A 230,686-nucleotide genomic window follows, 5' to 3' on the forward strand; every position below is an offset into this window, starting at 1 on the left:
AGCGAGGTGTCGGTGGTGTCGGCGCCGTCGGACAGCACCAGCACGGTGCGCTGGCCCTCGCTGCCGGCCAGGTCGACAGCAGCGCGGATGGCGTCGTGCAGGGCGGTGCCCCGGCTCAGGCTGAGGGTGTCGACCACGGCGCGGGCGGCGTCGCGGTCGTCGGTCAGCACCAGCGGGGTGGCGACCTTGCCGGCGAAGGTGACGACGCCGACGAGCACGTCGTCGGGCACCAGGTCGAGGAAGTCGCGGGCCGCCTGCTGAGCCGCGGCGAAGCGGGGACCGGCCATCGAGTTGCTGGTGTCGATCGCCAGCACCGCGGCCCGGCGCACCGTGCCCTCGGAACCGGCGGATGCGGCAGTGGCGGCCACCGTCTGCCCCCCGATGCGGACCTCGACCGAGGAGGGGTCGACGTCGGCGCCGGCCGGCACCGAGACCAGCAGCGAGACCGGGCCGCCGTCGCGGGAGGGCTCGGCGTACGTGATCGTCGCGTCCGAGGCGGCACGTTCGGCGGCGGCGACGCCGGTGCCGCTCAGCACCAGCAGTCCGGCCAGGAGCCCCGTGAGGAGTCCTGCCCAGATCCGGGCGGAGGGACCGGTCATCAGATCCGGTCCGTCACGAAGAGCAGCGGGTCGACGCTGACGTTGGCGTAGGCCATCTTGTCGAGGAACTTGGGGCGCAGCCCAGTGGCCCGCAGGCGCCCGAGCGAGCGGCCGTCGCGGTCGAAGCCCATCGAGTTGTCGAAGACGAAGATGTCCTGGAGCGTGATGATGTCGCCCTCCATCCGCTCCACCTCGGTGATGTGGGTGATCCGGCGGGTGCCGTCCTTGAAGCGGGTCTGGTGCACGATCATGTCGACCGCGGAGGCGACCTGCTCGCGGATCGCGCGCACCGGCAGGTCCATGCCGGCCATCAGCACCATCGTCTCCATCCGCGACAGGGTGTCGCGCGGTCCGTTGGAGTGCAGGGTGCAGATCGAGCCGTCGTGGCCGGTGTTCATCGCCTGCAGCATGTCGAGCGCCGAGGCGTCGCGGACCTCGCCGACGATGATCCGGTCGGGGCGCATCCGCAGGCTGTTCTTGACCAGGTCGCGGATCGAGACCTCGCCCTTGCCCTCGATGTTCGACGGGCGCGACTCCAGGCGCACGACGTGCTCCTGCTTGAGCTGCAGCTCGGCGGCGTCCTCGATGGTGACGATCCGCTCGTCGTCGGGGATGAACGAGCTCAGCACGTTGAGGGTGGTCGTCTTCCCGGCACCGGTGGAGCCCGAGACGAAGATGTTGAGCCGCCCGCGCACGCACGCCTCGAGGAAGTCGGCGGTGGGGTCGGTCAGCGAGCCGAACCGGATCAGGTCCTGCACGCCGAGCGGGTCGGCGGCGAACTTGCGGATCGTGAGCGCCGAGCCGTCGACGGCCAGCGGCGGCACCACCGCGTTGACGCGGCTGCCGTCGGGCAGCCGGGCGTCGACCATGGGGGAGGACTCGTCGACGCGGCGCCCGATGCGGGAGACGATCTTGTCGATCGTGCGCCGCAGGTGCGCCTCGTCGGCGAACTTGGCCGCGGCCGGCACCAGCCGCCCGCTCTTCTCCAGCCAGATCGAGGCGTGCCCGTTGACCATCACCTCGGAGACGTCGGGGTCGCGCAGGTAGGGCTCGATCGGCCCGTAGCCGAGGATGTCGTCGCTGATCTCCTGCGAGACCCGCCGCCGGTCGCTGCTCGACAGCGGTCGGTCCTGGTGGGCGAGCACGTCCGCGAGCACCGTGCGCACCCGCTGGTCGAGCTCGTCGGTGTCCATGTCGGCGTCGTACAGGTGCGGGCCGAGCTGCTTGACCAGCTCGACGTGCACCTTGGCCTTGAGCTCGTCGATGCGGTCGCCCTCGATGCGCCCGCCCAGCGAGCGGCGCGGCGCCGGGGGCGCCGCGGGGGCCGTCGTCGTGCCGGTCGCACCGTCGACGGCCGCGTCGAGCGCCTGCTCCTCGCCCTCGGAGCCCGGCGCACGACGGGCGGCGGCGAGCCGGTCGGAAAGGCTGCTCATCCTGGTCTCCTCATCCGGAAGCGGGCCCGGCCGCGGCCGGCGTCGGTCTGGTCGGCCCCCTCCCCGGTCGTCGGGGTGCCGGCCGGCACCGGTGCCGGGTCGCCGGCCAGGGTCGCTGCCAGCTGCCGCACCGCGGTGCTGGAGGCGTGGTCGGGCGACGTGGCCACGATCGGGACGCCGGAGTTGGTGGACGCGGCGATGTCGATGGAGGAGCCGACCTGGGTGGCGATCGGCATCCCGAGGATGGCCTCGACCTTCTCGGGGCCGATGCCGACGGCGTCGTCGGCGCGGTTGAGGAGCAGGTGCCGGTGGCCGCGGGCGATGTCGAGCATGTCGAGGGTCTCGAGCGCGACCTTGACGTTCTTGAGCGTCGGGACGTCGAGCGTGGCCACGATGATGCACTCGTCGGTCTCGTCGAGCGCGGTGAGCACCTGCTCGTCGAAGGCGGGAGCGGTGTCGACCACGACGAAGTCGAAGGACTCGCGCAGCGTGCGCAGCACCCGCGTCACCAGCGCGGGGGTGACCCGCTCGCGGGCGTCGGGGTGGGCCGGAGCGGCCAGCACCATCAGCGAGTGCTCGTGGCGGGTGAGCAGGCCGTCGAGCTGCTCGGTGTCGAGGTCGGACTCCGAGCCGATCGCGTGCTCGATCGAGTGGGTCGGGAAGAGCTGCATGGTGATCGCGACGTCACCGAAGGCGAGGTCGAGGTCGACCAGGCAGACCCGGCGCGCGCCGCGGTCGGCCAGCGCCAGGGCCAGGTTGACCGCCATCGTCGTCTTGCCGACCCCGCCCTTGGGGGAGAAGACGGTGATCACGCGGCCGGGCTGGTGCGCCCCCGCCGGGCCGCGCAGGGCGACGTGCAGCTCGTGGGCGCGCGCCACGGCGGCGGCGACCGCGGCACCCTCACCGTCCGGTACGACGTCGCGGGCGCCGGCGTGCATGGCGCGGGTGAGCACGTCGGTGTCGACCTCGGCACGCACCAGCACCACGCTGAGCATCGGGCGGGTGGTGCGCAGGTCCTCGCAGGCCTTGAGGGCGTCGTCGAGGTCGAGGTGCGGGCCGAGCACGACGACGTACTCGTCGCTGTGCACGTCCAGCCAGGCGCGCATCCGCTCCGCCGAGTCCACGCCCTGGCTGCCGGGGGGCAGGGCGTCGAGCAGGGCGGTGACGGTGGCGTTGTCGGTGTCGACGACGACGGGCATCGGTGCTGCCTCCTTCGGTGCTGCAGGGGGGGTGCGGGGGGAGCTGCTGGGGGAGGGATCAGCCCTGGAAGAGGTTCTGCGGGGTCGTCGGGGGCGACAGCTTGACCTTGGAGTCCTCCGTGAGCAGCGCGAAGGAGAGCTCGCCCTGGCTCTGGCCGAGCAGCACCTTCTGCATCTGCGGCTGGCCCACGGAGAGGGTGATCAGGGTGCGGGGCAGGGTCTCGGCGACCTGCTCGCCGTCCTGGCCCTCGACCGTGGTCGTGGTGGTGATCGGGGTGGTGGACCCGACCGCGATCACCGTCACCCGGGTCAGCAGGACCCGGCTGTAGGGCTGGCCGGTGGTGGTATCGGTGCCGTTGACGAAGACCGCCACCTCGGAGCCGGGGTTGACGAAGCCGGCGACGCGGGCGGGGTCGGTGAGGTTGATCGACATGGCCATGTCGCCCTTCTCGGGGATCTGCAGCCGGGTCTCCTCGACGGCGCTCGCGCCCAGCTTCTGCGGCACGACCTGCTCGCCCGGGTAGATCGTCGTCAGCGCGACGTCCTGCTCGACCCCCTCGGTGGTGGTCAGGGCGCCGGGCAGGATCTGGCCCTGGGCGACCGGCTGGAAGGCGAGCTTGCCGCCGGCGGAGGCCGCGGCCACGCTCTCACCGCGCTCGATCTGCTGGGTGGCCACGAGGACCTCGCTGGTCTCGAAGGCGTCACGGGCCCGGTTGTCGGCGCCCTGCACGTAGAGGAACACCAGCACCGTGCCCAGCGCAGCCACCACCGCAGCCACGATCAGCAGTACTCGTCGACGATCCATCTCGGTGCCCTCTCCCTCGACGGCGCGCGGGAGCCCTGAGGCCCCATGCACCACCTGTCCCTCCGGGCGCAGAGCTGCACCCGTGTTCCCACCGACGATGCTAGGGACGAGCGGGCCGGTCCATACGGCTTTCGCTGCACTCTGGACGTAAAGACGAGACGGGTGGTGACCTGGCTCACCCCTCGCAGGCGGCTCAGGCGGACGGGCCGCCGTACAGCTGCTCGATGCGCTCGCGCTGCTCGTGCACCACGACGGAGCGCTTGAGCTTCAGGCTGGGGGTCAGCTGGCCGCCCTCCTCGGTCCACTCGTCGGGCAGCACCACGAACTTGCGGATCGACTCGGCCTTGGAGACCGCCTTGTTGGCGTCGTCGACGGCCTGGTCGATCTCGGACCGCAGGTCGGCGTCGTCCAGCAGCACCTCGAGGTCGCCGGACTTGCCGTGCCGCTCGGCCCAGCCGGGCACCGCCTCGCGGTCCAGGGTGATCAGCGCGCCGATGAAGGGCTGGCCGTCGCCCACGACCACGCACTGGTCGACCAGCGGGTGGGCGCGCAGCCGGTCCTCGAGCACGGCCGGGGCGACGTTCTTGCCGCCGGCGGTCACCAGGATCTCCTTCTTGCGCCCGGTGATCCGCACGAATCCCTCGTCGTCGACCTCACCGACGTCGCCGGTGTGGAACCAGCCGTCGCGCTCGAGCGCCTCTGCGCTCGCCTCCTCGTTGGCCCAGTAGCCGGCGAAGACCTGGCCGCCGCGGAACAGCAGCTCGCCGTCGTCGGCGACCCGGACGGCCGTGCCCGGCATCGGGCGGCCCACGGTGCCGATGCGGGTGGCGTCGGGGGTGTTGAAGCTCAGCGCGGCCGTCGTCTCGGTGAGGCCGTAGCCCTCGAGCACGGTCATGCCGATGCCGCGGTAGAAGTGGCCCAGGCGCTCGCCCAGCGGCGCGCCACCCGAGATGGCGAACTCGCAGCGCCCGCCCAGGGCGTCGCGCAGCTTGGCGTAGACCAGCCGCGAGAAGACCGCGTGCGCGGCGCGCACCCGCAGCGGCGTACGCCCCTTGTCCTGGGCGCGCGACCAGGCGATCGCGGTCTCGGCGGCCCGGTCGAAGATCGCGCCGCGACCCTCGGTGGCGGCCTTCTGCGAGGCGGTGTTGAAGACCTTCTCGAAGACCCGCGGCACCGCGAGGATGAAGGTGGGCTGGAACTCCTGGAGGTCGGCCAGCAGGTTCTTGATGTCGGAGCTGTGCCCCAGGCGGGTGCGCTTCTTGACCGCACCGATCTGGATGATCCGGGCGAAGACGTGGGCCAGCGGCAGGAACAGCAGCGTGGCGGCGCCCTCGGTGTCGAAGAGGGCGTCGAGCTCGTCGGTGGCCACGCCGAGCTCGAACATGAAGTTGCCGTGCGTCAGCATGCAGCCCTTGGGCCGCCCGGTGGTGCCCGAGGTGTAGATCAGGGTGGCCAGGTCCAGCGGCGTCGTCGCCGTACGCCGCGCCTCCAGCTGCGCGTCGTCGACGTCCGCACCCAGGCGCGTGAGCACGTCGACCGCGTTGTCGGCGAAGGACCACAGGTGGTGGAGGTCGTCCAGCCCGCCGCGCACCGCCGCCACCCGCGCGACGTGCTCGTCGCTCTCGGCGACGACCGCGCAGGCCCCGGAGTCGCGCAGGATCCAGGCGACCTGCTCCTCCGACGAGGTCTCGTAGACCGGCACGGTGACCGCGCCGGCGAACCAGATCGCGTAGTCGAGCAGGGTCCACTCGTAGCGGGTCTTGGAGATCAGTGCGACCCGGTCGCCGGCCTCGACGCCGGCCGCGACGAGTCCCTTCGCGACCCCGGTGACGTCCTCGAGGAACTGCGCCGCCGTGACGTCCTGCCACCCTGACCCGTCCGCCGCCGGGCGGCTGAACACGACCGCGTCCGGCGCCTGGGCGGCGTTCGTGACGATGTCGTCGGTGAGGTTCCCGGTCGCGGGGACCTCGATCGTCAGGGGCGTGGAGAACTCACGCACGTCTGTCTCCTTCATGCTCACTTCTCAGGCCACGGTCTCGCCCGCTGCTGGTCGTGGCGGGACATCGTGCGGCACGTTACCGCCGCAAACGCGGGACGGCCCATCCGGTACAGTCGCCGCGCACTCGGGCGAGAGACCCGGGTCACCACCGGCAGGGACAGGGGGTCAGTGAAGTGGCCGAGCAGACCACGTCGTCGATCGTGATCGACGCGACACCCGCGGAGGTCATGGCAGTGATCGCCGACTTCGCGGAGTACCCCACCTGGGCCAAGGGCGTGAAGGTCGCCGACGTGCGCTCCACGATCGACGCGGGACCCGACGCCGGCCGCGCCCGGGAGGTCTTCTTCTCCCTCGACGTCTCGCCGATCAAGGACGAGTACACGCTGGCCTACGAGTGGGACGGCGACCGACAGGTCACCTGGACCCTCGTCGAGGGCAAGATGCTGCGTGCGCTCGACGGCGCCTACGTGCTGGCCGACCGGGGCGGCTCGACCGAGGTGACCTACCGGCTCGCCCTCGACGTCTCCATCCCGCTGATCGGCATGCTCAAGCGCAAGGGCGAGAAGATCCTCATCGACACGGCGCTGAAGGGCTTGAAGAAGCGCGTCGAGTCGATCGGCTGACCGGGGCGGCTGCGTGCGCATCCTGCTGTTCACCGGCAAGGGCGGGGTAGGCAAGTCCACCGTCGCGGCCGGCACCGCGGCCCTGGCGGCCGCTGCCGGGCACCGCACCCTGGTGCTGTCCACCGACGCCGCGCACTCGCTGGCCGATGCCTTCGCCGTGGGTGCGGGCCCCGAGCCCACCGAGGTCGCCCCGCGGCTCTTCGTGCAGCAGGTCGACGCGCAGCTGCGCTTCCAGCAGTCGTGGGCCGAGGTGCAGCACTACCTCCTCTCCGTCCTCGACGTCGTCGGGGTCGACCCGGTGGCCGCCGAGGAGCTCACGGTCCTGCCCGGCGCCGAGGAGGTCCTGGCGCTGCTCGAGCTGCGCCACCAGGCCCTGTCGGGTGCCTGGGACGTCGTCGTCGTCGACTGCGCGCCGACCGCCGAGACGCTGCGGCTGCTGGCCCTGCCGGAGGCGCTGGGCTGGTACATGCAGCGCGTCTTCCCGGCCGAGCGACGCATCATCAAGGTGCTCAAGCCGGTGCTGACCCGCAGTGTGGGGGTGCCGATGCCCGGCGACCAGGTCTTCGACGCCGTCGAGCGGCTGCACGCCGAGCTCGACGAGGTGCGCGCGCTGCTGTCCGGCCCCGAGGCGAGCGTGCGGGTCGTGCTGACCCCGGAGAGCGTCGTGCTCGCCGAGGCGCGGCGCAGCTGGACCAACCTCTCGCTCTTCGGCTACCGCGTCGACGGGGTCGTGGCCAACCGGATCTTCCCCGAGGGCGCCGGCGACGAGTGGCGGGCCGGCTGGGTCGCCTCCCAGGCGGCCGTCCTCGAGCAGGTGGACCAGTCCTTCGCGGGCCTCCCGGTCTGGCGCTCGGAGTACCGCGGTGAGGAGCCCGTCGGCGTCGACGCGCTGCGGCGCCTCGCCGAGGAGGTGTACGCCGGCACCGACCCGCTGGCCGTGCCCGCCGGCGACGGCCCGTTCAGCGTGACCCGCACCGACACCGGCGCCGTGCTGCGCCTGGCCCTGCCCTTCACCACCCGCGCCGAGGTCGACCTGGCTCGCAACGGCGACGAGCTGGTGCTCACCGTCGGCTCCTACCGACGCCTGCTCACCCTGCCCGCCGGGCTCGCCCGGCTGCGGGTCGCCGGGGCCCGCGTGGAGTCGGGGAGCCTGCAGGTCCGCTTCGTCGAGGCCGAGCAGCGCCCGGCCGCCGGCGGCGTACGACGAGAGGCAGCGCGATGAACGAGGACCACCGCCCCGGCGAGGGCGACGGAGCCGGTCAGGGGGGCCCGGGGGACGTCGGCTCGCTCGCCGAGGAGGCCGCGAAGCTCTTCGGCGCGCTCTCCGGCTGGGCGCAGGACCAGGCCCCCGACCTCGGCGCTGACGGCGACCTCGGCGACCTCGGCTCCCACCTGGCCGGGCTGGCCGCGCACGCCGTCGACGCGGCGACGCAGGTGCAGGCCCACCTGTCCGAGGCGCTGGAGGACAACCTCGCCACCGACGACCCGGAGTGCCGGTGGTGCCCGGTGTGCCGCACCGTGCACGCGGCCCGGCTGCTCAGCCCGGAGGTCAAGGCGCACCTCGGCTCGGCGGCGTCCTCGCTCGTGCAGGCCGCTGCCTCCCTGATGGCGACCCCGCCGCCCTCCGGACGACGACGCGACGTCGAGACGATCGACCTGGACGACGACCCCGAGGACACCCCATGAGCCTGACCTGCGGCATCGACATCGGCGGCACGAAGATCGCCGGCGGCGTCGTCGACGAGCAGGGCACGATCCTCGAAGAGCTGCGCGTGGAGTCCCCGGCCAGCTCCGAGGAGGCCATCGAGACCGCCGTCGCGGGACTGGTCCAGGAGCTGCGCACCCGTCACGAGGTCACCGCGGTCGGCGTCGGCGCTGCGGGCTACGTCGACCGGTCGCGCTCGGTGGTGATGTTCGCACCCAACATCGCCTGGCGCGACGTGGCGATGCGCGCCGACCTCGAGCAGCGCGTCGACCTGCCGGTGGTGATCGAGAACGACGCCAACGCCGCCGCCTGGGGCGAGTTCCGCTTCGGTGCCGGCCACGACGTCGACGACCTGCTGCTGGTCACCGTCGGCACCGGCGTGGGCGGGGGCCTCGTGCTCGGTGGTCGGCTGTACCGCGGGGCCTTCGGGGTGGGCGCCGAGATCGGCCACATGCGCGTCGTGCCGCACGGCATCCTGTGCGGCTGCGGCAACCGCGGCTGCTTCGAGCAGTACGGCTCCGGGACGGCGCTCGTCCGCGACGCCCGGGCCGCCGCGTCCGGCGGCTCGCTGCTGGCCCGCGGGGTCCTGGACCGCGCCGGCGGCGACCCCGAAGCCATCACCGGCCCGCTCATCACCGAGGCCGCCCGCGCCGGCGACCCCTTCGCCGTCGAGCAGCTCGCCGAGATCGGCCGCTGGCTCGGTGAGGGCATCGCGTCCCTGACCGCCGTGCTCGACCCGGCCGTCGTCGTCGTCGGCGGTGGCGTGAGCGAGGCCGGCGACCTGCTGCTCAACCCGGTCCGCGCCGCCTTCGCCGCGCAGCTGACCGGTCGCGGGCACCGGCCCAGCCTCGAGATCCGCAAGGCCCGCCTGGGCAACCGCGCCGGCCTCATCGGCGCCGCCGACCTGGCCCGGATCTGAGCCGGCCGTGATCGACCCGGTCGTGATCGGCGTCGACGTGGGCGGCACCAAGGTGGTGGCCGCCGAGGTCGGTGTCGACGGCACCCTGGCCAGGGTCGCGCGGCGGCCGACCCCGGGCCGCCGGGTGGCGGTGGCCCTCCTCGAGGACGCCCTCACCGAGGCCGTCGAGGAGGTCGCGGCCGGTCGCCCGGTCGCGGGCGTGGGGCTGGCGGCGGCCGGGTTCGTCGACGCAGCGGGGGAGCGGGTCGCCTTCGCGCCGCACCTGCCGTGGCGGGGGGACCGGGTGCGGGCGAGGCTCACCCAGCGCTGGGGCGTGCCGGTCGCGCTCGACAACGACGCCAACTGCACGGCCCGCGCCGAGTCCGCGCACGGGATGGCCCAGGGGGTCGACGACGCGCTGGTCCTCACCGTCGGCACCGGGATCGGGGGCGCGATCGTGGTCGGCGGGCTGCTGCGCCGCGGACGCAACGGGATGGCCGGGGAGTTCGGGCACGCCCGCGTCGTGCCCGACGGACGCGGCTGCGAGTGCGGCGGCCGGGGCTGCTGGGAGCAGTACTGCAGCGGCAACGCGCTCGTGCGCACGGCCCGCGCCGGTCTGGAGGCGGCCGGTCAGGGCAGCGACGGCGCGCTGGCCCGGGCCTGTGGCGGCGACCCGGCCACGCTCACCGGACCGATGGTCACCCAGGGTGCCGCCGCGGGTGACCCCGTGGCGCTCGCGGCCTTCGCCGAGGTGGGCAGCTGGCTCGGGGTCGGCGTGGCCAACCTGGTCGCCGGCCTGGACCCCGCCGTGGTGGTCGTCGGCGGCGGCGTCTCGGCCGCGGGCGACCTGCTCCTCGAGCCCGCGCGCGCCGCGCTGACAGGCTCGCTCGTCGGCGCCGAGCACCGCGTCGTACCCCCGCTGCTGCGCGCGCGCTTCGGGCCCGAGGCCGGCGTCGTCGGCGCGGCCGACCTCGTGCGCCGCCACCTGGCCTGAGTCGTGCGGGTCAGCGTGCGGCCGGAGTCACGCTGAGGGGCACGACCTCAGATCCGGGAGCCGTCGTCCCACGGTGAGCGGGGCTCGCGCGGCATCTGGTGGACCAGGTAGACGAAGCCACCCACGAACCAGACCACCAGCAGCCAGCCGACCCAGGTCGGCAGGTCGATGCCGACCAGCAGCGAGACCAGCAGCACCACCGGAGCACCGAAGACACCGAGCCAGGCGATGCCGCGGTCGGGCGTCGGGATGGGCAGCGGGGCGGGGTCCGGCGGCACGAACCGGTCCTCGTCGTCCGGCACGGGCGCCGGGGGATCGACGTACGGCTCGGGGTCGGCCGGGCGGATCCGGTCCTCCTCGGGCACCGCGGGCGGCGGCGCGACCTCGGCGGCGCCGGCGTCGTCGAGATCGGCACGATCGCCGAAGTTCTCGACGATCGCGCGCCAGGCGTCGTCGTCGTTCTCGCGGGGCACCCTTCGAGCGTAGGCGGTGGTCCTCAGTCGGAGGTCACCCGGGCGATGAAGGCCGCCGACTCCTCGATGAGCAGCGGCAGGTCGTGGTCGAGCGTCGCCACGTGGTAGCTCTCGGGCAGGCGCAGCACGGTGACGTCGCGCGAGGAGACCTTCGAGGTGATCAACGGCTCCGACGACTCGTCGACCACGTGGTCCACGCTCGAGCGCGCGTAGAGCAGCGGCGCGGTGACCTGCGGCAGGTCGCGGACCAGGCCGGGCCAGGCCTGCATCATCGAGTGCACCGCCTTGAGCGGGGTGCGGGTGTAGCCGTGCTCGGAGACGCCGGGCTTCTTGATGTCGTCGGCGATGCCGGGGAACGAGGGCACCACGTGCTTGAGCACCGGCAGCAGCTTGACGTCGAGACGCTTGCTGGCCACGGCCGGGTTGACCACGACCACCCCCGCCACCTCGGTGGCCGAGGGCTTGTCGGCGGCCAGGCGCAGCACCAGCGCGCCGCCCATGGACAGCCCGGCGAGCACCACCACGTCGCACCGGTCGACGAGGCGACGGTGCGCGGCGCGCAGCTCGGCGTACCAGTCGTCCCAGCGGTAGGTGTTGAGGTCCTGCCAGGTGGTGCCGTGCCCGGGCAGGCGGGGTACCTCGACGGCGTAGCCCATCGCTGCGAGCGCCTCGGCCCACGGCCGCATCGAGGCGGGCTGGCCGGTGAAACCGTGGCTGAGCAGCACCCCGACCCGGCGCCCACCGGTCGAGGCGGGCTGCGCCTCGGTGGTGAACGGGGAGGCGAGCGGGTGCACCGGCGGCGCGGACTGAGGGGTCATGGCCGAGATCATGCCCTAGGCTGCCCCTCGGGTGGACCGACCGACACGTCGTGTCCGCGGCGGGCGCCCCAGGCGGCTCCCGTGGATGCTGTCGCACGTGGTCGGGGAGGGTTGTCTCGGTGTTCTACTGGTTCCTCAAGTGGGTGGCCATCGGTCCGTTGCTGCGGATCGTCTTCCGGCCCCAGGTCGAGGGCGGCGACCACGTGCCCGACGAGGGGCCGGCGATCCTGGCCAGCAACCACCTCTCGTACGCCGACTGGCTGTTCATGCCGCTCACGCTCTCGCGCCGGGTCACCTTCGTGGCCAAGGCGGAGTACTTCACCGGCACCGGGGTCAAGGGCTGGCTGCAGAAGACCTTCTTCTCCGGCTCCGGCCAGGTGCCGATCGACCGCACCGGCGCGGACGCTGCCGCCGGGGCCCTGCTGTCGGCCAAGCGCGTCCTCGGCGAGGGCGGCCTCTTCGGCATCTACCCCGAGGGCACCCGCTCGCACGACGGGCGGCTCTACCGCGGCAAGACCGGCGTCGCACGCCTGGCCCTCGAGACCGGTGTGCCGGTGATCCCGGTCGCGGTGGTGGGCACCGACGTGGTCGCCCCGCCGGGCAAGAAGTTCGGCTCCTTCACGCGCCCGGTGGTGCGCTTCGGGCGCCCCCTGGACTTCTCCCGCTACGAGGGTCTCGAGAACGATCGCTACATCCTGCGCTCGATCACCGACGAGATCATGTACGAGATCATGCGGCTCTCCGAGCAGGAGTACGTCGACATGTACGCCACCCGCGCCAAGGAGGAGTCCAAGCGGGCCGACGCCGCGGCCGCCGAGGCCGCTGCCGAGCAGAAGAAGGCGTCCTGACCCGCTTCGCGCTCTTCTTCCGCGGGGCCACCGACCCCGCGGCGGTGGCGGTCGAGGACCGGCTCTTCCAGGCCCTGGCCTGGCTGCGCTGGGTGGTGCTGGCCAACATGGTCGTCCTCAACGTCTACCGCTACGACAACTTCCAGCGCCCGATGCTCGGGATGGGGCTCGTCGGCCTGCTCGTGGTCTGGACCGTCCTGGCCGGCCACTGGTACGCCGCCCCCGCCCGACGCCGGTGGCCGCTGCTGAGCGCCGACCTCGCGCTGGCCGTCGTGGCGCTGCTGGCCAGCCCGCTGGTCAAGGGCACCGGCTTCAACGCCTCGGTCCCGGGCTTCTGGGTGATGGCCGCCCTCCTCGCCTGGGCCGTGCACCTGCGCTGGCAGGGCGGGCTGGTCGCGGCCGTCGTGCTGGCCGGCACCGACCTCGCAGTGCGCCAGGACGTCAGCCAGTCGGTCTACGGCAACGTCTTCCTGCTCCTCATCGGTGGCCCGATCGTCGGCTTCATGGCCGCCTCGCTGCAGCAGATGGCGACCGAGCGGGACCGGGCCGAGCGGGCCGCGGCGGTCGCGGCCGAACGCACCCGGCTGGCCCGGGCCGTGCACGACGGGGTGCTCCAGGTCCTCGCGCTGGTCCAGCGCCGAGGCCGGGAGCTGGGCGGGGACGGCGCCGAGCTGAGCCGCCTGGCCGGAGAGCAGGAGGTCGTGCTGCGCGGCCTGATCCGCACCCAGGACGCCGTCGACGGGAGCCCCTCCGGTGTCTCGGGCGACTCCGGCACGGCCGAGCGCACCGCCGACCTGGCGGCCGAGCTGGTCCGGCTCGACGCGCGCCCCGGGGTCGAGGTGGCGGTGCCGGCGGCGTCGGTGCGCCTGCCCGAGCACGTGGTGAGCGAGCTGGTCGCCGCGGTCGGGGCCTGCCTCGACAACGTGCAGCGCCACGTCCCGGCCCCGGCCGAGGGCGGGCCCGCACGGGCCTGGGTGCTGCTCGAGGCGCTGGCCGACCGGGTCGAGGTGTCGGTGCGCGACGAGGGCCCGGGCATCCCTGAGGGACGTCTCGACGAGGCCGTGGGCGAGGGGCGGCTCGGGGTGAGCGGCTCGATCCGCGGGCGCCTCGAGGACCTCGGCGGCAGCGCCGGCCTGAGCACCGGCTCGTTCGGCACCGAGTGGGAGCTGGTGCTGCCGCGATGACCATCCACGACACGCACCCCTTCGCCGACCCCGATCCCGACCCCGTACGCCGCCTCCGCGGGCGGCTCGGCGGCGCGGTCTCGCTGTGGGCCGCGGGCGAGGGCGCGCTGCGGGCCGGGTTGACGGTGACGTCGCAGGTGCTGGCGCACGGCGAGCCGGCCCGCATGCTGGGCCTGCTCGACCCCGAGGCCGACCTCACCGAGACCCTGCTCGACACCGGCCGGGCGGTGGTCGCGCTGCTGGCCTGGGAGCACCGCTACCTGGCCGACGCCTTCGCCGGCACCGTGCCGGCCCCCGGCGGCCCCTTCCGGCTCACCGACTTCGAGCAGACGCCGTGGGGCCCACGGCCGGTGTCCGCGCCCACCTGGGCCGGGGTGGAGCTGGAGGGCCACCGCGAGATCGGCTGGTCGCTCGAGGTGGCGTGCCGGCTGGTGCACGTCGAGGTCGGCGACGACGACGGTCCGGGCGGCGCGCTGGGGCACCGGCGCGGTCGCTATCTCCGCCTCGGCGCCCCCTAGGCTCGACGCCATGACCGCTGACCCCACCGTCGACGCCCCGACCACCCCGCTGCGGGTGATGGTGGTCGACGACCACCCGATGTGGCGCGACGCGGTCGAGCGTGACCTGGCCGCCGCCGGGCACGACGTGGTCGCCGTGGCCGCCACGGGCGACCAGGCGCTGGCCCGGTTCCCCGCCGCGCGCCCCCAGGTCGTCGTGCTCGACCTGCAGATCCCCGGACCCAGCGGCGTCGAGGTCACCGCCGGCGTGCTGGGCGTCGACCCCTCAGCGCGGGTGCTGATCCTCTCGGCCTCCGGCGAGCAGGCCGACGTGCTGGCCGCGGTCAAGGCCGGCGCCACCGGCTACCTGGTGAAGTCGGCGTCCCGCGAGGAGCTGCTGGCCGCGGTCGCCGCGGTGGCGGTCGGCGACCCGGTGTTCACCCCGGGCCTGGCCGGGCTGGTGCTGGGGGAGTACCGCCGCCTCTCCGACACCCCCGACGACGACCCCGACGGCCACCCCGAGCTGACCGAGCGGGAGACCGAGGTGCTGCGGATGGTCGCCAAGGGCTGGTCCTACAAGCAGATCGCCGAGCGGCTCGTCCTGTCGCACCGCACCGTGCAGAACCACGTGCAGAACACGCTGCGCAAGCTGCAGATGCACAACCGGGTCGAGCTGACCCGCTGGGCCATCGAGCGCGGCCTCGACGACGATGAGTGACGACGCCGGGTCCGGGCCGGAGTCGTCGCTGCTCGACCTCGCCGATCGGCTCTACGGACTGGCGCTCGCCGAGTTCACCGGGTCGAGGGACGCACTGGTCAAGCAGCACAGGGGCACCGACCTGGCCCGCGACCTCAAGGCCCTGCGCAAGCCGTCGACCGCGGCCTGGGTGGTCGACCTGCTGGTGCGCCACGAGACCGACCAGGTCGAGCAGGTGCTGGCCGTGGGGTCCGCCCTGCGCCGGGCCCAGGCCAGCATGTCGGCCGAGGAGCTGCGCACCCTGACCAAGCAGCGCCGTCAGCTCACGGCCGCGCTCACGACCACGGCGCGGGGGCTGGCCCGGGAGCACGGGCTGCGCGTCACCGAGGCCGTCGCCGAGCAGGTGCAGGCCACGCTCACCGCGGCCATCCTCGACGAGGACTGTGCCCGGGCGGTGCGCAGCGGCCTGCTGGTCGCCCCGCTCGCCACCACCGGGGTCGACGACGTCGACGTCGGCGCGGCGGTGGCGCTGCCCCAGGCGCTGGGCTTCGAGGCCCGGGCGGTCGACCGGCAGGAGGCCGCGCCCCCGGCGCGCCCGGACCTGCGCGTCGTACCCGATCCGGAGGCGGGTGCCCGGGCCCGGGCACCCGCCCAGGAAGCGCTGGAGGCGGCCGAGGCCGAGCTGGCCCTGGCCAGGGCCGCCCACGACGAGGCCGGGGCTCGGGTCGCGGAGCTGGAGGCCCGCGGCCTGCAGGTGCAGTCGGAGATGGACGAGCTGCGCCGCCGCCTCGCCGACCTCGAGGCGTCGTACGAGGACGTCGAGGAGGAGCTGGAGGACGCCGAGGAGGAGCGCGACGAGGCACAGGCCGCCCTCGAGGAGGCCCAGGCCGAGGTCGAGCGTGCCGGCGCCGCCGAAGCCCTCCGCTGACCCGGCGCAGATATCGCTCTGACCCGGCGCATATCTGCGCCGACTCAGAGTGATATCTGCGCCGACTCGCGGGGGGTGAAGCGGCGGTCGAGGGGCCAGAGGTCGCGCAGCGCGTCGGTGGAGGGCCACAGCCCGGTGCCGAGGCCGGCGAGGTACGCCGCGCCCCGCGGGCCCGCGCCGGCGTGGTCCCGCGCCGCTCGCTCGACCGGGCGGCCGGTCCGGTCGGCCTGGAGCTGGCACAGCAGGTCGTCAGCACTGGCGGGGCCGTCGACGCGCACCGAGGTGAGCACCGGCAGCGCTGCCAGGACGTCGCCCACCCCGGAGGCGACCGCCTCGACCGACTCGCCATCGGCGGCGGGGGCGGTGCCCTCGAGGGCGAAGGCGTCCCGGCCGGCCGGGGAGCGCCAGGCCGCGGTGGTCAGCAGCCCGCCGTCGGAGCGGACCGGCTCGGCGCCGGTGTGGGTCACGATCGTCGAGGCGGCGGCGTAGGTGCACTGGGTGTCGCCCGCGTCGAAGCAGGCCCGGCCGACGAGCGCCGCCGGTCCGTGGCCCGCGAGGCCCGTGACCGGCAGGGACAGGCCGAGGAACGAGCGCGGGTCGGTGGTGGCGACCTCCCCCCAGCTCGGCACGATCTCGGGCAGGGCGTCGCGAGGCACCCCGAACAGCGCGCACAGCTCGTCTGACCAGTCGCCGGTGGTGAGGTCGAGGAGCAGCGTGCGGGACGCGTTCGACACGTCGGTGACGTGCTCGACCCCGCGGGTCATCCGGGCCACGAGGTAGGAGCCGGCCGAGCCGACGGCGTACCGGTCCGCCTCGACGAGGCCCCAGGTGCGCGGCTCGTGCTCGGCGAGCCAGGTGAGCCGGGTGGCGGCGAAGCGCGGGTCGAGCGGCAGGCCGGTCAGCGCGCGGACCCGCGCCTCGTGTCCCTCGGCGCGCAGCCGCGCGCAGACCTGCGTCGTACGCCGGTCCTGCCCGCCGATGGCGCGCCGCGGGGCCCCCAGCGTCTCGCGGTCCCACAGGAGCAGGGTGTCGCGCTGGTCGGTGATCCCGATGCCGGTGAGGCCGGCGGCGTCGGTGCGAGCCAGCACCTGTCGCACCGCCTCGAGCGTGGCCTGCCAGATCTCCTCGGGTGCATGCTCCACGCATCCTGGCTCGGGGTGGTGCTGTGCGAGGTCCCGGCGGGCGTGGCTGCGGATCGAGCCGTCGACGTCCACGACGACCGCGGTGACCCCGGTGCTTCCGGCATCGATGCCCAGCACAGGGCTCATGCGGCTCCGCGGCGCACGACGGCCAGGATCCGCCGGTCGATCCAGGCCAGGTCGGGCGCGACCCGCATCTCGTAGTTCTCGGTGCCCACCCAGGCCCGGAAGTCGCGGTGCCCGGCGTCGGCGGCGAAGGCCTCGAGCTCGGCCTCGAGCTCCGGGGTGACCGGCACCTTCTCGTCCTCGGTGGAGGCGGTCAGGTAGAGCTCGTTGAGGTCGAGCAGCCGGGCCAGCTCGACCACCGGCGTGGGGTGGTCGTCGACGCGCAGGTCGACCTCGATGTCGTCCAGGCCGCCGTAGCCCGCCTCGTCGCGCACCACCAGCAGCGCCGCCGACTGCCGGCCGCGGCGGTCCCCGCCGGCGTCGTCGCCGGCGGCGAGCGCCGCCAGCAGCCGCGCCCCGAGCGGGGCGTCGGGGTCCGAGCCGAGGAAGGCGGTCTCCATCGCGGCGACCACCTCCTCACCGACCAGGACGTTGCCCTGGACGGCGTACCCGGCTCCGCTGCGCCCGCCGGCCCAGTCCAGGCACGCGGGACCGGTGAAGGTGGCGGCGCCGCCGTCGACGTCGACGATGCCCACCTGGCGGTGCTCGCGCCCCTCGTCCTCCTCGAGCAGCCGGTCCAGCGCCACCGAGGCGGTGGCGCCCTCGTCGAGGTGGGAGAGGGCGAGCCCCTTGTAGGCGACGTTGGCGTCGGCCTGGGTCGCGATCGCGCCGACCTGGGCGACCGCCGCCGGCACCGCACTTCCGACCGCGAGGAACTTCGAGGCCACCGCCACCCCCCAGGACTCGCCGTCGGCGGACCGGGCCACGATCGAGAACGTCATGCCGCGACTCTAGCGATCCTGGGAGAGGTGGCGGTGCTGCCCACCCAGCGGTGAGGATGCTCGCGTGCCGCACCCGACCAGCTGGACCGATCGCATGGGGTGGCCCTCTCTCGGGGACCACCGCCGCTTCGTGACCGCCATCGCCATCGACGCCGTCGGCAGCGGCGTCTTCATGCCGGTGTCGGTCCTGTACTTCCTGGTCACCACCGACCTCGGCCTGGTCCGCGTCGGCGCCGCGCTCTCGCTGGCGGCGCTCGTCGCGCTGCCCGCCGGGCCCCTGCTCGGCGGGGTCGTCGACCGCTTCGGCGCCAAGACCGTGCTGCTGGTCGGCAACGCGCTCCAGGGCGTCGGGTTCCTGGCCTACCTCGTCACCGGGTCGTTCGCGGCGGTCGTGCTGTGGACCGTGGTCGTCACCCTGGGGCGCACGGCGTTCTGGGGCTCCTACGGCAACATCGTCGCCGCCATCTCGCGCCCCGGCGAGCGCGAGCGCTGGTTCGGGTTCCTCAGTGCGCTGCGCAACGTCGGCTTCGCGCTCGGCGGGCTGGCGGCCGGGCTCGCGATCACGCTCGGCACCCCGACGGCGTACGCCGCGGTGGTCGTGGTCAACGCCGTCTCGTACGCCGTGGCCTTCGCGCTGCTGCTCTCGGTGCCGGCCACCGCGGCCGGCGGGCACCGGCCCGAGCCCGGCTCGTGGAGCACCGTGCTGCGCGACCGGCCCTACCGGTTGCTGGTGACCGGCCAGCTGGCCTACGCCCTGGCGATGATGGTGCTCAACGTGGCGATGCCCGTCTACGCCACCACCGTGCTGGGTCTGCCGGGCTGGGTGACCGGCGCGGTCTTCACCCTCAACACGGTGCTGGTGGGAGTCGGCCAGGGGCTGGTGGTGCGGGCGATGACCGGAGCCCGGCGGTGGCGGGTGCTGCTGCTGGCGCACATCACCTTCGCCCTCTCCTACGGACTGCTGCTGCTCGCCGGGGCGCTGCCGGTGGCGTTCGCGGTGGTGGCGCTGCTGCTGGGCTCGGTCGTCTACACCGCCGGCGAGCTCCTCGGCGGGCCGGTGCACGGCGCCCTGTCGGCGGAAGCGGCGCCGGACCACCTGCGCGGTCGCTACCTCTCGCTGGTGCAGCTGGCCTGGAACGTCGCCGGCGCCGTGGCGCCGGTCAGCTTCGCGTGGCTGCTCGAGCGGGGGGTGTGGCCGATCTGGGCGGTGCTCGGCGTCGTCGCGCTCGTGGGTGCTGCGGTCGCGGTGCGCCTGGGCGAGGTGCTGCCGCTGGCGGCCGACCGGGTCTCCGACGCCCCCGAGCCGCTGGCCGTCTGAGGGGCTAGGGTCGTGGACATGCGAGTCGGAGTCCTGACCGGAGGCGGGGACTGCCCCGGCCTCAACGCCGTGATCCGCGCCGTCGTGCGCCGTGGGGTCCGTGACCACGGGTTCGAGATGCTCGGCTACCGCAACGGGTGGCAGGGCCCCCTCGAGGGCCTGACCATGCCGTTGGGGATCGAGCAGTGCCGCGGGATCCTGCCGCGCGGCGGCACCATCCTGGGGTCGTCACGCACCAACCCCTTCGCCCTCGAGCACGGCGTGGAGCGCATCCGGGAGAACCTGGCCGCCGACGGCGTCGACGCCCTCGTCGCGATCGGCGGCGAGGACACCCTCGGGGTGGCCACCAAGCTCGCCGACCTCGGGGTGCACGTCGTGGGCGTGCCGAAGACCATCGACAACGACCTGTCCGGCACCGACTTCACCTTCGGCTTCGACACCGCGGTCAACATCGCCACCGAGGCGATCGACCGCCTGCACACCACGGCCGAGTCGCACCACCGCGTCCTCGTGGTCGAGGTGATGGGCCGCCACGCCGGGTGGATCGCCCTGCACGCCGGGATGGCCGGGGGCGCGAGCGCGATCCTCATCCCCGAGCAGCCCTTCGACATCGAGGCGGTCTGCGACCACGTGCTGACCCGCTTCGAGAGCGAGTACGCCCCGATCATCGTCGTCTCCGAGGGCGCGGTGCCCCGGGACGGCGGCGACATGACGGTCTCGTCGGGGGCCAAGGACGCCTTCGGGCACGTGCGGCTGGGCGGCATCGGCGACCGGCTCGCCCACGAGATCGAGCAGCGCACCGGCAAGGAGGCGCGGGCGGTCGTGCTGGGCCACATCCAGCGCGGCGGCACCCCGACCGCCTTCGACCGCTGGCTCGCGACCCGCTTCGGCATCCACGCCGCCGACGCGGTCGCGGCGGGTGACTTCGGCACGATGATGGCGCTGCGCGGCACCCGCATCGAGCGGGTCCCGCTGCTCGAGGGCACCGGCGAGCTCAAGACCGTCAGCGCCGCCGAGTTCGCCGAGGCCGAGGTCTTCTTCGGCTGAGGCGCACGTCGCAGAGGGCCAGGACCCCGCAGGGAGGACTCAGTGCCCCGCGGAGACGTCGAGGTCCCGCGGCGCCAGGCGGGCGACCAGCACCGCGGCGAGCAGCATCAGCACGCTGCCGGCCAGGCCGGCGCCGGCCAGGGCCTCGGTGAAGGCGCCCTGGGCGGTCACCAGCAGCTCCGCGGTGCCCGGTCCACCCTGGGAGGCGACCTCGACCGCGCCGCCGATCGACTCGCGAGCGGTCACGGCGTCAGCAGCCGGGAGCCCGCCGAGCGCACTCGTGGGGAGGCCGGAGCGATAGACCGATGCGGCCAGGCTGCCGAGCACGGCCACGCCCAGGACGGCGCCCAGCTCGTAGCTCGACTCCTCGATCGCGGCCGCGCTGCCGGCGTGGTCGGCCGGGGCGGCGGACATGATCACCGCGGAGGCGACCGCCAGCGAGGCGGTGCCCAGCCCCACGAGGCCCAGCCCGATGGCGACCCCGACGTAGGGCAGCGGTGGGGGCAGCACGCCGATCAAGCCGAAGCCCAGGCCGCCGGAGACGAGTCCGCCCACCAGCACGGCGCGCGCCCCGATCCGGGCCGCGAGGGCGGGGGCGAGCGGTCCGGCCAGCACGCCGGTGACCGCCGCCGGCAGCAGCGCCAGGCCCGACTGCAGCGGTGACCAGCCCTGCACCAGCTGCAGCCACTGGCTGACGAGCAGGAACACCGCGGCCATCGCGATGCTCGTGACCAGGGCGGTGACGACGCCGGCGCCGAAGGTGCGCTGACCCAGCAGCCGCACCTCGAGCATGGGCCGGTCGACGACCAGGTTGCGGCGCACGAACGCGGTGATCAGGACGATGCTCAGCACCAGCGCCGTGAGGGGGAGGAGCTCCGCGCCGTCCTGGGCCACCTGCTTGACGCCGTAGACGAAGCCGACCATGCCCAGTGCCGAGAGCGCCACCGAGACCGGGTCGAGGCGACCGGGCCTCGCCGACCGGCTCTCGGGCAGCAGCGTCCAGGCGGCGACCAGCGCCAGCGCCATGACGGGGACGTTGACCAGGAACGCGGCGTGCCAGCTCCAGTGCTCGAGCAGGAGACCACCCGCGATCGGGCCGACGGCGGCGCCGACCGCCGCGGTGGAGCCCCAGACCCCCAGGGCGGTGGCCCGCTCGCGGGGGTCGCTGAAGAGGGTGCGGACCAGCGACAGCGTCGACGGCATGATCATCGCGCCGCCGGCGCCGAGCAGGGCGCGTACGGCGATCAGCCCGGCCGGGCCGGTGACGACCAGGGCGCCGAGCGAGGCCAGGGCGAACAGCGCGAAGCCGGTCATCAGCACCCGCCGGCGGCCCCACCGGTCGCCGAGGACGCTGGCGGTCACCAGCAGCCCGGCCAGCGCCAGCGGGTAGGCGTCGACCATCCACAGCAGCTCGACGGAGTCGGGGCGCAGGTCGCGGGTGATCGAGGGCAGGGCCAGGTTGAGGATCGTCATGTCCATCACCACGACGAGCAGGCTGGCGCTGAGCACCGCCAGGCCGGCCCAGCGCCGCCGGCGCGAGAGCGGGGCCGCGGGGCCCGGTGCCGGGGTCGGCCGGGGCGGCGTGGTCGAGGTGCGCGTGCTCATCGGGCGGACACCCCGTCCAGGAAGGTGGAGATGACGATGTCCTCGAGCGGGCGGCGGGCCACGTCGCCGGCGCGCAGGGCGTTGCGGGAGCCGATCATCAGGCCCCAGACCGCGTGGCTGAGCCAGGCGGCGGGCAGGTCGTTGCGCAGCACCCCGGCCTGCTGCGCCGCGGCGTACATCGCGACGTCCCGCGTCTCCAGGTCGGTCGCCCGCTCGACGAGCGCGGGGGAGTGCGACAGGAAGTGGTCGGTGAGCGCGAAGCCGAACTCCTCGGCGTCGGCTACGCAGTCGCGCAGGTGCTCCTCGATGCAGGCGCGCAGCCGGACCGGGTCGCCCGAGGCGATCGCGGCTGCCTGCTCGGAGCGCTGCTGCGACTCCTCCCAGCTGTCGAGCGAGGCGCTGCCGATCTCGGTGAGGAGCGCCTCGCGCGTGGAGAAGTGCCGGTGCAGGGTGGCGCGGGCGATGCCGATGCGGGCGGCGAGGTCGCCGAGGCTGAGCGTGGGGTCCTCGTTGAGGTGGCGCCGTGCGGCGTCGCGGGCGTCGTCGCGCTGGGTCATGGTCGAGCTCCTGGGACAAGTGTGTCGCTGTTGAGACATAAGTGTCTCATTCGCGGTCGCAGGAGCGGCATCCACGCAGATGGTCCGTTTGAGGCGGGTCGCCTGGTGGGCAGAGTGTCCCCACCAGCGCCACGGCAACCGGAGGACCCATGGGGACGCAGACCGCCACCGAGCAGGTGGGCAGCAGTGACCAGGGCGGGCTCAAACGGGTCATCGGCCCGCGGCTGCTGCTCTTCTTCATCATCGGCGACATCATCGGAGCCGGCGTGTTCGCCATCACCGGGGACGTCGCAGGTGAGGTCGGCGGCGTCGCCTGGGTGCCGTTCCTGGTCGCCTTCTCGGTGGCCGCGCTCACCGCCATGTCCTACCTCGAGCTGGTCACCAAGCACCCGCAGGCGGCCGGGGCGGCGCTCTTCGTGCACAAGGCCTTCGGCGTGCACTTCCTGACCTTCATCGTCGCCTTCGCGGTCGTCTGCTCGGGCATCACCAGCGCCTCCACCTCCTCGGGCCTGGTCGCCTCCAACCTGCTCCTCGGCCTCGACGGGCTGGTCGGCGGCGTGCCGACCGGGGACACCGCCACCCTGCTCGTGGCCCTGGGCTTCATGGTGCTGCTGGCGCTGGTGAACCTGCGCGGCGTCGGCGAGAGCGTGAAGTTCAACGTGGTGCTGACCTCCGTGGTGGTGCTCGCGCTCGGCGTGATCATCGCCATCGGCTTCTGGGCGATGGCCTCCGACGGCGACGTCGGGCGGATCGTGGTCTTCGAGTCCTCGGGGGACAAGAACGTCTTCGTCGCCATCACCATCGCCACCACCGTGGCGTTCTTCGCGATGGTGGGCTTCGAGGACTCGGTGAACATGGTCGAGGAGGTCGAGGACCCCGGGCGCACCTTCCCGCGGGTCATGCTCACCGGCCTGGGGATCTGTGCGGTGATCTACGTGCTGGTCGCCATCACCGTGGTGGTGGTCATCCCGCCCGGCGACATCGCCGACCCGGTCAACCCCGAGGCAGGCATCCTGCTCGACGTCGTGCGCGTCGGCGCCCCGGGCCTGCCCATCGACGACATCTTCCCGTTCCTCACCGTCTTCGCGGTCGCCAACACGGCCCTGATCAACATGCTGATGGCCAGCCGGCTCATCTACGGGATGGCCAAGCAGGACGTGCTGCCGCGCTCGCTGTCCGCCGTCCTCCCCGGGCGCCGCTCACCGTGGGCCGCGATCGTGTTCACCACACTGATGGCGCTGGGCCTGATCACCTTCGTGCGGCTGCGCTCCGACAGCGACATCGTCGTGGCCCTGGCCGGCACGACCGGACTCCTGCTCCTGGCGGTCTTCACGGTGGTCAACATCGCCTGCCTGGTGCTGCGCCGCGACACCCGCACCGAGCCCGTCTTCCGGGCCCCCGGCTGGGTGCCGTACGCCGGTGCCGTCACCGCGGCGTTCCTGGTCGGGCCGTGGGCCCGCAACGACGACGACTACATCCAGTACTCCATCGCCGGCTACCTCCTGCTCATCGGCGTGGCCCTGTGGCTGCTGTCCTGGCTGACCAACCGGGGGGTGCGGGCCAAGAAGACCGGGTTCCGCGACATCGACCACCTCGAGGAGCAGTGAGGATCCGGCCAGCGGGTGAGCCGCGTCCCACGACCGGGCCGCGAATCGGAGGGGCGCCCGGACAGACGTAGGCTGGCACGGTGAGCGCCATCCCCGACCTCGAGAGCCTGCACGCCCGCGGAGCGGCCCAGCAGCCGTCGTACCCCGACCGTGCCGCTGTCGACACCGCCGTCCAGAAGCTGCGCACCATGCCCCCGCTGGTCTTCGCGGGTGAGTGCGACGACCTGACCGAGAAGATCGCCGCGGTCACCCGCGGCGAGGCCTTCCTGCTCCAGGGCGGCGACTGCGCCGAGACCTTCGCCGGCGTCACCGCCGACAACGTCCGCAACAAGCTGCGCGTGCTGCTGCAGATGGCTGTCGTGCTGACGTACGCCGCCTCCGTGCCGGTGGTCAAGGTCGGTCGCCTCGCGGGCCAGTACGCCAAGCCGCGCTCCTCCGACAACGAGACCCGCGTCGTCGACGGCCAGAGCATCACGCTGCCGGCCTACCGCGGCGACGCCGTCAACGGCTACGAGTTCAACGAGGCCTCGCGGATCCCCGACCCGCAGCGCCTCGTCGACGTCTACAACTCCTCCGCGGCCACCCTCAACCTGGTGCGCGCCTTCGTCACCGGTGGCTACGCCGACCTGCGCCAGGTGCACACCTGGAACACCGACTTCGTGCGCTCCAGCCCCGCCGGGCAGCGCTACGAGACGATGGCCGGCGAGATCGAGCGCGCGCTGACCTTCATGCACGCCATCGGCGCCGACCCCGACGAGTTCCGCCGCGTCGACTTCCACTCCAGCCACGAGGCGCTGGTGCTGGAGTACGAGCACGCCATGACCCGCATCGACTCGCGCACCGACGCGCCGTACGACGTCTCGGGCCACTTCGTGTGGATCGGCGAGCGCACCCGCCAGCTCGACGGCGCCCACGTCGAGCTGCTCAGCAGGATCCGCAACCCGATCGGTGTGAAGCTGGGCCCCACGACCTCCGCCGACGACGCGATCGCGTTGGCCGCCAAGCTCAACCCCGACAACACGCCGGGTCGCCTGACCTTCATCACCCGCTTCGGCGCGGGCAAGATCCGCGACGGCCTGCCCGACCTGGTCGAGAAGGTCACGGCCGCCGGCCTGCACGTCGCCTGGGTCTGCGACCCGATGCACGGCAACACCTTCGAGGCCTCCTCGGGCTACAAGACCCGCAAGTTCGAGGACGTCATCGACGAGCTGCAGGGCTTCTTCGACGTGCACCGCTCGCTGGGCACCTGGCCCGGCGGCATCCACATCGAGCTCACCGGCGACGACGTCACCGAGTGCGTCGGTGGTGGCGAGGAGCTGGCCGAGATGGACCTCGGCAACCGCTACGAGTCGGTCTGCGACCCGCGGCTCAACCGGGTGCAGTCCCTGGAGACGGCGTTCCTGGTCGCGGAGATGCTGCGCGACGCCTGATGATCGACCTCCGCAGCGACACCGTCACGAAGCCGACCGAGTCGATGCGGGCCGCCATGGCCCGCGCCGAGGTGGGCGACGACGTGTACGGCGAGGACCCGACCGTCCTCGACCTCGAGGAGCACGTCGCGGGGCTGCTCGGCCACGAGGCGGCGCTGTTCATGCCCACCGGGTCGATGGCCAACGTGCTGGCCGTGCGCGCCCTGGTGGAGCCCGGCCAGGAGGTGCTGTGCGAGGCCTCCGCGCACATCGCGCGGGCCGAGCTCGGCGCCCACGCCGCGATCTCCGGGCTGACCATGCGCACCTGGATCCACCCGCGCGGGCAGCTCGACCTCGGCGCCGTGGCCTCGCTGGTCGCCCCGGACATGGGCCCGTTCTTCGTGCGCACCGCGGCGGTCTCGGTCGAGAACACCCACAACTTCGCGGGCGGCACGGTGCTGCCGATGAGCGACCTGCGCGACCTGCGCGAGCTCGCTGACGGCGCCGGCATCGCCGTGCACATGGACGGCGCCCGGCTGTGGAACGCCCACGTCGCGACCGGCACCCCGCTGGCGGAGTACGGCGCCGTCGCCGACACGATGGCGGTCTGCCTGTCCAAGGGCCTCGGCGCCCCGGTCGGCTCGCTGATGGTCGGCAGCGCCGACGCCATGGTCGAGGCGCGGGTGCGCCGCAAGCGGATGGGCGGCGGGATGCGGCAGGTCGGCATCCTGGCCGCGGCCGGGCGGCACGCCCTCGACCACCACCTCGACCGGCTGGCCGACGACCACGAGCACGCCCGGCTGCTGGCCGAGGCCTGCGGCGTCGACCCCGCCGGCGTGGACACCAACATCGTGGTCGTGCCGCACGACGACGCCCCCGACTTCGTCGCTCGCGCCGCCGACGCCGGCGTCCGGGTGGCCACCGTCGGGCCGCGGACGGTGCGCCTGGTGACCCATCTCGGAGTCACGAGGGCCGACGCCGAGAAGGCCGCGGCGGTGCTGGCCGGCCTCTGACCGGAGGGGCGTCAGACCAGGTCGTGCTCGTAGGCGAACGCAGCGGCCGCGGTGCGGGAGCCCACGCCGAGCTTGGTGAAGATGTTGCTCAGGTGCCGGGCCACGGTCTTCTCGCTGAGCACCAGCTCGGCTGCGATCTGCGCGTTGCTGTGCCCGACCGCGACCAGGGCCAGCACCTCGACCTCGCGTGCGGTCAGGCTGCCGGGCAGGACCTGCGGGTGCCGCAGCCGGTCCACCTCGGCGAGCGCCGGACCCGCGCCGAGCCCGGTGAAGGTGCGGCGGGCGGCGTCCAGCTCGGCCAGCGACGACTCGCGGTCGCCCAGCGCCTCCAGGGCACGGGACACCTGCACCCGCACCCGGCCGACCTCGTAGGGACAGCCGAGGGCCGCCCAGGCGGTGGACGCCTTGCGCAGGTAGGGCAGGGCGCCGGCGGCGTCACCTGCCGCCAGCTCGACGGCGCCGTGCGCGGCCGCGGCCGCGGCGAGCAGCCCTGCGCAGCCGAAGTCCTCGGCGAGCCGGTCCAGCTCGTCGACCAGCTCCCGGGCCCGCTGGTGCTCCGCGCACTCGAGCAGCACCTCCACCGCGGCCGGCAGCAGCCGGGAGCGCTGGACCGGCCCGCCGGTCTCGTCCAGCAGCCGTCCGACCGCCGCCCGGGCGGCCGCGGTGCGTCCGCGGTCGACCCACAGCAGCGCCAGCCCCGGTTGCGGGTCGTAGCCCCGGTCCGCCGCCAGGGCGTAGGCCTCCTCGGCCGCCGTGTGGTCGCCCTGCAGGCGCAGCACCTCCCCTCGCTCGTACGACGCCGCCCCGGCGGCGTCGGGTGCCTGCACCTGCTCGTAGCGCCGGCAGGCGAGCTCGAGCTCGGCGAGCGCCCCGCCCCACTGCCCGTGCAGGCGCATCAGCTGGCCGCGGTGCACGGAGCACTGGCCGGTGAAGGCCAGCAGCCCCGGTTGCCGGGTGCACCACTGCTCCAGCGCGGCGGTCCACTCCGCCACCCGGGCGAGGTCACCGACCTCCTGGCACCCCTCGATCGCCGTGCAGTAGACGTGGCCCGCGATCACCGGCGACGCCTCGCCCGCCACCACCCGCACCATGGCCTCGTCGAGCAGGGCCAGGCCGGCGGGAACCCGGCCGGCATACATCGCGATCCGCCCCTGCGCACAGGTGCCCATGGCGACCAGGTCGGGGTCGCGGAGGCGGTGCCCGGCCTCGGTGACCCGGTCCGCGCAGGCGCCGGCCTCCGCGAAGGCCCCGGCGCCCAGGGCTCGGAACATCCGCAGGAACGCGACCCAGCCGTGCTCGGCCGCTGCCTCGTCCAGCTCCGCGACGAGCCCCTCCGCCCGGGCCGCCCACCCGGCCGACAGGGCAGGCTGTCCGTGCGCGGCCGTGTTCATCGCCAGCCGGAAGGCGTACCGCACGGCCGCGGGCAGGTCGGCCGCGTCGTGGCTGCGGGTGAAGGCCCGCTGCAGCGCCGCCACCGTCTCGGCGTGCCGGCCCACCAGCTCCGCAGCGGTGGCGAGGTCGCCGAGGTCGGACGTCGACATCGACTCGGGGGAGGTCGCTGCCCAGGCGGCGTGCGCCGCTGCCCAGTCGCCGCGCTCGAAGTCGGCGCGGGCCTGCTCCAACCGGGTCACGCTCATCGTGGGGTGTCCTCCCCACCGAGAGTAGGCCCGTTCAGGCGACCGCGTCGAGGCTCGTACGACGCCGGCGCGCGGCGATCCGGTCGACGACGTGGCCGGCGTCCCTGCCGGCGCCGGCCAGCAGCATCGAGGTGAACGAGTACTGGAAGCACAGTCCCCCGAAGAAGAGCCCCGGCGCGTCGGTGGCCACCCCCCGCATCTCCCGCGGCCAGCCGTCGTCGCCCAGGACGGGCAGGTGGATCCAGTCGTAGGTCTGTCGGAAACCCGTCGCCCAGACCACGGTGGCCACGTCGCGCGGGGTGCCGTCGACGACCGGGCGCCCGTCCTCGACGGCCTCGACCCGGGAGGTCACCCGCTCGACACCGCGGTCCGCGAGGTCCGAGCGCTTGACCCGGAGCATCGGGCCGCCGTGGTGACGGATGTGGGGCATCGCCCGACGCCCGACCGGGGTACGGCGGTTGAGCACGTGGTTCCACACGAGCATCAGCACCGGGAAGAGCAGGCGCATCTTCGCGGTGTCCAACCGGGGCGGGATCTGTCCGCAGTCCCGGCCGGCCAGGATGGTGGTGCGGGTCGCGGCGGCCTCGTAGGCGATGTCGGAGCCGGAGTGGCTCGCACCGACCACCAGGACGGGGCCGTCACGGAGCTGGCCGGGGCGGCGGTACTCGCTGGAGTGCAGCTGCAGGATGGACGGGTCGAGCCGGTCGGCGAGGTCGGGGACGTGCGGGGTCCGGCCGAACGTCCCGGTCGCGACCACCACGTTGCTGCAGTGGTGGTCGCCGGTGTCGGTGCGCACGACGTAGCCTCCCGCCCCGTCGGCCTCGAGGGTGCGGACCCGGGTGCGCAGCCGGACCGGGAGGTCGAAGTGCTGCGCGTAGGACTCGAGGTAGTCGGCGACCTGGTCCTTGCCGGGGTAGGACCACGCGGGGGCGGGGAAGGCCATCCCGGGCAGGGCGTCGTACCGGGCGGGGGAGTAGAGCCGCAGCGAGTCCCACTGGTGGCGCCAGCCGTCGCCCACGCGGTCGGCGGCGTCGAGGATGACGAAGGGCAGGCCGCGGCGCTGCAGGTGGTAGCCGGTCGCCAGGCCGGACTGGCCGGCGCCGATGATGACGGTGTCGATGGCGGTGTCGATGGCGGCGTCGGTGGTGCCGTCGGTGGGGGTGGTGCTCATGGCTCCTCCAGGTGGGTGCGGGTGGGCTCCTCACGCTAGGAGCCGCGCCGCGCGGTCCGCGTCGGTCGGACCACCCATCCGGGCCGACGTGAGATGGGTGCTGGCACCCATCACCCGCCGGTGCTCAGTCCAGGAACCCGGTGAATGCCACGTCGCTGATCGCGGTGGTGTCGCGGGCCGCCGGACCCGCGCCGGGCTCGGTGACCGACTCCACCCGCAGGCGTACCGTGCGCGTGGTCACCGCGCCGAGGTCGAGCGTCTGCGGCTCACGGGTCTCGTCCAGCTCCTGGCGCACCGGGGGAGCGTCGTCAAGCAGCCAGGTGACCGCGGTGATGCGCCGGCCGCCGGCGTAGAGGTCGAAGGTGGTGCCGTCGGAGTCGACGGAGGTCTTCGCGTAGCCGTTGACCAGTCCCACCGAGGTCAGCACCACCGGCTCCTCGAAGGTGAAGGTCAGCTCCGTGCCCGTCGCCGCGCCACGCACCCGCCAGGCGGTCGTCGGGTCGGCGTCGAGCAGGTTGCTCGCGTCGTACGTCGTGGTCTCGCCGGAGGCGATGTCGACGCTGTCGGCGTCCTGGGTCGGCGCCGAGGCCTCGGCCCGACGGGTGAGGTCGGCGGGGTCGCCCGAGGAGGCGTCCGTCCGCTCGGAGCCTGATGGGTCGTCGTCGCCACCGAGCGTGACGGCCAGCGTCACAGCCAGCGCCACGACCAGCGCCACGACGCCCAGCACCAGCAGCGCCGCGAGCAACCGGCGGCGGCGCCGGGGGGCACGGTGCGGAGCGGGGTCAGGTCGGGGGGCGGGGCCGGGGACGACCGGCAGACCGGTCTCCGTGGGCTGCGACCAGGAGGGGGGCGCCGGCGGCGGCTGCTCGGCGTACAGGGGGTAGCGCACGGGCGTGGGCTGCGCGCTCGGCAGCGGGGCGGCGACCTCGGGGGCGTCGTCGCGCGGCCGGCCGCAGCCGGTGCAGTAGCGCCCGACGTCGACCGCGGGCGTGCCGCAACCGGGGCAGTGCACCGTCACGAGGTGCGGATGCGCTCACCGGCGTCGACCCGGCCGACGACCGGGGGCAGCCGGCGGACCGCGGAGGCCAGCGCGCGCAGGTCGGTGCCGAGCAGTGCCTGCGGGCCGTCGCACAGCGCGGTCTCGGGGTCGGGGTGGACGTCGACGATGATGCCGTCGGCGCCGACCGCGATCGCGGCCCGCGACAGCGGCACCACCAGGTCCTTGCGGCCGGCGGCGTGCGAGGGGTCGACGATCACCGGCAGGTGGCTGGTGGCCTGCACCACCGGAACCGCGGAGATGTCGAGGGTGTTGCGGGTGGCGGGCTCGAAGGTGCGGATGCCGCGCTCGCACAGCACGATGTCGAGGTTGCCGCGCTGGGCGACGTACTCGGCCGCCATCAGCCACTCCTCGATCGTCGCGGTCATCCCGCGCTTGAGCAGCACCGGCTTGCCGGCGTCGCCCACGGCCTGCAGCAGCCCGAAGTTGGCCATGTTGCGGGTGCCGACCTGCAGCATGTCGGCGTACTCCGCGACCACGGCGACGTCGCGGGCGTCCACGACCTCGGTGACCACCGGCAGCCCGGTCGCCTCGCGCACGTCGGCGAGGATCTCGAGCCCCCGCAGGCCCAGGCCCTGGAACGCGTACGGCGAGGTGCGCGGCTTGAACGCGCCGCCGCGCAGGATCGTGGCACCGGCCGAGGCGGCCATCTGCGCTGCCTCGAGGGTCTGCGAGGGCGTCTCCACGGCACACGGTCCGGCCAGGAACGTGAACGTGTCGGGACCGATCGGCACCTGGTGCCCCGCGGGACCGACCCAGACCGTGGACCGGTCGGAGTGGTGCTGACGGCTGACCAGCTTGTAGGGGTCGGAGATCCGGTGCACGTCGGCGACCCCGCGCAGGGTGCGCAGGTTGAGGTGGTGGAAGGACTCGATGTCCCCGACCAGGCCGATGATCGTGCGGAGCACGCCCTTGCTGACGAAGGCCTCGCCACCGACTTCCTCGACCCGCGCGACGACGTGCGCCACGTCCTCGTCGGTGGCCTCGGGAGACATGACGACGACCATGGGTCGAGCCTAGGTGGCACCCGGTGGGTCGGCGCGGACCTTTCCACCCCGCGAGACCGGGCTGCGGGCTCAGACCGCGATGTGCGGCACCTGGCCCTCGATCGGGCCGTCGTCGGGGTCGGGGTGCGGGCCGCCGGGACCCTGGGAGCGGGGCGGGCGCAGCTCGACGACGAGCATCGCGGTGAGCACCATCAGCCCGCCGCCGATCATCCTCGACGTCGTGGCCTCCCCGCCGAGCCAGACCGCGAAGGTGGCGGCGAAGACCGGCTCCATGCTCATGATGACCGCCGTGCGCGTGGGGGACAGGTGCGCCTGCGCCCAGGTCTGGCCGAGCAGCGCCAGCGCGCCGGCGACCAGGGCCATGTAGACCACCGAGGCCCAGTCGCCGCCGGTCTGCGGGAGCACGATCCCGTCGGGGGCGGTGGCCACCGTGCACACCACCGCGATCACCCCGATCTGCACGATCGACATGCCCAGCGCCTGGCGGGCGTCGGACCAGGCGCCGAGGCCGACGATGTGCAGGGCGTAGAGGATCGCGGAGACGAACGTGATCGCCTCGCCGTAGCCGACCGAGAGCCCGTCGAGGCTCAGCACCGCGAGGCCACCGGTGGCCAGCGCCACCGCGGTCCACGTCATCGCACCGATCCGGGTGCGCAGCAGCACGGCCGCCAGCAGCGGGGTGAGCACGACGTACATGCCGGTGATGAAGCCCGAGACGCTGGCCGGGGTGTGCGCCAGCCCCGCGGTCTGCAGGATCTGGGCCAGGCCGTAGACCAGGCCCAGCACCATCGCGTGGCGCCGGGACTCGCGCGAGAGCCGGCTCACCGCTCGCGGCGCGACGATCACCATGGCGAGCGTGGCGATCGCGAACCGGACGGCCAGGAAGTCCAGGGTCGGCACCCGCTCGAGCAGGTCCTTGATGAGGAAGAAGGTGCTGCCCCAGCTCGCCGTCATCCCCAGCAGCGCGAGGGTGGCCAGCAGCGACGTGCGCCGGCTGACGACGGCGCCCGCGGGGCTCACGGGGCGCCCACCGCTGCCGCGTGGGCGTCGGCGCGCAGCTGCTTGAGCAGCGCGATGTCGGGGTTGTCGTCGTCGCGCGACCCGGGTGTCTCCAGCACGAACGGCACCCCGGCGGTGGCCGGGTGGGCGAAGAGCTCGGTGAAGGCACCGGTGCCGATGTGGCCCTCGCCGATCCGCTCGTGGCGGTCCTTGAACGCCCCGCGCACGTCCTTGGAGTCGTTGGCGTGCACCAGCCGCAACCGGCCCGGGCCGCCGATCTCCACGACCCGGTCGAGGGTCGCGGTGGCGCCTCCGGGCTCGTCGAGCGGCGCGCCGGCGGCGAACACGTGGCAGGTGTCGAGGCAGATGCCCGCGCGCGGGTGGTGCTCCAGCACCTCGAGGTAGGCGGACAGGTCCTCGACACCGGCGCACAGCGACCGGCCCTGGCCCGCGGTCGGCTCGAGCAGCAGCCACGGCCCGTCCTCGCCCAGGGCCTCCAGCAGCGGCAGGAGCCCCTCGCGGACCTGGGTCAGCGCGGCCGCGTGCCGGTCGGCCGCGCCCTGGGGGTCGCCCGAGGGGTCGACGTACGAACCGGTGTGCACGACGACACCCTCCGCACCGATCTCGGCGGCGCGGCGCAGGTTGTGCGCGAGCACCGCGACGCTGTTCTCGTAGGTCTTCGGGGTGGGCGAGCCGAGGTTGACCAGGTAGGGGGAGTGGATGAAGGTGCGGACGCCGCGCTCGGCGGTCGCCGCGCGGAACGCCTCGTCCTCGGCGGGCCTGCCGGGGCTCAGCGCCCAGCCGCGCGGGTTGCCCACGAAGACCTGCAGCGTCTCGCACCCCAGCCGCTCGGCGTCGGCCAGCGCGCCGGCCACCAGGCCCTTGCCCACCAGGACGTGGGTGCCGATGGGGCTGCGCAGGGCGAGGTCGCTCGGGTTCACGGGAGCACGCTAGAAGAGCACCCCTGGCGCACCCAATCCGCGGGTCAGACGAGGTAGAGGGTGATGGTGGAGCCCTTGGGGACCAGCGTGCCGGCGCCGGGGTCGGTGCGGAACACGTAGCCGAGGCCGAGGTAGTCGCTGATGTTCTTGACCTCCACGACGAAGCCGAGGGCCTCCAGCTCGGAACGGGCCGAGTCGACGCCCTGGGCGCGGACCCCGGGCACCTCGACGAGCTCGGGGCCCTTCGAGACGGTGAGCGTCACGGTGTCGCCCTTGAACAGTGATCCGCCGGCGGGCTCCTGCGCCACGACGTCGCCCTCGGCGACGTCGTCGGAGAAGACCTCGGAGGCACGCTCGACGACCAGGCCCTTGCGCGCGAGGGTGCGTTCGGCCTCGTCCGCGGACCTGCCGACCCAGTCGCCCACGTTGACCGGCTTGCGGCCCTTGCTCACGACGAGGTCGACCGCGGCGCCGGGCCGCAGCTCCTTGCCGCGAGCGGGTGTGCTGCGCACGACCTGGCCGGCGGGGATCTTCTCGGAGAACTTCTCCTTGACCCTGCCGACCTCGAGCTGCACCTCGCCCAGCGCCGCCTCGGCGTCCTCGAGGGTGCGCCCGACCAGCTTCGGCACGGGGTAGAGCTCGACGCCGAGGCTCAGCACGATCGTGACCTCGTCGCCCTCGAGCGCCCGGCTGCCCGCACCGGGGTCGGCGCTGACGACGCGACCCTCGGGCACCTTGTTGCTGAAGACGCCGTCACCGACCACGACCTCGAAGCCCGCGTCCTCCAGCTCGGCGACCGCCGAGGTCCGGTTCTGCTCGAGCACGCTGGGCACCGTCGTGTAGCGCGCCCACCCGAACCACCAGGCACCCAGTCCGAGGGTGCTGGCCAGCAGCAGGGCCAGCAGGACCAGCAACGGTCCGCGCCAGCGGCGCCCGCGCCGAGGGACGGTCGGGGCCGTCGACGCGGCGGCGTGCGGGGGCGGCGGGGTGCTCGCGCGCAGGAACGAGGTCGGCTCCTCGTCGCTCCCGTACGCCGCAGCCACGGCGCCGGCGGGTCCGGGGCCGGCGCCGGGGCCGGTCGCCGGCACGGGCTCCTCGATGACGGGGGCGCCGGTGTCGGGGTGCAGCAGCAACGGGGCGAGGTCCTGGGTCAGCTCCGGGTCCTCCCGCACGCCCTCGGCGAGAGCGTGGGAGACCCGGTGGAGGTGGTGCAGCAGCACACCGGCGTCGGAGGGGCGCAGGCTGCGGTCCCGGGCCGTGGCCCGGGCCACCAGCGCGTCGACGTACCCGGGCAGCCCGGGCACCCGCACCGACGGCGGGGCGACGTCCTCGTGCACGTGCTTGTAGGCGACCTGGATCGGGCTCTCGCCCTCGTGCGGCTTGACGCCGGTGAGCAGCTCGTAGAGCAGGACCCCGACGGCGTACACGTCGGCGCGGGCGTCGCTGATCCCCTCGGAGACGAGCTCGGGTGCGAGGTAGGAGACGGTGCCGATGAGGACGCCACCGGTCGCGGTGTGCTGGGTGTCGGTGCCGACCGCCTTGGCGAGGCCGAAGTCGGCGACCTTCACCCGACCGTCGTCGGCGATCAGGACGTTCTCGGGCTTGACGTCGCGGTGCACGATGCCGGCGCGGTGCGCGGCGGCCAGCGCCGAGACCACCGGCTCGACGAGCGCGAGCACCCGCGCGGGCGACATCGGGGCCTCCTTGGCGATGACGTCGCGCAGCGTGTGCCCCTCGATGAGCTCCATGGCCAGGAACACGGTGCCGTCGTCGGCGCCCTGGTCGTAGACGGCGACCACGTGGGGGTGGGTCAGTCGGGCAGCGGCGCGGGCCTCGCGCACGAAGCGGGCCGCGAACTCCTCGTCGTCGCCCAGGCCGACGTGCATCACCTTGACCGCCACCACCCGGTCCAGGCGCAGGTCGGTGGCCTCGTAGACGCTGGCCATCCCGCCGCGGGCGATGCGCGGCCCGATCCGGTAGCGACCGTCGAGCAGCCGCCCGGTCATGGGGTCGCTCGCGGGGCCGGACGTGCCCTGGCGGGCCGGCCGGACGTCCTCGTGCGGGTGCCGGTCTGGCGGCACAGCGACCTCCTGCGGGGCCGGACGGGGAAGGGAACCGGCGCGACCATCGTAGGTGGAACGGCCCCTGGGGCCGGGCAACGGCGGTCGGCGGCGGGTCGCCGTGGCGCGCGTTTGGTGGCCTGTTGGCCTGAGGTGGGAGCATGGGGGCATGGACGAGACAACCCTGGCCGAGCAGGACCTGGCCGCCCTGGTCGACGACTGGATCGATTGGGCCGAGGCCGCCAAGCGCCTCGAGGTGAGCGTGAGCAAGGTCCGCACGATGATCCGCACCCATGAGCTGGCCGCTGCAGTGCCCGTGGCGGGCGAGGGACAGAAGATCCCCGCTGCCTTCATCGACGAGGAGCTGAGGCTCCCGGTCAAGGGGCTGCCCGGTCTGCTCACCATGCTGCACGACGGACGCTTCGACGACCGCGAGTGCATCGCCTGGCTCTTCCTCGACCTCGGTCTGCCCGGCCGCCCGATCGACGCGCTGCGGGAGAACCGCGGCTCCGAGGTCAAGCGCCGCGCCCAGGCGATGGCCCTCTAGGTCCTCACCTGAGTCGGCACCGTGGTCTACCGCGTGTCACCCGAGAACGTCCGCCCCCCGCGGGGCGGCCCCACCGGGCTGCTCGCGCTGCTCGTGGTGCTCGCCCTGACCCTCGCCATCTGGTTGGCGGCCGGGCGCGATCCCGGCACCCCCACCTTCGGGGGCCGGGACCCGGACAGCAGGTCCGCACCGAACGAGGCCCCGGCCACCGACCCGGTCAGCGGCCTGCCCTGGGTGGCGGCCGCCGAGCTGACCCCGCTCGGCATCGAGGTGCTGGCCCGGCTCAGCACCGGTCGGCCGCTGCCTGACGCCGTGCAGCGGCGCCCGTTCGACAACGCCATCGGGTTGCTGCCGGCGCAGGCCGCGCCCGGCTACTACACCGAGCTCGTCGTCGGCAGCGGCACGCTGCTCGTCACCGGTGTGCGTGGGGAGCGGTACTGGAGCGACGACGCCGGGGTGTCCTTCGAGCGCGTCGGGCCCTGACGGAGCCCGCGCCGGGCGCGGGCCGGGGCTCAGCGCCCGGTCTCGTACCTGGTCATCAGCACGCCGCCGGGGAACGCCCGGGTCTCCACCAGGTCCAGGTGCACCCAGGTGCCCAGGACCGGGAAGAACGGCGTGCCGCCGCCCACCAGGACCGGGTGCGTGACGAGCACGTACTCGTCGACCAGCCCGGCCCGCACGGCCGCGGCGGCGAGGGTGGCGCCGCCGACGTCGATCGTGCCTCCCGCCTCCGCCTTGAGCCGGGCGATCTCGGTGACGGCGTCGGCGGTGACGAGGCGGGCGTTCCAGTCGACCGCGACGCCGGTCGTCGACGAGAACACCACCTTCGGCAGGTCCCGCCAGCGGCGGGCGAACTGGATCTGCGCCGGTGTCGCGCCGGGCTGCTGGTCGGCGGTGGGCCAGTGGGAGCTCATCGACTCCCACAACCGGCGCCCGTACAGCGCCACGTCCGTCGCCGCGACCCGGTCGGACCACCACTGGAACAGCTCGTCGCTCGGCACGCCCCAGCCCAGGTCGTCGCCCGGCGTGGCGATGTAGCCGTCCAGGCTCACGTTCATCGCGAAGGTCAGTGTGCGCATGGCGTCAAGACCGCCACGGCGAGCGGGACTCATCGCTCCGACCGGCTGCCCGGGTGGGCACCGCCCGTCAGACCACGCGCTGGGTGGCCGCCGTGGCGAGCTCGGCCAGCACGGAGCGCGCGGCGGGGTCGAGGCCGCTGTGGTCGAGGGAGTCCGTGGCGCGTCGGGTCAGCGCGGTGATGACCTCCTCGACCTGGGCCTGGGCCCCGGAGTCGGTGATGATCGTGCGCAGCCGCGCGACCTGCTCCTCGTCGAGGGGCCGCCCCAGCGCCCGGTCGAGCAGGGCGGCGTCGTCGTCGGGCGCCCCGTCGAGCGCGAGGGCGACCAGCACCGTGCGCTTGCCCTCCACGAGGTCGTCGCCGGCGGGCTTGCCGGTGGTGGCGGGGTCGCCGTAGACACCGAGCAGGTCGTCGCGCAGCTGGAAGGCCTCACCCAGCGGCAGGCCGAAGGCGCTGAGCGCCTCCAGCGCACCGGTGCCGGCCCCGGCGAGCGCAGCGCCGACCTGCAGCGGACGCTCGATCGAGTACTTCGCCGACTTGTAGCGCAGCACCGTCATCGCGGTGTCGACGTCGGCGCGACCGCGTGCCTGCACCGACACGTCGAGGAACTGGCCGGCGATGACCTCGGTGCGGCACAGGTCGAGCACCTCGAGCGCCGCCAGCACCCCGGACGCGGGGAGTCCGCAGCCGCGCAGCATCTCGTCGGACCAGCTGAGCAGGAGGTCGCCGAGCAGGATCGCCGCGGCGGCACCGTACTGCTCGGGGTCGCCGCGCCAGGCGACCGAGCGGTGCTCGCGCTCGAAGGCGCGGTGCGTCGCGGGCCGGCCGCGTCGGGTGTCGGAGGCGTCCATCAGGTCGTCGTGGACCAGCGCGCTGGCGTGCAGCAGCTCCAGCGCCGCGCACGCCCGCAGCAGCGCGTCCTCGTCGGCGGCGGGGGCCACCGAGAGGTAGCCCCACCAGCAGAAGGCGGCGCGCAGCCGCTTGCCGCCCGACACGACGGTACGGGCCTCGGCGAGCAGCCGTGCGGCGTCGCCGCCGAGCGGGGTCAGCCGCTCGGCCTGCCGGTCGAGGAACTCGTCGAGGGCGCTCTGGACACGGTCGCGGAAGTCGGCGGCGTCCCAGGTGGTCGCGGCGGGGGCGGGGGAGTCGCTCACCCGATCACAGTAGGCCGCGCCCGGCGACCGGGCGCCGCTGGGTGGACGGGTGAGGGAGGGATGCCAGGGCTCTTTAGACTCCCTGCCATGACCATTGGCCGCGGACACGCGCTCACCGACCTGATCGCCGCCGGCGGGCGCTCGTTCTCGTTCGAGTTCTTCCCGCCCAAGGACGAGGCCGGCGAGGCGCAGCTGTGGGACGCCGTGCGCGCCCTGGAGCCCTACAAGCCCACGTTCGTCTCGGTCACCTACGGCGCCGGCGGGAGCAGCCGCGGCACCACGGTGCGCCTGACCGGGCGGATCGCCCGCGAGACCTCGATGCTGCCGATGGCCCACCTGACCTGCGTCGGGCACACCCGTCGGGAGCTAGAGGAGATCCTCGAGGAGTACGCCGCCGCCGGCGTGCACCACGTGATGGCCCTGCGCGGCGACCCGGCCGAGGGTCCGCGCGCGGACTGGACGCCGACCGAGGGCGGCCTCGACCACGCCGACCAGCTGGTCGAGCTCGTCGCCTCGCGGGGGCAGTTCCGGATCGGCGTGGCCGCCTTCCCCGAGCGGCACCCCTCGTCGGCCTCGCTCGACCACGACGCCGACGTGCTGGTCGCCAAGGCCCGCGCCGGCGCGGAGTTCGCGGTCACCCAGATGTTCTTCCGGGCCTCCGACTACTTCGGGCTCGTCGAGCGGGTCCGGGCGCGCGGCGTGGACCTGCCGATCCTGCCGGGCATCATGCCGATCCTGAACCTGCAGGCCATCCGTCGCCAGGGCGAGCTGATCGGCACCGACGTGCCCGCCGACGTGGTGGCCCGCATCAGCGCCCACGACGGCGACCCGGTCTCGATGCGGGCCGAGGGCATCGCGCAGGCCGCCGAGCTGTGCCAGGAGCTGCTCGACGGCGGTGCGCCGGGGCTGCACTTCTACACGCTGAACCGGTCCAAGGCCACGCGCGAGATCTTCGAGAAGCTGCACGTCACTCCCTGAGGCGCCCGGCCGCCGGGCAGGGAGGCGTCAGGCCGGTCCGACGCGCTGGGCCACCAGCGCGGCCGACAGTCCCACGAAGGGCAGGCCGGAGCCGGGGGTGGAGTGCGCGCCGGCGGCGTACACGCCCGGGACGGGGGTGTCGGGGCCCAGGCGTCGGTGCACGGTCGAGCGGCCCTGCCACAGCACGCCCAGCGGGGAGCCACCCCACGCCTCGACGAGGTCGCGCGGCGAGCGGTCGATGCGGGTGACGACCTGGGCGCGGACGTCGATCCGGTGCCGGGCCAGGGCGCGCAGGAGGTCCTCGGCCAGGCGGCCTCGGCCGTGGATCGTCCACGCGGCGCCACCCTCGGGGGCCTGCCCGCCGGTGCGCACCACCAGCACCGGGTCGCCGTGCAGCACCAGCTCGTGCGGCAGGTCGGGCACGTCGCCGGTGAGCCCGACGTGGCAGACCACCGGCGGGATGGCGGGCATCGTGCGCTCGACCAGGCCGGCCAGCGTGGGCAGGCGGCGCGGGTCGATGGCGCACACCACGACGTCGGCGTCGACCTCGCCGTGGTCGGTGCGCACCGCGACGGCACGACCACCGCGCACGACGACGTCCTCGACGCGCGTGCCCAGGCGTACGTCGACTCCGCGGGTGAGCATGCGTGCGGCGAGGACCTCGCCGATGCGGGCCATCCCGCCCGGGACGGTCCAGGCGCCGAAGCGCTGCTCGAGGTAGGCGACCAGGCCCATCCAGGCCGGCACGTTGCGGGTCTCGTGGCCGTCGGCGACGAAGGGGTGCGCCGCCACGTCGCGCAGCCGCTCGTCCTTGAACGTCCTGCGCAGGCGCCGGTGCAGGGTCTCGCGGGAGTCCAGCAGGGAGCCCAGCTCGCGGGGCAGCGCGCCGCGCTCCCAGGGCTCCTCGAGGTAGTGGCGCCGCAGCACCTCCCAGTCGTCGGTGTAGGCGGCGACGTGGTCGAGCCAGCCCTGCCCCTGGCCGGGGGCGAGCTCCTCGACGGCGCGCAGCTGTGCCGAGCGGGAGCCGCCCGGAAGGGCGAGCTCGGTGCCGTCGATGAAGCGGTGGGTGCGCACGGTCTCGAGGGGGACGAGGTCGAGCTCGCGCTCCAGCGGACGCCCGGTCTTGCGGAACAGGTCGCGCAGCACCGCCGGCAGCAGGGTGGTGCTGGGTCCGGCGTCCCAGGTGTAGCCCTCGGCGCTCACCGAGCCCAGGGCGCCGCCGAGGGCCTCGGAGCGCTCGAGGAGGGTGACGTCGTGCCCGGTCTTGGCCAGGCGGCCGGCCGTGGCGAGACCGGCGTACCCACCTCCGACCACCACGACCCGCGCCACGCGCACACCCTAGGGGGTCTCGACGTCCACCACGCTCGCGCCGGTCAGGGCGAGCAGCTCCTCGAAGGTGGTGGAGAAGACCGCCGCCGGGTGCCCGGCGGCGGCCCACACGACCTCGTGCCGGGCCAGCCACGCGTCGAGGTACGTCGGCACCGGTCTCGGGTGCGCGAGGGGCGAGACGCCCCCGATGACCTGGCCGGTGTGCTCGCGCACGAACTCCGGCTTCGCCCGGTCGAGGCGCTCGACGCCGATGCGCTCGGCGAGCGCGCGCACGTCGACGCGGTGCGCGCCCGAGGTCAGCACCAGCACCGGCGACCCGGCGGCGTCGAAGAGCAGGCTGTTGGCGATCGCGCCCACCTCGCAGCCCAGCGCCTCGGCCGCGAGCGCGGCGGTGTGCACGGCGTCGGGGAGGACCACGATCTCGCCGCGCCCTCCTCTGCTGACCAGCTCGGCTCGGAAGCGGACGATGCCCGGGTGCTCGGTGCTCATGGCTGCGACCCTAGAGTTCGCCTCGAGACCACGCACGAGAGAGGGCCGTCATGGACGACGACCGGCTGGACCCGCCCCGCGCGCTGAGGCTGTGCCTGCGGCTGCACCTGCTGCTGCTGGCACTGGGCGCGGTGACCGTGACGCTGACCGCGGTGCTGCGCGACGACCTGGTCCTCGAGTGGGCCCGTGGCCACCGCTCGGCCGCCGAGATCCTGGAGCGCCAGGGACTCGACTACCTCATCGAGGAGCAGCCGATCGCGGTGCCGCAGTTCTTCCCGGTCGCCGCGGTGCTCTTCGTGGTGATGGTGCTGCTCATCGGCGTGCTGATGGTCTTCTTCAGCAACGGGCACCACTGGGCCCGCGTGTGCCTGGCCGTGCTGGTGGTGATGACCGCGGTCGCCACTCTCAGCGGCATCCGGGTCGGGCCCCCGCAGGTCTTCGTGGTGCTGAGCTACCTCTCGCTCGTCGTCGACGTCGCGATCCTGGCGACGATGTTCCATCCGGACACCAACGCCTACCTGCGCCGCACCCACGAGCGGATCTCCGCCACCGCCTGAGGGCCCCGGGGGCTCCCGCGCTTCCTTGACGGCTTGTCGGTGGGCGCGTGTACCTTGGGAACAAGTTCGAACACAGGTTCGAACTCGCTCTCCGACGGGGGCGACCTCGACCCCGTCCCCGCCGGGGAGCGACCCGGCGGTCCTGGCGCCCACAGCGCCGGAGAGGTGGCAGTGGTGGAGCTGATGAGACGGTACGACGAGCCGGTCGAGGTCCGGTGCGGCCTGCTGGCCGGCACCGAGACCGAGGTCCCCGAGCAGTTCCTGTGGCGGGGCCGGCTGTGGAAGGTGCGCTCGGTGCTCGAGCACTGGGTGGAGACCGGGGAGTGGTGGCGCCACGCCGGAGTGCGTGCGGTGATCGGCTCCGACGAGCCCACCGGCGACCAGCCGGCCCGACCGCGTCCGCTGGAGGACCTGCTCGCCGAGCGTGCGGTGTGGCGGGTGGAGGCCGGTCGGGGGGCGGCGGTGCGCGGTCTCGAGGACGCCGGCGGTGTCTTCGACCTCGCGCTCGACGTCGACGCCCGGCGCTGGCAGCTCGTCGGCTGCGCGGACTGAGGGGGAGGACCATGACCACGATGGCTGCGCGGACGTCCGAGGCTCCGCACCCCTACGCCCTGCCCGCGACGACCCACTCCTACCTCGCCCGTGCGGCGGAGTCGCTGAGCGAGGCGATGGCCACGCCGGAGGTGCCGGCGCGCTACGCCTGCGCCCACGTCTCGGCGCTGCGCTCGGCCGCGGCACTGCTCTCGGCGCGCGCCCGCCCGGTCGCGGCGCGTCGGCGCCCCCAGAAGAACGCCTGGGTGCTGCTGGCCGAGGTGGCTCCCGAGCTGGTCGAGTGGGCCACGTTCTTCTCCGCGGGCGCCGCCAAGCGGGCCGCGGCCGAGGCGGGCTCCTCGCGGGCGGTCTCGGAGCGGGAGGCCGACGACCTCGTGCGCGACGCCGACCGGTTCCTGGCCGTGGTCGAGCAGTGCCTCGGGCTGGTGCCGCACCCTCCGGTCCTGGAGCGCATCACCCGAGCGGGGTGAGGCAGGCTGGCCCCGTGCTGCTCTCCTCCTCGAGCCCCGGGGCCCGTCGTGCGCGGACCCCTGGTGCCGTCCTGCTCCTCGTCGCCCTGCTCTCGGCCCTGCTCGCCTGTGGCGGCGGGGGTGAGGTCGGCACGAGCGAGCGGACGTCCCTGCTGGGTGCCGAGCAGCTCGCGGAGGCGACCACGGTGGCCGAGGCCCTGGCGCTCGGCGACGGGGCGGCGCTGAGCGTGCGCGGGCACGTGGTGGGTCAGCCCACGGCCCCCGGCGAGGTGGCCTTCGACGGGTTCCCCGACGACCTGGCCCTGGCGTTGGCCGACCGGCCCGACGAGCGCGACCCCGCCCGGATGCTGCTGGTGCAGGTCCCCGACGAGCTCCGCAGCACCTGGGGGCTGCGCTCGCACCCGGACCTGCTCGGTCGGGAGGTGGTGCTGCGCGGCACCCGGTCGACGTACTTCTCGGGTCCGGGGCTCAAGCAGGTCTCGGCGATCGCCTCGGTCGACGGACAGGCTGTCCCGACGGTCCCGACGGACCCGACCGGCCCGACGGCCCCCGCCGGGGGAGGCCTGCCGGCCGAGGTGCAGCAGTACTACGCCGACGCGGAGGGTCGCACCGGCGCCGACCTCGCGCAGGCGCTGCACGAGATCATCTCCACCGACGTCGAGCGGCTGCACTACGACGAGCTGTGGGAGGCGCTGCGCGACACCGACGCCGACCCGGACGCTCCGGGCCGGGTCATCGAGCTCTACACCGGCGACAGCGTGCCGGGCGACGCCCATGGCGGCGACCCCGATCAGTGGAACCGCGAGCACGTGTGGCCGCAGAGCCGCGGCGGCTTCGGCACCAGCGCCGGACCGGGCACCGACCTGCACCACGTCCGCCCCGCCGACGTCAGCGTCAACGGTGACCGTTCCAGCCTCGACTTCGACGACGGGGGCGGTCCGCAGGGCGAGGCGGAGGACACCTACCGCGACGAGGACTCCTGGGAGCCGCGCGACGAGGTGAAGGGGGACGTGGCCCGGATGGTCCTCTACATGGCGGTGCGCTACGAGGGTGGCGACGGCTTCGCCGACCTGGAGGTCTCCGAGCAGGTGGGTCGCCGCGAGCTCGACGCCCTGGGCTACCTCGGTCGGCTCTCGACGCTGCTGCGCTGGCACGAGCAGGACCCTCCCGACGCCTTCGAGCGGGCCCGCAACGACACGATCTTCGAAACCTGGCAGGGCAACCGCAACCCCTTCGTCGACCGCCCGGAGTGGGTCTCCGCGATCTGGTGAGGGTGGGTTGGCGCGCGTGGCGCGACGGGGTTAGGCTGATGCCTTCTCGAACATGAGTTCGAGAGATTCTTCGTCAGGGTCGAGCCGACGCGAGAGGTGGCCCGACCCGTGCCCGACCCGTTCCCGCACCTGCACGTCGCCTCCGGCTACTCCCTGCAGCACGGCGCCTCGATGCCGCACCTGCTGGTCCAGCGCGCCGCCGAGCACGGCATGGACGTGCTGGCCCTGACCGACCGGGACGGCACCTACGGAGCGGTGAAGTTCGCCAAGGCCTGCCTCCAGGCGGGCATCACCCCGGTCCTCGGGGTCGACCTGGCCTACCGGCCGGCCCGGTCGGGGACCGGGCACGACCTCGGGCCCGCCCGGGGCCGCACCCCCGTGCGCGGGGGTGCCTTCCGGGACCAGCGGCTGCCCCGGGTCACGCTGCTGGCGCACGCCGCCGGCCCCGGCGGGGGGCGCGGCGGGTGGGCGGCGCTGTGCCGGTTGCTCTCGACCACCCACCTCACCGGGGAGCGCGGCACCCCGGTCCTCGATCCCGAGGACCCCGAGGTCGCGGTCCTGCTGGCCTCCGGCGACCTGGTGGTGCTGCTCGGCCCGGCCTCCGAGGTCGGCGCGGCCGCCGCCCTGCGCCGCCGCGACCACGCGCAGGTGGCGCTGGCGCGCTGGCGCGCCCTGGTGGCCCCCGAGAACCTCCAGGTCGAGGTGGTCTCGCACCGCCTGGCCGGCGACGGACCCGGGTCGTCGCGCCACGCCGCCCGGATGCTCGCGCTGGCCGAGGACAGCGGGGTCGGCTCGGTGCTGACCAACGCGGTGCGCTACGCCGAGCGCCGCGACGCCCCCACCGTCGACGTGCTCGACGCGGCCCGGCGCCTGGTGGCCCTCGACCGGCGCCACGTCGACCGGCGCAACGCCGAGGGCCACCTGAAGTCCGGCCCGCAGATGCGCGAGGTGGCCGAGGAGGTCGTGCGCGGCGCCGGGGCCGGGACCGGGCGCGAGGCGCTGCGCCTGCTGGCACGCACCCGCACGCTGGCCGAGCGCTGCGCCCTCGACCCCCGCGCCGACCTGGGCCTGGGGGAGGTGCACTTCCCCGAGTTCGGCCTCTCCACCGACCACCCCAGCGCCGACGTCGCGCTGCGAGCCCGCTGCGAGGGCGCCATCGGCGACCGCTACGGCAGCAGCCGGCTGGCGGTGGTCTGGAAGCGTCTCGACGACGAGCTGGAGGTGGTCCGCGACCTGGGCTACGCGTCGTACTTCCTGACCGTCGGCGACGTCACCGACCTGATCAAGGAGATGGGGGTGCGGGTCGCGGCCCGCGGCTCGGGCGCCGGCAGCCTGGTCAACTACCTGCTCGGCATCTCCGGGGTCGACCCGATCCGCCACCAGCTGCTGATGGAGCGCTTCCTCTCCCCGCTGCGCCAGGCGCTGCCCGACATCGACGTCGACGTGGAGTCCGACCGACGCACCGAGGTCTACGAACGGATCCTCGACCGCTACGGCGGGGAGCGGTGCGTGTGCGTCTCGATGATGGACACCTACCGGGTGCGCCACGCGGTGCGCGACGTCGGCGCCGCGCTCGGGATGCCGCCGGCCGAGACCGACGCCATCGCCAAGGCCTTCCCGCACATCCGGGCGCGCGATGCCCGGGCGGCGCTGGCCGAGCTGCCCGAGCTGCGCGCCAGCGGGCTCGGCGAGGCCCGCCTCGACCTGATGTTCCAGCTCGTCGAGCGCCTCGACGGACTGCCGCGCCACGTGGCGGTGCACCCGTGCGGGGTGCTGCTCTCCGACGCCACCCTGCTCGACCGCACGCCCGTCGAGGCGTCGTACGCCGGCTTCCCGATGAGCCAGTTCGACAAGGACGACGTCGAGGACCTCGGCCTGCTCAAGCTCGACGTGCTCGGCATCCGGATGCAGTCGGCGATGGCGCACGCGCTCACCGAGGTCGAGCGGGTGGAGGGGGTCCGCATCGACCTCGAGGACGAGGAGCAGGTGCCCTTCGACGACCCCGCGACCTACCGGATGATCTCGGCGGCGCGCACCCTCGGGGTCTTCCAGATCGAGTCCCCGGGCCAGCGCGAGCTGGTCGGCAAGTCCGGCATCGAGACCTTCGAGGACATCATCACCGACATCTCGCTGTTCCGGCCCGGCCCGGTCAAGAGCGACATGATCACCCCCTACCTCGAGGTCAAGCACGGCTGGCGCGAGCCGCGCTACCTGCACGACACCCTGCGCCCGATCCTGGCCCCCACCCGCGGGGTGGTGGTCTTCCACGAGCAGGTCATCGAGATCATCAGCGTCTTCACCGGCATCTCCTACGCCGAGGCCGACGAGAAGCGGCGCGCCCTCGGTGACGCCGAGGGGATGGCGCAGACCCGGACCTGGTTCTTCCCGCGGGCCCTGGGTCGCGGCTACCCGCTGGGCGTGGTGGAGGAGGTCTGGAGCGTCCTGGAGGCCTTCGCCTCCTTCGGCTTCTGCAAGGCGCACGCGGCGGCGTTCGCGCTGCCCACCTACCAGTCGGCCTGGCTCAAGGCGCACTGGCCGGCGCACTTCCTGTCCGGGGTGCTGACCCACGACCCGGGGATGTACCCCAAGCGACTGATCCTCGAGGACGCCCGCCGCCTCGGCGTGGCGGTGCTCGGCCTCGACGTCAACGCCTCCGAGCAGGCCTACGTCGTCGAGCCGGTCGAACCCACCGGCGCCCACCCGGGCCCCGACGTGCCCGACGGCCGGCCGTGGGGCATCCGGCTCGCGCTGGCCGAGGTCAAGGGCATCAGCGAGGCCGAGGTCTCGCGCATCGTCGCCGCCCGGCCCTACCACTCGCTGCCCGACTTCTGGGCGCGTGCGCGGGTCTCGCGCCCGGTCGTCGAACGGCTCGTGCTGGCCGGCGCCTTCGACAGCACCTACGCCATCGGTGCCTCCGTCGGCAGCGACGTACGCCGTCGTGGCGTGCTGACCCGGCGCGACCTGCTGCTGCAGGTCGCCGAGCTCGACCGGCAGGGCCGCGCGCTCGAGCGGGCCTCCCGCGGGCGGGGCCTGGCCGGGCGCAAGTCCTGGAGCGGCACCACCGCACGGGCCCGGCAGGTCGCGGAGGCAGCGGCCGCGCGCAACAGCACCGACCTCGCCGTGCGCGAGCGCCAGCAGTCGGGGGAGAGCGCCGCCGAGACCGACCGCCGGCGCGACCGCCGCCCCGGCGACCAGGGCGAGGACTACCGCGACGACCGGGGCACCCCGGTGCGGGAGGGGGTCTGGGGCCGCTCGGTCGCCCAGGCCCGTACCGCGCCTGCGCCGCCCCCGGTCGACTCGGTGCAGCTGAGCCTCGACCTCGGTGACGCGCCGGGGGAGGGCGGGGTCTCCGGCCTGCCCGAGATGACCGCCGAGGAGCAGATGCGCGCCGAGCTCGAGATCCTCGGCCTCGACGCCAGCCGGCACGTCGTCGACACCTACGGCCCCTTCCTCGACGCGCTCGGGGCGACCCGCAGCGAGGACCTGCTGGGTCAGCGCAGCAAGGCCGAGCTGCTGGTGGCCGGGGTCAAGGTCGCCACCCAGACCCCGCCCATCCGCTCCGGGCGCCGGGTGGTCTTCCTGACCCTCGACGACGGCACCGGCCCGGTCGACGCGACCTTCTTCGAGGACGCCCAGGGCCCCTACGCCGCCACCGTCTTCCACTCGTGGCTGCTCGTCGTGCGCGGCGAGCTGCGCCGCACCGGGCACCGGGGGGTCTCCCTGCGCGCGACCGGCTGCTGGGAGCTGCCCGCACTGCACGAGCTGTGGCGCTCCCAGGGGATCGAGGCGGTGCGCGCGCAGATGGCTGTGGTCCCCGAGGGTTTCGGCGGGGTCGGCGTCGAGCTCGCCGGCCAGGGGGCCGCGGAGAGCCGGGCCCCGCGCCCGGTCATGTCCCGTCCCGACGGGCCGGGCGCGGCGGGCGGGATGGGACGCCGCCGCGTCCTGGTGCACTCCAGCGGCTTCAAGCTCTCGCCGTACGCCGACATCAAGCCCGCCGGCGAGGAGACCCGCGACGTGGCGCGCAAGCTGTGGCACCGCAGCTCGGGGAGCCCGGGGTGATCAGCGCCGGCGTGGCCCTAGGCTGGGTCCCATGCGCCCCAGCGAACGCCCTGAGCGACCCAGCGAGCGTCGGGCCGCGGCCCGCACGGCCGTGGTGTGGGACGCCCTGCGCCCGGTCCTCGAGCAGCCCGGCGCCGCCCCCCTCGACGTCCTCGACATCGGTGGCGGCACCGGCGGCTTCGCGGTGCGGGTGGCCGAGCTCGGCCACCGGGTCACCGTCGTCGACCCCAGCCCCGACGCCCTCGCCTCGCTCGGCCGCCGCGCCCGTGAGTGCGGGGTCGAGGTCACCGGGGTCCAGGGCGAGGTCTCGACCCTGCTCGACGTGGCCGGCGCCGACAGCGCCGACGTGGTGCTGTGCCACGGCGTCCTCGAGCACGTCGGTGACCCCGCGTCGGCCCTCGGGGTGCTGCGCGAGGCCGTACGACCCGGCGGCACCCTCAGCCTGCTCGTCGCCCAGCGCCACGCCGCCGTCCTGGCCCGCGCGATGGCCGGCCACTTCGGCCAGGCGCGCGCGCTGCTCGACCCCGTCGACCCCACCGTCGACCCCGGTCGGGCCGGGCACCGCTACACCAGCGACGAGCTGGTCGCGCTGCTGGCCGCAGCCGACCTGCACATCGAGCAGGTCCACGGGGTGCGGGTCTTCGCCGACCTGGTCCCCGCCGCCCTGCTCGACCTCGAGCCCGGTGCCACCGCTGCCCTCGTCGAGCTCGAGCAGGCCGTCTCGACCCGTCCCGAGTACCTCCCGCTCGCCACGCAGCTGCACGTGCTCGCCCGCTGAGTCGCCGCGGGGGCGGAGATGACCTCCGCCGGCGGCCCGACCACCCCGATCCTCCACATCGACATGGACGCCTTCTACGCCTCGGTCGCGGTCCGGGACCGTCCCGAGCTGTGGGAGGTGCCGGTGATCGTGGGCGGCGGGTACCGCGGCGTGGTGCTCTCGGCCAACTACCTGGCCCGCGAGCACGGCGTCCGCTCCGGCATGCCCGCCACCCGGGCCCGTCGGCTGTGTCCCCAGGCCGTCGTGGTGCCGCCCGACCACGACCTCTTCGCCAGCGTCTCCACCGCGGTCATCGAGTGCTTCCGCCGGGTCACGCCCGTGGTCGAGGTGGTCTCGCTCGACGAGGCCTTCCTCGACGTCAGCGGGTCGGTGCGTCGTCTCGGCCAGCCCGCGGAGATCGCCGAGCAGGTGCGCGCCACCATCCACGACGAGCAGGCGATCACCTGCTCGGTCGGGGTGGCGGCCACCATCTCGGTGGCCAAGCTGGCCAGCAAGCGCGCCAAGCCCGACGGCGTCCTCGTCGTGCCGCCCGAGGAGATCACCACCTTCCTGCACCCGCTCGACGTCGGTGAGCTCTACGGCGTGGGGGAGAAGACCCGCTCGATGCTGCACCGCCTGGGCCTGGTCACCGTCGGCGACGTCGCGCACACCCCGTTGCGCACCCTGCAGCGCGCGGTCGGCGACCACCTCGGCCGCCACCTGCACGAGCTGGCCTGGGGCGACGACCGCCGCGAGGTGGTCGCGCGCTCCAGCTCGGCGTTCGGCCTCGGCGCCGGGGAGCCCGAGCGGTCCATGGGGGCGCAGGAGACCTTCGCCCGCGACATCGACGACCGGGCCGTGGTGCTGCGCGAGGTGCTGCGGCTCACCAGCACCGTCACCGGCCGGATGCGGGTGGCCGGCGTCGCGGGACGCACCGTCACCCTCACCGTCCGGTTCGCCGACTTCACCACCATCACCCGCTCGCGCACGATGAGCGAGGCCAGCGACGTCACCCAGGAGATCTACCGCACCGCCACCGGCCTGTACGACGCCCTCGGGCTGCAGCGGGCCCGCCTGCGACTGGTGGGGGTGCGGGTCGAGGGACTCGCGCCGCGCGAGAGCGTGCACCACCAGCACGTGCTGGGCGAGCGCGAGCACGGGTGGTCCGAGGCCGACCGGGCGGTGGACCGGGCGACCCGGCGCTTCGGCTCGGCCGCGGTCCGCCCGGCCAGCCTGCTGTCCTGAGGGTCCGTATCCGCAAAATGTATGAGCCGCCTACCGTCCCGGCGAGGGCCTGCCTAGACTTGCCTTGCCGACACCGCCCCGAGGTGTCGGCCGTGCGTGACCCCTTGGAGGAACGGTGCCACTCTCGGAAGAGGAGCTGCGACTGCTCGAGCAGATGGAGCGTGCTCTCTCCGAGGAGGATCCCAAGTTCGCCTCCACCCTGCGCGGCACCTCGCTGCGCCGGGTCGCGCGTCGCCGGGCAGTGGCTGCCGGCGCCGTCTTCGCGCTCGGGATCGTCCTGCTGATGACCGGCGCCGTCTCCCAGATCTGGGCCATCGGCATCGTCGGGTTCATCGTCATGCTCGGCTCGGCCACGTTCGGCCTCAACGCGTTGCGCAGCCAGACCCAGGCCGGTCCCGCCGGCGAGGCCGGTCACGCGCACGACGACCAGGGCTCGCGGTCCTTCACGGTCATCGACGGCGGCCGCAGGTCCCGCTCGCGCTCGCGGCGCAACCAGAGCAGCGGCAGCTTCATGGAGCGGATGGACGAGCGGTGGCGTCGCCGCCGCGAGGAGAACGGCGGCTTCTGAGCCACGTGCTCGTCGGCTGACCGGCTGAGCCGCGCTCAGCGCACGTGGTCGACGACCCCGCCGCGGTACTCCAGCGCCTCGGTCTCCGGCTGTGCCGGCACGCTCGTGCGACGCGTGGGTCGCAGCAGCGTGCGCGGCAGCCAGGTGGCGCGACGCCGGGCCCGCGGGGTGGCACCGTCGCCCAGGGTCTCGACGACCAGCGCGCCGTCGTCCTGCCAGCCGCTGTCGGCACCGGGGCCGCCCGCCGCGCCCGAACCGGGAGCCGCGTAGCGCAGCCGCTCCAGGGCACCGGCGAGCCGCTGCAGTGCCTCGACGGCCCGGGGGGCGAAGCTCAGGTGGTCGGCCATCGTGGCGGCGGTCTCCCGGGGCGAGCGGTGGTCGACGTAGAGCAGGCCGAGATCGCGTGCGGTGTCGCGCAGCTCGTCCCAGACCTCCTCGGGGCCGGCACCGAGCCGGTGCTCGCGCCGGCGACGCCGCACGGCACGCGGGGTCAGGGCCAGGACCAGGAGCAGAAGTGCGACCAGGAGCCCGGCCAGGACCGGCCCCCACGGCACACCGCCGTCGCCGGTGTCGGCGGCGGCGGCCGCGTCGGGGTCCTGCTCCTCCGGGTCGGGGGCAGTGCTCGGCTGGCCGTTGCGGTCGGGCAGCTGCTCGTCGGCGCTGCCGCTCGGTCCGTCGACCCCGGGCTGCTGCAGGTCGACGGCGCCACGGGTGTAGGACGGGGCCGCGCCGGTGCGGTCCGACGGGGTGGGCTCGAAGGGCACCCACCCGGAGCCGGCGATGAACAGCTCGGGCCAGGCGTGCAGGTCGTCGGAGGAGTACTCGTAGACGCCGTCGTCGATCTCCTCGGGCGTCAGGAAGCCGACGGCGACCCGGGCCGGGATGCCGAGCTGGCGGGCCATGACGGCCATCGCGCTGGCGAACTGCTCGCAGTAGCCGGTGCGGGCGTACTCGCCGTCGGGGCTGAGGAACTCGACCAGCTCGTCGGTGCCGTTGCCGGGCGGGACCTGCTGCAACGAGTACTCGAACTCCTCGCGGAACCAGTCCTGCAGGGCCACGGCCTTCTGGAAGCGGGTCGGGGCGCCGGCGGTGACCTGGTTGGCGAGCTGGGAGATCATCGGCGGCATGTCAGCGGGCAGGTCGGTGTAGTCAGCGGAGACCATGCCGGCCGACGAGGGTGCGTCGGCGAGCTCCTGGGCGGACAGGTCGAGGTCGACGCCGGTCATCGACCAGGTGGTGCCGGCGACATCGAGGTCCTCGCCCCCGGCGAGGAAGTCCATCGTCGCCTCGTCGAAGCGCCAGTCGCCGGACGCCTCCACGCTGCTCACCGGGGCGAAGGTCGGCAGCCACCGGGAGTGGAACGTGTCGTAGGCCTCGATCCGGTAGTCCAAGGTGCGTCGTGGCACCGACGGGCTGACCCCGCTCAGCGGCGGCATCGCGCCGTCGGGCTGGTTCTCGACGGGGATCTCGCGGTCGCCGGGGCTCCACTCGTTCTGGGAGAACCGGTTCAGCGCCGAGATGCGCAGGTACTCGGGTTCCACCTTCTCGCTGCGCACCTGCAGCAGCGGGGTGTCGTCGGGACGGTTCAGGTCGCGGACCAGGTCGAGCATCGGGTTGTCGATGCTGATCTCGGTGCTCCCGCCGGGGCCACGCCCGATGTCGAACAGCTCGACGTCGAGGGTGGGGATCGCCAACGGCACCACGACGGCCAGGGCCGTGGCCAGGCCACCCACGGCCAGGGCATGGACCCGCACCGTCGTGGTGTGCACCCCCAGGCCGCTGCTGCGCACGTCCGGGTCGGGGCCGCCTAGGTCGGAGAGCGTGCGTCCCCAGCGGGCCACCTGCTCGCTCTCCTGCAGGTAGAGCAGCGCGAGGAAGCCCAGGGCCGACAGCGCGAACACCCACCAGGTCAGGTCGGTGTCGAGCAGGCTGACCGGCACGCTGTAGACCGTCAGCAGCGGCAGGCCGGCCAGGGAGACCCGGCGCAGCCCGCAGGCGAGCAGGTCGACCAGCAGCAGGCACCCCAGGCCGCCGGCGAGCAGCAGCGGCTCCACCGCGGCCTCGGAGGTGGGGACCGGTGGGGCGTAGACCCGGGCGTCGCCGGCGGCGTCGGAGAAGACCAGCAGCAGCGCGTCCCACGCGGACCCCACCGGCAGCGGCGACCCGACCAGGATCCAGCTCAGCGCGATCCCGCCGAGCAGGAGCTGGAGGCCGAGCACGGACAGGGCCCCGAGCCGCGACCAGCGACCCACGGCGCCGACGCCCGCGACGAGCAGGCCGAGACCGAGCAGGGGCGCGAGGAAGGTCGAGGGCGCATCGGTGAAGCCGCGCCACGACAGGATGGAGACCCAGGTGGTCAGGGCCGCGGCGCTCGACAGCACCAGACCGGCGCCGAGGCTGCTGCGCGGCGCGCTCACGGCGTCACCTGCGCGACGGGCGAGGGACGGCGACCCGAACGGCCGACCGCGCCGAGCTCCTGCCACCGGGTGTCGAGCCGGTCGTGCGGTCCGAGCGTCGCCACCCGCCAGCCCTGCTGGGCCAGCACCGCGGTCGAGGCCGGGCCGGGGTCGCCGACCCACGCGTCCACGTCGAGCGCCAGGGCCAGGGCGCTGCCCTGGTGCGAGAGCATCCGTCGCAGCACCGGCGCATCGTGGTGCTGCACGGCCCCGAGGACCGCGACCAGCAGACCGCCACGGCCCGACTCGCCGAGCCAGGCCGTGTCCAGGCGGGGCGCCTCGTGCGCGTGCAGCACGGCCAGCGACTCCAGGAGCGGAGCAGCGCTCGGGTCGCCGCCGCGCTCGTGCCACGCCTGGGAGCGGTCCTCCCCGGCGGCGGTGACCAGGCGGACGGCGTACCCGCGTCGGGTCAGGTGCACCGCGACGGAGGCGGCTGCGACGACAGCGGTCTCCAGCGAGGACGCGATGCCCTGCCCGCGGTGCGCGACCGCGCGGTTGTCGATGAAGACGGTGGCTCGGGAGTGCCAGGGCTGCTCCTCGCGACGCACCATCAGCTCGCCCGTGCGGGCCGAGCTGGGCCAGTGCACGCGGCGAAGGTCGTCGCCGCGGTGGTACTCGCGCACCGTGACGTCCTCGGCGCTGCCGATCGCGAACGCCCGCGGTCGGTTCTCGCCCGACCCGCTCTCGGATCCGCCGAGCGTGATGGGGGGCAGCGCGACGGTGCGCGGGGTGACGGTGAGGACCGAGGTGGTGTGGAAGGCGCGGCCGAGCTCGACGAGGCCGAAGGGGTCGCTCACCCGCACCGTCATCGGGCCCACCTCGAAGCGGCCGCGCACGTCGGAGCGGACCTGGTAGGCGACCTGGCGGTGCCAGCCGTGGCCGATGCCCTCGAGGACGAAGCGGGGGCGGGTGCCCAGGACGTAGGGCACGTGGTCCTCGAGCAGCAGCACCCCGCTCGGGGTGCGGCCCTCGTTGCTCAGCGACAGCGTCACCCGCGCCTGCTGGCCCGCGGCGACGAGCGGGGGAGCGACGGTGCGCACCAGCGCCAGCCGGTAGCGGCTGCGCCCCAGCACCAGGGCCGTGACCAGCGGCAGTGCGAGCACCAGCACCCCCACCCGGGTCAGGGCGGGCTGGCCGAGCAGGACGGCGCAGACCACCGCGGTGACGCCGGCGGCGATGAACGCCCGCCCCCGCACCGTCAGCCCGGCCAGCGCCTCGCGCACCTGCCGCTCCTCAGCTGTGGGTGCCGTCGGGCACCGGCACGGCGGCGACCAGGCGTTCGAGGATGTCGCCGGTCGAGCGTCCGTTCATCGACGCCTCCACGCTCGGCAGCAGCCGGTGGGTCAGCACCCGGGGCGCCAGCTCGCGCACGTCGTCGGGCAGCACGTAGTCGCGCCCGTGCAGGGCGGCGTACGCCTTGGCGGCGCGCACGAGGTGGAGGGTGGCGCGCGGTGAGGCGCCCAGCACCAGCTCGTCGGTGCGCCGCGTGCTCGAGGTGAGCGCGACGGTGTAGCGGCGCACCGCCTCGGCGACGTAGACCTGCTGGACGATCGCGGTGAGCTTGCGGATCTCGGCGGCGTCGGTGACGTGCTCGAGGTCGTCGAGGGGGCTGCCCTCGGTGTGGCCGGCGATCATCGCCAGCTCGGCGGCCTCGACGGGGTAGCCCATCGAGGTGCGCACCATGAAGCGGTCGCGCTGGGCCTCGGGCAGGGCGTAGGTGCCCTCCATCTCGACGGGGTTCTGGGTGGCGATGACCATGAACGGCGTCTCGAGCTGGTAGGTCGCGTTGTCGACGGTGACCTGACGCTCCTCCATGCACTCCAGGAGCGCCGACTGGGTCTTCGGCGAGGCGCGGTTGATCTCGTCGCCGACCACGATGTTGGCGAAGACCCCACCGGGCCGGAACTCGAACTGCCGGGTGTCCTGGTTGAACACCGACACGCCCGTCACGTCCGAGGGCAGCAGGTCGGGGGTGAACTGGATGCGACGCACGGTGCTGTCGATCGAGCGGGCCAGGGCCTTGCTGAGCATGGTCTTGCCCACCCCCGGCACGTCCTCGATGAGCAGGTGCCCCTCGGCCAGCAGCACCACGAGGGCGGACGAGACGACCTCGGGCTTGCCCTCGATGACCCGTTCCACGTTGCTGCGCACGCGTCCCATGACGCGCGCCAACGTCTCGAGGTCGGCGCCTCCTGCGGTCGGAGATCCCACGAGCGGTCCCTTCAGCTGGTGCCGGGGCTCCGGCAGTGCTTCTCAACCGTATGTCGTCACGGCAACCGCTGGCGACAAGGCGGGCGGAGCGTCGGGTGGACACGGGGACGGGGGAGCGGGGGGCGGACGGGGGCGCGTGGGGGTGGAAGGGGGTGAATAGTGGTTGACGGTGGAGGGTTGTGGAGTAGAGTGGTGGAAAGTGGAGCGAGTGACCGTCCTGGCCCTCGTCGACGTGGAGGTGCGATGTGTTCTTCATGGGCACCTACACCCCCAAGGTCGACGAGAAGGGGCGTCTCTTCCTCCCGGCCAAGTTCAGGGACTCGCTGTCGGAGGGACTCGTGATCACGCAAGGACAGGAGAACTGCCTGACCGTGTGGCCCGAGGCGACCTTCATGGCCGAGGCCAAGCGGGCCCAGGAGACGCCGATGACGAACAAGGACGCACGCGACTACCGCCGCGTCCTGTTCGCCGGGGCGGAGCAGGGCACGCCCGACAAGCAGGGCCGGATCGGCATCCCGCCGATCCTGCGGGCCAGTGCAGGCATCGAGCGCGACGTGGTCGTGGCCGGTGTGGGTGACCGGGTCGAGATCTGGAACCCCGAGCGCTGGGCCGAGTACTCCAGCGGCGCCCAGGCCAAGTTCGCCGAGCTCGACGAGGCACCGCCGCTCTGAGCACCACCCCACGGCTCCCCACAACTGAACAGCGATCCGCAGGGCCCGGTCTCGGCCCGCTCCCCACCCCGTCTTCTGGGACACCTTCCCCGGCCCCAGACGACTACCGGCTCTGAGGCACCTTCCCCGGTCCCAGAACCCCTTGAACCACCGGCGAGCGGGCAGGGACCAGACCTTGCGGATCGATCTCCTCCACCCACGCTCCACCCACGCTCCACCTACCCAGCAGCACGACCAGGCAGCAATCTCCCGATGGGGTCGAGACCATGAGCAGCATCCAGGTGAACGGACTGACCGGCAGCGCCCCCGGCGCCCGGTCCGCCCCGGGCGCCCCGTTGCCGCGGGTGCGCCACCAGGCCCAGGACGCCCTGCGGCTGATGGCCTTCTCGGCCGTCATGTCGCTCAGCGCAGCGATCGCCTTCACGCTCCTGACGAGCCTGGGCCGCTGAGGTGGCCCGCCCCTCGCACGTCCCGGTGCTCCTCGACCGGGTCGTGGCGCTGCTCAGCCCCGCCCTCGACCGGCCCGGGTCGGTGCTCGTCGACTGCACGCTCGGACTCGGTGGGCACACCGAGGCCGTCCTCGAGCGCCTCGGGCAGGCCCGCGTCATCGGCATCGACCGCGACCCCGCCGCCCTCGACCTCGCCGGTCAGCGCCTGGCGGCGTACGGCGACCGGTTCACGGCCGTGCACGCGGTCTACGACGAGATCCCCGAGGTCCTCGACGACCTCGGCCTCGACCACGTCGACGCGATCTTCTTCGACCTCGGTGTCTCCTCGATGCAGCTCGACGTGCGCGAGCGCGGCTTCGCCTACGCCGAGGACGCCCCGCTCGACATGCGGATGGGCAGCACCGGCCCCACGGCCGCCGACGTCCTCAACACCTACTCTGCCCCCGAGCTGACCCGGGTGCTGCGCGACTACGGCGAGGAGAAGTTCGCCCGCAAGATCGCCGGTGCCGTCGTGCGCCGCCGCGAGAGCGAGCCGTTCACCACCTCGGCGGCCCTCGTCGAGCTGCTGTACGCCGAGATCCCGGCGCCCGCGCGACGTACCGGCGGGCACCCGGCCAAGCGCACCTTCCAGGCGTTGCGCATGGAGGTCAACGACGAGCTCGCCGTGCTGCGCCGCGCGCTCCCGGCGGCCATCGACGCGATCGGGGTCGGTGGCCGCGTGGTCGTCGAGTCCTACCACTCCCTCGAGGACCGCCTGGTCAAGCAGGCCTTCACCGCCGCCACCCGGTCCGAGGTCCCCGAGGACCTGCCGTTCGTTCCCGAGGGCAGCGAGCCGGCCCTGCGCCTGGTGACCCGAGGTTCCGAGAAGGCCGACGCCTCCGAGATCGAGGCCAACCCCCGCGCAGCATCGGTGCGCCTGCGCGCCGTCGAGCGCGTGCGACCCACCACCCCCACCGCCACCGGAAGGCGAGCAGCCCGATGAGCAGTCTCTACAGCACCCAGGGGCCCGCGCGGAGCCGGATGCCCCGCATCGCCGGCGCCGCGGTCGAGCGGGCCCGCCTCACGGTGGTGCCGGTCGCCCGGACCCGCGCCGCCAAGGTGCCCTTCGTGACCCTGGTGACCGTCCTGCTCCTCGGTGGGGTGGTCGGCCTGTTGCTGTTCAACACCTCGATGCAGCAGTCGGCCTTCACCGCGACCGCGCTCGAGCAGCGTGCCACCGTGCTGTCGGCGCGCCAGGAGGCGCTCTCCACCAAGCTCGAGCGGCTCCGCGAGCCGCAGGAGATCGCCCGCCGTGCCCAGAAGATGGGCATGCAGGTGCCCGCCGCACCGCTGTTCCTCGACCTCGCCGACGGGTCGGTCTCCGGCGACCCCAGCGGCGCGACCACCGGCGCCGCGCTCCCGCTCGACCCGCTGCCCCCGGCCCGGCCCTCGCAGCTCGACCCGCCCGCGGTCGTGGTGACCCCGCCCGAGGGCGTGCTGGCCGATGCGCGTGGCAACCGGGACGGCGACGGTGCTGGGGGTAGGAACAGCGACAAGCAGGACAAGCAGGACAAGAACAAGAAGTCGGACAAGAAGAAGCAGAGCCAGGGCCCGGACGCCTGACCCACCGCCCCACCCCCCACCAGCACACCCAGCAGCCAGCACCCGAAGGAGCCTCGTGCCGACCACGCAGCCGTCGCCGAGCAGGGCCAGCACCATCCGCCGCGGGCACCCGCACGTCCGGCTGCGGGTCGGGTTCGTGCTGATCGCGATGGTGCTCTCGCTCTTCGCCGCGCGCCTGGTCCAGCTGCAGGGCATCGACCCCAAGGCCTACGCCGAGATGGCGGCCGCCGAGGGGCTGGAGGAGGTCGTGCTGCCCGCTGAGCGGGGTGCGATCCTCGACCGCTTCGGTGAGCCGCTGGCCGAGTCGGCGGACGGGTTGATGGTCGTGGCCGACCCGGCGCTGGTGAACACCGACGAGGAGGGCCGCGAGGTCGACCGGGCCCCCGAGGTGGCCAAGCTGCTCTCGTCCAAGCTCGACGTCGACTACTTCACCCTGCTGAAGCGGCTGCGCACCGAGAGCCGGTTCCAGTACGTCGCCCGGGGCGTGCCCGCGGCGCAGGCCACCAAGGCGGTGGCCCGGGCCCGCGAGCTGGGCTACCAGGGCCTGTCCACCCATCGCGACCCGGTGCGCCAGTACCCCGCCGACGACGTGGCCGCCAACCTGGTCGGATTCCTGGGCACCCCGCTGGCCGACGGCACCCCGCAGCCGCTGGCCGGGTTCGAGCGCTCCTTCGACGGGCTGCTCTCCGGCACCGACGGCTCGGCGACCTTCGCCTCGGCCGCGGGCAACAAGGTCCCGCTGGGGGAGTCCACCGTCGTGGAGGCCCGTGACGGTCAGGACCTCACGACCACCATCGACCGCGAGCTGCAGTGGTACGCCCAGCGGGTGCTGCGCCAGACGGTGCAGCAGGCCCGCGGCGACTCCGGCGTCGCGGTCGTGCTGGACTCGCGCACCGGTGAGGTGCTGGCGCTGGCCGACCACCCGACGTTCGACGCGAACGCGCCGCTGGAGTCCGACGAGGCCGACCTCGGCTCGCGCGCGGTGAGCGACGTCTACGAGCCGGGCTCGGTCTCCAAGGTGCTGACCCTCTCCGCCCTCATCGACGCCGGGAAGGTCACTCCGCGCACCCGGCTGACGGTCCCGGGCTCGCTGGCCCGCCAGGACCGGACCATCGGCGACTGGTTCCCCCACGACACGATCCGGCTGACCCTGGCCGGGGTGCTGGCCAAGTCCTCCAACATCGGCACGGTGCTCGCCTCCGACAAGTTCGACGACGGCCAGATGCGCCGCTACCTGGCGGCCTTCGGGCTCGGCTCGGCCACCGGCGCCGGCGTCCGCGGCGAGTCCGCCGGCATCCTGCCGGACCCCTCGCTGTGGACCAGCCAGACCCAGGACCGCATCGCCTTCGGCCAGTCGGTCTCGGTCAACGCGCTGCAGATGACGGCCGCGGTCAACGCGATCGCCAACGACGGCGTCCGGATCGACCCGAGCCTGGTGCTCGGCAGTGCGACCACCGACTCCGGCGAGCAGATCGGCACCGACCAGGCCACCACCAGCCAGGTCATCAGCTCCGACGCCGCGCGCAAGACGGCGCTGATGATGGAGCGGGTCGTCGACCCCGAGGCCGGCGTCGCCCCGGGCGCGCAGGTGCCCGGCTACCGCGTCGCCGGCAAGACCGGCACCGCGCAGCGCGCCAACTCCGAGTGCGGCTGCTACGACGGCACCTTCACGGTCTCCTTCGCCGGCTTCGCCCCCGCCGACGACCCGCGCTTCACCGTCTACGTCGTGGTCCAGAACCCCCGCAACGGTGGCGGCGGTGGGTCGGTCGCCGGCCCCGCGTTCGCCAAGATCACCGGGTACGCGCTGCGTCGCTACGCGGTGCCCCCCACCGGCACCCCCGCCTCGGACCTCCCTGTCGAGTGGTGACCCGGCCCAGATATCGCGCTGACCCGGCCCAGATATCGCGCTGACCCGGCCCACATGTCGCGCTGCTAGCCTCCCGGCATGCCTCGCCCCGACGTCCCGGCAACCCGTCCCGCTGACCCTCCCCGCACCCCGGTGGGCGAGCTGGTCGGATGGGCCCGCCAGGCGCTGGCCATGGTCGAGCACCGAGGCGCCGACCCCGTCCTGAGCGGGGTCAGCCTCAGCAGCCAGCGCATCCGCGCCGGCGACCTGTACGCCGCCCTGCCGGGCGCCCGGGCGCACGGCGCCGACTTCGCCACGGACGCGCTCGAGGCCGGTGCGGTCGCGGTGCTGACCGACCCCGCGGGCGCGGAGCGGGTGCCGGCCGGCGTACCGCTGCTGGTGACCGAGGACCCGCGACGGATCCTGGGCCGCCTCAGCGCCCGGGTCTACGGCAACCCGGCGGAGAAGCTGACGATGATCGGGGTGACCGGCACCCAGGGCAAGACGACCACCACCCGCCTGCTCGAGGGCGGTCTGGTCGAGGCGGGGCTGGTCGGGGCGGTCATCGGCACGGTCGGCACCCGGGTGGCCGGCCGCGACGTCGTGACCTCGCTGACGACACCGGAGGCGCCCGACCTGCACGGCTTGTTCGCGGTGATGGTCGAGCAGGGCGTCGACGTGTGTGCGATGGAGGTCTCCAGCCACGCGCTGGTGCTGGGACGGGTGGACGGGGTGGTCTTCGACCTCGCCGTGTTCTTGAACCTCGGGCGCGACCACCTCGACTTCCACGACACCGTCGAGGAGTACTACGCGGCCAAGGCATCGCTCTTCACCCCGGAGCGCGCCCGGCGCGCCCTGGTCAACCTCGACGACGAGCACGGGCGGCGCCTGGCGCAGGAGACCACGCTGCCGGTCGCGACCTTCTCCACCACCGGCGCCCCGGCCGACTGGGGCGTCACCGAGATCGCCGCCTCACCCAGCCGCACCGACTTCCGGGTCCTGGGCCCGGCCCACCGCGCCTTCGTCGCGGGGGTGCCGCTCGCGGGCTCCTTCAACGTCTCCAACGCACTCGCGGCGGTCGCCGCGGTGGGGGAGTCCGGGGCCGGTGACGCCGATCCGCTCGACGTCGCGGCCCAGGTCGCCGCCGGCATCAGCGGGCTCCCCGGCGTTCCCGGGCGCCTGGAGAGCGTCGAGGCCGGCCAGGACTTCGAGATCGTCGTCGACTACGCCCACAAGCCCGACGCGGTCGAGGCCGCGCTGGGGGCGCTGCGCCCGCTGACCGCGCAGCAGCTGGTCCTGGTCATCGGTGCCGGAGGTGACCGCGACACCGGCAAGCGAGCGGTGATGGGCGAGATCGGTGCCCGCCTGGCCGACGTCATCGTCGTCACCGACGACAACCCCCGCACCGAGGACCCCGCAGCCATCCGGGCGGCCGTGCTCGAGGGAGCCGGACAGGTGCCGGAGGCCGCGAGGGCCGAGGTGCTCGAGGTGGGCGACCGACGGGCCGCGATCGAGGCCGCGCTGCGCCGGGCCGGCACGGGCGACATCGTTCTCGTGGCCGGCAAGGGTCACGAGTCGGGCCAGGAGGTGGCCGGCGTGGTGCACCCCTTCGACGACCGCCTGGTCTGCGCCGAGCTCGTGCGCACCCTCGGCCTCGGCGCCGGGCTCGTCGGCGAGGCGTCCTCGGGGTGATCATCACCACCTGACCGGCGAGGCGTGGTCGTGGTGCCGCGCCAGGTGCGCCAAGATGTTCGGTGCCGGTGAGCCGGCGCGGGCGGCGTACGGCACCCGCGAGGACCAGACACAGACTGGGAACGAGGTGCGTGGGCCGTGAGGGCGATCCTGCTGGGCGGAGGCCTGGCTCTGTTGATCTCGCTGATCGGCACCCGTTTCGCGATCAAGCAGTTCACCCGGTGGGGCTACGGCCAGGAGGTCCGCGACGACGGACCCACCACCCACCACGTCAAGCGCGGCACCCCGACCATGGGCGGCGTCGCCATCATCGGCGCGACCGTGCTCGGCTACTTCGGGGCGAAGCTGATCACGCTGTCCCCGCCGACGGCCTCTGCGCTGCTCCTGCTGCTGCTCTTCGTCGGCATCGGTGCCGTCGGCTTCCTCGACGACTTCATCAAGATCTACAAGCAGCGCAGCCTCGGGTTGCGCAGCAAGGCCAAGATCGTCGGCCAGACCGTCGTCGGCCTCACCTTCGGCATCCTGGCCCTGAGCCCGTTGCTCGAGGACGACCGCGGCCAGCGGCCGGCGTCGTTCTCGCTGTCCTTCATCCGTGACCTCGACAGCTTCGTGCTGCCGGCGGTCGCGGTCGTCGTGCTGATCCTGGTCATGGTCATCGCCACCAGCAACGCCACCAACCTCACCGACGGTGCCGACGGTCTGCTGACCGGCTGCAGCATGATGGTCTTCGGCGCCTACACGATCGTGAACATCTGGCAGAACAACCAGTGGTGCGGCCAGTCCGACATCACCTACGGCAAGTGCTACGAGGTGCGTGACCCGCTCGACCTGGCGATCGTGGCGGCGGCCATCACCGGCGCCTGCTTCGGCTTCCTGTGGTGGAACGCCTCGCCGGCCCAGATCTTCATGGGCGACACCGGGTCGCTGGCGCTCGGCGCCGCGCTCGCCGGCCTGGCCGTGCTGACCCGTACCGAGCTGCTGCTGGTGATCGTCGGTGGCGTCTTCGTCATGGAGACCGTCTCGGTGATGCTGCAGGTGTCCTGGTTCAAGCTCAGCAGACGCCTCACCGGCACGCCCAAGCGGCTCTTCCGGATGGCTCCGATCCACCACACGTTCGACATGGCGTGGGGCGAGGTCACCATGGTGATCCGCTTCTGGATCCTCACCGGCCTGTGCGTCGCGGGCGGCCTCGGCATCTTCTACGCCGAGTGGGTGGCCGGCACGTGAGCGCGCCACGCGACCTGGACGGGCTCGACCAGACCAGCTCCTGGGACGGCGTGCGCGCCGTGGTGGCCGGCTTCGGCGTCTCCGGCTTCGCTGCCGCCGACAACCTCAACCACCTCGGCGCCGCCGTCACCGCGCTCGACGAGTCCGCGACCGGCAAGGAGGAGAAGGCCGAGCTGCTCGAGGTGCTCGGCGCCACGATCACGCTGGGCCCCGGCGCGACGGCTCGGCTGCCCGACGACGTCGACGTCGTGGTCACCTCGCCCGGCTGGCGCCCCGACAGCCCGCTGCTCGTCCAGGCGCGCGACCGCGGCGTCCCGGTGTGGGGCGAGGTCGAGCTGGCCTGGCGGCTGCGCCACCCCGAGCACGCCGCCCCGTGGCTCGCGGTCACCGGCACCAACGGCAAGACCACGACCGTGCAGATGCTCGACGCGATCCTGCGCGCGGCCGGGCTGCGCAGCGTCGCTGCCGGCAACGTGGGCCTGCCGATCGTCGAGGCGGTCATGGACCCGACGCCGTACGACGTGCTGGCCGTGGAGCTCTCCAGCTTCCAGCTGCACTACACGAGCTCGATGAGCGCCGAGTCCGCCGTCGTGCTCAACGTGGCCGAGGACCACCTCGACTGGTACCCCTCGATGAGCGAGTACGCCGCCGACAAGGGCCGCGTCTACGAGCGGGTCCAGCGCGCCTGCGTCTACAACGTCGCCGACCCGGTGACCGAGGAGCTGGTGCGTGCGGCCGACGTCGTCGAGGGCGCCCGTGCGGTCGGGTTCACCCTCGGCATGCCCGGCGTCGGGATGCTCGGCCTGGTCGAGGACATCCTCGTCGACCGCGCCTTCATCGAGCAGCGCACCGACAGCGCCGCCGAGCTGGTCACCGTAGGCGAGCTGGCCAGCAGCGCCCCGCACTACGTCGCCAACGCGCTCGCGGCCGCCGCCCTGGCCCGCGCCCACGGCGTCTCCCAGCAAGCGGTCCGCGACGGGCTGCGCGCCTTCCGGCCCGACGGTCACCGCATCGCCGAGGTGGCCCGCCACGACGACGTCACCTGGGTCGACGATTCCAAGGCCACCAACCCGCACGCCGCCCTGGCGTCGCTGCGGGCCTACGACAGCGTCGTGTGGGTGGCCGGGGGACTGGCCAAGGGCGCGCGCTTCGAGGAGCTCGTCGCCGCGGTGCGCGACCGGTTGCGTGGCGTGGTGCTCCTGGGCCGCGACCGCCACGTCGTCGCCGAGGCACTTGCGCGACACGCACCGGATGTACCCGTGATCGATGTTGGGGCGGATGAGACTGGTGTGACTGACGATGAGCACGCTCCGATGGGACGTGTCGTCGAGGCCGCAGCGGGTCTCGCCCAGCCGGGCGACACCGTGCTGCTGGCCCCGGGATGCGCCTCGCAGGACATGTTCACCGACTACGGCGCTCGCGGTGACGCGTTCGCCGCAGCAGTACGGGCCCGGACCGGCCCCTAGGAGCGAGCAGAACCAGGAGAGGGGCCTCAGGTGACGACAGCCGTCCCCGACGACGCGGGGTTCGCGGGTCGCCCGGGCTCCCTCCGCACCTCGCTGAGGACGCTGCGTGAGGCCTTCGACCGGCCGCTGACGTCGTACTACCTGCTGCTCGGTGCCTCCGCGCTGCTGCTGACCATCGGGCTGATCATGGTCCTCTCGGCCTCGAGCGTGTGGTCCTACAAGTACAGCGGCGGGGACTCCTACTCCGTGGTGCGCCGCCAGATGCTCTGGCTGGCGATCGGGCTGCCTGCGGCGTTCGTGGCGAGCCGGCTCCCGATGCGCTGGATCCGTGCCCTGGCCTACCCGGCGTACCTGTTCTCGCTGGTGCTGCTGCTCCTGACCGCGTTCCTGGGCACCGAGGTCAACGGCAACCAGAACTGGCTCGGCGTCGGGTCGTTGGCGATCCAGCCCTCCGAGGTCGCCAAGCTGGCGCTGGTGCTCTGGGCCGCGCACATCTACGCCAACAAGGAGCGCCGCCTCCACAGCCTGCACCAGCTCGTGGTGCCGGTCGTGCCGGGCCTGCTGCTCGCGACCCTGCTCGTCGTCGCCGGCCGGGACCTGGGCACCGCCCTGGTCTTCTTCGCGATCCTGCTCGGCATGCTCTGGGTCGTGGGTGCTCCGGGCCGGCTGTTCGGGCTAGCGCTCTCCGTGATCGCCGTGGCGGCCATCGGGCTCGCCTCGACCGACACCGAGCGGGTCGCGCGGATCACGACCTTCGTCGACCCCTTCCAGGACTACCACGACACCGGCTGGCAGCCCGCGCACGGCCTCTACGCGCTCTCCTCGGGCGGCTGGTTCGGCCAGGGCATCGGCGCCAGCCAGCAGAAGTGGGGCGACCTGCCCGAGGCACACACCGACTTCATCTTCGCCGTCCTGGGCGAGGAGCTCGGCCTCGTCGGCACCCTGCTGGTCGTGGGCCTGTTCCTCACCATCGCGCTCGCGGCGCTGCGGGTCGCACACCACACCCAGGAGCCGTTCGTCCGCTACGCCAGCTTCGGCATCGTGGTCTGGTTGATCGGCCAGATGATCATCAACGTCGGGATGGTCCTGGCGCTGCTGCCGGTCATCGGCATCCCGCTCCCGCTCGTCTCGTACGGCGGCTCCTCGCTGCTGCCGTCGCTGGTGGCCCTGGGCCTCCTGATCGGCTTCGCGCGCCGCGAGCCCGAGGCCGCGCAGGCCCTGGCCGCCCGTCGGCGCGGACGGGCCGCGGGCGTCGCGGCCGGCGCCCCGGGCGCGGACCACCCCAGCACGACCGCCCACTAGGTTGGTCCCGATGCGCATCCTCCTCGCCGGTGGCGGTACCGCCGGCCACACCTCGCCCCTGCTCGCGACCGCGGACGCCCTGCGCCGCCTCGACCCCACGGTCGAGATCACCTGCCTGGGCACCCCTCGCGGCCTCGAGAACACCGTCGTGCCCGCGGCCGGCTACCCGTTGGAGCTGGTGCCGCCGGTGCCGCTGCCCCGCAAGCCCGGCCTCGACCTGCTGCGGGTGCCGGGTCGCATCCGCCGCGCGGTCCGTGAGACCCACGCCGTGCTCGACCGCGTCGACCCCGACGTCGTGGTCGGCTACGGCGGCTACGTCTCGGTCCCGGCCTACCTCGCCGCCCGCAAGCGCCGTCTGCCCGTCGTCGTGCACGAGCAGAACGCGCTGCCCGGCCTCGGCAACAAGCTCGGCGCCCGCGTGGCCGCCCGCCGTGGCGGCCGGGTCGCGGTCAGCTTCCCCGACACCCCGCTGCCCGGTGCCGAGTACGTCGGCCTGCCGATCCGCCGGATGATCTCCACCCTCGACCGCGACGCGCTGCGGGCCGAGGCGCGCGCGTTCTTCGGTCTCGACCCCGACCGGCCCACCCTCGTGGTCACCGGCGGCTCCCAGGGCGCCCGCCGGCTCAACCAGGCCGTGTCCGGCGCCGTCCGGCAGCTCGGTGCGGCCGGGGTGCAGGTGCTGCACGTCATCGGCCCGAAGGGCGAGATCGACCCCGGCGCCGCCACCGCGACCGGCACGCCGTACGTCGTGGAGCACTTCGTGGACCGCATGGACTACGCGCTCGCCGCCGCCGACCTGATGGTGTGCCGCAGCGGCGCCAACAGCGTCGTGGAGGCGGCCGCCACCGGCGTCCCGGCGGTCTTCGTGCCGCTGCCGATCGGCAACGGCGAGCAGGAGCTCAACGCCCGTCCGGTGGTCGACGCCGGAGGAGCGCTGCTGGTGCGCGACGAGGAGCTGACCACCGGCTGGGTGGTCGAGCACGTCGTGCCGCTGGTCACCGACGCGGCGCGCCTCGCCACGATGAGCGCCGCCGCGCGCCACCTCGTCCCGCGCGACGCCGACGAGACGCTGGCCCGCATCGTGCTCGAGGCCGGGGGAGCGCGGCGATGAGGCTGCCGGTCCCTGACGCCATCCCCGGCGTGGCCGAGCTTGGGCGGGTGCACTTCATCGGCATCGGCGGTGCCGGGCTGTCCGCCATCGCCCGGATCATGGCGGCCCGCGGTGTCACCGTCACCGGCAGCGACGACCAGGACACCCCGTTCCTGCCCTCGTTGCGCGAGCTCGGCGTCACCTGCCACCTCGGCTACGACGCCTCCCACCTCGGCGACCTGGGCCCCGACGACGCCGTCGTGGTGACCACCGCCGCACGGGAGGACAACCCCGAGGTGCTCGAGGCCCGCCGCCGCGGCCTGCGGCTGCTGCCGCGCTCGGCCGGCCTGGCCTCGGTGATGGCCGACCGGCGGGTCCTGGCCGTCGCGGGCACGCACGGCAAGACCACCACCACCTCCCTGCTCACGGTCGCCCTGCTGGCCTGCGACACCGACCCGACGTACGCCGTCGGTGGCGTTCTCTCGGCCACCGGCCGCAACGCCGACGCGGGCTCGGGTGAGCTGTTCGTCGCCGAGGCCGACGAGAGCGACGGGGCCTTCCTGGTCTACCGCCCGCACGCCGCGATCGTGACCAACGTCGGGGCCGACCACCTCGACACCTGGGGCACCGAGGAGGCCTACCGGGCCGCCTTCACCGAGTTCGTGGCCACCATCGACGCCGACGGGTTCCTGGTCGCCTGCGTCGACGACCCGGGGGCCGAGGCGCTGCGCCCCGTCGCCGAGGCCCGCGGGCTCACCTTCGTGGGCGTGGGGGAGGGCGAGCACGCCGACCTGCGCGCGCTGGACGTGGTCCTCGAGGGGACCACCTCCACCTTCACCGTCGTCGACCGCGGCACCGAGCTGGGGCGGGTGCGCCTGGCGATCCCGGGCCGCCACTACGTGCTCGACGCGCTCGCCGCGCTGGGTGTCGGGCTGCGCCTGGGCCTGCCCTTCGAGGGCCTGAAGGCCGGGCTCGAGGCCTTCGGCGGCACCGGTCGTCGCATGGAGGCCAAGGGAGAGGCCGGCGGCGTGCGCGTCTACGACTCCTACGCCCACCAGCCCATCGAGATCGCCGGCGACCTCGAGGCCGCCCGCTCCGTCGCCGGGCAGGGCCGCGTGATCGTGGCCTTCCAGCCGCACCTGGTCTCGCGCACCCGGATCTTCGGTGCGCGTATGGGCGAGGCGCTCGGTGCCGCCGACGAGGTGGTCGTCCTCGGCGTCTACCTCGCCCGCGAGGACGCCGACCCCGCCGTCACCGGCGCCCTGGTCGCCGACCACGTGCCGCTGCCCGCCGAGCGGGTCGCCTTCGTGCCCGACCTCGACGACGTGCCCGCAGCGCTGGTGGCCCGGGCCCGGCCCGGCGACCTGGTGCTCACGCTGGGTGCCGGCAGCGTCACCGAGATCGGCCCCGGGTCCTCGCACTGCTGCGGGAGGGCAGCGGTGGCTGAGTCCTCACGGCGCCGGTTCGCCCGGCGCCAGTGGGCCCGGCGCTGGCTGCGGCTGCGGTACGTCGTCATCGGCGTGCTCACTCTCGCGCTGCTCGCTGTGGGCGCGTGGGCGCTGTGGTTCTCGTCGTTGCTGGCCGTCGAGAAGGTCGAGGTCGTGGGCGCCGACGTGCTCTCCGCCGAGGAGGTCGAGGCCGCGGCCGCGGTGCCGATGGGGGACCCCGTCGCGCGCGTCGACCTCGACGCGGTCCGGGCCCGGGTCGAGTCGTTGGCCGTGGTGCGCAGCGCCGACGTGACCCGGGCGTGGCCCGACGGCGTCCGGGTGGCCGTCGAGGAGCGGGTGGCCGTCGCCGTCGTGCGCATCGGCGCCGTGCTGCGCGGGATGGACTCCGACGGCGTGGTCTTCCGCGACTACCGCGAGCCGCCCGGCGACCTGCCCCGCGTCGACGCGCTCTCCGGGGTGACCAGCGAGGCGCTGCGCGAGGGCGCAGCCGTCGTCTCGGCGCTGCCCGAGGACCTCGCCGCCGGCGTCGACCACGTCCAGGTCGGCTCCGTCGACCAGATCCGCCTCGTCCTGCGCGACGGGCGGCAGGTGGTCTGGGGGAGCGCCTCGGACTCCGAGCAGAAGGCGGCGGTCCTCGAGGTCCTCCTGCAGCAGGACGGGAAGGTCTTCGACGTCTCCGTGCCCGCCACCCCCACCACCCGCTGACCCGGCCCGCATGTCGCGCCGACCCGGCGAGAAATGACGCGGGTCGCGGGCGTGTCGGCGCGATGCGGGGTCGGGCGGTCCTTACTGTCGTGATCACGACGAGGTTGACATAACTATAACCCTCTACCTGAGGGTCAGAGTTGAGACACAGATCCTCCCGTCGCCCCAGACTCCGCACCAGCCAGCACGACACCCAACCAGCACTCAGTGAGAGGCGAGCCACCGTGGCAGCAGCGCAGAACTACCTGGCCATCATCAAGGTCGTAGGCATCGGCGGCGGTGGTGTCAACGCCGTCAACCGGATGATCGAGGTCGGCCTCAAGGGCGTCGAGTTCATCGCGATCAACACCGACGCCCAGGCGCTGCTGATGAGCGACGCCGACGTGAAGCTCGACATCGGCCGCGAGCTCACCCGCGGTCTCGGCGCCGGCGCGAACCCCGAGGTGGGTGCCCGGGCGGCCGAGGACCACGCCGACGAGATCGAAGAGGTCATCAAGGGCGCCGACATGGTCTTCGTGACCGCCGGCGAGGGTGGCGGCACCGGCACCGGCGGCGCTCCCGTCGTGGCCCGGATCGCGCGCTCGCTCGGGGCGCTGACCATCGGAGTCGTCACCCGCCCGTTCTCCTTCGAGGGGCGCCGCAGGGCCAACTCCGCCGAGGAGGGCATCGCCGGGCTGCGCGACGAGGTCGACACCCTCATCGTGATCCCCAACGACCGGCTGCTCTCGATCAGCGACCGCAACGTCTCGGTCCTCGACGCCTTCAAGCAGGCCGACCAGGTCCTGCTGCAGGGTGTCTCGGGCATCACCGACCTGATCACGACGCCGGGCCTGATCAACCTCGACTTCGCCGACGTGAAGTCCGTGATGGCCAACGCCGGCTCGGCGCTGATGGGCATCGGCTCGGCCCGCGGCGAGGACCGCTCGGTCGCGGCCGCGGAGATGGCGGTCTCCTCGCCGCTGCTCGAGGCCAGCATCGACGGCGCGCACGGCGTGCTGCTCTCGATCGCCGGTGGCTCCGACCTCGGTCTCTTCGAGATCAACGAGGCCGCGGCGCTGGTCGCCCAGGCCGTGCACGCCGAGGCCAACATCATCTTCGGTGCCACCATCGACGACGCCCTGGGCGACGAGGTCCGGGTCACCGTCATCGCGGCCGGCTTCGACGGCGGCACGCCCAAGCGTCGCGACGAGGGCACCGTGCTTCGCCGCGAGCCGCGCGAGCAGCAGTCGCAGGAGCAGACCCGCGAGGCGGCGCGCACCGTGTCGACCCGTCGTGACGAGCCCGCTCGGGCCGAGGTCGGGGCCCGTCAGGGCTCCGCTTCCTCCGAGCGGCCCGCGCCCACCTTCGCCCCCTCGGTGCCCCAGAACCAGCAGAACCAGCAGAACCAGCAGGACCAGCCGCAGCGGACGCAGCAGACCCAGCAGGCCCCGCGGCCGGCTCCGCGTCAGGTGCACTTCGACGACGACGAGCTCGACGTGCCCGACTTCCTGAAGTAGGCACGAGGCGGCGTTGTACTCCTTCCGCACCACCCACGGCCCCGTCGACCTGGCGTTCACCGACAGGTACGGCGGGGTCAGTGCCGCTCCGTTCGCGGAGCTGAACCTGGCCATCGAGGGTCACGACGACCCCGCCGCGACCCGACGCAACGTGGAGGTGCTGATGGCCGACTTCGCTCCGGGCGACCGGCTCGCCGACCTCCACCAGGTGCACGGGTGCACGGTGGTCGGTGTCGACGACGACGGTCCGCGCCAGCCCGGTACGCCGCGCCCGCGCGCCGACGCGATCGTCACCGCTGAGGCGGGCGTGACGCTCATGGTGCGCGCCGCCGACTGCGTGCCGGTCCTGCTCGCCGACCCCGAGGCCGGCGTCCTGGGCGCCGCGCACGCCGGCCGACCGGGTCTGGCGGTCGGCGTCGTCACCGCGACCGTGGCCCGGATGCGCCGCCTCGGTGCCCACGACGTCACGGCCTGGATCGGCCCGCACGTGTGCGGGGGGTGCTACGAGGTGCCGGAGGCGCTGCAGGAGGAGGTCGCGGCCATCGAGCCCTCGAGCCGGGCGACGACCACGTGGGGCACCCCCGCCCTCGACATCGGTGCCGGCGTCCGGGCCCAGCTGGAGCGCGCCGGGGTCACCGTGCTCGACGGCGCGACCCGGTGCACCCGGGAGTCCCCGGACCTGTACAGCTTCCGCCGCGACGGCGTACGCGCCGGCCGGCTGGCCGGGGTCGTGCGGAGGTCGCCATGACCCGCCGTGAGGAGCTCGAGGCCAACCTGACCCGGGTGCGCGCGCGCATCGAGGCTGCCCGCGCCGCGGCGGGCCGTCAGGACCAGGTCGACCTCGTGGTCGTGACGAAGTTCTTCCCCGCCGCCGACGTGCGGCTCCTGGCCGAGCTGGGCGTGCGACGGGTGGGGGAGAACCGGCACCAGGAGGCGGAGGCGAAGGCCGCCGAGTGTGCCGACCTCGACCTCGTGTGGCACTACATCGGCGGGCTGCAGAGCAACAAGGCCGCCGCCGTCGCCGGCTACGCCGGGGTCGTGGAGTCCCTGGACCGCCTCAAGCTGGTGCGCGGGCTCGACCGCGGCGCCGCCGAGCGGGGGACCCCGCTCGAGGTGCTGGTCCAGGTCAGCCTCGACCCGCCCGGCGCCGGGCACCGCGCCGGCGCCGAGCCCGACGACGTACCCGCGCTGGCCGAGGCCGTCGAGGCCAGTGAGCACCTGCGCCTGCGCGGCCTGATGGCTGTCGCCCCGCTGGGCGAGGACCCGGCGGCGGCCTTCGCCCGGCTCGCCGAGGTGCGCGCGCGACTGGTCCAGGACCACCCCCATGCAGACCGGCTCTCAGCCGGGATGAGCGGCGACCTCGACGAGGCCGTCGCCGCCGGCGCGACACACGTGCGCGTCGGCTCCGCAATCCTCGGTTCGAGGCCTGCAGTCCGATAAGTTCAATCCACCAGGCGTCCGTCACCGGACGCTCGAGATCCGGAGGGCACCACCATGAGCGGCGCGATGCGCAGGATCGGCGAGTACCTCGGCCTCGTCGAGGACACCGGCCGGTACGACGGCGAGCACGGCGAGTACGACCCGAGCGACGACCACACCTCCGAGACCCGTCCCGTGGCCGCCGCCGGCCCTTCCCGACACGAGCGGGCGCGCGAGGTGCGCCCCGCCCCCGTGGCTGACCTCGCCGAGCGCCGTCGTCCGGCGCCCGGCCCGACCGGAGTGGTGGCTGAGCTGTCCCGCATCACGACCCTGCACCCCAGCACCTACAACGAGGCCCGCACCGTGGGGGAGAACTTCCGCGAGGGCGTGCCGGTCATCATGAACCTGTCCGAGATGAACGACGCGGACGCCAAGCGCCTCGTCGACTTCGCAGCCGGGCTGGTGTTTGCGACGCGTGGCACCATCGAGCGCGTCACCAACAAGGTCTTCCTTCTCTCGCCCGCGAACGTCACCGTGGCGGCCGAGGACAAGGAGCGCATCGCTGAGGGTGGCTTCTTCAACCAGAGCTGATGCTCGAACGGCCCGACCTGGGGTCGTGCCGAGCCCAGGTCGCTGACAGGAGACAAGACCGACGTGCAGGTCGCCGGTTCGATCATCTACATCATCCTGACGATCTTCTGGATCTTCTTGTGGGTCCGGTTCGTCGTCGACTGGGTGATGGTCTTCGCACGCTCCTGGTCCCCGCGCGGGCCGGTGTTGGTGCTGCTGGAGGCCGTCTACTCGGTCACCGACCCACCCATCAAGGCGCTGCGACGCGTCGTACCGCCGCTGCGGCTGGGCAGCATCGCCCTGGACCTCAGCTTCCTGATCGTCTTCATCAGCGTCTGGATCCTGCGCACCGTGGTGCTCCAGACGATGATGTGACCAGGCGGGGTGGAGCCCGGGACGAACCCGGTGGTCACACCTGCCACAACGTTGACGCTATTGTTCGATCCGACAGGTCGAGGGCGCAGTCGGTCCTCGGGACAACCACGACTATGAATGGGTGAGGTCATGCCGTTGACACCCGAGGACGTGAGCAACAAGCGCTTCACTCCGGTCCGACTCCGTGAGGGGTACGACATGGGGGAGGTCGACCAGTTCCTGGACGAGGTCGAGGCCGAGCTTGCTCGTCTGACCAAGGAGAACCAGGACCTGCGTGCTCAGATCGCGTCGGCCCAGACCGGTGGCGACACCGGACAGCAGGCCGCTGTGCCGGCTGCTCCGGCCCCGGCGCCGGAGAAGGCCCCCGAGCGCGCTCCGGAGCCGGTTGCTGCTCCCGAGCCCACCCCGGTGCCCGTGGCTGCTGCCGCTCCGGCAGAGACGATCCGCGTCGAGACGGTCCCGCAGGCGTCCAACGCTGCGGCGCGTCTCCTCGAGATCGCCACGCGCAACGCCGACGAGCTCGTCGACGAGGCCAAGAACGACGCCGACAAGATCATCGGCGAGGCCCGCACCAAGGCCGAGCGGCTCGAGACCGAGTCGAAGTCGAAGGCGGACCGCCTCGAGGCCGACGCCCGCACCCGGGCCCAGATGCTCGACTCCGAGACCGCCGAGCGTCGCCAGCAGATGTTCGGTGACCTCGAGCGCGAGCGCGACAAGCTCAGCAGCGAGGTCGAGAACCTGCGCTCGTTCGAGCGCGAGTACCGCTCGCGCCTCAAGAGCTACTTCACCCAGCAGCTCGAGGCGCTCGCCGGCTCCGCCGATGCCACGGACGCGGAGGAGACCCCGCAGCCCAAGCGACTGCGTTCGATCCTCGGCGAGGACGAGGGCTGAGCACAGCTCACCCCAGCACGGCTCTGTGACGCGGCCGGTCCCTTCGGGGGCCGGCCGCGTCGCGCGTCATACCCGGTGTGGCGGTTTTGAGGGGACGGGGTCACCGGCTACTCTCCGTGCCACCGCTGCGGTCTGAGACGAGGATCACGGCCAGGGGTCGGCGCTCGTCTCGGGGCGTCGGAGAGAGGCGGGCTCGATGGCTCGTGGAACACGTACGTTGACAGGTCAGGCGGTCTCCGCCGCGCGCCGCGTGATCGGTCGCGGGGCACGGCCGGACGACGCCCCGGCGGAGGAGCCGGCCCCCGCCACGAAGCCGGCCCCCGCCAAGAAGGCGGCACCGGCCAAGAAGGCGGCACCGGCCAAGAAGGCGGCTGCCAAGAAGCCCGTCGCGGCCAAGAAGCCCGCCGCGGCCAAGAAGACCCCTGCCAAGAAGGCCAGCCCGGCCAAGAAGGCCGCCCCGGCCAAGAAGACCCCTGCCAAGAGCGCCCCCGCCTCGAAGGCCCCGGAGAGGAAGGCAGCGCCCGTGACCACCACCCCCGCCAAGAAGGCGACCCCGAAGGCCAAGACCGTGAAGCCCAGCGCCGGCTCGCTGGTCGTCAAGGACGACGAGCAGGACTGGACCCCGGCCGAGCTCGACGAGCTGCTCGGCGAGCTCAACCAGCAGCGCGAGCACAGTGCGGGCGTGGTGCAGGACATGGAGGCGCAGCTCGACGGCCTCATGCGCGACTCCGGCGACGGCGCCGGGCAGGACCAGGCCGACGTCGGCGCCACCAGCTTCGAGCGCGACCAGGAGATGAGCGTGCTCAACATCGAGCGCGACAAGGTGGCCCAGATCGACCGAGCGCTCGAGCGCATCGCGGACGGCACCTACGGGGAGTGCGAGTCGTGCGGGCAGCCGATCGGCAAGTTGCGGTTGATGGCCTTCCCCCGTGCGACACTGTGCATGACATGCAAGCAGCGCGAGGAGCGGCGGTAGACCCGGCCGCGACACCTGACGACCGGCCCTCCCGCCGTCGCACCTGGTCCCTCTTCACCCTGGTCGCGCTGGTCGTCTACGCGATCGACCTGGGCACGAAGGTGCTCGCCGTCGACCGCCTCTCGGGCGAGCCCGACGTCCCGCTCGTCGGTGACCTGCTGGTGCTGCGCCTGGTGAAGAACCCAGGCGCGGCCTTCAGCACCGGCACGGAGTACACCGTCGTGCTCAGCGTGCTCTCCATCGTCGCGGCCTGCGTCGTGGTGGTGCTCAGCCTTCGACTGCGCAGCCGCCTGTGGGCCCTCGGGCTGGGGCTGCTGATGGCCGGCGTGCTGGGCAACCTCACCGACCGCATCTTCCGGGCGCCGGGCCCCATGCGCGGTCATGTCATCGACTTCCTGATGCTGCCCAACTGGCCGGTCTTCAACGTCGCCGACATGGCGATCAACGGTGCTGCTGCGCTCATCCTGGTCCAGGCCTTCCGCGGGATCCGTCTCGACGGCACCCGCGAGGGCGAGCACGAACACAAGACGAAGAAGAACACGAAGGAGCACGAGTGAGCGAGGTCGTCGACCAGCGCGCCCTGAGCGTCCCGGACGGCATGGCGGGGGAGCGCGTCGATGCCGCGATGGCGCGACTGTTCGGTCTCTCCCGGACCCGCGCTGCCGACCTCGTCTCCCAGGGGTACGTGCTCCTGGACGGAACCGCGCCGGGCAAGAGCGACCGGGTGTTCCCCGGCTCGCTGATCGAGGTGAGCATCCCCAGCACCGTCGACCCGCTGGCGGTGCGACCGGAGATCGTCGAGGGCATCAAGATCATCCACGACGACGACTCCATCGTCGTGATCGACAAGCCGGTCGGCGTGGCCGTGCACCCCTCACCGGGGTGGCACGGTCCGACCGTGGTCGGCCACCTCGCGGGCGCCGGCTTCCGGATCGCCACCGGGGGAGCCTCCGAGCGCCAGGGCATCGTCCAGCGCCTCGACGTCGGCACCTCGGGCGTGATGGTGATCTGCAAGTCCGAGCACGCCTACTCGCTGCTGAAGAACGCCTTCCGCAACCGCACGGTCGACAAGACCTACCACGCGGTCGTCCAGGGCCACCCGGACCCGCTGGAGGGCACCATCGACGCCCCGATCGGTCGCCACCCCAAGGCCGACTACAAGTTCGCGGTGATGGCCGACGGGCGAGCCTCGGTCACCCACTACGAGACGCTCGAGGCGCACCGCTTCGCCAGCCTGCTCGAGGTCCACCTCGAGACCGGGCGCACCCACCAGATCCGCGTCCACATGAGTGCCCTGAAGCACCCGTGCGTCGGCGACCTGACCTACGGCGCCGACCCGGTGCTGGCCAAGCGGTTCGGCGTCGAGCGGCAGTGGCTGCACGCCATGCGCCTCGGCTTCGAGCACCCCGACACCGGCAAGCAGGTGGAGTACGAGTCGTCGTACCCCGACGACCTGGCCGCGTCGCTCGAGACGATCCGCGATGCCGACTGAGGCCACCAGCGACCTGCTCCTGCGCCCGGCCGATCGGGACGACCTCGCGGCCGTGGCCGACCTGCACCTGCAGGTCCGCACGGCAGCGGTCCCGGCGATGCCGCCGGTGGTCTACGACGCCGCGTTCGTCCGGGAGTACGTCGAGTCCTGGGACCTGAGCACCCACGAGCTGTGGCTGGGCGAGCGTGACGGGAGCCTGCTGGGCTACGCGATGGTCCACGACGACTGGTTGCACTCGCTGTACGTCGCTCCCGCGGAGCAGGGCAGCGGCATCGGATCGGCGCTGCTCGACCTGGCCAAGGGCCTGCGCCCCGGTGGCTTCTGCCTGTGGGTCTTCGAGTCCAACGAGCCGGCGCGTGCCTTCTACCGCCACCACGGCCTCGTCGACCTCGAGACCACCGACGGCTCGGGCAATCCCGAGCGGGCTCCCGAAGTCCGGATGGCCTGGCCGGGCGAGGATCCGCTGGCCTTCCTGCGTGGCCTGGTCGACGACGTCGACGCCCAGCTCGGCGACCTCCTGGCGCGCCGGGTGGCGCTGACCCGGGCCATCCAGCCGTACCGCACCACCTCCGGTCGCGACCGGGGCCGCGAGGCCGAGATCGCGCGCGAGATGGCGCGCCGGGCCCCGGTGCTGGGCCCCGAGCGGCTGGCCCGGATCGTCGACGTGATCGTCACCGAGAGCCTCGACGCCGGGCGGGGCTGAGTGTCGGTGCGCCCTGCCATCGTGGCGGAGTCGGTCGCGTAGGCTGACGTTCTTCCCCAGGATCGACGCCCGGCCCCGGTGCCCGCACCGGACGTGGTCGATGCTGCCTGCCCGCAACGATCCCGAAGGGATGCGCTCGACTCGATGGCGAACTCCTCGTCGGACTCCTTCGTGCACCTGCACGTGCACACCGAGTACTCCATGCTCGACGGGGCCGCCCGTCTCGGCGCCCTGACCGAACGCGCCGCCGAGCTCGGGATGCCTGCGGTGGCAATGACCGACCACGGCAACGTGTTCGGCGCCTACGAGTTCTACTCCAAGGCCAAGGCCGCGGGGGTGAAGCCGATCATCGGCATCGAGGCCTACTTCGCGCCCAACATCTCCCGCTTCGAGCGCAAGGGCGTCAACTTCTACGACGGCGGCCCCGACGACGTCTCCAACCGCGGCGCCTACACCCACATGACCCTGCTCTCGGAGTCCACCGAGGGCATGCACAACCTCTTCCGGCTCTCGAGCGGCGCCTGGCGCGAGGGCTTCTTCAAGCATCCTCGGATGGACCGCGAGCTGCTCTCGCAGCACGGCAAGGGGATCATCGGGACCACCGGCTGCCCGTCCGGGGAGATCCAGGTCCACCTGCGCTACGGCAACTACGCCGCGGCCCGCCAGACCGCCGCGGACTTCCAGGACATCCTGGGCAAGGAGAACTACTTCCTCGAGCTGATGGACCACGGGCTCGACATCGAGAACCGGGTGCGCGGCGGGCTCCTCGAGCTCGGCCGCGACCTGAAGATCCCGCTCCTGGCCACCAACGACTCGCACTACGTGATGCGCGAAGACGCCAAGAGCCAGGAGCACCTGCTGTGCATCAACTCCGGCTCCACGATGGACATCCCGGCCGGCGACGGACCCGGTCAGCGCTTCGCGTTCTCCGGTGACGGCTACTACCTGAAGTCCGCGGAGGAGATGCGGGCGCTGTGGGCGGACAAGTACCAGCTGCGCGAGGCCTGCGACAACACGCTGCTCATCGCCGAGCGCTGCGAGGTGGAGTTCTCCGAGGGCGTCGGCAAGTACATGCCGCAGTTCCCGTGCCCTCCGGGGGAGAACGAGGACTCCTGGTTGATCAAGGAGGTCGAGCGCGGCCTGCAGGTGCGCTACCCCCAGGGGATCCCCGACGCGGTGCGCAAGCAGGCCGACTTCGAGATCGGCGTCATCACCCAGATGGGCTTCCCCGGCTACTTCCTGGTGGTCGCCGACTTCATCAACTGGGCCAAGAACAACGGGATCCGGGTGGGCCCCGGCCGTGGTTCGGGTGCGGGCTCGATGGTCGCCTACGCGCTGCGCATCACCGACCTCGACCCGCTCGTGCACGGACTGATCTTCGAGCGCTTCCTCAACCCCGACCGCGTCTCGATGCCCGACTTCGACATCGACTTCGACGAGCGCCGGCGCGGCGAGGTGATCCGCTACGTCACCGACAAGTACGGCGACGACCGGGTCTCCTACATCGTCACCTACGGCACCATCAAGGCCAAGCAGGCCGTCAAGGACTCCTCGCGCATCCTGGGCTACCCCTTCGCGATGGGGGACCGGATCACCAAGGCGATGCCTGCCGCGGTGATGGGCAAGGACGTGCCGCTGCAGCAGATCTTCGACCCCGCGCACGCCCGGTACGGCGAGGGCGGCGAGTTCCGCCAGCTCTACGACGGTGACAACGACGTCCAGAAGGTCGTCGACACCGCCATCGGCATCGAGGGCCTCAAGCGCCAGTGGGGCGTGCACGCCGCCGGCGTGATCATGTCCAGCGAGCCGCTGGTCGACGTGATCCCGCTGCTGAAGCGTCCCGCCGACGGCGCGATGATCACCCAGTTCGACTACCCGACGTGCGAGAACCTCGGACTGATCAAGATGGACTTCCTGGGGTTGCGCAACCTCACGGTCCTCGACGACGCGATCAAGAACATCGAGGCCAACCGCGGCGAGACGGTGGTCCTGGAGGACCTCGAGCTCACCGACGAGGCCACCTACGCGCTGCTCCAGCGCGGCGACACCCTGGGCGTCTTCCAGCTCGACGGGGGTCCGATGCGCTCCCTGCTGCGCTCGATGCGTCCCGACACGTTCGAGGACATCTCCGCGGTCGGCGCGCTCTACCGGCCCGGCCCGATGGGTGCGGACTCGCACAACAAGTACGCCCGCCGCAAGACCGGCCGCGAACCGGTGGAGCCGATCCACCCCGAGCTCGCCGAGGCCCTCGAGGACGTGCTGGGCGAGACGTACGGCCTGATCGTCTACCAGGAGCAGGTGATGGCGATCGCGCAGAAGCTCGCCGGCTACACCCTGGGCCAGGCCGACCTGCTGCGCCGCGCGATGGGCAAGAAGAAGAAGTCGGAGCTGGACAAGCAGTTCGAGGCGTTCTCGGCGGGCATGACCGAGCGGGGCTACTCGCACGCCGCCATCAAGACGCTGTGGGACATCTTGCTCCCGTTCTCCGACTACGCCTTCAACAAGGCGCACTCCGCGGCGTACGGACTGGTGTCCTACTGGACCGCCTACCTCAAGGCGAACTTCCCCGCCGAGTACATGGCCGCGCTGCTCACCTCGGTGCGCGACGACAAGGACAAGTCGGCGATCTACCTCAACGAGTGCCGACGGATGAAGATCCAGGTGCTGCCCCCCGACGTCAACCAGTCGTCCGCGAACTTCACCCCCGTCGGGCAGGACGTCCGCTTCGGGCTCACCGCGGTGCGCAACGTCGGCGTCAACGTCGTCGACGGCATCGTCGCCGCGCGCGAGGAGAAGGGGCACTACACCGACTTCAACGACTTCATGGACAAGGTGCCGGCGCTGGTGTGCAACAAGCGCGTCATCGAGTCCCTGATCAAGGCGGGCGCCTTCGACGAGATGAAGCACCTGCGCCGCTCGCTCGTGGCGATCCACGAGACCGCGGTCGACCAGTACGTCGACATCAAGCGCAACGAGGCCATCGGCCAGGACTCGCTCTTCGGCGGCATGGACGACGACGGCGGCGGGTCCTTCGGGATCTCGGTGACCGTGCCGGACATCGACGAGTGGGACAAGACGACCCTGCTCGCCCACGAGCGCGACATGCTCGGTCTCTACGTCTCCGACCACCCGCTCCTGGGTCTCGAGCACGTGCTGGCCAACGGCAGCGACTGCACCATCGGGCAGCTGATGCTCGACGAGGAGCGCACCGACGGCTCGCCGATCACGATCAGCGGCCTGGTCACCTCCGTGCAGCGCAAGATCACCAAGCGCGGCGACGCGTGGGCGATGATCACGCTCGAGGACCTCGACGGCGGCATCGACGTGCTGCTGTTCCCGAGCTCCTACCAGCTCGCCTCGACGCTCCTGGTCGAGGACGCCATCCTGACCGTCAAGGGCCGGCTCTCGCGCAGCAAGGACCAGCCGGAGATCCATGGCCAGGAGGTCTCGGTCCCCGACATCTCCGACGGGCCCTCGGGTCCGGTGGTCATCTCCATGCCCTCCACCCGGTGCACCGGCCCGGTGGTCGACCAGCTCAAGGACGTGCTCGGCACCCACCCTGGGATGACCGAAGTACGGTTGCGGCTGATGACACGTGAGGCGACGAAGGTGATGAGGCTCGACGACCGGCTGCGGGTGACCCCGACGCCGGCGCTGTTCGCCGACCTCAAGGCGTTGCTGGGGCCGGGATGCCTGACCAGCTGACCCATCCGCACGCCTACCCCTTCGGCGGCGATGCGCAGGTCGTGGCAGCGTCCTCGCGACGCCGGTCCGGGTGGGGCGCCAGCCTGGTGCAGGCCCTGGTGATCCTGGTCCTCTTCGCCACGGTCGGCGCCGGGCTGGGGTGGCTGTGGGAGCGCTGGTGGGACCCGTCGATCGGGACGGTCTTCCGGCGCGAGTGGTTCGCCGTGGATGCCGAGGGACGCTACGACCTCGCGTCGCTGCGCAACGAGTTCGCCGGGACCGCGCAGTACGTCGCGCTGGCGCTCGGCGGCGGGGTCGTCCTCGGCGCGCTGTCGAGCCTCTTCCTGGTCGGTCGCGAGCTGCTCGCGCTCGCGGTCGTGCTGGTCGGCTCCGTCGTCGGCGCGGTCGTGATGTGGCAGGTCGGGGTCGCCCTCGGGCCGCCCGACCCGCAGGTGCTGGCCGCCGAGGCCGGACGCGGCGCCTCCCTGCCCAGCGACCTGACACTCGACAGCCTCGGCGCGCTGCTGGCGTGGCCGTTGGCGGCCACGCTCGGCCTCGGCAGCGTCTACCTCCTGCTGCCGGCACGCCAGGGCCGGCGCAGGTAGGTCCACCCGGGCGGTCTCGCGGCTAGGCTCCAGCCGTGACCCACCCTGAGGATCCCGCTGGCCCCGAGTACCTCGAGCCCGCGCGCGGAGGGCCGCTCCCGCACGGGGCGCGAGCCCGCCGTCGTACGCCGCTGCTGCTGGCAGGTCTCGGCGTGCTGGGCCTGGGCGTCGTCGGTGGCGCCGCCTTCGGCGCCTACTGGTACCTGTCCGAGGGGGCGCAGGCAGCCGAGGCGCTCCCGGCCGACTCGATCGGCTACGTCGGGCTGAACCTCGACCCGAGCGGTCGACAGAAGCTCGAGGCGCTCGAGACGCTCAAGAAGCTCCCGACCATCGCCGCCGAGCTCGACCTCGACGGCCCGGTCGAGGACATCGACGTCAAGCAGGTCGTCGCCGAGGCGGTCCTCGCGGACGCCCCGTGCGAGATCGACTACGCCGAGGACGTCCGGCCGTGGCTGGGCGACCGGTTCGGCGCCGCCGCCGTGCCCAGCGGGGACGAGCCGGCCTCGATGGTCCTCGTCGTCGAGGTCCTCGACGACGAGGCCGCTGAGGAGGGCGTCCGCGACCTGCTGACCTGCGACGGCAGCGACGCCGGCGAGTCGGCCGGATGGGTGGTCGAGGACGGCTGGCTGGTGCTGGCCGAGACCCCGGAGATCGCCCGGGGCGTGGTCGACGACACGGCCGAGGGCTCCCTGGCCGAGGACGAGGACTTCCGGCGCTGGACCGGTGAGGTCGGGGACGCCGGCGTGCTGACGCTGTACGCCGCCCCTGAGGCGCCGCGCGTGCTCGCCGACGCCCTGGGGGGCTTCTTCGGGCCCGGGGCGGTCGCCGGGATGCCGTCGGCGTACACCGACGAGACCTCGGGCTCCCAGGGGCCGGACGAGCTGGACGAGGCGTTCGAGGACTTCGAGGGCATGGCTGCGGTGCTGCGCTTCGAGGACGGCGCAGTGGAGATCGAGGCCGCCGGCGCTGCTCAGGACGCGACCGCGATGTTGGGCGACGGGGTGGGCGACCTGGTCACCGGCCTTCCCGACGAGACGACCGCGGTGCTCGCGGCCGGCCTGGCGGAGGGCTGGGTCGAGAAGACCTTCGGCGAGGACCCGTCGGTCCCGGTGGACCTGGAGTCCCTGCTCGGCCAGGCGGCCGCGCTGACCGTGGGCCCCGGCCTCGACCCCGACGCGCTGCTCGAGGCCGTCTTCACCGGCGCCCTCACCGACGTACCTGTGGCCGCGGTCACCCGCGGTGACCTCGCCAGCGCTGAGGAGGCCCTGGCCGAGGCCGGTCCGCTCGCCACCGGTCTCGAGGCCCGCCAGGTCGGGGACCGGGTGCTCGTGGGTCCGACCGGGACCTGGCTCGACGCGGTCGAGGCGGGCGGCTCGCTGGGTGGGACCGACCTGTTCACCTCGGTGGTGCCCGACGCGGACGACGCCGTGGTGGTGTTCTTCCTCGACCTCGGTGAGGTCGGCGACGTGGCCGCGGAGGCGGACACCGCCGGCGCCCTCGCCCAGCTGCGGGCCCTGGGGGTCAGTGCGCACGCCGACGGCGACGTCGCTCGCGCGCTGCTGCGCCTGACCACCGACTGACCACCGACGTACCATCTCGCGACCCGGCGCAAATATCTCGTCGAGTCGGCCCAAATGGACGAGCTGGGAAGGCCTATCTGGGCCGACTGAGCGTGATATCTGGGCCGGGTGGGCGTGATATCTGGGCCGGGTCAGCGAGCCAGGGGGGCGGTGCGCGCTGCGGTGAGGGCGACGAGGTCGGCGGGTGAGAGCTCGACGTCGAAGCCGCGCCGTCCGCCCGAGACGAGAACGGTGTCGTGCTGGAGGGCGCTCTCGTCGAGGACGGTGGGGTGCGGACGCTTCTGGCCGATCGGGGAGATGCCGCCGACGACGTACCCGGTCGCTCGTTCGGCGGCGGCCGGGTCGGCCATCGTGGCCCGCGCGGCGTCCAGGGACCGCGCCAGCGCCTTCAGGTCGAGCTGGCCGGCGACCGGCACGATCGCCACGGCGAGCCGGCCGTCGACGCTGGCCATCAGGGTCTTGAACACCCGGGCCGGGTCGAGTCCGAGCGCCGCCGCCGCCTCGAGCCCGTACGACGTGGCGCGGGGGTCGTGCTCGTAGGCGTGCGGCGTGAAGACCACACCGGCGCGGGTCAGCGCGAGCGTGGCGGGCGTGCCGGGGGAGCGGGACCCGGAGCCGGGAGCGGTGCGACGTGCCACGAGCGCCTCAGTTCGGCGACCAGCGGTCGCGCGCCACGTCGGTCGCGGGCAGGGAGGGGATCACGTTCATCGCCTGCAGCTCGCCCTGCAGGAGGTCGCTGACCAGCAGCAGCCGCTCGGAGGCGTTGTCGGCCTCGAGCAGCGACTGCCGCTGCGGCATCGGCAGCGGGGCGCAGGCGGCCAGCGTCCAGGACAGGTACGACGGGTCGCGGGGCAGCGCGCCGGAGTAGGGGTCGGCCCGCAGCTCGGCCAGCGCCGCGCGGTAGGCGGTGAACGTGGAGCGGGCGCGCTCGAGCAGCACCGGGTCGACGTCGTCCTCCGGCTCGGGCCGGGACTCGATGTGGCCGACGGGGAAGAGGCCCGAGGTGTCGAGCTCGCCGAGCTCGATGCGCTCCAGCCCCACGGCCACCACGGAGAAGGTGCCGTCGGCGTGCGGCTCGACCTCGGTGAGCAGCACCTTGACCCCGGTCCGGTAGAGCGACTGGGCGCCGTGGTCGCCGAGCTCGTAGCCGTCGCGGATGCCGACGGTGCCGAAGACCCGCTGGATGGGGTCCTCGATGCGCAGGAGGTGGTGGACCAGGGCCCGGTAGCGGTCCTCGAAGACCGTCAGCGGCACGCTGACGCCAGGGAACAGCACCGTGCCCAGCGGGAACATCGGCAGGGTGTCGCTCACCCCCCCAACCTAGCGGGGACCCGGGCCTGTCCACCGCCCGCCGCTGAATCGGTGCAGGTGGGGCGACGCTCGTAGACTCAGGGCCATGATCCGCCGCATCGACCTGCGCAGTGCCAACACGGGGCGCGCGGCAGGAGAGCCGTTCGACTACCGCACGGCCCTGCCCCGCGCCGACTTCGACATCGAGGCCGCCGTGCCCGCGGTCCATGCCATCACCGAGGCGGTGCGCACCCGGGGGATCGAGGCGATCCGGGAGATGTCGGCGCAGTTCGACGGCGTCGAGCGCGAGGACGTCAGGGTCGCCCCGGAGGCGATGAGCCGCGCCCTGGCCGAGCTCGACCCGGCCATCAGGGCGGGCCTCGAGGAGTCCATCACCCGTCTGCGCGCGACCTGCGAGAACGAGCTCGAGCGCGACGTCGTGACCGACCTCGGTCCCGGGGCCCGGGTCACCCACCGCAAGGTGCCGATCGACCGCGTCGGGCTCTACGTGCCCGGTGGCCTGGCGCCGCTGGTGTCCAGCGTGCTGATGAACGTGGTGCCCGCCCAGACCGCGGGCGTGCGGTCCATCGCGCTGGCCTCGCCGCCGCAGAAGGACTTCGGCGGTGAGGTGCACCCCACGATCCTGGCGGCCTGCGCGATGCTCGGCGTCGAGGAGGTCTACGCCGTCGGCGGCGCCCAGGCGATCGCGATGTTCGCCTACGGCACCGGTCCCTGCGAGCGCGTCGACATGGTCACCGGTCCCGGCAACATCTACGTCGTGACCGCCAAGCGGCTGCTCAAGGGCGTCGTGGGCATCGACTCCGAGGCCGGCCCCACCGAGATCGCCGTGCTGGCCGACGACACCGCCGAGGCGGCGTACGTCGCGGCCGACCTGATCAGCCAGGCCGAGCACGACCCGCTCGCCGCCAGCGTGCTGGTCACGACCTCCGAGGCGCTCGCCGACGAGGTCGACGCCGAGCTGGACAAGCAGGTCTCGGTGACCAAGCACGTCGAGCGCATCCGCACCAGCCTCACCGGGCGCCAGTCCGGCACCGTGCTGGTCGACGACCTCGACCAGGGCCTCGAGGTGGTCAACGCCTACGCGGCCGAGCACCTCGAGATCCACACCGCCGACGCCGCGGCGGTCGCCGCCCGGGTGCGCAACGCGGGCGCGATCTTCGTGGGCCCGCACGCCCCGGTGAGCCTGGGCGACTACTGCGCCGGCTCCAACCACGTGCTGCCCAGCGGCGGCTGCGCCTGCCACTCCTCGGGGCTGTCGGTGCGCGCGTTCACCAAGTCGGTGCACGTCGTCGACTACTCCCGCGAGGGCCTGGCCGACGTGGCCGACCACGTCGTCACGCTCGCCGAGGCCGAGGACCTGCCCGGTCACGGCGCCGCCGTGCGCGTGCGCTTCGAGCGGTAGGGCGACGACGTGGTCTTCCCCCCGCTGCGCGAGGAGCTGCGCGGTCTGGCGCCGTACGGCGCGCCCCAGGTCTCCCTGGAGCGCGCCCCGGTCCAGCTCAACACCAACGAGAACCCCTACGGCCCGTCCGCGGCCTGCGCCGCGGACATCGCCGAGGCGGTCCGGCGCGCCGCGACGACGCTGAACCGCTACCCCGACCGGGAGCACGTCGAGCTGCGGGAGGCGCTGGCGGCGTACCTGTCGCGCGACACCGAGCCGACCCGCGGCTTCCGCGTCGACCCGGCGCAGGTGTGGGCGGCCAACGGCTCGAACGAGATCATGCTGCAGCTGCTGCAGGCCTTCGGCGGCCCGGGGCGGCGGGCGCTGAGCTTCGCGCCGACCTACTCGATGTACCCCGAGTACGCGCGCGACACCGTCACCGACTGGGTGCAGGGCCACCGAGAGGACGACTTCACCCTCGACCTCGACCGGGCCCGCGCGCTGGTGCTGGAGCAGCAGCCGAGCGTGGTGCTGCTGCCGAGCCCGAACAACCCCACCGGCACCGCGCTGCCGCCCGAGGCGGTCGGGATGCTGTGCGAGGCGGCCGCGTCCTACGAGCCGGGCGGGCTGGTGGTCATCGACGAGGCGTACGGCGAGTTCCGCCGCGCCGGCACGCCGAGCGCGCTCGAGCTGCTGCCCGAGCACCGCAACCTCGTGGTGACCCGCACCATGAGCAAGGCCTTCGCGCTGGCCGGTGCCCGGCTGGGCTACCTGGCCGCCGATCCGGCCATCTGCGACGCGATCCGGATCGTGCGCCTGCCCTACCACCTCTCGGCGGTCACGCAGGCCGCCGCGCTGGCCGCCCTGCGCCACGCCCCCGAGCTGCTCGGCAAGGTCGACGACCTGCGCGCCGAGCGGGACCGCACGGTGGAGTCGTTGCGGGCCCGGGGGCTCACCGTCGCCGACAGCGACGCGAACTTCGTGCTCTTCGGCACCTTCGCCGACCGGCACGCCACCTGGGAGCAGCTCCTCGAGCGCGGCGTGCTGGTGCGCGAGACCGGCCCCGAGGGGTGGCTGCGCGTCTCCATCGGCACCCCGGAGGAGATGATGGCCTTCGAGGCCGCCCTGACCGAGGTCCTGACGCAGGACCCCCTGACCGAGGAAGCGAGCACCCCATGAGCCGCCCCACGAGCCGCACCGCACGCATCGAGCGCCAGACCAGCGAGTCCAAGGTGCTGGTGGAGGTCGACCTCGACGGGACCGGGCGCCACGACATCTCCACCGGTGTCGGCTTCTACGACCACATGCTCACCGCCTTCGCCCGCCACTCCCTGGTCGACCTGACCGTGCAGGTGGAGGGCGACGTGCACATCGACGCCCACCACACCGTCGAGGACGCCGCGATCGCGCTGGGCCAGGCGCTGCGCCAGGCACTGGGCGACAAGGTCGGCATCCGCCGCTTCGGCGACGCGACCGTGCCGCTCGACGAGGCCCTGGTTCACGCCGTCGTGGACGTCTCCGGGCGGCCGTACTGCGTGCACACCGGCGAGCCCGAGGGTCAGCAGTACGTCTCCCTCGGTGGCAGCGGCGTGGGCTACCTCGGCTCGCTGACCCGCCACGTCTTCGAGACGATCGCCTTCCACGCCCACGTCGCGCTGCACGTGCGGGTGCTGGCCGGTCGCGAGCCCCACCACATCGTGGAGACCCAGTTCAAGGCCTTCGCGCGGGCGTTCCGCGACGCGATCGCCCTCGACCCGCGCGAGACCGGCATCCCCTCGACCAAGGGCGCCCTGTGACCGGTCGCCCCCAGGTGGCGGTCCTCGACTACGGCTCGGGCAACCTCCGCTCGGTGGTGCGTGCCGTCGAGCGCGCCGGCGCCGACGTGGTGCTCACCTCCGACTTCGAGACCTGCCTGGGCGCCGACGGACTGCTGGTGCCCGGCGTCGGGGCGTACGCCGCGTGCATGGCCGGCCTGCGCGCCGTCAAGGGCGAGCGCATCATCGGGCGCCGCCTCGCCGGTGGTCGCCCGGTGCTCGGCATCTGCGTGGGCATGCAGGTGCTCTTCGGGCACGGCATCGAGCACGGGGTCGAGACCGAGGGCTGCGACGAGTGGCCCGGCCTGGTCGAGCGGCTCCAGGCCCCGGTGGTGCCGCACATGGGCTGGAACACCGTCGAGGTGCCCGAAGCATCGGTGATGTTCGCGGGCGTCGAGGGCGAGCGGTTCTACTTCGTGCACTCCTACGGGGTGCGCGAGTGGGAGCTCGTCACCAACGACCGCACCCGCGCACCGCTGGTCACCTGGGCCGAGACCGGCCCCGCCGAGCGCGGCGGGGACCGCTTCGTGGCGGCCGTGGAGAACGGTCCGCTGTGGGCCACCCAGTTCCACCCCGAGAAGTCCGGTGACGCCGGCGCGGCCCTGCTGCGCAACTGGGTCGCCACCCTCTGAGGGCCGGCCAGAGGAGCATGCAGCCATGAGCAAGGAGCGAGCCCGCCGGCGCGAGGCACGGATGCGCGAGCAGGCGTTGCTGACCGCGGCCCGCGCGAGCGAGGCGGAGCGTCGCGAGCGGCGTACGGCGCGGCGCAGGGCGCTCGCCTCGTGGCTGCCGCAACGCCGTCGTCGTCCCACCGGCATCCTCGCCGAGCGCGACCGCCGCCAGCGCGGCACCACGGTCGCGCTGCTCGTGCTGGTCAACGTGCTGGTCGCCCTGCTCACCGACGGCTGGGCGTGGCCGGCCCTGTCCCTCGTGGTCACCCTCCTGGCCGCCCCCGTCCTGCACACCCTGCTGTTCCGCCGCTCCTGAGCGGCCCCCACCCCGGAAGGCTCCATGACCGACTACCTGCAGCTCCTCCCCGCCGTCGACATCACCGAGGGCCGTGCCGTCCAGCTCGCCCAGGGCGTGGCCGGCTCCGAGCGCGCGTACGGCGACCCGGTCGCCGCGGCGCGCCGCTGGCAGGACGCCGGCGCCGAGTGGCTGCACCTGGTCGACCTCGACGCGGCCTTCGGCCGAGGGCAGAACAGGGAGCTGCAGGCGGAGATCGTCGGCGCCCTCGACATCGACGTCGAGATGTCGGGTGGCATCCGCGACGACGAGTCGCTCGCCGCCGCGCTGGCCACGGGATGCCGTCGGGTGAACATCGGCACCGCCGCGCTGGAGCAGCCCGAGTGGTGCGCGAAGATCATCGCCGAGCACGGGGACCGGATCGCGATCGGGCTCGACGTGCGCGGGCGCACCCTGGCCGCGCGCGGCTGGACCCGCGACGGCGGCGACCTCTACGAGGTCCTGACCCGCCTGGACGCCGAGGGCTGTGAGCGCTACGTGGTGACCGACGTCAACAAGGACGGGATGCTCCAGGGCCCGAACCTGCAGCTGCTGCGTGACGTGTGCGCGGTCACCGACCGACCGGTGATCGCCTCGGGCGGTGTCTCGACGCTGGCCGACATCGAGGCCCTGATGACCCTGGTGCCCGAGGGCGTCGAGGGCGCGATCGCCGGCACCGCGCTCTACGAGGGCCGCTTCACCCTCGAGGACGCGCTGGCGCTGACCCGGGGCACCGCGTGAGCCTGTCCGTCCGCGTCATCCCCTGCCTCGACGTCGCCGACGGGCGGGTCGTCAAGGGCGTGAACTTCCAGGGCCTGCGCGACGCCGGCGACCCGGTGGAGCTCGCCCGGCTCTACGACGCCGAGGGCGCCGACGAGCTGACGTTCCTCGACATCTCGGCCTCGCACGAGGGTCGTGCGACTACGATGGAGATCGTCTCGGCCACGGCCGAGCAGGTGTTCATCCCGCTCACGGTCGGCGGCGGCGTCTCCTCGGTCGCCGACGTCGACCGGCTGCTGCGCGCCGGGGCCGACAAGATCGCCGTCAACACCGCGGCCATCCGTCGCCCCGAGCTGGTGGCCGAGATCGCCGACCGCTTCGGCAGCCAGGTGCTGGTCCTCTCGGTCGACGCGCGGCGGGCGCCCGGCACGGACTCCGGGTTCGAGGTCACCACGCACGGCGGGCGCCGCTCGGCCGGCGTGGACGCCGTCGAGTGGGCGCACCGGGCGGCCGGGCTGGGGGCGGGGGAGATCCTGCTCAACGCGATGGACGCCGACGGCACCCGGGACGGCTTCGACCTCGACCTGATCCGGGCGGTGCGCCGCGAGGTCACCATCCCCGTGATCGCCTCCGGCGGCGCCGGCGCTGCCGAGCACTTCGCGCCGGCCGTCGAGGTCGGTGCCGACGCGGTGCTCGCGGCCTCGGTCTTCCACTTCGGCACCCTCACCGTCGGGCAGGTCAAGGACGCGCTGGCCCGGGGCGGTCACCCCGTCCGCTGAGTCGCGTCCGCCACAAGCCGCCACGGACGGGACGTCGATGCGCCATGATGGGCGTCGACGTGCAGGCCAGAGATCCGGGGGGACCAGGTGGCACAAGAGCCAGCCGGTGACGATGCCTCCTCCGGCGACCACCTGACCTGGTCAGCGGTCCGGGCGCGCCCCACGGGGGAGCGCACGGAGCGGGCCCTGCCCTCCGACCTGATGCCGGGCTTCTCGGCCGCCCTCCACGCGCCCGAGGTGCCCGAGCCCGAGCCGGTCGCCGAACGTGCCGCGGTGCGTCGCGAGCGGCGTACGACGTGGGGGATGCGGGTCGCCGCCGGGGTCTTCGCCGCCGTCGCGCTCGGAGGGCTGGTGAGCACCGACATCGGGGCCGGGCTCCGCGACGACGTGCTGGCCCGGCTGCCCGACCTGCTGGTCCCCGGCTCCTCGGATCCCGACGAGCCCGCCGCCACGCCCGACGAGCCGGGCGGCCGCACCGACGGCGGGGTGGTCGGCCGCGGCGCGCCGGTGCGCGCCGGCACGCTCCTGGAGCCGCAGGTCGCCCCGCCGACGACTCCCGGTGGGACAGCGGGGACCGGTACGCCGCCGCAGCCACCGGTGGTCGGACCCCCGCAGCCGCCCTCGCCCCCGACACCTCCGACCCAGGGGCCCCCGCCGGTCCCGCCGCGCGGAGGGACCCTCTCGGGGGTGCTCGATCCGGCCGTGGCCGGGGTCGGCGGACTGCTCGACTCCGCGACCGGCGGCGCCACCGGACCGGTGACCGGTGTCCTGGTGCCGGCGACCGACGGGCTCACCGACCTGCTCGACGGGATCGTGGAACCCGTCCTGGGGCTGCTCGGCGGCTCCGCGACCGGGCAGGGCCGCTAGAGCTGGCGCACCACGACGTCGAGCTGGGTGCCCTTGGGTCCCGGCTCGCCGACCTCGACGTGCCACCCGAGGTCGCGCAGCGCCTCGGCCAGTCGGGCGGGGGTGCGCGGGTTGGCACCGTCCTCCAGCAGGGCGCGCACCATCCGGCCCTTGGTGGCCTTGTTGAAGTGGCTGACGATCTTGCGGGTGCCGTCGACCTCGTGGAGGACCCGCACCGTCGCGACGCGGGCGGCGACGTCGGGGCCGGGACGCCAGAACGCGGCGTACGTGCTGGAGCGCAGGTCGACGAGCAGGCCGCTGCCGACCGCCTCGGTGACCGCGGGGCCCAGGGACTCGCGCCAGGTGCCCGCGACCGGGCCGACGCCGGGCAGGGTGGTGCCGCCCGAGAGCCGGTAGGCGGGGATGCGGTCGCCGGGGCGCACCATCCCGAAGACGCTGGAGACGACGGCGAGCCGGCCGGTCGCGCGGCGCCGGGCCACGGGGGAGAGGGTGCTGACGTCGAGGGCGTCGTAGACGACGCCGGCGTAGACCGCGTCGGCGCGGGCGGTGGGAGCGGCGCGCAGCCCGCGGTTGAGCTCGACGAGGTCGAGCTGGGTGCTGCCGACGTCGAGGACGCGGGCCGCCTCCTGCGGGTCGCCGGAGCACAGGTCGACCAGGGCGTCGAGGATGCGCTCGCGGGCCGGGGTGAGCGAGGGGTACGACAAGGAGCCCAGGTCGAGCGGCTTGCCACGACGCGGCGCGGTCTTCCCCTCGCTGGGGGGCAGCAGGATCAGCATGGTGGTCGTTATGGTGCCTCCATGCCCAGCAACCGCGTGCTCCGGGTCCGGTCCGACGACGGCAGCGTCTCAGCTGACCGTCTGAACGAGGCGGTGCAGCGCCTGCGTGACGAGCTGGGGGTCACCCCGGACTTCCCGCCGGAGGTGGAGCAGGCGGCTGTCGAGGCGGCCCGGGCCCCCCGGCTGCCCGAGCTGGACCGGACCGACCTGCCGATGCTGACGATCGATCCGGAGGGCTCGCGCGACCTCGACCAGGCCATGCACCTGGAGCGCGACGGCGACGGGTTCGTCGTGCACTACGCGATCGCGGACGTGGCGGCGTTCGTGAGCCCCGGGGACCCGGTCGACATCGAGGCGAACCTCCGCGGCGAGACGCTCTACGCGCCCGGCTCGCGGGTCCCGCTGCACCCGCCGGCGCTCAGCGAGGATGCGGCGTCGCTGCTGCCCGACCAGGTCCGGCCGTCGCTGCTGTGGACGATCCGGCTCGACGCCGAGGGCGAGGGCGTCGACGTCACGGTCGAGCGGGCCCTGGTGCGCTCGACGGCCCAGCTGACCTACGAGCAGGCCCAGGCGATGCTCGCGGACGGCTCTGCCCCCGAGACGCTGCGCCTGCTCGCCGAGGTCGGGCCGTTGCGGGTGCAGCGCGAGGCGGCCCGGGGCGGGGTGTCGCTGCCGCTGCCCGAGCAGGAGGTCGACGTCCGGGGGGAGCACTGGCACCTGACCTTCCGTGACCGGTTGCCCATCGAGGAGTGGAACGCCCAGATCTCCCTCCTGAGCGGATTCGGTGCTGCGGACCTGATGGTCTACGCCCGGGTCGGGCTGCTGCGCACCCTGCCGCCGCCGGACCCGCGCGACGTCCAGCGCCTGCACCGCACGGCCCGGGCCCTGGGCATCGCCTGGCCGGCCGAGATGCTCTACCCCGACTTCATCCGGTCGCTGGACCCCACGCTGCCCGCCCACGCGGCCATGGTCGACGCCAGCACCCGCCTGCTGCGCGGCAGCGGGTACGTCGGCTTCGACGGCGAGCTGCCCGAGCAGCCGCTGCACGCGGCGCTGGCCGCCGAGTACGCCCACGTGACGGCGCCGCTGCGTCGGCTCGGGGACCGCTACGCGGGGGAGATATGCGTGGCGCTGTGCGCGGGGACCGCCGTGCCCGACTGGGTGCTGCAGGCCCTGCCGGGGCTGCCGGCGACCCTGAAGAGCTCGGCGCAGAAGGCCAGCTCCTACGAGCGCGGCGTGCTGGACCTCGTCGAGGCCGGAGTGCTCGAGGAACGGATCGGCGAGGTGTTCCCGGGCGTCGTCGTGGACGTCGACGAGAAGGACCCGACCAGGGGCTCGGTCGTCGTGCAGGAACCTGCCGTGGACGCGCGGGTGAGCAGCAACGGGGTCGACCTGCCGCTGGGCACCGATGTGCAGGTCCGTCTGGTGACGGCGGACGTGCAGGAGCGCCGGGTGGCCTTCGAGCTCGTCGCGCAGTCCGACTAGGTCCGCGCCTGCAGGTCTGCGGGCGGCGGCAGGCCGGGGGACCGGGATCGGTGCCGGTGACCGGTCGGGGTGATCGTCTCGACGACGTGCAGCCCCGGTGGCGCTCCGGGTTCGTGCACGGTGCGGGAGCGCCAGTCGGGGGCCTCCTTGGCCAGGTTGCAGGCCGCGCAGAGCCCCTGGCCGTTGTCGGCCTGGGTCAGGCCGTCGGAGGCCACCGCCGCGACGTGGTCGCGGTGGCGGACCGGCGCGTCGCACCAGGGGGTGCGACAGGTCTGGTCGCGCAGGTCGATGTAGAGCCGCAGGCTGCCGTCGAAGGTGCGGGAGCGGGAGTCCATGGCCACCAGCTGGCCCGCGCTGGTGGTGTAGAGGCGGCGCAGGGTGGCGTGGGCCCGGTCGACGGCGTCGGCGGCGAGGTCACGGCACAGCCCGGCGGGGATCGGGCCGTAGTCGTGCAGCCACCCGGGCTCGCTGCCGGCGCCGAGGAGGGTCTCGTCGGAGACGGTGAGGTGGACCGCCACCGGGACGGCCGGCACCTCGGGCGCTGTCTGGTCCCCGTCCTGCGACCGAGAGCCGAGGATCGCCGCGACGAGCGTGTCGGCCATGACCTGGCCGCGCGAGCGCGGATCGCCCTGCGCCCGGGCGTGGTCGGCGGCGTTCTTCAGCACCGCCCAGCAGGAGACGCCCAGCGCCACGGGCAGCAGGGCGCCGAGGTAGCTCATGGTGTCGGGGGCCGGGCGCAGCGAGACGAAGCGGTTCTCGACCGCCTTGCGGGCGCGCTCCACGGCGGCGTGCGGGTCGAGGCGGTAGGCGATCGCCTTCGCGGCCGCGACCAGGCGGGCGTCACCCCAGCCCTCGGTGGCGCCGGGGTCGGCCATCATCTCGGTGTCGACGACGCGACGGTGCTCGGCGGAGAGGCAGGCGGTCTCGCGAGCCAGCAGGGTGGCGCGCCACTCGTGGCAGCGCCCGGCCTCCATCGCGGCCAGGGTGTGCGGCATCTCGGTGACGAGCACCTTGGCCAGTCCGAGGTGTTGGGCGCCCCGGTGGGGTGACTCCCGGCGGGCGAGCGCGACCTGGGCGCCCACGCCGGCGCCCTGCCGCTCCGGGCGTACGCCGCTGCGGGCATGACGCTCACGGACCCGCCGGTCGAGCGCGGCGCTGAGTCGGGCCTGGCGTGCGGCGCACCGGGCCTTGAGCTCCTCGAGCTCGCGGATCTCGTCCACGATCCCGGCCTCGGACAGCTCTTCGACCTGCGCCTCCTGGATCGCCCTCGCGACGTCCGGCGCCGGGCCGGAGATCGCGAAGGGGAGGAGGGCCAGGACAGACGTGGAGCTAGGTTCCAGGTCGTGGACGTCAGCGTGCTCGACAGTGACCAGGTGGACGCTGCCGCCCGAGCGGCACTGCGCCAGCTCTGGCACCGAGCGTTCGGTGGAGGGTTCACGCAGGACGACGCCGACCACGCCTTCGGTGGTGTGCACGTCCTCGTACGAGTGGGCGACCGTCTCGTCGGTCATGCCAGCGCTGTCCCGCGGTTGATCAGGTTCGGCGACCAGCCGTGGCGCAGCGCCGGCTACGTCGAAGCGGTGGCCACCGACCCCGAGCACCAGGGCGCGGGCGTCGGTACGTCGGCCATGGAGAGGCTGCACGACGAGATCGCCGCTCGATGGGGCGTCGCGCTCCTGTCGACCGGACGCGCGACCGGCTTCTACGAGCTGCTCGGGTGGAAGCGATGGCTCGGGCTCTCGTACACCGAGACCCAGGCCGGCGTCGTCCTCGACGGTGAGCATGGTGGCCTCATGGTCTTCAGCCGCGACCCGTCGGCTCTGCCGGATCGCACGATGACCGTCACCTGCCAGGATCGACCCGGGGACGCGTGGTAGGCGACGAGCGCACGCTCACCGCACTGCTGGTGCGGCTCGGGTCTCCGCGACCTGCCTCCTGGGCCTCAGGAGGCAGCGGTGGTCCGGAACTCGTCGAAGGACGCCTCGACCCAGGTCGGGTCGCCCGCGCCGGCAGAGAGCCCGAACAAGGCGGGCGCCTCGGGGGCCGCGTCGCGGACCGCAGGCAGGCACCGGTCCTGCTTCTTCAACGCCGGGTGCTCGTCGGCAGCGAACCCGATGGTGAGCCGGTAGTCACCCATGATGGCGTGGTCGGCACCGCACGCCTGGACGGTGTCGGCGACGGCTTGCATCGACTTGAACCGCTCGGCCGTGTCGGGCTGCTCGTCCCAGCAGTCCGGGAGCGGCCACTCGATGCGGCGCGCGGTGTCTCGGATGGTGTACCGGATGGTGGCGTCGTCGGCCCCGAAGGCGCAGTAGTGCTCTCGGATGGCGGCGACGTCGGCCTCGGTGGCATCACTGGCGTACAGGGTCACGTCGAGCATGCCCGAGTACGGGAGCAGGTTCTGCGCCGAGGTGACGACGGGGGTGACACCGTCGTACGGCTGCTCGGCCGACCACTCGGTGAAGGACACCTCCGCGGCGTCGCCCGCGTCGATGTCGCCGCACGACGAGACGGACAGCGCGAGGGCGACGAGCAGAACGGTGCGCAACATGGCACCAGTCTTGCCGAGGGGTTCACCCATCAGCAGCAATGGCCTCGCGAGCCGCCGCATGTCCGCCATGCATCCGGTTGCAGGCTCACCGCGGACCTGGCGGGACCGAGCTCGGCGTCAGGACCTTCGCGGCGCCCTGACGAAGTCGCGCAGCTGCGTGCCCGGGTCGTCCCAGGCGGCCCGGAAGCCGTGGTGCAGGGGCAGCAGGTCGACGTCGTCGGCCGGCACCCAGCGGTGGCCGTCGGACTCGGCGAGGTCGCGGACGCGCAGGGTGCGGTCGGCGTGCCCCAGCAGCGTCTCGTAGGTCCAGCCGCCGCACGTGGCGACGTACGAGCCGGAGAGGCGGACGCGGCGGGGGTCGATGCCGAGCTCCTCCTCGGCCTCGCGCAGGGCTGCGGTCTCGGCGCTCTCGCCCCGCTCCTTGGCGCCGCCGGGGATCGACCAGGTGCCGCCCTGGTGGGCCCAGTGCGCGCGCAGCTGCAGGAGGACGGCGCCCTCGGAGGCCACCAGCAGCCCGGCGGCGCCGCGGGGTCCCCAGTGGCGGTGACCCCTCGTGCAGGACGCCCAGCTCATGCCCTCATCTGCCGGATGGGCGGTGAGCTCGGCGGCCAGTGCGTCGGGGTCGGCGACGGTCAGGGTGACCCCGGGGTGCACGATCCGGCCGGTGGGGTCGATGCCCTTGACCGGCGTGGCCAGCTCGAAGCAGACGGCCGCGTCACCGTTGGTGGCGAAGGTGACGCCCTTGTCGGTGAAGGACAGGTGCGGCGGCCCGGCCGTCTTGAGGTAGGCGAACCCGCCGCTGCGGTGCACGGCGGTGATGTTGCGGACCGGGGTGCGCAGCCGCCACGCCCCGAACCGGACCCGCACCTCGGGCGTCGGGGTGCCCGGTTCGTCGACCTCGACCCACGCGGTCCAGGGCGTGATCCCCAGCGCCAGGGCGGGCAGCCGGTAGGAGGTCGCGAACGCGAAGTCGTAGCGAGTGGCCATGGCGCCATCCCAGCAGTGCAGGTCCCGCACGGGCACGCCCGTGCGGGGGAGATCAGCGGCCGGCGGGTGGCACGAGCGCCGAGGTCCGTGGCTACCGGTCCTGCAGCGCCTCGAGCATGTCGGCGGAGGAGAGCACCGACCCGGTCTGCAGGTACTCCATGCTCGCCAGCGCAGCGTCGTGCGCGGCCTGCTGCGACCCGCTGACGCAGTCCTCGAGCACGCGGCAGTGGTAGTCGCCCTGGTGGCCGTCGACGAAGGTGAAGTGGATGCAGACGTCGGTCAGCCCGCCGACCAGGATGAGCGTGCTCGCCCCCAGACCCTTGAGGAGGATCTCGAGGTCGGTGGCGTAGAAGGCCGAGTAGCGGCGCTTGTAGACGACGTAGTCGTCGTCGGTCATGCCGATGCCGACCCGCGGCAGGTGCGGCGACCCGGGTTCCTCGACGCAGTGCACGTCCTCCGACCCGTCCAGCTCGCGCCCGAAGTCGATCCCGCCCGGGCGGTGGACCTCGTGGACGACCACGATCGGGACGCCCAGGTCGCGGCCCTTCCTGACGAAGGCGGCGGCCTTCTCCATCCGGGCGCGGTTGTCGGGCATCGCGGGGATGCCGTGGCTGAACTCGCGGTCGCCGAAGTCGCTCTCGAAGATGTCGACCACGAGGATCACCGGTCTCCCGACGATCGTGGGTCTCGTGCCGGCGGTCAGGGGATGGGACATGGTGCAGCCTCTCCTCGATGGGCCCCCGCGCACAAGTGCCTCCTGCCGGAGCCAGGTGCTTCAATGAGCGGCATGAGCGAACCGCAGGACTGGGTGGCGCCGACGTGCGACGGGCTCGCGGACCTCCTCGAGGCCGCCGAGCTCGACGCGTGGGACTCGCCGTCGCTGTGCGAGGGGTGGCTGGTGCGCCACGTGGTCGCCCACATGACGATGCCGGCACGATTGACCCCGCAGCAGTTCGGGGCCGGGATGGCGGCTGCCGGCGGCGACTTCACCACCTTCTCCGACACCGTGGCCGCGCGCGACGCCGCACTGCCCGCCGGCGACCTCCTCGCCCAGCTCCGGTCGGCTGAGCTGCACGCCTGGCAGCCACCGGGCGGCGGTGGTGCCGGAGCGCTGAACCACGCCGTCATCCACTCCCTGGACGTCACGGTCGCGCTCGACCGTCCCGCGGTCGCACCTCCCGAGGCGGTGAGGTCCGTCCTCGACCAGCTCACCGCCGCGCGTGGGGCCGTCTTCGGTCTCGACCTGGGCGACACCCGGCTGGAGGCCACCGACCTCGACTGGGGTTGGGGGAGCGGGCAGCTCGTGCAGTCCGACGGCGGGCGCCTGGTCGCGCTGCTGGGCGGACGGACGCTGCCCGACGGCCGGGTGCTCGCGCGCGGCTGACGCGTTCGAGTCGCGCCGCGGGCGTCGAGACGCCGGGCCGTCAGCGCAGCAGCACGTCTGCCAGTGGACGCCGCGGGCTGGGCGGCAGCCGGTCCCGCGAGGTCTCCTGCCACCCGACCCGCACGAGGAGCTGCGGGCTCAGCACCGTGCCCAGCACGTCCTGCTGCAGCGACCGCCGGATCTCAGGAGCCTCCACCACCTGGCTGAGAGGCACCAGGGACAGCAGCCCGCTGGTGGCCGTGAGCCAGATCCGACTCAGGGTCTCGCCGGTGCGGAGGTGGTCGAGCACGTGGTCGGTCGTGGTGGCCAGCACCAGCACCCCGTCGGCCCGCTCGATGCCGCCGGGGTCGATGACCGGTCGGTCGTCGAACCGTGTGGCGGGTCCCTCGAGGGCAGGCTCGGGCACCCCGTCGTCGCCGCCCCGGCCGGCCCAGCGCAGCTGCTCGTCCCTGAGCCCGGGGTCGCTCGCCTGCAACGCTCGGGCCCGCTCGACCAGCTCCTCCAGCCGGTGTCGCTGCTGGGGGTCGACGACCGGCACGACGAGGCATCCTTCGTGCGACCCGATGGAAGCCAGGAGGTCGAGGCGCTGCTCGGGCACCGGCCACGACGTGAACCGGCGGCGGTCGGTGCCGCGGGCTGCGATGGCCGCCAGGTCGCGCGCGCTCTCCTCCAGGTCCTTGCGGTGCCTCTCGTCGACCTGGGCGTCCGGGTCGTCCACCCGCAGGCCGGGCGCCACGGTGACCCGTGCCAGCAGCGTCGAACGAGGGCCCTCCGGCAACCGCTCCACGGTGCAGCGGTGGCCGAGCCCCCGTGCGGCCACCTGCAGGTGGTGCAGGGCCGCCCCGCAGCTGATCAGCATGGTGCGCCCGTCCGGGTCCGACGCGGGCAGCCGGCGCGAGGTGTCGGCGTACAGCTCGATGGTCGGCCCGGCCACCCGCCAGAGCCAGGGTTGGGTGTTGTGGACGCTGGGGGCACGGCAGGTCAGCTCGAGCAGTCGCCGGACCGGTGGATCGAGCTCGGCGCGTCCCGGCTCCTGCCGGCTCGCCAGGGTGCGCAGCACGTCGCTGCGACTCACCGTCCCGACCAGGTGCCCGTCCGTGTCCACGACCAGCAGGGCCGGCACGCCGATCGACGTCAGCAGGTCCGCGGCCGTGGCCAGGTCGGTCTCCGGACCGACGCTGACCGACCCGGCGTCGCCGCGGGTGGTGACGGGTGGGGTGGTCATGAGCTCAGCGACGTGCATGGTCGGCTCCTCGTCGGCGTGGGTCCTCGGTCGGTCCGGGACTGCCCAGAAGCACGGGGCAGGCCGCTCGGGACAGCACCGCCAGCGCCACCGGTCCCAGGTACGTCGGGTGGTCGTCGCCGCGCCGCCGCCGCCCGAGCACGAGGAGGTCGGTGCTGGCAGCCACCTCCAGCAGCTGCGAGGCCGGGTGGCCCGCCCCCATCGTGATCTCGACGTCGCACGCGTCGCCGCCACAGTCGGCAAGCACCGCTCGCGCCCGGCGACGAAGGTCGTCGGTCCCCTCGCCCCGGTCGGGCGCCAGCGAGCCGGGTCGGTAGACCAGCACCCGCAGCACGGCGCGCTCGAGGCGAGCCCGACGCACGGCCTCGGTCAGGGAGCGACGGTCCGGCCGTTCCTGGTCCAGGCCCACGCCCACCACTCCATGCTCCGCCGCTCGCCACGACGGAGGTACGACGCAGACGGGGGCGGGGGTGCGGGCGGCCAGCTCCGCCGAGATCGAGGCCGTGGAGTGCCACGAGGTGCTCCCGCGCCGTCCCGTCACCACCAGGCGCGCGTCGTGGGCGGCGTCCAGCAGGACCTGGGCAGGGTCGCCCACCACCAGGTCCGCCTCCACCGTCACCCGGTCACCGGACTCGTGCCGGCAGACGTCCGCCGCGGTGCGCAGGGCCGCCCGCCCCGGCTCCAGGGCCAGGTCGTGGGGTGCGACGTGCAGCAGGCGCACGGTGGTGCCGCTGCGACGTGCCTCGTGGGCCGCCCAGCGCGCCGCGGGGCCCGGGTCCGAGCCCCCGACGGCGACGAGGACGTGCGCGCGGGCCGAGGTGGGGGGCTGGACCGGGGTGGTCGAGGGCGGGAACGTCGCCATCCCGCAACTGTGGCGCGACGAGCCCGAGGTGGGCAGGGCCTTTGGTCTCCGGCCGGGGGCCGGAGGTCACCCGCCGGCCCCGGGGCCGAGGGGCTCCGGCACGGCCGGCTCCTCGGTGCGCTCGTAGCACCCGCGCCGGGCGGCGCCGGTGAGCCGCGCGCGCTCCGCGAGCACGGCCTGCGCCGGTGCCACGTTCTCGGGCTCGCCCCGCCAGGCGTCGAGCACCGGGGCCTGGAGGGCACGCCCGAAGGAGAAGCTCAGCTGCCACGGCTGGTGCACGCCGAGTCGGTTGAGGGCGTCGAGGCGGGCCGTCGCCTGCTGCGGGCTCTGGCCGCCGGAGAGGAAGACGACGCCCGGGACCGAGGCGGGGACGGTGTCCCGCAGCACCGCGATCGTGCGGGCCGCCACCTCGTCGTCACTGACCTGCTCGGCCTCCGGCGAGGTCGTGCCGGGCAGGACCATGCTGGGCTTGAGCAGGGTCGACGCCAGGTCCACGTGCTGCCGGGCCAGCTCGGCGTAGACCTGCCGCAGCACCTGTCTCGTGACCTCGGCGCAGCGCTCCGTGCCGTGCGAACCGTCCATCAGGACCTCGGGCTCGACGATCGGGACCAGCCCGGCGTCCTGGGCCAGGGCCGCGTAGCGGGCGAGGGCGTGGGCGTTCGCCTCGACGCACGCGCTCGAGGGCAGCAGAGGACCGACACGCAGCACCGCCCGCCACTTGGCGAAGCGGGCGCCGAGAGCGGCGTACTCCGCGAAGCGCTCCCGCAGCCCGTCGAGGCCCTGGGTCACCAGCTCGCCCGGCGCCCCGGCGAGCGGGACGGTGCCCGCGTCGACCTTGATGCCCGGCAGGATGCCGGCCCCGGCCAGGATCTCGGGCAGGAAGGCCCCGGTGCTCGAGCGCTGCCGCATCGTCTCGTCGAACAGGATGACGCCGCTGACCGTGTCGGCGAGGCCCGGCGTGGTGAACAGCAGCTCGCGGTAGCTCCGCCGGGTGTCCTCCGTGGACTCCACGCCGATCCGTGCGAGGCGCTTGACCATGGTGGGCAGGCTCTCGTCCGCGGCCAGGATCCCCTTGCCCGGGGCGACCAGCGCCTGGGCCGTGCCGGACAAGGTGCTGGCCGGGGTGGTGGACGGGGTGGAGGTGGCCATGGGTGCTCCCGGCGCGGTCGTCGGACGTGGGTCCGTCCAGCCTGCGGCGCACGGCACGCGGCGTACATGGCCCTTCGTCCCGGTCGGCCGGATCGTTCGACCCTGCCCGCACGACCCCGGACGGGTTCTGGTGGCACGTCCTGGCCGCCCAGCCGGGTGCGAACGGGCTGGCCTGTAGGCCGGGGCCGGTTTTCGCATGATTTGTCGTCGATGGGAAGCGACGGAAAATGCCGTCTGACCTGCGGAAACGCTGATCTGGAGTGACTGTCCGGAACGGACGTTTATGAGCTTCTTGCGGACTCTGTGCGGACTGAATCAGGGCGTATCGGCCTCGGCCACGTACGCATAGTGGTCCGATAGGCGACCCTCCGCGAGGAGCGCCGAGTGGTGCTCGACGCGTGCGCTCCACCCCGTCGGAACTGCGATGTGGTCGATCGAGAGTAGCCCGTCGATCTGATGCCGCGCGTCGGTCGTCGCGGCGCTCAGGCCGAGCTCGGCGAGCGACTTCAGAAGGTGGTCGCGCCCAGCCTTCGAGCTGGCGTACTCGCGACCTTCCAGGGCGTGGTTCCAGTCGCCGCCCCAGACGGTGGGCGCGGCTGCCGCGATCACGTCGACCGCGTTGATGGTCCGCTCGACGGTGTTCGTCCCCACCCACGGCTCGCGCGAGCCGCAGGATTTCCAGGGCAGGATCGAGGAGCAAACGCGCTGCCCCAGGACCTCAGCCATCGCGGACGCTCCGTACGGATCGGCGAGGGGTGTCAGCGGGTGTCTCGACCAGATGCCCGCCCAGTAGCGCCTCCGGGCCATCTGCGCTCTGGTCACATGCCCGACCATGCCGGGCAGCTCGACGCGGTCCGAGACCTCGGTCAGCAGGAGAACGTCACACTGCAGCTCCTCGAGGAAGCCGCGATGGTCGTTGCTCCACCGGCCAGCGAGGTTCCAGGTTCCGATCCGCACGGGAGCAGCCTGCCGGCTTTGGATGCGACGTACACCCCGAACGCGTTGATGCCTCGGCTAACGGTTGAACGTGTTCGCGCCCGACGAAGGACAGCGGACGGCATCGATGATTCGAGCTACGACCGCTTCGGGGTCTTCGTGCTCCCAGGCCCTCAACGGAAGCCAGCCAGCGTCCGCTAGTCGCTTGTTCGTCTCGTCGTCGCGCTCACGGTTTCTCGCGATCTTCGTCCTCCAGTAAGTCGCGTTGGTCTGGGCAACCGTTCCATGCTCAGGACAGCCGTGCCAGTAGCAGCCGTCGACCAAGACGGCGACCTTGGCCGTGGCGAATACCAGGTCGGCGCGCCGGTTCAACGCGGGAAGCGGCTTGGTGTCGACCTGGTAGCGGAGGCCTTGAGCATGTACGAGGCGACGGACGGTCATCTCGGGAGATGTGTCGCGACGGCGGTTGGCCTGCATGACGGCCCGCGAAGCTGCGCTTGATGCCCGTGACTCGTATGCCGCCGCCATGAGTCGACTCTGCCACGAAGGCGCAGCCGGCGCCGCGACACCGCCACGTCGACCGAACGCACGTTCGACGGCGTGCCGTCGAGATGCAGGGGGAGGCGACACCTAGGCTGTGCCCATGACCGCGCCCGCGTTTCGATTCATCGACCTTTTTGCTGGCGTGGGGGGCTTCCATGCGGCGTTGTCGGCACTGGGCGGCGAGTGCGTCTACGCCGTCGAGGTCGACAAGAAGGCCGCCGCCGTTTATGAGCGCAACTGGGGACGCGACCCACTCGGGGACGTCACGAAGGACGCCAACGACGAGGTCATGAACGTTCCGGCCCACGAGGTGCTAGCGGCCGGGTTCCCGTGCCAGCCTTTCTCGAAGTCAGGGGCGCAGCGGGGAATGGACGAAACCCGCGGAACTCTTTACTGGAACATCCTCCGAATCATCCAGGAGCGCCGTCCGAAGGTCGTCCTCCTCGAGAACGTGCGCAACCTCGCGGGGCCGCGTCACGTGCACGAGTGGCAGGTCATCATTGAGACGCTGCGGGACGAGGGCTACCGAGTTTCTGAGGTTCCGGCCGTGTTCTCGCCGCACCTGCTGCCACCGGAGCGGGGCGGTCGTCCACAGGTACGCGAGCGCGTGTTCATCACGGCTACCTACGACCCCGACGGCCTCACAGATGGCCTCGACGTCGAACCCCCGATCATCACCGGACAGCCGGTCGACGGCTGGGAGCCAGGCACCTGGCATCTTGAGGACCTGCTCGACGACAGCCACAACATCCCGGGCTGCGACCTGACCGACTCTGAGCGTCATTGGATCGACGCGTGGGATGAGTTCGTCCAGACGTGGTTCGAGCGAACTGCTGGGCGACGCCCGCCCGGGATGCCGATATGGGCAGACGCGTGGAGCGACGTGTGGACTACGGAGTCGGCCATGCGTCGCGCGTTCGGGCCGAATCCTGACTACCGGCACCTGATGGAAGCAGATCCCTCGCTCCCGCAGTGGAAGGCCAGTCACCTCGCGAAGAACTACGCGCTCTTCATCGAACACGAGGACTGGATCAAGCCGTGGACTCGCAAGTGGGGGATCTACACGGACAAGTTCCCGGCGTCGCGGCGCAAGCTCGAATGGCAGGCGCAAGACACTCCTCGTTTGTGGGAGACCGTGATGCAGTTACGTCCGTCAGGCATTCGAGCCAAGCGCTCTACCTACTTGCCGGCCCTCGTCGCGATCACCCAGACCTCCATCGTCGGTCCTCGTGAGCGACGAATCTCGCCGAGAGAAACTGCGCGCATGCAGGGCCTCCCTGGCTGGTTCGATTTCGGAGCCCAGTCACCTGCTGCCAGTTACAAGCAGATGGGCAACGGCGTGAACGTGGGTGCCGTTTGGCACGTCCTTCGCGAGCACGTCCTTCGCGATGAAGATCTGCTCAAGCGATCCGCGCCTGGTCGTCGGATCCTCGACGCGGTCGTCACAGCACCGTTGTCGCCTGACGCGGTCCTGTCTGCTCGTCACTGAGCGAGCACAGCCGTCAGGTAGCCGACTTGCCCTTCGGCCACATGTAGGACGCGACTCGGATTCCGTGACTCGCCTTGGCCGTGTTCATCTCGAACTTCGGCGGGCGAGGCGCACCGACGCCACCCTTGACCCTTGGTGCCTGCCGACCCTGGGGTCTAGGCGTCAGCTGTCCCGACAGGATGGCGGCTCCGAGCGCGTGGTGATCGGGTACCCAGTATGCATCCACGTGTAGTGGATTGAACGCGGACTTCCGAACCCTGCTGGTGCCGGAGTTGGACGGGGCCGAGGCCTTCCCGGAGAGCTTCAACTTCCACGCGTCGTGCCAGGCCTTGAAGTCGCCAGTGTCGTCCATGACGGCTTCGCCGCTCACGACGAGGAACCCGAGGCCCTGTTCGTCAACGCAGTCTCGGACGGCGCGCTCGTCATTGAGCAGCATGACGTCGCTCGCGCCCCGGGTGACCGGCCCGATGGTCTGAATCGACGTGTGAACCTTGATGTCCCACACCCACGAGAGCCCATAGTCGAAGACCGTCGAGCCGTAGGACCGCCTAGGGCCGGGCACCTTGGGCGTAAAGGAGGCGTTGAGGATCGCCCTGGCTCGCTCCTCACCGTAGAAGCCCTGCCATTCCAGATCGTTCGAGCCGCGAAGATCGTTTTCGGCCAGCCAGCGCACAGCCTGCTTGGCATCCCAGTGAACGGGGAGTGAAGCCAACAGGGCGGCCGCCAGCGCGTCGCCCTCAGCCTCAGGCGTGGTCAAGGCGTCAGTAATGACCTCACCCAGACGGCCAAGGTGCCGCTCGGCTCCAGCGATGATCGCGTTCAGCCCGGTGAGCTTGATCGTCTGGCCGGTGGCAGTGAAGTCTCTAGACCAAGGCGCGTTCAGGACCTCGGCGAGCGTCGACCCGAGCCGGTGCTTACTGCTGGTGTCGATGCGCTCATCGTTTGGGAACAGATTCGTGGCGAGGTTGAGCAGGGCGCTCTTGTGCTCCTTGGAGCCGGGGCCAAGCCATTCGCGCGGCGCCCCCGTCAGGGCGGCGAGGCGCGTCACGGCCTCAATCTTCGAGCGAGCCGGGTTGAACGTTGCCCACTCGGCACCGCTGAGACCAAGCGCAGAACGAGCAGCGACGCGCGTGAGCGAGCCTGCTGCGTAGGCACATGAGGCCGCGTCGAGGAGCGCGTTCAAGCCGTCGAGATTGACGCTCGTCTTGACGACATAGTTCGACTCCCAGACAACGTCCAGGCGCTGTGCCGCACGCTCCGCTGTCATCGCGCTCGTCCACGACGGGTCCTCTTCCACGCCGAGTGCTTCGGCGAGCACGGCGAGCGCGCCACGCACACCTCTAGATCCGCCTGGTGAGCCGTTAGCTGGAGCACCGCCCGTGAGTGCGTACACGCGGGCTGTTGCCTCCTCGTACGAATCGGCGGGCAAGAAGAACGGTTGATCGGGTCCATGCACGCACTGGACCGTATCGGCTTGCACTTCGGTCCGCAGTCCTCCGGGAACTGCCGGGGCGTGGTCTGCAAATGGTGCGGCGTACGACAGGGGGTCTTGAGGTGTGCCCATGCGAGATCGACTGGGGATCGCCGATCTGTCCCGCCGTTGACCGAGTCGAATCAACCCCGGATGAGGCCGTCTCGTTCCATCAGTCCGACTAGAGATGCCGGTCATCTACACGAAACCCATACGAGTGTCGGGGGTCACAGATACGGTCACCGCTTGTCACTGCTTATCAAGCTGGGGGAGTCGCACGTTGAACGCTTGGGCCGAGTACGAGACGTGGGACCGGGCCTTGGCACGTCATCTCTTCACCGACGATTCCGCGGGCCTGCCGGTGTACCTCGAGGTCACTCCCGAGATCTTTTCGGCCATCGCAGATGAGCTGGGAGTCGAGGGCGACCCCGCCGATCATCTGGCGAAGGTCGTCCGAAAAACCCTTTACCTGGATGATCGTCACGGGTTCGACGCACACCGCGAGCGATTCCAAATGTGGCGGCGACACAAACTCGGATCCGCAAATACTCTCACCAAACGGACTTCGACTGTCCTCGAGCCACCTCCTGTGGTTGCGTTGCTCGCTGTGCTGGTCATGGCAGCGGAGCGGATGGGCAAGGACACCAGCCAGGCCGCGCACGCCTACTACCCGCGGCTTGCCGAGGTACTGGGGCTGAACGAGGCCGAAGGCACCCGTCTCCACCAGGCGTTTCCGATCACCGAGGTGTTTTGGCGCGGTCTCAATGACTATCTGGTCGCCCACGAGGGCCGGCTCGGTCTCCCCACCGCCGACGCGCTGTCCTTCCGCTATGTAGGAATCCCGCAATCGCAAGCCCTGGTGCGTGCCTCCGACCGGGTCAGGCTGCCCGCGTTCTTCACTCGGTTCGGCCTCGCCCCGGGATCGGAGGTCATCCCGGCCGACCTTGAGCGGCTCATGGACGCCTGGATCTCCGGCAACCCGTGCCCAGTCAGCAACAACCTGAAGAACCTATGGGGGCGTGGCGCCGCCCGCGAGCGGGTCGCCGGCGTCGCGGCGGTGGAGCTCAGTCTCTGGGACGGGGCTTTCCGAGATTCGTCCGAGCAGGTCGTTGGCGCCTCCGGGCAGGTGAGTCTGTGCGCGAACCTGCGGCAGACGTTCGGTGGCCGCAGTATCGAGCTGTCCTTCGTGGCTCGACTCCCGAGGCCGACCGAGGCAAGTGAGCTCATGGTGAACTCCGCCGCGGAGAAGCCGGTAGTGGGGGTCATTCCCGCCGCCGGCGGGCGCGTCCGCCCCATCCCGGGCAGCCGATTCGACGCCGAGTCGCTGGTCGGCGCGCTCTTGGGACTGCAGGAACCTGTCTCGGGGGAGACAGTCACCCGACGGCCTCGGCGGGTGGTGCCGCTGCGCCGGGACGAGTTGGTCGGCGCCCTGGTGGAGACGGACCGGCTGCAGCTCGCGGACGACGTCGCGATCCTGGTCAAGGACGACGAGAGACTGCTCAAGGACGTCCTGCGGATCATCGATCAGTGCGGGAAGCGCGGCGGCGTGTTCAGAAGCACCGAGTCCAGTGGCGCCGAGGTGCTCACGGGTCTTCCTGCTGGCTGGGTGCTGATCGAGAACGTTCAGCTCTACGCCGTCCCCCAGGACGTCAAGCACGTTGACCTGCACGCGCTGGTCCCGCTCACCACGGCCCAGCTGAACCTCGCCGGGGGCATGAAGATGCCGGGCCGAATCAGGAAGTTCTCGAGCCTGCAGCCGCCGGAGATCCGAGCCGCGGTAGCGGAGGCGGAGAACATTACGGTGACCATCACCTCCCTCGGAGACGAGGTTGAAGAGCTGCACCGATGGACCGAGTCCGCGAACGCGATAGTGATCCCGCTGGACGGACTTGGCCTCGGCGACGGTGACTACGAGGTCACCCTGCAGGTCGATGACGAGGTCCTCTCGCGCCCGATGCTGCGGCTCCGCTCGGCGGACACGCCGGACGCGGTCACCTGGGAGACCGCCACCCCGCTCAACTACGAACTCGACTCTGGTGCGACTGCGGTGGTTTCTGCGGTCGCCTCGGCGGGCACCTCGACGCTCTTCATAGACGGGGTAAACACCGTAGGACAGCGCGACCAGCCCGTTCCCGACCGCCCGATCATTGACGGCATCGGATGGGAAGCGAAGAAGGTTTCCTCGAAGGTTGTTCAGCCCGTCGTCGTCCTCGGCACCGCCGACCCGAACTCGTGCATGGTGACCGGCAAGCACTACATCCAGCTGCCGACCTGGCACGGCGGCAAGGCGACGTCGAAGACCATCCAGGGCGTCTGCCGCGACTGCGGCGTCGTGAAGACCTCGCCGGCGCGACCGCGCTGGAAGAAGCTCGAAGCGCAGACCGAAGCAACGGTCGAGCTGCACCTGGCTCAGTACTCGGCGCCCAGGGAGCTGCAGGCGCAGTGGGACACGTGCCTCGACACGGTCGTGCACGTCGGCGGCGGCCTGATCAGCGCTTTGGACCGGATCGCGTCCCACGCCGACGGCACCAGCTTGTTCGCGGACGAGTTTGTGCGCGCCCTCGAGCTCGCCGGACACATCGACGTCCGGAGGGACGACGCGATGGCGCCGCAAGAATGGGAGGCCAACCCTGCCTATCTCGCCGAGACCGTCAACAACGGGTTCCTGCTCGCCGGCGTGTGGTCCCGCTCTCTGCGCGATCTGCTCGCCGAGAAGGTCGAGGGGCACGGCGGGCAGCTTGTTCGCGAGGGGAGTGAGGGGGGCGGTCTGTCCGCTTGGTTCGCCCGCGGCCTCTCGGGAGACGACCTGGAGGACGCCATGGACGCCATCGGACATCGGCACGCCGTCGTTCGCGACGCGCCGCGCAGGATGTTGGCGGCTCTGCCGCCGCTAAGCGAGCTCGAGGCGGCCATGGCGGTGGTCCCGATTCCGCATCACAGCAAGGCCACCCTTTTTAGTCTCCGCGACGCCTCCTGGCAGACCGTTCCTGGAGTCGGCATCTCAGGCGCATACCGGGTCGAGCAGTCCTTCCGCCGGCTAAGCATCTGGGTCGACCAGCAGGGTGCTGTCGACCGGACCGCGCGCATCGGCAGCGTTCAGCTCGTAAAGCACCTTGCCGGCCGGGCAGGAGGTCGTCCGCTTGTCGGGTACGCCCCGTCTAGCCAGGCCTTGGTGGTGCCCATCGGCGCCGACCTGCCCGGCCTCTACGGCCGGGTAGCGGCGTTGTGCTCTGGTCGCTTGCCTAGCGTGTCGACCCGCTCCAGGTCGATCGCATACCTCGAAGTGCCCCGTGATATCGCGAACGGCCTCAACTCTCTCCTGGCTGGGTGACGACACCGATGAAGACGACGCCCCTGATGCTGCGCGACGACCTGGCCGCGGCCTACCTTCGCTACATCGACACCCAGTACTGGTTGCGGAACTCCGGGCTGTCTGACGAACGGCGTGCCCTATTGCGGGCGGACGGGAACCTGCGAAGCGAGTGCCTGCTGGAGCCGGTGCTGCCCTACGACGCGACCGTTGACCTGCTGGCGACGACCGCCGCTGCCGGGATCTCGGCCGAGTCGGCCGAGATCGTCGGCCGCGCACTCTTCGGTGACTTCACCGACCCGGGCCAGCCAGTCAAGCTGCGTGCCCACCAGGCCGAGGCTGTGACCAGCCACTTCCGCAGTGGCAGCCAAGCGGGACGCAACGTCGTCGTCACCTCTGGGACCGGATCTGGCAAGACCGAGAGCTTCTTGCTTCCGATGCTCCTCCGGCTTGTAGAAGAAGCCAGGACCTGGTCCCTACAGCCCCCGCCCGACCTGTGGTGGAGAGACAAGCCGCACCCGCGTCGATGGCGTCCGATCCGCAAGGCGGAGACCCGGATCCCGGCGGTCCGCTCGATGATCTTGTATCCGACCAACGCGCTCGTCGAGGACCAGGTAACCAGGCTCCGCCGGGCGGCCCGCCGGATCGGCACGGCGATACCGGGTCAGCCGATCTGGTTTGGCCGCTACACCGGCGTCACCCTCGGAACCTCCCGGCGCCCTGCAGATGGACGCGGCCACGGCTTCGCTGAACTGGTGGCGAACCTCGAGGAGCAGACATCCGAATTCGGGCGCTTGGTCGAGGCGAACGTAGGCGAGGGTGACCTCGCGCAGTTCCCGGACCCGAGGGCGCACGAGCTGCTGGTCCGCTGGGACATGGTGGAGACGCCGCCGGACATCCTGGTCACCAACTACTCGATGCTGAACGCGATGCTGATGCGGGCGTTCGAGAACCCGCTGTTCAGCCAGACCCGGGCGTGGCTGGATGCATCGCCCGACCACGTCTTCACTCTCGTCGTCGACGAGCTCCACCTCTACCGCGGGACCCAGGGTAGCGAGGTGGCGATGGTTGTACGCAACCTGCTCAGCCGGCTGGGGCTGTCCCCGGATTCACCGCAGCTGCGGTGCATTGCCACCAGCGCCTCGCTGTCCGCTGGAAGTGGGGGACTGAACTACCTCGAGCAGTTCTTCGGCCTGGACAGCTCGTCCTTCCATGTCACGGCTGGGGTTCCGCGGGCGCTTCCGCAGCTCTCGGGACTCGATCGGGACGCTCTACTCGCCGGGGCCACCCCCTCTGCGGGCGTCGTCTCGCAGCAGATCGCCGCGGCCTGCGTGGACCCCGAATCGGGCCGCGCCAGAGCCACCGAGTCCTCGCTGATTGCGGAGCGTCTGTTCGGGGCACCCGACGACGAACTGAAGGGGCTGGCCGCCGCGCTCACCACGCTAGCGGACGCCTCGGACCTCGCCGGCACCATCCCTTTGAGGGCGCACCAGTTCGTCCGCACTATGCGCGGGATGTGGGCATGCTGCAACCCGCAGTGCTCGGGGGTCCCGGAAGCGGCCCGGGAGGGCCGCGGGGTCGGCATGCTCTACGGGATCCCGACCCTGAGCTGTACGGACTGCGGCTCCCGGGTCCTCGAGCTGCTCTACTGCTTCTCCTGCGGGGACGCCAGTCTCGGCGGCCACGTCGTGGATCGCACGTCGGTGGACAATGGCGAGCCGGACGGCGCAGCCATCGCCTCGGCGAACGTTGGCGAGGTCGCCTCGGACGTCGCCCCTCTATTCAAGCGCTCCCACGAAGACTTTGTCTGGTTCTGGCCGGGACAGAAGCCCGTCCAGGCCGACCTCAAGTGGGACAAGGTGATACCAGGCAGCAAGAAGGTAGCGTCGTTTGCCTTCGCACCCGCGAGCTTGGACCATGGCACCGGGCTAGTCACAGACGCTGGGAACACCCTCGACGGCTGGATCATGAAGGTCGTCGCCGACCTCGGTGAGCGGCAGCGGATCCCGGCGGTCCCGGACCGGTGCCCGCGGTGCGACTCGCGCGGGTTCAACCCGGGGGAGAAGTTCTTCGCTGGGACGGTGCGCAGCCCGATCCGCGCGCACACCTCAGGCGCTGCCCAGTCCACGCAGCTGTACTTATCGCAGCTTGTACGGAGCCTCGGCGACAACGCCAAGGACTCGCGAACGATCGTCTTCACCGACAGCCGGGACGACGCCGCCCGCACAGCCGCGGGGATCGGACTGAACCACTACCGCGACGTGATTCGGCAGATGACCCAGCAAGTGCTCACGGCCGAACGTCCCTCCCTGCGCGGGATCGTCGACCGCGGGGTCGCGCTAGAGACGCTGACACCCGCCGAGCAGGGGGTGTTCACCTCGTTCAAGGAGGCCCACCCGGAGGCCCTTGAACTGCTCAAGAAGCAGGCCTACGTTCCGCTCAACGACACCGAGAAGCTCACGGTCGAAGCATCGTTCGTCGCCGACGACGAGGTCCGGGTCGGCTGGCCAGAACTGCGGTACGGGATCTGTGACCGGCTGGTCCGACTTGGGATCCCGCCCGGTGGCACCGGACCTTCGGCGGCTGTCAACCAGGACGGGAGCCCGTGGTGGAAGGCGTTCGCGCCGCCCGAGCCTGACCTGTGGGTGCCGCTGCCGCTGAACGGCCCACGGGAGACGCAGGCTGCGATGCAGACTGAGAAGTTGGTGCAAGCGCTTGCCGGCGGACTCTTCGGGCGGGCAGGGCGGGACCTGGAGTCGGTGGGCATCGCCTACTTCGCGGCGCCAGCGGCATCGTCTGGAGTCGTCCACGATCCCATCGTTAGGGGTCAGGTCCTGGCGGTCGTGATCCGGATCCTCGGGATCCGCAACCGGTGGGCGGGCACCGATGCCAAGCCGTCCACCAACGTGCCGCGCAGCGTGGCCGGCTACCTCAAGAGGGTTGCCGAGGTACACGGCCGGGACTACGACGTCCTCGCCGACGACGTCAAAGGGCTGCTGAAGTCGGCCGGAGTCGCCACCGACTGGCTCCTCGACCTCGCCTCGCTGTCGTCGCCTCTGGCACTGGTCCCGCTCGGGGGCCAGCGCTGGCAGTGCGACTTCTGTGGGTTCCTGCACGGACACGCGGCGGCCGGTGTCTGCGCCAATGTCGGCTGCAACCGGCCGGCGCTCGTCGAGCTGGATGCCGGCGCCGTTGACGATGAAGGCGATTACTACGGCTGGCTCTCCCGGCAGCTTCCGCGTCGCCTCGCCGCGGCAGAGCTGACCGGCCAGACCAAGCCCTTGAGCGAACAGCGCCGGCGAGCTCGGGTGTTCAAGGAAGTGCTGCTGCCAGCGCCCGCCGAGAACGCGCTAACTGTGCCCTTGGACGTGCTCAGTGTGACCACGACGATGGAAGTCGGGGTCGACATCGGCTCGCTCCGGTCCACGGTCATGGCCAACATGCCTCCGCAACGGTTCAACTACCAACAGCGGGTCGGTCGGGCCGGCCGGTCGGGCCAGATCTTCTCGTATGCGGTCACGGTGTGCCGGGACCGATCGCACGACGACGACTACTTCCGCTCGCCTCGTAGAATGACGGGTGACGACCCCCCGCAGCCCTTCCTCGACCTCAAACGGGTCCGGATCGTCCGCCGGGTGGTAGCTGCCGAGGTGCTGCGACTGGCATTCCGAGCAGTCAGCGATCCTCCTGAGTGGACCGTCGACAGCATCCACGGAGTCTTCGGGTCGACCTCAAGCTGGCCTGAGCGACGTGCGGAGATCGCCGCCGCGCTTTCCTCGCCCCCTCTGGGGGATGTGGTCGACCGGTTCTGCGCGTTCACCGGACTCGATCCGATTGCAGTCACAGCGATCCGGGAATGGTTGGCCACCGGCGGCCTGGTAGCCGACGTCGATTCTGCGGTGGCCCGTGACTCCGGCCTGACAGACGAGCTCAGCGAGTTGCTGGCGACGTACGGCGTGTTGCCGATGTTCGGCTTCCCAACCCGAGTGCGCCAGCTGGTCCGGAAGCGGCCGTCCAAACTGGAGGACCTCGACCGCGTGACGGTCTCGGATCGGCCACTGAGCCAAGCAGTGTCGATGTTTGCGCCGGGTGCGAAGATCGTTCGGGACGGCGCTGTGCACACTGTCGCGGGCTTCGCGGACTGGGCGCCGGACTTCAAGGGCATGAAACCGGTCGACCCACTCGGCCCGGAGATCCTGGTCGGGCTGTGCGACCAGTGTGGGGCCTGCATCGTGGACGCCGTCGAGCCGGTGTGCGGGATATGCCTTGCCGGGCTGCGGATCGTCCCAATGCATCAGCCACGGGGTTTCCGGACCACGTACCAAGAAGTTGACTACGACGGCGACGAGGACGAGTCTGCGAACGCGGGCTCGCCGACGATCTCGGTGGACGGCGACCCGGACCTGGACGTGATCGTTCGCGGGGCCCGACTCAGCACCTACGTCCAAGCACGGCTGGTACAGGTCAACGACAACAACGGGCGGCTGTTCGATATCGGCCAGGACTTCGGGTCCTGGCTGGCGACCGATCCGGAGCTTTTCGCGGACATCAAGACCTGGCCTCCGAAGAACGTGGTCGGCTCCAAGCAGATCGCGATCGGGGAGCTGCGCACTACGGACGTGCTGACCATCGGACTCGACAGTGCGCACGCGCCGGGAGGGCTGCTCCCCTACTCGCCGACGATGATGCCGTCCGGGCTGGCCGCCTACCGGTCGCTCGCCGAGGTGCTCCGTCGGGCGGCAAAGCGGCAGCTCGACATCGACCCGCAGGAGTTGGTCTTCGGGCTGCACCCACAGGGCGACGGCTCGATGCAGGTATTCCTTGCCGATGCTCTCGACAACGGTGCCGGGTACGCCGCCGAGATCGGGGCGGACCACAACTTCGAGCGGTTGCTAGCAGAGACCCGGTTGTCGCTGCGCGACCTGTGGGCCGAGAAGGCGCACGCGGACTGCAACTCCTCATGTCTGGACTGCCTCCGGTCCTACGACAACAGCCGGCTGCACGGACTCCTGGACTGGCGCCTTGCCCTCGACATGCTGGACCTGCTGGCCGACGAGCCGCTCGCTCTGGCTCGATGGATGGAGCTTGGCCGGCGCGCGGCCGAAGGGATCGCTGTGACCGGCCTGATCAGCCTGCAAGCCGGCACCACCTCAGACGGCATCTCCTACTTGCACAACACCAGTACCGGCCGATCGGTACTGGTGGGCCACCCGCTGTGGTGGCGTTCAGAGGACCGCGCCGTCGAGGAACAAATCGTCGCGCTAGATGAGTTGGCCGGAATGTCATCTTCGGTCGCTCAAAGCGATGTGTTCGAGGCACTGCGGCGCCCGATCGCCCTGATCCGGCGGCTGGCATGACCCACCTGACCTGGGCCTCACCCGTGGCGGAACCTCTCAAAGTGGTTTCGCCGAGTGCACTGAACGCGTACGAAAGCTGCCCCCGTAGGCTCGCCTATCAGCGCGATCCGTCAACCCGAGGCAGGAGCAAGCCAGGCCCGCGGACCGCCTTGGGCATCGTCGCCCACAAGCTTCACAAGATCGCAGCGACGGCTCACCCGCCGGCCGGTCAGGAGCGGCGAGCCTGGCTCGAAGCGGAGTGGGAGCGACTTGTCGCTGAGCAGGTGCAGAAGGTGGCGAACGCGTGGCCCGGTCGGGCGGTACCGCCCGTCGCCCAATGGGAAGGACTAGTTGCCACCCGGGTCCGTACGCTCCGCAAGCTGTCCGCGACTCAGGACGAGGAACCGGCTCCGGCGGCCTCGGCGGCTCCGGCGGCAAGCCCCGGGTTCCCGTGGATCGAACGTAAGTTGACGGATCCGGACACCGGGATCTTCGGCACCCCTGACCGGGTGGAGGTGCTGAACGGCCAACTGCGCGTCGTCGACCTCAAGTCTGGCGTCCACCAGGCGGGGATCCAATACAGCCAGCGCCGGCAGTTGCTGCTGTACGCACACCTGGTTGACGTCGCCTGTGGCCAGCTGCCCACCCTCGGCGTCCTTGAGTCCGCCGCCGGCCACGAGACGTCTTTCCCGATCGAAAGCGTGGCCGTTAGCACCGTGGTGGAGGAGGCTCAGCAGGCAATCACTAGCTTCAACGACGCTGTCGCTGCTGGCGATGTCCCGGCACATCCGGACGAGGCCGTGTGCCGGTTCTGCGCATTCAGGACGGTGTGCTGGCCGTACTGGGCCTCGGACGCGAAGTCTGGCCGCGATGTGCGAGGAACCGTGGTCGGGACGCCGGACGCCCGGTCGTTCAAAGTCGATGTCGGTGAGCCGGAGCCGGTTCGGATCGTGATAGTTCCGGGATGCTCTCCGCCGGCACGGGGGGACGAAGTGGCGGTCGTCGACCTCATCCCGGCCGGCCCGGACACGATGAAGATGCGGTGGAATTCTGAGATCCGTACCCCGGCGAGCCGAGAGGCGCAGGACTCCGCATGAATGTCCTGTCGGAGGCCGAAACCATGCCGGATTCTGGATCATGCGCGACGGTTGCCACGTTACCCAGAGCGCATCTGAGCGCAGCACCGGCGGAATCGTAGTCAACGATCGCGATCGTTCGACCCACGGAGCTCCGTGGACCGTGGCAGGGTGCCCGACATGGTTCGACTGATCCCCGAGCAGCCGCGTTTCACGACCACCTCCGAGCAAGAGGTGTGGCGACTGCTGAAGGACGGACTTGGTCCCGACGACGTGCTGCTCGCGAACGTCCGACTCACTGATCGAGACAAGGACTACGAAGCCGATCTGATCGTGCTGATGCCAGACATTGGCATCGTGGTGCTCGAGGTCAAGGGCGGGAGCGTCTGGCACGACGAAAGCGGTTGGTGGCAAACCCGTCGTGGCAAGGACGATCGGATTGATCCAGTCGAGCAGGTCCGAACGTGCAAGTACGCCGTGCGCGACTACGTTGCTCGAGACCCGCGCTGGCAGCGACGGAACCACGTGGCCTGGGGCCACGCGGTGGTGACGCCATACTCAGAGTTCGCGGCCGACGCGGAGGCTCCGGATTGCCCCCGGTGGTCGCTCCACGACCGGGGCGACCAACCCGATCTGATCGACCGGCTGGTGACCAATGCGAAACTGTCGTGGCAAGGGAAGCTCCCCCCGACGTACGACGAGGTCGACCTGATCGTCGAGACCCTGGCAGGACGCCTGCAGACGTCGTACGACGTGAACGCCGACTCCGAGGACCGGGCGGCTGAGGCGGAACGCCTGACGCAAGAGCAGGCGACCCTGCTCAAGGTGACGCGTCTGCTGCACCGCGTCGAGGTGCGCGGCGGAGCCGGCAGCGGCAAGACGGTGCTCGCACTGCAGCAGGCCAGGGAGTTGACACGTGGCCACTCGGGTGAGCGCAAGGCCCAGCGCGTGGCGTTGATCTGCTACTCCATCGGTCTCGCGGAGTACCTCAAGCGGCAGGTGGCGGGCTGGCCACGAAACCACCGGCCGGCGTTCGTCGGCACCTTCCACGAGTACGGCAAGCAGTGGGGCGCGCCGGAGGGTGATCGCCAGGACAGTGCCTTCTGGGAGGAGACGCTGCCGGATCTGATGGGGGATCTTGCGGGGGCGCTCACTGACAACCTGAAGTACGATGCGGTGATCGTCGACGAGGCGCAGGACTTTGCCGACTCCTGGTGGCGCCCGGTGCTCAAGTCGCTTCGCGATGAGGACGAGAGCGGGCTCTACGTCTACTCCGATGAGAACCAACGCATCTTTGCTCGGTTCGGGCGTCCGCCGGTGCAGCTCATCCCGTTGGTCCTCGACCACAATCTCCGCAACACTCGACAGATCCACGATTGTTTCGGCCCTCTGGCGCCGAGCCGGATGTACGCCAGCGGGGGTGACGGTCCCGACGTGCGTTTCGTGCCTTCAGTCGCCGATGACGCTCTGAGCATCGCCGACGACGAGGTTGACTCGCTCATCGAGGCGGGATGGAAGCCGCAGAACATATGTCTGCTTACGACCGGTCACCGCCATCCGGAGCAAGGAGCCCAGACCGAGCGGCACGGTCACGTCGGGTACTGGCGCAGTTTCTGGGACGGTGACGACGTGTTCTACGGACACGTCCTCGGCAGCAAGGGGCTGGAGCGTCGCGCGGTCGTGCTCTGCCTCAACGAGACCGGCCAGCGCGATCGTGCCCGAGAACGGCTGTACGTCGGTATGTCCCGCGCAACCGACATGCTGGTCGTTGTCGGCGACCCGGACGTTATCCGTCGAGTCGGGGGAGACCAGGTGGCGAAGAGCCTCGGGATCGTGTGAACTGATGAACCAACTGCAGAACGAGCTGTGGAGTCGCTCAAAGCCGCCCTGGCGCCAACTCACCCCGACCTTCTGCGCGCGGTCGACTTGCGGCAGCGGCTTGCCGGACGATGAGGCTCAGGACCGTCCTGTCATTCTCCGAGTGACAGTCGATTGTCTAGGATCAGCACGAGCCCCTGGTGTGGCTAGGGGGCGGCCGTATTGAGTGCGCGTTGCCGCAGTGCTTGATGAAACTGGGATCGCACCAGTTGCGACAAACCCGCGCGCCCGAACCGCTCCGCTCTCGACGCTTCCATCCGGAACTCTGGCAACGCCGTCACCATCATCAATTGCGGCCCGGCCTCCCGTCGCGACTTGACTCTTGTCGATAGCCGCGATCGGACAGAAGCGACTGGCTGTGCTGGTTTCTTCGAGGCCGCGGGCGAGTCTCGAAGCGACTTGCCCGCACACCGCTGAACTGACTTGCACCGACGAGGTCGTGTAGCGCCTGCGGCCACGATTCGAACAGATCGTCTCGATGGTTGAAGACGCAAGAGTATTCTTGATGCGGACTATCTGCGGACTACAGCGGTGTCGTGATCACGTTTCCGCAGGTCAGGCCCGGTATTGCGAACGGGCTGGCCTGTAGGCCGGGTTCTGTCCCCGGACCTCTCGGACCGGGGGGCGACCATCCATCTACGCCCACCGTTGCCGATGGGCTCCAGCGGCCTACCCGTGTACTCGGGCGAGCAGCCCTCGAACGCACACGCGCCACCACGAGTGGTGGCTTCTTGACCTTGCTCCAGGTGGGGTTTGCCTAGCCGTCCGGGTCACCCCGGACGCTGGTGGGCTCTTACTCCACCGTTTCACCCTTGCCCCGTCCGGCCGGAGCCGGTCGTGGCGGTCTGTTCTCTGTGGCACTGTCCCGCAGGTTGCCCCGGGTGGGTGTTACCCACCACCTTGCCCTGTGGAGCCCGGACCTTCCTCGGCGCACCTCGAGAGGTACGACGCGGTCGCCCGGCCAGCCCGTCCGCGGTCCCAGGGTAGCGGAACAACCGGCCCACCCGTGCGCGTTGACCCGGCATGAGTGAGGAGACCCCGATCAAGGCCCCGCCGCTGCTCTTCCCCGGTCAGTGGGCCCCCGAGTCCGCCTACCGCGACGCCTACGACCTGCTGGCTCGCAACGCGCCCTCGCAGGCGCTGCACGTGCTGGAGCCGGCGCTGGAGCGCGAGCCCGACAACCGGGGACTCCGCTCGCTGCGCGCCTGGGCGTTCCTGGCCCGGGCGCAGCTCCAGCGCGCCGAGGAGGACCTGCGCGCGCTCGTCGAGGAGCAGCCCGACGACGTGTGGGCCCGCCACGCCCTCGGTCGCAGCCTCGAGCGCCAGAGCAAGTACGCCGAGGCGCTGGGCCACCTGCGCCTGGCCGCGGTGATGAGCGGCGACTACGACCACCAGGCCGACGTGCTGCGCGTCGAGCGCCGACTGGCCGGCGACGCGCAGTAGCGGGCGCCCCCTCAGGGGTTCGTCAGCACCTCGGCGCCGGTCGGCGTCACGAGCAGGGTGTGCTCGAACTGCGCCGAGCGGCGCAGGTCGGCGGTGACGACGGTCCAGCCGTCCTCCCACATCTCCCACTCGTGGGTGCCGAGGTTGAGCATCGGCTCGATCGTGAAGGTCATCCCGACCTCGATCAGGTCGTCGTGCTGCGGGTCGTCGTAGTGCGGCACGATCAGCCCGGAGTGGAAGTGCGTGCCGATGCCGTGACCGGTGAACTCGCGCACCACGCCGTACCCGTGACGTCGCGCGAAGGACTCGATGACGCGCCCGATCACGTTGATGCGCCGACCGGGCTTGACCGCCTTGATGCCGCGCTCCAGGGCCTCACGGGTGCGCTCGACCAGCAGCCGCGACTCCTCGTCGACCTCGCCGGCGAGGAAGGTGGCGTTGGTGTCGCCGTGCACCCCGTCGAGATAGGCGGTGATGTCGATGTTGACGATGTCGCCGTCCTCGACGACGCGGCTGTCGGGGATGCCGTGGCAGACCACCTCGTTGACGCTGGAGCACAGCGACTTGGGGAAGCCGCGGTAGCCCAGCGTCGAGGGGTAGGCGCCGTGGTCGCAGAGGAACTCGTGGCCGATGCGGTCGAGCTCGTCGGTGGTGATGCCGGGCGCGACGTGACGACCGACCTCCTCGCGGGCCTGGGCCGCGAGCCTGCCGGCGACGCGCATCTTCTCGATGGTCTCGGCGTCCTTGACCTCCGGCCCGGTGTACGGCGCCGGCGCGTCCTTGCCGACGTACTCGGGGCGCACGACGTGCGCGGGCACGGGTCGACGGGGGGAGAGGGTTGCGGGCGCCACAGGAGTCACGTCCACGGAGTCTAGGCGGGCCGCGGGCGGGCTAGGGTCTGGGTCATGAGCGAAGGTGGCAAGCCCGACGAGTACTGGTTCTGCGTCAAGCACCACCGGGTCGAGACGGCGGACGGAGGCCTGTGCCGCATCAAGCACCGCCTCGGGCCCTACTCGACCCGGGCCGAGGCCGAGCAGGCGCTCGAGAACGCCGAGGCACGCAACGAGGAGTGGGAGGAAGAGGACGAGCGCTGGAACGACGCCGACCTCGAGGACTGAGCCCTCCGATGGCCCGGACCCGTCGTACCCGTGCTCGACCGCGCCCCGACGCCGCCTCCCCGTGGCCGTTCGTCGGCATGGTGGGGATGGCCACGACCTTCTTCCTGTACGCCGCCAGCGCACCCTTCACGCCCTGGTGGGTGCAGGTCCTGATGCTGGTGTGGTGGGCGTTCTGCCTGCTCGTCGCCTCCGCCTGGTTCACCCTGCACCCACGCTGGGTGCCGTGGGTGGCAGTCGTCTCGGCCGTGTCGTGGTTCCTCGTCGTGATCCCGGGCGGGATCTGGCTCGGCTGGGAGTGAGCCGGTCGACCCGTCGGTCGGCTCCTACCGGGGTCGCACCCGCAGGACCCGGTCGGTGCCGCTCCCGTTGTCGGTGAGCAGGAGCAGGCTGCCGTCGGTGTCCTGCACCACGGTGCGGATGCGGCCGTGCTGCTGCAGCGCCTGCGGGGTGCGGCGCCCGTCGAGACGGCCGCGGGAGTCGAAGTCGAGGAACAGCACCTGCTGGTCCTTCAGCACCGCCACGGCCAGGTCGCCGCGCAGCGCGCCCCACTGCTTGCCGCTCACGAACGTGGCGCCCCCGGGGGCGACGGTGGGGTTGCCCGAGCGCCAGCGCGCCCGGTGCTGGCGCCCGGGCAGCGAGCGGTCGGTCATCGGCACCTGCTCGTCGTAGCCGGGCACCGGGTGCCAGCCGTAGTCGCCGCCCCGGACCAGCCGGTTCACCTCGTCGTCGCGGAAGCTGCCGTGCTCGACCGACCACAGCGAGCCGTCGCGGCGCTGGGCGAGGCCCTGGACGTTGCGGTGGCCGTAGGTGAACACGTACCGCTTCCGCGCGTTCGTGGCTCCCGAGAAGCGGTTGCCCGGCCACGGCTCGCCGGTGCGGCGGTCCAGGCGCAGCGTCTTGCCGCCCAGGGAGGTCAGGTCGCGGGGGTTGGTGCCGGTCGCGGCGTCACCGGTGCCGACCAGCAGGGCGCCGTTGTCGGCCACCAGCAGCCGGCAGCCGCCGTGCCGCCCCGTCGTCGCCGGCAGCCCGGTCAGCAACGGGCCACGGCGCTTGGCGCGGGTGGCGCGCTGGTTGAGCTTCCACGCCATCACCCGCACGTCGTGCCCACCGCTGGACCTGGTCGCGCCCTGGCAGGTGTAGAAGCGACGGTTGCGCTCGAACCCGGGGTCGGCGACCAGGCCGAGCAGCCCGGTCTCGCCGGAGACCCAGACCCGGCGGCTCGGGAAGGCCAGCCGGCGCAGTGTGCCGTCGGCGTCCAGCAGCGAGACCGTGGCCCGGTCGCGCTGGGTCAGCAGGTACTCCCCGCCGCCGATGGGGGCGATGTCCCACGGGTGGTCGAGGCCCTCGACGACCGTGGTGACCCGCAGCGACGGGACCGCGCGCTGCGGCACCGATCCGGCGGGTCCGGCCAGCAGCGCGCCGGAGACGGCGATGACGAGACCCAGCAGCAGTGGACGGCGCATCGCCCCACGGTACGGCGCTCCAACCCTCCCGGCGAGGCTCAGAACGTGTGCTCGGGCCCCGGGAACGTGCCGGCCCTGACGTCGGCCGCGTAGGCGCGCGCGCCCTCGAGGAGCACGCTGTGCACGTCGGCGTACTGCTTGACGAAGCGCGCCATCCGGCCGGTGCGCAGACCGAAGGCGTCCTGCCAGACCAGCACCTGGCCGTCGCAGCCGTTGCCGGCGCCGATGCCGATGGTCGGGATGCTCAGCTCGCGGCTCACCTCGGCGGCGACGTCGCCGGGCACCATCTCCATGACGACCGCGAACGCGCCGGCCTCCTGGACGGCGAGCGCGTCGCGACGCAGCCGCTCGGCGGTCTCGCCGCGGCCCTGGACCCGGTAGCCGCCCAGGGCGTGCTCGGACTGGGGGGTGAAGCCGATGTGGGCGATGACCGGGATGCCGCCCTGGGTGAGCTTCTCGATGACCGGCACCATCTCGACACCGCCCTCGAGCTTCACGCAGTGCGCGCCCGCCTCCTTCATGAACCGCACCGCGGTCAGGTAGCCCTGCTCGGGCGAGGCCTGGTAGCTGCCGAACGGCAGGTCGCCCACCACCATCGCGCGCCGCGCCGCGCCGGCGACCGCGCGGGTCAGGGGGAGGAGCTCGTCGACGGTGATGGGGAGCGACGTCTCGTTGCCGAGCACGTTGTTGGAGGCGGAGTCGCCGACCAGGAGCAGGTCGATGCCGGCCTCGTCGAAGGTCGCGGCCGTGTACATGTCGTACGCCGTCAGCATCGTGATCTTCTCGCCGCGCTCCTTCATCTCGCGCAGGTGGTGCGTGCGGAGCCGCTTGACGGGAGCCGGCTGCGCCGGGGCACCGGTGCCGTAGGGGGCGGTCTCTTCGCTCATCGTCGCGCTCCTCGGTGCATCTCGCGGCTCCCTGCTGGAGTCCACGGACTGGTGCCAGGCTAGGCCCGCGAGGCGGTCGGGGCCGACGTGGCGCTGCTCACGTGTCGTACGCCGCACCAGGGCGGGTCAGCGCGAAGCGCAGGGCCGTGAGGGCCTCGACGTCGTCGCGGTCCCCGGTGTGGGCGGGCGCGAACCGGGCGGCCAGCTGGTCGATCTCGTCGAGGCGCCACTCGAGGTCGAACAGCTCCAGCATCAGCGGGTCGGCGTCCACCAGGTCGGCGTGCCCGGCGTCGACCAGGATGCGCAGGTCGCGCTCGGGCGGGGCGACCCGCAGCGACTCCCAGTCGACGAGCAGCAGCCGGCCGGTGAGGGAGCGCAGCTGGTTGCGGCTGTGCGGCTCCCCGTGGGTGGCCACCCAGGCCCGGTCCCGCGCCGTCGCCGCGAGCGTGTGGTAGCGCTCGGTCCAGGCCTCGACGTCGGTGACGTGCGCGCGCAGGAGGTCCTGTGCCGGGGCCGCCATGGGCCCGGTCGACCAGGTCGGTGCCAGTTGCTCGGCGAGGTCGGAGGCGAAGGACGCCGGCACGAGCTGAGCCCAGGCGGGCACCCCGGCTGCAGGACGCGCCGCGTGCAGCCGACGCAGGGTGCGGGCGGTCGCCTCGGCATCGGCCCGGGTCGCCGGGGGACCGTCACCGGCCCGCTCGCCCCACACCCACGGCGTCACGCTGAGCGCCCCGTCGGCCAACGGGACCGTGTAGCGACCGGCGAGGGTCGGCAACCCCGCCACGACCGCGTCGACGGCGAAGGCCAGCGCCGCGGCGCCGGCGTACGCGCCCTCGAGGGAGGTGGCGTCGTGCCGCGCGCCGAGCCGGTCGAGGGTGACGAAGAGCCGCGGGGCGCCGCGCGAGGTGGCCTGCCAGTGGTGTCCACCGGACCCCATGGGGAGGTGGGTGACCGCGTCGACCTCGGCCGACCAGTGCGCGCGCACCGTCGCCAGGACCTCGGTGTCCGAGACGTGCTCGGGCTGCTCGTGCACGTGGTTCCTCGCTGGTGGTGGCTCAGGTGCTGGGGTCGTGCGCCGCGTCGGCGGCGGCCTCGAGGTCGGTGACCACGATCCGGCGCATGCCCAGCATGGCGCGCGTGGCCGCCTGGGCGCGAGCAGGGTCGGGGTCGGCGACCAGCTCGTAGAGGCGCGCCGGCACGACCTGCCACGACAGCCCGAACCGGTCCTTGACCCAGCCGCACATCGATTCCTCCCCGCCGTCGACCAGGGCGTCCCAGTAGTGGTCGACCTCGGCCTGGTCGGCGCAGGAGATCGCGAAGGAGACCGCCTCGGTGAACGGGAAGGCCGGGCCCCCGTTGATGCCGCGGAAGACCACCCCGTCCAGGGTGAACTCGCCGGCCATCACCGAGCCGGGCTCGCCGGGACCGGCGTCGCCGTACCGGGTCAGGTGGCCGATGGAGGACCGCGGGAAGAGCGAGGTGTAGAACGCGGCCGCCTCCTCGAGCTGGTCGTCGAACCACAGGCACGGGCTGATGCGGGACGAGGTGCGGGTCGATGGGGTCATGCCAGGACGACCGGTGGCGCGAGGAGGACTCATCGCCCGCGGCGGGTTAAGTTGCGCCCATGCGCGTTCTCGTCTCCGGCGGTGCCGGCTACATCGGTTCACACACTGTCCTCGCCCTCATCGAGGCCGGTCACGACGTCGTCGTCGTCGACGACTTCTCCAACGCGAAGCCGACGGTGGTCGCGCGGCTCGAGTCGTTGTCGGGACGGCACATCCCCGTGCACGCCTTCGACCTGACTGACGCCGACAAGACCTCGCACCTCTTCGCGACCGAGCAGATCGACGCGGTCATCCACTTCGCCGGCTTCAAGGCCGTGGGCGAGAGCGTCGCGAAGCCGCTGGACTACTACGAGAACAACCTCGGCTCCACGTTCTCCCTGGTGCGCGCCATGCAGCGCCACGGCGTGCACAAGCTGGTGTTCTCCTCCAGCGCCACCGTCTACGGCACCGACCAGGCCGGCGCCACCGAGGACCGGCCCACCTTCGCCACCAACCCCTATGGCTGGACCAAGGTGATGCAGGAGCAGATCCTCAGCGACATCGCGGCCGCCGACCCCGACTCGCGCTTCGCGCTGCTGCGCTACTTCAACCCCGTCGGCGCGCACCCCTCCGGGACGATCGGGGAGGACCCCAGCGACGTCCCCAACAACCTGATGCCCTACATCGCCCAGGTCGCGGTGGGTCGCCGGGAGAAGTTGCAGGTCTTCGGCGACGACTACGACACCGTCGACGGCACCGGTGTGCGCGACTACATCCACGTCGAGGACCTCGCCGCCGGACACGTCGCCGCCCTCGAGGCGCTCGGCACGACCACGGAGCCGGTCAACACCTGGAACCTGGGCTCGGGGCGCGGCACCAGCGTGCTGGAGCTGCTGCACGCCTTCGAGCGCGCGGTCGGGCGCGAGCTGCCCTACGAGGTCGTGGCGCGGCGCGCCGGCGACGTGGCAGCGTCGTACGCCGACCCCACGAAGGCGAACACCGAGCTCGGGTGGCGCACCGTCAAGACCGTCGACGAGATGTGCGCCGACACGTGGCGCTGGCAGTCGCAGAACCCCGACGGCTACCCCGACTGACGCCCGATCGACCCGTCCGGGCTGACACACTGGCCTCGTGGACTTCTACAACGCCTACGAGCACGGCTTCGCCCGCGTCGCGGCGTGCACCCTGACGGTGGCGATCGCCGATCCGGCGACCAACGCCGCACGGGTGCTCGAGCAGGCCCGCCTGTGCCACGACGACGGTGTCGCGGTCGCGGTCTTCCCCGAGCTGTGCCTGTCGGGCTACGCCATCGACGACCTGCTGCTGCAGGACGTGCTCCTGGACGCTGTCGAGGACGCCGTCGCGGCAGTGGTCGAGGGCTCGCGCGACCTCACCCCGGTGCTGGTCGTCGGTGCGCCGCTGGTGGTCGACGGTCGGGTGCTGAACTGTGCGGTCGTCGTGCACCGCGGCGAGGTGCTCGGGGTGTCGCCGAAGTCCTACCTGCCGACCTACCGCGAGTTCTACGAGCGCCGCCACTTCGCCCCGGGTGACGACCGCCGCGGCGGCTCCGTGAGCGTGGCCGGCCGCTCGGTGCCCTTCGGTCCCGACCTGCTGTTCTCGGCCGCCGACGTGCCCGGTCTGGTGCTGCACGTCGAGGTCTGCGAGGACATGTGGGTGCCCGTCCCGCCCTCGGCGGAGGCCGCTCTGGCCGGTGCCACGGTGCTGGCCAACCTCTCCGGCAGCCCGATCACGGTGGCCCGCGCCGAGGACCGGCGCCTGCTCGCGCGCAGCGCCAGCCAGCGCTGCCTGGCGGCGTACGTCTATGCGGCGGCGGGGGCGGGGGAGTCCTCCACCGACCTGGCCTGGGACGGCCAGACGATCATCTACGAGATGGGCGAGCTGCTGGCCGAGGGGGAGCGCTTCCTCGACGAGCCGTGCCGCACCCTCGCCGACGTCGACCTCGACCACCTGCGCCAGGAACGGCTGCGCACCGGCACCTTCGACGACAACCGGCGCACCCATGCCGCTCGTACGGCGGACTTCCGCACGGTGCGCTTCGAGCTCGCCCCGCCCGCGGGGGACCTGGGGCTGCGGCGCAAGGTCGACCGCTTCCCGTTCGTGCCCGACGAGCCCGAGCGGCTCGCGCTCGACTGCTACGAGGCCTACAACATCCAGGTCTACGGCCTCGAGCAGCGGATGCTGGCGATGAGCAGCGAGCGGTGGGCGCCCAAGGCCGTGATCGGGGTCAGCGGTGGTCTGGACTCCACCCACGCGCTGATCGTCGCGGCCCGGGCGATGGACCGGCAGGGCCGCCCGCGCAGCGACGTGCTGGCCTTCACGATGCCCGGCTTCGCGACCACCAGCACGACGAAGGACTACGCGACCCGGCTGTGCCGCTCGCTGGGGGTCAGCTTCGAGGAGATCGACATCCGGCCGGCCGCCGAGCAGATGCTCGACGACCTCGACCACCCCTACTCCGAGGGCGAGCAGGTCTACGACGTCACCTTCGAGAACGTGCAGGCGGGGCTGCGCTACGACTACCTCTTCCGCCTCGCCAACCACCGCGGCGGGCTCGTCGTCGGCACCGGTGACCTCTCCGAGCTGGCGCTGGGCTGGTGCACGTACGGCGTCGGCGACCAGATGTCGCACTACAACGTCAACGCCGGCGTGCCGAAGACCCTGATCCAGCACCTGATCCGCTGGGTGGCCGACAGCGGGCAGTTCGAGGACGAGACCAACGAGGTGCTGCGCGAGATCCTCGCGCTGGAGATCACCCCGGAGCTGATCCCGGCCACCGAGGACGCCCCCGAGCAGCGCACCGAGGACTCGGTGGGCCCCTACTCGCTGCAGGACTTCACGCTCTTCCACGTCCTGCGCCGCGGCTACCGCCCCAGCAAGATCGCCTTCCTGGCCTGGCACGCCTGGCGCGACGCCGCCGTCGGCGAGTGGCCGCCCGGCTTCCCCGAGGACAAGCGGGGCGACTACGACCTGGCCACCATCCGGCACTGGCTCGTGGTGTTCGTGCGCCGCTTCTTCGCCAGCCAGTTCAAGCGCTCGGCGCTGCCCAACGGGCCCAAGGTCAGCGCCGGCGGGACCATGTCGCCGCGCGGTGACTGGCGGATGCCCTCGGACGCCTCGCCCGCTGCGTGGCTCGCCGAGATCGACGCCCGCGTCCCCCCGGCCTGACCCGGCGCGCCACCTTCGTCGGGTCGCGGTGCGCGGGGCTCAGGTGAGCAGGGCGCCGGGGAGCCGGACGTGGAAGCTGCTGCCGCGGCCCGGCTCGCTGTCGACGGTGATGGTGCCGCCGTGCGCGTCGACGATGGAGCGCACGATGGTCAGCCCCAGACCGGTGCCCGGGGTGTGGCGGTCCAGCGCACCGCTGCCGCGGAAGAACCGGGTGAAGACCTGGGCGGCCTCCGCGGCACTCATCCCGATGCCTGAGTCGTGCACGCCCAGCTCGAGGGTGTCGTCGACGGAGCCCAGGCGGAGGGTGGTCTCGCCCCCGGGCTCGGTGTACTTGATGGCGTTCGAGACCAGGTTGTCGACCACCTGGCGCAGGCGCTGGGCGTCGACCAGCGCTTCGAGCGCGTCGGGGAGGTCGGCCACGACCGTGACTCCTCCGGCGTCGGCGGCCGGGCCCGCAGCCTCCAACGCCTCCTCGACCAGGCACACGACGTCCACCGAGTCACGTTCGATCTCCAGCGACCCGGCGTGCGCCTGCGCCACGTGCAGCAGGTCGGAGACCAGCGAGCGCAGCCGCAACGCGTTGCGTCGTACGACGTCGAGCTGGCGGCGCACCTGGGGCGTCAGGTCCTCGGACTCGGTGAGCATCTCGAGGTGACCCAGCACCGCGGTCAGGGGGGTGCGCAGCTCGTGCGAGACCGAGGCGACGAACTCGTCCTTCACCGCCAGTGCCCGCATCAGGTCCGTGACCTCCTGGTAGGCGAGCGTGGCGCCGCGGCGCTCCCCGGTGGGGGTGCGGACCTGGCGGACCGAGGTCGAGAACGCCGAGCGGGTGAGCGGGTCGTCGCCGACCCAGTAGAGGAAGTCGTCGAACTCCTCCCCGTCGGCGGCGCGCCACGAGGGCATCTCCTCCTGGGTCAGCAGGGTCTTGCCGTCGGGGTGGTAGACGTGCCCGAGCTGGCCGGCCCGTCCGTCGTGGCCGTCGGGGAACGGGAGCCGCAGGGTCTCCCGGTGGCGCCGGTTGGACCGCTCGTAGCGGCCGTCGGCGTCGATGAGCAGCAGACCGACGTTGACGGTGTCGAAGATCGCGCTCAGTGTGCTGCGCTCGCGCTCGAGCTCGGCGACGGTCTCCTCGAGGTGGGCTCGTCGCTCGTGCTCCTCGCTGACGTCGAGGATCTGCGAGATGAAGTGCAGTGGCCGGCCAGCATCGTCGCGCATCAGCGCCACCGAGAGGTCGCTCCAGAGCACGCTGCCGTCGGGGCGCAGGTAGCGCTTGTGCAGGCGGTAGCTGTCGATCTCCCCGGCCAGGGTGCGCTCGAACTGCTCCAGGTCGGTCTCGAGGTCGTCCGGGTGCGTGATGTCCTGGAAGGTCATCGCATGCAACGTGTCGGCGTCGCGGCCCAGCATCGTGCAGGCGGCGCGGTTGACCATCATGAGCAGCCCGTCGAGCCCGACGAGCGCCATCCCGATCGGGGAGTGCTGGAGGGTGAGTCGCCACAGGGCGGCATCGCCCTTGCCTGACTCCACCGCGTCCACCCCTCGCTCCGGCCCCGCTCACACCGTAGGGCGAGGACCGTCCTTCTGGGCCGGCTCAGCGAAACATTTGCGCCGGGTCGACGAGATATCTGGGCCGGATCGACGAGATATCTGGGCCGGGTCAGCGGGAGCGGCGTACGGCGGCCTTGGCCTTCTCGGCCACGCTCATGGCCGTCGCCTTCGTCCGGTCGACCGCGGGGCGGGTGCCGGGGGCGGCGGGGGAGAGCCCGGCGCGGCGCAGGTGGGTGTTGGCGCGCAGCACCTTGACCTCGTCGGCCAGGGCACGGCTGCGCCAGGTGACCGACAGCGAGATCGACAGCGCCGGGCCGTTGACGACCTTGTGCTGGGTGTAGGGCGGCACGTAGATCCCGTCGCCCGGCTCGAGGTGGTGCTCGACCGGGTCCTCGATGTCGTGCTGGAGGTTGCGGTGCCCGCCCCCGACGAGGCGCTCGGCCTCGGCGGCACGCGCGTCGGGGGTGGCCCAGCTGCCGGTCACCATCGTCTTGGTGCCCTGCACCTGCAGCAGCACGTTGTGCTCGGGGTCGATGTGCGAGGGAGTCATCGAGCCGGGGGCGGAGAGGAACACGAAGCCCTCCCGCTTGTACGCCTGACCGGGCCCCGAGACGAGGTCCTCGATCTCGTCGAGGCAGGAGTCGAGCAGCGCGCTGTAGGCCGGGTCCTGCTCGACGTTCTTGACGACGCACCACGCGCCGTTGGTCTCGAGGCCGAGGATCATCTCGCGCAGGCCCTCGGGACCGACCTCCAGGCGCGGGGCCCGGCCGTCGGCGACGACGTCGGGCAGCGCGCCGACGTTGTGCTCGATGCTGTCGGCCGGCAGCGAGACGGCGAGGTCGGCGAGCGCCTCGAGCGTGAGCAGGGCGTGGGAGCGCAGCGCGTGGGTCACCTCCTGCGGCTGTCCGGTCTCGCCGGCGGTGCGCAGGGAGCGGACGGACTGCTCGTCGAGGTGCAGCAGGCTGGTCATGGGTGGTCCTCTCGTTGACGGGTCGGGGCCCGGTGGCGGCGCACGGCGCCGGCGAGGCGGGTCACGGTGTGCGCCCACCGCACGGCGAGCGCGCCGCGGTGCGGTCCCAGCGAGACCGCCAGGGTCACCAGACAGCGGTCGTCGCCGTGCAGGCGCCGGGCCATGGGGTGGTCGGGCTCCGCGCAGGTGTCGACCAGCGCGGCGCCGGAGGTGTGGAAGCGGGAGAGCTGCTCGAGGTAGAGCAGCAGGCCGGGGGAGTACGCCGCGTGCTGCTCGTCGTAGGCGATCTTGAAGGTGAACAGCGCGTCACCGGAGCGCAGGTTGACCACCATCGCCACCGGGCCGCCCTCGTGGCCCTGCAGCGCGAGCACCTCGAGGCGCCCGTCGGCGGCGAGTGCTCTGCAGGACTCGAGGAAGAAGGCCCGCTCCGCGGGGTTCGCGGCGAACGCGCCCCCGTCGGTGCCCTTCCAACCGGCGGCCTCGAGCCCCAGGAACTGCTCCAGCGCCGCCTCGACGGCCGGCGCGGTCGCACCGTCGACCAGGTCGACCAGGTCGAGTCCACCGCCGACGGCCTCGTCGAGTCGACGACGCACCCGGCGCAGCTCCTTGCGACGACGCCCGGAGAGCCGCTGCGCGGCGTAGTCGTCGTGCTCGTGGCGGTGCGTCACCGGACGCACCCGCTCCTCCAGGCGGCGCGAGGTGAGCCCGAGCCCGCGGGCCGCGGCCTCCACGTCCTGGACCACGTCCAGGTCGGTGAGGGGCAGCACGAACCACGCGTCCCCGCCGGCGGCCAGGTCACGCAGCGCCGAGCGCCAGCCCCGCTGGTGCAGCCCGGGCGCGACGAGCGGCGTACCGAGGAAGTGGTGGGTGTGCTGCCACGCGACCGTGGCGCGCACCGGGTTGCGGGGCACCCGGTGCCCGGTCGTCACCGGCAGCAGCAGCTCGAGCCGGTCCTCGGTGCCCCCGGTCAGCAGCCGCGCGCCGCCCGGTGGCGGCAGGTGGCGCAGTGCAGGCAGCAGCACGTCGGGGTCCAGGAACGGGTTGGCGTGGCGGGCGGAGCGGACCAGGTCGCGCCAGGCGCGCTCGCCGCCCGGAGCGTCGACCAGGGCGGCGGCGTCGACCAGGGCCGGCAGCCGTCCCGCACCAGCGGGTACGGCAGGGCGGTCGACGGTGGTGCTCACCTCGGGCTGGTGCCCGGACCACGCGACGAGCAAACGGATCGGCTCCTCGCCGGACCGGTGGTCCAGACCAGTGTCGGTGCGACCTCCGCACCCCTCACCACGCAACCAGATGCCGAGGCGGTGCGTAGACCAGGGGACACCGCACCCACCCACAGCCCGCAGGAGGCTCCCCGTGCGCCACTCGATCCACACCGTCCTCGCCGTCTCGGCCGCCGTCGCGGCGACCCTCGTCACCGGCGGCGCCACGGGCGCCCGGGCCGGCACCCCCGGCACCCCAGGCACCCCCGGCACCGGCGACGGCACCACCCGGGTGGTGCTGCCGATCGAGGACTGCCACGGCTGCCGCGTGCAGGTCTACTCGGGTCTCGCGACCGACGACCCCGCCGAGCCGCGGCTCTGGGCCTCGTTGGAGAAGCGGGTCCGCGACGGCAAGGTCGCCTTCGCGGTGCCCAGCTCGCGCACCCCCGGCATGTCGGTGGTGGTCCGCGCGCCCTGGGAGGGCCACACCGGCTACGACACGACCGTCGTGTTCCGGTACGCCGGCCTCACGGCGGGCGAGCACGTCGACACCGAGGTCGCCCGTACCAAGCACCGCGCCAGCGGCTGCTTCGAGGGCACCTCGCGCGACAAGGTCACCCTGCCCGTCGTCGTGAGCCGGGTACAGGTGCCCGGCGTGCACGGCCCCGTCGCCGGCACCCTGGCCCACCTGGCCACCACCACCCCGTGGCTCGCACCGATGCGCCGGGTCCACGAGGGGGTGCTGGGCTCCCAGGACGTCACCGTCTGCCGGTGAGGCCCTCGGGGGCGCCGGGAGCGGCCACGACTAGGCTCCCCCCATGGGCAAGCAGGAAGACTTCGTTCTCCGCGCACTCGAGGAGCGGGACGTCCGGTTCGTGCGGTTGTGGTTCACCGACGTGCTGGGCTCGCTGAAGTCGGTGGCGGTGGCCCCGGCTGAGCTCGAGAACGCCTTCGACGAGGGCATCGGGTTCGACGGCTCCGCCATCGAGGGCTTCGCGCGCGTCTTCGAGTCGGACATGCTCGCCAAGCCCGACCCCTCGACGTTCCAGATCCTCCCGTGGCGTGAGGAGGGCCCGGCGACGGCGCGGATGTTCTGCGACATCGAGATGCCCGACGGCACCCCGTCGTACGCCGACCCGCGCCACGTCCTGAAGCGCACGCTGAGCAAGGCGGCCGAGAAGGGCTTCACCTTCTACACCCACCCCGAGATCGAGTTCTACCTCTTCAAGGGCCTCCCCGAGGCCGGGGCGGAGCCGGTGCCGGTCGACCGCACCGGCTACTTCGACCACACCGCCCAGTCCGAGGGCGCCGACTTCCGCCGCCAGGCGATCACGATGCTCGAGCAGATGGGCATCTCGGTGGAGTTCAGCCACCACGAGGCCGGCCCCGGGCAGCAGGAGATCGACCTGCGCTACGCCGACGCCCTGTCCACGGCCGACAACATCATGACCTTCCGCACCGTGATCCGGGAGGTGGCGATGAGCCAGGGCATCTGGGCCAGCTTCATGCCCAAGCCGTTCACGACGCACCCCGGCTCCGGCATGCACACCCACCTCAGCCTCTTCGAGGGTGACGAGAACGCCTTCTACGAGGCGGGCGCGCAGTACCAGCTCTCCACCACCGGGCGCCGCTTCATCGCCGGCATCCTCGAGCACGCCCCCGAGATCTCGGTCGTGACCAACCAGTGGGTCAACTCCTACAAGCGGATGATGTTCGGCGGCGAGGCCCCGTCCTACATCTGCTGGGGCCACAACAACCGCTCGGCGATGATCCGGGTGCCGATGTACAAGCCGCTCAAGGGCCAGTCGACCCGGGTCGAGCTGCGCACCATCGACGCCGCCTGCAACCCCTACCTCGCCTACGCCGTGGTGCTCGCCGCCGGCATGAAGGGCATCGAGGAGGGCTACGAGCTGCCGCGCGAGGCCGAGGACGACGTGTGGTCTCTGACCGAGCGCGAGCGCACCAGCCTGGGCATCAAGCCGCTGCCGAAGAACCTCAACGACGCGATCACGATCGCCGAGGACTCCGAGCTGCTGGCCGAGACCCTGGGCGAGCAGGTCTTCGACTTCTTCCTGCGCAACAAGCGCGCCGAGTGGGACGAGTACCGCGGCCAGGTCTCCGCCTTCGAGCGCGACCGCATGCTCCCGGTCATCTGAGCGTGGACGCGCGCGTGCCGGGCCCGCCCCGGGTGCTGGTCGTCCAGCACGAGGACGACTGCCCACCGGCCCTCGTCGGCACCTGGCTCACCGAGGCCGGGTGCGAGCTCGACGTGCACCGGCCCTACACCGCGACCGGCGAGCCCGGCGCGCTGCTGCCCGACCCGACGGCGTACGACGCCGTGCTGGTGCTGGGCGGCTCGATGGGCGCCGACGACGACGCCGACCACGCCTGGCTGGGGCCCACCAAGCAGCTGCTCCGCGACGCCGTGGGTGCGGAGGTGCCCACGCTCGGGATCTGCCTGGGCCACCAGCTGCTGGCCTCCGCGCTCGGCGGCCGGGTGCAGGTCAACCCGCGCGGCCGGACCGTGGGGCTGGTGCCGGTGGAGTGGACCGGCGAGGCGAGCAGCGACCCGCTCACGGGCGCGCTGGCCACGCCGCGACGAGGCGTGCACTGGAACAACGACGTGGTCACCGACCTGCCGCCGGGAGCCCTGGCGCTGGCCCGCACCCCGCAGGGCGACGCGGAGGTGGTCCGCTACGGACCGGCCGCCTGGGGCGTGCAGCTGCACCCCGAGGTCGACGCCGGGGTCGTGGCCCGCTGGGCGGCCTCCGACGACAAGTCCGCGCCCGGCGTCGACACCGCCGCCGAGGTGGCGCGCATCGACGCCGCCAGGAGCGAGCTCGACGACGCCTGGCGCCCGCTCGTGTCGTCCTTCGTCGCGATCGCCGGGGGGCGAGCGGAACGGTGACCCGGGCGGCGACCACCAAGGGGCAGCTGCTGCGGCTCGGCTTCGGCGACCCGGAGCGGTCGCTGGGCCGGCTGGCGGAGATCGGCCCCGCAGGCCCCGAGCTGCTGCCGCTGCTGGCCCGCACCGCCGACCCCGACCAGGCCGTGGTGGGTCTGGCCCGGCTCGTCGAGGCCCTGGGAGACGGCGCGGTCGACCTGCTCTCGATGCTGCGCGAGGGGGAGGGATCGGCCACCAGGCTGCTCGCGGTCCTCGGCGCCAGCGAGGCGCTCAGCGACCACCTCGCCCGGCACCCCGAGCAGTGGCGCGAGCTCACCGACGCGACGCTCGAGTGCACCCGCCCGGCGGCGTACGCCGTGCGCGAGGCGATGCTGCGCGCGGTGGGTGCCGACCCGGACCGGCCCGCGCCGGTTGCCGTCGGCGACGACGCCGCGCTGGTCGACGTGCTGCGGGTGGAGTACCGACGGGTGCTGCTGCGCCTGGCCGCTCGCGACCTGGCCCACGACGTCGGGGTCGACGACGTGGCCGCCGAGCTGTCCGACCTGGCCGCGGCGACGCTGGAGGCCGGGCTGGCGATCGCGCGGCAGCGGCTGGGCGACAAGGCGCACCTGGCGCGGCTGGCCGTGGTCGCGATGGGCAAGTGCGGCGCGCACGAGCTCAACTACGTCTCCGACGTCGACGTCGTGTTCGTCTACGAGCCGACCGCGGGCGAGGGCGAGGAGCACCCCGACGCCGCCAACCGGGCCGCCTCGCAGCTGGCCGCGCACCTGATGCGGATCTGCGGGGAGCCCACCGCCGAGGGCGAGATCTGGCCGGTCGACGCCAACCTGCGCCCCGAGGGCACCTCGGGCCCGCTGGTGCGGACCCTGGCCAGCCACGAGAGCTACTACGAGAAGTGGGCCAAGACCTGGGAGTTCCAGGCGCTGCTCAAGGCCCGCCCGGTCGCCGGCGACCTCGAGCTGGGACGGGCCTACGTGGAGATGGTCGCGCCGATGATCTGGAGCGCCGCCGAGCGCGACGGCTTCGTCGAGGACACCCAGGCCATGCGGCGCCGGGTCGTCGACCACATCCCCACCAAGGAGGCCGAGCGGCAGCTCAAGCTCGGCGCCGGCGGGCTGCGCGACGTCGAGTTCGCCGTCCAGCTGCTCCAGCTGGTGCACGGGCGCGCCGACGAGTCCATCCGGACGCCCACGACGCTCAGCGCGCTCGCGGACCTGACCCGCGGCGGCTACATCGGCCGCGAGGACGGCGAGCAGCTGCACGACGCCTACGCCTTCCTGCGCACCCTCGAGCACCGGATGCAGCTGCACCGGCTGCGCCGCACCCACGTCATCCCGGACGACCTCGACGCGCTGCGTCGCCTGGGGCGCAGCATGGGTCACCTCAGGAACCCGGTCGAGGGGCTCAACAAGGCCCTCGAGCACCACCGCCGCGAGGTCCGCCGGCTGCACCAGAAGCTCTTCTACCGCCCGCTGCTCGCCGCGGTGGCCCAGCTGCCCGGCGACCAGGCACGGCTCTCGGCCGACGCCGCTCGCGACCGCCTGGCCGCGCTCGGGTACGCCGACGCCCGCGCCGCGCTGCGCCACCTCGAGGCGCTGACCAGCGGAGTGACCCGCTCGGCCAACATCCAGCGCACCCTGCTGCCGGTGCTGCTGGAATGGTTCGCCGACGGGCCCGACCCGGACGCCGGGCTCTTCGGCTTCCGCCGGATCTCCGAGGCGCTCGGCTCGACCCCGTGGTACCTCACCACGCTGCGCGACGAGGGCCAGGTGGCCCAGCGGCTCGCGCAGCTGCTCTCGACCTCGCGCTACGCCACCAGCCTGCTCGAGCGCGAGCCCCAGGGCGTGCGGATGCTGGGACAGTCCCTGGCGCCGCTCGACGCCGAGTCGCTGACCGCCGAGATGCGCTCGGCGGCGGCGCGGCGCGACGACGCGGAGAAGGCGGTGCGCGCTGTGCGCGCCGTACGCCGCCGCGAGCTGCTGCGCATCGCCTCCGGCGACCTGCTCGGCCTCACCGACGTCGAGGAGATCGGCGCCGGTCTGTCGCGGCTGACCGACGCCACGCTCGAGGTGACCCTCGAGGTGGTGGGGGAGTCGGTGCGCCGCGCCAAGGGCCTCGACGAGGCGCCGACCCGGATCGCGGTGGTCGCCATGGGGCGCTACGGCGGCTTCGAGCTGTCCTACGGCTCCGACGCCGACGTGCTGTTCGTGCACGAACCGGTCGCGGGCGCGGACGGCCACGAGGCGGCGACGTACGCCCAGGCGGTGGCCAACGAGCTGCGCCGGCTGCTGTCGCTGCCCGGCACCGACCCGGCGCTCGAGGTCGACGCCGACCTGCGCCCCGAGGGCAAGCAGGGCGCGCTGGTGCGCACGCTCGACTCGTACGCCGCCTACTACGCCAAGTGGTCGATGGTCTGGGAGGCGCAGGCGCTGCTGCGTGCCGACGCGGTCGTGGGCGACCTCGACCTGCGCCGGCGCTTCGAGGAGCTCATCGATCCGCTGCGCTACCCCGAGGACGGCATCAGCGACGACGACATCATCGAGGTGCGCCGTATCAAGGCCCGCGTCGACGAGGAGCGGCTGCCGCGCGGCGCCGACCGCAAGACCCACCTCAAGCTCGGGCGCGGCGGCCTGGCCGACATCGAGTGGACCGTGCAGCTGCTGCAGATGCGCTACGCCGGACAGGTGCCGGGGCTGCGCACCTCACGCACCCTGCCGGCCCTGGCCGCCGCCGAGGAGGCCGGTCTGCTCGAGAGCGCCGACGCGTCCCTGCTGGCCCAGGCCTGGCGCCGGGTCAGCCGCACCCGCAACGCCGTGACGCTGGCGCGCGGCACCCCGAGCGACTCCCTGCCCTCCGACCCGCGGCAGCGGGCGGCCGTGGCCGCGATCCTGGGCTACACCGACGGGGCCTCGGAGCAGATGGTCGACGACCACCTGCGGATGACCCGCCTGGCGCACGGTGTGGTCGAGCGGGTCTTCTGGGAGTAGCGGCGCCATCGACCTGGACGACCGGGTCTCCTAGGGTGGCGTGATGAGCGCCCTCCAGGACAAGGCCACGCACCTCTTGGGTCAGCACCGTGACCCCACCCTGCTCACCGTCGTGAACGTCTGGGACGTCATCAGCGCCCAGGTGGTGGCCGACGGCATCGGCACCACCGCGCTGGCGACCGCCAGCCACTCGATCGCGGCGTCCTACGGCTACCCGGACGGGGAGCACATCCCCGTCGACCTGATGATCGAGGTCTGCGGACGGATCGCGGCAGCCACCGACCTCCCGGTCAGCGCCGACCTCGAGGCCGGCTACGGCCACCCCGTCGAGACGGTCCGCAAGGCGATCGGGGTCGGCATCGTCGGCGCCAACCTCGAGGACCAGATGCGTCCCCTGGCCGAGGCCGCGGCGATGATGGAGGACGTGATGGCGGCCGCCGACGACGAGGGCATCGACTTCGTGCTCAACGCCCGCACCGACGCGTTCGTCAAGGCGGGCGACCGCGACCGGGGCGCGGTCCTGGCCGACGCCATCGAGCGCGGCAAGGCCTTCCTGCAGGTTGGAGCCCCCGCGGTGTTCGTGCCCGGCAAGCTCACCGAGGAGGAGGTCGTCGCCCTGGTCGACGCCTTCGGCCCGCAGCGCCTCACCATGATCGGCGTCCCCGGCACCCCGTCGCTGGACCGCCTCGAGGAGCTGGGCGTCGCCCGCGTCTCCTACGGCCCGATGCCGCAGCGCGTCGCACTGACCGCGCTGCAGGAGCTGGTCGAGGAGGTGCACCGCGGTGGCGGTGTACCGGCCTCGATGCGTCCCCTGAACTGACCCCGGGCTGACGCTCCGCCAAGCCCCGATCCGGCCGCCCCCGTGGCGCTGGGTCGGGGCTTCGGCGTTCCCTCTCGCCGGACCACGATCCAGACCACAACCACTGGGCCCCGGGCACCCCTAGTACGGCGCAGGGAGACGCTCGGTGGGTTCCTTGCGGGTGGCTGTGGGGTCTTGCGTGTTCCTTGAGGGAATGTGGGGTCTTTGCCTGGTGGTGGCTTGCGTTGGGAGGAGCAGAGTTCTACTCATCAGCCCGACCGGCCCACCGAGGCCGGCTCCAGACAAGGACCCTCCCTCATGTCGAACACCTCCGCTCGCAAGTCCTCTGTTCGTATCGCTGCTTCGGTGGCCCTGGTTGCCGGTGCCACTGCGGTGGCCGGTCTGGGTACGTTCGGTTCGTTCACCTCCACCACCGACGCCGCTGAGGCTGTCGACTCGGGTCAGACGAAGATCACGATGAGCAACCAGGGCACGCAGGGCCTGGACGTCCCGGCGGTGAAGCTGGTCCCCGGTGACACCGTGCAGCGTGCGGTGCAGCTGGTGCGGGCCGAGCAGACCGAGGGCTTCGGTTCGGTGAAGCTGACCACGACGTCGTCGGCGGGGGTGCCCTCGATCCTGACCACCAACGTCACCAACGGGCTGCAGCTGAGCATCGACCAGTGCTCGGTGGCGTGGGTCAAGTCCGCGACCACCAAGGAGATGACCTGCTCGGGCGCCACCACCTCGATCCTGGCCTCGCGTGCGGTGATCGGTGCGAACACCGACCTGACCGAGGTCACCAAGACCCTCAACGGTTCCACCGGGGTCTCGAACCTGCGTCTGACCCTGGCGCTGCCGCAGGCGGCTGACAACGAGTTCCAGCTGAAGTCCGACACCGTGAACTTCAAGTTCGACGCCACGCAGCGCGTCGGCGAGGCTCGCTGATCCAGTCCGGGTCCGGGGGGACACCCGGACCCGGGCATCGTGTGGCCGCCGTGGAGGGAGCGGCGGCCGCACGGCACCACCTCATCCCTCACCCCAGCACCGCCCCCGCACCTCACCCGCAGCAGCCACCAGCCGAAGGAGCCCGATCATGAGCAGCCCCGCCGTTCCCCTGGTCGTCGGTCGCCACCGCGCCACCGCTGCTGCTCCGCGGGTCTTCGTGCCCGCTCCTGCTCCCGTGACCGCCCCGGCCCCGGCACCCGAAGGTCGGCGTCCGCGCCGCCGGGTGCTGCGGGTGCTGCGTGGCCTGGTCCGGGTCGTCACCTCGCTGCTGGTCATCGCGGCGCTGGCGTTCTTCTTGTTCTTCGCGGTCGGCCCGCACGTGCTGGGCTACCGCACCGCGACCATGCTGACCGGCTCGATGGAGCCCGGGATCATGGTCGGCGACGTCGTGGTGACAGCCCCGCGCCCCGCCGAGGACGTGGTCGTCGGTGACGTGATCACCTACCACATCCCGATCGAGGACCAGCGCGTCGAGACCCACCGCGTGGTCGAGGTCGAGCGTGGCAAGGACGGCTCCATCGCGGTGCGCACCAAGGGCGACAACAACGACGGTGTCGACCCCTGGACCGCGACCCTGGACGGCGACACCGTGTGGGAGGTCCAGGCCGTGATCCCCAAGGTCGGCACCGCCATCCGCGCCCTGCGCACCCCGGTCGTCAACGACCTCGTCCTGTACGGCGCCCTGGGCACCGTCCTCCTCCTCGGCCTGTCCCGCATCTGGGCCCGCGACGAGGACGACGCGGAGACCGACGAGGCCTGATCCGCCCAGCACCACCCGAGCCCGGCACCGTCCGAGGTCCACCAGAGACCTCGGGCGGTGCCGTTCGTCGACGAGCGGTCACTTTCGCACCGTCGACCGGTCACTTCTGCACCCTCGAGCAGTCACTCTGTGTATGCTCGAAAAAGTTTTCGATCTGCCTGTGGAAAACGCCGTTTGAACTGGCGTTTTACCTAGCGCCTTGGGAGAATGGTCCCATGGCCACGACGGCACTGCACCCCATCGGCGACGCTGTCGCGCGGGTGCACGCCGCGCTCGACGAGGTGGCGGAGACCCCGGCCTGGTCGATGGGCCAGGCCGACGCCGCTGAGGTGCTGGTGCAGATCGCGCGGGCCGAGGCGAGGTTGGTCGAGCTCCGCTCGCGGGCGCTGGTCCAGGCGGAGGCCGTGGCGGTCCAGGAGCGCAACGCCTCGCCGTCGTTGGCGGTGTGGCACGCGTACGCGACCCGGTCGACGAAGCGGGAGTCGTTCCGCGAGGTCCGCCTGGCCACCGGTCTGATCCGGTACGGCGTGGTGCGGGAGGCGCTGGGTCGTGGCGACCTGGTCGCGGAGCAGGCGTCGGTGATCGTCAACGCGCTGGATGCGTTGCCCGACGACCTCGAGCCGGGCGTGTTGGAGCAGGCCGCGAAGGCGCTGGTCGCCTACGCGGAGGTCCACGACGCCAAGGCGTTGAGGATCCTGGGCCGGCGGATCCTCGAGGTCGTCGCATCCGAGGTGGCTGAGGCGTGGGAGGCCGAGCAGCTGGCCCGCCAGGACCGTGAGGCGGAGAGGGCGGTGGCGTTCCGGATCCGTGAGGACGACCAGGGCCGCTGCAAGGGCTCCTTCACCGTGCCGGCGCTGGTGGGGCAGATGCTGGAGCGGGCGCTGCTGGCGTTCGCCGCACCCAAGCACCAGATCGCGAACCGCACCGGCCAGGACGGTCAGGACGAGACGGCAATGCCCGTCCGTCGCCCTACCGCGCAGCGCCTCGGTGCGGCGTTCGTGGAGCTGATCGAGCGGCTCGACCCCACGACCCTGCCCCGAGCCGGTGGTGTGAACGCCACCGTGGTGGTTACCATGACCGCCGCCTCGCTAGCAGGTGGCCTCGCGGCCGCGACCCTGGACACCGGCGCCCGGGTCTCCGCCGCCACCGCACGCCGGCTGGCGTGCGAGGCCGGCATCCTCCCGGTGGTGCTGGGCGGGACGAGCCGGCCCCTCGACGTCGGCCGGGCCAGACGGCTCTTCACCACCGCCCAACGCATTGCGCTGGCGGTGCGTGACCGGGGCTGCACCGCGCAGGGCTGCGACGCGCCGCCGGCGAGGTGCCACGCCCACCACGACGACCCCTGGTCCCGCGGCGGGCGCACCGACCTGGCCCGCGGGCGGTTGCTGTGCCCCTTCCACCACCGCCGCATCCACGACCCGGAGTACGAGGCCGACATCGGCGCCGACAACCAGGTCCGGTTCCACAGACGAACGTAGAACAGGGCTGCCGGTTTCTCCCGGGTCTCGACGCCGCTCGGGCTTCCTTGCGGGTGGCTGTGGGGTCTTGCGTGTTCCTTGAGGGAATGTGGGGTCTTTGCCTGGTGGTGGCTTGCGTTGGGGGGAGCAGAGTTCTACTCATCAGCCCGACCGGCCCACCGAGGCCGGCTCCAGACAAGGACCCTCCCTCATGTCGAACACCTCCGCTCGCAAGTCCTCTGTTCGTATCGCTGCTTCGGTGGCCCTGGTTGCCGGTGCCACTGCGGTGGCCGGTCTGGGTACGTTCGGTTCGTTCACCTCCACCACCGACGCCGCTGAGGCTGTCGACTCGGGTCAGACGAAGATCACGATGAGCAACCAGGGCACGCAGGGCCTGGACGTCCCGGCGGTGAAGCTGGTCCCCGGTGACACCGTGCAGCGTGCGGTGCAGCTGGTGCGGGCCGAGCAGACCGAGGGCTTCGGTTCGGTGAAGCTGACCACGACGTCGTCGGCGGGGGTGCCCTCGATCCTGACCACCAACGTCACCAACGGGCTGCAGCTGAGCATCGACCAGTGCTCGGTGGCGTGGGTCAAGTCCGCGACCACCAAGGAGATGACCTGCTCGGGCGCCACCACCTCGATCCTGGCCTCGCGTGCGGTGATCGGTGCGAACACCGACCTGACCGAGGTCACCAAGACCCTCAACGGTTCCACCGGGGTCTCGAACCTGCGTCTGACCCTGGCGCTGCCGCAGGCGGCTGACAACGAGTTCCAGCTGAAGTCCGACACCGTGAACTTCAAGTTCGACGCCACGCAGCGCGTCGGCGAGGCTCGCTGATCCAGTCCGGGTCCGGGGGGACACCCGGACCCGGGCATCGTGTGGCCGCCGTGGAGGGAGCGGCGGCCGCACGGCACCACCTCATCCCTCACCCCAGCACCGCCCCCGCACCTCACCCGCAGCAGCCACCAGCCGAAGGAGCCAGGCGTGACCGTCCTCGACACCGCCGTCATCGCTCGGCTCGGCACCGACCTGGGCGACCCGTGCTTCGTGCGCCGCTTCGTCGCGACCTACCGCGACATGCTCCCGGGCCGGGTGCAGCGCGTCTTCGCTGCGCTCGAGACCGGCGACAGCGACGACCTGATGGATGCCGTCCTCAGCCTGCGCACCTCGTCCACCACGGTGGGGGCCACGGCCCTGGCCGCCCTGGCCGACGACGTCGAGCAGCAGGTACGCCGTTGCGACCCGGCGGGCGCACGGCGCGCCGTACGCCACCTCCGCGGCACCGCGGACCGGACCAGCCAGGCGCTCGAGCAGCACGGCGCAGGGTTCTTGCAGCTTCCTTGAGCCAACCCACCGGGTGCACCCGGGCTTCCCTGAGGACGCCTTGAGGTCGCACCGGCAGAGTTCTGCTCATCAGCCCCTCCCCACCTCCCACCCCCTGGAGCTCCCCGTCATGACCCGCCCCGGCACCCACCGCCGCCCCCCCCGCCGTGCGGCCCGCTCGCGCAGCGGCGCCGGCGTGCGGCTGGCGACGTCGCTGGCGCTGGTGGCCGGTGCAGCGGCCGTGGCCGGACTGGGCACCTACGGCTCGTTCACGTCGTCGACGTCGGCGAGCGAGAGCCTCGCGGCCGGTGAGGTGAAGCTGGACCTGACCAACCAGGCCGCCCAGGGCTTCAACGTCGCCGCCACCGGGCTGGTGCCGGGCGACTCGGCCCAGCGCGCGGTGCAGCTGACCCGCTCAGCCGCGACCGAGGCCTTCGGCTCCGTCCTGCTGAGCACCACCGGCGCGGGCCCGCTGGTCACGGACGCACAGGGGCTCAAGATCGCCGTCGACCAGTGCACCGTGCCCTGGACCAAGGTCAACAACACCATGGTGCTCTCCTGCAGCGGCACCACGACGACGGTGCTGACCACCCGACCCGTCGTGATGACGGGTCAGGCGCTCGCGCCCGTCACCACCTCACTCAACGGCACCGGGGCTGCCGCGAACCTGCGGGTGACGCTCAGCCTGCCAACCGAGGCGGGCAACAACCTGCAGGGTGCCGCCGCCACGATCGGCTTCACCTTCGACGCCACCCAGCGCGCCGCCCAGGCCCGCTGAGGGGCGTCCCCGGCCGGGCTCAGCCCGCCAGCGTCTCCATCCGGTAGCCGACACCGCGCACGGTGCGGATCAGCTTGAGGTCCTTCTGCCCGGCCTCGATCTTGCGGCGCAGGTTGCCGACGTGCACCTCGACGAGGTGGGTGTCGGTGGCCCAGTCGGTGCCCCACACCGAGCGCAGCAGCGCCTCGCGGGTCCACACCCGGGCCGGGGTCCGCATCAGCTCGGTGAGCAGGTCGAACTCCGTGCGCGTCAGCGACAGCTCGTCGTCTCCGTGGAAGGCCCGACGACCGTCCACGTCGATGCGCAGCGGCCCGTGCTCGAGCAGCTCGTGGTCGGGCAGCGGCTGCGCGGGAGCCGGCGGCGGGTCCTGCAGGGCCGAGGCCGTAACGATGGGTGCCTCGCCCGTGCCGCCAGCGGCGGGGGCGGCCAGTCCGCGCGGCTCCACCCGACGCGGACGCCGGAACAGCGCGTTCACCCGCGCCTTCAGCTCGCGCACGGAGAACGGCTTCGTCAGGAAGTCGTCGGCGCCGGTCTCGAGACCCAGCAGCCGGTCGATCTCGTCGTCGCGCCCGGTGATCATCACGACGTAGGCGTCGGTGAGCTCGCGCAGGCGCCGGCAGGTCTCGATGCCGTCGATGCCCGGGAGGCCGAGGTCGAGGGTGATCAGGTCCGGCTCCTGGGCCCTCACGGCCTCGATGGCCTTCGGGCCGGTGTCGACCGCGGTGACCGCGAACCCCTGGGTGCCGAGGGTGAACTCGATCAGCGAGCGGATGTCCTCGTCGTCCTCGACGACCAGTGCTCGGCGTTCGGGGGCCTCTTGCGTCATCGCGCGTTCCTCCTCGAGAGCGAGGCGCGGGGGCACCTCGTCAGGCTTGCGGAAACCTTGTGGCTACGGCTGATCGGTCTTGAGCCTGGGACGCCAGAGTAGGACCTGTTCAGGAGCACAGTTGATTGGTACCCCACGGGAGCGCACATATGTCAGCGATCGACCACGTACGGCGCGTCGTGACCGTGCTGCTCGTCGCCGCGACGCTCTTCGTGGTCCCGCAGATCGCCTCCGCGGAGTTCACCCGGTCCGCGACGTCCAGTCTCGCCGTGACCACGGCCACCCTGGAGACACCCTCGGCCCTGCGCGGCAGCTACACCTGTGTGGAGGACAAGGGCAGGAAGATCGACGCGATCACGGTCGCCCTGACGACTTTCTCGGGGTCATGGCCCACCGGGACGTCGTACGTCGTCGTCATCACCAGTGGTGGCGAGGAGTACGCCCGGGGCTCCGGGCCCCTGAAGACCCAGGTCCTGACCGGCACGCAGCCGAAGGAGAAGGGCAACACCGTGTGGACGGTCGAGGTGTACTCCGCGCTCGGCCAGTGGCTCAGCCCGGCGGGCTCCGTGGACATCAACTGCCAGAAGCAGAACATCGGCAGCTTCTGACTCCGACGCAGCCCGCGCCCGAGATGCGGGCTGCGTGTGAGGAGTCGGGCACCTGACCCTGGTCTCCTTTACCCAGTGGTGGCACCCGCCCAAACCTGCGGGTCGGGCATGATGCGGCGATGGCCCGCTCCTTCCTCGACCTCCTCTACGACGAGGCGCCCCGTGAGGAGTTCGACCGCGCGGTGGCCGGAGCCGGGGACGACCCCGAGGCCCGCCGCCGCTACGACGTCGCCCTGCGGCTGCGCGACCTGATTGCGCGCCAGCGCTCCCGCGAGGCCGAGCTGTCCGCGTTGTACGAGACCGCCAGCGACCTGACCGCGATCCGCGACGTCAACGCGATCCTGGCCGCGATCGTGCGTCGCGCCCGCCAGCTGCTGCAGGCCGACATGACCTACCTCTCCCTCAACGACGAGGTGGAGGGCGCCTCCTTCATGAAGGTGACCGACGGTGCGCTCTCGACCCAGTTCCGCACCCTGCGGCTGCCGCTCGGCACCGGGCTGCTGGGCCTCGTCGCCCAGACGGGGGCGCCGTACTTCACCTCCGACTACCAGAACGACGACCGCTTCGTGCACCGCGGCTTCGTCGACGACGCCGTCGCCGACGAAGGCATCCGCGCGATCCTGGGCGTGCCGCTGGTGCTCGAGGGCCGGGTGATCGGGGCTCTGATGGCCACCCACCGCACGGTGCGCCCGTTCCCGCCGGAGGAGGTCTCGCTGCTGACGTCCTTCGCGGCGCACGCCGCCGTGGCCCTCGAGAACGCCCGGCTCTTCGCCGAGCTCGACGAGGCCAACGCCCTGCTGCGCGAGCAGACCGAGGCGGTCGAGCAGGCTGCGGTGGCCCACGACCAGCTGACCGGGCTGCTGCTGCACCGCAGCACCCTGGCCGAGGTGGTCGCGGTGCTGACCGAGCTGCTCGGCGGCGGTGCGGTCGCCGTGCTCGACACCGACGGCTCGGTGCTGGCCGGCGACGCCGGCCCCGCCCCCGCGACCTGGCGCGACGCCGTGCCCGAGGCGGTCTCCTCGGGCCGCTCGGTCCCGGTGGGCGACGGCCACCTGGCGCCCGCCCTGGCCGGTCAGGAGCACCTGGCCACGGTGGTCGTGCACGGGGGACCGCCGCTGGACCTGGCCGGGCGCCGCACGCTGGAGCGCGGCGCGATCGTCGCCGGGCTGGTGCTGCTCTTCGCCCGCTCCGTCGACGAGGCCGAGGAGCGCCTGGGCGGGGCGCTGCTCACCGACCTCCTCGAGGGCAGCGATGCCGACCCGGCGAGGATGCGGCAACGCGCGCGCGGCCAGCGGCTGCGCCTCGACGCGGGCTGCGTGGTCGCCGTCGTCGACGTGCCGGCGGGGGAGCGGCACCGGGCCGCCCGTGCTGCCGCCCGCGCGGCCCGGGCCGTGGACGGCCTGGCCGTCGAGCACCGCGGCCGCCCGGTCCTGGTGGTGCCCGGCAGCGGAGGGGGCGCCCGTGAGGTCGGCGAACGGCTGCGCGCCACCCTCGCCGAGGCTTGCGGCACGCCCGTGACGGTCGGGGTCGCCCCCGTCCCCCAGGACCCCGTCGACGGCGGCCTGCCGGCGGCGTACGACGAGGCGCGCCGCTGCGTCGACACGCTCCTGGTGCTCGGTCGGGCCGGTGAGAGCGCCGACCCGGCGGCCCTCGGCGTGACCCGGCTGCTGCTCGGTGGCGCCGGACCGGCCGAGCTCGCTGACTTCGTGGAGCGCACCCTCGGGCCGGTGCTGGCCTACGACGCGCAGCGCGGCAGCGACCTCGTCGGCACCCTCGAGGCGTGGTTCGCCGAGGGTGGCGGCGCCCGCGCCAGCGCGGCCCGGCTGCACGTGCACCCCAACACGGTCGCCCAGCGGCTCGAGCGGGTCGGCGACCTCCTGGGCGCCGAGTGGCGCCGACCCGAGGCCGCGCTCGACCTCCAGCTGGCGCTGCGCGTGGTCCGGCTGCAGCGCGGGGTGCCCACCGACCACTGAGGGGGTGTGTGTCGCGCACACGAACCGCGCTCGCGGACGTGTCGGATGCACATGGCCCCGGAGGGGGTGCTCCTCCTACGGTGGGGCCATGAGCACTGTGACCGCCACCACGCCGGCCCTCCTGGAGGGCCGCCGAGCCCTCGTCACCGGCGGCGCCAGCGGCATCGGCGCCGCCGTCGCCGAGGCCCTCGCCGCCCAGGGCGCCCACGTCGTCGTCGTCGACCGGGACGAGGCGGGGGCGCAGAAGATCGCCGACCTCGTGGGCGGCAGCGCCGTCGCCGCCGACCTGACCGACCCCGCGGCCATCGAGGCGATGGACCTGGACGTCGACATCCTGGTCAACAACGCCGGCATCCAGCACGTCGCGCCGGTGCACGAGCTGGACCCGGCCAAGTTCCAGCAGGTCCACGACCTGATGCTGCGCGCGCCCTTCCTGCTGGCCCGCGGCGCGCTGCCCGGCATGTACGAGCGCGGCTGGGGTCGCCTCGTGCACGTCTCGAGCGTCCACGGCCTGCGAGCCTCGGCGTTCAAGTCGGCCTACGTCTCGGCGAAGCACGGCCTCGAGGGACTGTCCAAGGTCCTGGCGGTCGAGGGCGCCGCCCACGGGGTCACCTCCAACACGGTCAACCCCGGCTACGTGCGGACCCCCCTCGTCGAGGGGCAGATCGCCGACCAGGCACGTGTGCACGGCCTGCCCGAGGACCGCGTCCTCGACGAGGTGCTGCTCGCCCGCACCCCGCTCAAGCGCCTCGTCGAGCCCGCCGAGGTGGCGGGACTGGTCACCTGGCTGTGCGGCCCGCACTCCGCCTCGGTGACCGGCACCTCGCACGTCATGGACGGCGGCTGGACCGCCACCTGATCCACCACCCTGCTCGGAGTTGCCCGGCACCCGCGACCGGGCAACACTCTCGATGTAGCCATCCGCTCGGCGAAGGAGACCCTGTGACTCGCCCCTCCACCACGACAGGTCGGTGCACCCGATGATCGACAAGACCGTGAGCTCGGCCGCTGAGGCCGTGGCCGACATCGCCTCCGGCTCGACGCTCGCCGTGGGCGGCTTCGGCCTGTGCGGCATCCCGTCGGTGCTGATCGAGGCGGTGCTGGCCGCCGGCATCGACGACCTCGAGCTCGTCTCCAACAACGCCGGTGTCGACGACTGGGGGCTCGGCCGGCTGCTCGGCGCCGAGCGCGTGCGCCGGATGGTCGCCTCCTACGTGGGGGAGAACAAGGAGTTCGCGCGGCAGTACCTCTCCGGGGAGCTCGAGGTCGAGCTCACCCCGCAGGGCACCCTCGCCGAGCGGATGCGTGCCGGGGGAGCAGGCATCGGCGCGTTCTTCACCCGCACCGGCGTCGGCACCCAGGTCGCCGAGGGCGGCCTGCCGTGGCGCTACGCCCCCGACGGCAGCGTCGCGATCGCCTCCCCGGTCAAGCAGACCCAGGTCCTGCCCACCGCCGACGGTCCGCAGGAGCACGTCCTGGAGCACGCCATCCACGCCGACGTCGCCCTGGTGCGCGCCTGGATGGGCGACCGGCACGGCAACCTCGTCTACAAGGACGCCGCCCGCAACTTCAACCCGCCCGCCGCGATGTGCGGACGCACGACGATCGCTGAGGTCGAGCACCTCGTCGAGCCCGGCGACATCGACCCCGCCCACGTGCACACCCCCGGTGTGTTCGTGCAGCGCGTGGTCGAGCTGACCCCGGAGCAGGCCGCCGACAAGCGGATCGAGAAGCGCACGGTCAAGGAGGTCAGCTGATGGCGTGGAGCAGGGACCAGATGGCGGCACGAGCCGCAGCCGAGCTCGAGGACGGCTCCTACGTCAACCTCGGCATCGGGCTGCCCACCAAGGTGCCCGACCACGTGCCCGACGGCGTCGAGCTGGTGCTGCAGTCCGAGAACGGCATCCTCGGCGTCGGGCCCTACCCGGTCGCCGGCGAGGAGGACGCGGACCTGATCAACGCCGGCAAGGAGACCGTGACCCTGCGACGTGGGGCGTCGTACTTCGACTCGGCGACGTCGTTCGCGATGATCCGCGGTGGCAAGGTCGATGCCGCGATCCTCGGGGGCATGCAGGTCGCCGGCAACGGTGACCTCGCCAACTGGATGGTCCCCGGCGCGATGGTCAAGGGCATGGGTGGCGCGATGGACCTGGTCCACGGCGCCCGCCGCGTCATCGTGCTGATGGAGCACGTGGCCCGTGACGGTTCGGCCAAGCTGGTGCGCGAGTGCACGCTGCCGCTGACCGGCAAGGCCGTCGTGCACCGAGTCATCACCGACCTCGGTGTCCTCGACGTGACCGGTGAGGGGTTCCGCCTCGTGGAGCTGGCGCCCGACGTGGAGGTCGACGACGTGCGCGAGCGCACCGACGCCCCGCTCGTCGTGGAGCTGGACCGGCCGGTCTCCTAGGTCGCCGAAAACGGCCCCCGGGCCGTCCATCCGTGGCTAGGCTGCGAGCGTGGACGGCCCGGGTGAGATCCTCTCCGCGGACACCGGTGGTGCGAGGGCGCCACAGCCCGACCCGCGCGACCTCGCAGCCCGGCTGCCTCGCGACTTCGTGGTGGGCGCGGCCACCACCGAGCCGCAGGCCGGTGCCGCTGCGGACCGCCACGACCGCCACGAGGAGGACCTCGCGCTGCTGGACGGCGCCGGCCTCGACGGCTACCGCTTCTCGGTGTCCTGGCGGCGGGTGCAGCCGACCGGGTCGGGGCCCGCCGACCCGGCCGGGCTCGACGTCTACGACCGACTCCTCGACCGGCTCCTCGAGAGCGGCATCCGCCCGTCAGCCACCCTCTTCCACCGGGGCACACCGCCACCCCTGGAGCAGCGTGGCGGGTGGGCGTCGCGCGACACCGCGAAGCGCTTCGGCGAGTACGCCGCCCTGGTCGGTGAGCGGCTCGGCGACCGGGTCGTGGACTGGGTGACCCTCACCGGGGCCGCCCGCGTGGAGCTGGACGGACCCCGGCCCGGGGTGACCGGTCCGGACCTGGAGCAGATCCGGCGCGCCGGGTCGGTCGCGCGCACCGTGCTGCTGGGCCACGGGCTCGCCGTGCGCGCGCTGCGCTCGGTGCCGGTGCGGGGCCGGATCGGCATCACGCAGAGCGGCCCGCCGCTCACCGACGACCCGCAGGACCCGGCCACGGCCGGGCTGCTGGGCCTCCTGCAGGACCGGCTCCTCGCGGACCCCGTGCTGCTGCGCTGCAGGCCCGAGCTGCCGGCGGGGCTGCCGCCGGGCATGAGGCGCCGGCTGCGCAGGGCGACCCGGATGTCGCGCAAGGACCTGGCGCTGGTGGGGGCACCGATCGACTTCTACGGCCTCGACCACGAGCTCCCGAGCCCGGTCGCGGCCGACCCCGGCGGCCTGCGCCGCACCGCCGAGGACCTGGCCGGGCGGTACGGCCCCCGGCTCCCGCCGGTCGTGATCACCGAGATCGGCGCCGGTCTGCCCGAGCCGGTGGCGCCGGACGGGGTCGTGGACGACCAGGACCGGGTGGCCCACCTCGCCGAGCACCTCGACGTGGTCGCCGACCTGGCGCGCGGCGACGTACCCGGGTTCAGGCTGGAGGGCTACTACGTACGGACCCCGAGGTCGTCCTACGGGTGGGTCGGGGAGCTCCAGGCCGCGCGGGGTCGGGGGTAGAGCCGCGCCGTCTCCGTCATGGACCACTACTGGCACATGGAGACGGTCGGGGGCCGGACCTCGACATGCCGGCCGCTACGGCGCCTGGCGGCCCTCGACGACGAACGCCAGGCGGCGCAGCGTCTCGACGTTGCGCCAGGCCAGCGGCAGGTCGCGCAGCGGCTTGGGCACCAGGCGGCCCGGACCGGTCTTGGCGTCCTCCTCGATCGTGACCCGGGTCCTCGCGCCGCCGTCGAGCGGCTCGAGGCGCAGCGTCACCCCGGCCTCCCCGCCGGGCCACGCCTTGGCGCGCACCTCGAGCAGCTCGTGGGGCAGCGACTCGACCACCTCGGTCTCGTCGTCGACCAGCAACGGCCAGCTGCCGACCGAGTGGTGGAGGCGGGCGCCCACCTGCGGCCAGTGGTCGTCGACCTCGCGCATCCGGGACGCCCCCACCACCCACAGCGGGTAGAGCCAGCCGTCGGCCAGCACCTTCCAGACGTCGGCGGGCGAAGCGGCGATCTCTCGGGTGTTGGTGCTCATGCGCCTTACCCTGACCCGCATGGCACCTCGCGAAACCGACCATCAGGGTGAGCCCGCAGCGGACCGGCACGACCTGATCCGGGTGCAGGGTGCCCGGGTCAACAACCTGCGCGACGTCAGCGTCGACCTCCCCAAGCGCCGTCTCACGGTCTTCACCGGGGTGTCCGGCTCGGGCAAGAGCTCGTTGGTCTTCGGCACCGTGGCCGCGGAGTCGCAGCGGCTCATCAACGAGACCTACAGCACCTTCGTGCAGGGCTTCATGCCCACCCTCGCGCGCCCCGAGGTCGACGTGCTGGAGGGGCTGACGACGGCGATCATCGTCGACCAGGAGCGACTGGGCGCGAACCCGCGCTCCACGGTCGGCACCGTCACCGACGCGCACGCGATGCTGCGGATCCTGTTCAGCCGGCTGGGCCGGCCCCACGTCGGTCCGCCGGGCGCGTTCTCCTTCAACACCGCCTCGGTCTCGGCCAGCGGCGGCATCACCGTGGAGCGCGGCGAGGGTCGCACCCGCACCGAGAAGGTCACCTTCAACCGCACCGGGGGGATGTGCCCGCGCTGCGAGGGGCGCGGGCAGGTCAGCGACATCGACCTGGCGGCGCTCTACGACGACTCCCTGTCCCTCAACGAGGGCGCCCTGACGATCCCCGGCTACTCGATGGAGGGCTGGTACGGCCGGATCTACCGCGGGTGCGGGTTCTTCGACCCCGACAAGCCGATCGCGAAGTACGGGAAGAAGGAGCTGCAGGACCTCCTGCACCGCGAACCGACCAAGATCAAGGTCGACGGCATCAACCTGACCTACGTCGGCCTGATCCCGGCGATCAAGAAGTCCTTCCTGGCCAAGGACATCGACGCGGTCCAGCCGCACATCCGTGCGTTCATCGAGCGCGCGGTGACCTTCCAGACCTGCCCGGACTGCGACGGCACCCGGCTCACCGCCCTGGCGCGTTCCGCGAAGATCGCCGGGCGCGACATCGCCGAGCTCTGCGCGATGCAGATCAGCGACCTCGCCGACTGGGTGCGCGACCTCGAGGAGCCGACCGTGGCCCCGCTTCTCACCGGGCTGCGCCACCTGCTCGACTCCTTCACCGAGATCGGGCTCGGCTACCTGTCGCTGGAGCGGCCCTCGGGCACGCTCTCGGGCGGGGAGGCGCAGCGCACCAAGATGATCCGCCACCTCGGCTCCGCGCTGACGGACGTCACCTACGTCTTCGACGAGCCCACCATCGGCCTGCACCCCCACGACATCGAGCGGATGAACGCGCTGCTGCTGCAGCTGCGCGACAAGGGCAACACCGTGCTGGTCGTCGAGCACAAGCCCGAGACGATCGTGCACGCCGACCACGTCGTCGACCTCGGCCCCGGCGCGGGCAGCCACGGGGGAGAGGTGGTCTACGAGGGCAGCGTCGAGGGGCTGCGCGCCAGCGGCACCCTGACCGGGCGCCACCTCGACGACCGGGCCCGGCTCAAGGAGTCGGTGCGCACCCCCACCGGTGCGCTGCAGGTCCGTGCCGCCCGCACCCACAACCTGCGCGGCGTCGACGTCGACGTGCCGCTGGGGGTCCTGGTCGTCATCACCGGCGTGGCCGGCTCCGGCAAGAGCTCCCTCGTCGACGGCTCGCTGCTGCCGCTGGCCGACGCCGAGGGCGGGCCCGGGGTGGTGGCGGTCGACCAGGCCCCGATCCGCGGGTCGCGGCGCAGCAACCCGGCGACCTACACGGGGCTGCTGGACCCGGTGCGCAAGGCCTTCGCCAAGGCCAACGGGGTCAAGCCGGGGCTCTTCAGCCCCAACTCCGACGGCGCCTGCCCCGGCTGCAACGGCGCCGGGGTCGTCTACACGGACCTGGCGATCATGGCCGGGGTCGCGACCCCGTGCGAGGAGTGCGAGGGCCGCCGCTTCCAGGCCGCCGTCCTCGAGCACCGCCTGGGGGGACGCGACATCAGCGAGGTGCTGGCGATGTCGGTCGACGAGGCTGCGGAGTTCTTCGCCGACGGCGAGGCCCGGACCCCCGCGGCGCACGCCGTGCTGGAGCGCCTGGTCGACGTCGGCCTGGGCTACCTCACCCTGGGCCAGCCGCTGCCCACGCTGTCGGGCGGGGAGCGGCAGCGCCTCAAGCTCGCCACGCACATGAAGAGCAAGGAAGGGGTGCTGGTCCTCGACGAGCCCACCACCGGCCTGCACCTGGCCGACGTCGAGCAGCTGCTCGCCCTCCTCGACCGGCTGGTCGACGGCGGCCGCTCGGTGGTCGTCGTCGAGCACCACCAGGCCGTGATGGCCCACGCCGACTGGATCCTCGACCTGGGCCCCGGGGCCGGTCACGACGGCGGCCGCCTGGTCTTCGAGGGCACCCCCGCCGACCTCGTGGCCGGTGCCGGCACGCTCACCGGCCAGCACCTCGCGGCGTACACCCGCTGACCCGGCCCGGATATCGCTCCCACCCGGCCCGGATGTCTCGCCGAGCAGGGGCCGTCGTCTAGGTTCCTCCTGTGAGTGCCCAGGCCCCGTCCGCAGTGATCCTCGTCCGCGCCGAGCGGTTCGTCCCGAACCCCGCCACGGCAGCCGACAACGCCTTCCAGACCGAGGTGCCGCCCGACCAGACCGATGAGCAGACGTCGGCCGCGGCGCTGGCCGAGATGGACGCCGTGGCCGAACGACTGCGCGAGGCCGGCGTGCGGGTGCACGTGTTCGCCGACGAGGACCACACCCGGCCCGACAGCGTGTTCCCCAACAACTGGCTGTCGACCCACGCCGGCGGCAACGTCGCGGTCTACCCGATGTACGCCTCCAACCGTCGCCACGAGCGGCGCAGCGACGTGCTGGAGATGCTGAAGTCGTCCTACCGGGTGCAGACGATTGTCGACTACTCCGGCCTGGAGCCCGACGGCATCTTCCTCGAGGGGACCGGGGCGATGGTGCTCGACCACGTGTCGCGGGTGGCCTACACGGCGGTCAGCCACCGCGCCGACACCCACGTGCTCGAGCGGTTCTGCACCGACTTCGGTTACGAGCCGATGGCCTTCGACGCCGTCGACGCGGCCGGCGTGCCCGTCTACCACACCAACGTGATCGCCTGCATCGGCACCGACGTGGCGATGATCGCGCTCGAGATGATCCCCGACGAGGTGCGCCGCGAGGCGGTGCGCGAGCGGCTGAGCGTCAACGGGCGCCGGGTCGTGGAGCTCACCGAGGAGCAGGTGCGCGAGTTCGCGGGCAACGCCGTCGAGCTCTGCGGTCGTACGCCGGAGGGCCGGCGTCGCTACATCATGGTGATGAGCTCGCGGGCCCGCCGCAGCCTGCGCGCCGACCAGGTCGCGGCGATCGAGGAGTCCTGCGAGATCGTCGACGTCGACATCCCCACCATCGAGCTGGCCGGGGGCTCGGTGCGCTGCATGATCGCCGGTGTGCACCTCGACCGGCGCCCGCCCGGTGTGGTGCCGGGGCGCACCCCGGCGGTCGAGGCCATCGACGAGGACCCGCACACGCTCGACGGGCGCGACGTCGCCGGTGACGACGGGCCCGTCGGCGCCTGACCAGCGCTAGGAGGCAGCGGCCAGGATCCGGTCGACGGTCCGCTCGGCCGCGACCAGGGCACCCTCGACGTGGCCGGCGAAGGCGGGGGAGGTCTCGGTCGAGGCCCAGTGCAGCCGACCCTCCAGGGTCGGTTCCTGGAAGACGGGATGACCGAAGAGGCTGTGGTCGGGCGCGCCCGCCGCCGCGGTCGTGGGACTGGTCCAGCGCTCGCGGGACCAGTCCTGGATGGTGACCCGGCGCGGATCGGCGGCGCGGGCGCCGAAGAGGCGGGCCAGCTGTGCGCGGACCTGCCGGTCGGCGTCAGGGCCCATCAGGGCCGACGGTGCGAACCCGAACAGCGCGGCCGGTCGGCCCTCGGGCCCCGACATGTCGTGGATCTCCTGGAGCGGTCCGACCCGGCTGGCGGCGGCCCCGGCCAGCCCGTCGTGGCGCCAGAACGGCTCGTCGTAGACCGCGACGACCTTGGCGACCTGCCCCATCCACACCGGGGTCTCGGCGGCGACGCGCACGAGGTCGTCCGGCAGGTCGGCCGGCAGCCGGACGGTGTCGGCGGCGACGGCCGGCGGGACGGCGAGCACGACGTGCCGCGCGTGCCAGGTGCGGCCGCGGGACGCCACCTCGAGGACGCCACCGGCGCCGCGGGCCACGGAGTGGACGGGGTGGTCGAGCAGGAGGCGTTGCGCCGGCAGGGTCGCGGCCAGGGCGTCGGTGAGGGCGCCCGCGCCGCCGACGTACCGGTGCGAGGCCACGTCCATGAGGTTGCCGGGGTAGCGCTGGACACCGCGCTGGTCCTCGACCACGGTGTCGCCGGCCAGGTGCTGGGCGTACGTCGCGAGCCCGAGGCGGTCGACCAGCCCGAGCACGCGGGGCTCACCGTCCCAGCACCACGTGGCGCCCAGGTCGAGCCCCTCCGCGGTGCCGAGCAGCCGGCCGCCGGTGCGAGGACGGGCCTCGAGGACCAGCACGTCTACCCCGGAGCGGTGCAACGCCTCCGCCGCGGCGAGACCGCCGATGCCGGCGCCGACGACCACGACGTCGTGCGGGGGACGGTCCTGCTCAGCGCTCATGGGGGCAGTCTGCAGGGATGCCCCGAATGGGGCATGTCCGCACCCCGCGCCCCGGCGTAGCGTCGCGAGGATGGAGGCCCAGGCACCCGTCGTCATCGGCCCCGAGGACGGCGACATCTCACCCGAGGGCAGGGTCAAGGACCGCTTCCTCCTCGAGGGGCACACCACCGGCGGCCGCTTCGCGCTGGTCGAGCACCGCTTCGAGCCGCACGCGCTGGCGGCGCCGATGCACCTGCACCACCAGGAGGACGAGTACACGTTCGTCCTGCGCGGTCGGATCGGCGCCGTCATCGGTGGGCAGGAGGTCCTCGCCGGCCCCGGTGACCTGGTCGTCAAGCCGCGCGGGCAGTGGCACACCTTCTGGAACCCCGGCGACGAGGACGCACGGGTCCTCGAGCTGATCTCGCCAGGTGGCTTCGAGCAGCTCTTCCGCCAGCTGATGGACCACCCCGTCGAGGACCCGGAGGAGCTGGGCGAGCTGGCGCGCGAGTACCAGTGCGAGATCGACCTCGAGGCCACCGGCGAGCTGCTTGAGCGGCACACCGATGACTTCTGGTTCTAGCCGGACGTCGAGCAGGGACGAGGGAGCGGCATGAGCGCCACCAGGAGCGGGCCAGGCGACGGCGGGGCCCTGATCGAGCTCGACGAGGCGACGTGCTGGCGGCTGCTGGCCTCCCGACCGGTCGGGAGGCTGGCCTGGTGCCAGGCGGCCGGCCCGGTGCTGGTCCCGGTCAACCACACCGTCGAGGACCGCACGGTCGTGGTGCGCACCGCCCCCTGGGCGTCCATGGTCGCCCAGGTCGACGACAGCCCCGTCGCCTACCAGGTCGACGACTTCGACCAGGTCACCCGCGAGGGCTGGAGCGTCCTGGTCCGCGGGACCGCGGAGGTCGGCTACGACGCGAGCGGCGGGCCGGAGCCCTGGCCGGCGGGCTCGCACGCGGCGACGGTGCGGATCCGGCCGGTCGAGGTCACCGGTCGCCGCGTCGCCCCGCGCTGAGGGCCGTCCGCGGCGGGGCACCCGGCTTTTTCGTCGTCCCCACACCCTCTGGGATGCTTGCGCGTCGTACGCACCACCGTGCGACGAGGGCGAGGGGGACGACCGGGTGAGCGAGATCGCCGCGGAGCTGGCGAAGGTCAAGGGCGCGTTCGCGCAACCGACCCTCACCCTGCTGCACCAGCGGCACGCCCCCGTCGTCATCACGATCTTCCGCGCGGTGTTCGGCCGCAACAACAAGCCGGTCCCCACAGCCCGGCTGCACGCCCAGGTCGAGGAGCACCTGGCGCAGATCCGGCAGGCAGGGGAGGTCGACATCCCCAACGGCAGCGTCCGTGACCTGTGCCACCGGTGGATGCGGGGCCAGTGGCTGGTGCGCTCGCTCGACGAGCGCGGCCAGGAGGTCTACGCCCTCACCTCGCACGCCCAGCAGGCGCTCGGCCTGGTCACGACCCTGACCCGCGACCGTGCCACGCTCAGCGAGCACCGGATCGCGACGATCCTGGGCACGGTGCGCCGCTTCAACTCCGAGGCGAACCCCGACCGCACCGCCCGCGTCACCATCCTCAACGGCGAGATCGCCCGGCTGCAGGGCGAGCGCGACCGGCTCGTCGACGGCGCCGAGATGCCGAGTGCCAGCGAGGACTTCATGCTCGAGGGATTCACCGAGCTGCTCTCGCTGATCTCGGCGCTGCCCAGCGACTTCGCCCGGGTGGAGGAGCGCTTCTCCCAGATCCGTGGCGAGATCCTGGCGTCCTTCCGGGCCGAGGACCGGCCCGCGGGCGAGGTCATCGACGACTACCTCGCGCGCGCCGACGCCCTGATGACCGCGACCCCCGAGGGACGCGCCTTCGAGGGCGCCTTCGCGCTGCTGCGCGACGACGCCCTGGTCACCCGGCTGCGCGAGGACCTCGGCGCGCTGCTCGAGCACCCGCTCTCCGACCGGCTGCTCGGCGACGCCGAGCGCGCCGAGCTGCGCGGCACCGTCCGGCTGGTGCGCGAGGGCCTCGACCGGGTGCTCTCCCAGCGGTCGCGGGTGACCGCGACGCTCAAGGAGTACATCGTCTCCCACGACGCGGTGCGCGACCGCGAGCTCGAGCAGACGCTGCGCCAGGTCGAGTCCGAGATGATGACCTGGATGGCGGCCACCGGGCCGCGTGCCACCCACGACGTACCCCTGCTGCCGGCGCGGGTCACCGTGGACCACCTCCGCGAACGGTTCCACGACCCCGCCGACGACGTGCTGCCCGACCGGATCACCGCGGCCGACCCCGACGACGCGCCCGCCGTCTCGCTCGACGCGCTGCTCGCCCAGGGCGGCCCGCAGCTGTCGGTGCTGCGCGGTCGCCTCGACGACGCCCTGGCAGACCTGGCTCCTGCCGGCTCGCTCGGGGCGGTCTTCGAGGGGCTGGAGCCGGCCCTGCGCCGCCCGGTCGAGATCCTCGGGCTGCTGCACCTGGCCGCCGACCGCGGGTGGACCAGCGACGAGGAGGTCGAGACGTACGCCGCGGTGCGCCACGACGGCTCCCGCCGCACCTTCACCGTGCCGCGCACCCCGCTGCCGGACCCCGACCTCGACGCACCTCGAGCAGAGAGCGAGACCCGAGCATGAGCACCTTCCTCGAGCACGACGACCCCGAGGTCGAGGACGGCTCGGTGTCGCTCTTCGAGGGCGACGAGGGCGGCCTCGACCTCGGCCAGCGCCACGCCCTGGTGAGCCTGCTCAAGCAGCGCTTCATCAGCGCCCGCACCCACCCGCGGGACTGGCAGGTGCTGGTCGAGCACGAGCGCCTGCTGCGCTCCCGGCTCAACGACCTCTTCCTCGACCTGGCCATCGACCGCGTGCGGGAGGTGGCGTGGAAGCGGCAGGCCCTCTCCGAGACCGGCAGCCGCTTCCCGACCCTGCTCTACGACGCCGCCTGGTCGCGCGAGGAGACGCTGGTCCTGATCCACCTGCGCGACCGCCTGCGCAGCGGCCTGGCCGGTGGCGACACCCGCGTGCACGTCGACCGTGAGGACGTCGTCGAGTACGTCGCCAGCTTCCGGCCCCCGCACGCCACCGACGAGTCCGGCGACGAGAAGCGCGCCCGCAACGCGGTCGTGAGCATCGTCAAGGCCGGCCTGCTGATCGGGGCCGCCGGCGACGACCGCTACGAGATCAGCGAGGCCGTCGAGCCGCTGCTGCCGCTCGAGGTGCTCCAGCAGCTCCTCGAGTCGCTGCAGCGCGCGAACGGCACCGAGCCGGCGCCCGGCACCGAGGAGGACTCGGACCTCTTCGAGACCCCCGCCGAAAACGCGGACGAGACCCCTGCCCCCGGAGGCGAGTGAGCATGACGATCGACGAGAGCGAGCAGGTCGGGGCCCGCACCGACGGGCTCTTCGAGCACCAGCTGGTGGCGGCGCCCACCGACGACACCATGCAGTGGCGGGCCGGGCTGCTCCAGATGGTCAACTGGGGCGGCTTCAGCGGTCTGACCGAGGTCCCGCTGGGCAGCGACTCGACGATGATCTCCGGCGCCTCGGGCGTCGGCAAGAGCACGATCCTGGACGCCTACACGGCGCTGATGATGCCCTCGGACACCAAGTTCAACGGTGCGTCCAACGACGCGGTCGCGGGCCGGGCACGGGGCATCGGGCAGCGCAACCTGCTCTCCTACCTGCGCGGTGCCGTCGACGTGATCGACGACCCGCGCACCGGCCGGCCGGTGGAGAAGCTGCTGCGCGGCCAGGGCGCCGACACCTGGGGCGCGGTCGCGGTCACGTTCGTCAACGACCGGGGCGGCTCGTTCACCGCGCTGCGCACCTACTACGTCCCGCGCCGGGCCATCCGCTCCAGCGAGGTGCAGATGCAGCTCGTGACCCACGACGGCCCGCTGGGCCTGGAGACGCTCGAGGTCGCGGTGCCCGAACGCTTCCACGCCAACACCCTGAAGAAGCTCTACCCGGGGGTCCGGGTGCACCGGACCTACGCCGAGCTCGCCGAGGTGCTGCACGCGCGCCTGGGCATCGGCGCCGGCGGCGACGGCTCCAAGGCGCTGCGCCTGCTCTCCCGCATCCAGGCCGGCAACCAGGTCCGCAGCGTCGACGAGCTCTACAAGGACATGGTGCTCGAGCGACCGGCGACGTACGCCGCCGCGGACCGCGCGATCGAGCACTTCGACGACCTCGACGCCGCGCACGCCGCGATGCGCACCGAGGAGCAGAAGCTCGACCTGCTCGAGCCCATCACCGCGCTCCACGAGCGCCGGGGCGCCGCCGCGCAGCGCCTGGCCGAGCTCGACTCGTTCGGTGTCACGGTGCCCGGTGACACGCCGTTGCGACGGTGGCTGCTGCGCACCCACCGTCGGCTGATCGAGACCGCGGTGACCACCAACCGCGCCGATCGCGCCGCCACGTCGGAGGCCCTGGCCTTGACCCGGTCGGCCGAGACCGCGCTCGCCGGCGACCTCGAGGCCGCCAAGGACGCCCACCGCGACGCCGGCGGCGGGGACCTGCAGGCGCTCGCGGCGCAGGTCGAGCACGAGCGCGCCATCCGTGCCGAGCGCGGCACCCGGCTCGCGGAGCTGGAGGAGCGGGTCTACCCGCTGGTCGGCCTGACCGACGTGGAGGCCCCGGACCTCGACTCCGCGCTCGACTCGGTCACCGCCTTCGCCGCCCTGCAGCTCCACGCCCGCAAGGCGCTCGCCGCCAGCGACGAGGCCCAGGCCCGCCTGCGCACCGAGCGCGACGAGGTCCGCGACGGGCTGCTGCCGCTGAAGAACGAGCAGACCGCGCTGCGTCGCGAGCGCGCCTCCCTGGAGAGCCGCGCCGGCCGGGTGCCCGCCCACCTGCACGAGCTGCGCGCCGAGGTCGCCCGGGCCACCGGGCTCGACGTCGACGACCTGCCGTTCGTCGCCGAGCTCCTCGACGTGGCCCCGGAGGAGTCGCGGTGGCGCACCGCCGTCGAGACCGTGCTCGGTGGCACCGCCCGCACCATGCTGGTGCCGCTGGAGCGGCTCGCCGACTTCTCCTCGGCCATCGACCAGCTGCGGCTGCGCACCAGGTTCACCTTCCAGGGCGTCGAGCTCGACCTGCCCAGCACCGGGCCCTCGGACCCCGAGCGGATCGCCGGCAAGCTGCTCTTCAAGGACTCGCCCTTCTCGGGGTGGGTGCAGCAGCACGTCGCCGATCCGGCGCGCAACGCCTACTGCGTCGAGACGGCTGCCGGGCTGGACGGTCCCGGCTTCCGCGTGACCGAGGCCGGGCAGACCCGCAACGGGCGTCGAGGTGCCCACGGGCGCGGCGACCAGCGCAGCATCATCGGCTTCTCCAACGAGGAGGCCGTCGCCGAGGTCGACGCCCAGCTGCGCGAGCTGGAGCAGCGCATGCTCGACCACGACGCCCGCATCTCCGGGCTCGACCAGCGGGCCGCCCGCCTGGCCCAGCAGCGCCAGGCCTACGACGCCATCGCGATGGTGCGCTACGACGACGTCGACGTCGCCGGGTGCGACCGACGCATCGCCGAGCTCGAGCAGCGCCGCGACGACATCCTGGCCGCCGACGACCAGCTGCAGGTGCTGCAGGACCAGATCGAGGACCTCGGCAGGCGTCTCGACGAGACCCGCCAGCGGCGCTACGCCCTGGAGCAGCAGCAGCAGGCGCTGGGCTCCCGGCACGGGGAGCTGGTCGAGGCCGAGGACCACGTCAACGACCGGCTCGAGGCGAGCGAGGGCGACGAGGGTGCCGGGTTCACCGCGGAGCAGGACGCCGCGCTGACCGCGGAGCTCGCCGCCGCGGCCGCCCCGGCGGACCCCGACGACCTGGACCGCTTCGCCGAGAACGCCAAGCGGCTCGAGGCGCGGCTGCACGAGGCCGTGGCCGAGGCGACCACCGAGGTCGAGCGCGTCGAGGCCGACCTGACCAGCGTGTTCCGGCAGTACAAGACGCGCTGGGACTCGCCCAACCTGGGCGCCACCGCGGACTCCTACCCCGACTACGCCCGCATCCTCGAGGAGATCCGTGGCAAGGGTCTCGCCGACCGGCGCTCGGAGTGGCGCCGCCGGCTCACCGAGTGGAGCGGGCAGGACCTCGTGCCGCTGGTCGGCGCGATGGCGGCCTCGGTCGAGGAGATCGAGGACCGGCTGGTGCCGATCAACACGATCCTGAAGCGCCTGGAGTTCGGCGGCGCCGGGGACCGGTTGCGGATCCGCCTGCGCCGCCTGTCGCCGGTGCACGTGCAGGCGTTCATGAAGGACCTGCGTGGGCTGTCCTCAGGAGTGTCTGCGGCGGGTGCGGCCCCGGGGGAGGACGACCTGGAGCGGCGCTTCGTCGAGCTCAGCAGCTTCATGGAGCAGCTGCGCCCGCAGGCTCCGGGGGGTGCGCCCACCGACCGCGACCGGCTGCTCGACGTACGTCGGCACGTGGAGGTCAGTGCGGAGCGCTACGACCACCTCACCGGTGAGCTGCGTGCGACGTACCGGACCCTGGGGGAGAAGAGCGGTGGCGAGAGCCAGGAGCTGGTGGCCTTCATCGTCGGCTCCGCGCTGCGCTTCCGGCTCGGCGACGAGATGCGCTCGCGCCCCCGGTTCGCGCCGGTCTTCCTCGACGAGGGTTTCGTGAAGGCCGACTCGGAGTTCGCCGGGCGGGCGGTGCGGGCCTGGAAGGGCCTGGGCTTCCAGCTGATCATCGGCGTCCCGCTCGACAAGGTCACCGGGCTCGAGCCGCACATGGACGCCCTCCTGGCGATCACCAAGAACACCGCCACCCACCAGGCCTGGATCACGCCGATCACCGACGCGTCGTCCGCGGCCGGGTAGCGGTGGGGCAGGCTCGGGACATGACCACGGCGTTCGTCCTGTCCGGGGGCGGCAGCCTCGGCGCCGTCCAGGTCGGCATGTTGCAGGCGCTGACCAGCGCCGGCATCGAGCCCGACCTGCTGATCGGCACCTCCGCCGGCGGTCTCAACGCGACCTGGGTGGGCGCCCACGGCACCTCCCAGGCGTCGTTGGCCGAGCTCGCGGACACGTGGATCGAGCTGCGTCGCCGCGACGTCTTCCCGATCCGTCCGCTGCAGCTGCTGCGCGGGCTGACCGGGCACAGCCGCAGCCTCTTCCCGGGCGAGCCGCTCGGCGACCTGGTGGCCCGGCGGGCAGGCATCGACGTCCTGGAGCAGGCACGCATCCCCGTGCACCTGTTGGCCACCGACCTGTTCACCGGCGCCGACGTGCTGCTCTCGACGGGGTCGGTGCGCGACGCCGCCCGCGCCACGGCAGCGATCCCGGGGCTCCTGCCCCCGGTGCAGGTGGGGGAGCGGTGGCTCGTCGACGGGGCCATCGCGACCCGCGCCGGGGTGTCGCACGCCATCGAGCTCGGCGCGTCACGCATCGTCGTGCTGCCCGCCGGCGTGCCCTGCGCGATCCAGGAGCCGCCGCGCTCGGCGATCGGCGTGGCGGTGCACGCGCTCACGCTGCTGATCGAGCAGCAGCTGATCATCGAGGTCGACCTGGTCGTCGAGGGCGTCTCCATCGGGTTGCTGCCGCCGCTGTGCCCGCTGACGATCTCCTCGGCCGACTTCGACCACGCCGCCGAGCTGATCGAGCGCGGGTTCACCTCCAGCGCGGCCTGGATCGCCGACGGCGGGCTCGAGCGGTCGCGCCCGAGCCGCTACCTCTCGCTGCACCACCACGGGAGCGCAGGGCACCGGGCGCAGGGCTGAGTCACTCCTCCGGCAGGTCGGCGAAGGCCTGCTTGGCGTCGCGGTACCAGCCCAGCGCCCGCTTCGGGTGGCGCCAGCGCGACCTCATCTCCTCGCGCGCGGGCAGGTGGGCGGCGTCGCCGGCCCTCTCGGCCTCCTTGAGGTGCCGGTCCTGGGCGTTGATGACGTCGTCGGCGCTCTCGCCGCGGTGGGCCAGGTCGCAGGGCCCTCCCAGCTGGCGGCAGGTCATGGTCTTCATCTCGGTCCTCTCGGTGTGGTCGGTCGGCGCGAGGTCCGCGCCAGCACGGTGGGGTCGGCCCGGAAGTCGATGCGCCGCACGAGGCCCCCGTCGACCGTGAAGTCGAAGAGCACCCGGGCCACGCCGCGGTCGTACCAGGCAGCGCCGGGGCGCCCGTCGACGACCACCGGCAGCGCGGCCCGGGCCGCACCGTCGAAGAACGACGCCACCTCCCGGCGGCCGGTGATCCGGGCGGGCGTGCCGAGCCCGACGGCCGCGTCGTCGCCGACGACGAGGGCGTCGGGGGCCAGCAGCGCCAGCAGGCGCGTGAGGTCACCGCCCCGGGCGGCGCTCATGAACGCGTCGACGACCTCCCAGCCGGCCAGGGCGTCCTCGGGCGCCGGCTGGGCCACCTTCGCCCGTGCTCGCGAGGCCAGCTTGCGGGCGGCGACGGTCGTGGTGCCCAACGTGGCCGCCACGGTCTCGAAGGGGAACCCGAAGCTGTCGTGCAGCACGAAGGCGACCCGCTCGCGGGGACTGAGCCGCTCCAGCACCACGTGGAGGGCGACCCCGACCGTGTCGGCCAGGGCGACCTCGTCGGCGGGGTCCGTGGGCGGGGCTGCCCGACCGTCGACCGGGCCGTCCGGGTCGAGGCCGTCGTGCGGCAGCGGGGTGCGCGAGCGCAGGCGGTCGAGGCACAGGCGGCCGGTCACGGTCGTCAGCCAGCCGGCGAGGTTCTCGATCTCGGCATCGGTGCGGTGCAGGCGCAGCCAGGCCTGCTGCACGACGTCCTCGGCCTCGCCCGGGTCGCCGAGCACCCTGGTCGCCACGGTCACCAGACGTGACCGTTCGGCCTCGAACTGCTCGGTCCGGTCCACGGCACCCACCCTCTCATCGAACGCTTCTCGCCCTCCTGACGTCCGACGGCCCCAGGATGTGACGGTCGGGTCGGCGCGGCAGCGGCACTAGGGTGACCGCGTGGATCTGGGAGCAGTGCTGGGACGGGCCTTCGGGGGCGGGGAGAGCGGGGTGCCCGACGACGCGACGGCGACGAAGATCCTCGACGCGGCGGTGGCCGCCTGCGCCGCGCACGGGATCAGCGCGGTGACGATCGACGGGGTCGCACGCCGGGCGGGCGTCAACCGGGTCACGGTCTACCGGAGGTTCGGTGACCGCGACGCGCTGCTGCAGGCGATGACGCTGCGCGAGGGGGAGCGGATGGCGCAGGGGATCATGGCCGCTCTTGCGGGCCTCGCCGACCCGGTCGAGCAGCTGGTCGAGGGGTTCGCGGCCGCGCTGCGGCTGGCCGAGGCGCACCCGGTGATCCGCCGCACCGCCGAGCACGAGCCGCAGGACCTGATCGCGGCCGGGCTGGCCGACGACGCGGCGCTGCTGAGGATGGGCAGCGCGTTCGCCGCGGCCGGCGTACGCCGCCTGCAGGCCGACGGTCGCGCCACCCACCTCGACGCCGACGCGGTGGGGGAGACGATGGCGCGGCTCTTCGCCTCCTTCGTGCTGCTGCCGGCACAGCACGCCATCGACGTGCGCACGCAGGACGGGGCGCGTGCCTACGCGCGGCGCACGCTGGTCCCGCTGCTGCTCGGGTAGCGCGGCGGACGCTTGACCGGATGTAACACTTGCGTCATCCTGTGTTGCATGACGCGCATCGAGCACCAGCCCCTCGACCACGGCATCTTCGGCCCCGGTTCGGTGACCTGGAAGGTCTACCGCTGCCCGACCTCGATGACGGTCGGCTTCGCCCGCACCGCGCTGACCGAGATGTTCGACCCGCTGGTCGTGGCCTCGGTGGCCGGCACCGGCTCGCTGCGCGAGCGCGCCTCCGACCGCTACGACCGCACCCTGGAGTACGCCGGCGCCCTGGTGCTCGGCGACAGCGCCACGGCCGCCCGGATGGCCGACACGTTGATGCGCATCCACTCGCGGGTGGGCGGCACCGACCCGGTCACCGGCCAGGACTACGACCCCAACGATCCGGCCGGCCAGCTGTGGATCCACCTGACCCAGTGGCAGTCGGTGCTGCACGTCTACGAGCGCTTCGGCCCCGGCCCGCTGAGCGAGGACGAGGATCGCCAGTACTGGGCCGAGTGCGCGATCGCCGCGAAGTTCCAGACGATCGACCCCGCCGACGTGCCGCGCGACCGCGAGGAGATGCGCGCCTACTACGAGCGGGTGCGTCCCTCGCTGGTCGTCAGCGACGTCGCGGTCGAGCATGCGCTGCTGGTCCTCGAGGGCGGCAACATCGCGAGCCGGCTCCCGGGCCGGCTGAGGGTGCTGAGCCCCCTGGTCCACAGGGTGCTGCGCCGGGCCACGATCGCGACGCTGCCGGGCTGGATGCGTGAGGCGATCGGCACCCGTCAGGGCCCGGTCGTCGACGCCGTGGTCACCGCCGTGGTCCGGCCCGCGCTGCGCCTGGCCGCCCGTCGACCGCAAGCGCTGGCGCGGGTGCTCGCCGAGGCCTCTCCTCGTGCCTACCCCGTGCTCGCGCCCGCGGTCCTCGACATCGAGCCCGAGCGGGCCGGGACCGTGACGGTCGAGGAGGCGTTCCGTCGTCTCGGGCGGCCACTGCCGCGGGAGCAGCACCTGGCCGCGGACACCGACCCGCGCCGCCGGCTCGCGCAGGTCGCTGGGGTCACTCTCCCCGGCCGGTGAACCGCTCGGCGAGCTCGGCCCGCGAGCTGATGCCCAGCTTCAGGTAGACGTGGCGCAGGTGGTACTCCACCGTCTTCGGGCTGAGGAACAGCCCCGCCGCCGCCTGGCGCGTGGTGCGCCCCTGGGCCAGGAGCAGCGCGATCTGGCGCTCCTGGGGCGTGAGCTCCACCCGGGTGCCGGCGCCGTCGCGCTGCACCGTCTCACCGGTGGCGGCCAGCTCCCGGGCCGCACGGTCGGCCCACGGCGTCGCGTCGAGACGGTCGAAGGTCTCCAGGGCCGAGACCAGCAGCGGCCGGGCGTCGACCCGCCGGCGCGCGCGCCGCAACCAGGCGCCGTACGCCAGCCTGGTGCGCGCCGCCTCGTAGCCGTCCGGGGTCTCGGCGTGCAGCTCGAGCGCCTCGCGGTAGTCCGGCTCCGGGTCGTCGGCGCACAGTGCGGCGGCTCGGGCGGAGCGGGCCAGCGACCAGGACTGTCCCTTGGCCGCTGCCCGGGAGGCGAAGCCGGCGGCCACCTCCACCGCCTGCGGTCCACGTCGCAGGTGCACCAGGCACTCGACCAGCTCCGGGGCGCAGGACTGGTCGGGGTCGCTCAGGCCGGTCGCGGCCAGCAGCTCCTCGAGCCCCGTGTAGTGCTCGGCCGCTGACTCCAGGTCCCCGGACCCGGCCGCCAGGTCCCCCTGGGCGAAGGCCAGCCAGACGGTGGCCAGCCGCACCCCGTTCCGCGCAGCCAGCTCTCCGGCCGCCTCGACGTGCTCGGCCACGGCACCGGCGCGTCCGCGGCGGGCCTCGACGATGGCGAGCCCGGCCACGGACACCGCGAAGTCCGTGGTCAGACCGATCTCCTGGGCCAGCCTCGCGGCCTCGTGGTAGCTCGATTCGGCCACGTCCCAGCGGTCGCTGGTGGCGGCGTCGCGGGCCACCTGCATCAACAGGTAGGGCAGCAGCGCGACGGCGGCGTCCTCGCGCATCGACTCCAACGTGTCGGCCACCACCTCGCGCTCCGGTCCGGTGCCTCGCAACCACAGCGCGCCCTGCAGCCGCAGCGGCAGGCGGAAGCGCTCGGCGGCCGGAGGGTCCGGCACCACCAGCCGGTACGCCGCCTCGCGCAGCCGGTCCACGCCCGCAGCGCCGGCGCCCGCGAGGACCATCGCCATCCCGGACGCCGACCTGCCCAGCAGCCGGGTCGCCGGGGAGATGTCACCGGCCAGCAGCCGGTCGATGCGACGACACGCCTCCATCGCAGCACCGGGGTCCATCAGGTAGAAGGCCGCGTGCACGACGTCGGCGTTGATCCGGACCGCCCGCTCCGGCTCGAGCGGGGCGACCGCGATGGCCGCGCGCGTGAGGATCTGCAGCGCCAGGTCCACGGAGCCGGCGCGCAGCTGGACCGCGCCCTGCAGCTCCTGCACGTGGGCGCGCAGCAGCGGCGCCGGCCGAGCGCTGAGCGCCTCGCCGAGGAGCTCGGTGGCCCGGTCGGTGCGTCCCCCCAGCCACGCCGCCTCGCCGGCGCTCGCCAGTCGCCGGGGCACCAGCCCAGGATCGAGCGAGAGCACCGCGGCTCGTTCGTAGGCGTGCATCGCGATCGTGTGGGCACTGCGTGCGGCGGCCTCCGAGGCCACCCGCTCGAGCAGCGCAGCGGTCTCCTCGTCCGGCCCCGCTGCGCCCTCCGAGAGGTGCCAGGTCAGGCGGTGCACGTCGGTGGGGTCCACGACGTGGGCCAGGGCGCGGTGCACCTCCCGGCGCAGCGCAGGCTCAGCATCGGCGTACACCGCGGCCTGCACGAGGGGATGGCGGAACTCGATCGCGTCGCCTGCCAGCGTGACGAGCCCGGCGTCCTGGGCCGAGGCCAGGGTCGGGTCCCGCACCCCGATCCGCCGCGCGGCCATCAGCACCGTGCGCAGGCTGCTGGGGTCCGCGGCGGCCACCGTCAGCGTGGTCCGGGCCGCCCGGGGGAGCCCGCTGACCCGGCGCAGGAAGGACCGGGTCACCTGCTCGGGGACCGGGACGGGTGCCGAGGGGGGCAGGTCGTCGAGGCGCTCCAGCTGGTCGCACAGCTCGAGCAGCGCCAACGGGTTGCCGGCAGTGACCTGGTGCAGCCGCTGCAGCCGCTCCCTCGCCACGGGGTCCCCGGCCGTGGCCAGCAGGGACCCGGCCGCTGCCATGTCGAGCCCCGGCACCAGCAGGACGGGCAGGGAGTCGAGCACCCGGGCACCTGGTTCGTCGGGACGGACGGCGACGAGCACCGCGACCGCGTCGGAGAGCATCCGGCGGGCAGCGAAGACCAGCGCCTCGGCCGACGGCGCGTCCAGCAGGTGGGCGTCGTCGACCAGCAGCAGCAGGGGTCGGTCCTCGGCGGCTCGGGCCACCAGGCTCAGCGTGGCTGCGCCGACGGCGAACCGGCTCGGCTCCTGGTCCGGCACCGGTCCCAGCGCGAGCGCCGAGGCGAGGGCGGTGCGCTGGGCGGCGGGGATGTCCTCGAGCAGGCCGAGCACGGGACGCAGCACCTGGAGCAGCCCGGCGAACGGGACGTAGCGCTCGGAGTCGACGCCCTGGGCGCTCAGCACGCGCATCTCCCCGGCCAGCGAGCGGGCCTCCTGCAGCAGCGCGGTCTTGCCGATCCCGGCCTCGCCGGCGAGCACCAGGGCGCGGCTGTCGGCCACTCGCGCAGCGGCGAGCACGGTGGCGATAGTCCGTCGTTCGGACTCGCGTCCGACCAGCACCCGGTACATCCTAGGGCCGCCGCGACAAGCACCCGGGGACGGAGAACCAGGGGGGTAACCTGATGCGACGGGGCCGGGCGCCGCTCTACGTTCGCAGGACCTGCCCGAGCAGCGGACAGGCTCACCGAGGGAGAGCACCGTGACCGATCTCAAGCACCCCCCGACCCCCGCCATCGACATGGACAAGCTGATGGGCTTCGTCTTCCGTGCCGTCGACGAGGTGGGCGCCAGCCTCAACACCGGCCTCGTCGTCATGGGCGACAAGCTCGGCTACTACCGCGCGATGAAGGATGGGGCGACCACCGCCCGCGACCTGGCCGTGGCCACCGACACCGGCGAGCCCTACGCCCGGGAGTGGCTCAACGCCCAGGCAGCCGGCGGGATCGTCGACTACGACCCGGCCACCGGCGCGTACACGCTGCCGCCCGAGTACGCCGTGGCGATGACGGACGAGACCAGCCCCGCCTTCCTGCCCGGGCTCTTCCAGATCGCGCTCGGCACCCTGCAGGACAGCGACCGCATCGTGGAGAAGGCGCGCAGCGGTGCCGGTCTTGGCTGGCACGAGCACAACCACGACGTGCACGAGGGCTGTGAGCGGTTCTTCGCGCCCTCCTACAACGCCTACCTGGTCAGCGCCTGGTTGCCGGCGCTGGACGGTGTCGTCGCCAGGCTCGAGCGCGGCGCGCGTGTTATCGACATCGGCTGCGGCCACGGTGCCTCGACGATCATCATGGCGAAGGCCTTCCCGCGCTCGACGTTCCTCGGCACCGACTACCACGAGGCGTCGATCACCGAGGCACGCCGGCGGGCCGAGGACGCCGGCGTCGAGGACCAGGTCACCTTCGAGGTGGCCTCGGCCGAGGGCCTGAACGGCAGCGGCTACGACCTGGCGACGACCTTCGACGCCCTCCACGACATGGGCGACCCGGTGGGTGCGGCTCGGGCGGTCCGGGCGGCGCTCGCCGACGACGGCACCTGGATGGTGGTGGAGCCGATGTCGGGCGACCACGTCGAGGAGAACTTCAACCCGGTCGGGCGCGCGTACTACGGGTTCTCGACCCTGCTGTGCACCCCGGCCTCGCTGTCGCAGGAGGTCGGGCTGGCGATCGGCACCCAGGCGGGTCCCGCGAAGATCCGCGACGTCGTGACGACCGGCGGGTTCACCCGCTGCGAGCGGGTGGCGCAGACCCCGTTCAACCAGGTGCTGGAGATCCGGCCGTGACGAACCATCCGGATCGCCGACGTGGCCGGGCGCGTGCGCCCGACCACGTCGGCGTGGTGGAGCGCGACGGTGTGCGGATCGCCTTCGAGGTCTTCGGCGGACCGGACGACGCGCCGGAGGGCCGCACGGAGCGGACGACGATCCTGCTGATGCCGACCTGGACGGTCATCGACTCCCGGTTCTGGAAGGCGCAGGTCGCCTACCTGGCCCGGCACCACCGCGTGGTCACCTTCGACGGCCGGGGCAGTGGCGCATCGGACAAGCCGGCCGGCCCGGCGGCCTACACCAACGAGCAGTACGCCGCCGACGCGGTGGCCGTGCTCGACGCGACCGGGACCGACACGGCTGTGCTGGTGGCGCTGTCCTGCGGCTCGGCCTGGGCGGTGCACGTGGCCGCCGACCACCCGGAGCGGGTGCTGGGGCTCTTCGTGATGTCACCGTCGTGCGGCTTCGCGATGGTGGACATCGCTCGGGACCAGCACCCCTTCGACGCGCGGGTGGACACGACCGAGGGCTGGGCGAAGTACAACCGCCACTTCTGGGCCGACGGCGGGTACCAGGAGTTCCTCGACTTCTTCTTCGCCCAGATGTACACCGAAGCGCACTCCAGCAAGCAGATCGAGGACAGCATCGGCTGGGGCCTCGACGTGGACCCCGCCGTGCTGGCCGACGCGACGTCGGGCCGGATCGGCTGCCACGAGGCGGTCTGCGCACCGCTCGAACCGGTGTGCGCCCGAGTGCGCTGCCCGGTGCTCGTGGTGCACGGCACCGCCGACGCGGTGCGGGGCCAGCAGGTCGGCGAACGGCTGGCCGAGTTGACGGGTGGCTCGCTGGTGCTCCTCGACGGGGCCGGGCACGGTCCGATGGCCCGGCACCCGGTCCGGATCAACCTGATGATCCGCGACTTCGTGGAGCAGCTGTGTCCTCGGGTCCGGCGGGCCACGTGGGTGGCCGCGCCGCTGCGGCGTCGGCGGGTGCTCTACCTCTCCTCGCCGATCGGCCTGGGCCACGCCCGTCGGGACGTCGCGGTGGTGGAGGAGCTGCGCAAGCAGCACCCCGACGTCGAGGTGGACTGGCTGGCCCAGCACCCGGTGACCGACGTGCTGCGAGCTGCGGGGGAACGGGTGCACCCGGCGTCGCGGTGGCTGGCCAGCGAGTCCGAGCACATCGAGCACGAGGCCGGAGAGCACGACCTGCACGCCTTCCAGGCGATCCGCGAGATGGACGCCGTCCTGGTCAACAACTTCATGGTCTTCGCCGAGGTCGTGGAGACCGAGCACTACGACCTCGTGGTGGGCGACGAGGCGTGGGACGTCGACTACTTCCTGCACGAGAACCCCGAGCTCAAGCGGTTCGCGTTTGCGTGGATGACCGACTTCGTGGGGTGGCTGCCGATGCCGGACGGCGGTTCGCGCGAGGAGCGGCTGACGGCTGACTACAACGCCGAGATGATCGAGCAGCGGGCCCGCTTCGCCCGCGTGCGCGACCGGTCGATCTTCGTCGGGAGCCCCGACGACGTCGTGCCGGACAGGTTCGGTCCTGGGCTCCCGAGGATCCGTGACTGGGTCGCCGAGAACTTCGACTTCGCCGGCTACGTCACCGGTTTCGACCCTGCTGACTACGCCGACAGGGACGCGCTGCGAGCCCGGCTGGACCTGCCGGTCGACCAGCCGCTGTGCGTGGTGACCGTCGGAGGGTCGGGGGTGGGCGAGCCGCTCATCCGGCGGGTGCTCGACGCGGTGCCGCTGGCGCGGCGCCAGGTGCCCGACCTGCGATTCCTGGTCGTGGCCGGCCCGCGCATCGAACCACGGTCGCTGCCGCGCCGACGCGGGGCCTCGGTGGTCGGCCACGTGCCCCGGCTCTACCAGCACCTCGCCGCCTCCGACCTCGCTGTGGTGCAGGGGGGTCTGACCACGACCATGGAGCTGACCGCCAGCCGACGCCCCTTCGTCTACGTGCCGCTGCGCCACCACTTCGAGCAGAACTTCCACGTGCGGCACCGCCTGGAACGCTACGGCGCCGGTCGTTGCCTGGACTACGACGAGGCGTCGGACCCCGACGCGCTGGCCGCGGTCATCGCGGCCGACCTCGGCAGGGACGTGGCATACCGCCCGGTGGAGACCGAGGGGGCGACCCGGGCCGCGAGCCTCCTGGCGGAGCTGCTGTAGGGACTCCCTGCTCTCTCAACGTATAGCGGCCCCCGGGGCTTGCGGCAAGCCCCCGGACCGGTCGCAGGATCGGGGTCCGACCCGGATCCACCGGGTGAGCCGAGGAGACCACTCATGCACGACGTGATCATCGTCGGGGGCGGACCCACCGGCCTCATGCTGGCCGCCGAGCTGCGGCTGCACGACGTCGGGGTGCTCGTGCTCGAGAAGGACCTGGTTCCGACCGAGCGGGTCCGGTCGCTGGGGCTGCACGCGCGCAGCGCCGAGATCCTCGACCAGCGCGGGCTGCTCGACCGGTTCCTGGACCTCGGACAGACCTACCCGCTCGGCGTGCACGTCGCCGGTCTGGTGAGACCACCACCGCCGGACCTCGACACCGCTCACCCCTACGTCCTGGGCATCCCCCAGCCCACGACCGACCGCCTGCTCGCCGAGCACGCCCTCGAGCTCTCGGCCGAGGTCCGCCGCGGTGCCGAGGTGGTGGGCCTGGTCCAGGACGACCGTGGCGTCGAGGTGGAGCTGAGCGACGGGAGCCGCCTGGCGGCGCGGTACGTCGTGGGGTGCGACGGCGGACGCAGCGCCGTGCGCTCGCTGCTGGGCATCGCGTTCCCGGGGGAGCCGGCCACGACGGAGTGGCTGCTGGGCGAGGTCGAGCTGGGCGTCACGGCGCCGGACCTGGCAGCCGCGGTGCGCGGCGTCGCCTCGGGCTACCTGCAGATCGGCCCGACGCCGTACGACGGAGGCAGCCACCGCTTCGTGGCGCGGACCGACGCCGTGACGTCGCGGCGCGGCGCGGATGATCCCTCGCTCGAGGAGGTGGCGGCACGGTTCCGGGAGCTCGCCGGGACCGATCTCGGAGTGCACTCGCCGCGGTGGCTGTCGCGCTTCGGTGACGCGACCCGGCTGGTCGAGCGCTACGCGGTGGGTCGGGTGCTGCTGGCTGGCGACGCGGCCCATGTCCACCCGCCGTTGGGCGGACAGGGGCTGAACCTCGGTCTGCAGGACTCCTTCAACCTCGGGTGGAAGCTCGCGGGCACGGTCCGGGGCTGGGCGCCCGAGGACCTGCTGGGCAGCTACGAGCGCGAGCGGCGTCCCGTGGCCGCGGACGTGCTCGACCTGACCCGGGCCCAGGTCGAGCTGACCTCGGCGGAGCCGGGGCCGCAGGCGGCCCGCCGCCTGCTGTCGGACCTGCTGGACCTGGAGGTGGTCGCCCGGCTGCTGGCCGAGAGGACCGCCGGGATCGCGATCCGGTACGACGTCGGACCCGGCCACGACCTCCTCGGTCGGCGGTTGCGCGACATCGACCTCGCCTCCGGGCGTCTCTACGACCTGATGCACCACGGTCGCGGGCTGCTGCTGGACCGGACCGGCGACTTCGCGCCCACCGGGTGGGGCGACCGGGTCGACCACGTCGTCGACGCCCGCGCGGGGCTCGACCTGCCCGCGGTCCTGCTCCGGCCGGACGGGCACGTCGTCTGGGTCGCGGGCGACCGAGGCACCCTCGTGGCAGCGCTGGGGCGCTGGTTCGGTGCCGCCCGCTGAGGCCTCACGTCCTGGCCCTGCGGCTCTGCCACCCCGTGTGCAGGGCCACGACCAGGCTCGCGATCGAGCCGGCGACCAGGATCCGCACCCACACGTCGACCCCGAGGGGCGCGGTCCCGAAGGTGGCGTTCATCGCCGGCACGTAGGTGATCGCCAGCTGTCCGATCGACTGGAGGCCGATGCCCACCAGGATCCAGGGGTTGGAGAAGAACCGGACCCGCCACACCGGCAGGGTCAGGGAGCGGCAGTGGAAGAGGTAGAACGCCTCGACGACCACGAAGAGGTTCAGTGCCGCGGTCCGGGCCTCGGCCAGGCCCGCGCCGGCCGCGCGCTCCCAGGTGAAGAGCCACCACGACCCGGCGACCAGCAGCGTGCACACGAGGAGCAGCCGCTCCACCAGCGCGCGGGTCAGCAGCGGCTGGTCCGGGTCGCGCGGCGGGCGGGTCATGATGCCGTCCTCCTTGGGCTCGAAGGCGAGCATCAGGCCCAGCAGGACCGCGGTGGTCATGTTGATCCACAGGATCTGGGTCGGCAGGATCGGCAGGGCGGCCCCCAGCACGATCGCGACCAGGATCACGAGTCCCTCGGCCAGGTTGGTCGGCAGCGTCCAGTTGATGAACTTGGTGAGGTTGTCGAAGGCGCCGCGGCCCTCCTCGATCGCCGCCTCGATCGTGGCGAAGTCGTCGTCGACCAGGACCATGTCGGCGGCGTCCTTGGCCACCTCGGTGCCGGTGCGCCCCATGGCCACCCCGACGTTGGCCCGCCGCAGGGCCGGCGCGTCGTTGACCCCGTCGCCGGTCATCGCGACCACGTGTCCGCCTGCCTGCAGCGCCTCGACCAGCCGCAGCTTCTGCTCCGGCGACACCCGGGCGAACACGCTGGCCCGGGCCACCGCGCCGGGGAGGTCCGCGGCGGACATCGATGCCAGGTCCGTCCCGGTCAGCACGGTGCCGGGGGCGGGGCCGTGACCGTCGAGGAGGCCGACCTGGTCGGCGATGGCGGTCGCGGTCGCGGCGTGGTCGCCAGTGATCATCTTCACCTCGACACCCGCTGTGTGGCAGGCGGCCACCGCAGCAGCAGCGCCGGCCCGGGGCGGGTCGAGCATGGCCTGCAGCCCGGTGAGCACCAGCCCGTCCGGGGCGTCGTCGGGCCGTGCGGCGTCGTAGGTGTGGGTGGCACCGGGAGGTCGCACCGCGGTGGCCAGGACCCGGAGGCCCTGGGCGGCGAGGTGGTCGGCCGCGCCCAGAGCCGCCTCCCGGTCCAGCGGCCGGGTGGCGCCGTCGCGCCCCATCTGGGCGGCGCACATCGCGACCAGGCGCTCCACGGAGCCCTTGACCAGCAGCAGCGTCGCGTCGGGTCCGCCCGCAGCCCCGAGCAGGTGCCGGGTCAGCATGTGCTGGCGCTCCGAGGTGAACGGGGTCGTCGCCACCCGGGGGAGCAGGCCGGCGACCTCGGCGGCGTCGAGCCCGGCCTTCGCGCCCACGACCAGCAGCGCTGCCTCGGTGGGATCCCCGACGATGCTCCAGCGGTCGTCGTCCTCGACCAGCGCGGCGTCGTTGCAGGCCACCCCGGCCAGCAACGACCAGCGCAGCGCGGGGTGCTCGGCCAGCGCGGCCGCCTCGCCGTGGGGGTCGGTGATCACACCGCGCGGCGTGTAGCCGGTGCCGCTGACCTGGAACAGCTCTCCGGGCGTCCACAGCGTGCGCACCGTCATCTGGTTCTCCGTCAGGGTGCCGGTCTTGTCGGTGCAGATCACGGTGATGCTGCCGAGGGTCTCCGCGGCAGGCAGCCGGCGGATCACCGCCTGCTGGCGGGCCATCCGGGCCACTCCGATGGCCAGCGTGATGGTGACCGCAGCCGGCAGGCCCTCCGGGATCGCGCCGACCGCCAACGCGATCGCCGCCGTGAACGTCTGCGTCGCGTCCTGCCCGCGCATCAGCCCCACCGCGAAGGTGACCGCGGCCAGGGCCAGGATCACGACGGTGAGCAGCTTGCTGAAGGCGGCGAGCTTCTGCGTCAGCGGGGTCGCCAGGGTCTGCGCCGCCCCGACCAGCCGGTGGATCTGGCCGAGCTCGGTCGTCGCCCCGGTCGCGACCACGATGCCCGCCCCACCGCCGGTGGTCACCAGGGTGCCCGAGTACGCCGTGTTCGACCGGTCGACGACGGTGGTCGCCTCGGGCAGGGCCGCCCCGTCCTTCGCCGCAGGCACCGACTCGCCGCTGAGCGCGGACTCGTCCACCCGCAGGTCCGTGGTCCGGATCAGGCGCAGGTCGGCCGGCACCTTGTCGCCCGCCTCGAGGAGCACGAGGTCGCCGGGGACCAGGTCGTCCGAGGACAGCGACCGAGGTCGTCCGTCCCGCACGACCCGGGCCTGCGTCCGGACCATCGTCCGCAGGCCCTCCAGCGCGGTCTCGGCCTTGGCCTCCTGGACGAAGCCGATCAGCGCGTTGACCACGACCACGCCGAAGATCACGCCCGAGTCGACGTGCTCACCGAGGGCGGCGGTGATCACCCCCGCGACGATCAGCACGTAGATCAACGGGTGGTGGACCTGGCGCACCAGCCGCACGAGCGGCCCCGTCGTGGTCCTCGCGGGCAGCGTGTTGGGACCGAAGGTGTGCAGTCGGTCGGCGGCCTCCTGGTCCGACAGCCCCTGGTCCGGGTCGGCCTCCATCAAGGTGAGCACCTCGTGGACGGCCAGCGCGTGGTGGGCGGTGGACGAGGAGGGGGCCATCACACCAGGGTCTCGCCGCGGTGGCGGTCCGACCAGGCACCGAGGTCCCGAGGATCAGCGACCTTGGTCCCGGGCGGGTCGACGCGCCGCGCCGCTGAACCAGCCCGACGGGCCGAGCTCGGCACCCATCCGCGGCAGGTACTGGTCGAAGTAGACGCGCGAGACCAGCTCGCGACGACTGCGCACGTCGGCCTTCTCGAAGACCGACTTCAGGTGGTCCTGGACGGTGTACGTCGAGACGTGCAGCGCCGTCGCGATCTCCTTCGTGGCCACGCCCTGCAGGACCAGCTGGGTGACGTCGCGCTCGCGCTGCGTGAGGCCGAACGCCGCGACCACCAGGGCGACGATCTCGGGCGGGCGGGCCTCCTCGATGGTCACCACCACGTCCCCGCTGCACGGGGCGAAGGTCGTGAGGGGGGCGGCCTGGAGGACCATCCACATCCCGCTCGCACCCCGCACCCGGCTCCTCGGGGGCATGCTCGTCTCGCCGCGTGCGTAGCGCCGGGCGGAGCCCACGAGCGCGACGATGCTGGTCATCGGATCGCCGGCCGCCTCGCCCTGGCCCAGGTCGGCGACCCGTCGCTCGGCGCCCTGGCTCATCTGCACGACCTGGTCGTCGGTGCCGAAGACCAGCACCGCGGGGCCCTCGGCCCCGGGTGTCGCGGGCGCTGCGACGATGCGGGCCAGCATCCCGGTGCGCACCCCTCGGGCGAAGGGGACCGAGAGCGAGGCCAGGAAGGCGATCTCCGCCGCGGCGAAGGGGGCCGCGTCGGAACCTCGGAAGAGGGCCATCGCCCCCCACGCCTGGGCGCCGTCGCGGAACACCATCCGGGCCTCGTCGTGGAACCCGAAGAGCGGACGCATGAACCGGCTCATCCGCTCGGACTGCTCGATGTCGCCCTCGGTCGCCAGGTGGACCCCGGCCGCGGGTACCTCCGCCGCCGCGATCTCCGAGAACGCGGTCGGCTCGACGGTGCCGTACTCGATCAGCGCGAACTCCCGGTCGTGCTCGTTGACGTCGCGCAGGTCGCCGTACTTCCGGGCGCTGGTGAGCAGCCGGGTGCTGGGGTCCTGGGTGGAGAGGCAGGCGCTGGTCCACGGGACGGCGCGCCCGACGGACTCCACCGTCTCCTCGAGGAACGTGTCCAGGTCCACGCCGGCACGGGCCACGACCTCGACATCGTGGCGCACGCGCTCAGCGGTCAGCCCGGTGGCCATCGGACCAGTGTCCCGGCCCGGCCTGCGCCGCCGCATCCCGCATTTCTGGGGCGAGGCGACCCCCGGGTCGTCCTTGCTGAAGTCCCGGGGGTCCGGGGATGGGCGCGGGCCCCCTGGGGCCGCAGCGTGAAGGGCATGGAGGACGCGGCCGTCCGTCCACCCCCGACGTCCGCTCCTCGAGGAGCGTCAGACCCGAAGGAAGCCCCATGACCGTCCGTGACGCAGCCGCGAGACCGGCTGGCACCACCTCGTCCACCGGGACCGCTGCCCTGCGCGGGCTCTGCGGTGGGCGCGTCCACCTGCCCGGCGATCCGGCGTACGACGTCCACCGGGCCGCCTGGAACCTCGCCGTGCAGCAACGTCCCGCCGCAGTGGCGGTCCCGCACAGCGTCGCGGAGGTCCAGGAAGTCGTCCGCGCGGCAGGGGCGGCGGGGCTGCGGGTGGCTCCGCAGAGCACCGGGCACGGGGCCGGGGCACTGGGGGAGAAGGACCTCGCCGACGTCGTCGTCGTGCGGCTCTCCGAGCTCACGGGCGTCACGGTCGACCCGACGGCACGCACGGCCCGTGTGGTCGGCGGGACCTGGTGGAAGGACGTCGTCGCGGCCACCGCTGCCCACGGGCTCACCGCCCCGCACGGGAGCGCGCCGGACATCGCGGTCGCGGGCTACGCGCTCAACGGGGGGTTGTCGTTCTACGGCCGCCAGCACGGGCTGGCGGTCAACGCGATCCGCGCGGTCGAGGTGGTCCTGGCCGACGGGACGTGCGTGCGCGCCGACGCGGGCGAGCGGCCCGACCTGTTCTGGGCGGTCCGCGGGGGCGGTGCGAATCTCGGCGTGGTGGTCGCCCTCGAGCTCGACCTCCTGCCGTACGCCGACGTGTTCGCCGGGATGCTCCTCTGGGACCGCGAGCAGGCGCCCGAGGTGGTCCCGGCCTGGGTGCGGTGGACCCGCGGGGCCCCCGAGTCGGTGACGACCTCGATGCGCGTCCTCAGCCTGCCGCCGCTCCCGGAGCTGCCTGCGTTCCTCAGCGGTCGCGACCTCGTCGTCATCGACGGGGCGGTCCTGGAGGACGACGCCCGGGCCGACGAGGTGCTGGCGCCGCTGCGGGCGCTCGCTCCCGAGGTGGACACCTTCGCCCGGATACCGGTGACCGGGCTGCTCGACGTCCACATGGACCCGCCGGACCCGGTCCCGTTCGTGTCCGACCACGCCGTGCTCGGTGAGCTCAGCGACGAGGCGGTCGACGTCTTCCTGGAGCAGGTCGGCCCGGGCACCACGACCGGGCTGCTGTTCGCCGAGCTGCGCCACCTCGGTGGTGCGCTGGGGCGCCCGGCGCCGGACGGGGGAGCGCTGTCCCACGTGGACGGCAGCTACGCGATGTACTGCATCGCCGTCGCTCCCTCCCCGGAGGCCCTCGCCGCGGGCGCGGCCGCGACGTCCGGCATCGTGGGGACGCTCGACCGGTGGTCGTTGCCGCAGCGGGTCCCGACGTTCACCGACACCCGCGAGGACACCCGGAGCATGTTCGGGGGGACCGCGTGGGCCCGGCTGGCCCGGCTGCGGGACGAGCACGACCCGACGCGCCTGCTCCTGGCCCACCACGAGGTCTAGGCGGGCGCGGCCCCGTCCCAGGACCCCTCAGGATCGACGGAGACGACGTCCCACTGGAGAGCGCGGGTGGGCCTGGCGGCGCGACAGGTGAGGCGCGCCTCGGCCCGACGGCTGCTGTCCACCACGACCCTGACCTGCGCCGGGACCGGGTCGGTGCCGAGCACGTCGACCGTCCACCGTCCCTCGTCGAGGAGCCCGACCTGGTCGCGCAGCTGGGGCGTGGCAGCGTCGATGGCGACCGGCCCCCAGCGCTCCAGGACCGCACCGAGCGCCACCTGCTCGGCGGGGTGCAGACCCGCGACCCCGCGCAGCCAGGTCGGGTCTACGCGACCGGATAGGTGCGACTCGATCGTGGTGACGGCACCGCCCGGCGACAGCTGGGCGTAGCAGGCGAGGTCGGGGAGCAGCAGGACGTTGGGGGCGAAGCGGTCACCGCCGACGTGGCTGCACTCGTACGTCGCGTCGGGCCACCGCGCGGAGAGGGCCTCCGCGACCGGCCGGCCCTTCACGGCGCAGCACACGTCGTGGACCCCGTGCGTGCAGACCAGGAGCAGGGGAGCGTCGTACGGCTCCCCGGCGTGCTGCTCCAGGCTGAGCAGCAGGTCCTCGGGTCGCTCCCAGATCCCGGTGCGCAGCCCGGCGGGGTCGCAGCGGTACCAGCGCCGCGGCCCGGCCATCCGGTCCGCGGCCCCCTCTCGCCCGTGCCGGCGGATGAAGAGCGTCCGCAGCTGCGGGTGCCCCAGCTCTCGCAGCAGGGCCGTGGGCAGGTCCGCGCCGAACGGCGCGGTGACCGGCCACGGCCCCGGGTGCTCGACCAGCAGCCAGTCCTGCTGCGGGGGCGCCGTCCCGAGCATCGGGTCGCTGCGTGCCGCGGCCTCGTCGGAGCATCGAGAGGTCATCCGGCGACGACCAGCCCCGCCTCGACCAGGCGCCGAGCGGCCTCCTGGCCCAGGTCCCCGGCGGTGACGCGGTCCCCTGCGAGGAGCGCCTCGACCACCGCGTCGGGCACCTGGGCCACGGACACGGTGCCGGCGCGCGAGGCCAGGGTGGCCCCGAGGAGGGTGGCGTCGAGGTGCGAGCGCAGCCGGAGGACGGTCTCCTCGCTCAGGGCCGCAGCGAGCGCGTGCTGGGCGAGCGGGCCCAGGGGCGCGGCGCGCTGGGCGTCCCGGCGGCGGGTGCGCAGGCGCTGTGCGACGTCGTCGGGTCCCACGGAGTCGAGCGCCTCGCGCAGCCGCTTGCCGACCAGGTCGAGGTCGAGCTCGTCGCCGAGCAGGGAGGTGCCCAGCGGCAGCGACCCCCGTGCCTCCTCGTCGTCGGTGAGTCGTTGCAGCGCCAGGGCCACCAGCTCCTCCGCGACGGCGTACCGGGTCCAGCTGTGGACGCCGAGCGTCAGGTGGACGGTGACGCCGCCCAGGGCGGTGGCCGAGTGCAGCCAGCCGCGCGGGAGGTACAGCGCGTCGCCCGGCTCGAGGACGGTCTCGAGCACCGGCTCCTGCTCCGCGGCCAGCCGGACCGCGTCGCGGCGGTCGGTCCACGGCTGGTCGCGCAGCGGGGAGGCCAGGACCGGCGCGTGGATCGACCACCTCTTGCGGCCCGCGACCTGCAGCACGAAGACGTCGTGGACGTCGTAGTGGTCGTCGAAGCCCTGGTTCTGCGGTGGGGTGACGTAGGCGTTGGCCTGCACCGGGTGGCCGAGGTCGGCGGCCAGCTGCTGGCAGAAGTCGATGACCGGGGGCCACACGCGGTGCAGTCCCTGCAGCACGATCGTGGAGCCCGCGGCGAAGAGGGCGCTCAGCTTGTCGTCGCTGACCTGGTCGGCGACCCCGGCGCCCACCCCTCCCGGTGCCGTGAAGGCGCGGTGGGGGAGCGTCGAACCCGCCTGGGCGACGCGCACGAAGGGGGTGCGCAGCCCGCGCTCGGCCACCAGCTCGTCGACGGCGCCCTCACTGAGGAGGTCGGCGAAGGCCCCGGGATCGGCGGCTCGGCACAGCACCGGCTCGCGACCCCACGAGCTCTCGGCGAAGTTGCCGGCATCCCCGACCAGGCGGGCCAGTGCCGACCGTGCCGGGGCCGACCGGGCGGAGGCGGCACGGACGGCGGACCCCGGACCCCGGGGTCCGCCGTCCTGCGGATCGTGCGGCATCAGGCGGAGCTGTCTGCTCCACCGTCGGCGCCCCCGTCGGAGGCCTCCTCGGCCCCGCCGTCGGCGCCACCGTCCTGGACGCCGGGCGTGCCCTCGGCGCCGCCGTCCGCGGGACCCTCGGCGCCCGAGTCGGCACCTCCGTCGGCACCGCCGTCGTGCACGCCCGGGGTGCCCTCGGCGCCGCCGTCGGCCGGGCCCTCGGTCTCAGACTGGCTCATGTCGTCTCCCTTGCACATCAGGGCCCTGCGGCCCGATCAGGCGGCGCCGGTCGACACCGTCAGTACGTGTATAGCCACGTGCGTCGAGGCTGCCCACACCCGGAGGGCGGGAGGTCACCGCTGGGCCCGGCTGCGCACGACCGCGATGGGGCAGCCCGTCAGGTGCAGCATCTTGTGGGTCACCGAGCCGACCGCGAGCCCGTGGAAGCCGCCGCGGCCGCGCGAGCCCACTACCAGGAGGTCGGAGCGGTGGGAGGCGTCGGCGAGGGTGTGCAGCGGCGCCAGCCGGTGCACGTCCAGCCGCACGTCGACGGTGGGGTGCTCTTCGCGGAAGGGGGCGACCTGCTCCTCGACCTCCTGGCGACGTCGCGCGACCTCGTCGTCGTCCGGCGGCAACGGGCGCAACAGGTGGGTGGGCCAGCCCTGGGGCAGGCCGAGAGCGCTGATGACCACCACCTGGGCCCCGCGCAGCTCAGCCTCCTCGAAGGCGTGGGCCAACGCAGCGGTGGAGTCCGGCGAGCCGTCGGTGCCGACGGAGATGCGGTGGTGGCCGGCCGTGACGTGGCAGACCACCACGACAGGACAGTGGGCGTGACCGACGACCTGGAGCACCGTGGAGCCCAGCAGGAGGTTGCCGATGTCCTCGCCCTTGGCGCCGAGCGCGATCACCTGCGCGTCCTCGGACTCATCGATCATGGCGGCGGCCGGGGACCGCATCGGCAGGTCCGTCGAGATGTGGAGATCGGGGTGAGCCAGCTGCACCATCGACAGGGCTTCGGCCATGATCTCGTGGCCCCGGGCCGTCGCCTCCTCCAGGCGCCCCGGTGGGAACAGCGGTATGTCGAACTCGTAGCGCGGCAGCGTGTGCACGATGCGGAGGGAAGACCCCCGCAAGGTCGCCTCCTGCGCGGCCCACAGGAGCGCTCGGAGGCTTCGGCCGGAGCCGTCCACACCGACGACGACGACGGGATCAGGCATGAGCACTCCTCGGTCTCGACGGGCCGGCGATCGTGGACGCGGCGCATCCGTGCCCCGACCGACCCTGACCTCCAGTCAAGAGGGGACGGGCGGGCCGGGGTAGGGCCCAACGACCCTGGGGTGATCAGCCGGCCGCGGTCCTGGCGACTGATGGGTCGTCCGTGTCGGGGAGCGTCTCGGGGGCTCGCAGCCAGGGGAGCAGGGCCAGCAGGCTGACCAGGGCGGTGGCCACGAACGCCCACCCGAAGCCCGCCTGGTCGGCGATCACGCCGACCAGGATGGGCCCGACGATGGCCCCGGAGTCCTGGGCCATCTGGAACGCGGCGAGCACGCTGCCGCCGCCCCGCTCGGAGCCGACCACGTCGGCGACCGTGGCCTGCTGGCCGGGGTTGACGAGCCCCGCGCCCAGACCGGACACCGCGGAGAGCACGAGCAGGATCCACAGGTCGCCGGCCAGACCGAGGAGGCCGAACCCCAGCGCGGTCACGGCCAGGCCGACGACCACGAGCGGCCGGCGGCCGACCGAGTCGGCCAGCCGCCCCGCGACCTGGAGGGTGGCAGCGGTGCCGCCGGCCGCGACGGCCAGGGCCACGCCCGCGACCCAGGGCCGGTCGAGGACGGTGAGCGCGAACTGCGGCAGCACCGCCACCCGGACCCCGAAGTTGCACCAGCCGTTGGCGAAGCCCGAGGCCAGCGCCGCCCGGTAGGCGGGGTGGGCCAGGGCCTCGCGCACCAGCATCGGCGGCTGCTGGGGCCGGTCGTCCGTCGGCCGCAACCGGGCCCCGCTGAGCCGGGTGGCGACCACGAGCGTGGCCAGCACGAGCGCGGCGGCGTACACGACGAACGGCAGCCGCAGCCCGAAGGAGGCCAGCAGCCCACCCAGCACCGGGCCGAGCATGCCGCCGACGAGGAAGGCGCTGGCGTACGCCGACGACACCCGCCCCGGATGCTGGGCGGGGCCAGCCGCACCAGCAGCGCCATCGCCGAGACCGTGAACATCGTGGACCCGAGTCCACCCAGCCCGCGGAAGACCAGCAGCTGCCAGTAGGACTGCGCGAAGGCGGTCGCCAGCGAGGAGGCGGCCACCACCAGCAGGCCGGTGAGGTAGACCGGGCGCTCGCCCAGCCTGGCGACGAGGGCGCCGCCGGCGGGGGCGAAGACCAGCCGGAAGAAGGCGAACGCCGAGACCACGACCGACGCCGCCGCGACACCCACATCGAAGGTGCGGGCGTACGCCGGCAGCACCGGGGCGATCAGCCCGAAGCCGATCGCGATCACGAAGGCCGCGCCGATCAGCACCCAGATCTCGCTGGGAATGGGAGGCCGCGGGCCGCCACGGTCGTGCCGGCGTCTCGTCGTCCTCGTGCGCCGCGCGCCGGGGTGCTTCACACGGCGACCCTACGCATCCTCCGACGCGGCCACGCAGGCGCCGGCCGGCCGATCCCCCGGGCGGGTTTCGGCCAGGGCGGGGTGAACTCTTGAAATATCTGGAATAACGGAGGTAAGTTGCGCGCGCTCGTGTGCACCAGCCGGTTCGACGAACGCCGTGGAAGCTCATTAGGGGGTCTCGGAACGTGATCAGCACGCTCGGTCCCATGTTCCTGGCAGCCGGCTTCGGGATGAGCCTGGTGGCCACCGGGCTCTGGGCGGCCTCGTCGCGCCGCCCGCACCTGAGGGCCGCGGCGCGCCTGCTGACCTGGGCCTCCCTCGTCGCCTCCGTCGGGGTCGTGGTGCTCATGGAGTGGGCGCTGGTGACCCACGACTTCAGCGTCCGGTACGTCGCCGAGAACAGCGCCCTCGAGGTCCCGACCTACTACCGGGTGATCAGCCTCTGGGCCGCTCTCGAGGGATCGCTGTTCCTCTGGCTCCTCGTGCTCGCCGTCTTCGCCGTGGTCATGATGTACCGCGTCCCGGCGAGAGCCCGGGACCTGCACCCCGCCGCGATGGCGACGTTGATGTCGGTCGCCGTCTTCTTCTTCGGGCTCGCCCTGGTCGCGGAGAACGCCTTCGCCCGGATGTCGCCGGTCCCGGAGAACGGGCCCGGTCCGAACCCGCTGCTGCAGGACCACCCGCTCATGGGGATCCACCCACCGCTGCTCTACGTGGGCTACGTCGGGCTCACGGTGCCCTTCGCCTACGCGGTGGCGGCGCTCGTGACCGGGGAGACCGGACGCGAGTGGCTCGCCGCGACCCGGGTCTGGCTGCTGCTCGCGTGGGCCTCGCTCACCGCGGGCATCCTGCTCGGCGCGTGGTGGTCCTACGAGGTGCTCGGCTGGGGAGGCTACTGGGCGTGGGACCCGGTCGAGAACGCGTCGATCCTGCCCTGGTTCACCGCCACGGCGCTGATCCACTCGGTGATGGTGCAGCAGCGCCGCTCGATCCTGCGCGCCTGGAACCTCAGCCTGGCCGCGTCGACGTTCCTCCTGGTGCTCATCGGCACCTTCATCACCCGCAGCGGGGTCATCGCCAGCGTCCACGCCTTCACCCAGTCGCCCCTCGGCCCGGTGCTCCTCGGATACATCGTGTTCGTCCTGCTGGCCATGACCGGCCTCTTCGTGTGGCGCGCGAACAGGCTCGGCGCCGTGGAGCGGATCGAGAGCATGGCCTCTCGCGAGGCCGGCTTCCTGGTCAACAACGTGCTCTTCGTGGCCCTGGCGGTGACCGTCCTCTTCGGGACGACCTTCCCGTTGCTCGTCGAGGCCCTGAACGGCGATCGGGTGAGCGTGGGGGCGCCGTACTTCAACCGCATGGCGGTCCCGCTCGCGCTGCTCCTCGTGCTGCTCATGGGCGTGGGGCCGATGCTGCCCTGGGGACGCGACGCCGAGACCGCGGACTTCAGCCGGCTGCGGCTGCCTCTCGTGATCGGCCTGGGAGTGGTGGCGGGCCTGGGCCTGTCGGGGCTTCCGCACCCGCTCACGCTGGTGACGTTCGGGGTGGCCGCCTTCGCGCTCTCCGCCGTCGTGGCCGAGCTCGCCCGCGGGGTGCGCGCAGCGAAGCGGGACACCGACGCCTGGCTGGGTGCCGCCGGCCGCGCGGTCACCGGCAACAGGCGCCGGTACGGCGGCCTGCTCACCCACGCCGGGGTGGTCGTCGTGGCGGTGGCGATCGCTGGCTCGTCGTCCTACTCCGTGTCGGAGGAACGCTCCCTCGACGTCGGAGAGAGCGTGGAGGTCGGGGGGTACACGGTGACGCTGGCCGGTGTGGACCGGGAACGCACCTCGCGCTTCATGCAGGTCGCCGCGCGGACCGAGCTCACCCGGGACGGCGCGGACCTCGGCACCTGGGAGCCGATGCTGCGGTTCTACCCGACGATGAGCGAGGCGATCGGTCGGCCCTCGGTCCGCACCGGTGTCACCGAGGACGTCTACCTCACCGTGTCCGCTGTCTCGGCGGACGCCTCGGGCGCCGTCGTGCGGGCCACGGTGACCCCGATGGTGCTCTGGCTCTGGGTCGGCGGTGGCGTCATGGTCGGCGGGGCCCTCCTGGCGATGTGGCCGGGCCGCCGGCGGGCAGGGCGGAACGGTGCCCCGGTCCCTCTCGCGTCCACCGACTCCGGAGGCCTGCCCGACCACTCCTGGGCGGGTGAGGTCCGATGAGGCGCTGGCTGGTGCTGGCGGCCGCCGTGCTCGGCATCGCGGCCGTGGTGTCGGTCCTGTCCGACGGATTCGGCCGTGACCCGTCGGTGGTCCCGTCGAACTTCGTCGCCCAACCCGCTCCCGACCTCGCTGGCCCCACCCTCGACGGCGGCACGTACGACCTCGACGAGCACCGCACCGAGGTGGTGCTGGTCAACGTCTGGGCGTCCTGGTGCGCGCCCTGCAGGGCGGAGCACCCCGTGCTCGCCGCGGCCGCCGAGGGCCTGGGGTCGCGCGGGCTCACCGTCGTGGGGATCAACACCCAGGACACCCCGGAGAAGGCTCGCGCGTTCCTGCGCGAGATGGGCGGCGAGGCCTACCCGAGCGTCCTGGACCGCGACGGGCGCCACGCCGTCGACTGGGGGACGTTCGGCGTCCCCGAGACCTTCGTCATCGACGAGACCGGCACCGTGCGTGCCCGCCAGGTGGGGGAGGTGACCCCCGCATGGATCGAGCAGCACGTCGTCCCCCTGCTCGACGAGCACTGACCGCAGCCGCGGTGGTGGGTGTCCTCGTCGCGCTGGCCGTCGCCGGCCTGGTCCGGTCCGCAGGCACGGACGGCCCGGTCAGCGACGCCGAGCGTGCCCAGGCTGTCGCAGCCTCGCTGCGCTGCCCCACCTGCCAGGGACTGTCGGTCGCAGACTCCGGCTCCCCCCTTGCCCGGAGCATGCGCGACATCATCGACGAGCAGGTGGCCGCGGGGGAGAGCAACGAGGAGATCACGCAGTACTTCGTCGACCGCTACAGCGGCTGGGTGCTGCTCGCCCCTCGCGCCGGCGGGATCGGCTGGGTCGTCTGGGCCGTCCCGGGGGCGGCGGTCCTGGTCGGTCTGCTCGTCGTGACCTCACTCGTCCGCCGGCGGCGCGACCGCGTCCCCCAGACGCTGCGGTGGGTGGGCGTGGGCGGGCTGCTCGCGGCCTCGCTGGCGGTGCTCGTCGCGACCAACCTCGACGGACGGGGTGAGGGCGAGCTGGCCACGGGCAACGTCGCGCCGCTCGGCACCCAGACAGCCGTGCAGGACGACGCGGACCAGAGCGGCGGCGTGGAGGCCGCTGACATCGAGGGGCTGCGGGCAACCGTCGACGCGGACCCCGACGACGTCCGGGCTCGACTGGCACTGGCCTCGGCCGCGCTCCAGGCCGGCCGGCTGGACGTCACCCGTGAGCAGGCCGAGGCAGCATTGGACCGCGAGCCTCGCAACGTCGACGCGCTGATGCTGCGGGGACTCGGTGCCAGGTCCGCCGACGACGCCGGCGCGACCAGGGCGCTTCGGTCCTTCCTCCGACTGGCTCCCGCCGACCACCCCGGCGTCCCGCTGGTGCACCGACTGCTGGAGGAGGGGTCGTGAGCCGGCGCAGGCTCGTCGCCAGCAGCGCGGCCGCGGCGCTGGCGGTCGTCGTGGGCGCCTGCACCCCCTCCGAGTCGGCCATCAGCAGTGCCGGCCCGCCGGCCTCCGAGGCACGGATCGGGCTCGTCGAGTGGGGCTTCACGTCCTCCGCGGAGGCCCTCGTCGCAGGACCGGTCGTGCTGGAGGTGACCAACGCGGGTTCCACGCCCCACGACATGCAGGTGCTCGTGGGGGACCAGGTGCTGGCGGCGACCGCGGTGCTGAAGCCCGGCGAGTCCCAGACGTTGCGTGCGGACCTGACGGGCGCGCAGGGGGCGGCGCTCCTGCTCTGCACGCTGCCAGGACACCGGTCGCAGGGCATGGCCGACGAGATCGACGTTCTCGATGAGACGCCCCCCACAGGAGAAGGAAGCTCGGGATGACGACAGAGGCAGACGAGACCCGACCCGGCCCCCCGGGCCCACGGGCGAGGACCGAGGCGAGCGAGGACCAGTACCCGTGGCCACCGTCGGCGACCACCGTGTGGCTCTTCCTCGTCCTGGTCTTCATGCTCGGCGGACCCGCGACCTGGTGGGCGGTGACCCGATGACGACCGCTCCACGCGAGATCGACGAGACAGCGGAGAAGCGGGTCGCCGCGCACGAGCCGGTGACCGGCATCGACCTGCCGCCCGAGGCTTCGGAGCATGCGCCGATCCACCACGACCTGGTGCGCGCACACACCGTCACCGGCCTGGTCGGGCTGCTGTTCGCCGCGACCTTCGGGCTCATCGTGGCGACGAAGTTCTCGGCTCCGGAGTTCCTGGGAGACACCGAGGTGGGCAGCTGGGGGCGGATGCGCTTCGCCCACGTGCAGGGCATCCTCTACGCCTGGTTGATGAACGGGTTCCTCGCCTTCGCCTACTACGCGGTGCCGACCCTGTCCGGGCGCCCGGTCCGCAGCCGCACCCTGGGCTGGGTGATCTTCTACGTCTGGAACATCGGCATCGTCGCCCTCGGCTGGACCTTCGTGCTCCTCGGCTACAGCCAGTCGGTCGAGTGGGGCGAGTTCCCGGTGGTCGTCGACGTGGTCACGGTGCTCGCTTTCCTCGCCGTCGGCGTGCAGTTCCTCCACCCCTACCTCCGCAAGCCGCGGGGTCGCCTCTACGTGTCGAGCTGGTACACGACGCTGGCGCTGACCTTCACCCCGGCGGCCTTCGTCATCGGCCAGTTCTTCCCCGAGTACCTCACCCCCGGAGCCATGGGCGCGGTGATCTCGGGGCTGTGGATCCACGATGCGGTGGGGCTCCTGGTCACCCCGCTGACCCTGGCCATCGCCTACTACGTCATCCCGGCGACGACCGGTCGGCCGATCTTCAGCCACTTCATGTCCATGGTGGGGTTCTGGAGCCTCGTGTTCTTCTACCCCCTCAACGGCATCCACCACTACGTCTACTCCCCGATCCCGATGGGCGCCCAGAAGGTCGCCATCATGGCGTCGGTCTTCATGGGGATCGGGGTGGTGGTCGTGGTCACGAACCTGCTGGCCAGCCTCCGCGGCAACGGCTACCTGGCCTTCTGGGACGTCCCGCTGCGGTTCGTCTGGACCGGCATCGTCTTCTACCTGCTGGTCTCGCTGCAGGGCGCCTTCCAGGCCTCGATGCGGGTCCAGGAGCAGATCCACTTCAGCGACTGGGTGATCGCCCACTCGCACCTGGCCATGGCCGGGTTCGCGAGCTTCATCATCATCGGGGGCCTCCTGCACGCGTGGCCGAACGTGAGTGGTCGCACCGTCAACCGCCGGGTGGCCAACCTGGCGTACTGGGTGGCCACCATCGGTCTGGTCACGATGGTCGTGTACCTGACGATCGTCGGGCTGCAGCAGGCCGACGCCTGGACGAGCGGGGCGCCCTGGATCGAGAGCGTCGTGGTGTCGGAGACCGGCTGGTTGGTGCGCTCGCTGAGCGGCACCGCACTGTTCGCGGCCTTCGTGCTGCTGATCGTGTCGCTCTACAAGACCCCTGTCGACGGACCGGGGCAGCCCGGTCGCGGCGTCGACCGAGAAGACGCAGGAGCAAGCCGATGAACCACGAGCACGACGGCCCCGATCCCGCGGCCCCGGAGGTCGGGGCGAAGGCGGTCGATCCCGGGAGCGACCACGACCCGCGCTGGGTCCGCTTCCTCGAGCGGGGCGAGACGATCATGCTCCTGGGCGGGGTCGGCTCCCTGGTGTTCTCATTCGTGGCCCTCGGGGTGCTGCCCCTGATCAGCCTGCGCGGCGAGGTCACCCGGAGCACACCCGAGGAGTTCACCGCGATGACGGCGCAGGAGGAGCAGGGCTTCACGGTCTACAAGCGCGAGGGCTGCGCCTACTGCCACACCACGTTCGTCCGGGACACCCCCTCCGACGTACGCCGCTTCGGCCCGCCGGCGGAGGCATGGGAGTACCAGGACCAGTACCCCCAGCAGTGGGGCACCCGCCGGATCGGGCCGGACCTGTCGCGCGAGTCCGGAGCCCGCTCGGACGGCTGGCACTACGCGCACCTCTACGACCCGCGCAGCACCGTGCCGCAGTCGATCATGCCGGGCTACCCGTGGATGTTCTCCGAGGCCGTCGACGGCACGATCGTCCCTGACGAGGACGCCGAGGCGCTCGTGGCCTACCTGAACTACCTGGGGCGCGACATCTCGGAGTCGGGCCCCCAGACCGAGCGCGGCCGGAACGCCATGAACGGCCACGCGGGCACGAGCCACGGAGGGACGGACGAACATGAGTGACTCGGTGTTGACCGTCCTGTTCTGGGTAGGTGTAGTGATGTTGAGCGCCTTCATCGTGGCCGGCCTCGCCAGCCCCAGGGTGCGGGCGGTCCTCCAACGTCCCGCCGACGACATGGTCCGCCGGGACCGGGAGCGGTGGGGCGGACGACGGGCCGAGGACGAAGGAGACCAGGAATGAGGACGAGCATCGCCACAGGTGTGCTGGCCGTCCTCCTGGCGGCCGGCGCGGCGACCGGCGTGTACTACCTGCTCGACCAGCGGGGGAGCGACGACATCAGCGCCGCCGACGTGAGCACCGACGAGGGTCAGGCGGCCCCGGCGGCCTTCGACGAGGCCTGGGCTCCCGAGCCGGAGGCCTACGCCGCACTCACCCAGCACGGCGCTGAGGTCTACGCCGCCAACTGCTTCGCCTGCCACGGCGGCGTCGGCAACGGCGAGGGTCCGTGGGCGCCGACGTTGTCGACGCCCGCCCGCGACTTCACCGACACCTCCTGGATGCAGACCCAGTCCGACGGCGTCTTCTTCACCTCGATCCTGCGTGGTGTCCCCGGCACCCCGATGCCCGCCTTCGCCGGTCGGCTCTCCGAGAAGGACATGTGGGCGGTCACCGCCTACATCCGCGGCTTCTCGCCGAAGGTGGCGCTGGACCAGCCGCAGGTCGACGAGGTGCTGCGCAGCCAGGGCAAGGAGGTCTTCGCCGCCCAGTGCGCCGGCTGCCACGGCGAGTTCGGCGCCGGAGACGGTCAGGCAGCCAAGTCCTTCGGCACCCAGCCGCGTGCCCTCGCGGACGGGGACTGGTTGTCGGGCAAGGGGGACCAGCAGCTGCACGACGTCATCGTCGAGGGCATCCCCGGCACGTCGATGCCCTCCTTCTACGACGAGCTCGATGCCCGGGAGGTCGACTCCGTGGTCGCCTACCTGCGCGAGCTCGCCGACGTCGAGCAGCGTCCCAACCCGCTCAGCGGCTGGGCCCAGGAGAGCTACCGCGCCTACTGCGCCTCCTGCCACGGTGTCGATGGCGACGGCCGCGGCGTGGCCGCCGCACGCCTCGAGCCGGCACCGCAGTCGTTCCGCAACCCCACGTGGATGGCGGGACAGACCGACGAGAAGCTCGCGAAGGCCGTGCGCCTGGGGCGAGCGGGGACCGCGATGCCGGCCTTCCGGGCGCTGCTGAGCGACGCCGAGATCGAGCGGCTCGTCGAGTACGTCCGCGCCTTCGCCGGACCCGAGGCCATCCCCGGCGCCGCGTCCGCCTACCGCTACGACCCGGCCACGGTGCCGGGAGCACGATCCAAGCAGCCTGCGCGATCTTCTGAGAGGTGATGAGAGTGGACAGACGAAAGTTCCTCCTGGGGGCCCTCAGCGTGCCCGCGGGTGCGGTGCTGGCCAAGACCGGCATGGGGCTGCTCGGCGAGCAGTCGGCCGCCTCCGAGGCGGTGCTGCGGGCCGCGGACCTGAAGCTGGCGACGGGCACGCCCTTCCCGCTGGTCGCGCTGCCGGGCAAGGCCCCGATGGGCCAGGTCTACGACCGACCGCCCAACTACGAGACCCCGGCCGAGCACCTGATCGGTCAGCAGAACTACCCCTACACGGACAACGAGTACTACTACGTCCGCTACCGCGAGGCCTCCGTCCTGCAGCTGACGCCGGAGAACTACCGGCTCAAGATCGGCGGCGACGCCGCGGACAACGAGATCACCCTCACCCTCGACGAGCTGAAGCGCCGCGCGTCCCAGACGATCGGCGCCGTGGGTGTCTGCAGCGGTGAGGGGCGCGGCCTGCACCACCCCATGATCCCCGGCATGCCGTGGACCAAGGGTGATCTGTCCTGCGCCGAGTGGACCGGTGTGCCGCTCAACGACCTGCTCGACGAGGTCGGTGTCAAGAGCAGCGCGTTGCACGTCTCCTTCGGTGGCGGCCGGGTGATCAGCCTGGCCAAGCCCCAGTACTGGCGCTCCTACCTGCTCGAGACCATCCGGGAGTACGAGCCGCTGGTCGCGACCCAGATGAACGGGGAGGACATCCCGTTCTGGAACGGTTACCCGGTTCGGTTGGTCTTCCCCGGCACGTGGGCCCCCACCTGGACCAAGCAGCTGGTCGAGATCGACATCCGGACCACCCCCAACGAGATGGAGTGGTCCGGGCGGGAGATCACGCCCAACGAGCTCCTGCCGTTCTCGCTCATCGTGACCCCCACCGACGGCACCCAGATCCCGGTCGGTCGCGAGGTCGAGCTGACCGGGGTCGCCTACGACAAGGGAGCCGGCATCACGAAGGTGGAGGTCAGCCAGGACGAGGGGCGGACCTGGGAGCCGGCGGAGCTGGAGAAGTCCTACGGCAAGTACACCTGGCGGGTGTGGCACGCGACCGTCGGGTTCGACAGGACCGGCGAGAACCGGGTGCTGTGCCGCGCGACCAACGCCGAGGGCGAGGTCCAGCCGACCGACCCCGCTCCGGACGTGATGGAGACCGGGGCCCGCAAGGAGACCGCGGCCAAGAACTTCGCCGGCGTCTACGAGGTGGTGTGAGCATGAGTGTCCCCGGTGGATGGAAGATCCCAGCGGTGGTGGCCCTGGCCGCCGCCACGTCGGTGGGGGTCTACGCCGTGACGCGCGACGAGCCCGCACCGGTGGTCTCGTCGGGCCAGGGCGGTGTGGGGCAGTACCCCCAGGCGGAGGAGCTCTCGCTGGTGGTGGCGGAGCACAGCGGCCTCGTCGAGGCCTACTGCACCGCGTGCCACTCCTTGGCCCCGATCGTGCGCCACTCTGGCTTCACCGCCGAGGTGTGGGCCAGCGAGGTGGAGAAGATGCGGGAGTCCTACGGGGCACCGATCGACGACACGACAGCCGAGCAGATCACCTCCTACCTGCAGAAGTACTACACCGTGCCGGTGGGGGAGATCGCCGGCACCAGCAAGCAGACGTGGTCGGATCCGACCGGCCCCACGGCCACGGGCGACTGAGAGTGGTCAGCCCGGTCCGACCGGCGCGGGAGCCGGTGCTCAGGCTCCGGGCGACGAGCAGGCGGTACGACGACGCCCTCGCTCTGTCGCCCGTGAGCCTGACCCTGCATCCCGGGACCGTCAGCCTCGTCACCGGGCACAACGGTTCGGGCAAGAGCACGCTGCTGCGGCTGGCCGCCGGGCTGCTCCGACCCAGCTCGGGGACCAGGGAGGCCTCGGGCCGCGCCCTGTACCTGCTCTCGGGTCAGGGCGCCCGAGCGGTGGAGTCGCCTCGATCGGCGGTGGAGACCGCGGCCCGGCTCTCCGGCGCCTCGCGGGGTGACGCCGAGGAGGCGGCAGCCGCGGCGCTCGACGCGGTAGGCCTCGGTGCCGTCGCCGCCCGGGCAGTGGGGACCTTCTCCTCCGGGCAGCGGGCCCGCGTGAGCCTGGCGGTCGCGCTCGCCTGCCCGGTGCCGGTGGTCTGCCTCGACGAGCCCACGGCCCACCTCGACTCGGACGGCTCGGACCTGGTCGCCGCCACGATCGCCGTCCTCGCGAGCCGGGGGAGCGCGGTGCTCGTCGCCTCGCACGACCCCGTGGCGCTCAGGTGGCGGGTGGACGCCCGCCTCCACCTCGACGGTGGTGTCGTGGCTGCTCCGGTGCTCCCGGACGGTCGGACCGAGGCGCTCCCGGCATGAGGACGGCCCTGATCCTCGTGCGCCGCGAGCTGCGTCTGGAGGCCTCGGGACGCGAGGCCACCACCACGGTCCTCCCGTTCGTGCTCGCGGCGGTGCTGCTGGCCGGGCTGGCGATGGGGCCCTCCCGCGAGGTGCTGCAGAGCGTGGGTCCCGGAGTCACGTGGCTGGTCGTCCTGTTCGCCGCCCCGGCGCTCGCCCGCAGCGTGGCTGCGGTCGAGCGCGACGAGGGGGCCTGGGACACCTTGCGGGGCCTGGCCCCGCCTCTCGCGCTGGTGGCGGGCAAGGTCGGGGGGCTGTGGCTGCACTACCTCGCGACGTGGGCCGTCGCGGCGGTCCTCGTGACGATCATGTTCCCGGCGCCGATGCCGTGGCCCGGACTGGTCGCCGGCCCCATGGGCACCCTCGGGCTCGCCGCCCTGACCGTCGCGTTCGGCGCCCTGCTGGTGGGTGCGCGGCGCCGGACGGGGCTGCTGGCCGTGCTCCTGCTGCCGCTGGCCCTCCCCGTCCTCCTGGCCGGGGTGACGATGGGGACCCCGGGTCAGGACCACACCCCCTGGACCGTCCTGCTCCTCGCCTACGATCTGCTCGTGCTGGTGACCGTCTGGGCGGTGCATCCCGCCCTCTTGGAGGAATGATGACGCTGCACCCCCTTGACCGCGTCCTCGGTCTGCTGGCCGCGGGAGCCGCGCTCGTCGCGCTCGTCCTCGCGCTCGCCGTGGCGCCCCCGGACGCCTACCAGGGCGACGCGCAGCGGCTGATGTACGTCCACGTGCCGGCCGCCTGGACCGCCTACCTGTCCTTCGCCGTGGTGGCCGTGGCCAGCCTCGCCTACGTGGTCAAGCGCGACCTCAGGTACGACCGCGTCGCGCAGGCGGCGGCGGAGCTGGGGGTCGGGCTGACCGCCCTGGCGATCGTGCTCGGGAGCCTGTGGGCGTACCCGACCTGGGGAACGTGGTGGACCTGGGACCCGCGACTGGTCACCACGGCCATCCTGCTGCTGGTCTACATCGGTTACCTCGGGGTGCGCGGCCTGAGCACCGACCCCGACGTCAACGCCCGGAGGGCGGCCGTGGTCGGTGTCCTCGCCGTGGTCAACGTCCCGCTCGTGCACTTCTCGGTCGTGTGGTGGCGCACGCTGCACCAACCCCCCAGCGTCCTGCGGCCGGGTGGGCCTGACGGTGCGATCCCGCCGGTGATGCTGTCGACCCTGCTCGTGGCGATCGTCGCCTTCACGTTGCTGTGGGCGTGGGTGCTCGTGCGACGGACCCGCCTGCTCACCTCCCTCGCCGCCGACCGGTCGGTCGAGGTCGCCGTCGACGAGGAGGCAGCAGCCGACCACCCCGAGATCGTGGTCGTCACGACTGACCCGGAGAGGAGCCGACCATGAGCTACGCCGTCGCCGGCTACGTCCTGACAGTGGTGTTCTGGGGCGCCTTCGTGCTGTGGCTGCTGAGCGCATCGAGGCGCACGAGATGAGGTCCGTGCTGAGCACCCCGCGTGCCCGACTCGCCGTCGTCGGCGTCGCCGCGGCGGGCGTCCTCGGGGTGCTGGGTGCGACGGGGCTGCAGGACAACCTCGTGTACTACCGCACGCCGAGCGAGATCGACGTCGGCGCGGGCGACGACCAGCGGGTGCGCCTCGGTGGTCTCGTCGCGGAGGGCTCGGTGTCGCGCGACTCCGGCACCCTGCAGTTCGTGCTGACCGACGGTGCGTACGACGTCGCGGTCACCTACGAGGGCAGGGCGCCCGGGGTGTTCCGAGAGGGCCAGGGAGCGATCGTCGAGGGCACGCTCGACTCGGAGGGCGCCTTCACCGCTGACAACGTGCTGGTCAAGCACGACAACCAGTACGTCGACGGCAGCGGCGAGACCTACGAGCCGACATCCTGAGCACTCGTCCACGGTGAGAGGCGAACGGCGGCCCGGCGGGCTGGGCGGTGTCAGGACGCGCGAGGACGACCGCGATACTTGCGGGGTGAACGAGGACGAGCTCGAGGTGGCCCTGCGCGTCCTGCGGGAGGCCGGTGAGCTCGACCAGGCCGATCCGGCCTTCGTCGCGCTGCGCCGGGCCTCGGCGGGCTTCTTCAAGGCCGCCAAGGTCGAGCGCCGCCGCTCCCGGAAACGCAGCGTCTCAGCCGCCGATCGGGCCGTCGTCGAGCTGACGGCGACCGGCTCAGCGTCTCGGATCGACGACGAGACCGCGGGGCTGCCGCTGACCTCGACGGCTCGGGGCGCGACGGCAGGGCGGCTCCTCGTCGCGCGCTCCTGCTACATGTGCAAGCAGAAGTACGTCGACGTCGACGCGTTCTACCACCAGCTGTGCCCCGACTGCGCTGCCGTCAGCCACGCCAAGCGCGATGCCCGCACCGACCTCAGCGGGCGGAGCGCACTGCTGACGGGCGGTCGGGCCAAGATCGGGATGTACATCGCCCTGCGCCTCCTGCGCGACGGCGCCGACCTGACCATCACCACCCGCTTCCCCCACGACGCCGTACGCCGCTTCGCCCAGCTGCCCGACAGCGGCGACTGGCTGCACCGCCTGCGGGTGGTGGGCATCGACCTGCGCGACCCGGCCCAGGTGATCGCCCTCACCGACGACGTCCGTGGCCGGGGTCCTCTCGACATCCTGGTCAACAACGCCGCCCAGACGGTCCGGCGCCTGCCCGGCGCCTACGCACCTCTGGCCAGAGCCGAGCAGGAGCCGCTGCCGCCGGCTCTGCAGCACCAGAACGGAGGCCCCGAGCTGGCCAGCTTCGGGCATGCCAGTGACCTGCACCCGGCGGCGCTGGTCGGGTCGGTGGACGCCCATCCCGTGCTGGAGATCGAGGGCGAGGGCGGCGGGCAGGCATCGAGCGCCGACCGGTTGGCAGCGGTGGCCCTGACCGCAGGGTCCGCAGACCTGGACCGGATCGACGCCGGTGGCCTGGTCCCCGACGTCGTCGACACGAACTCGTGGGTGCAGGGGATAGGAGAGGTGAGTGAGCTCGAGCTGCTCGAGGTGCAGCTGTGCAACCAGACGGCTCCCTTCATCCTGATCAGCCGCCTGCGCGCCGCCCTCGCCGCGTCGTCCGCGCGGCGGACCTACGTCGTGAACGTCTCCGCGATGGAGGGTCAGTTCGGCAGGCGGTACAAGGGTCCCGGTCACCCGCACACCAACATGTCCAAGGCCGCCCTGAACATGCTCACCCGCACCAGCGCGGGGGAGATGCTCGAGTCCGACGGCATCTTGATGACCGCGGTCGACACCGGATGGATCACCGACGAACGGCCGCACCAGACGAAGGTGCGGCTGGCGAGTGAGGGGTTCAAGGCGCCGCTGGACCTGGTCGACGGAGCCGCGCGGGTCTATGACCCGATCGTGCGCGGTGAGGCCGGCGAGGACGTGCACGGTGTCTTCCTCAAGGACTACGCCGCCTCGCCCTGGTGAGCGCGCGCGGCTCGCGGTGGGGTTTGTCGGCGCACGTCGAGGGGCACCGTCAGCCCATGCGGTCTCGGCGTTGGGTGGTGGGCGTGGCTCTCGCGCTGCTCGCGACGGGCTGTGCCGACGGCCCGACCCGGACCGGTGCTCCCTCGACGGTGCCGGCCGGCAGCAGCGGCCCGGTCGAGACTGACGGCCTGGTGTGGGCCGCCGACCAGGTCGTGCACCTCGCCGACGGGACCACCGTCGACCTCGGCGCTCCGGTCCGGGGGTACGTCGTCGCGGGGGCCGGGGTGTTCTTCTTCCCGGCCGGCTCAGAGGACGAGGTGGGCCAGGTCGGCACCGACGAGGCGGAGGTGCGTCTCGCGTCCCCGGACGGGACGGTCACCGACACCGGGCTCGTGTGGATGACCCGCTCGTTGCGGGCCTCACCGGACGGTCGCCACCTGGCCGGGATCGACCTCGGGTCGGGCGAGGAGGACCGTTACGGGACGCCGGTCGCCGAGACCGTGGTCGTCGACCTGGCGACCGGCGACGAGGTCGTCCGCTCCGCCGAGGCCATGGGTGACCCCGGCGACGACGACCTGACGGCGCTCTACGAGGACGTCGAGCTCGACGTGGCCGCGATGACCGACGACACGACGTACGTCGAGGCCGCGACCGGTGTGCTCGCCTACGACCTGGCCACGGGGGAGGGCTCGGAGCTGCCCGAGGGCGAGGAGCCGCCGACCCCGCCGGCCGCCCAGGACGCCGTCGAGAGTCCGGACGGCCGGTGGACCGTCGTGCCCGGCCGGCGGCTGCGTCACCGGCTGGTCGCTGCCGACGGCACGATGCTGGTGCCCATGGCCGGCACCGACCGGTGGGTGCTCGACCGGTGGCTCGACGACCGGACGGTCCTCGGCACGGCTGTGGAGGGCCCGGGACGCGGTGCTCGGATCGACCCGCGCGACCGCACGGCGCTGCTCAGCTGCGTGGTGCCGTCGGGTGCCTGCGACGTCGTCGAGGCCACGGCCGGGAAGCGCGTGGTGTTCCCGCTCGGAGCCTCGCACGTGAGCGGCATCGTCTTCCAGGCCGGGGAGCGGCCGTGATCGACCCCGAGATCGAGTACCGGCGCCTCGTCTCCGGCGAGACGGCAGAGCTGGACGCGGCGGCCGACACCCTGCGCTCCACGGTCCGCAGCATCGACCGGGCCCGCGAGGACGTCGACGCCGCAGGCGAGACGGTGTCCTGGACGGGTTCGGCCGCCACGGCCTTCCGGACTCGCCTGGTGGGCCTCGCCGAGGGCGCCGCGACCACGGCGTCGATCCTCGTCCAGGCACGGGGTGCGATCGAGACCGCGGCCGCGGCGTACGCGACGGTGCTGGACCACGCCGACCACTACATCTCGTTCTGGCGCAACCGCGCTCCGGGGCTGCCCATCGTCTTCGAGGACCTCCTCGCCCGCCAGGTCAACGGGTTCCTGGTGCAGGTCGGGCGCACCTACCAGGAGCAGCTCGCGGCTGTCGTCGCGGTCCTGAAGGGCGAGGAGGTGGACCCCGACGAGCTCGACGAGGACACCCGGGAGTGGGTCGAGCGCGGACTCGCGCGCAACGAGGAGTGGCTGGAGCGCAGCTCCTCGGGACTCGGGCCGATGATCCCGAACACCGCGGCCACCGGCGACGACCGGGCCTGGATCCCGCAGGGACTCGGCTACGACCCGGCGACGCGCAGCCTGCTGCAGGCGTACTACACCAAGGACGGTGCCTCCAGCCTGGCCGTGATCGACGAGGTCAGCGGCAAGGAGGTGGGGGAGGTGACGCTCGGGAGCGACTACCGCGACGCCGCCGGTCAGCTCGTCGACGGCGGGTCCCCGAGCCACGCCGGCGGCGTGGCGGTCGACGGCGACCGGGTCTACGTCAGTGACAACGGCACCATCCACACGTACTCGCTGTCGGACATCCGCGCAGCGGCCCCGGGCTCCACGGTGACGCAGGTCGCGGCCCCGCAGCCGGTCCAGGGCGGGTCCTACACGACCTTCCACGAAGGACGTCTCTACTGCGGTGACTTCGGGGAGAACACGCTGCACGTCTACGAACCCGGCCCCGGCGGCAGCTGGGTCGAGGTCGACACGGTGAGCACGCCCGACAACGCCCAGGGGGTCGTGGTCCGCGACGGCAGCTACGTGTTCAGCACGTCCAGCGGCCGCCACAACGAGAGCTCGCTCATCGCCCAGGACGCGGCGACCGGGGACCGGGGCGAGCCCTATCCGCTGCCCAACATGTCCCAGGGCGTGGTCGAGGTCGACGGTGAGCTGGTCACCAGCTACGAGTCGGGCGCGGGGGAGTTCTCCGACCCGGGCAGCGGTGCGTGGGGATGGCTCTGGGGCGTCCCGGACGAGGGAGGGCTGTGGGCCAACCCCTTCATGACGCGTACGCCGCTCTCGGAGCTCGGTCTCAGCGAGGAGGTCGAGGTGGAGCCCGGGACCCTCCGCCGCGCGGCTGCCGACCTCGAGGCCCCGGCTTCCGCCCTCGACTCCTCGGCCGGCAGCGTGGACGACGTGCGGATCAGTGGAGCCTCGATCGGACCCGTGCCCGCTGCCGCTGAGCTGGCCGGCGCGCTGGCCTCGCTGCTGGCCGCGGCCGGCCGGAGCCTGCGCACGGGAGCCGACGCGGTCCGGCTCACCGGTGAGTCGCTCGACGCGACCGCGAAGGGCTACCGGAGGACCGACGACGCGGTGGGCGGCCTCTTCACCGCCCTCGACACGTCCTGAGGAGGCTCCCAGCACCGCCGACCGTCCTGCCGCCGAAGCCTCCTGGCGAGCGGCGCCCACGAGACAGGAGACCCGATGACCGAGAGACGCGACCCGACCCTTCGCTCCGCGGAGCGACGGTGGATCGGAACGGCGGTGCACGACTTCCCGTGGCTGCACCTGGGCCTCGGTCTGACCGGCAACGCGTTGTTCGTCGTCGGCAGTGTGATGTTCTTCTGGGACAGTGTGAAGACCCTGGGTATCTGGATGTTCGTGCTGGGTAGCCTGGGCATGTTCCTGGGCTCGCTGGGCGAGCTGCTGGTCCGCGTCGAGCAGCGACGCCGAGGCACCCAGAAGTGAGCTGATCGCGGTGCGCAGAGTCAGGGGCTGCGGGCCGAGACGTGCCTCTCACGCGGGCGGGGTGTCCTCGTCCCGGCCGTACCTCGCGATGGTGAAGGCCCGGAGGTCGGCGATCGTCTCCTCGATGTCCACCGACGCGTAGTGCTCCTGGTCCCACGCGGCGTACAGGGTGACCGTGAGCGGTGCGCCGTCCACCAGCACGCGCGCTTTCGACAGCCCGTAGCGCGGGTCGTCGGAGGTCACGCACACCCCACGTCCGGCCGCCGCCAGCGCCTGGCCCAGCCGCGGCGCCCGCGTCTGGGCGATCGCGTCGTAGGTCAGGCCCCGATCCGCGGCCACGGCGTCGAACGCCCGGCGCACGGAGTGGCCGATGTCGAGGTGGACCAGCGGGAAGCCGACCAGGTCGACCAGGTCCACCGCCTCGGAGGTGGCCAGCTCATGGTCCTCGGGGACCTGGGCCCACACGTCCACGCGGATCAGGACCTCGGCGTGCAGGGAGCGCATCGGCACCGAGGTGCCGAGCCCGAAGTCGGCGTCCCCGCGGGTGACCGCGCCGTAGACGTCGGCAGGCTGGGTCTCGATGACGTTGGCGACCGAGACCCGCGTGCCGGTGGCGATGAAGGGCGCCACGATGTCGTTGATCGTGGTGGTGGGTGCTGCCACCACGAGGTCGGGCGCGGCGCCGGCCGCGATGGCCGCCGCCATGGTCTCGGCCTGCGCGGCCCGCGCCACCAGGTCTCGGGCGATCGGCACGAACTGACGTCCGGCTGTGGTCAGCACGAGCCGACGATCCATGCGGCTGAACAGCTGCACGCCCAGGCTGCTCTCGAAGCGGCGCAGCTGGCGGGACAACGAGGGCTGGGCGACGAAGAGCTGCTTGGAGGCTGCGGTGACAGAGCCGCAGTCCACGATGGCGAGGAAGTACCGCATCATCCGCAGATCCATGATGCCTCCCAGGCATGCCAGAACGGTCTTCCAGAGTATTGGACTGTATGTGATGCAGGACTCAGAATGGCAGTCAAGGTTGTCCTCACAAGGAGTTTCCATTGACGAACCGACGCATCGCCGCAGCCCTGATCTCGGCAGTGGGCCTGCTTTCAGTAGCCGCCTGTTCGGGTGGCACCTCGGCGGACGGGACGGGGAACACGTCGGCGAGCACCGCCGTCCTGACCGTCGCGTCGTCGGCCTCCGTCACGACCTGGGACCCGGTGGCGTCGTTCTCGACCGAGGCCATGTACATGGGCAACCTCTACGAGCCGCTGCTCTGGAAGAACCCCGCCGGCAGCGACGAGGACTACACCCCCGCGCTGGCCACGGCATGGACGACCTCCGACGACGGACTCACCTGGACCTTCGACATCCGCGAGGGCGTCACCTTCCACACCGGTGAGGCGCTCGACGCCGCCGCGGTGCAGCAGAGCCTCGAGGCGGCCAAGGAGCGCGGCGGCGCCTCCTTCATCTGGGCACCCGTCGAGACCATCGAGGCGACCTCGGACACGGAGGTCGTGATGGAGCTGTCCTACGCCGCCCCGGTCGACCTGATCGTCTCCTCCACCTACGGCGCGTGGATCGTGGCGCCCTCGGCGCTCGACGCCGCGGCCAAGGACGAGAAGTACTTCGAGTCCGGCATCGACGCCGGCACCGGCCCCTACGCGCTGGAGTCCTACACCGCCGGCGAGAAGGTGGTGCTGAAGAAGTACGACGACTACTGGAACGCCGAGGAGGCCGCCACCTACGAGACCGTGGACGTGGCGATCACCTCCGACGCAGTCACTGCTCAGCAGATGCTGACCGCCGGTGAGGTGAAGTACTCCACGCAGATCCCCCTGGAGAACATCGAGTCGTTCGACGGCAACCCCGACTACGACGTCAACGTCTCGAAGTCGCCGTTCAACTTCGTGGCCCTGTTCAACACCACCCGGCCGCCGCTCGACGACCCGGCCGTGCGCCGGGCGCTCTCCTACGCGGTGCCGTACGACGAGATCATCGAGGTCGGTGCGCAGGGATACGGCACGCAGAGCTTCGGGCCCGTCCCCGACGGCATCTTCCCCTTCGACGCCGACGTGTCGCAGTACACCCAGGACCTCGACCGGGCCCGGGAGCTGCTCGCGGACGCCGGCCACGCCGACGGGTTCGACCTCACCTTGACCTTCGCCTCCGAGAACGCCGCGGAGAAGCGATTCGTCCCGCTGATCAAGGACGCCTTCGCGCAGGTCGGCGTCGACGTCGAGGTCAAGGCGCAGCTGTTCAACCAGCAGTGGGAGGACGCCAAGGCCGAGCCCACGAAGGCGCAGGACATCTTCGTCCTGTACTACTGGCCGACCTACAGCGACGCGGGCTCGGACAACCTGTGGTCGCTGTTCCACTCCTCGGACGCCCCGTTCTTCAACCTCAGCTATTGGGAGAACGAGAAGTACGACGCCCTGGTCGACGAGGCGGGCACGTACACCGCCACCGACCGTGATCGTGCGCAGTCGATGTACTCCGAGGCGATGGAGATGCTCTACGACGAGGCTCCGGGGGTGTTCCTCTACGACGCCCAGGCCGTCCAGGTGGTCCCGGCAGGTCTCGAGGTGCCCACCGCCAACGAGAACTACCCGTTCACAGCCTTCTTCGCAGGCTTCGAGCCCGCCTGACCCGCACCGTGGTGGGCGTCGCGCGGACTCTGCGCCAGCGACGCCCACCACGGCGTGCCACGACCAGGAAGATCCCATGACCCGGTTCATCGCCAAGCGGATCCTCACCTCGGGTGCCGTGATGCTGACCATCACCATCGTCACCTTCGTGCTGGCGCGTGTGGTGCCCTCCAACCCCGCCGTCGTCTTCGCCGGCCCCAAGGCCACGCAGGAGACGCTGGACCGCATCCAGCAGGACCTCGGTCTCGACCGGCCGATCCTGCTCCAGCTCCTCAGCTACGTCGGCAACGTGGTGCGCGGTGACTTCGGGGACTCGCTCGCCTCCAAGCAGCCCGTGCTGCCTGACGTGATCGGTCGGCTGCCGGCCACGCTCGAGCTGATCGCCGTGGCGATGGTGCTGGCCACCGTCCTCGGTGTCGCCCTCGGAGTGCTGGCCTCGCGTCGGTCCGGTGGGCTGCTCGACGGCGCGATCCGCTTCCTGAGCATCGGCGGCATCTCGATGCCGGCCTTCTGGCTGGGCCTGCTGCTCCAGGTCATCTTCGTGGGGCAGCTGGGCGTGCTGCCGGCCACCGGCCAGTTCAGCACCGAGCTCACCTACTCCGACCCCGTCCAGACGATCACGCACTTCGCGATGGTCGACAGCCTGCTGACCGGCAACTGGGTGGCGTTGCGAGACGGCGCCGCGCACCTCGTGCTCCCGGCCGTGACCCTGGCGGCCTACCCCCTGGGGCTGATCGCCCGGATGACCCGCGCGTCGATGCTGGAGGCCCTGGAGCAGGACTTCACCCTCACGGCTCGGGCCTACGGCCTGAGCCGGGCCAACATCCTGTGGCGGCTGACCCTCAAGAACGCGCTGTCGGCGCCGCTGACCGTGATCGGTCTCTCGATCGCCTACATGCTCACCGGCACGTTCTTCGTCGAGGTGGTCTTCAACTGGCCGGGCATCGGTCAGTACGCCACGCAGGCGATGCTCGCCGTCGACTACCCCGTGATCATGGCGATCACGCTGCTCGGCGCCGCCGGCTACCTGATCACCAACCTCGTGGTCGACATCCTGCAGGCCAGGATCGATCCCCGGACCCGGAGCTGATCGACATGTCCCAGGGACCCATCGCGACGGAGGCCGCGGCGCCCACGACGCCGATCGGCGGTGACTCGCTGCTGCGCAAGGTGGCCGCCGACCGCCTCGCCCTCCTCGGGCTCGTGCTGGTGGTCGGGCTGATCGTCGTCGCCGCCCTCGCCCCGTGGCTGGCGCCCTACCCGGACCAAGGACGAGGTACGCCGGACGTGGCGTCCGCCAACCTCGCGCCCAGCGGCGCCCACTGGTTCGGCACCGACCAGCTGGGGCGGGACATGCTCAGCCGGGTCCTGATGGGCGCCCGGCCGGCGCTGCTGATCTCGATCTCGGTCGTCATGGGCGCGGCGCTGATCGGCGTCCCCCTCGGGGCGATCGCCGGTTACCGCGGCGGCTGGATCGACGAGGTCCTGACCCGGATCACCGAGGTGTTCCAGTCCTTCCCGCCGTTGCTGCTCGCCATGGTCGTCGTGGCCCTGCTGGGCCCCGACCTGAAGAACGCCGCGGTGGCGCTCGTCGTGTCGTGGTGGCCCTGGTACGCCCGCCTGGTGCGCGCGGAGGCCCGGTCTCTGCGTGAGCGGCCGTTCGTGGCCGCGGCAGAGGCGATCGGGGTCCCGGCACGGACCATCCTGCGCCGCCACATCGTCCGCAACTCCATGACACCGGTGCTGGTCCAGGCGACGGTCGACATCGGCACGGTGGTGCTGGCCGCCGGCTCCCTGGCCTTCATCGGCCTGGGCGCCCAGCCGCCATCGCCCGACTGGGGACTGATGGTGGCGGAGGGCCGCAGCCAGATCTTCACCGCCTGGTGGATCTCGACCTTCGCCGGTCTGGCCATCTTCGTGACCGTGCTCGCCTTCAACCTCCTCGGCGACTCGCTACGTGACGTCCTCGACCCTCGGAAGGTGCGGCGATGAGCCAACCACTCCTGCTCCAGGTCCGTGACCTGTCCATCGAGTTCCTCGACCACGGTCGGGTGAGCAACCGGCCGGTGCGCGGCATCGAGCTCGAGATCGGTCAGGGCGAGGTGCTCGGCGTCGTCGGCGAGACCGGCTGCGGCAAGTCGATCACCGCCCATGCCATCCTCGGCACCCTGCCCGACCAGGCGCGGGCCACGGGCCAGGTGCACTTCAACGGCGTCGAGCAGCTCACGCTGCCCGAGAAGCTGCGCGCCCGCGGTCGCGGTGACGCGATCAGCATCGTCTTCCAGAACCCCGGCACCGCCTTCAACCCCGTCTTCCGACTCGGCCAGCAGATGCGGATGGTGCTCAAGCGCCACCGCGACCTGCGCGGCGACGAGGCGGGGGAGCTCATCGCGCAGCGGCTCGACGATGTCGGTCTCACCGACACCCGACGCGTGGTCGACTCCTACCCGCACGAGCTCTCCGGCGGGATGTTGCAGCGCGTGATGATCGCGATGGCCCTCCTGTGCGAGCCCAAGCTGCTGATCCTGGACGAACCGACGACGGCGCTCGACGTCACGGTGTCCCGCCAGATCCTGCTGCTGATCCTGCGGCTCCAGGAGTCGTTGGGCTTCAGCGTCCTGCTGATCACCCACGACCTGGGGGTCGTGAAGGCGACCTGCGACCGCGTGGCGGTGCTGTACGCGGGACGGGTCGTGGAGACCGGTCCGACCGACACGGTCCTGAAGAAGCCGGAGCACCCCTACACCCGAGGTCTCATCGGCGCGCTGCCGCGTCTGAGCGGGGAGCGGCTCGTCTCGATCGCGGGCCAGGTGCCCGGCAACTTCCTGGGCCTGCAGGGATGTGCCTTCGCCGACCGGTGCCCGGCTGTGGTCGACACCTGCCGGCGTACCGATCCAGAGCTCGCGCCCATCTCGCCGGCCCACGAGGTCGCCTGCCACCGGGCGGGTGAGCTGTGAACGCGCCACGGATCGCTGCCCAGGAGGCACCCCAGCAGCCTCTCGTCTCCACGCGCGACCTGGTGCACGAGTTCACGTCGCGCCGCTCGTCGCACACCGCGCTGGACCACGTCACGCTCGAGATCGCCAAGGGCGCCTCGCTCGGCGTGGTGGGGGAGTCGGGTTCGGGCAAGACGACGCTGGTGCGCTGCATGCTCGGTCTGCTGAAGCCGACCGGTGGATCGGTGACCTTCGACGGCGCCGAGGTGACCCGCATGTCGACGAGGCAGCTGCGCGCTATGCGCCGCCGAGTCGGGATGGTCTTCCAGAACCCCGTGATGGCGCTCAACCCGCGGATGAGCGTCGAGGAGTGCGTGGCCGAGCCGCTGCGGCTGCACACCGATCTGCGTGGTGCCGACCTGGCCCGGGCGGTCGGTGAGGCGCTGGAGTCGGTCGCCCTGCCGCAGACCTACCGGTCTCGGCTGCCGCACCAGCTCTCCGGGGGGCAGTGCCAGCGGGTCGGCATCGCCCGGGCGCTGGCCGCCGGTCCGGAGATGCTGATCCTCGACGAGCCCACGTCGGCCCTCGACGTCTCGGTGCAGGCGCAGATCCTGAACCTGCTCACCGACCTGCGGGCCGAGCGGGACCTGACCTTCGTGATGATCTCCCACTCCCTCGACGTCGTGCGCTACCTGTCCGAGCACGTGGTCGTGATGCTCGAGGGCCGGATCGTCGAGGAGGGCTCCGCGGTCGACGTGCTCGCGGAGCCCCAGCACGCCTACACCCGCAACCTGGTCGCGGCCTGCCCGACCATCGAGAGCGACAGCCTCCGCAGTGCGCTGGCGAACCGAGAGGAAGCACTCAAGTGAGCACGACGCACGGCCCCGGCCTGGAGCGGGAGTTCGCGCCCGGCGAGGTCAACCTCAGCAACTGGCAGGACCCGCCTTGGAACACCTGGGGCCTGTCGCACACCAGCGAGATCGTTCCCACAGCCGTCGTCTCCCGGCTCGCGAGGTCCGACGACGTCGCCGAGACGTCCTTGGCCTGTGCGGACGACCCGACCTGGGTCGAGCTCGCCGAGGCCACCGCCGCGCGGTCCCTCGTCGTGCTGCACCGGGGCCGGACGGTCGGGGAGTGGTACGGCGCGGGGATGTGCCCCACGACCCGCCACACCTTGATGTCGGTCTCCAAGAGCCTGTGCGGGCTGGTGATAGGTCAGCTGATCGGCCAGGGGCTGCTCCGCGAGGACTCCGTGATCGGTGAGATCGTGCCCCGCCTGAAGAAGTCGGCGTTCGGTGAAGCCACGATCCGCAACGCCTTGGACATGAGGGTGGCAGTCGAGTACGACGAGACCTACCACGACCCGGCAGCGCACGTGGCCCAGCAGGACCGGGTCGCCGGCTGGCGACCGCGGCTCCCCGACGACCCGGCCGACACCTACGAGTTCCTGACCACGCTGCGCGCGAGCGGGCCGCACGGCGGGCCGTTGCAGTACTGCTCGGCCACGACCGACGCCCTGGCCTGGGTGATCGAGGCCGTCACCGGTCAGCGCTACCACGAGGCGTTGTCCACGCGGCTGTGGTCCAGGCTCCGCACCCAGGACGACGCCGGCATCACCGTCGACCCGGGCGGCTTCGCCTTCGCCAACGGGGGATTCGCCTGCACTACCCGGGATCTCGCCCGGGTCGGGCAGCTGCTCCTCGACCGTGGCGTCGTCGACGGCCACCAGGTGGTGCCGGAGGCGTTCGCCGCGGACGTGCTCGCGGGCGGCGACGCCGTCGCCGCGGCGGGCAGCCACTTCCAGGCGGTGCACGAGGGCGGGAGCTATCGCAGCCAGTGGTGGGTGACCGGGGACGATCACGGTGTGGTCTACGGCGCGGGCATCCACGGGCAGTACCTCTGGGTGGACCCGGAGGCCGAGGTGGTCGTGGCCAAGTTCGGTGCGCACCCCGAGGCCGTCTCCGCCGAGGCGCTGCGCCAGAACGCAGCGCTCATGCGCTGGTCGGTGGCTCGCCACTCGCGCTGAGGTCGGTGCCCACCGCCCCGGTGACCCGGAGCGCCACCCAGGCATCGACGCGCACCTGCGGGTCGTCGAGAGACCGACGCAGCCGGGCCTCGATCTGCTCGACCCGGTTGCGCACGGTGTTGCGGTGCACGCCGAGGCGGGCAGCGGTCTCGCCGCGCGAGCCGTGCTCGCGCAGGAACGCTCCCAGAGTCTGCAGCAGGATCCGGTCGTCTCCGAGAGGCGCCAGGAACGAGGTGGCGAACGCTGAGGCCGCCTCACGTCCGAGGAAGCCGACGACCCCGGTGTTCGCCAGGTCGTCCCAGGTGCACATCGGTGCCGCGGCCGTGGTCGTGGCGAGGGCGTGCCCGGCGGCAGCGTGACTGGCCGAGGCCTGATCCGTCGTGACGCTGCGGCCGATCCCGACCCGCAGGTCACGCCCGACCAGCGACGCGGCGATCCCGGTGGCGCTTGCCGCCGCCGCGACGACGACCAGCTCGTCGTCGTGCACGGTCGCCAGCAGCGGCTCGCTCTCGAGGACCGTCAAGGCGTCCTGGCGCGCGTCGTCGGACCCGGTGGCGCGGAGGATCCGCAGCCGCCGCGGCAGCGTGGGCTCGGAGTGGCCGACGGTCGTGGCGGCGCCGAGGACGATGCGCGCGGTGCGCGGCTCGTCAGCCAGCAGCAGCTCGATGGCGCGGGTGCGGAGCTGTCGCCCGGTCCGCCGCTGTTCCCGCTGCTGCTCGAGGGCCAGGCCGAGCAGGGTGCCGGCGGTGCTCATCGCTGCGCGGTCGTGGTCGTCGAGGCGGTGCGGCACCACGGTCGCCAACCAGGCCTCCGGTCGGGCGTGCAGCCCGAGGGGTCGGACCACCGTCACGATGTCTCGGCCGGTGGAGCTGGCCGCGGCGTGCCGGCCGCGAGGCAGCATCCGGGCCACCTGCTGACGCACCAGGGGCAGGTCGAACTCCCTGACCGCGGGGCCGTAGGGGCCGTGGCTGGGGGAGCCGTCGCGACCGATGAGGGCGGCCGCTCCGCCGACCAGCTCGGCGAGCCGTGTGGTCAGGGCGGTCAGGCCGTCAGGATCGAGCGCGGCTCCGGTGAGCGCCTGCTGGGCGTCGAAGGATCGCAGGGTCAGGCTCTCCCGCTCGGCCTGGAGCAGCTCGGCGGCGCTGTGGGAGACGGCGACGAACCGGGTCGCGCGCGGGACCGCGAAGAGGTTGAGGCCCTCCCGGCGGCACGCGGTGACCAGCGCGGGCGGAGCCGCCCGGTGGGTCAGCCCCACGGCGAGACCGAGCGCCCGCGTCCCCGCCTGCGCGAGCCGGGCGACGTACGCATCCCACTCCGCGTCCCAGGGCTCGGTGCCCAGACCGGTGGTGAGCAGCACCTCGCCGCCCTCGAGGTAGGGGGTGGGGTCGGCCAGCTCGCTGGTCGCCACCCAGCGCACCGACGCCCCCGGATCGGGGATGTGGAGGGCCTCCAGGGCCAGCTCAGGTCGTCCGACCAGCTCGGCCACGCTCACCATGCTGTCACCTTTGCACAACTCAAGTGGTTCGGTTGTGCGATCACGCGCTTTCCTCGCGGAGACTGCGCGCCTAGCGTCGGCGCGTCAGTCACCACGAGCAGGGAGCGCCCCATGAACACGCCGAGCACCGCCGCCCACCCACCCGTGGTCGAGGCAGGGCCCCGCCCGACCCAGGAACGTCGCCTGGTCACCGCGATCCCCGGTCCCCGCTCCCAGGAGCTGCAGCGCCGCAAGGAGCGTGCGGTCAGTCGATCGGTCGGCACGGTGCTGCCGGTCTACGTCGAGGCCGCCGGTGGGGGAGTCGTCGTCGACGTCGACGGCAACTCCCTGATCGACCTCGGCTCCGGCATCGCGGTGACCACCGTGGGCAATGCCCACCCGAGGGTGGTGCAGGCGTTGGCCGCCCAGGCGGCCGCCTTCACCCACACCTGCTTCATGGTCACGCCGTACGACGGGTACGTGGAGGTGGCCGAGGCGCTGAACCGGCTGACACCGGGGGCCCACGAGAAGCGCTCGGTGCTGTTCAACTCCGGCGCCGAGGCGGTGGAGAACGCCGTGAAGATCGCCCGGGCCCACACCGGCCGGCAAGCAGTGGTGACCTTCGACCACGCCTATCACGGACGGACGAACCTGACGATGGCGATGACTGCGAAGAACATGCCCTACAAGCACGGGTTCGGACCGTTCGCCGCCGAGGTCTATCGGGCGCCGATGTCCTACCCGTTCCGCGACGGGCTCCCCGGACCGGAGGCCGCGCGCCGTGCGCTCGACGTGATCGACAAGCAGGTGGGAGCGGAGAACCTGGCCGCGATGGTGATCGAGCCGATCCAGGGCGAGGGCGGGTTCATCGTGCCGGCGTCGGGCTTCCTGGCCGCGCTCGCCCAGTGGTGCCGCCAGCACGGAGTGGTGTTCGTCGCCGACGAGGTGCAGACCGGGTTCGCGCGCACCGGGGCGATGTTCGCCTGCGACCACGAGGACGTGGTGCCCGACCTGGTCGTCACCGCGAAGGGCATCGCGGGCGGCATGCCGCTGGCCGCGGTGACCGGGCGCGCCGAGATCATGGACGCGCCCCACGTGGGCGGACTCGGCGGCACGTACGGCGGCAACCCGGTCGCCTGCGCCGCCGCCCTCGCGGTCCTCGCCACCATCGAGGAGGAGCAGCTCGTCGAGCGTGCCCGTCGGATCGGCGCGAGCCTGACCGAGCGACTCACCGCACTCCAGGCCGCGGACCCGCGGCTGGGCGAGGTCCGTGGACGCGGCGCGATGATCGCTCTCGAGGTGGTCGAGCCCGGCACCCTCGAGCCGGACGCGGATCTCACCCGACGGGTTGCAGCCGCTGCGCACGCGGCGGGCCTGATCGTGCTGACCTGCGGGACGTGGGGCAACGTGCTGCGGTTCCTGCCGCCGCTCGCCATGCCTGATCACCTGCTGGTCGAGGCCCTCGACGTGCTCGAGGCCATCTTCGAGGAGACCCGGTGACCGGCTGCTCCGCGCCTCTGCGCGCCCCCGGCACCCGCACCTTCGCCGTCCTCGACCCGGCCAACCTCGAGCCGATCGGCGAGGTGGCCGACCACACGGTGGAGCAGGGCGTCGATGCCGTGGCCGTGGCCTCCGCTGCCTTCGCCGGGTGGGCCGGCACCGCACCTCGTGCGCGCGCCGAGGTGTTGAGCCGGGCTCGCGAGCTGATGGTGGCCGACCGGGACCGGCTCGCCGACCTGATCGTGGCCGAGAACGGGAAGTCCCGGGCTGATGCCTGCGCCGAGGTCACCTATGCAGCGGAGTTCTTCCGTTGGTTCGCCGAGGAGGCGGTGCGCTCGGACGGCGACTACTCCGTCGCTCCCGCGGGTGGCACGCGCACCCTGGTCACGCACCACCCGGTGGGGGTCGCCGCCCTGGTGACGCCGTGGAACTTCCCGGCCGCCATGGCGACCCGCAAGATCGCACCGGCCCTGGCCGCGGGCTGCACCGTGGTCCTCAAGCCCGCGGCGGAGACGCCGCTGACAGCGCTGGCGGTGGCCGAGATCCTCACCGAGGCCGGGGTGCCCGACGGCGTGGTCAACGTCGTGCCGACCACCGACGCCGCGGGCGTGGTCGGCGCGTGGCTGCGCGACGACAGGGTCCGCAAGCTCTCCTTCACCGGCTCGACCGGGGTCGGCCGGGTGCTGCTGCGCCAGGCGGCCGACCGGGTCCTGAACGTCAGCATGGAGCTCGGTGGCAACGCGCCGTACGTCGTGACCGCGGACGCCGACCTCGAAGCCGCGGTGCAGGGAGCGATGATCGCCAAGTACCGCAACGGCGGTCAGGCCTGCACCGCAGCGAACCGCTTCTACGTCCACGCCGACGCGGCGGCCGCGTTCGTCGCTGGGTTCGGCGCCGCCACCGAGGCGCTCCGTGTCGGTCCCGGGTCGGACCCCGAGGCGCAGGTGGGTCCGCTCATCAGCACCTCCGCCGTGCGTGCCTTGGGCGACCTGGTCGCCTCGGCGGTCGATGAGGGAGCCCGGATCGCCTACCAGGCCATCGCCCCTTCAGGCGGCGGGTTCTTCCCGCCGACGGTGCTGACGGACGTACGCCCGGGTGCCGACATCCTCCAGCGAGAGATCTTCGGGCCGGTCGCCCCGATCGTGGTGTGGACGGACGAGGAGGACCTGCTGCGCCAGGTCAACGACACCGAGCACGGCCTGGCCGCCTACGTCTATGCCGGTCGGCTCCAGGACGCTCTGCGCCTGGCCGAGCAGTTCGAGGCGGGGATGATCGGCATCAACCGTGGCATCGTCTCCGACCCGGCCGCGCCGTTCGGCGGCTACAAGCAGAGCGGTCTGGGGCGGGAGGGGGCACGGGCGGGGCTGGCGGAGTTCCAGGAGACCCAGTACTTCAGCGTGGACCTCAGCTGAGCTCCGTCCTGGGGCCGCGGAGGGTCCCGACCTGCCCGCGGGCGAGGATCGAGGGACCGAGCCAACGGCGCAGCCATTGGCGCAGCTCCTGGCCGCCGAGAGGGGGGACCTGCGGGACGAAGACGAAGGAGTGGAACAGGCGCAGCATCACTGCCACCAGCTCCTCGAGCGCCTCCGTGTCGTAGCCGAGCGCGGCCCACTCGACCCGCCCGTCGAGGACCGACTCGCGACACAGTGCGATGACCTCGGGACTCATCATCATCGCGCCGTACAGATCGCCACGCCCGGCGTCGACCAGCAGGTGCAGCAGCGGCTCGCCCGGGACGACCTCGATGGCGAAGGCCAGGGACTCCACCACCAGGGACACCGCATCCTCCAGACCGGCGGTGGCTTCGTCGATGCGTTCGCGGAAGTCGTGGAGGGCCGCCAGGCCCACGGCCGAGAACAGGTCCTCGACGCTGGCGTAGTAGCGGTACATCGTGCGCCGCGTGATCCCGAGCTCGTCGGCGACGGCCTGGACCGTCGTGGCCGAGGGGCCGAGCTGCCGCACGCACTCGGCCGTCGCCTCGAGGATGCGCCGACGCGCCTCGTCCTCGCTCGCTGGGGGAGAGCCTCCCCACCCGCGCCCTGCCATCGGTACCTCCACGGCTCCTGATCGATGTGGGCACATCATGCACGACACCCCCTTCGGCGTCACATATAGACATTTGTGTGACGCATTGATGGCATTGCGGCCTCATTGGTGACGCTGAGTGGAATTCTGTTGCACGGAGTGCCAACAGATGTGACACTCGGGTCCATGACCGACCTCGTCGTCCGCAAGATCGCCTTCGACTTCGACGGAGTCGTCCCCTTCAACTGGAACCCGAGCAACCCGGCCTTCTCGCTGCAGGCGAACGCGATCTCGATCCTCGCCATCGCCTTCGAGAAGTTCGTGGTGGCGGCGGTCCGGGAGGCGATGCCGCAGATCGACGATCCGGCGGCGCTCGAGGAGGCGAAGGCGTTCGTCCACCAGGAGGCGCAGCACTCCAAGGCGCACCGGGACCACGTCGATGCGCTGATCCGCGCATACCCGGGCCTGCAAGGCACGCTGGAGGGGGCCATCGCCTACTACCAGCGGCTGGCGCGACGGAAGTCCCTCGCCTGGCGCCTGGCGTTCCTCGCTGACATGGAGGCGACGTTCACGCCCTTCTTCAAGATGCTCCTCGACCACGAGCGCACGCTCTTCCGGCTCGGTGACGAGCGGGTCGCCTCGCTGTTCCTGTGGCACTTCTGCGAGGAGGTCGAGCACCGGTCCTCCGGGCTGATCGTCTACGAGGCCGTGGTCAAGAGCCGTTGGTACCGGACCTTCGTCGTCCCCTCCGCCGCGTGGCACAGCCTCGCGGTCATGGAGCTGATCCTGACGGGGTTCAACGAGCACGTCCCGCTCGCCGACCGGGTGCTCGATGCGCGGGTGCTGTCCACCAAGCACAGCCTGCGCGCCGCCCTGTCCAACCTGGCACCCTGGCGCGAGAAGGTCGAGATCCCCTCACCCTTCCCCGACCTGCCGAAGCACGAAGCCCGAGCGATGGTGCGGGGACTGCTCGACTCCCAGTCACCCTTCCACGATCCCGGCGACCAGCCGCTCCCGGACTTCGCCGACGTCTGGTTCGCGCACTTCGAGGCCGGCGGGGACGTCGCCCACTTCTACTCCTCCCTGGACAGCCACCAGGTCGAGGGCCCGAGAGCGCACAGCTTCCACGACCTGCGCATCGAGGCCATCGAGCCGATGACACCGGACAGCGTCGAGCTCACATTCGAGGTGCCGGGGCACCTGAAGGAGACGTTCGTCTACGAGCCGGGCCAGCACGTCTCCGTGCGAGCGGTGGTCGACGGCGAGGACGTCCGGAGGACCTACTCCATCTGCACCTCGCGGTCGGCTGGTCAGATCACCGTAGGCATCAAGCGCACCCCCGGCGGTCAGTTCTCGAGCTTCGCGGTGGACCGGCTCTCGGTCGGCGACGTGATCGGCGTCGCCCCACCGACCGGCAGGTTCAGCGTGCCGTTGGACCCTGCCCTCGAGCGGCACCACGTCGGGATCGGAGGTGGCAGTGGGGTGGGTCCCCTGATCTCTCTCCTCGCCACGACGATGGAGGAGGAACCGCTCAGCCGCTTCACCCTCATCCACGCCAACCGCGACTCGGCGTCGCGGATGTTCACTCGTCGTCTCGACGCCCTCCTCGCGCAGCACCCGGAACGTCTGCGGGTCATCGATGTCCTCGAGGACACGCACGGCTACGTCGACCTCGCCCTGCTGCGGACCTGGGTCGACGACGGCACCCTGCCTCCGGCCGACGCGTGGTTCGTCTGCGGACCGGATGCGATGGCGGCATCGGTGAACGGTGCGCTCGCGGCCCTGGGCGTGGACCCCGCTGCCGTCCACTCGGAGTCCTACACGCCCGGAGCCGCCCGCGGGGGCGAGGTGTCGCCCTCGGCAGCGGCGCACGCCGACGCCAACCTCACCTTCGTCCTCGGCGGGAGGGAGCACTCCGTGGCTGTCGCGGGTCGCACGGTGCTCGACGCCGCTCTGGCCACGGGACAGGACGTTCCGTGGTCCTGCCGGTCCGGCCTGTGCGGGACCTGCCAGGCCCGCCTGTGCTCGGGGACGGTCGAGATGGCTCACAACGACGTCCTCGGTGATGCCGAGCTCGCCGCGGGGCTCGTCCTCACCTGCCAGTCCCGGCCCACCAGCGACGACGTCCGCGTCGACTACGACCACTAGGAATGACCATGTCCGATTCCCGAGGCCCTTGCCCTGAGGTCGCCAACGAGATCACCCGCGAGCTGGGCGGATTCGACTGCAGCGGCGCACCGCTCGTCGAGGTGCGCAACCCTGCTGACCTGACCCACTGGACGATGCCGCTGCTCGAGGTGGTGATCCTCGCCGGCGCCGTCTTCGCCCTCTGGTACGCCGTGCGACGTCTGCGCCAGCACGGGGACCCCACCAACCTGGCCCTGATGTTCGGCGGCTTGTTCTACCTCACGGTCAACGAGCCGGTCCTGTACTTCCCCAACAAGTTCGGCTTGATGGACGACGTCGGACTGAACTTCGTGCACAACGTGTTCACCGTCCAGTTCATGTACGACCGGCTGCCGCTGTACATCAGCGCCCTCTACATCGCTCTGCCGATGCTGGCCTACGAGGCCGTCCGGGTCACCGGTGTCTTCCAGCGCTACGGCCTGGTGGCCGGCGCGCTCGCGGTCGGGTTCGTCCACAGTGCCTACTACGAGATCTTCGACACCCTGGGCCCCCAGCTGAGCTGGTGGGCGTGGAACCGCGACGCCCCGTCGAACTCGGTCTTCCTCGACGCGGTCCCCGTCGGGAGCATCACCCTGTACTCCGCCGTGAGCGTGGCCGGACTCGCCTACGGCCTGGGTCTGCTGGTCGGTCGCCCGACCTGGGCCGGTCGCCCGCCCCGTGGGATCCGGCTGGTCCTCGGGACCCTGGCCGTGGGGGTCTTCGCCCTGGTCGTCATGCTCTCGGTCGGCGCGTTCGAGCGCGTCGTGCGCGGTCTCGGCGGCGGCGACGACGCCTACGCCGTGGTCCTCTACGTCGAGCTGGCCATCGTCTGGGTCGGCGGGGCGATCGCACTCGTCGCGAGCTGGCGCGCCGCGCGCCGAGAGGGCACGGCCGAGGCAAGCCTCTACTCGCGGGTCTACGGCTGGTCCTTCCTCGCGGCCTTCGCGTTCTTCTGGGCAGTCTCCATCCCCTCGCGACTCGATGCCGAGGGCGGCACCACCAACCAAGGCACCGAGCTCGGCAACCTGCCCTTCGCGACCCTCTGCTTCGTGGCTGCGATCGGCGTCACCGTCATCGCCGGGCATGGCGGGAGACGAGGCGCGGCAGACGATCCCGGCTCCAACAGCCTCGCCGAGGCGAGCGTGACCGGAGCCTGACGTCGCCGGAGGGCTGGTCGACGAGGCCCCAGACATTCCATGAGCACGCACGCCTCGAGCGGGCGTTTCCGAACCCCGATCCTGTGTCGGTGGTGGACCTGAAGGGTGAAGATGACCGCGGAACGCACCACAGCACGATCGAACGGGTCCGCGGGCGCGGTGGCTCTCGATCTGGGGGAGATCGAGGACGCTTCGGTCGGCGGCAAGGCCTTCGGGCTGGCGCGCCTCGTCGCGATGGGACTGCCGGTCCCGTCGGCGTTCGTGATTCGTGATGCCCGCGTCGGCGACCATCCGGCTGATCTCGATGAACGCCACCAGGCGTTGGGAGCCCACGCGGTGGCTGTCCGTTCGTCCGCAAAGGGCGAGGACGGGGCCGAGGCTTCCTTCGCCGGGCAGTACGAGACGGTGCTGAACGTCTCTGGTGTGGACGAGCTCCGTCGAGCGATCGACCTGTGTGTGGCGTCAGCGTCGACCGAGCGCGCCCAGAGCTACCAGGTCGACGTCCTCGGGGCTGCAGGAGCGCGGATGAACGTCGTTGTCCAGCGGATGGTCGACGCGCTGGCGGCGGGTGTGGTCTTCACGGCCGACCCGGTGAGCGCGCGCCGTGACCTGCTCGTGATCGACGCAGTGGCCGGGCTCGGCGAGGCGCTCGTGAGCGGCGAGGCGACCCCGGACTCGTACGCCGTGGCGGTCGACGGAGGCATCGTTCGACGTGACCTTATCGGCGACTCGGCGTTGCTCAGCGACAGCCAGATCTCCCAGATCGCGGAGCAGGCTCGCAGAGCTGCCGCCCACGAGGGCCACCCCCTCGACCTGGAGTGGGCCATCGACCGCTCCGGCGCCCTGTACTGGTTGCAGGCGCGTCCCATCACCACCTTGCCGGCCGACCTCAACGAGTTCGACTCCGTGCTGCCGAGCCCTGATGACGTGCTGACCATCAGCAACGTCAGCGAGATGATGCCCGGCGCGGTGTGCCCGCTGACGATGTCGTTCACGGGGTGGGGCATCGACTACGGACTGCAGCACATGCAGGTCAGTGTCGGAGCCCGCAAGGACATCGACCCTGTCTGGCAGGTCACGGCCTCGGCCTACGGCCACCTGTTCCTCAACCTGAGTGGCAACCTGACCTTGGCCGCCGGGACACTCGGTTCGGACGCCGACCAGACCGCGCAGACCATCTGCGGTCGCGGGGTGCCGGAGCTCGAGGACCCCACCCCGATGCCGTTCTTCCGCCGCCTGTTCAACACCTTCAAGCTGCTGCGCTACTGCTACCAGGCGCCCAGCGTTGTCGAGGAGTTCGACGAGGAGGTGGCCTCGTTCGTCCTCCAGCCCGGTCCGGACGCGGCGACGACGTGGACCCATCTCGCAGGAGAGCTGACGTTCTTCGACCGGAGCATGGCTGTTCACATCCAGTCCTCGGCTCTCTCGGGCTTCTTCAGCGCCACCGTGGAGAACATGGTCTCGCGGTCGGCGAATGCCAGCACCGTCGCTGAGCAGGCGGAGGCGGTTCGGCTCCTGGCCGGCGCCAGCGGTGTGGAGAGCGCCGTGATGCTCGAGGAGCTCGACGAGCTGATCGACCACGTGGCCGCACACCGTGGTGCGCTCGCTGGCTTCGTCGGTCGAGCTCCCGAGGAGGCGCTGGGGTGGTTGCGAAGCGACGAGTCCCTGGCGGGTGGCCTCGACCGGTTCCTGCACCGTCATGGACATCGGGGCTACCGGGAGCTGTGCGTGCGGGACCCATCGTGGGGCGACGACCCGACGCCGCTGGTGCAGAGCATGCAGGCCGCCGTGCAGGCGCGGCTGCGCACCGGGGGGCGCCGTGACATCAGGACCCAGGTCGTCGACACGGCGTCCCTGAGCCGGGGTCTGCGCTGGGCGCTGCCCAAGGCTCACAACGCCATTCGCCGCCGCGAGCACACCAAGTCGCTCCTCGTCGACGTCGCCCACCGGTTCCAGGTCGCCTTCCGGCACCTGGGTGAGCAGCTCGCCGCCGAGGGGCTCCTCCCCGACGCCGACCTCGTGTACTTCTTCACCGTCGGCGAGCTCGATGCCTTCGACGGTGAACCGACGCCGGCTGGCGTCGAGCAGGCACTGGCGCGGCGAGACGCCCTGCAGTACCAGCAGCGCCTGGAGTTCCCGGAGATCTCCGTCGGGCTTCCCCAGCCGCTGGAGCCCCAGGTCCTGGAGGTGGCCGACGGCGTTCTCCAGGGCCGACCTGCGTCGCGGGGGGTCGTCGAGGGTGTCGTCCGGGTGGCGCACACGTTGGCCGAGGCCGCCGACCTCGCTCCCGGCGAGATCCTGGTGACGCCCATCACCGACATCGGCTGGACGCCGTACTTCAGCCTGATCGGCGGCCTGGTGACCGATCTGGGCAGCTCGGTCTCCCACGGGGCAGTCATCGCTCGCGAGTACGGGCTCCCGTGCGTGGTCAACGCGCGTCAGGCCACGGGCTTCCTGAGCACGGGGGACAGGGTCAGGCTCGATGGCGACTGCGGCACTGTGACCTTGTTGAGCGCTCCCGTGGACGCCTAGGTGGGCTCGATCCCTCAGACCGCGGCGAGCGCGGAGCGCAACGCACCTAGCTGGTCGAGCGGTGGCTCGTAACCGGGGAAGTAGCAGCAGACCCGCTGCGCGAGGTCACCGAAGCGCCGCCCGAGCTCGGCCGCACAGTCCTCGGGGGTTCCGCGGACCGCGAGCGTGTCCAGCATCTCGTCGGTGACCAGGGCGCCCATCGCGGCGATGTCGCCGGTCTTGGACAGCGTGTTGAGCTGCGGCTGGAGGTCGCCCCAGCCCTCGACCTCGAGAACCGGACGGTACGCCGGCGTCGAGCCGTAGAACGCGAGCAGCATCCGCACCCCGGCGTCGGCGGCGGCCTGCTCCTCGGGCGTGCGGCCCATCGCGGTGATGGCCTGCGGGTAGATCGCGACCTCGGTACGCCCGGCGGTGGCGAGGCCCTCGGAGACGGCGGCGAGGGTGCGCTGGCGGACGTGGCGGTGGCTGTGGAACGGCATGACCAGCAGCCCGTCGGCGACCTCGGCGGCCGTGCGGGTCATCAGCGGCCCGAGCGCGCCGAGCAGCACCGGCGGGGCGCCGTACGGGTTGGGGCCGGGAACGAACGTCGGCGGCATCAGCGTGTGGCGGGTGTGCTCACCGACGAAGTCGAGGCGGGTGCCGTCCTGCCACGAGGTCAGGATCGCCTTGACCGCGAGGACGATCTCGCGCATCCGGGCGGCCGGCGGCGACCAGGTGGCGCCGTACCGCTTCTCGACGTGGACCTTGATCTGCGAGCCCAGCCCGAGCCGGAACCGGCCTCGTGACATCAGCTGCAGGTCCCAGGCAGCGTTGGCCAGGTGCATCGGCGAGCGTGGCATGGCGATCGCGACGTTGGTCATCAGGTCGGTCTCGACCGCCTGCGAGGCGACCGCGAGCGGCAGGAACACGTCGTGCGGGCCCTCGAAGGTGAACAGCCCGTCGACCCCGGCGCCTGTGAGCTGGCGGGCCCGCTCGGCCACGGCGTCGGGTCGGGCGTCCAGCTGCACGTCGAGAAGCATGCACCCGATCCTACAGCCGGTTCTAGAACACGTTCTAGTATCTCCCGAAGTTCTTCACGGGGCGAGGGTGAACCAGTCGGCGAAGCCGCTGGGGTCGTGCCGGCCCAGGGCGCCGTGCTCGAAGAGGCCCCAGCCCTCCTGGCCGTCGACCACGGCCCGGCCGACGTGGTCGATGACGCCGAACATGACGCGGCCCGCGACCTCGGGGGCGGCCATGTCGTAGGTGACGCGCTCGGTGAACCCCGCGCCCTTCCAGAGACCGTGGGTCCAGTCGGGGTCGCCGCCGTAGCCGCCGCCGACGTGCAGGGGCACGGCGAGCTTGGAGTCGACCTGGATGTCCAGCTTCTCGCCGTCCTGGGTGGTGCACGCGATGGTCGCGCCGGTCGGCACCCGGGTGCCGGAGGTGTAGTGCACCCGCACCTGGGGCCAGCCGAGCTGCTCGATGCGCCCGTCCTTCCACACCCGGTGGCAGTCGTTGAGCCCGCGGTAGCCGTCGGGCTCCTCCTGGATGATCAGGCAGATCATGAAGTCGTCGAAGCGCATCGACACGTAGAGCCACCACATGCCCTCGAACTCCGGTGTCGCGGGCGCGCCTGCCGGTGGGGCCTCGCCCACCGGACGGATGCCCCAGGAGCGGTCGCGGGCGCCGACCCACCTGTCGGGGGTGACGGCGATGTCGGTCCCGTCGATGGTGATGTGGCCCTGCCACGTGCCGACCTGGGCGAAGCGCTGGGCGTCGAGGGTGACCCGCGAGCCCGAGCGCATCACGTGCGGCATCTCCTTCAGCGCCGGGAACGAGGCGTCCCAGGTGAGGTCGGCGGCGATGCCCTCCGTCTCCTCGAGGACCATCCGCACCTTCTGCAGCGGCTCGATGACCTCGACGCGGTAGGCGCCCACGTGCTGGTTCATCCGGTCGTCGTCGATCGGGTCGCCGAGGTGGACGGTCGTCTGCTCGTCGCCGCGGCGCACCATGAAGAAGGCGTCCTTGGTGCCGAGGTTGGGGTAGTAGCCGTGGCCGAAGATGGCGAAGATGTCACCGCTGCGGTCGTGGGCGTTGAAGTAGGAGCGGTCGTAGAAGTTGCGGTCGCTCGACGCCGCCCAAGTGACCGGCAACGGCGCCTGGTGGATCGGGTACTCGTCGAGACCGCTGAGACCGTGGTGGGCGGATCTGCTGGGGTGCTGGGTCACGTCAGGCCCCCGCCCGCATCCACGATGCCGTGCTCGGTCCAGGTGGCATCGGCAGCGTGGGGGAGTGCGGGATCACGTCCGCTAGTTCAGTAGAACGTGTTTCAGTTGTCAAGTGCGACTCATGACAGACCGCCCGAGCACCAGGGGCCCCAGGGCGATCGCGGCCGCCGCGACACGTGGCGATGCGCCGACCCTCGCTGGCACCGCCACCCGGTCCTCGGCCTGGTCCTGGGGCCGCAGGACAACGAAGAACGGCGGCTGACGCTGCAGGACGTCGAAGACGTTCTCGCAGGTCGGCCGCCGTTCTCGGCAACTACTGTCAGCGGGTGAAGCGCGCTGGTCAGATGTCGTAGTACAGCTCGAACTCGTGGGGGTGAGGACGGGCCTGGACGGGCAGGATCTCCTGCGTGCGCTTGTACTCGATCCACGTCTCGATCAGGTCGGGCGTGAACACGTTGCCGGCCGTCAGGTAGTCGTGGTCCTGCTCGAGCGCGACGAGCACCTCGTTCAGCGACGTGGGCACCTGCTCGATGTCGGCCATCTCGTCCGGCGGGAGCTCGTAGATGTCCTTGTCCACCGGGGCGGGCGGCTCGATCTTGTTCTTGATGCCGTCGATGCCGGCCAGCAGCAGGGCCGAGAAGGCCAGGTACGGGTTGGCCGACGGGTCGGGGCAGCGGAACTCGATGCGCTTGGCCTTCGGGTTCGATCCGGTGATCGGGATCCGCACGCAGGCCGAGCGGTTGCGCTGCGAGTAGACCAGCGAGATCGGGGCCTCGAAGCCGGGGACCAGGCGGTGGTAGGAGTTCACCGTCGGGTTGGTGAAGGCCAGCAGCGACGGGGCGTGCTTGAGGATGCCGCCGATGTAGTAGCGCGCCATGTCCGACAGGCCGCCGTACCCGGTCTCGTCGTAGAACAGGGGTTTGCCCTCGTTCCAGATCGACTGGTGCACGTGCATGCCGGAGCCGTTGTCGCCGAAGATCGGCTTGGGCATGAAGGTGGCGGTCTTGCCGTTGCGCCAGGCCGTGTTCTTGATGATGTACTTGAACTTCATCACGTCGTCGGCGGCCTTGAGCAGCTCGTCGAACTTGTAGTTGATCTCCGCCTGGCCGGCGGTGCCGACCTCGTGGTGGGCGCGCTCGACGTGCAGCCCGGCGTTCTCCAGCTCGATGACCATCTCGTCGCGCAGCTCACCGAAGTGGTCGGTGGGCGCGACGGGGAAGTAGCCGCCCTTGTACTTGACCTTGTAGCCGCGGTTGTCGTTCTCGAACGCGTCACCGGTGTTCCAGGCGCCGGCCGAGGAGTTGATCTCGTAGTAGCCGGCGTTGGCCTTGGTCTCGAAGCGCACGTTGTCGAAGACGTAGAACTCGGCCTCGGGGGCGAAGAACGCCTGGTCGCCGATGCCGGTGGTGGCCATGTAGGCCATCGCCTTGCGCGCGATGTTGCGCGGGTCGCGCGAGTAGGCCTCGCCCGAGATCGGGTCGTGGATGAAGAAGTTGACCACCAGCGTCTTGGCGACGCGGAAGGGGTCGATGTAGGCCGTCGTCGGGTCCGGGAACAGGTTCATGTCGGACTCGTGGATGGCCTGGAAGCCGCGGATGGACGAACCGTCGAAACCCAGGCCGTCGTCGAAGACCGACTGGTCGAAGGACGAGACCGGGATCGTGAAGTGCTGCATGACACCGGGCAGGTCGCAGAAGCGCACGTCGACCATCGCGACGCCCTCGTCCTTGATGTACTTGAGCAGCTCCTCGCTGTTCTGGAACATTCGTCCTCCTTGGTCGTCGTCGTCCGACGACCGGCAGATCTGAGAGTGGACACCCGCGGCGACGCTGCCCCGGACGATGCCGTCACCTTACGAGAAGGCCAGTTTCGTCACCGTATCGGACGTGTTTCCCCCATGTAACAGCCGTCCGCGCAGTGACCCTGCCGGGTGGTTGCCTAGGCTGGCAGCGTGAACCAGGCCCCTCCCCGTGTCATCGAGACCGCGTCGTGGTCGCGCCGCATCCTCGCTCTCCTGGTGGACTGGTTCGCCAGCACGTTGGCGGTGCTGCCGTTCGCGACCGTGTACGGCGCCTCCGCCGACCCGGCGGCGAGCTTCTACGTCCTCGGCGTCTTCGTGGTCGAGTCCGCGGTCCTCACCGCGCTCCTGGGCGGCTCGTTCGGCAAGATCGCGACCCGGCTGCGGGTCGTGCACGCCTCCGGCGACCCCCGCCCGCCCGGCCTGCTGCCGGCCCTGGCCCGCCAGATCCTGGTGGCGGTCGTGGTGCCCCCGCTCGTCTTCCGCCCCGACGGTCGCGGACTGCACGACATCGCAGCCGGCACCGCGACCGTGACCCTGTCGACGTTTCGGAGCATCACCGCGCGGTGATGCTCCGACCAGCAACCCACTGAGAGAGGCACCCCCATGAAGCGCACCCTGACCTGGCGACGTACCGCCGCTGCGGCCGTCCTCCCGCTGGCCCTGACCGGCCTCAGCGCCTGCGGCGGTGACGACGCCGAGAAGGCAGACGACACCAGCAGCACCTCGTCACAGACCGACACCGAGGAGAGCGACACTGAGGAGAGCGACGCCCCCGAGGCCGGTGCCGAGGTGAGCACCGATGAGTTCATCGGCCTGGTCACCGGCGCCTTCGAGAAGGCGACCACCGCCAAGCTGACCATGTCCTCCGAGTCGGCCGGTGCCCCGATGGTGGGGGAGGGCGAGGTCGACTTCTCGAGCAACCCGATGGCCATGAAGTTCCTGATGCCGGACCCCGCCGGCGGCGGCGGGGAGAGCGAGGTCATCATGGTCGACTCGGTCATGTACATGCAGATGGCCGAGGCCCAGGGCAAGTACGTCAAGATCGACTTCAGCGACATGGGTGGCGGCGCGCTGGGGTCGATGATGGCCGACTCCATGGACCCCTCCAAGCAGGCCGAGCTGATGGAGCGCGGGCTGGTCTCGGCCACCTTCATCGGCGAGGAGGACGTCGACGGCGAGGACATGGACCACTACAGCGCCACCGTCGACGGCGAGGACGCCCTGAAGTCGATCGAGGGCTTCGAGGACCTGCCGAAGTCGGCGATCCCCGACGACATGACCTACGACATCTGGTTCGATGACGAGGGCCTGGTCCGCAAGATCGTCTTCGACATGGCCGAGGCCGGTGGGGCGACGGAGATGAAGATGGACGACTGGGGCACCGACGTCAGCATCGAGGCGCCGCCCGCCGACCAGGTCACCACCATGGCCGACATGATGGGCAGCATGGGCTGATCGAGGCCCGCAACAGCGAGAAGGGCGGCGAGGTCATCGACCTCGCCGCCCTTCTCGTGTTGTAGGCGCGCCTCAGCGCCCGCGCATGCCCTTCATGCTGGTCGGCACCGGCCCCTTGGGCAGCGGCACCGCCGGGCGGCTGGCGTCGAGGGCCTTGAGCCGGTTGCGGATGTCGGTGATGTCGGCCGGGCGGACCTGGCGCTTCATCTTCCGCAGGTGCTTCATCAGCTTGTCCAGCGGCACCTGGCCGTCCTCACGACCCACCACGACCTCGTGCACGGGGGTCTCGGAGGCGACGCGCGCGTGCTTCTTGCGCTCGCTCACCATCAGGGCGCGCAGCCGGGTGCCGTTGCCCTCACCGACCAGGATGATGCCCGGGGGGCCCACCACGCGGTGCACGACGTCCTGCTGGCGGTTGAAGGCGATCGCGGTGTCGGTGTGCCAGCCGCGCTTGAGCATGTTGAGCGAGGCCGCGGCGGCGCCGGGCTGGCCCTCCATCTGGCTGTACGCCGACGCCTGCGCGCGACGGCTGAAGAGGATCAGCGCGCCGAGGGTTCCGAAGAGGATCCCGCCCACGACCGAGAGCACCCACTCGATGGCGCCGCTGCCGGGCAGGATCTTGAACAGCAGGAACCCGAGGGCTCCCACGACGAGGAAGGTCAGCAGGAGCCAGAGCCCGATGCGCGGGTCTGTCCTCTTGGTGATCCGGTAGGTCTCGGCGAACTGCTGGCGGCGGTTCATCGATGACGGGTCGGTCTGCTTGGCCATGCGGGGGAGTGCCTCACTCGGGTCGGCCCGGGGCTCGACCCGGGCGGCGGTCAGACGGTGGCGCCCTCTCGCGCCTCCATCGCCTGACCGTACAGGCGTCCGGCGCGGTAAGACGAACGGACCAGCGGTCCGGACATGACGCCGGAGAAGCCGATCTCGTCGGCCTCGTCCTTGAGCTCGACGAACTCCTCGGGCTTGACCCAGCGCTCGACGGGGTGGTGACGCGCGGAGGGGCGCAGGTACTGGGTGATCGTGATCAGCTCGCAGCCCGCCTCGTGCAGGTCGCGCAGGGCCTGGCTGACCTCCTCGCGGGTCTCGCCCATGCCCAGGATCAGGTTCGACTTGGTGATCAGGCCGAAGTCGCGGGCCTGGGTGATGACGTCGAGGGAGCGGTCGTAGCGGAAGGCGGGACGGATCCGCTTGAAGATGCGCGGCACCGTCTCGACGTTGTGGGCCAGCACCTCGGGCCGCGACTCGAAGACCTCGCGCAGCAGGTCGGGCTTGCCGTTGAAGTCCGGGATCAGGTTCTCCACCCCGGTGTCGGGGTTGAGCTCGTGGATCACGCGGACCGTCTCGGCGTACAGCCAGGCGCCCCCGTCGGGCAGGTCGTCGCGGGCGACGCCGGTGATGGTGGCGTAGCGCAGCTGCATCTTCTGCACCGACTCCGCCACCCGGCGCGGCTCGTCGCGGTCCAGCGGCTGCGGCTTGCCGGTGTCGATCTGGCAGAAGTCGCAGCGTCGGGTGCACTGGTCGCCGCCGATGAGGAAGGTCGCCTCGCGGTCCTCCCAGCACTCGAAGATGTTGGGGCAGCCGGCCTCCTGGCACACGGTGTGCAGGCCCTCGCCCTTGACGAGCGCCTGCAGCTCCTTGTACGCGGGGCCCATCTTGGCCCGGGTCTTGATCCATTCCGGCTTGCGCTCGATGGGGGTCTCGGCGTTGCGGACCTCGAGTCGGAGGAGCTTGCGGCCTTCGGGTGCGGGTGCCTCAGTCACGGCCTCGACTGTACGCCGCCGCCCCAGCGCCAGCCGAGTCGGCGCCACCCGACCCGGCGTCGCGGATCAGGGCACGTCGCGGCGGCGGTACGAGACCAGCGAGACCGCCCCGGCACCCAGCAGCAGGAGGCCGAGGTAGGCGCCGGCATCGGCCGCGGTGACCACCTGCTCGCCGTCGCAGTCGACGCCACGCACCCGCCGACCGCTGAGGCACTCCTCGGGCAGGCTGCTCTCGTCGTAGTAGCGGGCCTCGTTGGTCACCCACCCCGCCAGGTGCGTCTGCGGCTGCCACCGCTGGCTGCTGTCCGGCCCACCGCTGTTGAGCAGCCCGATGAGGGTGCCGCCGACGACGGAGACCGCGAAGAGCACCCCGATGGTGGCCACGGTGCTGCGGAAGAGCATCGTCAGGGCGTAGCCGCCCAGGGCGGCAGCGCCGGCCAGCACGGCGCTGCGCAGGACCAGCTCGAAGCCGTCACCCACGACGCCGCCACCGGTGGGGAGGCCGCGCGACCCGGCGAGCACCCACAGCCCGGTCCAGTACGCCGCGAGCACCAGGCCCGCCACCAGCGTCCCGGTCGCCAGGACCACGAGCGCCTTGGCGGCCCACACGCGGGATCGGCGGGGTTCGAAGAGCAGCTGGTTGCTCATGGACCCGGAGTTCCAGTCGTGGCCCACGAACGTGGTGCCCACCAGGAGCATCAGCAGCCCCACGACCGCCACCACCCCGAGGACCGAGCCCGCGCGGACCTCCTGGTCGAGCAGCAGGGTCGAGCGGCCGCCGTACCAGTCCAGGATCTGGGCCTCGCAGGCAGCGGTCACGACCTCGGCGTCCTGCGAGTTCGGCTCGGGATAGAGGAAGTTCGCGGGGTCGCGCTCGCAGCGGCGCACCTCCTTGGCGGCGTACCGCTCGGAGAGGATCTGGTCGCGCTCGCCCTCGGAGACCGGGCGGGTGTTCCAGGCGGTCGCAGCGAAGATGAGGGCCGGCACGGCCACGGCAGCCACCAGCAGCAGCACGATCGCACGGCGCCAGCGCAGCCGGGTGGCCTCGACCCGCAGCAGGGACCTCATGCGGCACCGCCCATCTCGGACTGGCCCATCTGGGACTGGCCCATCTCGGACTGACCCAGGGTGTCGCCGGCGGTGAGCTCGAGGAAGTAGCTCTCGAGGTCCTGGCGCTGGGCGCTGAGCCCCTCGAGCCAGATCCCGGCCTCACCGAGCAGTCGGGTGACCTCGGCGGGCCGTTCGGTGTCGACGAGGAACGAGGCGTCGTCGGGCCCGGGGCGGGTGGTGAGACCGGCCGCGTCGAGCAGGCGTCTCGCTTCGCCGGGCACCGCCACCTCCACGCGGTAGGCCGCGCCCGCGGCCAGCAGGTCGGCCACGGTGCCGGAGGCCAGCAGCCGACCGTTGCCGATGATGGTCGCCGAGGTGCAGACCTGCTGGACCTCGGCGAGGATGTGGGAGCTGAGCAGCACCGTGACACCGCGTTCGCCGAGGGAGCGGATCGTGTCCCGGATCTCGCGGATGCCTGCGGGGTCGAGGCCGTTGGTCGGCTCGTCGAGGATCAGCAGGGCGGGGTCCTTGAGCAGGGTGGCCGCGATCGCGAGGCGCTGCTTCATGCCGAGCGAGTAGGAGCGGAACCGGTCGCCGTCGCGGCCGGTGAGCCCGACGGTCTCGATCGCCTCGTCGACGCGGGTGTCGGGACCGTCGATGGAGCGGGAGAGCAGCAGGAGGTTCTGCCGGCCGGTGAGGTTGGGGGAGAACTTGGGCGACTCCACCACCGCTCCGACGCGGCCCACGACCTGCGGCAGCTCGGTGGGCACCGGACGCCCGAACAGGCGCATCGTGCCGCTGGTGGCCCGCGCCAGGCCCAGCAGCATCCGGATCGTGGTGGTCTTGCCGGAGCCGTTGGGACCCAGGAAACCGTGCACGCCGCCGGCAGGCACCGCGAGGTCGAGCCCGGCCACGGCGACCCGGGTGCCCTGACGGGTGCGGTACTCCTTGCGGAGCGCGGTCGTCTCGATGATCAGGTCGTGCCCGGTGTCGGTCCCGAGACCGCTGGAGGTGCTCACCGGGAGAGGGTCGCAGAACGCGCAGTCCTCACCTCGGCGACGCGCCGCCGAGCCGGCTCAGCTGCCGGGCGTCACCAGCTCGATGCGGGGGCCACGCCCCGGCTCGGGGCGGGCGTCGTAGTCGGGCGTGGGCACGTAGGCGTCCCAGGTGAGCATCCTGGCCAGCTCGGTGCGCAGCACCGGCAGGACCTCCTCGACGCCGACCCGTCGGCCGGTCTCGACGCTCAGGGTCGTGACCCCGGCGTCGGCGATCCCGCAGGGCACGAACCGGTCGTACCAGCCGAGGTCGACGTCGCAGTTGAGCGCGATGCCGTGCATCGTGACCCCGCGGCTGACCCGGATGCCGATGGCGCCGACCTTGCGCTCCTGGCGCAGCCCGTCGGCGCGCAGCCACACCCCGCTGCGGCCCGGCACGCGGGCGGTCTCGACCCCGAAGTGGGCACAGGTGGCGATCATCGCCTCCTCCATGCGGCGCACGAAGTCGACCACCTTGACGTGGTCGGGCAGCGCCACGATCGGGTAGGCCACCACCTGGCCCGGACCGTGGAAGGTGATCTTGCCGCCGCGGTCGACGTCGATCACCGGAGCCCCGCCCGCGTCGAGCGGCCGCTCGTGGGGGTCGGTGCGCTTGCCGGCGGTGTAGGTCGGCGGGTGCTCCAGCAGCAGCACCGTGCCGGGTCGCTCCCCGGCCACCACCTGGGCGTGCACCCCACGTTGGAGGTCCCAGGCAGCCAGGTAGTCGACGGCCTCGTCGCCCAGCCCGGCGACCTCGAACTGCACCTCGTCCATGCCGGCGACCCTACGCCTGTGGACAACGTGGTGGCCGCCGGTGTCCTGGGGGAAGGAGGAGGGCATGGCTGTCGTCCCCGTGTCCCGTGCCGCCCCGGTGGCCGTCGTCCTGGTGCTGCTCGTGCTGCTGGTCCTCGTCCCGCAGGGGGTGGCGGGTCCGGTGGCGGCGGCCGTGCCGGACCTGGCGGCGCCGGGGGCGCAGGAGCAGCGGGCGCGCACGGTCCTGGCCCGCTGGGACACCCGGCGCGGTCGGGCGTGGGAGCGGGGCGACCGGCTCGCGCTGGGCGCGCTGTACGCCGATCGGTCGCGGGCCGGCCGGCGCGACCTGCGGATGCTCGACGCCTGGCTCGACCGGGGCCTGCGGGTGCGGGGGATGCAGGTGCACGTGCTGGCGCTCGACGTGCTCGCCGCGCGCCGGCACCGGCTCCGCCTGCGGGTCACCGACCGGCTCGCCGACGCGGTCGCCGTCGGCAGCGGCGTACGACGGGTGCTGCCGGAGGACCGGCCGACCACCCGGTCGCTCGTGCTCACCCGCCGCGACGGCGCCTGGGTGGTGGAGTCGGTGCGGCTCGCGTGGTGAGGCTCAGTCGGCGGCCAGCCCCGCCGAGACGACGGCCGCGACATCGGGGTCGTGGAACCGGTAGCCGGCCGCCAGCAGGGCCGCGGGGCGGACGTTGAGCGAGCCGAGGAGCTCGGGGGCCATCTTCCCGGCGGCCACCCGCAGCAACGGCGCCGGCACGGTGGCGAAGCTCGGCCGCTGCACCGCGGAGGCGAGGGTGTCGGTGAACTCGGCGTTCGTCGGGGTCGTCTCGCAGCACAGGTTGAACGCACCGGAGGCGCTCTCGTGCTCGGCGAGGTGGACGACCGCGTCGACCCAGTCGCGCAGCGAGATCATCGCCATGTGCTGGCGACCGTTGCCCAGCCTGCCCCCGAGACCGAGCTTGAACAGCGTGATCAGCTGCTTGAGCGGGGGGCTGCGGCGGTCCATGACCGGCGAGGTGCGCAGCACGCAGACCCGCGAGCCGGCGTCGCGCGCGGCGGTGGTGGCGTCCTCCCACTCCCGGCTCACCTCGGTGAGCAGCGCGTCGCCGCGGCTGTCGGACTCCTCGGTCAGCGGCTGCGAGCCGTGGTCGCCATAGATCGCGATGCCGTTGCCGGCCAGGAAGGCCGGCGGCCGGTCGGCCCCGGCGATGATCTCCGCCAGCAGCCGGGTGGTGCGGACCCTGCTGTCGCGGACCTCGCGGGCCCACTTCTGCGAGTGCACGTTGCCGATCAGCGGGGCGCCCGCCAGGTTGACCACGACGTCGGCGCCGGCGACGAGGCCGCGGTCGACCACGCCGGCGTACGGGTCCCAGGTGGAGGCGTCGGCCTCGCTGGTGGGGCTGCGCACGAGCCGGGTGACGCGGTGCCCCCGCTCGCGCAGCGCGTTGCCGAGATGGGTGCCCAGGAACCCGGACGCCCCGCCGATGACCACGTGAAGACTCATGCGCCCACCCTGTCAGCCCCCGCCTCCCCGCGGGTCACCTGCTCAGGCGCGACCCGGCCCAGATATCCCCGGCGGGTTCTAGGTAGTGATGCAACACCTCGATGACTGAGGAGTTGTGCCATGGCTCGACCGATGCGGCCCAGGGAGCTCGACCGTCCGTTCTGGGAGGCGATCCGTTCCGGGCTGGGAGTGAAGTCGGCTGCCCGTGTGACGGGCATGTCGGCGACCACGTCTAAGCGGGTCTTCCGCAAGGCTGGCGGGGTGAACCCTGTTCCTGTGAACCCGCCGGTGGGCCGGTATCTGTCCTGGGTCGAGCGCGAGGACATCGCAGCGTTGACCCATGCCGGCCACGGGGTCCGTGAGGTCGCGCGTCGTACTGGCAGGAGCCCAGCCACGATCAGCCGCGAGCTGGCCCGTGGTGCGACCGGTCGTGGGTACCGGGCCTCGGTGGCCCAGTCCAAGGTCGATCGTGGCCGCACGAGGTCGCGGGGGGCGAAGCTGGCCACCAACCTGCAGTTGCGCAGAGCGGTCCAAGACCACCTGGTCCAGCGTCGCAGCCCCGAACAGATCGCTGGCAGACTTCGACGCGACTTCCCCGACGATCCGGAGATGCGGGTGTCACCCGAGACGATCTACCAGTCGCTGTACATCCAGGCCCGCGGCGGGCTGAAGCGCGAGTTGAGCGCGCACCTGCGCACCGGACGTTCGATGCGCAAACCCCACCGCCGTGAGGCCGAGCGACGCGGCCGGATCCCCGGCATGGTCATGATCAGCGAACGACCCGCCGAGGTCGAGGACCGCGCCGTGCCCGGGCACTGGGAAGGCGACCTGATCCTCGGCTCGACCGCCTCGAAGTCCGCGGTGGGCACCCTGGTCGAGCGCAGCACCGGGTTCGTGATGCTGCTGCACCTGCCCGGCGACCACGGCGCCTTGGCGGTCCAAGAAGCGCTCGTGGCGAAGATGGCCACCCTGCCCGAGCAGCTGCGCCGCTCGCTGACCTGGGACCAGGGCGGCGAGATGGCCAACCACGTCGCGATCGCCGAGGCCACCGGCCTGGAGATCTACTTCTGTGACCCGCACTCGCCCTGGCAACGCGGCTCGAACGAGAACACCAACGGCCTGCTGCGCCAGTACCTGCCCAAGGGCACCGACCTGTCCTTCTACGGCCCCGGCCTGCTCGACAACATCGCCTCCGAGCTCAACGCCCGACCCCGCAAACGCCACGACTTCCAAACCCCAGCCGAGGTCCTCGACCAACTACTCTCAGACCCCATCACCAACCACGGTGTTGCGTGACTACCTAGATTCCGCCCCCTCGACCCGGCCCAGATATCCCCTCGACCCGGCCCAGATATCCCCTCGACCCGGCCCAAATATCGCGCTGACTCGGCCTAGATGTGCACGGGCACATTCGCGCCGACTCGGTGCGACATCTGCGCCGGGTCAGCGCGACATCTGGGCCGACTCGCGGGTTCTGCTGGTCCTCGGTGCTCCCGACCCCGGGAGGCTGCCCTGGTGCGACCGGGGTGCTGGAGGCT

At 72.4% G+C, this 230,686-nt stretch carries 207 protein-coding genes, 1 other RNA gene and 1 pseudogene (2 of these 209 only partly in view); 135 read left to right on the forward strand and 74 right to left on the reverse strand.

Annotated elements, in window-relative coordinates; translation table 11 throughout:
- From I601_RS20855 to I601_RS13225, 5 genes are all read right to left on the reverse strand, one after another.
- On the reverse strand, positions 1–599 hold the start of the coding sequence (locus tag I601_RS20855; protein ID WP_084527579.1) for a type II secretion system F family protein. The gene continues 1,342 nt to the left of window position 1, outside the view; only the first 599 of its 1,941 coding nucleotides appear in the window; it begins with the start codon at positions 597–599; its stop codon lies off the left edge, out of view.
- Positions 599–2,032, reverse strand: a complete 1,434-nt coding sequence (locus I601_RS13210; RefSeq protein WP_068110498.1) for a CpaF family protein — start codon at positions 2,030–2,032, stop codon at positions 599–601. Before I601_RS13210 ends, I601_RS20855 begins: the two co-directional genes overlap by 1 nt.
- Positions 2,029–3,231, reverse strand: a complete 1,203-nt coding sequence (locus I601_RS13215) for a CpaE/TadZ family protein (protein WP_068110501.1) — start codon at positions 3,229–3,231, stop codon at positions 2,029–2,031. Before I601_RS13215 ends, I601_RS13210 begins: the two co-directional genes overlap by 4 nt.
- Positions 3,232–3,289: 58 nt before the next feature.
- Positions 3,290–4,036: a Flp pilus assembly protein CpaB gene (gene cpaB / locus I601_RS13220; RefSeq protein ID WP_084527581.1), complete on the reverse strand. Its 747-nt coding sequence runs from the start codon at positions 4,034–4,036 to the stop codon at positions 3,290–3,292.
- 193 nt (positions 4,037–4,229) lie between these two features.
- Entirely contained in the window at positions 4,230–6,050 is a 1,821-nt protein-coding gene (locus I601_RS13225) for an AMP-dependent synthetase/ligase (RefSeq protein ID WP_237089409.1), read from the reverse strand.
- Between the two features lie 158 nt (positions 6,051–6,208).
- On the opposite strand from I601_RS13225, the gene I601_RS13230 reads away from it, so the two are divergent.
- Genes I601_RS13230 through I601_RS13250 form a run of 5 tightly spaced genes read left to right on the forward strand, consistent with a single transcriptional unit; the run spans position 6,209 to position 10,255 of the window.
- Positions 6,209–6,658 carry an SRPBCC family protein gene (locus I601_RS13230; protein WP_068110510.1) on the forward strand — a complete coding sequence of 150 codons (450 nt, stop codon included), beginning with the start codon at positions 6,209–6,211 and terminating at the stop codon, positions 6,656–6,658.
- Between the two features lie 13 nt (positions 6,659–6,671).
- Positions 6,672–7,880: an ArsA family ATPase gene (locus I601_RS13235; protein WP_068110512.1), complete on the forward strand. Its 1,209-nt coding sequence runs from the start codon at positions 6,672–6,674 to the stop codon at positions 7,878–7,880.
- Complete coding sequence (locus tag I601_RS13240; protein ID WP_068110515.1) at positions 7,877–8,344, forward strand: hypothetical protein; 468 nt, start codon at positions 7,877–7,879, stop codon at positions 8,342–8,344. Before I601_RS13235 ends, I601_RS13240 begins: the two co-directional genes overlap by 4 nt.
- A complete protein-coding gene (locus I601_RS13245) occupies positions 8,341–9,282 on the forward strand; it encodes an ROK family glucokinase (protein WP_068110519.1) in 942 nt (313 codons plus the stop codon). The genes I601_RS13240 and I601_RS13245 overlap by 4 nt, the downstream gene beginning before the upstream one ends.
- 7 nt (positions 9,283–9,289) lie before the next feature.
- Positions 9,290–10,255, forward strand: a complete 966-nt coding sequence (locus I601_RS13250) for an ROK family protein (RefSeq protein ID WP_068110521.1) — start codon at positions 9,290–9,292, stop codon at positions 10,253–10,255.
- 47 nt (positions 10,256–10,302) lie between these two features.
- Here I601_RS13250 and I601_RS13255 read toward each other — a convergent pair whose 3' ends face one another.
- Together I601_RS13255 and I601_RS13260 are read right to left on the reverse strand one after the other, a co-directional pair.
- On the reverse strand, positions 10,303–10,728 hold the full coding sequence (locus I601_RS13255) for a hypothetical protein (RefSeq protein WP_068110524.1): 426 nt from the start codon (positions 10,726–10,728) through the stop codon (positions 10,303–10,305).
- Between the two features lie 23 nt (positions 10,729–10,751).
- Positions 10,752–11,546, reverse strand: a complete 795-nt coding sequence (locus tag I601_RS13260; RefSeq protein WP_068114911.1) for an alpha/beta hydrolase — start codon at positions 11,544–11,546, stop codon at positions 10,752–10,754.
- A gap of 119 nt (positions 11,547–11,665) precedes the next feature.
- Here I601_RS13260 and I601_RS13265 point away from each other — a divergent pair, with 119 nt between their 5' ends.
- From I601_RS13265 to I601_RS13285, 5 genes are read left to right on the forward strand one after another with little or no spacing between them, the layout of a single operon-like run.
- Positions 11,666–12,394: a lysophospholipid acyltransferase family protein gene (locus I601_RS13265; RefSeq protein WP_068110527.1), complete on the forward strand. Its 729-nt coding sequence runs from the start codon at positions 11,666–11,668 to the stop codon at positions 12,392–12,394.
- Between the two features lie 44 nt (positions 12,395–12,438).
- Positions 12,439–13,578, forward strand: a complete 1,140-nt coding sequence (gene macS, locus I601_RS13270; RefSeq protein ID WP_157520153.1) for a MacS family sensor histidine kinase — start codon at positions 12,439–12,441, stop codon at positions 13,576–13,578.
- Complete coding sequence (locus I601_RS13275) at positions 13,575–14,096, forward strand: flavin reductase family protein (protein ID WP_068110529.1); 522 nt, start codon at positions 13,575–13,577, stop codon at positions 14,094–14,096. The genes macS and I601_RS13275 overlap by 4 nt, the downstream gene beginning before the upstream one ends.
- 10 nt (positions 14,097–14,106) lie before the next feature.
- Positions 14,107–14,793 carry a response regulator gene (locus I601_RS13280; RefSeq protein ID WP_068110532.1) on the forward strand — a complete coding sequence of 229 codons (687 nt, stop codon included), beginning with the start codon at positions 14,107–14,109 and terminating at the stop codon, positions 14,791–14,793.
- A complete protein-coding gene (locus tag I601_RS13285; RefSeq protein WP_068110536.1) occupies positions 14,786–15,700 on the forward strand; it encodes a hypothetical protein in 915 nt (304 codons plus the stop codon). The genes I601_RS13280 and I601_RS13285 overlap by 8 nt, the downstream gene beginning before the upstream one ends.
- A gap of 44 nt (positions 15,701–15,744) precedes the next feature.
- Here the strand turns inward: I601_RS13285 and I601_RS13290 are convergent, their stop codons facing one another.
- Both I601_RS13290 and I601_RS13295 read right to left on the reverse strand, forming a co-directional pair.
- Positions 15,745–16,968: an FGGY family carbohydrate kinase gene (locus I601_RS13290; RefSeq protein WP_068110539.1), complete on the reverse strand. Its 1,224-nt coding sequence runs from the start codon at positions 16,966–16,968 to the stop codon at positions 15,745–15,747.
- The gene (locus I601_RS13295) at positions 16,965–17,786 is read right to left on the reverse strand and encodes a DUF1028 domain-containing protein (protein ID WP_068110543.1); all 822 of its coding nucleotides are present in this window, start codon (positions 17,784–17,786) and stop codon (positions 16,965–16,967) included. Before I601_RS13295 ends, I601_RS13290 begins: the two co-directional genes overlap by 4 nt.
- A gap of 64 nt (positions 17,787–17,850) precedes the next feature.
- On the opposite strand from I601_RS13295, the gene I601_RS13300 reads away from it, so the two are divergent.
- Together I601_RS13300 and I601_RS13305 are read left to right on the forward strand one after the other, a co-directional pair.
- Entirely contained in the window at positions 17,851–19,104 is a 1,254-nt protein-coding gene (locus tag I601_RS13300; protein ID WP_237089410.1) for an MFS transporter, read from the forward strand.
- A gap of 18 nt (positions 19,105–19,122) precedes the next feature.
- Positions 19,123–20,151 (forward strand): 6-phosphofructokinase, encoded by a 1,029-nt coding sequence (locus I601_RS13305; protein WP_068110546.1) that lies wholly within the window; start codon positions 19,123–19,125, stop codon positions 20,149–20,151.
- Between the two features lie 39 nt (positions 20,152–20,190).
- Here I601_RS13305 and I601_RS13310 read toward each other — a convergent pair whose 3' ends face one another.
- Together I601_RS13310 and I601_RS13315 are read right to left on the reverse strand one after the other, a co-directional pair.
- Positions 20,191–21,756, reverse strand: a complete 1,566-nt coding sequence (locus I601_RS13310; protein WP_084527583.1) for an MFS transporter — start codon at positions 21,754–21,756, stop codon at positions 20,191–20,193.
- The gene (locus I601_RS13315; RefSeq protein WP_068110549.1) at positions 21,753–22,313 is read right to left on the reverse strand and encodes a TetR/AcrR family transcriptional regulator; all 561 of its coding nucleotides are present in this window, start codon (positions 22,311–22,313) and stop codon (positions 21,753–21,755) included. Before I601_RS13315 ends, I601_RS13310 begins: the two co-directional genes overlap by 4 nt.
- Positions 22,314–22,462: 149 nt before the next feature.
- On the opposite strand from I601_RS13315, the gene I601_RS13320 reads away from it, so the two are divergent.
- The 3 genes from I601_RS13320 to I601_RS13330 all read left to right on the forward strand — a co-directional run bounded on the left by I601_RS13320 (position 22,463) and on the right by I601_RS13330 (position 26,342).
- Entirely contained in the window at positions 22,463–23,920 is a 1,458-nt protein-coding gene (locus I601_RS13320; RefSeq protein WP_068110551.1) for an APC family permease, read from the forward strand.
- A gap of 80 nt (positions 23,921–24,000) precedes the next feature.
- A complete protein-coding gene (locus tag I601_RS13325) occupies positions 24,001–25,350 on the forward strand; it encodes a class II 3-deoxy-7-phosphoheptulonate synthase (RefSeq protein WP_068110554.1) in 1,350 nt (449 codons plus the stop codon).
- Complete coding sequence (locus tag I601_RS13330) at positions 25,350–26,342, forward strand: threonine aldolase family protein (RefSeq protein ID WP_068110556.1); 993 nt, start codon at positions 25,350–25,352, stop codon at positions 26,340–26,342. Before I601_RS13325 ends, I601_RS13330 begins: the two co-directional genes overlap by 1 nt.
- 11 nt (positions 26,343–26,353) lie before the next feature.
- On the opposite strand, the gene I601_RS13335 is transcribed toward I601_RS13330, so the two are convergent.
- The 7 genes from I601_RS13335 to pknB form a co-directional block, all read right to left on the reverse strand.
- Positions 26,354–27,979, reverse strand: coding sequence for a helix-turn-helix domain-containing protein (locus tag I601_RS13335; RefSeq protein ID WP_068110559.1), 1,626 nt, complete (start codon positions 27,977–27,979; stop codon positions 26,354–26,356).
- A 34-nt stretch (positions 27,980–28,013) separates the two neighbouring features.
- Entirely contained in the window at positions 28,014–29,150 is a 1,137-nt protein-coding gene (locus I601_RS13340) for a flavin-containing monooxygenase (protein WP_068110562.1), read from the reverse strand.
- Positions 29,151–29,274: 124 nt separating this feature from the next.
- On the reverse strand, positions 29,275–30,168 hold the full coding sequence (locus I601_RS13345) for a discoidin domain-containing protein (RefSeq protein ID WP_068110565.1): 894 nt from the start codon (positions 30,166–30,168) through the stop codon (positions 29,275–29,277).
- Entirely contained in the window at positions 30,165–31,214 is a 1,050-nt protein-coding gene (gene aroF / locus I601_RS13350; protein ID WP_068110568.1) for a 3-deoxy-7-phosphoheptulonate synthase, read from the reverse strand. The genes I601_RS13345 and aroF overlap by 4 nt, the downstream gene beginning before the upstream one ends.
- Before the next feature lie 69 nt (positions 31,215–31,283).
- Positions 31,284–32,234, reverse strand: a complete 951-nt coding sequence (locus I601_RS13355; protein WP_237089411.1) for a DMT family transporter — start codon at positions 32,232–32,234, stop codon at positions 31,284–31,286.
- Entirely contained in the window at positions 32,231–33,154 is a 924-nt protein-coding gene (locus I601_RS13360) for a deoxyribonuclease IV (RefSeq protein WP_068110571.1), read from the reverse strand. The genes I601_RS13355 and I601_RS13360 overlap by 4 nt, the downstream gene beginning before the upstream one ends.
- 44 nt (positions 33,155–33,198) lie before the next feature.
- Positions 33,199–35,235, reverse strand: coding sequence for a Stk1 family PASTA domain-containing Ser/Thr kinase (pknB, locus tag I601_RS13365; RefSeq protein ID WP_084527585.1), 2,037 nt, complete (start codon positions 35,233–35,235; stop codon positions 33,199–33,201).
- A 148-nt stretch (positions 35,236–35,383) separates the two neighbouring features.
- On the opposite strand from pknB, the gene I601_RS13370 reads away from it, so the two are divergent.
- Positions 35,384–35,761 carry an Rv2175c family DNA-binding protein gene (locus I601_RS13370; RefSeq protein ID WP_084527587.1) on the forward strand — a complete coding sequence of 126 codons (378 nt, stop codon included), beginning with the start codon at positions 35,384–35,386 and terminating at the stop codon, positions 35,759–35,761.
- 33 nt (positions 35,762–35,794) lie between these two features.
- Positions 35,795–36,244 (forward strand): hypothetical protein, encoded by a 450-nt coding sequence (locus I601_RS13375; protein ID WP_157520156.1) that lies wholly within the window; start codon positions 35,795–35,797, stop codon positions 36,242–36,244.
- Positions 36,245–36,273: 29 nt separating this feature from the next.
- Here I601_RS13375 and I601_RS13380 read toward each other — a convergent pair whose 3' ends face one another.
- Together I601_RS13380 and I601_RS13385 are read right to left on the reverse strand one after the other, a co-directional pair.
- A complete protein-coding gene (locus I601_RS13380; RefSeq protein WP_068110578.1) occupies positions 36,274–36,840 on the reverse strand; it encodes a dihydrofolate reductase family protein in 567 nt (188 codons plus the stop codon).
- Between the two features lie 67 nt (positions 36,841–36,907).
- The gene (locus I601_RS13385) at positions 36,908–37,993 is read right to left on the reverse strand and encodes a polyprenyl synthetase family protein (RefSeq protein WP_068110581.1); all 1,086 of its coding nucleotides are present in this window, start codon (positions 37,991–37,993) and stop codon (positions 36,908–36,910) included.
- An 87-nt stretch (positions 37,994–38,080) separates the two neighbouring features.
- Between I601_RS13385 and metF the strand changes: the two genes are divergently transcribed.
- Complete coding sequence (gene metF / locus I601_RS13390) at positions 38,081–38,971, forward strand: methylenetetrahydrofolate reductase [NAD(P)H] (protein WP_068110583.1); 891 nt, start codon at positions 38,081–38,083, stop codon at positions 38,969–38,971.
- A 27-nt stretch (positions 38,972–38,998) separates the two neighbouring features.
- Here the strand turns inward: metF and I601_RS13395 are convergent, their stop codons facing one another.
- Together I601_RS13395 and I601_RS13400 are read right to left on the reverse strand one after the other, a co-directional pair.
- Complete coding sequence (locus I601_RS13395) at positions 38,999–40,300, reverse strand: phytoene desaturase family protein (protein ID WP_068114925.1); 1,302 nt, start codon at positions 40,298–40,300, stop codon at positions 38,999–39,001.
- Positions 40,301–40,309: 9 nt separating this feature from the next.
- Entirely contained in the window at positions 40,310–40,789 is a 480-nt protein-coding gene (locus I601_RS13400) for a YbaK/EbsC family protein (RefSeq protein WP_068110585.1), read from the reverse strand.
- 50 nt (positions 40,790–40,839) lie between these two features.
- Between I601_RS13400 and I601_RS13405 the strand changes: the two genes are divergently transcribed.
- From I601_RS13405 to I601_RS13440, 8 genes are all read left to right on the forward strand, one after another.
- The gene (locus tag I601_RS13405; protein WP_068110587.1) at positions 40,840–41,346 is read left to right on the forward strand and encodes a hypothetical protein; all 507 of its coding nucleotides are present in this window, start codon (positions 40,840–40,842) and stop codon (positions 41,344–41,346) included.
- Positions 41,347–41,529: 183 nt separating this feature from the next.
- Entirely contained in the window at positions 41,530–41,898 is a 369-nt protein-coding gene (locus I601_RS13410) for a DUF6504 family protein (protein ID WP_068114927.1), read from the forward strand.
- 11 nt (positions 41,899–41,909) lie between these two features.
- Complete coding sequence (locus I601_RS13415) at positions 41,910–42,368, forward strand: SAV_6107 family HEPN domain-containing protein (protein ID WP_068110590.1); 459 nt, start codon at positions 41,910–41,912, stop codon at positions 42,366–42,368.
- A 14-nt stretch (positions 42,369–42,382) separates the two neighbouring features.
- Complete coding sequence (locus tag I601_RS13420; RefSeq protein WP_237089412.1) at positions 42,383–43,639, forward strand: endonuclease; 1,257 nt, start codon at positions 42,383–42,385, stop codon at positions 43,637–43,639.
- Positions 43,640–43,747: 108 nt separating this feature from the next.
- Positions 43,748–47,698, forward strand: a complete 3,951-nt coding sequence (locus I601_RS13425) for a DNA polymerase III subunit alpha (protein WP_068114932.1) — start codon at positions 43,748–43,750, stop codon at positions 47,696–47,698.
- Positions 47,699–47,729: 31 nt separating this feature from the next.
- On the forward strand, positions 47,730–48,476 hold the full coding sequence (locus I601_RS13430) for a methyltransferase (protein WP_068110593.1): 747 nt from the start codon (positions 47,730–47,732) through the stop codon (positions 48,474–48,476).
- 18 nt (positions 48,477–48,494) lie between these two features.
- Positions 48,495–49,700: a DNA polymerase IV gene (gene dinB, locus I601_RS13435; RefSeq protein ID WP_068110597.1), complete on the forward strand. Its 1,206-nt coding sequence runs from the start codon at positions 48,495–48,497 to the stop codon at positions 49,698–49,700.
- A gap of 115 nt (positions 49,701–49,815) precedes the next feature.
- Positions 49,816–50,268 carry a DUF3040 domain-containing protein gene (locus I601_RS13440; RefSeq protein WP_068110602.1) on the forward strand — a complete coding sequence of 151 codons (453 nt, stop codon included), beginning with the start codon at positions 49,816–49,818 and terminating at the stop codon, positions 50,266–50,268.
- Positions 50,269–50,303: 35 nt separating this feature from the next.
- On the opposite strand, the gene I601_RS13445 is transcribed toward I601_RS13440, so the two are convergent.
- Genes I601_RS13445 through I601_RS13455 form a run of 3 tightly spaced genes read right to left on the reverse strand, consistent with a single transcriptional unit; the run spans position 50,304 to position 54,884 of the window.
- Positions 50,304–52,685 carry a transglutaminase TgpA family protein gene (locus tag I601_RS13445; RefSeq protein WP_068110605.1) on the reverse strand — a complete coding sequence of 794 codons (2,382 nt, stop codon included), beginning with the start codon at positions 52,683–52,685 and terminating at the stop codon, positions 50,304–50,306.
- On the reverse strand, positions 52,682–53,947 hold the full coding sequence (locus tag I601_RS13450) for a DUF58 domain-containing protein (RefSeq protein ID WP_068110610.1): 1,266 nt from the start codon (positions 53,945–53,947) through the stop codon (positions 52,682–52,684). Before I601_RS13450 ends, I601_RS13445 begins: the two co-directional genes overlap by 4 nt.
- Positions 53,948–53,957: 10 nt before the next feature.
- A complete protein-coding gene (locus I601_RS13455; RefSeq protein WP_068110612.1) occupies positions 53,958–54,884 on the reverse strand; it encodes an AAA family ATPase in 927 nt (308 codons plus the stop codon).
- A 296-nt stretch (positions 54,885–55,180) separates the two neighbouring features.
- Here I601_RS13455 and mraZ point away from each other — a divergent pair, with 296 nt between their 5' ends.
- From mraZ to I601_RS13585, 24 genes are all read left to right on the forward strand, one after another.
- A complete protein-coding gene (mraZ, locus tag I601_RS13460; RefSeq protein WP_179948535.1) occupies positions 55,181–55,606 on the forward strand; it encodes a division/cell wall cluster transcriptional repressor MraZ in 426 nt (141 codons plus the stop codon).
- Positions 55,607–55,872: 266 nt separating this feature from the next.
- The gene (locus I601_RS13465) at positions 55,873–56,055 is read left to right on the forward strand and encodes a hypothetical protein (protein ID WP_068110615.1); all 183 of its coding nucleotides are present in this window, start codon (positions 55,873–55,875) and stop codon (positions 56,053–56,055) included.
- A 1-nt stretch (position 56,056) separates the two neighbouring features.
- On the forward strand, positions 56,057–57,037 hold the full coding sequence (rsmH, locus tag I601_RS13470; protein ID WP_068110622.1) for a 16S rRNA (cytosine(1402)-N(4))-methyltransferase RsmH: 981 nt from the start codon (positions 56,057–56,059) through the stop codon (positions 57,035–57,037).
- Positions 57,034–57,657 (forward strand): cell division protein FtsL, encoded by a 624-nt coding sequence (ftsL, locus tag I601_RS13475; RefSeq protein WP_157520159.1) that lies wholly within the window; start codon positions 57,034–57,036, stop codon positions 57,655–57,657. Before rsmH ends, ftsL begins: the two co-directional genes overlap by 4 nt.
- A gap of 55 nt (positions 57,658–57,712) precedes the next feature.
- Positions 57,713–59,524 carry a peptidoglycan D,D-transpeptidase FtsI family protein gene (locus I601_RS13480; protein ID WP_237089413.1) on the forward strand — a complete coding sequence of 604 codons (1,812 nt, stop codon included), beginning with the start codon at positions 57,713–57,715 and terminating at the stop codon, positions 59,522–59,524.
- 78 nt (positions 59,525–59,602) lie between these two features.
- Positions 59,603–61,195: a UDP-N-acetylmuramoyl-L-alanyl-D-glutamate--2,6-diaminopimelate ligase gene (locus tag I601_RS13485; RefSeq protein ID WP_068110627.1), complete on the forward strand. Its 1,593-nt coding sequence runs from the start codon at positions 59,603–59,605 to the stop codon at positions 61,193–61,195.
- Between the two features lie 138 nt (positions 61,196–61,333).
- A complete protein-coding gene (gene mraY / locus I601_RS13490; protein ID WP_068110629.1) occupies positions 61,334–62,422 on the forward strand; it encodes a phospho-N-acetylmuramoyl-pentapeptide-transferase in 1,089 nt (362 codons plus the stop codon).
- The gene (murD, locus tag I601_RS13495) at positions 62,404–63,888 is read left to right on the forward strand and encodes a UDP-N-acetylmuramoyl-L-alanine--D-glutamate ligase (protein WP_169834704.1); all 1,485 of its coding nucleotides are present in this window, start codon (positions 62,404–62,406) and stop codon (positions 63,886–63,888) included. Before mraY ends, murD begins: the two co-directional genes overlap by 19 nt.
- A gap of 30 nt (positions 63,889–63,918) precedes the next feature.
- Complete coding sequence (ftsW, locus tag I601_RS13500; RefSeq protein WP_084527589.1) at positions 63,919–65,190, forward strand: putative lipid II flippase FtsW; 1,272 nt, start codon at positions 63,919–63,921, stop codon at positions 65,188–65,190.
- 10 nt (positions 65,191–65,200) lie between these two features.
- On the forward strand, positions 65,201–66,301 hold the full coding sequence (gene murG, locus I601_RS13505; protein WP_068110631.1) for an undecaprenyldiphospho-muramoylpentapeptide beta-N-acetylglucosaminyltransferase: 1,101 nt from the start codon (positions 65,201–65,203) through the stop codon (positions 66,299–66,301).
- Entirely contained in the window at positions 66,298–68,433 is a 2,136-nt protein-coding gene (gene murC / locus I601_RS13510) for a UDP-N-acetylmuramate--L-alanine ligase (protein ID WP_237089414.1), read from the forward strand. The genes murG and murC overlap by 4 nt, the downstream gene beginning before the upstream one ends.
- Positions 68,434–68,657: 224 nt before the next feature.
- Positions 68,658–69,929: a cell division protein FtsZ gene (gene ftsZ / locus I601_RS13520; protein WP_068110639.1), complete on the forward strand. Its 1,272-nt coding sequence runs from the start codon at positions 68,658–68,660 to the stop codon at positions 69,927–69,929.
- A 13-nt stretch (positions 69,930–69,942) separates the two neighbouring features.
- Complete coding sequence (gene pgeF / locus I601_RS13525) at positions 69,943–70,677, forward strand: peptidoglycan editing factor PgeF (RefSeq protein ID WP_068110641.1); 735 nt, start codon at positions 69,943–69,945, stop codon at positions 70,675–70,677.
- Positions 70,674–71,369 carry a YggS family pyridoxal phosphate-dependent enzyme gene (locus I601_RS13530; protein WP_068110643.1) on the forward strand — a complete coding sequence of 232 codons (696 nt, stop codon included), beginning with the start codon at positions 70,674–70,676 and terminating at the stop codon, positions 71,367–71,369. The genes pgeF and I601_RS13530 overlap by 4 nt, the downstream gene beginning before the upstream one ends.
- 54 nt (positions 71,370–71,423) lie before the next feature.
- On the forward strand, positions 71,424–71,939 hold the full coding sequence (locus I601_RS13535) for a cell division protein SepF (RefSeq protein WP_068110645.1): 516 nt from the start codon (positions 71,424–71,426) through the stop codon (positions 71,937–71,939).
- A 63-nt stretch (positions 71,940–72,002) separates the two neighbouring features.
- Positions 72,003–72,293, forward strand: coding sequence for a YggT family protein (locus I601_RS13540; RefSeq protein ID WP_068110651.1), 291 nt, complete (start codon positions 72,003–72,005; stop codon positions 72,291–72,293).
- A gap of 129 nt (positions 72,294–72,422) precedes the next feature.
- Positions 72,423–73,184: a DivIVA domain-containing protein gene (locus tag I601_RS13545; protein WP_237089415.1), complete on the forward strand. Its 762-nt coding sequence runs from the start codon at positions 72,423–72,425 to the stop codon at positions 73,182–73,184.
- A gap of 196 nt (positions 73,185–73,380) precedes the next feature.
- Positions 73,381–74,160, forward strand: a complete 780-nt coding sequence (locus I601_RS21495) for a TraR/DksA family transcriptional regulator (RefSeq protein ID WP_084527591.1) — start codon at positions 73,381–73,383, stop codon at positions 74,158–74,160.
- Positions 74,133–74,717, forward strand: coding sequence for a signal peptidase II (gene lspA / locus I601_RS13560; RefSeq protein ID WP_068110663.1), 585 nt, complete (start codon positions 74,133–74,135; stop codon positions 74,715–74,717). The genes I601_RS21495 and lspA overlap by 28 nt, the downstream gene beginning before the upstream one ends.
- A gap of 41 nt (positions 74,718–74,758) precedes the next feature.
- Positions 74,759–75,652, forward strand: coding sequence for an RluA family pseudouridine synthase (locus I601_RS13565; RefSeq protein ID WP_068114939.1), 894 nt, complete (start codon positions 74,759–74,761; stop codon positions 75,650–75,652).
- Positions 75,642–76,355, forward strand: a complete 714-nt coding sequence (locus tag I601_RS13570; protein WP_068110666.1) for a GNAT family N-acetyltransferase — start codon at positions 75,642–75,644, stop codon at positions 76,353–76,355. The genes I601_RS13565 and I601_RS13570 overlap by 11 nt, the downstream gene beginning before the upstream one ends.
- Before the next feature lie 144 nt (positions 76,356–76,499).
- Positions 76,500–80,060 carry a DNA polymerase III subunit alpha gene (dnaE, locus tag I601_RS13575; protein WP_068110669.1) on the forward strand — a complete coding sequence of 1,187 codons (3,561 nt, stop codon included), beginning with the start codon at positions 76,500–76,502 and terminating at the stop codon, positions 80,058–80,060.
- On the forward strand, positions 80,045–80,644 hold the full coding sequence (locus I601_RS13580) for a hypothetical protein (RefSeq protein WP_068110672.1): 600 nt from the start codon (positions 80,045–80,047) through the stop codon (positions 80,642–80,644). Before dnaE ends, I601_RS13580 begins: the two co-directional genes overlap by 16 nt.
- Positions 80,645–80,679: 35 nt before the next feature.
- On the forward strand, positions 80,680–82,224 hold the full coding sequence (locus I601_RS13585) for a DUF3352 domain-containing protein (RefSeq protein WP_157520162.1): 1,545 nt from the start codon (positions 80,680–80,682) through the stop codon (positions 82,222–82,224).
- 131 nt (positions 82,225–82,355) lie between these two features.
- On the opposite strand, the gene ybaK is transcribed toward I601_RS13585, so the two are convergent.
- The gene (ybaK, locus tag I601_RS13590) at positions 82,356–82,862 is read right to left on the reverse strand and encodes a Cys-tRNA(Pro) deacylase (RefSeq protein ID WP_068110677.1); all 507 of its coding nucleotides are present in this window, start codon (positions 82,860–82,862) and stop codon (positions 82,356–82,358) included.
- A gap of 7 nt (positions 82,863–82,869) precedes the next feature.
- Entirely contained in the window at positions 82,870–83,535 is a 666-nt protein-coding gene (locus I601_RS13595; RefSeq protein WP_068110679.1) for an LON peptidase substrate-binding domain-containing protein, read from the reverse strand.
- 85 nt (positions 83,536–83,620) lie between these two features.
- Here I601_RS13595 and hisD point away from each other — a divergent pair, with 85 nt between their 5' ends.
- From hisD to I601_RS13635, 8 genes are all read left to right on the forward strand, one after another.
- Positions 83,621–84,937 carry a histidinol dehydrogenase gene (gene hisD / locus I601_RS13600; RefSeq protein WP_068110681.1) on the forward strand — a complete coding sequence of 439 codons (1,317 nt, stop codon included), beginning with the start codon at positions 83,621–83,623 and terminating at the stop codon, positions 84,935–84,937.
- A 9-nt stretch (positions 84,938–84,946) separates the two neighbouring features.
- Positions 84,947–86,095 (forward strand): histidinol-phosphate transaminase, encoded by a 1,149-nt coding sequence (locus tag I601_RS13605; protein ID WP_068110683.1) that lies wholly within the window; start codon positions 84,947–84,949, stop codon positions 86,093–86,095.
- Complete coding sequence (hisB, locus tag I601_RS13610) at positions 86,092–86,712, forward strand: imidazoleglycerol-phosphate dehydratase HisB (protein ID WP_068110684.1); 621 nt, start codon at positions 86,092–86,094, stop codon at positions 86,710–86,712. The genes I601_RS13605 and hisB overlap by 4 nt, the downstream gene beginning before the upstream one ends.
- Positions 86,709–87,362 carry an imidazole glycerol phosphate synthase subunit HisH gene (gene hisH, locus I601_RS13615; protein ID WP_068110686.1) on the forward strand — a complete coding sequence of 218 codons (654 nt, stop codon included), beginning with the start codon at positions 86,709–86,711 and terminating at the stop codon, positions 87,360–87,362. The genes hisB and hisH overlap by 4 nt, the downstream gene beginning before the upstream one ends.
- Before the next feature lie 25 nt (positions 87,363–87,387).
- Positions 87,388–87,717, forward strand: coding sequence for a hypothetical protein (locus I601_RS13620; protein WP_068110689.1), 330 nt, complete (start codon positions 87,388–87,390; stop codon positions 87,715–87,717).
- A 24-nt stretch (positions 87,718–87,741) separates the two neighbouring features.
- On the forward strand, positions 87,742–88,476 hold the full coding sequence (priA, locus tag I601_RS13625; protein WP_068110691.1) for a bifunctional 1-(5-phosphoribosyl)-5-((5-phosphoribosylamino)methylideneamino)imidazole-4-carboxamide isomerase/phosphoribosylanthranilate isomerase PriA: 735 nt from the start codon (positions 87,742–87,744) through the stop codon (positions 88,474–88,476).
- Positions 88,473–89,234 (forward strand): imidazole glycerol phosphate synthase subunit HisF, encoded by a 762-nt coding sequence (gene hisF, locus I601_RS13630; RefSeq protein ID WP_068110693.1) that lies wholly within the window; start codon positions 88,473–88,475, stop codon positions 89,232–89,234. The genes priA and hisF overlap by 4 nt, the downstream gene beginning before the upstream one ends.
- Before the next feature lie 87 nt (positions 89,235–89,321).
- Positions 89,322–90,101 (forward strand): hypothetical protein, encoded by a 780-nt coding sequence (locus tag I601_RS13635; RefSeq protein WP_068110695.1) that lies wholly within the window; start codon positions 89,322–89,324, stop codon positions 90,099–90,101.
- Here I601_RS13635 and yaaA read toward each other — a convergent pair.
- Entirely contained in the window at positions 90,098–90,877 is a 780-nt protein-coding gene (gene yaaA / locus I601_RS13640) for a peroxide stress protein YaaA (protein ID WP_068110697.1), read from the reverse strand. The two genes, I601_RS13635 and yaaA, sit on opposite strands and share 4 nt — an antisense overlap.
- 21 nt (positions 90,878–90,898) lie before the next feature.
- Here yaaA and I601_RS13645 point away from each other — a divergent pair, with 21 nt between their 5' ends.
- Entirely contained in the window at positions 90,899–92,362 is a 1,464-nt protein-coding gene (locus tag I601_RS13645) for an RNB domain-containing ribonuclease (protein ID WP_068110702.1), read from the forward strand.
- Here the strand turns inward: I601_RS13645 and I601_RS13650 are convergent.
- Complete coding sequence (locus I601_RS13650) at positions 92,359–93,873, reverse strand: HNH endonuclease (protein WP_084527593.1); 1,515 nt, start codon at positions 93,871–93,873, stop codon at positions 92,359–92,361. The two genes, I601_RS13645 and I601_RS13650, sit on opposite strands and share 4 nt — an antisense overlap.
- On the opposite strand from I601_RS13650, the gene I601_RS21380 reads away from it, so the two are divergent.
- Positions 93,760–94,239: a GNAT family N-acetyltransferase gene (locus I601_RS21380; protein WP_237089629.1), complete on the forward strand. Its 480-nt coding sequence runs from the start codon at positions 93,760–93,762 to the stop codon at positions 94,237–94,239. The two genes, I601_RS13650 and I601_RS21380, sit on opposite strands and share 114 nt — an antisense overlap.
- A 65-nt stretch (positions 94,240–94,304) precedes the next feature.
- Here the strand turns inward: I601_RS21380 and I601_RS13660 are convergent, their stop codons facing one another.
- The 3 genes from I601_RS13660 to I601_RS13670 all read right to left on the reverse strand — a co-directional run bounded on the left by I601_RS13660 (position 94,305) and on the right by I601_RS13670 (position 96,615).
- Positions 94,305–94,913, reverse strand: coding sequence for a hypothetical protein (locus I601_RS13660; protein WP_068110708.1), 609 nt, complete (start codon positions 94,911–94,913; stop codon positions 94,305–94,307).
- Positions 94,914–95,030: 117 nt separating this feature from the next.
- Positions 95,031–95,900, reverse strand: a complete 870-nt coding sequence (locus tag I601_RS21720) for an NUDIX domain-containing protein (protein WP_068110710.1) — start codon at positions 95,898–95,900, stop codon at positions 95,031–95,033.
- A 91-nt stretch (positions 95,901–95,991) separates the two neighbouring features.
- The gene (locus I601_RS13670; protein WP_068110712.1) at positions 95,992–96,615 is read right to left on the reverse strand and encodes a cysteine hydrolase family protein; all 624 of its coding nucleotides are present in this window, start codon (positions 96,613–96,615) and stop codon (positions 95,992–95,994) included.
- A gap of 72 nt (positions 96,616–96,687) precedes the next feature.
- On the opposite strand from I601_RS13670, the gene I601_RS13675 reads away from it, so the two are divergent.
- Positions 96,688–97,284, forward strand: a complete 597-nt coding sequence (locus tag I601_RS13675; RefSeq protein WP_084527595.1) for a maleylpyruvate isomerase family mycothiol-dependent enzyme — start codon at positions 96,688–96,690, stop codon at positions 97,282–97,284.
- A gap of 40 nt (positions 97,285–97,324) precedes the next feature.
- Here the strand turns inward: I601_RS13675 and I601_RS13680 are convergent, their stop codons facing one another.
- The 5 genes from I601_RS13680 to I601_RS20870 all read right to left on the reverse strand — a co-directional run bounded on the left by I601_RS13680 (position 97,325) and on the right by I601_RS20870 (position 102,002).
- A complete protein-coding gene (locus tag I601_RS13680) occupies positions 97,325–98,527 on the reverse strand; it encodes an Acg family FMN-binding oxidoreductase (protein ID WP_084527597.1) in 1,203 nt (400 codons plus the stop codon).
- Positions 98,514–99,389: a universal stress protein gene (locus I601_RS13685; RefSeq protein WP_068110716.1), complete on the reverse strand. Its 876-nt coding sequence runs from the start codon at positions 99,387–99,389 to the stop codon at positions 98,514–98,516. The genes I601_RS13680 and I601_RS13685 overlap by 14 nt, the downstream gene beginning before the upstream one ends.
- Positions 99,390–99,455: 66 nt before the next feature.
- A complete protein-coding gene (locus tag I601_RS13690) occupies positions 99,456–100,538 on the reverse strand; it encodes a class I fructose-bisphosphate aldolase (RefSeq protein ID WP_068110722.1) in 1,083 nt (360 codons plus the stop codon).
- Between the two features lie 315 nt (positions 100,539–100,853).
- A complete protein-coding gene (locus I601_RS13695; RefSeq protein WP_068110723.1) occupies positions 100,854–101,495 on the reverse strand; it encodes an endonuclease/exonuclease/phosphatase family protein in 642 nt (213 codons plus the stop codon).
- A gap of 57 nt (positions 101,496–101,552) precedes the next feature.
- Entirely contained in the window at positions 101,553–102,002 is a 450-nt protein-coding gene (locus tag I601_RS20870; RefSeq protein WP_084527599.1) for a very short patch repair endonuclease, read from the reverse strand.
- Positions 102,003–102,117: 115 nt separating this feature from the next.
- Here I601_RS20870 and I601_RS13700 point away from each other — a divergent pair, with 115 nt between their 5' ends.
- Positions 102,118–103,506, forward strand: coding sequence for a DNA cytosine methyltransferase (locus tag I601_RS13700; RefSeq protein WP_068110724.1), 1,389 nt, complete (start codon positions 102,118–102,120; stop codon positions 103,504–103,506).
- Positions 103,507–103,519: 13 nt separating this feature from the next.
- On the opposite strand, the gene I601_RS13705 is transcribed toward I601_RS13700, so the two are convergent.
- Positions 103,520–104,842: a hypothetical protein gene (locus I601_RS13705; protein WP_068110725.1), complete on the reverse strand. Its 1,323-nt coding sequence runs from the start codon at positions 104,840–104,842 to the stop codon at positions 103,520–103,522.
- A 415-nt stretch (positions 104,843–105,257) separates the two neighbouring features.
- Here I601_RS13705 and I601_RS13710 point away from each other — a divergent pair, with 415 nt between their 5' ends.
- The 4 genes from I601_RS13710 to I601_RS13725 all read left to right on the forward strand — a co-directional run bounded on the left by I601_RS13710 (position 105,258) and on the right by I601_RS13725 (position 116,538).
- The gene (locus I601_RS13710) at positions 105,258–108,308 is read left to right on the forward strand and encodes a hypothetical protein (RefSeq protein ID WP_157520168.1); all 3,051 of its coding nucleotides are present in this window, start codon (positions 105,258–105,260) and stop codon (positions 108,306–108,308) included.
- A complete protein-coding gene (locus I601_RS13715; RefSeq protein WP_157520171.1) occupies positions 108,305–113,644 on the forward strand; it encodes a DEAD/DEAH box helicase in 5,340 nt (1,779 codons plus the stop codon). The genes I601_RS13710 and I601_RS13715 overlap by 4 nt, the downstream gene beginning before the upstream one ends.
- Positions 113,641–114,720, forward strand: coding sequence for a PD-(D/E)XK nuclease family protein (locus I601_RS13720; protein WP_084527603.1), 1,080 nt, complete (start codon positions 113,641–113,643; stop codon positions 114,718–114,720). The genes I601_RS13715 and I601_RS13720 overlap by 4 nt, the downstream gene beginning before the upstream one ends.
- A 159-nt stretch (positions 114,721–114,879) precedes the next feature.
- A complete protein-coding gene (locus I601_RS13725; RefSeq protein ID WP_068114945.1) occupies positions 114,880–116,538 on the forward strand; it encodes an NERD domain-containing protein in 1,659 nt (552 codons plus the stop codon).
- Between the two features lie 609 nt (positions 116,539–117,147).
- Here I601_RS13725 and rnpB read toward each other — a convergent pair.
- Positions 117,148–117,546: RNase P RNA component class A (gene rnpB / locus I601_RS13730), an RNA gene on the reverse strand.
- A 54-nt stretch (positions 117,547–117,600) separates the two neighbouring features.
- On the opposite strand from rnpB, the gene I601_RS13735 reads away from it, so the two are divergent.
- Entirely contained in the window at positions 117,601–118,020 is a 420-nt protein-coding gene (locus I601_RS13735; protein WP_084527605.1) for a tetratricopeptide repeat protein, read from the forward strand.
- Between the two features lie 11 nt (positions 118,021–118,031).
- Here I601_RS13735 and map read toward each other — a convergent pair whose 3' ends face one another.
- On the reverse strand, positions 118,032–118,880 hold the full coding sequence (map, locus tag I601_RS13740; RefSeq protein WP_157520174.1) for a type I methionyl aminopeptidase: 849 nt from the start codon (positions 118,878–118,880) through the stop codon (positions 118,032–118,034).
- A 45-nt stretch (positions 118,881–118,925) separates the two neighbouring features.
- Between map and I601_RS13745 the strand changes: the two genes are divergently transcribed.
- Positions 118,926–119,138 carry an SPOR domain-containing protein gene (locus I601_RS13745; protein WP_068110735.1) on the forward strand — a complete coding sequence of 71 codons (213 nt, stop codon included), beginning with the start codon at positions 118,926–118,928 and terminating at the stop codon, positions 119,136–119,138.
- Between the two features lie 8 nt (positions 119,139–119,146).
- Positions 119,147–119,437, forward strand: a complete 291-nt coding sequence (locus I601_RS13750) for a hypothetical protein (protein WP_068110738.1) — start codon at positions 119,147–119,149, stop codon at positions 119,435–119,437.
- Between the two features lie 24 nt (positions 119,438–119,461).
- Here the strand turns inward: I601_RS13750 and I601_RS13755 are convergent, their stop codons facing one another.
- The 4 genes from I601_RS13755 to I601_RS13770 form a co-directional block, all read right to left on the reverse strand.
- Positions 119,462–120,601 carry a PQQ-dependent sugar dehydrogenase gene (locus I601_RS13755; protein WP_068110741.1) on the reverse strand — a complete coding sequence of 380 codons (1,140 nt, stop codon included), beginning with the start codon at positions 120,599–120,601 and terminating at the stop codon, positions 119,462–119,464.
- Between the two features lie 38 nt (positions 120,602–120,639).
- Positions 120,640–121,488, reverse strand: a complete 849-nt coding sequence (gene panB / locus I601_RS13760) for a 3-methyl-2-oxobutanoate hydroxymethyltransferase (RefSeq protein ID WP_068110742.1) — start codon at positions 121,486–121,488, stop codon at positions 120,640–120,642.
- Between the two features lie 97 nt (positions 121,489–121,585).
- Entirely contained in the window at positions 121,586–122,521 is a 936-nt protein-coding gene (locus tag I601_RS13765) for a phosphotransferase (protein ID WP_068110746.1), read from the reverse strand.
- A 22-nt stretch (positions 122,522–122,543) separates the two neighbouring features.
- Positions 122,544–123,053: a VOC family protein gene (locus tag I601_RS13770; protein ID WP_068110749.1), complete on the reverse strand. Its 510-nt coding sequence runs from the start codon at positions 123,051–123,053 to the stop codon at positions 122,544–122,546.
- Positions 123,054–123,112: 59 nt separating this feature from the next.
- Between I601_RS13770 and galE the strand changes: the two genes are divergently transcribed.
- Both galE and I601_RS13780 read left to right on the forward strand, forming a co-directional pair.
- On the forward strand, positions 123,113–124,126 hold the full coding sequence (gene galE, locus I601_RS13775) for a UDP-glucose 4-epimerase GalE (RefSeq protein WP_068110751.1): 1,014 nt from the start codon (positions 123,113–123,115) through the stop codon (positions 124,124–124,126).
- A 37-nt stretch (positions 124,127–124,163) separates the two neighbouring features.
- The gene (locus tag I601_RS13780; RefSeq protein ID WP_068110753.1) at positions 124,164–126,218 is read left to right on the forward strand and encodes an NAD(+) synthase; all 2,055 of its coding nucleotides are present in this window, start codon (positions 124,164–124,166) and stop codon (positions 126,216–126,218) included.
- A gap of 39 nt (positions 126,219–126,257) precedes the next feature.
- On the opposite strand, the gene I601_RS13785 is transcribed toward I601_RS13780, so the two are convergent.
- The 3 genes from I601_RS13785 to I601_RS13795 form a co-directional block, all read right to left on the reverse strand.
- Positions 126,258–127,742 (reverse strand): PAS domain-containing sensor histidine kinase, encoded by a 1,485-nt coding sequence (locus tag I601_RS13785; RefSeq protein ID WP_157520177.1) that lies wholly within the window; start codon positions 127,740–127,742, stop codon positions 126,258–126,260.
- Between the two features lie 130 nt (positions 127,743–127,872).
- The gene (locus I601_RS13790; RefSeq protein ID WP_068110757.1) at positions 127,873–128,733 is read right to left on the reverse strand and encodes a JmjC domain-containing protein; all 861 of its coding nucleotides are present in this window, start codon (positions 128,731–128,733) and stop codon (positions 127,873–127,875) included.
- Positions 128,730–129,914, reverse strand: coding sequence for a GNAT family N-acetyltransferase (locus I601_RS13795; protein ID WP_169834705.1), 1,185 nt, complete (start codon positions 129,912–129,914; stop codon positions 128,730–128,732). The genes I601_RS13790 and I601_RS13795 overlap by 4 nt, the downstream gene beginning before the upstream one ends.
- Before the next feature lie 172 nt (positions 129,915–130,086).
- Here I601_RS13795 and I601_RS21385 point away from each other — a divergent pair, with 172 nt between their 5' ends.
- The 11 genes from I601_RS21385 to I601_RS13850 all read left to right on the forward strand — a co-directional run bounded on the left by I601_RS21385 (position 130,087) and on the right by I601_RS13850 (position 141,947).
- A complete protein-coding gene (locus I601_RS21385) occupies positions 130,087–130,707 on the forward strand; it encodes a hypothetical protein (protein WP_068110763.1) in 621 nt (206 codons plus the stop codon).
- A gap of 43 nt (positions 130,708–130,750) precedes the next feature.
- Positions 130,751–132,088 carry a type I glutamate--ammonia ligase gene (glnA, locus tag I601_RS13805; protein WP_068110766.1) on the forward strand — a complete coding sequence of 446 codons (1,338 nt, stop codon included), beginning with the start codon at positions 130,751–130,753 and terminating at the stop codon, positions 132,086–132,088.
- Positions 132,089–132,090: 2 nt separating this feature from the next.
- Positions 132,091–132,840 (forward strand): type 1 glutamine amidotransferase, encoded by a 750-nt coding sequence (locus tag I601_RS13810; RefSeq protein WP_169834706.1) that lies wholly within the window; start codon positions 132,091–132,093, stop codon positions 132,838–132,840.
- Positions 132,837–135,824 (forward strand): bifunctional [glutamine synthetase] adenylyltransferase/[glutamine synthetase]-adenylyl-L-tyrosine phosphorylase, encoded by a 2,988-nt coding sequence (locus I601_RS13815; RefSeq protein WP_068110778.1) that lies wholly within the window; start codon positions 132,837–132,839, stop codon positions 135,822–135,824. The genes I601_RS13810 and I601_RS13815 overlap by 4 nt, the downstream gene beginning before the upstream one ends.
- A gap of 43 nt (positions 135,825–135,867) precedes the next feature.
- Entirely contained in the window at positions 135,868–136,644 is a 777-nt protein-coding gene (locus I601_RS13820) for an isocitrate lyase/PEP mutase family protein (protein ID WP_068110780.1), read from the forward strand.
- Between the two features lie 297 nt (positions 136,645–136,941).
- A complete protein-coding gene (locus I601_RS13825; protein ID WP_068110782.1) occupies positions 136,942–137,568 on the forward strand; it encodes a hypothetical protein in 627 nt (208 codons plus the stop codon).
- A 148-nt stretch (positions 137,569–137,716) separates the two neighbouring features.
- Positions 137,717–138,388, forward strand: coding sequence for a signal peptidase I (locus I601_RS13830; protein ID WP_084527613.1), 672 nt, complete (start codon positions 137,717–137,719; stop codon positions 138,386–138,388).
- A 215-nt stretch (positions 138,389–138,603) separates the two neighbouring features.
- The gene (locus tag I601_RS13835) at positions 138,604–139,866 is read left to right on the forward strand and encodes an HNH endonuclease signature motif containing protein (protein ID WP_068110785.1); all 1,263 of its coding nucleotides are present in this window, start codon (positions 138,604–138,606) and stop codon (positions 139,864–139,866) included.
- A gap of 190 nt (positions 139,867–140,056) precedes the next feature.
- On the forward strand, positions 140,057–140,683 hold the full coding sequence (locus I601_RS13840; protein WP_068110782.1) for a hypothetical protein: 627 nt from the start codon (positions 140,057–140,059) through the stop codon (positions 140,681–140,683).
- Between the two features lie 147 nt (positions 140,684–140,830).
- Complete coding sequence (locus I601_RS13845; RefSeq protein ID WP_068110787.1) at positions 140,831–141,190, forward strand: Hpt domain-containing protein; 360 nt, start codon at positions 140,831–140,833, stop codon at positions 141,188–141,190.
- A gap of 109 nt (positions 141,191–141,299) precedes the next feature.
- Positions 141,300–141,947, forward strand: coding sequence for a TasA family protein (locus I601_RS13850; protein ID WP_084527615.1), 648 nt, complete (start codon positions 141,300–141,302; stop codon positions 141,945–141,947).
- A gap of 19 nt (positions 141,948–141,966) precedes the next feature.
- Here I601_RS13850 and I601_RS13855 read toward each other — a convergent pair whose 3' ends face one another.
- Positions 141,967–142,773 carry a response regulator transcription factor gene (locus I601_RS13855; RefSeq protein ID WP_179948538.1) on the reverse strand — a complete coding sequence of 269 codons (807 nt, stop codon included), beginning with the start codon at positions 142,771–142,773 and terminating at the stop codon, positions 141,967–141,969.
- A gap of 149 nt (positions 142,774–142,922) precedes the next feature.
- Between I601_RS13855 and I601_RS13860 the strand changes: the two genes are divergently transcribed.
- The 6 genes from I601_RS13860 (at position 142,923) to I601_RS13885 (ending at position 148,992) form a co-directional block, all read left to right on the forward strand.
- Positions 142,923–143,381 (forward strand): hypothetical protein, encoded by a 459-nt coding sequence (locus tag I601_RS13860; RefSeq protein ID WP_068110790.1) that lies wholly within the window; start codon positions 142,923–142,925, stop codon positions 143,379–143,381.
- Between the two features lie 119 nt (positions 143,382–143,500).
- The gene (locus I601_RS13865) at positions 143,501–145,354 is read left to right on the forward strand and encodes a helix-turn-helix domain-containing protein (protein WP_068110793.1); all 1,854 of its coding nucleotides are present in this window, start codon (positions 143,501–143,503) and stop codon (positions 145,352–145,354) included.
- Positions 145,355–145,442: 88 nt separating this feature from the next.
- On the forward strand, positions 145,443–146,213 hold the full coding sequence (locus tag I601_RS13870; RefSeq protein WP_068110796.1) for a 3-hydroxybutyrate dehydrogenase: 771 nt from the start codon (positions 145,443–145,445) through the stop codon (positions 146,211–146,213).
- Positions 146,214–146,337: 124 nt separating this feature from the next.
- Positions 146,338–147,111, forward strand: coding sequence for a CoA transferase subunit A (locus I601_RS13875; RefSeq protein ID WP_068114953.1), 774 nt, complete (start codon positions 146,338–146,340; stop codon positions 147,109–147,111).
- Positions 147,111–147,761, forward strand: a complete 651-nt coding sequence (locus I601_RS13880; protein WP_068110799.1) for a CoA transferase subunit B — start codon at positions 147,111–147,113, stop codon at positions 147,759–147,761. The genes I601_RS13875 and I601_RS13880 overlap by 1 nt, the downstream gene beginning before the upstream one ends.
- Before the next feature lie 49 nt (positions 147,762–147,810).
- Complete coding sequence (locus I601_RS13885) at positions 147,811–148,992, forward strand: family 1 glycosylhydrolase (protein ID WP_068110803.1); 1,182 nt, start codon at positions 147,811–147,813, stop codon at positions 148,990–148,992.
- Positions 148,993–149,067: 75 nt separating this feature from the next.
- Here I601_RS13885 and I601_RS13890 read toward each other — a convergent pair whose 3' ends face one another.
- Positions 149,068–149,514: an SRPBCC family protein gene (locus I601_RS13890; protein WP_068110806.1), complete on the reverse strand. Its 447-nt coding sequence runs from the start codon at positions 149,512–149,514 to the stop codon at positions 149,068–149,070.
- A 19-nt stretch (positions 149,515–149,533) separates the two neighbouring features.
- On the opposite strand from I601_RS13890, the gene I601_RS13895 reads away from it, so the two are divergent.
- Both I601_RS13895 and ctlX read left to right on the forward strand, forming a co-directional pair.
- Positions 149,534–151,933 (forward strand): ATP-binding cassette domain-containing protein, encoded by a 2,400-nt coding sequence (locus tag I601_RS13895; protein WP_068110816.1) that lies wholly within the window; start codon positions 149,534–149,536, stop codon positions 151,931–151,933.
- A gap of 71 nt (positions 151,934–152,004) precedes the next feature.
- Positions 152,005–153,048 (forward strand): citrulline utilization hydrolase CtlX, encoded by a 1,044-nt coding sequence (gene ctlX / locus I601_RS13900; protein ID WP_068110818.1) that lies wholly within the window; start codon positions 152,005–152,007, stop codon positions 153,046–153,048.
- Positions 153,049–153,054: 6 nt separating this feature from the next.
- Here the strand turns inward: ctlX and I601_RS13905 are convergent, their stop codons facing one another.
- Entirely contained in the window at positions 153,055–154,116 is a 1,062-nt protein-coding gene (locus tag I601_RS13905; RefSeq protein ID WP_068110822.1) for a flavin monoamine oxidase family protein, read from the reverse strand.
- Positions 154,117–154,186: 70 nt separating this feature from the next.
- Here I601_RS13905 and I601_RS13910 point away from each other — a divergent pair, with 70 nt between their 5' ends.
- The 6 genes from I601_RS13910 (at position 154,187) to I601_RS13935 (ending at position 161,807) form a co-directional block, all read left to right on the forward strand.
- The gene (locus tag I601_RS13910; protein ID WP_068110825.1) at positions 154,187–154,678 is read left to right on the forward strand and encodes a cupin domain-containing protein; all 492 of its coding nucleotides are present in this window, start codon (positions 154,187–154,189) and stop codon (positions 154,676–154,678) included.
- Positions 154,679–154,708: 30 nt separating this feature from the next.
- Positions 154,709–155,116, forward strand: coding sequence for a pyridoxamine 5'-phosphate oxidase family protein (locus I601_RS13915; protein ID WP_068110828.1), 408 nt, complete (start codon positions 154,709–154,711; stop codon positions 155,114–155,116).
- Between the two features lie 106 nt (positions 155,117–155,222).
- Positions 155,223–156,725, forward strand: coding sequence for a DUF3375 domain-containing protein (locus I601_RS13920; RefSeq protein ID WP_068110831.1), 1,503 nt, complete (start codon positions 155,223–155,225; stop codon positions 156,723–156,725).
- Complete coding sequence (locus I601_RS13925) at positions 156,722–157,441, forward strand: DUF4194 domain-containing protein (protein WP_068110833.1); 720 nt, start codon at positions 156,722–156,724, stop codon at positions 157,439–157,441. Before I601_RS13920 ends, I601_RS13925 begins: the two co-directional genes overlap by 4 nt.
- A gap of 2 nt (positions 157,442–157,443) precedes the next feature.
- A complete protein-coding gene (locus I601_RS13930) occupies positions 157,444–160,908 on the forward strand; it encodes an ATP-binding protein (RefSeq protein WP_068110837.1) in 3,465 nt (1,154 codons plus the stop codon).
- Between the two features lie 20 nt (positions 160,909–160,928).
- Positions 160,929–161,807, forward strand: coding sequence for a patatin-like phospholipase family protein (locus I601_RS13935; RefSeq protein ID WP_068110856.1), 879 nt, complete (start codon positions 160,929–160,931; stop codon positions 161,805–161,807).
- 1 nt (position 161,808) lies between these two features.
- Here the strand turns inward: I601_RS13935 and I601_RS13940 are convergent, their stop codons facing one another.
- Together I601_RS13940 and I601_RS13945 are read right to left on the reverse strand one after the other, a co-directional pair.
- Positions 161,809–162,045 (reverse strand): hypothetical protein, encoded by a 237-nt coding sequence (locus I601_RS13940; protein WP_068110858.1) that lies wholly within the window; start codon positions 162,043–162,045, stop codon positions 161,809–161,811.
- Positions 162,042–162,902, reverse strand: a complete 861-nt coding sequence (locus I601_RS13945) for a sigma-70 family RNA polymerase sigma factor (RefSeq protein ID WP_068114955.1) — start codon at positions 162,900–162,902, stop codon at positions 162,042–162,044. Before I601_RS13945 ends, I601_RS13940 begins: the two co-directional genes overlap by 4 nt.
- A 100-nt stretch (positions 162,903–163,002) precedes the next feature.
- On the opposite strand from I601_RS13945, the gene I601_RS13950 reads away from it, so the two are divergent.
- Both I601_RS13950 and I601_RS13955 read left to right on the forward strand, forming a co-directional pair.
- Complete coding sequence (locus tag I601_RS13950; protein WP_084527617.1) at positions 163,003–163,632, forward strand: TetR/AcrR family transcriptional regulator; 630 nt, start codon at positions 163,003–163,005, stop codon at positions 163,630–163,632.
- Positions 163,633–163,680: 48 nt separating this feature from the next.
- Positions 163,681–164,694 (forward strand): oxygenase MpaB family protein, encoded by a 1,014-nt coding sequence (locus I601_RS13955; protein ID WP_068110861.1) that lies wholly within the window; start codon positions 163,681–163,683, stop codon positions 164,692–164,694.
- Here the strand turns inward: I601_RS13955 and I601_RS13960 are convergent.
- Positions 164,675–167,413: a helix-turn-helix transcriptional regulator gene (locus I601_RS13960; protein WP_068110864.1), complete on the reverse strand. Its 2,739-nt coding sequence runs from the start codon at positions 167,411–167,413 to the stop codon at positions 164,675–164,677. The genes I601_RS13955 and I601_RS13960 overlap by 20 nt on opposite strands.
- Before the next feature lie 139 nt (positions 167,414–167,552).
- Between I601_RS13960 and I601_RS13965 the strand changes: the two genes are divergently transcribed.
- From I601_RS13965 to I601_RS13975, 3 genes are all read left to right on the forward strand, one after another.
- Positions 167,553–168,635, forward strand: coding sequence for a class I SAM-dependent methyltransferase (locus I601_RS13965; RefSeq protein WP_237089416.1), 1,083 nt, complete (start codon positions 167,553–167,555; stop codon positions 168,633–168,635).
- Positions 168,632–170,803, forward strand: a complete 2,172-nt coding sequence (locus I601_RS13970; RefSeq protein WP_068110867.1) for an alpha/beta hydrolase — start codon at positions 168,632–168,634, stop codon at positions 170,801–170,803. Before I601_RS13965 ends, I601_RS13970 begins: the two co-directional genes overlap by 4 nt.
- A gap of 114 nt (positions 170,804–170,917) precedes the next feature.
- Positions 170,918–172,345 (forward strand): FAD-dependent monooxygenase, encoded by a 1,428-nt coding sequence (locus tag I601_RS13975; protein WP_068110870.1) that lies wholly within the window; start codon positions 170,918–170,920, stop codon positions 172,343–172,345.
- 4 nt (positions 172,346–172,349) lie between these two features.
- Here I601_RS13975 and I601_RS13980 read toward each other — a convergent pair whose 3' ends face one another.
- Positions 172,350–175,079: an HAD-IC family P-type ATPase gene (locus I601_RS13980; protein WP_068110873.1), complete on the reverse strand. Its 2,730-nt coding sequence runs from the start codon at positions 175,077–175,079 to the stop codon at positions 172,350–172,352.
- A 54-nt stretch (positions 175,080–175,133) separates the two neighbouring features.
- A complete protein-coding gene (locus I601_RS13985; RefSeq protein WP_068110876.1) occupies positions 175,134–176,297 on the reverse strand; it encodes a helix-turn-helix transcriptional regulator in 1,164 nt (387 codons plus the stop codon).
- 206 nt (positions 176,298–176,503) lie between these two features.
- On the opposite strand from I601_RS13985, the gene I601_RS13990 reads away from it, so the two are divergent.
- Positions 176,504–177,907: an FAD-binding oxidoreductase gene (locus I601_RS13990; RefSeq protein ID WP_068110879.1), complete on the forward strand. Its 1,404-nt coding sequence runs from the start codon at positions 176,504–176,506 to the stop codon at positions 177,905–177,907.
- Here the strand turns inward: I601_RS13990 and I601_RS13995 are convergent.
- The 5 genes and pseudogenes from I601_RS13995 to I601_RS21860 form a co-directional block, all read right to left on the reverse strand.
- Positions 177,904–178,806 (reverse strand): sucrase ferredoxin, encoded by a 903-nt coding sequence (locus tag I601_RS13995; RefSeq protein ID WP_068110882.1) that lies wholly within the window; start codon positions 178,804–178,806, stop codon positions 177,904–177,906. The genes I601_RS13990 and I601_RS13995 overlap by 4 nt on opposite strands.
- A complete protein-coding gene (locus I601_RS14000; protein ID WP_084527619.1) occupies positions 178,803–180,050 on the reverse strand; it encodes a cupin domain-containing protein in 1,248 nt (415 codons plus the stop codon). The genes I601_RS13995 and I601_RS14000 overlap by 4 nt, the downstream gene beginning before the upstream one ends.
- Positions 180,050–180,268 carry a hypothetical protein gene (locus I601_RS14005; protein ID WP_068110885.1) on the reverse strand — a complete coding sequence of 73 codons (219 nt, stop codon included), beginning with the start codon at positions 180,266–180,268 and terminating at the stop codon, positions 180,050–180,052. Before I601_RS14005 ends, I601_RS14000 begins: the two co-directional genes overlap by 1 nt.
- 114 nt (positions 180,269–180,382) lie before the next feature.
- Positions 180,383–181,246, reverse strand: coding sequence for a universal stress protein (locus I601_RS14010; protein WP_068110888.1), 864 nt, complete (start codon positions 181,244–181,246; stop codon positions 180,383–180,385).
- Positions 181,247–181,370: 124 nt separating this feature from the next.
- Positions 181,371–182,635, reverse strand: a pseudogene (locus tag I601_RS21860) (MFS transporter).
- A 206-nt stretch (positions 182,636–182,841) separates the two neighbouring features.
- Here I601_RS21860 and I601_RS14020 point away from each other — a divergent pair.
- The 18 genes from I601_RS14020 (at position 182,842) to I601_RS14105 (ending at position 199,129) form a co-directional block, all read left to right on the forward strand.
- Positions 182,842–184,842 carry a heme lyase CcmF/NrfE family subunit gene (locus I601_RS14020; RefSeq protein ID WP_157520183.1) on the forward strand — a complete coding sequence of 667 codons (2,001 nt, stop codon included), beginning with the start codon at positions 182,842–182,844 and terminating at the stop codon, positions 184,840–184,842.
- On the forward strand, positions 184,839–185,369 hold the full coding sequence (locus tag I601_RS14025; RefSeq protein WP_068110890.1) for a TlpA family protein disulfide reductase: 531 nt from the start codon (positions 184,839–184,841) through the stop codon (positions 185,367–185,369). Before I601_RS14020 ends, I601_RS14025 begins: the two co-directional genes overlap by 4 nt.
- Positions 185,327–186,229 carry a cytochrome c-type biogenesis protein CcmH gene (locus I601_RS14030; protein WP_084527623.1) on the forward strand — a complete coding sequence of 301 codons (903 nt, stop codon included), beginning with the start codon at positions 185,327–185,329 and terminating at the stop codon, positions 186,227–186,229. Before I601_RS14025 ends, I601_RS14030 begins: the two co-directional genes overlap by 43 nt.
- Positions 186,226–186,651, forward strand: coding sequence for a hypothetical protein (locus tag I601_RS14035; protein ID WP_068110896.1), 426 nt, complete (start codon positions 186,226–186,228; stop codon positions 186,649–186,651). The genes I601_RS14030 and I601_RS14035 overlap by 4 nt, the downstream gene beginning before the upstream one ends.
- Entirely contained in the window at positions 186,648–186,818 is a 171-nt protein-coding gene (locus I601_RS21390) for a hypothetical protein (protein WP_169834707.1), read from the forward strand. The genes I601_RS14035 and I601_RS21390 overlap by 4 nt, the downstream gene beginning before the upstream one ends.
- Entirely contained in the window at positions 186,815–188,293 is a 1,479-nt protein-coding gene (locus I601_RS14040) for a cbb3-type cytochrome c oxidase subunit I (RefSeq protein ID WP_084528134.1), read from the forward strand. The genes I601_RS21390 and I601_RS14040 overlap by 4 nt, the downstream gene beginning before the upstream one ends.
- Positions 188,290–188,985 carry a cbb3-type cytochrome c oxidase subunit II gene (locus I601_RS14045; RefSeq protein ID WP_068110902.1) on the forward strand — a complete coding sequence of 232 codons (696 nt, stop codon included), beginning with the start codon at positions 188,290–188,292 and terminating at the stop codon, positions 188,983–188,985. Before I601_RS14040 ends, I601_RS14045 begins: the two co-directional genes overlap by 4 nt.
- A 174-nt stretch (positions 188,986–189,159) precedes the next feature.
- Entirely contained in the window at positions 189,160–190,308 is a 1,149-nt protein-coding gene (locus I601_RS14055) for a c-type cytochrome (protein ID WP_084527626.1), read from the forward strand.
- A gap of 5 nt (positions 190,309–190,313) precedes the next feature.
- Complete coding sequence (locus I601_RS14060; RefSeq protein WP_169834708.1) at positions 190,314–191,513, forward strand: molybdopterin-dependent oxidoreductase; 1,200 nt, start codon at positions 190,314–190,316, stop codon at positions 191,511–191,513.
- 2 nt (positions 191,514–191,515) lie between these two features.
- A complete protein-coding gene (locus tag I601_RS21395; RefSeq protein WP_169834709.1) occupies positions 191,516–191,947 on the forward strand; it encodes a hypothetical protein in 432 nt (143 codons plus the stop codon).
- 92 nt (positions 191,948–192,039) lie between these two features.
- Positions 192,040–192,624 (forward strand): ABC transporter ATP-binding protein, encoded by a 585-nt coding sequence (locus I601_RS21400; RefSeq protein WP_169834710.1) that lies wholly within the window; start codon positions 192,040–192,042, stop codon positions 192,622–192,624.
- On the forward strand, positions 192,621–193,259 hold the full coding sequence (locus I601_RS14075) for a heme exporter protein CcmB (protein WP_068110921.1): 639 nt from the start codon (positions 192,621–192,623) through the stop codon (positions 193,257–193,259). Before I601_RS21400 ends, I601_RS14075 begins: the two co-directional genes overlap by 4 nt.
- A complete protein-coding gene (gene ccsA / locus I601_RS14080; protein ID WP_068110925.1) occupies positions 193,259–194,011 on the forward strand; it encodes a cytochrome c biogenesis protein CcsA in 753 nt (250 codons plus the stop codon). The genes I601_RS14075 and ccsA overlap by 1 nt, the downstream gene beginning before the upstream one ends.
- A gap of 85 nt (positions 194,012–194,096) precedes the next feature.
- A complete protein-coding gene (locus I601_RS14085) occupies positions 194,097–194,513 on the forward strand; it encodes a cytochrome c maturation protein CcmE (RefSeq protein WP_068110927.1) in 417 nt (138 codons plus the stop codon).
- 85 nt (positions 194,514–194,598) lie between these two features.
- Positions 194,599–196,050, forward strand: coding sequence for an SDR family NAD(P)-dependent oxidoreductase (locus I601_RS14090; protein WP_237089417.1), 1,452 nt, complete (start codon positions 194,599–194,601; stop codon positions 196,048–196,050).
- A gap of 56 nt (positions 196,051–196,106) precedes the next feature.
- Positions 196,107–197,129 carry a hypothetical protein gene (locus I601_RS14095; RefSeq protein WP_157520189.1) on the forward strand — a complete coding sequence of 341 codons (1,023 nt, stop codon included), beginning with the start codon at positions 196,107–196,109 and terminating at the stop codon, positions 197,127–197,129.
- Complete coding sequence (locus tag I601_RS14100) at positions 197,126–198,790, forward strand: type VII secretion target (protein WP_068110931.1); 1,665 nt, start codon at positions 197,126–197,128, stop codon at positions 198,788–198,790. Before I601_RS14095 ends, I601_RS14100 begins: the two co-directional genes overlap by 4 nt.
- 75 nt (positions 198,791–198,865) lie before the next feature.
- Entirely contained in the window at positions 198,866–199,129 is a 264-nt protein-coding gene (locus I601_RS14105; protein ID WP_068110934.1) for a YrhK family protein, read from the forward strand.
- A gap of 48 nt (positions 199,130–199,177) precedes the next feature.
- On the opposite strand, the gene I601_RS14110 is transcribed toward I601_RS14105, so the two are convergent.
- Positions 199,178–200,074: a LysR family transcriptional regulator gene (locus tag I601_RS14110; RefSeq protein ID WP_068110937.1), complete on the reverse strand. Its 897-nt coding sequence runs from the start codon at positions 200,072–200,074 to the stop codon at positions 199,178–199,180.
- An 85-nt stretch (positions 200,075–200,159) separates the two neighbouring features.
- Positions 200,160–200,369, reverse strand: a complete 210-nt coding sequence (locus I601_RS14115) for a hypothetical protein (RefSeq protein ID WP_068110940.1) — start codon at positions 200,367–200,369, stop codon at positions 200,160–200,162.
- Between I601_RS14115 and I601_RS14120 the strand changes: the two genes are divergently transcribed.
- The 6 genes from I601_RS14120 to I601_RS14145 all read left to right on the forward strand — a co-directional run bounded on the left by I601_RS14120 (position 200,368) and on the right by I601_RS14145 (position 206,727).
- Entirely contained in the window at positions 200,368–201,765 is a 1,398-nt protein-coding gene (locus I601_RS14120; RefSeq protein WP_068110943.1) for an ABC transporter substrate-binding protein, read from the forward strand. The two genes, I601_RS14115 and I601_RS14120, sit on opposite strands and share 2 nt — an antisense overlap.
- A gap of 76 nt (positions 201,766–201,841) precedes the next feature.
- Positions 201,842–202,855, forward strand: coding sequence for an ABC transporter permease (locus I601_RS14125; protein ID WP_068110945.1), 1,014 nt, complete (start codon positions 201,842–201,844; stop codon positions 202,853–202,855).
- A gap of 5 nt (positions 202,856–202,860) precedes the next feature.
- The gene (locus I601_RS14130; protein WP_084527637.1) at positions 202,861–203,757 is read left to right on the forward strand and encodes an ABC transporter permease; all 897 of its coding nucleotides are present in this window, start codon (positions 202,861–202,863) and stop codon (positions 203,755–203,757) included.
- Positions 203,754–204,722, forward strand: coding sequence for an ABC transporter ATP-binding protein (locus I601_RS14135; RefSeq protein ID WP_068110948.1), 969 nt, complete (start codon positions 203,754–203,756; stop codon positions 204,720–204,722). The genes I601_RS14130 and I601_RS14135 overlap by 4 nt, the downstream gene beginning before the upstream one ends.
- On the forward strand, positions 204,719–205,570 hold the full coding sequence (locus I601_RS14140; protein ID WP_218917670.1) for an ABC transporter ATP-binding protein: 852 nt from the start codon (positions 204,719–204,721) through the stop codon (positions 205,568–205,570). Before I601_RS14135 ends, I601_RS14140 begins: the two co-directional genes overlap by 4 nt.
- Positions 205,567–206,727 (forward strand): serine hydrolase domain-containing protein, encoded by a 1,161-nt coding sequence (locus tag I601_RS14145; RefSeq protein WP_068110951.1) that lies wholly within the window; start codon positions 205,567–205,569, stop codon positions 206,725–206,727. The genes I601_RS14140 and I601_RS14145 overlap by 4 nt, the downstream gene beginning before the upstream one ends.
- Here I601_RS14145 and I601_RS14150 read toward each other — a convergent pair.
- Positions 206,693–208,213 (reverse strand): PucR family transcriptional regulator, encoded by a 1,521-nt coding sequence (locus tag I601_RS14150; RefSeq protein ID WP_169834711.1) that lies wholly within the window; start codon positions 208,211–208,213, stop codon positions 206,693–206,695. The two genes, I601_RS14145 and I601_RS14150, sit on opposite strands and share 35 nt — an antisense overlap.
- Positions 208,214–208,333: 120 nt before the next feature.
- Between I601_RS14150 and gabT the strand changes: the two genes are divergently transcribed.
- Both gabT and I601_RS14160 read left to right on the forward strand, forming a co-directional pair.
- Positions 208,334–209,701, forward strand: a complete 1,368-nt coding sequence (gabT, locus tag I601_RS14155) for a 4-aminobutyrate--2-oxoglutarate transaminase (RefSeq protein WP_068110957.1) — start codon at positions 208,334–208,336, stop codon at positions 209,699–209,701.
- Positions 209,698–211,113, forward strand: coding sequence for an NAD-dependent succinate-semialdehyde dehydrogenase (locus tag I601_RS14160; protein ID WP_068110959.1), 1,416 nt, complete (start codon positions 209,698–209,700; stop codon positions 211,111–211,113). Before gabT ends, I601_RS14160 begins: the two co-directional genes overlap by 4 nt.
- On the opposite strand, the gene I601_RS14165 is transcribed toward I601_RS14160, so the two are convergent.
- Positions 211,106–211,747 (reverse strand): TetR/AcrR family transcriptional regulator, encoded by a 642-nt coding sequence (locus tag I601_RS14165; protein ID WP_068110964.1) that lies wholly within the window; start codon positions 211,745–211,747, stop codon positions 211,106–211,108. The two genes, I601_RS14160 and I601_RS14165, sit on opposite strands and share 8 nt — an antisense overlap.
- A 165-nt stretch (positions 211,748–211,912) precedes the next feature.
- Between I601_RS14165 and I601_RS14170 the strand changes: the two genes are divergently transcribed.
- The 3 genes from I601_RS14170 to I601_RS14180 all read left to right on the forward strand — a co-directional run bounded on the left by I601_RS14170 (position 211,913) and on the right by I601_RS14180 (position 217,581).
- Positions 211,913–213,874, forward strand: a complete 1,962-nt coding sequence (locus tag I601_RS14170) for a metal-dependent hydrolase (RefSeq protein ID WP_068110967.1) — start codon at positions 211,913–211,915, stop codon at positions 213,872–213,874.
- 8 nt (positions 213,875–213,882) lie between these two features.
- Positions 213,883–215,049, forward strand: a complete 1,167-nt coding sequence (locus tag I601_RS14175; RefSeq protein WP_068114973.1) for a hypothetical protein — start codon at positions 213,883–213,885, stop codon at positions 215,047–215,049.
- A 234-nt stretch (positions 215,050–215,283) separates the two neighbouring features.
- Entirely contained in the window at positions 215,284–217,581 is a 2,298-nt protein-coding gene (locus tag I601_RS14180) for a PEP/pyruvate-binding domain-containing protein (protein WP_237089631.1), read from the forward strand.
- 14 nt (positions 217,582–217,595) lie between these two features.
- Here I601_RS14180 and I601_RS14185 read toward each other — a convergent pair whose 3' ends face one another.
- From I601_RS14185 to glnA (I601_RS14195), 3 genes are all read right to left on the reverse strand, one after another.
- Entirely contained in the window at positions 217,596–218,600 is a 1,005-nt protein-coding gene (locus I601_RS14185; RefSeq protein WP_068110970.1) for a TIGR03617 family F420-dependent LLM class oxidoreductase, read from the reverse strand.
- A 54-nt stretch (positions 218,601–218,654) separates the two neighbouring features.
- The gene (locus I601_RS14190) at positions 218,655–219,788 is read right to left on the reverse strand and encodes an Rv3169 family protein (protein WP_068110973.1); all 1,134 of its coding nucleotides are present in this window, start codon (positions 219,786–219,788) and stop codon (positions 218,655–218,657) included.
- 340 nt (positions 219,789–220,128) lie between these two features.
- Positions 220,129–221,553, reverse strand: a complete 1,425-nt coding sequence (glnA, locus tag I601_RS14195) for a type I glutamate--ammonia ligase (protein WP_068110976.1) — start codon at positions 221,551–221,553, stop codon at positions 220,129–220,131.
- Between the two features lie 186 nt (positions 221,554–221,739).
- Between glnA (I601_RS14195) and I601_RS14200 the strand changes: the two genes are divergently transcribed.
- Both I601_RS14200 and I601_RS14205 read left to right on the forward strand, forming a co-directional pair.
- A complete protein-coding gene (locus tag I601_RS14200) occupies positions 221,740–222,156 on the forward strand; it encodes an RDD family protein (RefSeq protein ID WP_068110979.1) in 417 nt (138 codons plus the stop codon).
- 36 nt (positions 222,157–222,192) lie between these two features.
- Positions 222,193–223,044, forward strand: coding sequence for an SCO4651 family lipoprotein (locus I601_RS14205; RefSeq protein ID WP_068110981.1), 852 nt, complete (start codon positions 222,193–222,195; stop codon positions 223,042–223,044).
- Between the two features lie 72 nt (positions 223,045–223,116).
- Here I601_RS14205 and I601_RS14210 read toward each other — a convergent pair whose 3' ends face one another.
- The 5 genes from I601_RS14210 to lipB all read right to left on the reverse strand — a co-directional run bounded on the left by I601_RS14210 (position 223,117) and on the right by lipB (position 227,662).
- On the reverse strand, positions 223,117–223,812 hold the full coding sequence (locus tag I601_RS14210) for a DUF4191 domain-containing protein (RefSeq protein WP_068110983.1): 696 nt from the start codon (positions 223,810–223,812) through the stop codon (positions 223,117–223,119).
- Between the two features lie 50 nt (positions 223,813–223,862).
- The gene (gene lipA / locus I601_RS14215) at positions 223,863–224,804 is read right to left on the reverse strand and encodes a lipoyl synthase (protein ID WP_068110986.1); all 942 of its coding nucleotides are present in this window, start codon (positions 224,802–224,804) and stop codon (positions 223,863–223,865) included.
- A gap of 66 nt (positions 224,805–224,870) precedes the next feature.
- On the reverse strand, positions 224,871–225,872 hold the full coding sequence (locus I601_RS14220; RefSeq protein ID WP_068110989.1) for an ABC transporter permease: 1,002 nt from the start codon (positions 225,870–225,872) through the stop codon (positions 224,871–224,873).
- Complete coding sequence (locus I601_RS14225; protein WP_068110992.1) at positions 225,869–226,873, reverse strand: ABC transporter ATP-binding protein; 1,005 nt, start codon at positions 226,871–226,873, stop codon at positions 225,869–225,871. The genes I601_RS14220 and I601_RS14225 overlap by 4 nt, the downstream gene beginning before the upstream one ends.
- A 57-nt stretch (positions 226,874–226,930) precedes the next feature.
- Positions 226,931–227,662, reverse strand: a complete 732-nt coding sequence (gene lipB, locus I601_RS14230) for a lipoyl(octanoyl) transferase LipB (protein ID WP_068110994.1) — start codon at positions 227,660–227,662, stop codon at positions 226,931–226,933.
- Positions 227,663–227,726: 64 nt separating this feature from the next.
- On the opposite strand from lipB, the gene I601_RS14235 reads away from it, so the two are divergent.
- On the forward strand, positions 227,727–228,242 hold the full coding sequence (locus I601_RS14235; RefSeq protein WP_068110996.1) for a hypothetical protein: 516 nt from the start codon (positions 227,727–227,729) through the stop codon (positions 228,240–228,242).
- Between the two features lie 3 nt (positions 228,243–228,245).
- On the opposite strand, the gene I601_RS14240 is transcribed toward I601_RS14235, so the two are convergent.
- Positions 228,246–229,148: a TIGR01777 family oxidoreductase gene (locus tag I601_RS14240; RefSeq protein WP_068110999.1), complete on the reverse strand. Its 903-nt coding sequence runs from the start codon at positions 229,146–229,148 to the stop codon at positions 228,246–228,248.
- A 120-nt stretch (positions 229,149–229,268) separates the two neighbouring features.
- Between I601_RS14240 and I601_RS14245 the strand changes: the two genes are divergently transcribed.
- Positions 229,269–230,444, forward strand: a complete 1,176-nt coding sequence (locus tag I601_RS14245) for an IS30 family transposase (protein ID WP_084527390.1) — start codon at positions 229,269–229,271, stop codon at positions 230,442–230,444.
- Positions 230,445–230,685: 241 nt separating this feature from the next.
- Here I601_RS14245 and I601_RS14250 read toward each other — a convergent pair whose 3' ends face one another.
- A protein-coding gene (locus I601_RS14250) for an ATP-binding cassette domain-containing protein (protein WP_068111002.1) crosses the window boundary here: on the reverse strand, position 230,686 shows a 1-nt sliver of it. Its footprint extends 3,548 nt past the window's final position; only 1 of the gene's 3,549 nt is visible here; its start codon lies beyond the right edge, outside the window — the gene reads right to left on this strand; the stop codon is cut by the window's right edge — 1 of its three bases falls inside, at position 230,686.

This window comes from Nocardioides dokdonensis FR1436, from assembly GCF_001653335.1.
Classification (GTDB): domain Bacteria; phylum Actinomycetota; class Actinomycetes; order Propionibacteriales; family Nocardioidaceae; genus Nocardioides; species Nocardioides dokdonensis.

Coding starts and splice junctions, on each gene's coding strand:
- galE (WP_068110751.1), top strand. CDS start 123,113: ATGCGCGTTCTCGTCTCCGGCGGTGCCGGCTACATCGGTTCACACACT.
- I601_RS13320 (WP_068110551.1), top strand. CDS start 22,463: ATGGGGACGCAGACCGCCACCGAGCAGGTGGGCAGCAGTGACCAGGGC.
- murG (WP_068110631.1), top strand. CDS start 65,201: ATGCGCATCCTCCTCGCCGGTGGCGGTACCGCCGGCCACACCTCGCCC.
- I601_RS13430 (WP_068110593.1), top strand. CDS start 47,730: ATGCGCCCCAGCGAACGCCCTGAGCGACCCAGCGAGCGTCGGGCCGCG.
- I601_RS13975 (WP_068110870.1), top strand. CDS start 170,918: ATGCACGACGTGATCATCGTCGGGGGCGGACCCACCGGCCTCATGCTG.
- I601_RS13650 (WP_084527593.1), bottom strand. CDS start 93,873: ATGACCGACGAGACGGTCGCCCACTCGTACGAGGACGTGCACACCACC.
- I601_RS14020 (WP_157520183.1), top strand. CDS start 182,842: ATGTTCCTGGCAGCCGGCTTCGGGATGAGCCTGGTGGCCACCGGGCTC.
- I601_RS13860 (WP_068110790.1), top strand. CDS start 142,923: ATGTCAGCGATCGACCACGTACGGCGCGTCGTGACCGTGCTGCTCGTC.
- I601_RS13645 (WP_068110702.1), top strand. CDS start 90,899: ATGCCCAGCAACCGCGTGCTCCGGGTCCGGTCCGACGACGGCAGCGTC.
- I601_RS13880 (WP_068110799.1), top strand. CDS start 147,111: ATGGCGTGGAGCAGGGACCAGATGGCGGCACGAGCCGCAGCCGAGCTC.
- I601_RS13565 (WP_068114939.1), top strand. CDS start 74,759: ATGGCGGGGGAGCGCGTCGATGCCGCGATGGCGCGACTGTTCGGTCTC.
- I601_RS13535 (WP_068110645.1), top strand. CDS start 71,424: ATGAGCGGCGCGATGCGCAGGATCGGCGAGTACCTCGGCCTCGTCGAG.
- I601_RS13745 (WP_068110735.1), top strand. CDS start 118,926: ATGAGCGAAGGTGGCAAGCCCGACGAGTACTGGTTCTGCGTCAAGCAC.
- I601_RS13315 (WP_068110549.1), bottom strand. CDS start 22,313: ATGACCCAGCGCGACGACGCCCGCGACGCCGCACGGCGCCACCTCAAC.
- I601_RS13305 (WP_068110546.1), top strand. CDS start 19,123: ATGCGAGTCGGAGTCCTGACCGGAGGCGGGGACTGCCCCGGCCTCAAC.
- I601_RS13675 (WP_084527595.1), top strand. CDS start 96,688: ATGAGCGAACCGCAGGACTGGGTGGCGCCGACGTGCGACGGGCTCGCG.
- I601_RS14165 (WP_068110964.1), bottom strand. CDS start 211,747: ATGGCAGGGCGCGGGTGGGGAGGCTCTCCCCCAGCGAGCGAGGACGAG.
- I601_RS21390 (WP_169834707.1), top strand. CDS start 186,648: ATGACGACAGAGGCAGACGAGACCCGACCCGGCCCCCCGGGCCCACGG.
- I601_RS13215 (WP_068110501.1), bottom strand. CDS start 3,231: ATGCCCGTCGTCGTCGACACCGACAACGCCACCGTCACCGCCCTGCTC.
- I601_RS13820 (WP_068110780.1), top strand. CDS start 135,868: ATGAGCGCCCTCCAGGACAAGGCCACGCACCTCTTGGGTCAGCACCGT.
- dinB (WP_068110597.1), top strand. CDS start 48,495: ATGACCTCCGCCGGCGGCCCGACCACCCCGATCCTCCACATCGACATG.
- I601_RS13245 (WP_068110519.1), top strand. CDS start 8,341: ATGAGCCTGACCTGCGGCATCGACATCGGCGGCACGAAGATCGCCGGC.
- I601_RS13405 (WP_068110587.1), top strand. CDS start 40,840: ATGGACGACGACCGGCTGGACCCGCCCCGCGCGCTGAGGCTGTGCCTG.
- I601_RS13855 (WP_179948538.1), bottom strand. CDS start 142,773: ATGACGCAAGAGGCCCCCGAACGCCGAGCACTGGTCGTCGAGGACGAC.
- I601_RS21395 (WP_169834709.1), top strand. CDS start 191,516: ATGAGTGTCCCCGGTGGATGGAAGATCCCAGCGGTGGTGGCCCTGGCC.
- I601_RS13670 (WP_068110712.1), bottom strand. CDS start 96,615: ATGTCCCATCCCCTGACCGCCGGCACGAGACCCACGATCGTCGGGAGA.
- yaaA (WP_068110697.1), bottom strand. CDS start 90,877: ATGCTGATCCTGCTGCCCCCCAGCGAGGGGAAGACCGCGCCGCGTCGT.
- I601_RS13370 (WP_084527587.1), top strand. CDS start 35,384: ATGGACGAGACAACCCTGGCCGAGCAGGACCTGGCCGCCCTGGTCGAC.
- I601_RS13620 (WP_068110689.1), top strand. CDS start 87,388: ATGAGCAAGGAGCGAGCCCGCCGGCGCGAGGCACGGATGCGCGAGCAG.
- I601_RS13295 (WP_068110543.1), bottom strand. CDS start 17,786: ATGACGTTCTCGATCGTGGCCCGGTCCGCCGACGGCGAGTCCTGGGGG.
- I601_RS13980 (WP_068110873.1), bottom strand. CDS start 175,079: ATGGCCCCCTCCTCGTCCACCGCCCACCACGCGCTGGCCGTCCACGAG.
- I601_RS13225 (WP_237089409.1), bottom strand. CDS start 6,050: ATGAAGGAGACAGACGTGCGTGAGTTCTCCACGCCCCTGACGATCGAG.
- I601_RS14110 (WP_068110937.1), bottom strand. CDS start 200,074: ATGGATCTGCGGATGATGCGGTACTTCCTCGCCATCGTGGACTGCGGC.
- I601_RS13935 (WP_068110856.1), top strand. CDS start 160,929: ATGACCACGGCGTTCGTCCTGTCCGGGGGCGGCAGCCTCGGCGCCGTC.
- I601_RS13870 (WP_068110796.1), top strand. CDS start 145,443: ATGAGCACTGTGACCGCCACCACGCCGGCCCTCCTGGAGGGCCGCCGA.
- I601_RS21495 (WP_084527591.1), top strand. CDS start 73,381: ATGGCTCGTGGAACACGTACGTTGACAGGTCAGGCGGTCTCCGCCGCG.
- I601_RS14025 (WP_068110890.1), top strand. CDS start 184,839: ATGAGGCGCTGGCTGGTGCTGGCGGCCGCCGTGCTCGGCATCGCGGCC.
- I601_RS14170 (WP_068110967.1), top strand. CDS start 211,913: ATGACCGACCTCGTCGTCCGCAAGATCGCCTTCGACTTCGACGGAGTC.
- I601_RS13985 (WP_068110876.1), bottom strand. CDS start 176,297: ATGGCCACCGGGCTGACCGCTGAGCGCGTGCGCCACGATGTCGAGGTC.
- I601_RS14180 (WP_237089631.1), top strand. CDS start 215,284: ATGGGACTGCCGGTCCCGTCGGCGTTCGTGATTCGTGATGCCCGCGTC.
- I601_RS14075 (WP_068110921.1), top strand. CDS start 192,621: ATGAGGACGGCCCTGATCCTCGTGCGCCGCGAGCTGCGTCTGGAGGCC.
- I601_RS13400 (WP_068110585.1), bottom strand. CDS start 40,789: ATGAGCACCGAGCACCCGGGCATCGTCCGCTTCCGAGCCGAGCTGGTC.
- I601_RS14135 (WP_068110948.1), top strand. CDS start 203,754: ATGAGCCAACCACTCCTGCTCCAGGTCCGTGACCTGTCCATCGAGTTC.
- I601_RS21720 (WP_068110710.1), bottom strand. CDS start 95,900: ATGGCCACTCGCTACGACTTCGCGTTCGCGACCTCCTACCGGCTGCCC.
- priA (WP_068110691.1), top strand. CDS start 87,742: ATGACCGACTACCTGCAGCTCCTCCCCGCCGTCGACATCACCGAGGGC.
- I601_RS14105 (WP_068110934.1), top strand. CDS start 198,866: ATGACCGAGAGACGCGACCCGACCCTTCGCTCCGCGGAGCGACGGTGG.
- I601_RS13720 (WP_084527603.1), top strand. CDS start 113,641: ATGACCCACCTGACCTGGGCCTCACCCGTGGCGGAACCTCTCAAAGTG.
- I601_RS13955 (WP_068110861.1), top strand. CDS start 163,681: ATGACGCGCATCGAGCACCAGCCCCTCGACCACGGCATCTTCGGCCCC.
- I601_RS14055 (WP_084527626.1), top strand. CDS start 189,160: ATGAGGACGAGCATCGCCACAGGTGTGCTGGCCGTCCTCCTGGCGGCC.
- I601_RS13735 (WP_084527605.1), top strand. CDS start 117,601: ATGAGTGAGGAGACCCCGATCAAGGCCCCGCCGCTGCTCTTCCCCGGT.
- cpaB (WP_084527581.1), bottom strand. CDS start 4,036: ATGGATCGTCGACGAGTACTGCTGATCGTGGCTGCGGTGGTGGCTGCG.
- I601_RS13415 (WP_068110590.1), top strand. CDS start 41,910: ATGACCACGATGGCTGCGCGGACGTCCGAGGCTCCGCACCCCTACGCC.
- I601_RS14175 (WP_068114973.1), top strand. CDS start 213,883: ATGTCCGATTCCCGAGGCCCTTGCCCTGAGGTCGCCAACGAGATCACC.
- I601_RS13770 (WP_068110749.1), bottom strand. CDS start 123,053: ATGACCCCATCGACCCGCACCTCGTCCCGCATCAGCCCGTGCCTGTGG.
- I601_RS13570 (WP_068110666.1), top strand. CDS start 75,642: ATGCCGACTGAGGCCACCAGCGACCTGCTCCTGCGCCCGGCCGATCGG.
- I601_RS13755 (WP_068110741.1), bottom strand. CDS start 120,601: ATGCGCCGTCCACTGCTGCTGGGTCTCGTCATCGCCGTCTCCGGCGCG.
- I601_RS14095 (WP_157520189.1), top strand. CDS start 196,107: ATGCGGTCTCGGCGTTGGGTGGTGGGCGTGGCTCTCGCGCTGCTCGCG.
- hisB (WP_068110684.1), top strand. CDS start 86,092: ATGAGCCGCCCCACGAGCCGCACCGCACGCATCGAGCGCCAGACCAGC.
- I601_RS14010 (WP_068110888.1), bottom strand. CDS start 181,246: ATGCCTGATCCCGTCGTCGTCGTCGGTGTGGACGGCTCCGGCCGAAGC.
- I601_RS13940 (WP_068110858.1), bottom strand. CDS start 162,045: ATGAAGACCATGACCTGCCGCCAGCTGGGAGGGCCCTGCGACCTGGCC.
- glnA (WP_068110976.1), bottom strand. CDS start 221,553: ATGTTCCAGAACAGCGAGGAGCTGCTCAAGTACATCAAGGACGAGGGC.
- ccsA (WP_068110925.1), top strand. CDS start 193,259: ATGACGCTGCACCCCCTTGACCGCGTCCTCGGTCTGCTGGCCGCGGGA.
- hisD (WP_068110681.1), top strand. CDS start 83,621: ATGATCCGCCGCATCGACCTGCGCAGTGCCAACACGGGGCGCGCGGCA.
- I601_RS13260 (WP_068114911.1), bottom strand. CDS start 11,546: ATGACCCCTCAGTCCGCGCCGCCGGTGCACCCGCTCGCCTCCCCGTTC.
- I601_RS13410 (WP_068114927.1), top strand. CDS start 41,530: ATGAGACGGTACGACGAGCCGGTCGAGGTCCGGTGCGGCCTGCTGGCC.
- I601_RS13335 (WP_068110559.1), bottom strand. CDS start 27,979: ATGAGCGTGACCCGGTTGGAGCAGGCCCGCGCCGACTTCGAGCGCGGC.
- I601_RS13790 (WP_068110757.1), bottom strand. CDS start 128,733: ATGACCAGCCTGCTGCACCTCGACGAGCAGTCCGTCCGCTCCCTGCGC.
- I601_RS13915 (WP_068110828.1), top strand. CDS start 154,709: ATGAGCGCCACCAGGAGCGGGCCAGGCGACGGCGGGGCCCTGATCGAG.
- glnA (WP_068110766.1), top strand. CDS start 130,751: ATGGGCAAGCAGGAAGACTTCGTTCTCCGCGCACTCGAGGAGCGGGAC.
- I601_RS13285 (WP_068110536.1), top strand. CDS start 14,786: ATGAGTGACGACGCCGGGTCCGGGCCGGAGTCGTCGCTGCTCGACCTC.
- I601_RS14205 (WP_068110981.1), top strand. CDS start 222,193: ATGAAGCGCACCCTGACCTGGCGACGTACCGCCGCTGCGGCCGTCCTC.
- I601_RS13830 (WP_084527613.1), top strand. CDS start 137,717: ATGAGCAGCCCCGCCGTTCCCCTGGTCGTCGGTCGCCACCGCGCCACC.
- I601_RS13530 (WP_068110643.1), top strand. CDS start 70,674: ATGACCCGCCGTGAGGAGCTCGAGGCCAACCTGACCCGGGTGCGCGCG.
- I601_RS13310 (WP_084527583.1), bottom strand. CDS start 21,756: ATGAGCACGCGCACCTCGACCACGCCGCCCCGGCCGACCCCGGCACCG.
- I601_RS13725 (WP_068114945.1), top strand. CDS start 114,880: ATGGTTCGACTGATCCCCGAGCAGCCGCGTTTCACGACCACCTCCGAG.
- dnaE (WP_068110669.1), top strand. CDS start 76,500: ATGGCGAACTCCTCGTCGGACTCCTTCGTGCACCTGCACGTGCACACC.
- I601_RS14000 (WP_084527619.1), bottom strand. CDS start 180,050: ATGCCGCACGATCCGCAGGACGGCGGACCCCGGGGTCCGGGGTCCGCC.
- panB (WP_068110742.1), bottom strand. CDS start 121,488: ATGAGCGAAGAGACCGCCCCCTACGGCACCGGTGCCCCGGCGCAGCCG.
- I601_RS13660 (WP_068110708.1), bottom strand. CDS start 94,913: ATGTTGCGCACCGTTCTGCTCGTCGCCCTCGCGCTGTCCGTCTCGTCG.
- I601_RS14245 (WP_084527390.1), top strand. CDS start 229,269: ATGGCTCGACCGATGCGGCCCAGGGAGCTCGACCGTCCGTTCTGGGAG.
- I601_RS14125 (WP_068110945.1), top strand. CDS start 201,842: ATGACCCGGTTCATCGCCAAGCGGATCCTCACCTCGGGTGCCGTGATG.
- I601_RS13840 (WP_068110782.1), top strand. CDS start 140,057: ATGTCGAACACCTCCGCTCGCAAGTCCTCTGTTCGTATCGCTGCTTCG.
- I601_RS20870 (WP_084527599.1), bottom strand. CDS start 102,002: ATGGCGGCGGCATACGAGTCACGGGCATCAAGCGCAGCTTCGCGGGCC.
- I601_RS13910 (WP_068110825.1), top strand. CDS start 154,187: ATGGAGGCCCAGGCACCCGTCGTCATCGGCCCCGAGGACGGCGACATC.
- I601_RS14240 (WP_068110999.1), bottom strand. CDS start 229,148: ATGAGTCTTCACGTGGTCATCGGCGGGGCGTCCGGGTTCCTGGGCACC.
- I601_RS13240 (WP_068110515.1), top strand. CDS start 7,877: ATGAACGAGGACCACCGCCCCGGCGAGGGCGACGGAGCCGGTCAGGGG.
- I601_RS14220 (WP_068110989.1), bottom strand. CDS start 225,872: ATGAGGTCCCTGCTGCGGGTCGAGGCCACCCGGCTGCGCTGGCGCCGT.
- I601_RS13700 (WP_068110724.1), top strand. CDS start 102,118: ATGACCGCGCCCGCGTTTCGATTCATCGACCTTTTTGCTGGCGTGGGG.
- I601_RS14005 (WP_068110885.1), bottom strand. CDS start 180,268: ATGAGCCAGTCTGAGACCGAGGGCCCGGCCGACGGCGGCGCCGAGGGC.
- I601_RS13825 (WP_068110782.1), top strand. CDS start 136,942: ATGTCGAACACCTCCGCTCGCAAGTCCTCTGTTCGTATCGCTGCTTCG.
- I601_RS13280 (WP_068110532.1), top strand. CDS start 14,107: ATGACCGCTGACCCCACCGTCGACGCCCCGACCACCCCGCTGCGGGTG.
- I601_RS13465 (WP_068110615.1), top strand. CDS start 55,873: ATGAGCAGCATCCAGGTGAACGGACTGACCGGCAGCGCCCCCGGCGCC.
- I601_RS14210 (WP_068110983.1), bottom strand. CDS start 223,812: ATGGCCAAGCAGACCGACCCGTCATCGATGAACCGCCGCCAGCAGTTC.
- I601_RS14185 (WP_068110970.1), bottom strand. CDS start 218,600: ATGCTTCTCGACGTGCAGCTGGACGCCCGACCCGACGCCGTGGCCGAG.
- I601_RS13905 (WP_068110822.1), bottom strand. CDS start 154,116: ATGAGCGCTGAGCAGGACCGTCCCCCGCACGACGTCGTGGTCGTCGGC.
- I601_RS13850 (WP_084527615.1), top strand. CDS start 141,300: ATGACCCGCCCCGGCACCCACCGCCGCCCCCCCCGCCGTGCGGCCCGC.
- metF (WP_068110583.1), top strand. CDS start 38,081: ATGACCATTGGCCGCGGACACGCGCTCACCGACCTGATCGCCGCCGGC.
- I601_RS13930 (WP_068110837.1), top strand. CDS start 157,444: ATGACGATCGACGAGAGCGAGCAGGTCGGGGCCCGCACCGACGGGCTC.
- I601_RS14235 (WP_068110996.1), top strand. CDS start 227,727: ATGGCTGTCGTCCCCGTGTCCCGTGCCGCCCCGGTGGCCGTCGTCCTG.
- I601_RS13835 (WP_068110785.1), top strand. CDS start 138,604: ATGGCCACGACGGCACTGCACCCCATCGGCGACGCTGTCGCGCGGGTG.
- ftsL (WP_157520159.1), top strand. CDS start 57,034: ATGAGCAGTCTCTACAGCACCCAGGGGCCCGCGCGGAGCCGGATGCCC.
- I601_RS13895 (WP_068110816.1), top strand. CDS start 149,534: ATGGCACCTCGCGAAACCGACCATCAGGGTGAGCCCGCAGCGGACCGG.
- I601_RS13210 (WP_068110498.1), bottom strand. CDS start 2,032: ATGAGCAGCCTTTCCGACCGGCTCGCCGCCGCCCGTCGTGCGCCGGGC.
- lipB (WP_068110994.1), bottom strand. CDS start 227,662: ATGGACGAGGTGCAGTTCGAGGTCGCCGGGCTGGGCGACGAGGCCGTC.
- I601_RS14045 (WP_068110902.1), top strand. CDS start 188,290: ATGAACCACGAGCACGACGGCCCCGATCCCGCGGCCCCGGAGGTCGGG.
- I601_RS14085 (WP_068110927.1), top strand. CDS start 194,097: ATGAGGTCCGTGCTGAGCACCCCGCGTGCCCGACTCGCCGTCGTCGGC.
- I601_RS13925 (WP_068110833.1), top strand. CDS start 156,722: ATGAGCACCTTCCTCGAGCACGACGACCCCGAGGTCGAGGACGGCTCG.
- I601_RS13990 (WP_068110879.1), top strand. CDS start 176,504: ATGACCGTCCGTGACGCAGCCGCGAGACCGGCTGGCACCACCTCGTCC.
- I601_RS13685 (WP_068110716.1), bottom strand. CDS start 99,389: ATGGCGACGTTCCCGCCCTCGACCACCCCGGTCCAGCCCCCCACCTCG.
- I601_RS14120 (WP_068110943.1), top strand. CDS start 200,368: ATGGGCAACCTCTACGAGCCGCTGCTCTGGAAGAACCCCGCCGGCAGC.
- I601_RS14130 (WP_084527637.1), top strand. CDS start 202,861: ATGTCCCAGGGACCCATCGCGACGGAGGCCGCGGCGCCCACGACGCCG.
- I601_RS13690 (WP_068110722.1), bottom strand. CDS start 100,538: ATGGCCACCTCCACCCCGTCCACCACCCCGGCCAGCACCTTGTCCGGC.
- I601_RS13290 (WP_068110539.1), bottom strand. CDS start 16,968: ATGAGCCCTGTGCTGGGCATCGATGCCGGAAGCACCGGGGTCACCGCG.
- I601_RS14040 (WP_084528134.1), top strand. CDS start 186,815: ATGACGACCGCTCCACGCGAGATCGACGAGACAGCGGAGAAGCGGGTC.
- gabT (WP_068110957.1), top strand. CDS start 208,334: ATGAACACGCCGAGCACCGCCGCCCACCCACCCGTGGTCGAGGCAGGG.
- I601_RS13680 (WP_084527597.1), bottom strand. CDS start 98,527: ATGCACGTCGCTGAGCTCATGACCACCCCACCCGTCACCACCCGCGGC.
- I601_RS13380 (WP_068110578.1), bottom strand. CDS start 36,840: ATGCGCACACTGACCTTCGCGATGAACGTGAGCCTGGACGGCTACATC.
- I601_RS13865 (WP_068110793.1), top strand. CDS start 143,501: ATGGCCCGCTCCTTCCTCGACCTCCTCTACGACGAGGCGCCCCGTGAG.
- I601_RS13750 (WP_068110738.1), top strand. CDS start 119,147: ATGGCCCGGACCCGTCGTACCCGTGCTCGACCGCGCCCCGACGCCGCC.
- I601_RS13455 (WP_068110612.1), bottom strand. CDS start 54,884: ATGGGACGCGTGCGCAGCAACGTGGAACGGGTCATCGAGGGCAAGCCC.
- I601_RS13275 (WP_068110529.1), top strand. CDS start 13,575: ATGACCATCCACGACACGCACCCCTTCGCCGACCCCGATCCCGACCCC.
- murC (WP_237089414.1), top strand. CDS start 66,298: ATGAGGCTGCCGGTCCCTGACGCCATCCCCGGCGTGGCCGAGCTTGGG.
- I601_RS13995 (WP_068110882.1), bottom strand. CDS start 178,806: ATGACCTCTCGATGCTCCGACGAGGCCGCGGCACGCAGCGACCCGATG.
- I601_RS13580 (WP_068110672.1), top strand. CDS start 80,045: ATGCCTGACCAGCTGACCCATCCGCACGCCTACCCCTTCGGCGGCGAT.
- aroF (WP_068110568.1), bottom strand. CDS start 31,214: ATGGTCGTCGTCATGTCTCCCGAGGCCACCGACGAGGACGTGGCGCAC.
- I601_RS13330 (WP_068110556.1), top strand. CDS start 25,350: ATGATCGACCTCCGCAGCGACACCGTCACGAAGCCGACCGAGTCGATG.
- I601_RS13890 (WP_068110806.1), bottom strand. CDS start 149,514: ATGAGCACCAACACCCGAGAGATCGCCGCTTCGCCCGCCGACGTCTGG.
- I601_RS13545 (WP_237089415.1), top strand. CDS start 72,423: ATGCCGTTGACACCCGAGGACGTGAGCAACAAGCGCTTCACTCCGGTC.
- I601_RS14115 (WP_068110940.1), bottom strand. CDS start 200,369: ATGTACATGGCCTCGGTCGAGAACGACGCCACCGGGTCCCAGGTCGTG.
- I601_RS13340 (WP_068110562.1), bottom strand. CDS start 29,150: ATGAGCACCACCCCCACCGACGGCACCACCGACGCCGCCATCGACACC.
- I601_RS14030 (WP_084527623.1), top strand. CDS start 185,327: ATGGATCGAGCAGCACGTCGTCCCCCTGCTCGACGAGCACTGACCGCA.
- lspA (WP_068110663.1), top strand. CDS start 74,133: ATGCAAGCAGCGCGAGGAGCGGCGGTAGACCCGGCCGCGACACCTGAC.
- I601_RS13485 (WP_068110627.1), top strand. CDS start 59,603: ATGCCTCGCCCCGACGTCCCGGCAACCCGTCCCGCTGACCCTCCCCGC.